Source organism: Paenibacillus nanensis (assembly GCF_003583765.1).
GTDB lineage: Bacteria > Bacillota > Bacilli > Paenibacillales > Paenibacillaceae > Pristimantibacillus > Pristimantibacillus nanensis.
Map to the genome: position 1 here is coordinate 57,672 of NZ_QXQA01000008.1, position 192,102 is coordinate 249,773.

Annotated in this window: 154 protein-coding genes, 1 pseudogene and 2 riboswitches (1 of these 157 cut by a window edge); of the genes and pseudogenes, 92 read left to right on the forward strand and 63 right to left on the reverse strand. The window is 52.5% G+C overall.

The genetic code is table 11. The features are described 5' to 3' along the window. Together D3P08_RS13830 and D3P08_RS13835 are read right to left on the reverse strand one after the other, a co-directional pair. Window positions 1–414, reverse strand: partial view of a MarR family winged helix-turn-helix transcriptional regulator gene (locus D3P08_RS13830; protein WP_119600288.1) — the 5' portion only. The gene continues 42 nt to the left of window position 1, outside the view; only the first 414 of its 456 coding nucleotides appear in the window; its start codon is at window positions 412–414; its stop codon lies beyond the left edge, outside the window. A 13-nt stretch (window positions 415–427) separates the two neighbouring features. Further along, window positions 428–910 (reverse strand): glutathione peroxidase, encoded by a 483-nt coding sequence (locus D3P08_RS13835; RefSeq protein ID WP_119600289.1) that lies wholly within the window; start codon window positions 908–910, stop codon window positions 428–430. Between the two features lie 291 nt (window positions 911–1,201). Between D3P08_RS13835 and D3P08_RS13840 the strand changes: the two genes are divergently transcribed. Then, window positions 1,202–1,975 (forward strand): hypothetical protein, encoded by a 774-nt coding sequence (locus tag D3P08_RS13840; protein WP_119600290.1) that lies wholly within the window; start codon window positions 1,202–1,204, stop codon window positions 1,973–1,975. Between the two features lie 207 nt (window positions 1,976–2,182). Beyond that, a complete protein-coding gene (locus D3P08_RS13845; protein WP_119600291.1) occupies window positions 2,183–7,450 on the forward strand; it encodes an S-layer homology domain-containing protein in 5,268 nt (1,755 codons plus the stop codon). Between the two features lie 139 nt (window positions 7,451–7,589). Here the strand turns inward: D3P08_RS13845 and D3P08_RS13850 are convergent, their stop codons facing one another. After that, window positions 7,590–9,266, reverse strand: coding sequence for a copper amine oxidase N-terminal domain-containing protein (locus D3P08_RS13850; RefSeq protein ID WP_119600292.1), 1,677 nt, complete (start codon window positions 9,264–9,266; stop codon window positions 7,590–7,592). A gap of 213 nt (window positions 9,267–9,479) precedes the next feature. On the opposite strand from D3P08_RS13850, the gene D3P08_RS13855 reads away from it, so the two are divergent. After that, window positions 9,480–10,133, forward strand: a complete 654-nt coding sequence (locus D3P08_RS13855; RefSeq protein WP_119600293.1) for an NADPH-dependent F420 reductase — start codon at window positions 9,480–9,482, stop codon at window positions 10,131–10,133. A 19-nt stretch (window positions 10,134–10,152) separates the two neighbouring features. Here D3P08_RS13855 and D3P08_RS13860 read toward each other — a convergent pair whose 3' ends face one another. Next, a complete protein-coding gene (locus tag D3P08_RS13860) occupies window positions 10,153–11,001 on the reverse strand; it encodes a LysR family transcriptional regulator (protein ID WP_119600294.1) in 849 nt (282 codons plus the stop codon). A gap of 115 nt (window positions 11,002–11,116) precedes the next feature. Here D3P08_RS13860 and D3P08_RS13865 point away from each other — a divergent pair, with 115 nt between their 5' ends. After that, window positions 11,117–11,452: a hypothetical protein gene (locus tag D3P08_RS13865; protein WP_119600295.1), complete on the forward strand. Its 336-nt coding sequence runs from the start codon at window positions 11,117–11,119 to the stop codon at window positions 11,450–11,452. A gap of 25 nt (window positions 11,453–11,477) precedes the next feature. Here D3P08_RS13865 and D3P08_RS13870 read toward each other — a convergent pair whose 3' ends face one another. The 4 genes from D3P08_RS13870 to D3P08_RS13885 all read right to left on the reverse strand — a co-directional run bounded on the left by D3P08_RS13870 (window position 11,478) and on the right by D3P08_RS13885 (window position 15,678). Beyond that, a complete protein-coding gene (locus D3P08_RS13870) occupies window positions 11,478–13,004 on the reverse strand; it encodes a glycine betaine uptake BCCT transporter (protein ID WP_119600296.1) in 1,527 nt (508 codons plus the stop codon). Window positions 13,005–13,041: 37 nt separating this feature from the next. Continuing rightward, complete coding sequence (locus tag D3P08_RS13875; protein WP_162848478.1) at window positions 13,042–13,716, reverse strand: hypothetical protein; 675 nt, start codon at window positions 13,714–13,716, stop codon at window positions 13,042–13,044. Window positions 13,717–13,958: 242 nt separating this feature from the next. After that, window positions 13,959–15,236 carry an MFS transporter gene (locus D3P08_RS13880; RefSeq protein WP_119600298.1) on the reverse strand — a complete coding sequence of 426 codons (1,278 nt, stop codon included), beginning with the start codon at window positions 15,234–15,236 and terminating at the stop codon, window positions 13,959–13,961. Between the two features lie 100 nt (window positions 15,237–15,336). Continuing rightward, window positions 15,337–15,678 carry a DoxX family protein gene (locus D3P08_RS13885; protein WP_119600299.1) on the reverse strand — a complete coding sequence of 114 codons (342 nt, stop codon included), beginning with the start codon at window positions 15,676–15,678 and terminating at the stop codon, window positions 15,337–15,339. A gap of 108 nt (window positions 15,679–15,786) precedes the next feature. Here D3P08_RS13885 and D3P08_RS13890 point away from each other — a divergent pair, with 108 nt between their 5' ends. After that, complete coding sequence (locus D3P08_RS13890; RefSeq protein WP_119600300.1) at window positions 15,787–16,488, forward strand: Crp/Fnr family transcriptional regulator; 702 nt, start codon at window positions 15,787–15,789, stop codon at window positions 16,486–16,488. Between the two features lie 84 nt (window positions 16,489–16,572). Here D3P08_RS13890 and D3P08_RS13895 read toward each other — a convergent pair whose 3' ends face one another. Then, window positions 16,573–17,073, reverse strand: a complete 501-nt coding sequence (locus D3P08_RS13895) for a DinB family protein (RefSeq protein ID WP_119600301.1) — start codon at window positions 17,071–17,073, stop codon at window positions 16,573–16,575. 121 nt (window positions 17,074–17,194) lie between these two features. Between D3P08_RS13895 and D3P08_RS13900 the strand changes: the two genes are divergently transcribed. Beyond that, window positions 17,195–18,157: a helix-turn-helix transcriptional regulator gene (locus tag D3P08_RS13900; protein ID WP_162848479.1), complete on the forward strand. Its 963-nt coding sequence runs from the start codon at window positions 17,195–17,197 to the stop codon at window positions 18,155–18,157. 236 nt (window positions 18,158–18,393) lie between these two features. Here D3P08_RS13900 and D3P08_RS13905 read toward each other — a convergent pair whose 3' ends face one another. After that, complete coding sequence (locus tag D3P08_RS13905) at window positions 18,394–18,975, reverse strand: TetR/AcrR family transcriptional regulator (protein ID WP_119600303.1); 582 nt, start codon at window positions 18,973–18,975, stop codon at window positions 18,394–18,396. Window positions 18,976–19,124: 149 nt separating this feature from the next. Between D3P08_RS13905 and D3P08_RS13910 the strand changes: the two genes are divergently transcribed. From D3P08_RS13910 to D3P08_RS13920, 3 genes are all read left to right on the forward strand, one after another. After that, window positions 19,125–19,859 carry a glucose 1-dehydrogenase gene (locus tag D3P08_RS13910; RefSeq protein WP_119600304.1) on the forward strand — a complete coding sequence of 245 codons (735 nt, stop codon included), beginning with the start codon at window positions 19,125–19,127 and terminating at the stop codon, window positions 19,857–19,859. 161 nt (window positions 19,860–20,020) lie between these two features. After that, a complete protein-coding gene (locus D3P08_RS13915; RefSeq protein ID WP_119600305.1) occupies window positions 20,021–20,479 on the forward strand; it encodes a hypothetical protein in 459 nt (152 codons plus the stop codon). Next, complete coding sequence (locus D3P08_RS13920; protein WP_119600306.1) at window positions 20,476–20,790, forward strand: hypothetical protein; 315 nt, start codon at window positions 20,476–20,478, stop codon at window positions 20,788–20,790. The genes D3P08_RS13915 and D3P08_RS13920 overlap by 4 nt, the downstream gene beginning before the upstream one ends. Window positions 20,791–20,826: 36 nt before the next feature. On the opposite strand, the gene D3P08_RS13925 is transcribed toward D3P08_RS13920, so the two are convergent. Further along, complete coding sequence (locus tag D3P08_RS13925) at window positions 20,827–22,977, reverse strand: YhgE/Pip domain-containing protein (protein WP_119600307.1); 2,151 nt, start codon at window positions 22,975–22,977, stop codon at window positions 20,827–20,829. 307 nt (window positions 22,978–23,284) lie between these two features. On the opposite strand from D3P08_RS13925, the gene D3P08_RS13930 reads away from it, so the two are divergent. Further along, the gene (locus D3P08_RS13930) at window positions 23,285–23,989 is read left to right on the forward strand and encodes an ABC transporter ATP-binding protein (protein WP_119600308.1); all 705 of its coding nucleotides are present in this window, start codon (window positions 23,285–23,287) and stop codon (window positions 23,987–23,989) included. Further along, on the forward strand, window positions 23,990–26,320 hold the full coding sequence (locus D3P08_RS13935) for an ABC transporter permease (RefSeq protein WP_119600309.1): 2,331 nt from the start codon (window positions 23,990–23,992) through the stop codon (window positions 26,318–26,320). Between the two features lie 143 nt (window positions 26,321–26,463). Here the strand turns inward: D3P08_RS13935 and D3P08_RS13940 are convergent, their stop codons facing one another. Both D3P08_RS13940 and D3P08_RS13945 read right to left on the reverse strand, forming a co-directional pair. Next, on the reverse strand, window positions 26,464–27,555 hold the full coding sequence (locus D3P08_RS13940; protein ID WP_119600310.1) for a response regulator: 1,092 nt from the start codon (window positions 27,553–27,555) through the stop codon (window positions 26,464–26,466). Beyond that, window positions 27,552–30,584 carry an ATP-binding protein gene (locus D3P08_RS13945; RefSeq protein ID WP_119600311.1) on the reverse strand — a complete coding sequence of 1,011 codons (3,033 nt, stop codon included), beginning with the start codon at window positions 30,582–30,584 and terminating at the stop codon, window positions 27,552–27,554. The genes D3P08_RS13940 and D3P08_RS13945 overlap by 4 nt, the downstream gene beginning before the upstream one ends. Window positions 30,585–30,787: 203 nt before the next feature. Here D3P08_RS13945 and D3P08_RS13950 point away from each other — a divergent pair, with 203 nt between their 5' ends. The 9 genes from D3P08_RS13950 to D3P08_RS13990 all read left to right on the forward strand — a co-directional run bounded on the left by D3P08_RS13950 (window position 30,788) and on the right by D3P08_RS13990 (window position 45,958). Further along, window positions 30,788–32,167 (forward strand): dockerin type I domain-containing protein, encoded by a 1,380-nt coding sequence (locus D3P08_RS13950; protein ID WP_162848480.1) that lies wholly within the window; start codon window positions 30,788–30,790, stop codon window positions 32,165–32,167. Between the two features lie 23 nt (window positions 32,168–32,190). Beyond that, window positions 32,191–34,557, forward strand: a complete 2,367-nt coding sequence (locus tag D3P08_RS13955; RefSeq protein ID WP_119600313.1) for an S-layer homology domain-containing protein — start codon at window positions 32,191–32,193, stop codon at window positions 34,555–34,557. Between the two features lie 189 nt (window positions 34,558–34,746). Continuing rightward, entirely contained in the window at window positions 34,747–35,226 is a 480-nt protein-coding gene (locus D3P08_RS13960) for a DoxX family protein (protein WP_119600314.1), read from the forward strand. Between the two features lie 149 nt (window positions 35,227–35,375). Continuing rightward, window positions 35,376–37,355: a DUF2207 domain-containing protein gene (locus tag D3P08_RS27890; RefSeq protein WP_206098963.1), complete on the forward strand. Its 1,980-nt coding sequence runs from the start codon at window positions 35,376–35,378 to the stop codon at window positions 37,353–37,355. Between the two features lie 463 nt (window positions 37,356–37,818). Beyond that, window positions 37,819–39,012 carry a ParM/StbA family protein gene (locus D3P08_RS13970; RefSeq protein WP_119600316.1) on the forward strand — a complete coding sequence of 398 codons (1,194 nt, stop codon included), beginning with the start codon at window positions 37,819–37,821 and terminating at the stop codon, window positions 39,010–39,012. Beyond that, complete coding sequence (locus D3P08_RS13975) at window positions 39,009–39,398, forward strand: hypothetical protein (RefSeq protein WP_119600317.1); 390 nt, start codon at window positions 39,009–39,011, stop codon at window positions 39,396–39,398. The genes D3P08_RS13970 and D3P08_RS13975 overlap by 4 nt, the downstream gene beginning before the upstream one ends. 43 nt (window positions 39,399–39,441) lie before the next feature. Then, window positions 39,442–39,894 (forward strand): hypothetical protein, encoded by a 453-nt coding sequence (locus D3P08_RS13980; RefSeq protein ID WP_119600318.1) that lies wholly within the window; start codon window positions 39,442–39,444, stop codon window positions 39,892–39,894. 232 nt (window positions 39,895–40,126) lie between these two features. Then, window positions 40,127–40,221, forward strand: a riboswitch (cyclic di-GMP riboswitch). Window positions 40,222–40,336: 115 nt separating this feature from the next. Further along, window positions 40,337–45,178 carry an OmpL47-type beta-barrel domain-containing protein gene (locus D3P08_RS13985; RefSeq protein WP_240647511.1) on the forward strand — a complete coding sequence of 1,614 codons (4,842 nt, stop codon included), beginning with the start codon at window positions 40,337–40,339 and terminating at the stop codon, window positions 45,176–45,178. Between the two features lie 195 nt (window positions 45,179–45,373). After that, window positions 45,374–45,958: a uracil-DNA glycosylase gene (locus D3P08_RS13990; RefSeq protein ID WP_119600320.1), complete on the forward strand. Its 585-nt coding sequence runs from the start codon at window positions 45,374–45,376 to the stop codon at window positions 45,956–45,958. Here D3P08_RS13990 and D3P08_RS13995 read toward each other — a convergent pair. From D3P08_RS13995 to D3P08_RS14005, 3 genes are all read right to left on the reverse strand, one after another. Continuing rightward, window positions 45,951–46,646, reverse strand: a complete 696-nt coding sequence (locus tag D3P08_RS13995; protein WP_119600321.1) for a hypothetical protein — start codon at window positions 46,644–46,646, stop codon at window positions 45,951–45,953. The genes D3P08_RS13990 and D3P08_RS13995 overlap by 8 nt on opposite strands. A 172-nt stretch (window positions 46,647–46,818) precedes the next feature. Further along, a complete protein-coding gene (locus tag D3P08_RS14000; RefSeq protein WP_119600322.1) occupies window positions 46,819–47,970 on the reverse strand; it encodes an acyltransferase family protein in 1,152 nt (383 codons plus the stop codon). Window positions 47,971–48,029: 59 nt separating this feature from the next. Then, entirely contained in the window at window positions 48,030–48,890 is an 861-nt protein-coding gene (locus D3P08_RS14005; protein WP_119600323.1) for a helix-turn-helix transcriptional regulator, read from the reverse strand. A 137-nt stretch (window positions 48,891–49,027) separates the two neighbouring features. Here D3P08_RS14005 and D3P08_RS14010 point away from each other — a divergent pair, with 137 nt between their 5' ends. The 8 genes from D3P08_RS14010 (at window position 49,028) to D3P08_RS14050 (ending at window position 61,862) form a co-directional block, all read left to right on the forward strand. Beyond that, window positions 49,028–51,010, forward strand: a complete 1,983-nt coding sequence (locus D3P08_RS14010) for a glycoside hydrolase family 127 protein (RefSeq protein ID WP_119600324.1) — start codon at window positions 49,028–49,030, stop codon at window positions 51,008–51,010. 368 nt (window positions 51,011–51,378) lie between these two features. Then, complete coding sequence (locus D3P08_RS14020) at window positions 51,379–53,664, forward strand: helix-turn-helix domain-containing protein (protein ID WP_119600326.1); 2,286 nt, start codon at window positions 51,379–51,381, stop codon at window positions 53,662–53,664. Between the two features lie 274 nt (window positions 53,665–53,938). After that, window positions 53,939–54,904: an ABC transporter permease gene (locus D3P08_RS14025; RefSeq protein WP_206098964.1), complete on the forward strand. Its 966-nt coding sequence runs from the start codon at window positions 53,939–53,941 to the stop codon at window positions 54,902–54,904. 48 nt (window positions 54,905–54,952) lie between these two features. Then, window positions 54,953–55,852, forward strand: a complete 900-nt coding sequence (locus D3P08_RS14030) for a carbohydrate ABC transporter permease (protein ID WP_119600327.1) — start codon at window positions 54,953–54,955, stop codon at window positions 55,850–55,852. 32 nt (window positions 55,853–55,884) lie between these two features. Next, entirely contained in the window at window positions 55,885–57,540 is a 1,656-nt protein-coding gene (locus D3P08_RS14035) for a type 2 periplasmic-binding domain-containing protein (RefSeq protein ID WP_119600328.1), read from the forward strand. 72 nt (window positions 57,541–57,612) lie between these two features. Then, window positions 57,613–58,656 (forward strand): glycoside hydrolase family 88/105 protein, encoded by a 1,044-nt coding sequence (locus D3P08_RS14040; protein ID WP_119600329.1) that lies wholly within the window; start codon window positions 57,613–57,615, stop codon window positions 58,654–58,656. 180 nt (window positions 58,657–58,836) lie between these two features. Further along, window positions 58,837–59,256 (forward strand): helix-turn-helix transcriptional regulator, encoded by a 420-nt coding sequence (locus D3P08_RS14045; protein WP_119600330.1) that lies wholly within the window; start codon window positions 58,837–58,839, stop codon window positions 59,254–59,256. Window positions 59,257–59,378: 122 nt separating this feature from the next. Beyond that, entirely contained in the window at window positions 59,379–61,862 is a 2,484-nt protein-coding gene (locus D3P08_RS14050) for a sensor domain-containing protein (RefSeq protein WP_119600331.1), read from the forward strand. Window positions 61,863–61,904: 42 nt separating this feature from the next. Here D3P08_RS14050 and D3P08_RS14055 read toward each other — a convergent pair whose 3' ends face one another. From D3P08_RS14055 to D3P08_RS14070, 4 genes are all read right to left on the reverse strand, one after another. Then, window positions 61,905–62,378: a CcdC family protein gene (locus tag D3P08_RS14055; protein ID WP_119600332.1), complete on the reverse strand. Its 474-nt coding sequence runs from the start codon at window positions 62,376–62,378 to the stop codon at window positions 61,905–61,907. Between the two features lie 173 nt (window positions 62,379–62,551). Beyond that, complete coding sequence (locus D3P08_RS14060; protein WP_162848481.1) at window positions 62,552–62,980, reverse strand: DUF3021 family protein; 429 nt, start codon at window positions 62,978–62,980, stop codon at window positions 62,552–62,554. A 13-nt stretch (window positions 62,981–62,993) separates the two neighbouring features. After that, complete coding sequence (locus D3P08_RS14065; RefSeq protein WP_119600334.1) at window positions 62,994–63,431, reverse strand: LytTR family DNA-binding domain-containing protein; 438 nt, start codon at window positions 63,429–63,431, stop codon at window positions 62,994–62,996. Between the two features lie 46 nt (window positions 63,432–63,477). Continuing rightward, on the reverse strand, window positions 63,478–65,526 hold the full coding sequence (locus tag D3P08_RS14070) for a LuxR C-terminal-related transcriptional regulator (RefSeq protein ID WP_162848482.1): 2,049 nt from the start codon (window positions 65,524–65,526) through the stop codon (window positions 63,478–63,480). A gap of 143 nt (window positions 65,527–65,669) precedes the next feature. On the opposite strand from D3P08_RS14070, the gene ilvB reads away from it, so the two are divergent. The 6 genes from ilvB to D3P08_RS14105 all read left to right on the forward strand — a co-directional run bounded on the left by ilvB (window position 65,670) and on the right by D3P08_RS14105 (window position 72,792). Continuing rightward, window positions 65,670–67,424, forward strand: coding sequence for a biosynthetic-type acetolactate synthase large subunit (gene ilvB / locus D3P08_RS14075; RefSeq protein WP_240647531.1), 1,755 nt, complete (start codon window positions 65,670–65,672; stop codon window positions 67,422–67,424). Further along, on the forward strand, window positions 67,417–67,926 hold the full coding sequence (gene ilvN / locus D3P08_RS14080; RefSeq protein ID WP_119600337.1) for an acetolactate synthase small subunit: 510 nt from the start codon (window positions 67,417–67,419) through the stop codon (window positions 67,924–67,926). Before ilvB ends, ilvN begins: the two co-directional genes overlap by 8 nt. 603 nt (window positions 67,927–68,529) lie before the next feature. Next, complete coding sequence (locus D3P08_RS14090; protein ID WP_119600338.1) at window positions 68,530–69,342, forward strand: hypothetical protein; 813 nt, start codon at window positions 68,530–68,532, stop codon at window positions 69,340–69,342. Between the two features lie 15 nt (window positions 69,343–69,357). After that, complete coding sequence (locus tag D3P08_RS14095) at window positions 69,358–71,571, forward strand: sensor histidine kinase (RefSeq protein WP_119600339.1); 2,214 nt, start codon at window positions 69,358–69,360, stop codon at window positions 71,569–71,571. Then, on the forward strand, window positions 71,549–72,175 hold the full coding sequence (locus tag D3P08_RS14100; protein ID WP_119600340.1) for a response regulator: 627 nt from the start codon (window positions 71,549–71,551) through the stop codon (window positions 72,173–72,175). Before D3P08_RS14095 ends, D3P08_RS14100 begins: the two co-directional genes overlap by 23 nt. A gap of 89 nt (window positions 72,176–72,264) precedes the next feature. Next, on the forward strand, window positions 72,265–72,792 hold the full coding sequence (locus tag D3P08_RS14105) for a hypothetical protein (RefSeq protein ID WP_119600341.1): 528 nt from the start codon (window positions 72,265–72,267) through the stop codon (window positions 72,790–72,792). Window positions 72,793–72,844: 52 nt separating this feature from the next. Here the strand turns inward: D3P08_RS14105 and D3P08_RS14110 are convergent, their stop codons facing one another. After that, the gene (locus D3P08_RS14110; RefSeq protein WP_119600342.1) at window positions 72,845–73,723 is read right to left on the reverse strand and encodes an alpha/beta fold hydrolase; all 879 of its coding nucleotides are present in this window, start codon (window positions 73,721–73,723) and stop codon (window positions 72,845–72,847) included. Between the two features lie 153 nt (window positions 73,724–73,876). Here D3P08_RS14110 and D3P08_RS14115 point away from each other — a divergent pair, with 153 nt between their 5' ends. Further along, window positions 73,877–74,578, forward strand: coding sequence for a MerR family DNA-binding transcriptional regulator (locus tag D3P08_RS14115; RefSeq protein WP_119600343.1), 702 nt, complete (start codon window positions 73,877–73,879; stop codon window positions 74,576–74,578). 111 nt (window positions 74,579–74,689) lie between these two features. After that, a complete protein-coding gene (locus D3P08_RS14120; protein WP_119600344.1) occupies window positions 74,690–76,645 on the forward strand; it encodes an elongation factor G in 1,956 nt (651 codons plus the stop codon). A gap of 87 nt (window positions 76,646–76,732) precedes the next feature. On the opposite strand, the gene D3P08_RS14125 is transcribed toward D3P08_RS14120, so the two are convergent. Then, on the reverse strand, window positions 76,733–77,179 hold the full coding sequence (locus D3P08_RS14125) for a VOC family protein (protein ID WP_119600345.1): 447 nt from the start codon (window positions 77,177–77,179) through the stop codon (window positions 76,733–76,735). An 82-nt stretch (window positions 77,180–77,261) separates the two neighbouring features. Then, window positions 77,262–78,194 carry a sigma-70 family RNA polymerase sigma factor gene (locus D3P08_RS14130; RefSeq protein ID WP_119600346.1) on the reverse strand — a complete coding sequence of 311 codons (933 nt, stop codon included), beginning with the start codon at window positions 78,192–78,194 and terminating at the stop codon, window positions 77,262–77,264. Window positions 78,195–78,366: 172 nt separating this feature from the next. Here D3P08_RS14130 and D3P08_RS14135 point away from each other — a divergent pair, with 172 nt between their 5' ends. The 3 genes from D3P08_RS14135 to abc-f all read left to right on the forward strand — a co-directional run bounded on the left by D3P08_RS14135 (window position 78,367) and on the right by abc-f (window position 81,348). Further along, a complete protein-coding gene (locus tag D3P08_RS14135) occupies window positions 78,367–79,110 on the forward strand; it encodes a spermidine synthase (RefSeq protein WP_119600347.1) in 744 nt (247 codons plus the stop codon). 125 nt (window positions 79,111–79,235) lie between these two features. After that, on the forward strand, window positions 79,236–79,331 hold the full coding sequence (locus D3P08_RS27970; RefSeq protein ID WP_338068724.1) for an RAxF-45 family protein: 96 nt from the start codon (window positions 79,236–79,238) through the stop codon (window positions 79,329–79,331). A 97-nt stretch (window positions 79,332–79,428) separates the two neighbouring features. Continuing rightward, window positions 79,429–81,348 carry a ribosomal protection-like ABC-F family protein gene (gene abc-f / locus D3P08_RS14140; RefSeq protein WP_119600348.1) on the forward strand — a complete coding sequence of 640 codons (1,920 nt, stop codon included), beginning with the start codon at window positions 79,429–79,431 and terminating at the stop codon, window positions 81,346–81,348. A gap of 53 nt (window positions 81,349–81,401) precedes the next feature. Here the strand turns inward: abc-f and D3P08_RS14145 are convergent, their stop codons facing one another. Both D3P08_RS14145 and D3P08_RS14150 read right to left on the reverse strand, forming a co-directional pair. Next, window positions 81,402–82,454: a hypothetical protein gene (locus tag D3P08_RS14145; protein WP_162848483.1), complete on the reverse strand. Its 1,053-nt coding sequence runs from the start codon at window positions 82,452–82,454 to the stop codon at window positions 81,402–81,404. Further along, on the reverse strand, window positions 82,396–82,950 hold the full coding sequence (locus D3P08_RS14150) for an RNA polymerase sigma factor (RefSeq protein WP_119600350.1): 555 nt from the start codon (window positions 82,948–82,950) through the stop codon (window positions 82,396–82,398). Before D3P08_RS14150 ends, D3P08_RS14145 begins: the two co-directional genes overlap by 59 nt. A gap of 196 nt (window positions 82,951–83,146) precedes the next feature. Here D3P08_RS14150 and D3P08_RS14155 point away from each other — a divergent pair, with 196 nt between their 5' ends. Then, window positions 83,147–83,752: a transglutaminase-like domain-containing protein gene (locus D3P08_RS14155; protein ID WP_420819037.1), complete on the forward strand. Its 606-nt coding sequence runs from the start codon at window positions 83,147–83,149 to the stop codon at window positions 83,750–83,752. Between the two features lie 279 nt (window positions 83,753–84,031). Here D3P08_RS14155 and D3P08_RS14160 read toward each other — a convergent pair whose 3' ends face one another. After that, on the reverse strand, window positions 84,032–85,510 hold the full coding sequence (locus tag D3P08_RS14160) for a copper amine oxidase N-terminal domain-containing protein (RefSeq protein WP_119600351.1): 1,479 nt from the start codon (window positions 85,508–85,510) through the stop codon (window positions 84,032–84,034). 229 nt (window positions 85,511–85,739) lie between these two features. Between D3P08_RS14160 and D3P08_RS14165 the strand changes: the two genes are divergently transcribed. From D3P08_RS14165 to D3P08_RS14185, 5 genes are all read left to right on the forward strand, one after another. Beyond that, window positions 85,740–90,893 (forward strand): 5'-nucleotidase C-terminal domain-containing protein, encoded by a 5,154-nt coding sequence (locus tag D3P08_RS14165; protein ID WP_119600352.1) that lies wholly within the window; start codon window positions 85,740–85,742, stop codon window positions 90,891–90,893. 52 nt (window positions 90,894–90,945) lie between these two features. After that, entirely contained in the window at window positions 90,946–92,475 is a 1,530-nt protein-coding gene (locus D3P08_RS14170) for an S-layer homology domain-containing protein (RefSeq protein WP_119600353.1), read from the forward strand. A gap of 223 nt (window positions 92,476–92,698) precedes the next feature. Continuing rightward, window positions 92,699–93,478, forward strand: a complete 780-nt coding sequence (locus D3P08_RS14175) for a TerC family protein (protein WP_119600354.1) — start codon at window positions 92,699–92,701, stop codon at window positions 93,476–93,478. Between the two features lie 199 nt (window positions 93,479–93,677). After that, window positions 93,678–95,075 carry a helix-turn-helix domain-containing protein gene (locus D3P08_RS14180; RefSeq protein WP_240647513.1) on the forward strand — a complete coding sequence of 466 codons (1,398 nt, stop codon included), beginning with the start codon at window positions 93,678–93,680 and terminating at the stop codon, window positions 95,073–95,075. A gap of 86 nt (window positions 95,076–95,161) precedes the next feature. Next, window positions 95,162–95,572: a VOC family protein gene (locus tag D3P08_RS14185; RefSeq protein ID WP_240647535.1), complete on the forward strand. Its 411-nt coding sequence runs from the start codon at window positions 95,162–95,164 to the stop codon at window positions 95,570–95,572. A gap of 79 nt (window positions 95,573–95,651) precedes the next feature. Here D3P08_RS14185 and D3P08_RS14190 read toward each other — a convergent pair whose 3' ends face one another. After that, window positions 95,652–96,986, reverse strand: a complete 1,335-nt coding sequence (locus D3P08_RS14190; protein ID WP_119600356.1) for a stalk domain-containing protein — start codon at window positions 96,984–96,986, stop codon at window positions 95,652–95,654. Between the two features lie 274 nt (window positions 96,987–97,260). On the opposite strand from D3P08_RS14190, the gene D3P08_RS14195 reads away from it, so the two are divergent. Further along, window positions 97,261–97,827 carry a pyridoxamine 5'-phosphate oxidase family protein gene (locus D3P08_RS14195; protein ID WP_119600357.1) on the forward strand — a complete coding sequence of 189 codons (567 nt, stop codon included), beginning with the start codon at window positions 97,261–97,263 and terminating at the stop codon, window positions 97,825–97,827. 94 nt (window positions 97,828–97,921) lie between these two features. On the opposite strand, the gene D3P08_RS14200 is transcribed toward D3P08_RS14195, so the two are convergent. From D3P08_RS14200 to D3P08_RS14210, 3 genes are all read right to left on the reverse strand, one after another. Further along, complete coding sequence (locus D3P08_RS14200; RefSeq protein WP_119600358.1) at window positions 97,922–98,641, reverse strand: DUF421 domain-containing protein; 720 nt, start codon at window positions 98,639–98,641, stop codon at window positions 97,922–97,924. 92 nt (window positions 98,642–98,733) lie between these two features. Continuing rightward, on the reverse strand, window positions 98,734–99,246 hold the full coding sequence (locus D3P08_RS14205) for a CBO0543 family protein (RefSeq protein ID WP_240647515.1): 513 nt from the start codon (window positions 99,244–99,246) through the stop codon (window positions 98,734–98,736). 327 nt (window positions 99,247–99,573) lie between these two features. Then, complete coding sequence (locus D3P08_RS14210) at window positions 99,574–101,604, reverse strand: methyl-accepting chemotaxis protein (RefSeq protein WP_119600359.1); 2,031 nt, start codon at window positions 101,602–101,604, stop codon at window positions 99,574–99,576. Between the two features lie 88 nt (window positions 101,605–101,692). Next, a riboswitch (cyclic di-GMP riboswitch) is annotated at window positions 101,693–101,786 on the reverse strand. 323 nt (window positions 101,787–102,109) lie between these two features. Here D3P08_RS14210 and helD point away from each other — a divergent pair. Beyond that, entirely contained in the window at window positions 102,110–104,530 is a 2,421-nt protein-coding gene (gene helD, locus D3P08_RS14215; RefSeq protein ID WP_119600443.1) for an RNA polymerase recycling motor HelD, read from the forward strand. Between the two features lie 20 nt (window positions 104,531–104,550). On the opposite strand, the gene D3P08_RS14220 is transcribed toward helD, so the two are convergent. Continuing rightward, window positions 104,551–105,792 carry an MFS transporter gene (locus D3P08_RS14220; RefSeq protein ID WP_119600360.1) on the reverse strand — a complete coding sequence of 414 codons (1,242 nt, stop codon included), beginning with the start codon at window positions 105,790–105,792 and terminating at the stop codon, window positions 104,551–104,553. A gap of 67 nt (window positions 105,793–105,859) precedes the next feature. After that, the gene (locus tag D3P08_RS14225) at window positions 105,860–106,999 is read right to left on the reverse strand and encodes a winged helix-turn-helix domain-containing protein (protein WP_162848484.1); all 1,140 of its coding nucleotides are present in this window, start codon (window positions 106,997–106,999) and stop codon (window positions 105,860–105,862) included. Between the two features lie 202 nt (window positions 107,000–107,201). Between D3P08_RS14225 and D3P08_RS14230 the strand changes: the two genes are divergently transcribed. From D3P08_RS14230 to phnE (D3P08_RS14245), 4 genes are all read left to right on the forward strand, one after another. Then, the gene (locus D3P08_RS14230; protein ID WP_206098965.1) at window positions 107,202–108,302 is read left to right on the forward strand and encodes a phosphate/phosphite/phosphonate ABC transporter substrate-binding protein; all 1,101 of its coding nucleotides are present in this window, start codon (window positions 107,202–107,204) and stop codon (window positions 108,300–108,302) included. A 125-nt stretch (window positions 108,303–108,427) separates the two neighbouring features. After that, window positions 108,428–109,210 carry a phosphonate ABC transporter ATP-binding protein gene (phnC, locus tag D3P08_RS14235; protein WP_119600362.1) on the forward strand — a complete coding sequence of 261 codons (783 nt, stop codon included), beginning with the start codon at window positions 108,428–108,430 and terminating at the stop codon, window positions 109,208–109,210. After that, complete coding sequence (phnE, locus tag D3P08_RS14240; RefSeq protein ID WP_119600363.1) at window positions 109,203–110,018, forward strand: phosphonate ABC transporter, permease protein PhnE; 816 nt, start codon at window positions 109,203–109,205, stop codon at window positions 110,016–110,018. The genes phnC and phnE (D3P08_RS14240) overlap by 8 nt, the downstream gene beginning before the upstream one ends. A gap of 15 nt (window positions 110,019–110,033) precedes the next feature. Beyond that, window positions 110,034–110,840 carry a phosphonate ABC transporter, permease protein PhnE gene (phnE, locus tag D3P08_RS14245; RefSeq protein WP_119600364.1) on the forward strand — a complete coding sequence of 269 codons (807 nt, stop codon included), beginning with the start codon at window positions 110,034–110,036 and terminating at the stop codon, window positions 110,838–110,840. A gap of 360 nt (window positions 110,841–111,200) precedes the next feature. Here phnE (D3P08_RS14245) and D3P08_RS14250 read toward each other — a convergent pair whose 3' ends face one another. Further along, a complete protein-coding gene (locus tag D3P08_RS14250; protein ID WP_240647517.1) occupies window positions 111,201–112,790 on the reverse strand; it encodes a bifunctional metallophosphatase/5'-nucleotidase in 1,590 nt (529 codons plus the stop codon). Between the two features lie 154 nt (window positions 112,791–112,944). On the opposite strand from D3P08_RS14250, the gene D3P08_RS14255 reads away from it, so the two are divergent. The 3 genes from D3P08_RS14255 (at window position 112,945) to D3P08_RS14265 (ending at window position 116,224) form a co-directional block, all read left to right on the forward strand. Next, a complete protein-coding gene (locus D3P08_RS14255; protein WP_240647519.1) occupies window positions 112,945–114,735 on the forward strand; it encodes an RNA polymerase sigma factor in 1,791 nt (596 codons plus the stop codon). A 118-nt stretch (window positions 114,736–114,853) separates the two neighbouring features. Further along, complete coding sequence (locus D3P08_RS14260) at window positions 114,854–115,270, forward strand: Rrf2 family transcriptional regulator (protein WP_119600367.1); 417 nt, start codon at window positions 114,854–114,856, stop codon at window positions 115,268–115,270. Window positions 115,271–115,354: 84 nt separating this feature from the next. Then, complete coding sequence (locus tag D3P08_RS14265) at window positions 115,355–116,224, forward strand: SDR family oxidoreductase (RefSeq protein ID WP_119600368.1); 870 nt, start codon at window positions 115,355–115,357, stop codon at window positions 116,222–116,224. A 245-nt stretch (window positions 116,225–116,469) separates the two neighbouring features. On the opposite strand, the gene D3P08_RS14270 is transcribed toward D3P08_RS14265, so the two are convergent. Further along, window positions 116,470–116,931, reverse strand: a complete 462-nt coding sequence (locus D3P08_RS14270) for a hypothetical protein (protein ID WP_119600369.1) — start codon at window positions 116,929–116,931, stop codon at window positions 116,470–116,472. Window positions 116,932–117,084: 153 nt separating this feature from the next. Between D3P08_RS14270 and D3P08_RS14275 the strand changes: the two genes are divergently transcribed. From D3P08_RS14275 to D3P08_RS14295, 5 genes are all read left to right on the forward strand, one after another. Continuing rightward, entirely contained in the window at window positions 117,085–118,116 is a 1,032-nt protein-coding gene (locus D3P08_RS14275; RefSeq protein WP_119600370.1) for a DUF3231 family protein, read from the forward strand. Between the two features lie 410 nt (window positions 118,117–118,526). Beyond that, on the forward strand, window positions 118,527–120,005 hold the full coding sequence (locus D3P08_RS14280) for a protein adenylyltransferase SelO (protein WP_119600371.1): 1,479 nt from the start codon (window positions 118,527–118,529) through the stop codon (window positions 120,003–120,005). Window positions 120,006–120,227: 222 nt separating this feature from the next. Beyond that, a complete protein-coding gene (locus D3P08_RS14285; protein ID WP_119600372.1) occupies window positions 120,228–121,847 on the forward strand; it encodes a response regulator in 1,620 nt (539 codons plus the stop codon). Then, on the forward strand, window positions 121,844–123,631 hold the full coding sequence (locus D3P08_RS14290) for a cache domain-containing sensor histidine kinase (RefSeq protein WP_240647521.1): 1,788 nt from the start codon (window positions 121,844–121,846) through the stop codon (window positions 123,629–123,631). The genes D3P08_RS14285 and D3P08_RS14290 overlap by 4 nt, the downstream gene beginning before the upstream one ends. Further along, window positions 123,628–124,611: a substrate-binding domain-containing protein gene (locus D3P08_RS14295; protein ID WP_119600373.1), complete on the forward strand. Its 984-nt coding sequence runs from the start codon at window positions 123,628–123,630 to the stop codon at window positions 124,609–124,611. The genes D3P08_RS14290 and D3P08_RS14295 overlap by 4 nt, the downstream gene beginning before the upstream one ends. 42 nt (window positions 124,612–124,653) lie before the next feature. Here D3P08_RS14295 and D3P08_RS14300 read toward each other — a convergent pair whose 3' ends face one another. The 4 genes from D3P08_RS14300 to D3P08_RS14315 form a co-directional block, all read right to left on the reverse strand. Beyond that, window positions 124,654–124,995, reverse strand: a complete 342-nt coding sequence (locus D3P08_RS14300) for a YciI family protein (protein ID WP_119600374.1) — start codon at window positions 124,993–124,995, stop codon at window positions 124,654–124,656. 103 nt (window positions 124,996–125,098) lie between these two features. Further along, window positions 125,099–125,899 (reverse strand): SDR family oxidoreductase, encoded by an 801-nt coding sequence (locus tag D3P08_RS14305; protein WP_119600375.1) that lies wholly within the window; start codon window positions 125,897–125,899, stop codon window positions 125,099–125,101. Window positions 125,900–125,965: 66 nt separating this feature from the next. Beyond that, window positions 125,966–126,547, reverse strand: coding sequence for an LOG family protein (locus D3P08_RS14310; RefSeq protein WP_119600376.1), 582 nt, complete (start codon window positions 126,545–126,547; stop codon window positions 125,966–125,968). Between the two features lie 162 nt (window positions 126,548–126,709). Continuing rightward, window positions 126,710–127,060 (reverse strand): VOC family protein, encoded by a 351-nt coding sequence (locus D3P08_RS14315; RefSeq protein ID WP_119600377.1) that lies wholly within the window; start codon window positions 127,058–127,060, stop codon window positions 126,710–126,712. A gap of 208 nt (window positions 127,061–127,268) precedes the next feature. On the opposite strand from D3P08_RS14315, the gene D3P08_RS14320 reads away from it, so the two are divergent. The 5 genes from D3P08_RS14320 (at window position 127,269) to D3P08_RS14340 (ending at window position 132,522) form a co-directional block, all read left to right on the forward strand. Next, window positions 127,269–128,777: a sugar ABC transporter ATP-binding protein gene (locus tag D3P08_RS14320; RefSeq protein ID WP_119600378.1), complete on the forward strand. Its 1,509-nt coding sequence runs from the start codon at window positions 127,269–127,271 to the stop codon at window positions 128,775–128,777. A gap of 27 nt (window positions 128,778–128,804) precedes the next feature. After that, on the forward strand, window positions 128,805–129,803 hold the full coding sequence (locus D3P08_RS14325; protein WP_119600379.1) for an ABC transporter permease: 999 nt from the start codon (window positions 128,805–128,807) through the stop codon (window positions 129,801–129,803). Window positions 129,804–129,884: 81 nt separating this feature from the next. Next, a complete protein-coding gene (locus tag D3P08_RS14330) occupies window positions 129,885–130,928 on the forward strand; it encodes an ABC transporter substrate-binding protein (RefSeq protein WP_119600380.1) in 1,044 nt (347 codons plus the stop codon). Window positions 130,929–131,043: 115 nt separating this feature from the next. Then, entirely contained in the window at window positions 131,044–131,412 is a 369-nt protein-coding gene (locus D3P08_RS14335; RefSeq protein WP_119600381.1) for an MmcQ/YjbR family DNA-binding protein, read from the forward strand. 93 nt (window positions 131,413–131,505) lie between these two features. Then, window positions 131,506–132,522 carry an SDR family oxidoreductase gene (locus D3P08_RS14340; protein ID WP_119600382.1) on the forward strand — a complete coding sequence of 339 codons (1,017 nt, stop codon included), beginning with the start codon at window positions 131,506–131,508 and terminating at the stop codon, window positions 132,520–132,522. Window positions 132,523–132,602: 80 nt separating this feature from the next. Here the strand turns inward: D3P08_RS14340 and D3P08_RS14345 are convergent, their stop codons facing one another. From D3P08_RS14345 to D3P08_RS14355, 3 genes are all read right to left on the reverse strand, one after another. Then, window positions 132,603–134,009 (reverse strand): ABC transporter substrate-binding protein, encoded by a 1,407-nt coding sequence (locus tag D3P08_RS14345; protein WP_119600383.1) that lies wholly within the window; start codon window positions 134,007–134,009, stop codon window positions 132,603–132,605. 69 nt (window positions 134,010–134,078) lie between these two features. After that, entirely contained in the window at window positions 134,079–134,906 is an 828-nt protein-coding gene (locus D3P08_RS14350) for a carbohydrate ABC transporter permease (RefSeq protein ID WP_119600384.1), read from the reverse strand. Further along, the gene (locus tag D3P08_RS14355; RefSeq protein ID WP_119600385.1) at window positions 134,903–135,853 is read right to left on the reverse strand and encodes a carbohydrate ABC transporter permease; all 951 of its coding nucleotides are present in this window, start codon (window positions 135,851–135,853) and stop codon (window positions 134,903–134,905) included. Before D3P08_RS14355 ends, D3P08_RS14350 begins: the two co-directional genes overlap by 4 nt. 318 nt (window positions 135,854–136,171) lie before the next feature. On the opposite strand from D3P08_RS14355, the gene D3P08_RS14360 reads away from it, so the two are divergent. The 3 genes from D3P08_RS14360 to D3P08_RS14370 all read left to right on the forward strand — a co-directional run bounded on the left by D3P08_RS14360 (window position 136,172) and on the right by D3P08_RS14370 (window position 140,154). Then, entirely contained in the window at window positions 136,172–138,412 is a 2,241-nt protein-coding gene (locus tag D3P08_RS14360) for a cellulase family glycosylhydrolase (protein ID WP_338068723.1), read from the forward strand. Between the two features lie 175 nt (window positions 138,413–138,587). Then, window positions 138,588–139,070 carry a DinB family protein gene (locus D3P08_RS14365; RefSeq protein WP_119600387.1) on the forward strand — a complete coding sequence of 161 codons (483 nt, stop codon included), beginning with the start codon at window positions 138,588–138,590 and terminating at the stop codon, window positions 139,068–139,070. 319 nt (window positions 139,071–139,389) lie between these two features. Next, entirely contained in the window at window positions 139,390–140,154 is a 765-nt protein-coding gene (locus D3P08_RS14370; protein WP_240647523.1) for a phosphotransferase enzyme family protein, read from the forward strand. An 89-nt stretch (window positions 140,155–140,243) separates the two neighbouring features. Here D3P08_RS14370 and spoVB read toward each other — a convergent pair whose 3' ends face one another. Then, on the reverse strand, window positions 140,244–141,794 hold the full coding sequence (gene spoVB / locus D3P08_RS14375; protein ID WP_119600388.1) for a stage V sporulation protein B: 1,551 nt from the start codon (window positions 141,792–141,794) through the stop codon (window positions 140,244–140,246). A 137-nt stretch (window positions 141,795–141,931) separates the two neighbouring features. Between spoVB and D3P08_RS14380 the strand changes: the two genes are divergently transcribed. After that, a complete protein-coding gene (locus D3P08_RS14380) occupies window positions 141,932–142,582 on the forward strand; it encodes a hypothetical protein (RefSeq protein WP_119600389.1) in 651 nt (216 codons plus the stop codon). 78 nt (window positions 142,583–142,660) lie between these two features. On the opposite strand, the gene D3P08_RS14385 is transcribed toward D3P08_RS14380, so the two are convergent. Next, the gene (locus D3P08_RS14385; RefSeq protein WP_119600390.1) at window positions 142,661–143,680 is read right to left on the reverse strand and encodes an alpha/beta fold hydrolase; all 1,020 of its coding nucleotides are present in this window, start codon (window positions 143,678–143,680) and stop codon (window positions 142,661–142,663) included. 134 nt (window positions 143,681–143,814) lie between these two features. Here D3P08_RS14385 and D3P08_RS14390 point away from each other — a divergent pair, with 134 nt between their 5' ends. The 9 genes from D3P08_RS14390 to D3P08_RS14430 all read left to right on the forward strand — a co-directional run bounded on the left by D3P08_RS14390 (window position 143,815) and on the right by D3P08_RS14430 (window position 151,440). Further along, window positions 143,815–144,723 carry a LysR family transcriptional regulator gene (locus D3P08_RS14390; RefSeq protein ID WP_119600391.1) on the forward strand — a complete coding sequence of 303 codons (909 nt, stop codon included), beginning with the start codon at window positions 143,815–143,817 and terminating at the stop codon, window positions 144,721–144,723. Window positions 144,724–144,939: 216 nt separating this feature from the next. Further along, window positions 144,940–147,210: an ATP-binding cassette domain-containing protein gene (locus tag D3P08_RS14395; RefSeq protein ID WP_119600392.1), complete on the forward strand. Its 2,271-nt coding sequence runs from the start codon at window positions 144,940–144,942 to the stop codon at window positions 147,208–147,210. Between the two features lie 86 nt (window positions 147,211–147,296). Then, window positions 147,297–147,716, forward strand: coding sequence for a VOC family protein (locus D3P08_RS14400; RefSeq protein WP_119600393.1), 420 nt, complete (start codon window positions 147,297–147,299; stop codon window positions 147,714–147,716). 193 nt (window positions 147,717–147,909) lie between these two features. Beyond that, window positions 147,910–148,467 carry a dihydrofolate reductase family protein gene (locus tag D3P08_RS14405; RefSeq protein ID WP_119600394.1) on the forward strand — a complete coding sequence of 186 codons (558 nt, stop codon included), beginning with the start codon at window positions 147,910–147,912 and terminating at the stop codon, window positions 148,465–148,467. A gap of 419 nt (window positions 148,468–148,886) precedes the next feature. Continuing rightward, window positions 148,887–149,195 carry a PadR family transcriptional regulator gene (locus D3P08_RS14410; RefSeq protein ID WP_119600446.1) on the forward strand — a complete coding sequence of 103 codons (309 nt, stop codon included), beginning with the start codon at window positions 148,887–148,889 and terminating at the stop codon, window positions 149,193–149,195. Next, window positions 149,192–149,548: a DUF1048 domain-containing protein gene (locus D3P08_RS14415; protein WP_119600395.1), complete on the forward strand. Its 357-nt coding sequence runs from the start codon at window positions 149,192–149,194 to the stop codon at window positions 149,546–149,548. The genes D3P08_RS14410 and D3P08_RS14415 overlap by 4 nt, the downstream gene beginning before the upstream one ends. Before the next feature lie 2 nt (window positions 149,549–149,550). After that, the gene (locus D3P08_RS14420; protein ID WP_119600396.1) at window positions 149,551–149,874 is read left to right on the forward strand and encodes a DUF1048 domain-containing protein; all 324 of its coding nucleotides are present in this window, start codon (window positions 149,551–149,553) and stop codon (window positions 149,872–149,874) included. Between the two features lie 35 nt (window positions 149,875–149,909). Continuing rightward, complete coding sequence (locus tag D3P08_RS14425; RefSeq protein ID WP_119600397.1) at window positions 149,910–150,668, forward strand: ABC transporter ATP-binding protein; 759 nt, start codon at window positions 149,910–149,912, stop codon at window positions 150,666–150,668. Between the two features lies 1 nt (window position 150,669). Further along, window positions 150,670–151,440: an ABC transporter permease gene (locus D3P08_RS14430; protein ID WP_119600398.1), complete on the forward strand. Its 771-nt coding sequence runs from the start codon at window positions 150,670–150,672 to the stop codon at window positions 151,438–151,440. A gap of 182 nt (window positions 151,441–151,622) precedes the next feature. Here the strand turns inward: D3P08_RS14430 and D3P08_RS14435 are convergent, their stop codons facing one another. Both D3P08_RS14435 and D3P08_RS14440 read right to left on the reverse strand, forming a co-directional pair. Continuing rightward, entirely contained in the window at window positions 151,623–152,516 is an 894-nt protein-coding gene (locus D3P08_RS14435; RefSeq protein ID WP_119600399.1) for an RCC1 domain-containing protein, read from the reverse strand. A 195-nt stretch (window positions 152,517–152,711) separates the two neighbouring features. Further along, window positions 152,712–159,860: an OmpL47-type beta-barrel domain-containing protein gene (locus tag D3P08_RS14440; protein ID WP_119600400.1), complete on the reverse strand. Its 7,149-nt coding sequence runs from the start codon at window positions 159,858–159,860 to the stop codon at window positions 152,712–152,714. Between the two features lie 282 nt (window positions 159,861–160,142). Between D3P08_RS14440 and D3P08_RS14445 the strand changes: the two genes are divergently transcribed. After that, window positions 160,143–160,742 (forward strand): TetR/AcrR family transcriptional regulator, encoded by a 600-nt coding sequence (locus tag D3P08_RS14445; protein ID WP_119600401.1) that lies wholly within the window; start codon window positions 160,143–160,145, stop codon window positions 160,740–160,742. A 61-nt stretch (window positions 160,743–160,803) separates the two neighbouring features. Continuing rightward, window positions 160,804–162,006, forward strand: coding sequence for an MFS transporter (locus D3P08_RS14450; protein WP_119600402.1), 1,203 nt, complete (start codon window positions 160,804–160,806; stop codon window positions 162,004–162,006). Window positions 162,007–162,080: 74 nt separating this feature from the next. Here D3P08_RS14450 and D3P08_RS14455 read toward each other — a convergent pair whose 3' ends face one another. Further along, window positions 162,081–163,289, reverse strand: a complete 1,209-nt coding sequence (locus D3P08_RS14455) for a low temperature requirement protein A (protein WP_119600403.1) — start codon at window positions 163,287–163,289, stop codon at window positions 162,081–162,083. Between the two features lie 353 nt (window positions 163,290–163,642). Here D3P08_RS14455 and D3P08_RS14460 point away from each other — a divergent pair, with 353 nt between their 5' ends. Together D3P08_RS14460 and D3P08_RS14465 are read left to right on the forward strand one after the other, a co-directional pair. Beyond that, window positions 163,643–164,041, forward strand: coding sequence for a DUF1801 domain-containing protein (locus tag D3P08_RS14460; protein ID WP_240647525.1), 399 nt, complete (start codon window positions 163,643–163,645; stop codon window positions 164,039–164,041). A 47-nt stretch (window positions 164,042–164,088) separates the two neighbouring features. Beyond that, window positions 164,089–164,772, forward strand: a complete 684-nt coding sequence (locus D3P08_RS14465; RefSeq protein ID WP_119600405.1) for a Type 1 glutamine amidotransferase-like domain-containing protein — start codon at window positions 164,089–164,091, stop codon at window positions 164,770–164,772. A 133-nt stretch (window positions 164,773–164,905) separates the two neighbouring features. On the opposite strand, the gene D3P08_RS14470 is transcribed toward D3P08_RS14465, so the two are convergent. Continuing rightward, entirely contained in the window at window positions 164,906–165,997 is a 1,092-nt protein-coding gene (locus tag D3P08_RS14470; RefSeq protein ID WP_119600406.1) for a PRK06851 family protein, read from the reverse strand. A gap of 326 nt (window positions 165,998–166,323) precedes the next feature. Here D3P08_RS14470 and D3P08_RS14475 point away from each other — a divergent pair, with 326 nt between their 5' ends. Continuing rightward, complete coding sequence (locus D3P08_RS14475) at window positions 166,324–167,142, forward strand: MerR family transcriptional regulator (RefSeq protein WP_119600407.1); 819 nt, start codon at window positions 166,324–166,326, stop codon at window positions 167,140–167,142. Window positions 167,143–167,230: 88 nt separating this feature from the next. After that, complete coding sequence (locus D3P08_RS14480; RefSeq protein WP_119600447.1) at window positions 167,231–167,995, forward strand: SDR family oxidoreductase; 765 nt, start codon at window positions 167,231–167,233, stop codon at window positions 167,993–167,995. A gap of 193 nt (window positions 167,996–168,188) precedes the next feature. On the opposite strand, the gene D3P08_RS14485 is transcribed toward D3P08_RS14480, so the two are convergent. Further along, window positions 168,189–169,064: a helix-turn-helix transcriptional regulator gene (locus D3P08_RS14485; RefSeq protein WP_162848485.1), complete on the reverse strand. Its 876-nt coding sequence runs from the start codon at window positions 169,062–169,064 to the stop codon at window positions 168,189–168,191. Window positions 169,065–169,248: 184 nt separating this feature from the next. Here D3P08_RS14485 and D3P08_RS14490 point away from each other — a divergent pair, with 184 nt between their 5' ends. Next, entirely contained in the window at window positions 169,249–169,434 is a 186-nt protein-coding gene (locus D3P08_RS14490; RefSeq protein ID WP_119600409.1) for a nitroreductase family protein, read from the forward strand. Window positions 169,435–169,496: 62 nt separating this feature from the next. Beyond that, window positions 169,497–170,735 (forward strand): MFS transporter, encoded by a 1,239-nt coding sequence (locus tag D3P08_RS14495; RefSeq protein WP_162848486.1) that lies wholly within the window; start codon window positions 169,497–169,499, stop codon window positions 170,733–170,735. 263 nt (window positions 170,736–170,998) lie between these two features. Here the strand turns inward: D3P08_RS14495 and D3P08_RS14505 are convergent, their stop codons facing one another. After that, window positions 170,999–171,961 (reverse strand): NAD(P)-dependent alcohol dehydrogenase, encoded by a 963-nt coding sequence (locus D3P08_RS14505; RefSeq protein ID WP_119600411.1) that lies wholly within the window; start codon window positions 171,959–171,961, stop codon window positions 170,999–171,001. Between the two features lie 287 nt (window positions 171,962–172,248). On the opposite strand from D3P08_RS14505, the gene D3P08_RS14510 reads away from it, so the two are divergent. Beyond that, the gene (locus tag D3P08_RS14510; RefSeq protein ID WP_240647527.1) at window positions 172,249–172,776 is read left to right on the forward strand and encodes a MepB family protein; all 528 of its coding nucleotides are present in this window, start codon (window positions 172,249–172,251) and stop codon (window positions 172,774–172,776) included. 183 nt (window positions 172,777–172,959) lie between these two features. Here D3P08_RS14510 and D3P08_RS14515 read toward each other — a convergent pair whose 3' ends face one another. The 8 genes from D3P08_RS14515 to D3P08_RS14550 all read right to left on the reverse strand — a co-directional run bounded on the left by D3P08_RS14515 (window position 172,960) and on the right by D3P08_RS14550 (window position 181,834). Continuing rightward, on the reverse strand, window positions 172,960–174,261 hold the full coding sequence (locus D3P08_RS14515; RefSeq protein WP_119600413.1) for a 6-phospho-beta-glucosidase: 1,302 nt from the start codon (window positions 174,259–174,261) through the stop codon (window positions 172,960–172,962). After that, complete coding sequence (locus D3P08_RS14520) at window positions 174,246–175,238, reverse strand: N-acetylglucosamine kinase (RefSeq protein ID WP_119600414.1); 993 nt, start codon at window positions 175,236–175,238, stop codon at window positions 174,246–174,248. The genes D3P08_RS14515 and D3P08_RS14520 overlap by 16 nt, the downstream gene beginning before the upstream one ends. 110 nt (window positions 175,239–175,348) lie before the next feature. Then, window positions 175,349–177,010: an extracellular solute-binding protein gene (locus D3P08_RS14525; protein WP_119600415.1), complete on the reverse strand. Its 1,662-nt coding sequence runs from the start codon at window positions 177,008–177,010 to the stop codon at window positions 175,349–175,351. A 63-nt stretch (window positions 177,011–177,073) separates the two neighbouring features. After that, a complete protein-coding gene (locus tag D3P08_RS14530; RefSeq protein ID WP_119600416.1) occupies window positions 177,074–177,967 on the reverse strand; it encodes a carbohydrate ABC transporter permease in 894 nt (297 codons plus the stop codon). 19 nt (window positions 177,968–177,986) lie between these two features. Further along, window positions 177,987–178,940 (reverse strand): ABC transporter permease, encoded by a 954-nt coding sequence (locus D3P08_RS14535; RefSeq protein ID WP_119600417.1) that lies wholly within the window; start codon window positions 178,938–178,940, stop codon window positions 177,987–177,989. 133 nt (window positions 178,941–179,073) lie between these two features. Further along, complete coding sequence (locus D3P08_RS14540; protein WP_119600418.1) at window positions 179,074–179,961, reverse strand: AraC family transcriptional regulator; 888 nt, start codon at window positions 179,959–179,961, stop codon at window positions 179,074–179,076. 324 nt (window positions 179,962–180,285) lie between these two features. Further along, window positions 180,286–180,834 carry a GrpB family protein gene (locus D3P08_RS14545; protein ID WP_119600419.1) on the reverse strand — a complete coding sequence of 183 codons (549 nt, stop codon included), beginning with the start codon at window positions 180,832–180,834 and terminating at the stop codon, window positions 180,286–180,288. A 124-nt stretch (window positions 180,835–180,958) separates the two neighbouring features. Next, entirely contained in the window at window positions 180,959–181,834 is an 876-nt protein-coding gene (locus D3P08_RS14550; RefSeq protein ID WP_119600420.1) for a LysR family transcriptional regulator, read from the reverse strand. Window positions 181,835–182,007: 173 nt separating this feature from the next. Here D3P08_RS14550 and D3P08_RS14555 point away from each other — a divergent pair, with 173 nt between their 5' ends. The 3 genes from D3P08_RS14555 to D3P08_RS14565 all read left to right on the forward strand — a co-directional run bounded on the left by D3P08_RS14555 (window position 182,008) and on the right by D3P08_RS14565 (window position 184,602). Then, a complete protein-coding gene (locus D3P08_RS14555) occupies window positions 182,008–182,562 on the forward strand; it encodes a LysE family translocator (RefSeq protein ID WP_276311161.1) in 555 nt (184 codons plus the stop codon). 158 nt (window positions 182,563–182,720) lie between these two features. Further along, window positions 182,721–183,467 (forward strand): type I methionyl aminopeptidase, encoded by a 747-nt coding sequence (map, locus tag D3P08_RS14560; protein ID WP_119600422.1) that lies wholly within the window; start codon window positions 182,721–182,723, stop codon window positions 183,465–183,467. 253 nt (window positions 183,468–183,720) lie between these two features. Further along, a complete protein-coding gene (locus D3P08_RS14565; RefSeq protein ID WP_240647529.1) occupies window positions 183,721–184,602 on the forward strand; it encodes a putative RNA methyltransferase in 882 nt (293 codons plus the stop codon). A 280-nt stretch (window positions 184,603–184,882) separates the two neighbouring features. Here the strand turns inward: D3P08_RS14565 and D3P08_RS14570 are convergent, their stop codons facing one another. Then, on the reverse strand, window positions 184,883–185,317 hold the full coding sequence (locus D3P08_RS14570; protein WP_119600424.1) for a DUF5301 domain-containing protein: 435 nt from the start codon (window positions 185,315–185,317) through the stop codon (window positions 184,883–184,885). Window positions 185,318–185,944: 627 nt separating this feature from the next. On the opposite strand from D3P08_RS14570, the gene D3P08_RS14580 reads away from it, so the two are divergent. The 3 genes from D3P08_RS14580 (at window position 185,945) to D3P08_RS14590 (ending at window position 187,877) form a co-directional block, all read left to right on the forward strand. After that, a complete protein-coding gene (locus D3P08_RS14580) occupies window positions 185,945–186,292 on the forward strand; it encodes a winged helix-turn-helix transcriptional regulator (protein WP_119600426.1) in 348 nt (115 codons plus the stop codon). 193 nt (window positions 186,293–186,485) lie between these two features. Further along, a complete protein-coding gene (locus D3P08_RS14585) occupies window positions 186,486–186,809 on the forward strand; it encodes an NADPH-dependent F420 reductase (RefSeq protein ID WP_119600427.1) in 324 nt (107 codons plus the stop codon). Between the two features lie 186 nt (window positions 186,810–186,995). Further along, window positions 186,996–187,877, forward strand: a complete 882-nt coding sequence (locus tag D3P08_RS14590; RefSeq protein WP_119600428.1) for an SDR family oxidoreductase — start codon at window positions 186,996–186,998, stop codon at window positions 187,875–187,877. A 118-nt stretch (window positions 187,878–187,995) separates the two neighbouring features. Here the strand turns inward: D3P08_RS14590 and D3P08_RS14595 are convergent, their stop codons facing one another. From D3P08_RS14595 to D3P08_RS14615, 5 genes and pseudogenes are all read right to left on the reverse strand, one after another. Then, window positions 187,996–188,604, reverse strand: coding sequence for an FMN-binding negative transcriptional regulator (locus D3P08_RS14595; RefSeq protein ID WP_119600429.1), 609 nt, complete (start codon window positions 188,602–188,604; stop codon window positions 187,996–187,998). Between the two features lie 5 nt (window positions 188,605–188,609). Then, window positions 188,610–188,734 (reverse strand): annotated as a pseudogene (locus D3P08_RS27975) (N-acetyltransferase); the annotation flags it as partial. 45 nt (window positions 188,735–188,779) lie between these two features. After that, window positions 188,780–189,211, reverse strand: a complete 432-nt coding sequence (locus D3P08_RS14605; RefSeq protein ID WP_119600430.1) for a GNAT family N-acetyltransferase — start codon at window positions 189,209–189,211, stop codon at window positions 188,780–188,782. Window positions 189,212–189,269: 58 nt separating this feature from the next. Next, a complete protein-coding gene (locus tag D3P08_RS14610) occupies window positions 189,270–190,133 on the reverse strand; it encodes a DMT family transporter (protein WP_119600431.1) in 864 nt (287 codons plus the stop codon). Between the two features lie 83 nt (window positions 190,134–190,216). Beyond that, window positions 190,217–191,671 (reverse strand): aminotransferase-like domain-containing protein, encoded by a 1,455-nt coding sequence (locus D3P08_RS14615; RefSeq protein ID WP_119600432.1) that lies wholly within the window; start codon window positions 191,669–191,671, stop codon window positions 190,217–190,219. Window positions 191,672–192,102: the final 431 nt, after the last annotated feature.

A 192,102-nucleotide genomic window follows, 5' to 3' on the forward strand; every position in this document is an offset into this window, starting at 1 on the left:
TCCTCTTAACAGCTTCAGGTGCGTCATCAGCTGCTCATATTCATCAAGGGATATGCTGCAATTGATGATTTTTTCTTGCACGGCCTTCGTAATGCTTTCTTTCTGGTCGACCGCCTTCTTTTCCAAATGAACAAATACTTTTCGCTCGTCCTCCCGGGACCGCTCTTTGCGGAGCCAGCCGTTCTTTTCCATGCGGGTGAGGATCGGTGTGAGCGTTCCGGTGCCGAGATTGATTTTCTCACCTATTGATGTAACGCCGATGCCATCCTTCTCCCATAACGCTAGTAGGACAAGGTACTGCGGATACGTTAAGTCAAAGTCCTCCAGAACGGTGCTGTATAATTTCGAGAACTGACTTGATGTCTCGTATATGGCGAAGCAAAGCTGCTTGTCTAAAGTAAGAAAATCATCCATAGGTCCTCGTTTGTCACTCCTTGAGCAGTTTTACAATTTTGGCTTCGATTTTTTCCGGCTCTGTCGTTGGGGCGTAGCGCTCCACCACGTTCCCCCGCTTATCCACTAAAAACTTTGTAAAATTCCATTTAATTTGTTTGGAGAGCAGTCCTCTTTGCTCGTTTTTCAAAAAGGTGAACAGCGGGTCTTCTTGATCGCCATTGACTTTAATTTTTGCGAAAATCGGGAAAGACACGCCATAGTTCAACTGGCAAAACTGTGTCGTCTCCTCAATCGAATCGAATTCCTGGTTATTAAATTGATCGCAAGGAAAACCAAGTATTTCCAAGCCCTGATCTTTGTATTGTTCATATAGCTTCTGAAGCCCCGTAAATTGGGGCGTCAAGCCGCATTTGCTCGCGGTGTTTACGATTAGCATAACGTTTCCCGCATAATCCTTCAATGCTTTCCGCTCGCCGTTTGTTTTCGTCACTGTGAAGTCATGTACAGTAGTCATCGAAATCACCCTCCATATATATCGTACACGATTAAATCGTATACGATATATATTAGCGCATTGGGAGAAACATTGCAAAATATTATCGCAAGATAAGATCGGCGGCGCGCTCTGCTCGGGGAAATCGACTAGGACACATCCATCAATATGTGGAAGGGATTGACAGAAGCAACGCAAGCGTGTTAATTTCACAGGAGAATAATAAAGGCAATGTAACCTTAAGGGTTCAACCTCGCTGAGAAGTGCGGGTTGGGCCCTTTTTTACATTCCAAAACCAAGGGAGGATTCGTTATGCTGAAAAAAGAGCTGCTGTTACAGCGGCTGGGAGAGATCGGCAAGTCGCTTGAACGCAAAGGGGGAGCCCTTCTGTTATTAGGCGTCGGTTCTGTTGGGGCCGAGACGGAGCGAATGGATGAATTTTCGGATTTAGACTTCTTTGTCATTGTGAAGCCAGGAGAGAAAAACAGCTATATCGACCGGTTGGACTGGCTCGAGGACGTACACCCTCTTGCTTACTCCTTTAAAAATTCGGATGTGGGGTACAAAGTGCTGTTCGAGGACGGTATTTTTGGAGAATATGCCGTATTCGAGGAATGGGAGCTGGCGAACGCCTCCTATACGGGCGGAAGGGTCATATGGAAGGACCCGGCGTACGGCAATACGGAAATCGCTAATTCTGCCAACCCGATTCCTAGCCCCAAAAGGGATTCCTTGGATTTCCCTTTAAACGAGGCTTTAACCAATCTCTACGTCGGTCTTGGCCGCTATGCCAGGGGCGAACGCTTATCGGCGGCGAGGTTTATTCAAGGTTACGCGGTCGACAGGATACTATCCGTGCTGCACCTGTTGGAACCAGAGGTAGACTACTTTCCCGATCCGTTCGGGAACGAAAGGCGGGTGGAAAAGAGATTCCCCCGTTTTGCAGAGATTGTAGGTGACATGGTTCAGGGATACGGCCGTGTCCCCGAATCGGCGCTTTGTATTTTAAGCTTTATTGAAGAAGTATACCCCGTCAACCGAAGGTTGAGCGAAGAAATACGGCGGCTGGCGAAGTTAACTTGCTGATAGCATGTGAAAAATAGAAGAGGCCCGAATAGCGGTTACCAGCTATTAAGGGCCCTTTTTCCTATGCGTACCAAGCCAAGGCGGGTTTATCGCTCGCGGCCGGTCCATGGATACAACCGAAATAACTCGAATCATGTCGAAATTGTTCAGAATCCGTTCAATAGCGATTGGTATATTTATTTTAATATATGAAAAAGGAAGTGTAGCATGGGCGTAATGGCATCAAGAAACAAGTGGCTGACATTCATTTTAGTACTGGCATTGCTCTTTCAGCCTTTGATCGGCATGGGAGTGGCGTCGGCGGAAGACCCCGAAGCGGGGGCGGATGAGCCTGACTTCGCGAGCGGGTCAGGCACGTTAGAGAGTCCGTTTATTATCGAGACCGAACAGCATTTGAAAAATGTAGGTCTCCCGCAATATTTGGACAAGTATTACTATTTCGCTTTAAAAAATGATATTTCACTAACAGGACCATGGACCCCGATTGGGACAGAGGATCATCCCTTCAACGGAAGCTTCTGGGGAATGGGGCGCAGTATATACGGGCTGCAGATTACGAACAATTCCTCATCAAGGGTAGGCTTGTTCGGCACGCTTAATCGGGCGCGGGTCATGAACCTGAACATTGTACAAGGGGAGATTCACGGCTCCCGCGAGGCGGGTCTTATAGCCGGACACGCGGAGAATGATACGCTTATATCGGACGTACAGGTGACGGGTACGGTCTCTGGGTACGCCAGCATTGGGGGCGTGGCGGGGTACAGTCATAACTCGGCATTTATTCGAGTTACCTCCAAAGCGAATGTAATGGCCGGACAAGACGCCAACCTCGTGGACAAAGGGTTCGGAGGCATGGCAGGAAATAGCGTCGAAAGCTGGTTCAGCCGATCATCCTTCGAAGGAACGGTGAATGTTCCGCAAGGCCAATGGGTAGGCGGTTTGATTGGATACGGTCAGGACCTTGCAGTGGAAGAAGTGTTCACGAATGCGAATGTGACCGGGGGGACTCGTGTCGGGGGGCTAATCGGATACGTGCAAGGCACAGATGACCTTGGCTCCTTTGATCAGGACGGAACCGATGTTTTAAGCTCCTACGCGCTAAAGGATGTCACTGGCAGCACCTATGTCGGGGGCCTCATTGGCTATGTGGATGCTTTTCTTGACGTCACGATTCAAAATAACTTCTCACTCGGGCATCTGTACTCGAATGCGGGGAATGCGGCAGGCTTCGGCGGATTAATTGGCTATGCGGAACAGTGGGAAAACGGCCGGCTAGTCCTCATGTCGAGCTATAACACAGCCAATATTCATATTGACCAAGAAGTAACGACTATAGCGCCCGCAAGCGTAGGACCTGTGTTCGGGCAGCTGATAATGAATGGGAATACAGGTGTAAATGCTAATTTTTATGATAAGGATGTATTCCAATTCGCTGACCAGACAGCGCTTTTTCCTGCACGGTCAGGAATAGTCGGGTTTTCGACAGCTCAGCTGAAAACGCAAGCCTCCTTCTCTTCCAGCTTTAACTTTAATGGCATTTGGGTGATGCAGGACGTACCAACGAACGGCATGCCGTTCTTGAGTTGGGCGAACGAACCTATACCTCTTCCAGCTCCGCAGGCCGATCCGCCTCCCGAGTTTCTGCCGACCTATCCGGCGGTGTTTCAATCAACATTGAACGCCGTAGCGATAGCCGTCAGGATTAATGAAGCGGGTAAAGTGTATTACGTTGCGCTGCCCGAAGGGGCAAGCCAGCCTTCTGCGGCGCAGGTGAAGGCAGGTAAGGACAGCACGGGCGAGCCGGCAGCTTATAAAGGGGTCGTCGATGTAAGACCGAGCACATACGACGGTACCGTAGTGATCGAGAACCTGACGCCGGGGACCCCTTACGATGTGTTCCTCGTTGCAGAGGATAAGGCCATCATTCCGAATCTGCAAACGCAAGCGGTGAAGGTAGATGTGCGTACGACGGATCAAATACCGCCGGTGTTCCTGCCAACCTTCCCAAATGCCCAACTGAACGGGGATGGCACAGCGAAATTGTCGGTTAAGCTGGATGAGGATAGCAAGGTTTACTATGTGGCGCTTCCTCGAGGAGCCAGAAGTCCATTTCCTAATCAAGTGAGAGCAGGCATGAACTATGATAATCAGCTCATGCCGATTCGAGGGTCTAAAGTCGTTGCCGGCTATACGGAAGATGTTATTAACGTGACGGGACTGGCGCCAGATACCTTATACGATCTGTATGTGATTGCCGAAGACACCGATACGATGCCGAATCTGCAGCGTAATGCAGTGAAGCTGCAGCTCAATCCTCCGGACTTAACGCCGCCGGTGTTCGCCGTTACGTTTCCAAAGGTGACGCAGGCGGGACATGGGACAACGGCATTCCAGGCAAATATCGATGAAGCAGGAACGGTCTATTATGTCGTTGTAACGCCAGGAAGTCCAACCCCGACACCGGCGCAGGTGAAGGGAGGGCTGGACGGGCAAGGCCAATCGGCGCTGTTCCACGGCTCCAAGCCATTTCAAGCGAACCAGACCGACCAGTTCGCATTAACAGGGCTTGGTGAAGAATCGATCTACGATCTATATGTGCTTGCTGAGGACGATGAACCGACGCCGAACGTGCAGCTTGCGGCAACGAAGCTTGAAATTAGGCCGGTGGACGATGCTCCGCCCGTATTTGCTCCAACCTATCCGAAGGTGACGCAGGTGACAAAAAATTCGGCGAAGTTCTCTGCACAGATCGATGAAGCGGGCAAGGTGTATTACGTGATAGTCGCGCATGGCGATTACGCGCCATCCCGCACGCAGGTCAAAGGCGGATTGAATGCGTATGGGGAACCGGCTCTCTTCTCCGGCGCCAAAGCTTTTGAGGCGAACACGGCGGATGAGTTCACGATCACAGGGCTGACCCCGGAGAAATATTATGATGTCTATGTCCTTGCAGAGGACGACGAGGTGATTCCGAATGTGCAGCTTACGGCGACGAAGATCGGAATCATTCCGGTGGATGCAACGCCGCCGGTATTTGCTGCTACCTATCCCAAGGTAACGCTCGTCACGGTCAACTCGGCCCAGTTCGCGGCGCAGATTGACGAAGCGGGGACGGTATATTACGTCGTTCTGCCTGAGGGCAGCTCTACTCCGACGCCGGAGCAGGTAAAGGCCGGCTTGGACTCGGATAGCGGGTCGGCGCTGTTCGCCGGCTCCAAAGCGTTCGGGGAAAATACTCCGGACACATTCACCATTACAGGACTGGCAGCCGAGACGCCTTATGACTTGTACGTTCTCGCAGAGGACGACGAACCGACGCCGAATGTGCAGCTGAGTGCAAGGAAGCTTATCATTACGCCGTTAGACGTGACGCCGCCGGTGTTCGATCCGACCTATCCGAAGCTGACGCAAGTTACCGGTGAAGGGTCTCAGCTGGAGGCGGCGTTGGACGAGGCGGGCAAGGTGTATTATGTCGTTATACCGCATGGCGATTCGGCTCCGACGGCAGCTCAGGTGAAGGCGGGGCTAGACAGCAGCGGCGAGCTGGCAAACAATCGAGGTTCCCGGGTTGTGCCGGCAGCAAATCTGGCAGTGACGCTGCAGGTTACAGGGCTGGCGTCAGAAACAAGCTACGATCTGTATGTCATCGCGGAGGATGACGAGCTTGTTCCGAACCTGCAGCTGGTGCCGGTCATGCTGACAATCGAAACGGCAGACGCTACGGCGCCGGTGCATGCGACCGATTATCCGAAGATGGTATCGGTAAGCTACTACACGGCACAGTTCAGTGTTCAGGAGAATGAAGCGGGCACGGTATTCTACATGGTGCTGCCTCGCGGTGCAATCGCACCTACATCGGCGCAGGTGAAGGCGGGAGTGGACAGCCATCATTTGCCGGTTACGCTGCACGGATCGGACACGGTTGCGGCGGATACGGCTAAGACGATTGATTTGCGGAATCTTACGCCCAATACCCGCTATGATCTGTACATTGTGGCGCAGGATGATGCGGCAGTTCCGAATGTACAAGCGCATCCGGCCCAACTACAGTTTGAGACGCCGGCGTTCGTGATCAATGTTCCAGTAACGACTCCATCGCCGGAAACGGTCGAGGAGATTAATGTGGAAGTGCAGACCGGCCTTGTCGGGGAAGGTCCTATCGTGAATAAGACCCCGATCAAGCGGATTACAGAAGCCGCCGGAACAATTCGGGATGATGTGACGTTAACGACCGAGCGGGCGGCGGAAACAGTGAAAATATTGGCGAAGTCCGGCGATCACACGGCTCGTGTCTTGATTCCGGATGAGGCGGATAAGGTGTCGAAGGTAGACTTTACCGTGCCGAAGGAAGCGACGAAGGAGCTCGTCGACGGCGGAATTAATCTTGAGGTGTATACGGAGAATGTAAGAATTATTGTACCTCAAGAATCGCTGGATACATTCCAGCTCGACGATTTGTACTTCAAGCTTGTCCCATTGAAATCTACGGTGGAGCGCGAGGCCGTACAGGAGCGCGCGAGAGTCGAGGAGTCCGTGCAGGCTCTAGCTCAAGGACAGGAAGTGACCGCAGTCGCTCGTCCAATGACGATCGAGACGAACATGCAGAGCCGTCAAGTGACGCTCATTCTGCCGCTGAGGGATGTTCAGCTGCCTGAAGATGCAGCCGAACGCAAAGCTTACCTTGAGCAGCTGGTCATTTATATTGAGCACAGCAACGGCTCGAAGGAAATTGTACAGGCGCCAAGGGTGGTTCAATATGGCGCAAACGCCGAGCTGCTCGGACTTGAATTCGATGTGGATGGGTTCAGTACCTTCACCATTCTTCACGTCGACGACGAATCCGACGGGGCACAACTGGCGCACAATCCTTATATTAAAGGCTTTAACGACCATACCTTCCGTCCGGACGCGTATGTGACGCGCGCCGAGATGGCGGCGATGCTTGCCCGCAACCTGGACGGAGAGTCTGTGCAGAGCGGACAAGCAAGCTTCGCGGATATTGAGGCGCGGCATTGGGCGTCCTCGTATATTGCGTCCGTCCATAAACACGGCATCATGGAAGGCTATGCGAACGGCGCTTTCGGTCCAGAGGACGAGATGACCCGCGCGCAGATGGCGGCTATCGTTTATCGTTGGCTGCTCAAGTCGGGGACAACGTTTGAAGCTGGAACGGTCAACTACCAAGATGTGCAGGTATCGCATTGGGCGAGGCAGGCAATCGCGGCGGTTGAGCAAACGGGGATCATGATCGGTTATGCAGATGGCAGCTTCCGTCCTGAAGAGAAGCTTACAAGAGCTGAAGCCGTCAAGGTGCTGAACCGACTGTTCCGGAGAGGTCCGCTTCATGGCGTAAACCGTGCTTCGTTCCCTGATGTCGAACCATCACACTGGGCATTCAAGGAGATTGAAGAGGCTGCGCAAGCCCATGAGTGGACGCGCGATGAAGCAGGAAACGAAATACTGGTAACGCCATAATTTGGTACCCTAAATACCCCGTAGGGAAGTCTCCCTATGGGGTATTTTTTTTGTTGCCGATCGAAATCTTGGCTTATCAGTCAGGGAGCTGGCAGGACTATTCAGCACTGCCTGAATTATAGTATGCATTCCAAGTCTCTTATTCGTAATCAGCCAACCCCAGGTAGTGAAGGGATATGACATTCTCGTAGCCTATCGCCGCTCGAAGATTTTTTTTGTTGCTTACAGACAGACTTGCGTAAGCAGTCTGCGCCTCGTGGAAGCTTTGCAGACGAGTCTTGCCGCTCTCGACGGCCTCGTAGTACTTATAGACGAAGAAGAACGGGTTATCTCTCTTCAGAAGCTCCTTGTCCACCGCGACGTAGTCATGCCAGTCACCGTCTTCCTCTCCTTCAGGCGTGGGCACCGGAAGCCACAGGTAATTCACGGCGTCTCTGTTGTAGGTCGGAACGGTCAGGGCAACGGGGTTGATCATCTTCCCTTTCGCCATACCGTCGTGGATGATGCTATTAACGTCTAATCCCTTGGCAGCGCTCATGCCCCAGAAGAAGGCCGTGTAGTAATTGGCGTTCAGGCTGGCTGCGCTTTTGCGGTCGAGGAAGTAATCCTTTCCGCTCTTTTTCAGTGCGGCCCCTTCGGTGCCTCCATCGGCGCCCACTACGAGATCCATTACCCCGGATTTATTCTCTTTCTCCAGGTTAACGGCGAGATGGTCATAGTAGATGCGGAGGTCGGTATTGCCGAAGTATCCGAATTCATCTTCCGCTTTCATTCGCTTCATGAGATAAGCGATGTCGTCCTGACCGATATTATCTTGAATTTCGTAAGGCGCCGAGAGCGCGACGGTCGGGACGGCCTTGCCCTGGATCTGCTTGCGGTAGGAGTCATAGTTTTCGATGTACTTGGAGATTTCTCCTTTCGTCAGTGGAAGGCGTGAGACCGGCCATTCCGGAACGATGCTGATCGGAAGGTTCTCTTGTATGATTCCATAGACCGTGACGTCGTTTTTCAGATACTTGCTGTCGTTCTTGAAGGTGGAGTAGAAAAGATCGGTTACGTACTTCTCAACCTTGTTATGCTCGACGCCGTTCCACTCAAAATTACCCTCCGTAGGCTTCATCTTATGGACGTAGGAGAAGGAAGGGACGTCGCTCGCCGGTCCGAAAATCTGAATTCCAGCCACCTTACCCCCAAGCTTTTTTTGCTCGGCATTAAGAGCGTCGTACACTGCGGCCGCAGTCTTAAACTGCGCGGCGTCCAGCAGAACGTTGTGGGTTGACCTGAACTTATTGGTAAACAGCTTAATTGAAGCCAAGTCTTGAGCCGTTACCTTCTGGCTGTTGTATACAAAGTAGTAGCGGCCTTCTGGCGCGGCGGCTCCCGTACTGATGATGACTTGCTGACGGCTATTGTCCCATGTCACGTCGGCTCCAAAGCTCTCCGCAACAAAACGGGCAGGCACGAAGGTTCTGCCTTCCATTTTGGTTGCGGCCACATCTAGAGCGACGGTCTTACCACTGACCACAGCTGTGGTGTCATTTAGACGAAGGGTGACGGCAATGTCTTCTTTCTTCCCTCTGATGGTCTCGGTGGAGCCTTCCCATTCAACCTCTGCGCCCATGCTTTCAAAAATAGCGCGTAGCGGAACCATTACACGGCCATCTATTTTTTGAGGAGCAACATCAAAGTAGATGGGGCGGCCGTCAATGGTTGCCGAAATTTCAATGTTTTTTCCATTGGCAGCCGCGATGCTACCGTATGGAAATAGAATAGCAGCTAGAAAAATTGAAAGTAAGGTACAGAAAAATTTTTTCACGATTGTTTTGGCCTCCTAAGGTGTGGTAACTGTATCCATTTATTCACAATTGTATATATCGGTCAATTGTAGGTTTTCTGTTACAAGCAAGCCCTCTTGCTTCCTATAACCGTACAGCCGAAACCAAAAGTGGGATGGGTGCGATTTTGCGGAACTTCTGGGGACCCTCCTTTGTTGGTATGCTGATATCAAATCTAAGGAGGAGTGGTAAACATGACAATAAGCGTACTGGGAACAGGAAATATGGGGAAGGCATTGGTAAAGCAGTTAACGGCCTATACAGAAGGGCAAGTGCTGTGGGGCTCCCGTAACCCGGAGGAAGCGGCGGAGCTTGCAAAAAGTTTCGGGTTAGACCAGATTACGGTCGTTTCTTATGAGGATGCTTTGCAGGCGGATATGATCATTCCGGCCTTTCCCGCAGCGGCAATTATGGATTGGGCGCTGGTCCATCAAGGGCGGCTCCAGCATAAAATCATCGTGGATATATCGAATCCCTTCAACGATGATTTCAGCGGATTCACGACGGCATGGGGCGAGTCTTCCGCCGAGCGTCTTCAGTCCTTATTGCCGGATTCGAAAGTAATAGGCGCTTTTAAAAATACGTTTTTCAAAGTGTTTGAAAACCCCGTATTCGAGGATAAGAGAAGCGATGTGCTCGTCACCGGAGATGATGAAGAAGCGGTACTCCGGTTTATCGAGCGATTCAGGCCTTTGCCTTTCCGTTTCATTCATGCGGGGAAGCTTGCCAACAACCGAACGATTGAACGATTTACGCTGTTGGAGCTGGAGCTTGCCGTAAGGTACGGCACCTACCCGTATATTTCCCTCCAACTGTTCGGACTCAAGGAAACCGTACCTGCAGGATAAGGGAATATAACAAACAAACTTAACGAAGCATTCGGTGTATCTTCTGACCTTTCGCCCGGTTCATGCTTAGCACGGCGATCGTCCGCTCGGCCTCCGGATGATCTAGGGGAAGGCAGACTAATCGGTCTGATGCAAGTTGGGTTGTGTAAGGTTCAGGCAGCACGGTGAGCCCTGCGCCATTGTCCACGTAACCGAGGATCACTTCTTTGAAGTTAACCTCGGTTTTGATGTGCATGGGGCGGTTCATTGCCGAGAATAATTCCGTTAATTTAGCGCGGATGGTGCAGCCCTCCGCGTAGAGAACGAGAGGCTGGCTGCTTAATTCGGTCAGCGTAACGGCCGTCTTCTTCGCAAATGGATGGTCCTTCGGCATGACCACGAATAGGGGTTCTCGAAGCAGTTCCCCCATCCATATGGAGGGATGCATGGAGATTCGTTCAGCAACCAGGAGGTCGACTTCTCCGTTAAGGAGCATCCTATACAACTCTGCCGTGGACTGCCGATACACCATGTCCACGTCCAGGCCGCGCTCCTCTAACTGATTTAACGACGCCAAGAGGTACTGCGAGGCGATATCCGGAACGGAACCAATTCGAATCCGCTGCCATTCCTTATATGGCTCGAGAGACTTCGCTAATACAGCGATATGGTCAAGCAATACCTTTGAGCCTTCATACAAGACCTTGCCTGCCTCGGTTAACTCAACCCCCTGGGCGGAACGGACGAACAGCTGCACATCGAATTGCTGCTCCAGGCTTCTCAACTGTTTGCTGAGCGCGGTATGCGAGATATGCAAAGCCTCGCTAGCCTTTGCAATGCTTTTCGTCCGGGCTGTCTCCAAGAACCCTCTCAAAAATTCGGTATTCACGATCCATCCCCCTAGTATGGTGTTATAGGAATAATAACCTTATTTTCCCTGAGCTGTCTATTATGATAAGATGGGCTGCCGGACCGTCGGCGTACGTGTTCATACCGCAGGAGCAATGGGCAATGGTGTCAACACGCTGTGGGTCGGGCTGGCGGTTCGTGAGGCTGGGGAAGTGCCGGATGGCATCGAAGCTTTGGGGGTTTGCGGAGGGCTTGGTGCGCGAGCCCGTGTGTATGGGGATGAAGCTCACATGCGGCGGGTATATGACGCGGTATTTGCCTGGCTCGAGCAGTCGCCTGACTACGAAACCGACCGGGGCCAAGGCGTTCTCGGCATGGAGACCGTCCCGCTTGAGCCGGTGAACGCTCTGACAATCCCTTATTCCGAGATCGACACCTTTCATTTCAAACATCTCATCGGAAAGAGGCCATCCCAACGGGGTGGCCTATAAAGCATGTCTCACCTAAAAACTTCTCCTACTTCGGTTGTCCGCTTCTCTTTGCGGGCTTTTGAACCTCAAGCTCGCTTCGCAGACCTTTGAGCAGGGAGAAGGACATGACAATCATGATGACGGCAAAAGGGAGAGCGGCCGCGATCGAGGCTGTTTGCAGCACGTCAAGCCCTCCGGCCAAAAGCAATACCGCAGCAACGGCCGATTGGATAATGCCCCATGTCACCTTTATTTTATTGGATGGATTTAACGTCCCGCCTTCGCTCAGCATCCCCAATACAAAGGTGGCCGTATCGGCAACCGTGACGTAATAAATCGCGACAACGGCGAACCCCAATAGGCTTAATAGAAAGCTTAACGGAAGATGGTCAAAGAACGTAAAGATCGATAGCGATACATTTTCCGTAATGGACTTTGCGAGATCGTGGTTCCCGCTGTCGATGACAAGGGAGAGCGCGGACCCGCCGAACACGGACATCCAGAGGCATGTTCCAATGGTAGGCACAATCAGGACGCCGATAATAAATTCACGGACGGTTCGTCCTTTCGACACGCGGGCAATAAACATGCCGACGAATGGAGCCCAGGCAATCCACCACGCCCAATAAAATAAGGTCCAGGACGCGATCCATTCGCCTTCCCCGAAAGGCCTCAGCCTTAAGCTCATATGCAGGAAGTCGCTCAGGTAGATCCCCGTCGTATTAAAGAAAACTTTAATGACCGTCAACGTCGGACCCAAAAGCAAGACCATCGCCATAATAATGAACGATAAAATCATCGCCGCATTGGACAAATACTGAATTCCTTTTTCCAGCCCCGTATTGATCGAGATGATAAAAAGAACGGTCGCTACCGCAATGACGATGAGCTGGACGAATAAATAGTCGGGAATGCCGAAGATGTCATGCATCCCGGCCGTCACCTGCATGGCGCCAAGGCCTAAAGATGTCGCGATTCCAAATACGGTTGCGAATATCGATAACACATCGATTGTTTTCCCGATCGGTCCGTTAATGCGGTGGCCCAGTATCGGCTGGAACGACGAGCTGACGGCTGCGGGCAGCCTGCGGTTATATTGAAAGAAGGCTAGAGCTAAGCCGATGACCGCATAGATGGCCCATGGATCCAGCCCCCAGTGGAAAAACGTATATTTCATGGCCGTATTGGCCGCCTCAATCGTGTAAGCTTCTCCCACGGGCGGGTTGGTATAATGGGTGACGGGTTCAGCTACACTCCAGTACACAATCCCGATTCCCATTCCGGCGCCGAACAGCATGGCGAGCCAAGACCCGGTTTTGAAATCGGGGGTATCCGTTTTTTTGCCCAGCCGTATATTCCCATACTTGGAGAACAGCAGGTAGATTGAGAAAATGACAAAAAATAAAGTGGCGCCAAGATAAACCCAGCCCAAATAATCAATCGAACCGTTATAGATCGTATTGGTGACTTCCGTAAGGTTTTCCGTAAAGAAGACGCCCCATAAAATGAAAAGGAGGGTGATCGCTAAAGAAATGGTGAAAACAATGTTTTCCTTTAGTTTTTTGATGAGCATAGGGACCCCCAAATAGAGTGGATTCGATTCCAATACATCATTGGTCTAGAAGGTTATAGAGAAACTCCCACTTCTCGCCGTTCAGGAGCTCTTCACGCGGGACAACAAAGCCGCCTCCAAGGAATACGGTTTGATTCTGAATGGCCACGACCATCGATTCTAAGGAAGCATCATGATCCTTCTGTTTGTAGACGTCCCCAAGATTCGGCAATTGATCCTGCTCCGGATTGCCGGCATTTAAATTGGTGGCATTCGCGCCCGCCGCCTCTTCTTCATCAGGCTCAATGTTCTGATAATCAATGACGCGGCTGTCGGGGCTTCGGCCGGGAACCACCAGCATATATTCATGATGCTTGATTCCGTTCGAGTTTGTGGTGATAACGCCTTTGTGGTCGACCGTTTCAACAACTTCAATATCATTTAACGAGTAATGGTCAAGGGAATCGGGTGTCGGATTGGTAATCAGAATCGTATCCCCTGCTTGAGCGGTCCGGTCCTTTCTAAGGGTGTAAGGCTTATGGTTATAAACAAAGCTGTCGAGCTCTGTTGGTTTGTGTTTATCCACTTCCGCCGCAGTCGCCAAATGCTGCGTTAGATCGCTCAGCCGGATAAGATGAACGGATTTTTTGTACATCGGTTTTACGCCGTAAACCCTATGTAATTTGTTTTTGTAGTAAACAAATTGCCCTTTTCGCACTTGGTACAGTTTCACCAACAAACCTCCCTTCCTGTATTGGTTTGTTAGTATGTCCTATTTTTGGATTATTATCGAATGCATGAAGAGATAGCCCTAAATTTCCGGGAATGCGGAGTGAATTTCCTGTAGGAATGCAATGGTGAAGGGGAATTCGGGTCAAATGAAGGCAGCGTCGGCCTGTCAAAAGGCTTTTTGAAGGGTCAGTCTCGGACGGCTTCCCGCTATCCGAGACTGACGTTGAAGGAATTTTTTGTGGATCAATCGCCTGTAGCGCGGGCTGCGGCCTTATTGGTGAAGGCCCGCCGGCCAAGCACGCCCATCAGCAGCGCCAGCAGGGTAAGGCCTGCCGCAAACAAATAAAGGTTAACAATGCCGAGCCACTCGGCGAGCGCGGCCATTCCCAGCAGCGAGATGCAGAACACCAGATGCAGCAGGGAGTTTTGCGCGGAGAGCACTTTCGGCAGCATGTCTTTGCCCGTGCTTTGTTGAATCAGAGTGCGCCGGTTAATAATCGACAGCTCGGCGAACGGACCCATCAGGAGCACGAGAATGAGCGCAACAAATGGCACGGTGTTAAGAGCGTAGAGGGCGGTCAGGACGGCATAGCCCGCCATACCGATCAGCATGGCCGTCAAGTAGCGGTTCCCGATCTTCTTCACCAACGCCAGCACCAGCAATCCGCCGCCAACCGTCCCGGCAAAATAGGCGGCATTAATAAAGCCCCACCATTCTTCGCCTTGTCCAAGCGCGACTTGCACGAAGGCGAGCGTAAAGGCGCCGACCCATACCGATCCGCCCAGCATATCGATCATGTCCATAAAGGTGAGCAGCCGCAGGCGCGGCATCCGCCAGATCGCCTTCCAGCCTTCGGTCAGGACATGCCATTTGGACGATGGAGCGTCTGTGTCTCCCTCCAGTGCAGCCTCTGCCGGCTGCGCAGCAGAACGCGCTTCGGACGGTTCTTTGACGCCAAGCGTAAAGGCCGCCGCCAATCCGTAGAGGACGATCGTCAGCAGCAGCGTCGGAGTGGCGCCCAGCAACGCGACAATAACGCCGCTCAGTCCCCAGCCCGCGAACTGAACCACCTGATCGCTGACGCTGATCAGGCCGTTCGCCTTGAGCAAGCCCTGCTCATGCGTCACTAGCCGGGGAACGAGCGCGTTGCGGGCCGGAACCGTCCAGCCGTCAAGGAAGGACATCAAAAAGACAAGCGCAAATACGAGAACAAGCGATGCGTTGTCCCCGCTTAGCTGCAGATAAGCGGCCAAGCCCACAAACAGCAGGAGCTGGCCGGTCTGCGACAGGAGCAGCAGAGCCGGCAGCTTGAAGCGGTTAAGGAGCAGCGGCGAGATCAGGCCGCTAATCATCTGAGCTCCGCTTCGCATAAGCGGCATAAACGCCGCTGTTATTAAGGATTCGGTCTGATTGAGCACCAGCACCGTAAGCGCCATAATGTACAGCACGTCCGCGGCATTCGCCATCGTTTGGGTCGTCCACAGATAATAGAAAGGCCGGGTTAAAAGCGATGATTTCATAGAAAGTCCTGTTCTCCGTTTCTAGGATGTGACGCAAAATGGTTGCGATAAGAATTAGGATAAGGGACTTTGAAGGATTTTACAATTGGAAATGATGAAGCTAACGAAAGAGAAGCCATGCCGCCAAACCAAGCATCAACCCCGCATTCACGACCATATAGAGCTTATGCTTCGCCCTGACGAGATGCGCATGAATGGCGCCAAGCATAAGTGCGGCAATAAGAGCAGCGGCGTACGTTAATAGCCCAGGGTACCGAAAGGATGCCAAGATGCCAATGACGCCAATCAGCTCTAAAGCAGCTGTAACATCCATAAACCAGAACGGGTAGCGATAGTCGTTCCAGTGCTGAACCATTGTTTTTTGGCGAAAAAACTTCGTCGCGGCAGAAAAAGTAAACATAAGGATCAAGATGAAAGAAACGATGTAGTCGGCCGTATTCATACCAGACACTCCTCTTAAATGACTTCGCGATCACTCTTTAGTAGTATAGAGGAAGCGGCTAATTAAGAATGTAGGATAGACTACAAAGCCGGTGTCGGAGGGCCTTCCTTGGATAAAATCAAGTACTTATCTCGTATCAAATTATTTGACGGACTCGAATTGGAGCAGCTGCAAAAGCTTGAACCTGTTACTCCACTGAACATCATAAGGAAGAACAGGATGATTGCTTTCCCCGGCGAGCTTCAAAAGCGTTTATTTCTCATTAAGTCCGGGGTCGTGCGGTTATACCGGATATCGAGCACAGGCAAAGAACTAACGGTTGATCTATTGGGAAGCGGACATATTTTCGGCGAAGTCGGCTCCTTTACGACGGGTACGGAACATCTATACGCCGAAACCAAAGAAGATTCGGTCATCTGCACGCTGGATAAGGATCAATTCGAAGCAATCGTGATGAGACATCCCGAGCTGGGGCTTAAATTCATCGAGATGGTGTCTTCCCGGCTGAAGGAGATGGAGGAGATGCTCGAAATGCTAGCTTACGGGAGCATACGGCAAAGGCTTCTCTATTTGCTGCACAAGCTGGCCCAAAAGTTTGGCCGAGCCTTGGAGTCAGACGGGGACTGGCTTCAATTGGAGATCAGCATGACGCATCAAGAGCTCGCGAGCATGGCGGGAAGCATCCGCGAGACGGTTACGGAGCAGTTGAATCAATTCGTCTCGGAAGGCTTGGTCCGCAAAGCGGGACCGCGAAGCGCTCTGCTTTTGCAGCCCGAACGGATTCGAAAAGCTATGCATAACAGCGTTTGAAAGCTCTTAAGGTTCGGTCTGAAAGCGCGGCCCTCGGTTCAAGCATCGATCGAAGGCCGCGCTTTAGTAACGTATTATTCTTTCTTACACCACAGGTTCGGCCATGCCGAATGCGGCCCAGTCTTCTTTGGCCGGCCCATAGATGATGGGCGGTTTGATGCCTGCCTGACGCATAAGAACCGTTAGCTGACCGCGATGATGGATCTCATGGTTGACCATCGCCCTCATCCCATAGCCGACCACCCACTCCTGTCCGAAAAAGTTCGCGGTTTCCTGCAGGGCAGAATCGGTCCATTCGGAAACAACCGGCAAAGCGGCATCGCACAGCTCCGCGTATGCTCGAGAAATTTCGGCTGCCGTTGCCGGCACGCGGTCCATGGCAATAGCAACGCCGAGCTTAGCGCCTGCAGGCGCCATAAACTCTTCGATGGAAGTGACCAAGTGCCATGCGACTCGGCCTATCGTGCGTTGGTTCGGCACAGCTTGATAAGACAGCGATACGTCCGTTAAAGAATCTAGAACCGCCTTCGTTTTTTCAGCTTCCTCTTTCCATTCCTCCAGAAATGCTTGAACTGACGGATACATTGGCTTTTCCTCCTCATAGCAAATAGTTTGTGCTGCATGTTCATCTTACCTTCCATTGTGGTCAGAATGTTTCCACTATTGTCCAGATTCCGTTGTATCATGTTTTTAAGGAGGGATGAACGTGAATAAGACGCAGCGCCTCATTCGCTTGATGCTGACGATCAATGACAAAAGGAAATTTACGCTCGGAGAGCTTGCCGCGGAGTTTGGAGTGTCCAAAAAGACGGTATGGCGGGATTTGCAGGATCTCAGCGAATTGGGAGTTCCCGTATACTCGGAGCTAGGGTCGCACGGAGGGTATTCGGTCCTTCATTCCCGGATGCTTCCCCCCATTATTTTTTCGGAGGAAGAAGCGATTTCCGTGTTCTTCGCAAGTCAGTCGCTATTATTTTACCGTTCGCTTCCGTTCTCGCAAGAAATGTCGGACACCCTTAATAAATTGCATACGTATCTTCCGGAAGACGTGAGAGAAAAGATCACTCGTTTGAAGGACAGGCTGTTATTCTGGGTTCCAACCAATGTGGCGGAGTCGCCGTTTTTGCAAGATTTATTGCTTGCCTCCATGGATCAAAGCGTGATCGAAATTACGCATGAGTCCGAATCGGGAGTCAGCGTACGAAATATTTTGCCCATTGGCATCTATACGATAAATGGGCACTGGTATTGTCCGGCCTATTGTTACGAAAGAAATGGCTACCGCACTTTTCGGGCCGACCGTATTCTGGCCGTGCGCCGTCCTTCTCATGAGATTGAACCGGTTACCCATCCTTATGGTTCGGTTCAAGACTGGCTTTTCCATCACTTCAGCGACCAGGAAGGCGTGGAGCTTGTTGTGCGTCTAACCCGAAAAGGCCTATTACGGTGCCGTACGGACTTTTGGTTATCGGAAGGCATTACGGAACACCCTGAGGGCGGGGGGATTCTCCGTAAAAAAATGTCCCACTCTCAATTGTCATGGGCTGCAGAATATTTCTGCGGGATGGGGCAGGAAGCGGTTGTGGAGCAGCCGCAGGAGTTGATCGAGCAAATCAAAGCGCGTGTCAGAGGTCTATCCCGGCAATATGGCATCACGAATGACGGATAACGAGCTCCTGTGCTGGGCATCGTCGTTGAGGCGGAGGAATGCTTTAGTCATTGCCCGCGCGCGTTGAAGCAATCCGGCATATGGGATTCAGCGGGCTGGCCGGCGCGAGACGAGCTCCCGTCAGCAAGCGACATCCTCCACGCCCATCTGAGAATCAACGGGTATGAAGCGGGGTCCAAATATCGGTTTTTATCAGCAAAAACGCAGGCAGGCCCTCATGTCGGGTCTGCCTTTCTTTATGTATCTTTTACGATAATTTCGCCCAACGTTGTGGAGTAGAGGTAGGCCATTCTCCTCGCCATCTCTTCCGGCGGGCTTTTAAAGCCCTCTTTGATCCAATAGATAAACAAACCTAATAAGGCGTAGGTTTCGAAAAAATTGACCGCTTCGATATCGAACCAGATCTCATCCTTCAAGGCCAGATTGGTGCGGCTAATATGGGAGATCGTTTCGCAAAAAATATTTTGCGAGCCTGGAATGACTTCTCCCATGAGCATAAGCGAAAACACAAACTGATTGTTAAACACAAACTCAAAGATCGGAATACTCCGGGAAGAATCGGCTAGGGAGAGCGTCGTTTTCTCTTTAAAGCTTTCTTTGTAGTAGTGCGCGAGCTCTTCCAAATAATCATGAAAAATATCCGCCAGCAATTGCGCGCTGCTCTCGTAATGGGAGTAAAAGGTAACCCGGTTACAGCGGGCAAGGCTCGCAATTTTGGTAATCGAAATGTCCTTAAAATCGGTTTCTTTCAGCAGCTCCAGCATGGCTCTTTTTAAATTATTTCGGGTTCTTAGGATACGGCGGTCTTCATTTGCCACTTGTTTTCATGCCACCTTATGACGTGCATTCTTTTTCTAAAGTATAGCATGAAATAAGGAGTTTGACTTTCGGACTGAATTCTGATAATTTACAACTGTAGTCTAAATGAGAGGCGTTTCTTATTTTTATATAGAGGAGGAGCTCGCTGATGGCTCGATTAGAAGGCAAGGTTGCAATTATTACAGGCGCGGCTCAAGGCATGGGCGCAGCCCACGCAAGACGTTTTGTCGCAGAAGGCGCGAAGGTCGTATTAACCGATGTGAAGGAAGCGGAAGGATCGGCTTTGGCAAGTGAATTAGGGGAAAACGCTCTATTTATTAAACATAACGTTACAAGCGCGGCAGATTGGGCAGCCGTTATCGGGAGGGCTGAAGAAGCATTCGGCCCCGTTCATGTACTGGTGAACAACGCTGGAATTACGACGGCGAAATCCATCCTGGAAACTTCTGAAGAAGAATACCGCCGTATCGTGGATATAAACCAAGTGTCCGTCTTTTTAGGAATGAAAGCCGTTATCCCCTCGATGCAGAAAGCGGGCGGCGGCTCGATTGTCAACATTTCCTCCATTAATGGTATTGTTGGCGGCGCTGTCGGCTACACGGATACGAAATTCGCAGTTCGCGGCATGACAAAAGCTGCGGCGCTGGAGTGCTCGCACTACGGCATACGCGTCAACTCCGTGCACCCGGGCGTTATTGCAACTCCAATGGTCGTGCAAGAGGATACAAAAGCGGCTGTAGAGGAATTTGCGAAACATATTCCTTTAAAACGAGTGGCGCAGCCGGAAGAAGTATCGAATATTGTTCTTTACTTAGCTTCCGATGAATCAAGCTACTCAACGGGCGCTGAATTTATCGTTGATGGCGGAATAACGGCTATGTAATCGGAGAAAGGGACAGTTTTAGCGGGCCTACGCGCATGCGTAGGCCCGCTTTATTTTGGGGAAATTACGGATTTCCTAGCCAGCTGAAGAAACCGTCACGAAACGCTTTTGCTGTTTGATAGTATAGAGAGGAGAAGAAAAAACGTGCTGGGGGAGAAATGATGAATCACGCAAGAAATATCGTAATTTTCTTATGGTTGGCTTTAATCGCGTCATTTGTAAGAAACATCGGATTATCGGACGGATTTTTCGCGATCTTCAATTCGGTGTTTCTCCTTTTTATTGGCTTCGTGCTCCTGGGCGTAACGGTCCTGTATTTCGCGCTTCGCAAATGGCTTAGGGCAAAAACCGCGGCCGAGCCTTCGCGGAATTTCTTGAAGTTTCGAAAGGTGTTGAGATGTATACCCGTCATTCCTGCAATCCTGCTGTTTGTTTTTAACTATTATAAGGAATACGGGGATTACGTGAAGATGTACCGGGACATGAGCCCTACTCGGGCTGAGCATTTTATGGACGCACTGGGGGGCACGTTGGATTTGACGTTTGTTATTTACGCTGCATTCGAGCTGCTCCTGTTCGCATTACTCTGGCAGAAGCGTAAGGGGCAAGCGGCGGCATGACCATATTGGAGGGTATACTTGCGTACGTGTCGCTGCACATTCTTATGGCCGTCATCATGGCGTTTTTTCCGGGAGACGAAGGGATGAGAAGCAAAACGGGCATCTCCTCCTTCACCCCAAGGCCTGCGACCATAGGAGATTATTTTTTTAACGGGTTGGTCCTTCTGCTCTCCGGCGGCGGTCTTGCGATGGAGCGCATCAATAAAAAAATCGAAAAGAAACGCTGGTGGCAGCGGATCGGGATTCGAAGCGCGGTCATCCTCAGCGCCATCTTACTCGCGGCTGTGGCAGGCGCGCTTGGTTCCAGCTGACAACGGCAGACCAATCCGCGATTGGTCTGCTGCCAGCTAGTGAATCAGATTGCTTTCCCGCGCTTTTTGGACGAAACGAGCGGACAGGCGGTTAATCGCGTTTTTTAAAGCCAGTCCGATCACCAGCGCGGCTGCGGCAAAAGCGGCGATTGCCAGCAAATCTCTCCGGACCGTATCCCAGACGATGCCGCCTACCGCTTCCCTCATCATGCTTATGGCATAAGTGAACGGCAGGAAAGGATGAATCGCCTGAAAAAAGGCGGGGGTCACTTCAATGGGGAAGGTGCCGCCGGAGCCGGCCAATTGCAGCACCAACAGGACGATCGCCATCGCCTTGCCGACGTTTCCAAATACAGAAACTAGCGTATAGACGATCAGCATAAACACCGTGCTGAGCAGCAAACCGAACACGATAAACCACGGCTTGTCCACGACATAAGTTTTTAACAGCCAGATGTCCCCTAATGTAACAAAGAGCGACTGCAGAAGAGCGATCGTAAGAAAGCTCAAATACCGGCCGAAATAGATCTGATAGCCGCGAAACTGGTGACCGGGGTCATGGATTTCGACGGATAAAAGAGATACGAGCAGCAGCGCGCCAACCCATAAGGAAAGCGTTGTAAAAAAGGGCGACATGGCTGAACCGTAATTGGGAATGGGAAACAGAACATTCTCTTCTAAAATGACCGGATTTGCAAAAAAATCGCTCAACAAGACGTTGTTGTTTTTCAGCAAATCGATAAGCTCTTCCAAGCTCCCCGCCTTTTCGAGCTCCCGTATGCGGTCCGCCAGCTTTCTTACCTTGTCCTCAGCCTCAGGCAGCGCCTGCTTCAATCCGGCAACCTTCTGTTCCCCGGCCTCCAAGACCTTGCCGGCATGGGCAACGATTCGCTCAACGTCGGGGATGCTTTCGTTCGCATCCGACAATAAGGTTTGGGTCTTCGCGACGGTTTGCTGCACGCGATCGAACGCTTGTCGGATCCGCGGCGCGGTCTCGTCGTCATAGCGGTCAAGCATGCTTCCGACTGCGCTTGAGGACTCGCGCGCCAGCTGGTTTAATCGATTGACGAGCTCGCTGGCAGGCTGCGCACCTTGGTCGATGGCGTCAACGATTTGAGTCACTAAAGCTTGCTGCTGCGCGATGCGGTTATCGATTTGCTGCAATTTTTCCGTTACGGGAAGAAGCAGGCCGCCTCCGGCTAATTGGTTGACCCGTTCGAATAAGGAAAGCAGCATACCGGTTGTATCGGAGGCGGCGGTCAAACGCTGCGAGAGTCGGGCCAGCGTTGCTCTCGTCTGCGCCGGATCCGGGCTTTCGTTCAGCAGAATGTCCGTTAACGACGCAGTGGCGTCCGCCGTCTGCCGCAGCAGGCCGAGATGCAGCTTAATGGCCGGTTCGGCTTCATCCAGCACCGCTGAGCTGCGGTCAAGAAACTGCCCCATACGGCTCGAGAAATCCGCCCCTTCCTGCGCAAGCTCAGCCACGATCGGCAGATCCGTCTGCACCTTGCGTATCAGCTCATTTACGGCGCGCGTATCCCGGTCCATCACGTCTACGGCGTGATTCAGCTCGGGTATGAACGCTTCCAGCTTAAAGACGGCATTGCGGATTTGCAGAATGTCCGGCAGGTTCTCCTCGAGTCCGATTCCGAGCTCGTTAAATATCCGGAAAATGACGTCGGATGCCGTCTTGTTGAACTGTTGATCGACCTCATGGAGAATGCCGCTCGCGCCTTGGGCTGTTATTTTCGGGGCTATCGCGTTAATCTTCTCATTCACAGTGTATACCAGCACGGCCTTCTGGGGATTGTCCGAGAGAACAGTGGCAATACGAGCGGAAAAATCCTCCTGAATCGTAATGCTGGCGTAATATTTCCCCCTCGTTACCCCTCTTAGAGCTTGCTCCTCGTCCGTGAAAACCCAACCGATTGCATGATTTTGTTTCAGCGAAGCGATGATTTCGTTCCCGACGTTAAGCGGGGTTCCGCGCAGCGTCGCGCCTTTATCCTTATTGACGACCGCGACCTTCAGGCCGCCCGTGTGTCCGTACGGATCCCAGGATGCTTCAATGTTAAACCAGGCATACAGGGAGGGCAGCACGGCAAGCCCAAGAATAATGACAAGGGCAGCCCAGTTTCTGATCATACCGCGAATATCCTCAGCATAAATGATTCCGATTTTTTTCATCCCTGATTCTCCCTGGTCTGTCATATTCCACTTAGTTTGTTCAAGCGCGCCGAAGTCATGCGCGCATTGAGGATATCAGGGTTTATGCGTTTATTCACGGCCTCGTGGAATGGAACGCGGCTCAGCATTCCGAGCCCGCCATTTGCATGCGCGGAGGGCTGCCTTTTCTCCTGAAATCAGCCTTCAGACCAATGCCGGATTAGTCTGCAGAAGGTTACTCCCCACTTCAAGGCTTCGTATAATCAAATCAGCCATAACTGTAAAATTAAGAAAATTTTGAAATGGACAGGAAGAGGAGAGGGATGAAGTGAGGACATTAATCGATTTCAAAAAAGTAACGAAACAATACCAAATAGGCGAAGTCCCGATTAAGGCGCTGGATGGCGTGGACTTTTCCATATCGGAGGGGGAATTCGTCGTTATTTTGGGAGCGAGCGGCGCGGGGAAAAGCACGATCTTGAATATACTTGGCGGCATGGATACGGCGACTTCCGGACAAGTCGTTGTCGGGAATCAGGAGCTTACCCGTCTGAACGAGAAGCAATTAACCGAATACCGCGGGGAGAAAGTAGGCTTTGTGTTTCAATTCTATAACTTAATTCCGAACTTAACCGCGCTTGAGAACGTTGAATTCGCCACGGAGGTATGTAAAAACCATCTGGACGCCAAAGACATTTTAAATAAGGTCGGGCTGACGAACCGGGTCAAAAACTTCCCTTCCCAGCTCTCCGGCGGAGAGCAGCAGCGCGTTGCCATCGCTAGAGCGGTCGCCAAAAACCCTTTACTGCTGCTATGCGATGAACCGACCGGAGCTTTGGATTATGTCACAGGCAAAGCCGTCTTAAAGCTTCTTCAAGATTTGAATAGGGATACGAGGAAATGCGTCGTTCTCGTCACGCATAATTCCGCCATTGCTCCGATGGCTGACAAAGTGATTAAGGTGAAAAGCGGCAGAATCGAAAGCGTGACGTTGAATGCGGAGAAACAAAGCGTTGAAGGGATTGAATGGTAGATGACATTATGGCTGAAGCTAGTAAGGGATATGAAGCAGTCGATAGGGCAATTTATAGCCTTTGTGCTCATTATCGCGGTAGGGGCATTTTTTTATGCGGGGTTAGTTACGTACAGCAATACGCTAAGCGGGTACAGCGAGGATTATTTCGAAAAGCATAATTTAAGCGATCTATCGGTTTATTACGAGCGGATTTCTCAGCAGGACGCGGCTCGTCTCAGCGAGATTGAAGGCATTGCAAAAATAGAAGGCCGTTATACCGTCGATGCTGTTCAGACGTTTGAAGACGGCAAAGCCGCTTTGAAGCTGCATTCCATTCCCGCGCAAAATGAAATCAATACGCCGGCTCTGACCGAGGGCAGGCTCCCTTCAGGCAGGGGCGAAATTCTAGTCGACTCCCACTACGCCAAAGAGCATCAGCTCGGCGCCGGCGATCCAATCCGCGTCAGTGCGGGAGATAAAAGCTTGACGTTCACGATTAGCGGGCTGGGCGAAAATGCGGAATATGCCAAAAAGAACGACACACAGGACCATAAAAGCTACGGCGTAGCCTACGTGGCCGAAGCGGCCATACCCGAGATCGCGGGCGGCTTTTTCTATAATGAAGTTCTGGTAGATGCAAAGGATGGCTATGACCCTGACCAAATAGGCGAATCCATCGCCGTAAAGTCTGAGCAGGAGCAGCTCCCCTATGTGGGCCAGCTAAGCAAGGAACGTTCTTTCAGCTACTCCAAAATTAACGAAACGATTTACAATAATGGATTGATGAGCCGTGTCATCCCTTTTGTTCTGTTTGTCATTGAAGCTGTTATTCTATACCTGGCTATGTCCAGAATCTTGGATGCGCAAAGAAAGCAAGTCGGGATCATGAAAGCATTGGGCGTTAAAAACAGCTCCATCATGCTTCACTACATGGGTTATCCTGTGCTGGCAAGCTTAGCCGGCTCCATCTTGGGCTGCGTCATCGCCGATCTTGTCTTTATTCCTTTCGTAACGGAGTCGAGCGCAAGGGCCTATTCGCTGCCTGGCATCACGTTCTCCCTTTCTTACCTCTCGATTATTCCGCCTTTCCTGTTCTCCAGCGTTTTCGGCATGCTATCCTGCTACTTGAGCGGCAGAGCCCTGCTGAAGGAGCGCGCGGCTCAGGCGATGCGCCCCAAACCGCCGAAAAAGATGAAAAAGCTGCTCATCGAAAGAGTCCCGGGCATTTGGAGACCGATCCCTTACCGGTATAAGCTTATTTTGAAAAATATTTTATTAAATAAGAAAAAGGCTTTGGCAAGCTCCATTGGCGTCATTGTAAGTACGGTATTATTGGTGACGGCTCTGGGCACGCAGACGTCCTTGCTTAAGGTTGCGGGTCAAGCGGAAGAGGTTTATCACTACGATCTGAGAGCCGATTATAAGGCGGGAGCATCGGCCGATCTCACCAACCTGCCTTCCGGTATCGCACAGAGCTACCCGTTATCCGCTTATCCTGTCGAATTCGTTAAGGCAGATGAAACGGAGAAGGCAACGCTGATCGTTACGGAAACCGATAACGAACTCATTCATTTTTTTGACGAGCAGGAGAACCGCATATCGTTAGAAGACAGCGGCGTGCTGGTGCCGAAGTCTTACGCGGATAAGTACAACATTGCGGAAGGGGATGTCGTCACCCTCAGATTCACGGACGCCAAGCATGAGCATAAAACGGCCGAGATGAAGGTGCTAGACATCTCCACGCAATATGCGAATCCGTCCTTTTATTGCACGCCGGCTTATTTAAAGAGCTTTGGCATTGAGGTCCAGCCGACCTCGCTATTAGTTGCCGCAGGCCATTCCGCGGCTATTGAGGAGGCACGCGCGTTCTTCGAGCAGGATGAACGGGTCCAAGCCGTAACGGACAAGAGCGATCTTGAAAGGTCGGCGCAATATATCGTGCAGCAGAACAGCTTTGTTTTTATCATGTTTATCGTGTGCGCCGTCATCCTCTCGTTCGGAGCCATCTACACGATCTCATCGATCAACATTTATGAAAGGAGCCGCGAGCTTGCCACGCTTAAGGTGTTAGGCTATCAAAAGCACAAAATAAACAAGCTGATCTTTTTAGAAAACATCATCCTGACCACATTTGCGGTGATCATTGCATTGCCGGTGAGCGGCTATTTCTTCGACATCATTATTGCGGCTTTATCCAGCTCCCACCAGCAAATACCGGATCAAATCCATATCACGACCCTAGCGGCGGCTGTCATCTTTGCGTTTGTCCTTACTCTGGTATCCAACGTGCTTCTGAGGGGTAAAGTAACCCGCATTAATATGATCGAATCGTTAAAAAGCATAGAGTAGCAGGATCTTTAGAATCGTTGAGTTGGCTGATGCAGGCTGGTCCGCCAAGGAGGCTCCGGCGCCTCATGCGGACCATGCCGCCTGCCGGTTCATTGCGCCACGACGCGTGGAGACAACTGTGCCGTACGGTCAAATGCTCGCCGTTACAGCTTGTCCACGCCGAGCTCCTGCATCAGCTGCCGTTTTCTCTTCTCCAGGATGTTCACGCCGGCCGCATCTCCCGTTTCCTGCAAATGTTCAAGCAGCGCCTCCGCCGTCCCGGTCCGGTACGGATCAAGCTCCAGCAGCTTCCACAGCAGCTTTGTCCTGTTGTGTCCCTGGGCGGTGTCCGACATGCGCTTCAGATAAAATAAATAGTCCGAACGGAGCTCGTTGCGATGCCCATCCGCCCATTGGTAATATTCCATCTCCAGCAAATCCCCGCGATAAAGCGCCAGCGCCTCGTCCGCCGCCGACTTGTCCGTATGCCGCATGATCTCCCTCAGCCGTTCGATGTCGCTATCGATTCGTCCGGTCTGCATCCAGTATCGGCCATTTTCGAACATGACCATATCTGGAAAACCCTCCGCCTTCAACATGCTCCTTAAGTTATATAAGGTTGTATGAAATAACGCCTGCGCCCGGTCGAGTTCAATTTCCGGCCATAGCCGGTCAATGATTTGAAACCGGGTGAAGGGTGCGTCATGGAAGCACCATAAGCAAGCAAACAGCTCTTTGGTCTTCTGCGTACGCCAAGTGACAGCTTTCCCTTCACGATCATACAATTCAAGGCTTCCCATGACGTGAAGGCGCAAATTTCTTTTCCTTGCGGCAGTTGGTCTGTACCCATTGTTTTCGAGCGGCGCCGGCTCCTTCAGCCGTATGGCTTCTCTCGCCCGCAGCGTCTTGTAACGGGCAAGCGTGTTGGCGAGCTGTTCTCCCGTCACCGGCTTAAGCAAATAACCGATCGCATTCGATTCGAATGCTTCCACCGCATATTGATGGTAAGCGGTAACGTAGACTAGATCCGCGCTTGGGCATTGCTCGAAGAGCTGTTTTCCGGCATCAAGCCCGTTCATCCCCGGCATCTCGATATCGAGGAAGATAATATCCGGCTTCAGCTCCGCCGCCTGCGCGATCGCCTCCGATACCCTCTGGTACTTGCCGGCAATCGTAACGTCCCCTATTTGCTCCAGCAAAATTTCCATTACGTCAAGCGCGATTTCTTCATCGTCAATCAACAATGCTCGTATCATGGTTCGCTCCCTTCCGGCAACTGGATGATGACGGCCGTTCCTTCTCCTGCCCTGCTGCTGACATGCAGCCTTCGTCCGTAGAGCGCCTGCAGACGCCGATTGACATTATGGAATCCGACTCCCCTGCCTTGCTCGCCGTCCAATGTCTTCAGAGCTGTCTCGCTCATGCCGACACCGTCGTCCTCCACCCGAATAATAACCTCGTTCACGCTGCGGTTAATGCGAATGGTGACGCGCCCGCCGTCCGGCTTAGGACCGATACCGTGGCGCACGGCATTTTCCACAATCGGCTGCAGCGTCAATGGCGGAAGCTTGCAGGAAGCCGCCGCCGCGTCGATATGGTAGACAACCTCAAGCCGGCTTCCGAACCGCAGCTGCTCGATGGCAAGATAAGCTCGCACGAGCTCAAGCTCCTTCTCGAGCTGAACTTGCTCCCCCTCGAACACAAAGGTGAATTTATGGCGCAGATAGGTCGTCAGGTTATGAATGGTCTCCCGTAGCTTGTCGCCGTCCTTATAGCTCAGACCCATCAGGGCGTTCAGGCTGTTGTACAAAAAATGAGGCATAATCTGAGCCTGCAAAAAATCCAGCTCCCTGCGAACCGCATGGTCAGAGGAACTTTTCATGGCTAATAGGGACTGCATGCGAGCGTTCAGCTCGGCAAGCTCGAACGGCTTCTGCACGATGTCGTTGGCTCCCGCCTCGAAGGAGGCGAGCACGTCTTTCGCCTGCCCGGACGCCGTAAGCATAAGCACAGGCAGCTCGGCCAATCCGAGCCGCGAACGGACCTCTCTGCATACTTCCAGCCCCGACACGCCGGGCATCATCAAGTCGAGCATGACCAGATCCGGCTTGCGTTCCGACAGCAGGCTGGACAACGCTTCTTCGCCGCTGCCGACGGCTGTGTAAGAATAGCCTGCGGCGCGCACGGCATCGATGAGCACCTTCAGATTCGCGGGTTCATCGTCCACAATCAGAATGTGCTGGGTTCCCTGCACCCGTTCCTCGCTTCGTTCAAAATAATCGGTACTCTCCGGCGGAGCTTCCGCAGCCGCCGCCGACTCGGCAAAGCCAGGCGCGATAGGCAGCATGAAGGCGAATTGCGACCCTTCGCCGGGCTTCGAGCGCACCTCAAGCTCCGTCCCGTGCAGCTCCGCCAGTTCCTTCGCAATCGTCAGGCCCAATCCCAGGCCGCCTTGTATGCCGCTGCTTGCGTCCAGCTGCTCGAATGGCCGGAGCAGCCGGGGAAGCTGGTCTTCCGGAATGCCGGGCCCGGTATCCGCAATGACTACCCTCAGCCGGTTGTCATGCTGCTCGGCAGAGACGGTTACCATGCCAAGAGGAGTAAATTTTAGGCCGTTTTCTATGAGGTTATGCAAGATTTGACGCAGCCGGTCTTCATCCGCCAGCACAAGCGGCAGTCCGTCAGGCAGCGCATCGGCGAGCCGCACCTCCTTCTTGGCAGCAGACAGAGACAGCGTCTCCATCACGAACCGCACGGTGCTGCGCAAATCCACGGGCTTGCGATGCAGGTTAAGCTGACCGTGCCGAATCCGGTTCATGTCCAAAATATCATGCACGAGGCCGACCAGCCTTCTGCCCATCAAATGGAGCAAATAAATGTTCTCCCGATGCTCGGCGGGAAGCGGCGACAGCTTGTCGTCCAAGAGCGACTGCGATAGATTGACAATGCCGTGCAGCGGAGTTCGGAGCTCATGCGACGTCTTGGCGAGAAACTCGTCCTTCTGCTTGTCGTAAGCGATCAGCTGTCCGGCCAACGCTTCGCTTTTCCGGTGAGCCTCCCTGATGCGGTCCGACATTAGAAACGCCTGGGAGAATACAAGCAGCAGCGGGGTCGCAATCATGTAGTACGGATTGTCGAGCGCAAATTGATACCGAAGATGCGCAAACAGCCAGCTGGTCGTTAGAAAAAATACCCCAATCAGCATATAGTAGGTGGCCATGCGTCCTTTGCTGCGGCTCATAAAAATAGCATGGAGGATGACTGCAAAGGTGACGGCATACAACAGTACCCCTCCGGGATTCAGCAGCCTGACAAACCAATAATTCGGCAATACCCAGATGAGCGCCATAGCTGCATACATAATGCGGCGAAGCCACCGGAAGATCAGATTGTCGCGCATTTCCAGATAGGAGTAGACGTAATGGGTAAAGAACAGAAACGTCGCAATCGGAAGAAAAAACAGCAGTTTTTGCAGGAATGGAAACGTCAAGGAAGGCACGATTCCCGCGGCGATAATCTCGTTGTCGATGCTGTAAAACAATCCTGCGGCAAGACAGAAGAAGCTGAAAAATTTCAAATAGGGCTCCTTGTCCCATTGCCGGAACATGGCGCCGAAATATAAACTGAATGTCAGCAAAATCGTGACGAGTATCGTGTCCGCCAGGCGGTCATGGTCCCGCCGCTTCAGGACATCTCCCATGAAGCCGAACTCCGGCGTCTGTACAAGTCCGCCCTCCAAATAGTTGAAGCTTGCAACCTGAATGATAATCTCGACGGGGCCCCCCTCCGCCCCGGCGGCTCCGAGCACGGGCAGATTGCTGGATATGAATGGCTCCTCCGTCACCGCCGGCCTGCCGCTTCCGCCGACCTCCACTCCGTTCATGAATACGCGATTGGACATCCGGATTTTTTTCGCTCTAATGCCGTATAGGTTATCTTCGGCAACCTCGACAATCAGGCGATAGGTCCCTGCGCCGAAGCCGTTTCCCGCCTCGGTATGTATAACATTTTTCCAGCCTTCGGGAACTTGCAAATACCGAGGCGCTGCCGCAGTATCCTGTTTCCGGAAATCCCGGGGCTCGAGCAGCACCCCCTCGTAGAACTCCCACTCGCCTTGCAGCGGAATAATGCCTTGTGAAGCGAAGTCCCACTCCCTTGCGTCCAGGACGCCGCGAGCCGCAACCGGATATTGGGAAAGCGGCCTCAGCCATTGATATAAATTAATGCAGGTCATTGCAGCATACAAAACAATCATTCCCGCCAAAATCCAACGCTGTCTCTTCATCCCTCACATCCTAGCACGCGTTCAATCGAAACGTTTTCTTTCATTTTAGCGCCATGGACCTGTACCATCAACGACACCATCCCTCTTAAATCCCATTATTTCGACATTTTTTTGGATTGTTCAATATTTGTTGAGAGATAAGGAGCTATACTTTTGAAGGAATTGCCCTTCAATTTTATAAGCAAGGAGAGCTGATGAAGATAATGAACACAAGAAAAAGGTTTATGGCGGCAGTCGCCACCGCCTCCTTATTGGGCGGGTCATGGGTCTCGCTATCCCCCGCATCTGCCGAACCGGGGCCGGGACTGCTGGGCGATGTAAACGGGGATGCCGCCGTAACGCTTGCGGACGCAGTCGTGATTCATAAACACTTGGCGGAATCGGGAGCGCCGCTAAGCAGCTACATGCAGCATTTCGCGGATGTAAACGGGGACGGCGTGATAACAGTGGAAGACGCGCGGCTGATTAAAAGCTATTACTTGGGGAAGACAGAGACGTTTGCGTTTACGCATCGGGGTCTTACACCTTTAAGCAACGCTGTCGACACAGGCAGCACATACACGATCGACTTCCCGGTATTGGTAAACGCACAAGCGGATAAAAAGATCCGGGTGCTGGATGCGGGCGGCGCCGAAGTCGAAAGCTTTCCTGCGACCGATTCGAGGGTGAAGGTGAGCGGCGCACGGGTGACGCTTACGCTGGACGGGCTTGCGGCAGAAACGACGTACCAGGTTGTCATTGACCGAGGGGCCTTTGTTGATGCGCAGGGCAACGCTTACGCCGGCATTCTCGCTGCCAATCCGTGGAGGTTTACAACTGCTCCCGCCGAGGAGCCGGTTCATGATTCGAACATCTACGTTGCGCCGGTCGCCACGAGCGGCGACGGTACGGAAGACAGTCCTTTCGGTACGATGCAAGAGGCGCTGGATGCTGTGGCGGAGAACGGCACCATTCATGTGAAGGCAGGCACATACTTCGTTGCACAAACCCTTGTTATGGATAAGGCGGGAGTAAAGCTGCAGGGGGTACCGAATGCAAATGGCGCGGCGCCATACATCATGTTTAGCGCGAATACTCCGTCAGAGGCTATTAGCCTGGAGGCCGACAATTTGACCCTTGAAAGTATTTACGTAGTGAGCATGCACAAAATGGCGAGTCCCTTGGTTGTGGTGAAAGGGGATAACGCAGTCATTACCGACACGATAATGGGCGGACCTTTGCAGAGCGGACCAAGATCGACTTGGATCAATAACAGCGGCATTATCGTAGCCGATCATGCCAAGAACGTGTGGATAAAAAACAATATCTTTATTTTGCTGCATCGAGGCGTGCAGGCATTGACTGACACGACCGGATTAATGGAAAACAACATCATATCCGATACGGCAGCCGGTGTCTATATTGATGGATCCACCATTACCATTACGAACAACAAATGGGATAGCGTGAACAAAGGAAATGACGTGGACATTATACTCGGGGAGGCGACTACAGTCGGTCCGCCGTATGCCTCCGTCACTGAGCTCAGTCAAGCCAACCATAACGCCAATATCTCAGATCTGCGGTCTCCTATTCCATCATAAAATTTAGAGAGGATGTAGCAGCGTTGCGACAGCATTCATCATTAAAGAGAAGACGGGTAACGCGGACTCAAATTTATATTAAGCGAATCTGCTTGTTTATGGCCATTGTGCTTGGCCTGACAGGCTGGGTGCAGCCGCCGGTCTCGGCCGCCAGCGCGGGCGTTACGGTAACGTTGGGAACAGCCTCCGGAGCGGCCGGAACGACCGTCCAGGTTCCCGTATCCATATCGAATCTCGACGGTTCGATTCATGCCTACGGCGTGCGAATTCAATATCCGCATCCTTCGCTTGAGCTTGTCGATATCGAAGGCGACCTGCGGGCGTTGACGCAGGACGACTGGCATGATGAACAAGCCGCCGGCGAGCTCGCCGTCGCTTGGGTCGATGAGTCGCTCACGGCCCCGATTGCAGAAAACGGCACATTATTCACGGTGACCTTCCGCATTAAAGAAAATACGCCTGCCGGTCCATTGAGCATTCAAGTCGATGACGAGTCCGACAGTCTCGAATTTGTTGATGCGGATATTGGGAATATCTATGCTGAGGCGCCCGGGGGAGGGACTGTTCTGGTCACAGCGGAGCCCGATGTATCCATCCGTCTGGCCGATGTGCAAGGCGGCCCCGGCCAAACAGTGAAGGTGCCGGTTGCATTCGCTGCACCGTTACAGGCGATTTCCGCTTACGGTATAGAGATTGCCTATCCAACCGAGATTGTTGAAGTTGTCGGTGTTGAAAGCGGTGCGACTACCGTCTCGGCGGAGAATTGGCATGTTTCGGCTGAGGACGGAACGCTGCGGGTCGCTTGGGTCGACGAGTCGCTGTCCGCGCCGATCGAACAATCGGGCCATTTGTTTACCATCGTGTTCCGAATGAAGCAGGATGCGGCTTTAGGCTCTAGGCCGCTGACCGTATCGACCGATCATTCTCTGCAATTTGTCAATGCCGCTGCGGAGGAACTGCTTGTCCAAGTGCTGCAACAAGGCACAATTGAAGTGACAGCGCTGCAGCCGCCTGTCGTACCGAGCCCGGGTGGCGGCGGCCAAGATCGGACGGTTGATGTGAAGCTCGGCGCAAGTCAGGGCGAAGCGGTAGCCAGCGTGCCGATCAAACGAAGCGTCTCGGCGAAGGGCGAACAGATCGATTCGGTTCAAGTGGACAGCGGCAAGGCCGAACAATTTGTCAGCCTGGCCCGAGAGAACAACCAGCAAATCGTGCGCATTGTCGTGACCGATCTGCCCGGCAGCCCGGCCGATGAGCAGCGCATTGAGATACCTGGGGCTTCAGTAGATACGCTAGCTGAGGGCGATATTCAACTGACGATTCAGACGCCGGATGTTGAAATCTCGCTTTCGAAGGAGTCTCTCCGCTCGATGACAGCCGAAGGCAAGGATTTATATTTCCGCGTTGTGCCGATTAACGATGAAGAGGCGCGGAACGAAGCGGCTGAGCATGCGCTGCAAGCGGACGTCGTGCTTGCCGCCGCGGACGGCGGACCGGTTGTTCTGCTCGGCAAACCGATGACGATCGAAACGAATTATTCCGGCTTCAAGACGAAGCTGGTCTTCCCGCTTACCGGCCTTGAATTGCCGGATAATCCCGTTGAAATCGAACGGCTGCTGACAGGCCTAGCGGTGTATATTGAGCACAGCGACGGCGAGAAGAAGCTGCAGCGGGGTACGGTTCAGTTCGACGCGGAAGGCCTTCCAGTCGGCATTGAAATCGAGATCGATAAGTTCAGCACGTTCTCGGTTATCCATGCCAAGCAGCTGGAGGCAACCGAATTCCATGCGTACATGAACGGATACCCGGATGAAACCTTCCGTCCGGATAAGGGGCTGACTCGCGCGGAATTGGCCGCTGTTCTAAGCCGGGTCGTAAAGGATAATAATGTGGCTGCGAGCGAAACAGCGTATACCGACGTTCCGGGCAATCATTGGGCATATGACGCAATTGCGGCTGCAGGGACGACGGGGCTCATGCAGGGCGATGAACAAAGCTTCCGCCCGGATGCTTATGTCACCCGCGGGGAGCTTGCGGCCGTCGTGTCCCGAATGCTGTCTCTTTCGCTGGCAGCTGAACCGGACAACAGTCCAGCCTGGGCGGATGTCCGAGGACACTGGGCGGCATCCTACATTGCAGCGGCGGAGCAATCCGGTTTGCTCGAAGGCTACGGCGACGGCACCTTCCGGCCTGAGCATATGGTAACAAGGGCCGAGTTGGCCGCCATGTTTAATCGGGCTTTGGGTCGTCCCGCATTTGCCGCGGAACAGCCGGCTTGGACGGACGTATCCACCAGGCACTGGGCATATACTGCCATAGAGTCCGCGACTCATGCGTTACGTGTTGTGCCGATCGGAAACGGCGGACAGACTATTGAAATTATCGAATAACCGTATTTCATAAGAGCAAGAGCGAAGCGGACTCTCTTCAAGGGAGCCGCTTCGCTCTTTTTGCTTCCAACTGCTCTGCAAATGCCGCCAACTCGTTAAGTCTGTGAATCCAGATGAAATAAATCTATTTACAAACCGATGGTCGGTTTTTTATAATAAATGCATACCACGATTTTGGGGGGTCTTTTGATGGAACCGCTAATTACTCTTATTGTTGTGACGGTTGCTATTCTCCTTGCGGGCGCAGCGGGCGTTAAGCGTCTGCGCGCTTGGCCGGTTGCGCTCCGGGGCGGAGTCGCGGCGATGTTCGTATTGACCGGCACGGTTCACTTCGTCTGGATGAGGGAAAATCTGATCGCGATGGTGCCGCCTTCTCTGCCTTATCCCGGCTTCATTGTGACGCTTACCGGCGTGCTCGAGCTGGCCGGAGCTGTCGGCGTGTTATGGCGGCCGACCGTTACATGGGCTGCCGGAGGGCTCTCGCTTTTGCTCATTTGTATGTTTCCGGCAAACGTCTATTATGCCGTATCCGGCCTTACGACGAGACTGGATGATCAGCTCATCCCGCGCACCCTGATGCAGGTCGTTTTCTTGTCCGCATGCCTTGCCGTCATGATCTACGATCTCCGGGGCCGGACCGCCAGGCGGAACCCTCATCAGCAGAAATAAAACCAGGCACGCAAAAAACCGGCTTTTTTGTCTGCATTCAGCAGCCGTATTCGGTTCATCCCAAGTGTCTTGTGCCCTCCCTGCGAAACAATCCCTTATTCTCCTCGTATAAGGCAATAACGGTTTCGAACACAACGGGAGGTGGCTTGGTGACAAAAAGCATAAAGCCTGTGCTGATTGCAGCAGGGGGACTGCTTCTGTTGTTCCTTTTGGCCGGATGCGGCAATAAAAATGAGCTTACCATTGACAAAGTGGAGATTATGGCCGACCTTCTGCCGGACGGAGACCTCTATGTGGAGGAGCTGTACACCTACACCGTCCGCGGAGAGTGGAACAGCTTTAGACGGTATATGGACAATTACGGGAGCTCGAATATTGAATTTTTCGAAGCCTATGTTCCTCCGAGCGACCGAAAGCTCGGCCAATTCGGGTATGAGCATCTGGACCGGTACCCGGTCGCCTTAAGAGTGAAACAAGGAGCCTATCGCGTCGACGTACCGGCAAAAGACGAGACGGTATCCGTCTATTACCGTTACCGTCTTGATCAACAAGCTGTGAAATATTCCGATGGCGGGGAGCTGGATTGGACCGTATTGGACTATAACGATGAGGATCATCGGAACATAACCGTTACGCTGCGTGTGCGTCAGCCTGATGCGAAGCCTCTAGCCGTCTATGCCTACGATCGGTCTGGAGGTTCCATAGTAGAGGAGAGGAACGGATTCATCCGTTATGAAAACAAACTCCTTCCTGAGCAGGATAGCGTAAAATTGAAAGTCTTCGTGCCCGCTGGGGCGCTTCCGGACATGGAGGCGGCTGCGACGTCCTCCTCGCTATCCGAACGAGTGGCGGATGAAGAGGCGTTTCAGCTAAGATTTGCGAAACGGGAGCAATTGCTGGAAGCTGGCCGTCAGGCGAGCCTCTGGCTCATCTACGCCGTGTCGGCGGGAGTCGTATTCTATGCGTTATCCTTAAGAAGACTCTCCGCTTGGTGGCGAGGCCGGCAAATTCCCGTTGAAGAGCTGGAAGATATGGATCCGGTTCGTCTCATTTACCTGTTCAGGAAGGGGAAGCTGCGGCGTGCGGATGTGCTTTCCGGCGTGTTCGGCATGCGCCGGAAGGGCATGATCGACATTGCCATGACGAACTCTGGAAGCAGGTTCCAAGAGGATCGGACAGCCCCGAAGCAGCTTCCGCAGTTTGCTTTTAGCGGAAAACGTACGAGTCTAAAGCCGGCAGAACGTTACTTGCTGAGCTGGCTGTTTCGCGGGACGTCCATGATGAATCTGGAGAACATTGCGGGGCCAACAAAAACAGAACGCAAGCGGAAAGCTCTAATGGGCCAATATTTAAAAAGATTGAGGGGACTTAATAGAGGATTTAGCCGGTGGCGGGAACTCCTGCATAACGAATATGGAGGAAGTATCAGGTATGCGGAATATACCCCGAAAAAAATCATTATTCCTGCAATTGCCATCATGCATTTCGCTTTGGTAATTTATTTACATATTGCAGACGCCACGAGTTGGGGATGGATCGGTTTGCTGGCCGTTATTTTAGGGGGAGGCGCCGTCTGGGCTGCGATTCGCAGAGATCGCAAGAGATACATCTCGCTTTTCCTGGTTGCTTGTTTCTTTGTTGCCGTTCAAATTGTACACGAGCCGGCCGTCAATGAATATTTTAACCTTGTCTTGCTTTCGCTTATTCTTATTGCGCTGCTGCCCGGCAGGATAACGGACCCGGTGTCGGATGCCTACCGGAGCGCGGCTAAGCGATATCGCCGGATACTGGCTAAGGGCGGCAGGGATGCAGGCAGCGGTCCCGACAGTCTTGAACGATTGATGGAAGCTGCGCTGCTGCTCGGTGTAGGGCGCCAGTTTCTTGCTCGCGTCAACAAGAGACTGCCTGCTTCCGGCTTCTATTCAGCTTCCCCGCTGTTTCATCCGGACGCTCTTATCGCATTAGACTATGCTTTTAACCGCTCATGGAACGGAATCGGCGGCTCGTCCTCCGGCACAAGCGGAGGCGGCGGCGGAGGCGGCGGTGGCGGTGGCGATTCCTATGGAGACAGCGGAGACAGTGGAAGCGATGGCGGCGGAGGCGGAGACGGCGGAGGTGGCGGTGATTGACCGTAAGCCGACCGGGCAGTTGCAAGGGCATTAGTCAGAGCCACTGTAAAAGGCAGCCCTGATCTCCAGTTCAGGCGCCGCCCAGACATGAGTCCATTTCCGCGGCACTCCTCCTTCCCTATAATGCAAGCCCCTACACCGTAGGAACGACGACCATCTATCTGACGGATCAGAGCGGGCTGGAGACGCGGACCGTCCGTTTTTATAGATAAGCGGCCAACTCCGTTATAAGCGGGTTGGCCTTATTGAAGTTTAATGGTAAAGTTTAAAGCTTGAATTTTAAGGTTTAAACTTTAAACTTTAGATTTTAGATTTTAAACCTCAACGGTTAAACTCTCACCTTTACCCTTTACTCCCCAATTCTGAAGGAACTCTAATTTAAAGAAATTCTCATATTCCCCTAAAATCTCCCTAAATCTACGAAACTAATAGATATATTCCATAGGTTGGGGGAGAGTCTGGCATGGCCAAAGTTGATAGTCTTACGACCACCATCACGTTAGCGATAGATAATGGGAGCAGTCATATTAAAGGGATTTACGATGAGCTGGACAAGTCGTTCATCTTTCCGAATGTCGTAGCGCAGCCTTTCGGCGAACGTTATTTTTTAATGGATTCAGGCGATCCTCTAGATTTTCTGGATGTGCAGATTACTTCGCCCGCGGTTCAGGCCGAGCAGTACCGCCATGTCTACGTGGGCAACTTAGCCATCGGCGACGGCGGCATTGTGCATGAGATCATCGGGGATAAAGCGGTGCAGAAGAAGGCGCAGAGGCAGGAGACGATGGTCACGCTGCTCACGGCTGCGGCTTATGCGGTCGCGTCCAAGCATGAGGATGACATTAAGCGGGGCAAAAACCGCATCAAAGCCAAGGTTAATCTAGGTACGGGGCTTCCGATTCAAGAGATTGCGAAGTTCCGCGAGGAGTACGCGGAGAAAATTATGTCGGGCGTGCATACCGTCACCTTCGTTACGACACCGGTGTTCAAGGGCGTAACGGTAGAGATGGAGATGCTGCTGCCAAGCGATATCAGCATTGATGATGTATCCGGCGTCTATGACATGGAGGCCTCCTCCAAGGCGCATCTTGCTTTGAAAGGATTCGGAATCGCCGACGTCGGCGGCGTGGATATGGATATCGCGTTTTTCCGGCCGGGGCTCGATCTGGACCAACGCCTTTCGACGGGAGCCAAAATTTATTTGAATAACGCGCTGGAAAATATCCGCAACGAAGTCAACGCGCAAGGGGAAGAGCTGATTTCCAGCACGGCGGAGCTCACGCTAATGCTGGTCAACAAAGAATATATGATCTTTGCCGAAGGCAAGGTCGTCTTCGATATGACCGAGCTTGTGAACCGCCATATGCGGATTCTTGCAGAGAAGGTACTAAAGTATGCCCGGAACGCTTGGAAGCACGCCCGGTATGCGGGTGAGTTCTGGTTTATCGGCGGGGGCGCTGTTGTCTTGCAGCCGTGGATCGAGAAGCTGAACGCGCAGCTGGGGCTGCCGCTCCGGTTCGATGTTTCGGATGTCAGCCAGTTCCGTAACGTCCGAGGCACCTTCTTCCTGTTGTCCCATGCTCTTGGAGAGGGGAAGGACGTAGCCGCTGAGCAGGAAAAACCGGCGGCGGGCCGCGACGGGAGCGGAACGAATTGAAGAAACGCCGCCAGATGGTTATGGTAACGCCCGGAAAGGACGTGACCTTATACATACCGACGGACACGCCCCCCGAGGTTATCGCTTATTTGAACCGGCTTAAGGCGGAAGGCTTCTTCAGCCAGGGCATTATGGAGATTTTAACTTTGCATATCCTTCGAAAAGGCGCGTCCGAGGCGTCTCCTTACCCCGATCTCGATGAAGCGAGCGCATCCTGGGATGACGCTCTCATCGAATCCATAACGGAATCGGTCGAGGCTCCGGAGCCAGTGGCGGTCGCCATTACAGAGCAGGAGATAAACAAGCCGTTCAGCTTGGAGGACATTATTAAGCAAGCAACAAGAAATGCCGGGAAGCTGCTGCAGGAGCGGCAGCCAAACGAATGAATAGGTGGCGTGTATCGAACGTCAGGAAAGGGGAATCGACAGCATGGCAATGAACGATACATCACGAATGATTACGATTTCGGAGGATATTTTCCATCATCCGGGGCTCGATATCTATTCCCAAATGGTTTACATCGTATTGAGGGGATATTTGACCTCCGAATCCGATGCCTTGGAGGTATCGGAGGTGTCCAAGCTGGGCCGGATGAGCGAGAAGCAGGCGATCAAAGCGCTGCAGAAGCTGGTCGAGGCCAAAATTTTGCCGAACAAGCTGTACCGGCGGCTGGTCGGGGACTTCCGGGATGACCGGCTGACATGGGCGGCCAAGGGACTTTTGCAATTCTGCAAGGAGAACCCGGCCATCGATATGCAGACGCTGCTCGAGCTCGTGGATGAATCGGGCGAAGAGGAACAGGATGTACGCAAGGCGTTAAGGGAGCTGAACCAGTACGGCTACCTGGAGGAGTACCCGGCTTGGAGACGTCTTGTTAATTAATTGATTCTAAAGAAATGACTCCCATCAGTGATATTTATACTGGTGGGGGTCGTTTTTTTTCTACCAGATAACCCAGCATATGAAAGTAGTTAATAAGAACCTGGTCAAACGGAGCACTTATTTGAAATGGCGCGTTAAAAAATAATTATAAAAAACAACCTTTGATTCAATCATAGGTCTTTATGCCTATTCAAACATAGGTACATCCGCAGTATGATACAAGCATCAACTCAACTGAAAAAGGCAAATCACGGGGAACTGTGAGACGCAAAGCCAAGGGCCTGAACCATAGCGGGTAGATGCTATGGGTGGCAGCCGGTTGCCAAAGGGGGCGCATAGGATTAACGACTATGAACCTATTTAAGGTTTATTTTTTTTTGTCAAACGATTGAAAAGTTTAAGAAAGGTAGGAAAGAAAATGAGGAGAAACAGAAGGTTATCGGTGTTTCTAGCGCTGTTAGTGCTTCTTCAAGCCGTCTTGCCGCTATCGCGGGTCTCGGCGGATACGAATGGGTCGATACTGCCTCCGAGCAATCTCGCCGTGCAAATGATTACGGCCGATGATGTTAAGCTAACCTGGAGCGCAGTATTTGGGGCCACTGGCTATAATGTTTATGAGATCGCGGACGGGTCGTTAAATCTCGTAGGAACCGCAACGACAACGTCCTACACATTTTCCAATATGATAGAAGGAAGTTACCGGTATGTGGTTTCGACCTTAAGTCCAGATGGCGAGTCGGGACCTGGGGCGCCGGTTTCCTTTACCGTAACTTATCCGGAGATGGAGGCCCCGGCAACCCTAACACACACCATCGCTAACGGGAACGATGTCGTACTGAGCTGGGCTGCTTCGGCTAACGCCGAGATCTACAATGTGTATCAGATCGGGGAAGACGGTCAAGGTACGCTAGTGAAGTCCACGTCCTCACGCACGTACACGATTACGAATGCGCCAGAAGGTGTTTATACCTATGCGGTTACAGCATCCCATTCTCTATATGGCGTATCGCCGCTATCGGCAACCCTCCAAGTGACGGTTACTAAACCGACAATGACGGCGCCGGCCAACTTGGCATTTACGATTACCAATCTGACGGATGTGACGCTCAGCTGGACATCCGTTCCTTATTCGACGAACTACCGGGTGTATCAAATTGTCGACGGGCAAAAAGTGCTCAAGAGTACAGTTGCCGCTACATCTGTGAAGTACGTTAACCTGCCTGCAGGAGACTACACCTATCAGGTATTCAGCTACAGCGACCGGTTTGGCGAATCGGCCGAAGGCAGTGAAGTGAGTTTAACCGTAGGCAGCGTGACGATGGCTCCGCCGGCCGAGCTAACCTATAAGATCCAGAACGGCAACGACATCGTTCTGACTTGGACAGCTTCTTCAAATGCGGACAGCTACAAGATTTACCAAATTATCGACGGGGTTCCCGTATTGAAAAGCACGGTCAAAACGACGACGGTCACCTATTCCAATATGCCGTCGGGGGATTACCAGTACGAGGTACATAGTAACTCCAGCCGGTACGGGGAATCGGAGACAGGCACACCAATTCGCTTTAATCTTACAGTGCCGACTATGCAGCCTCCGGCCAATATCATTCAAAAGCTGACGTCTCCTACAAGCTTCTCTTTATCCTGGGATTCGGCTGATTATGCAACCAGTTACAAAGTCTACCAAGTTGTAGACGGGAAGAAGGTGCTTAAGAGTACGGTTACGGGTCTGACCGTTGCTTACTCGAATATGGCTCCAGGCGAGTACAGTTATATCGTACATGCATACTCCAGCCGTTTCGGCGAATCTGCAGAGGGCGCCGAAATTACGTTTACAGTCGAAGGCGTTGTACTGGATGCACCGACGAACCTAACGTATACGCTGACTAATTTCAACGATATTACGTTGAAATGGACGGGTGCCGCGAATGCAACCGGTTATAAAGTGTATCAGATTGTCGATGGACAAAAAGTGCTGAAGGGCACCGTATCCGGCTTGACGGTGACCTATACGAATGTGCCCGAAGGAAGCTATGAGTATGAAGTGCATTCCACATCCGCACTGCTTGGGGAGTCTCCTGAAGGAGCGGCAATCTCGCTGACTGTCGTCTACCCGACGATCCTGCCTCCGGCCAATCTGACTTACAAGGTGCAAAACGGCAATGATGTCGTGTTGTCTTGGCAGCAGGCCGCAAATGCCAATAGCTATAAGGTGTACGAGCTAGTAGATGGACAAGAAGTATTGAAGTCCACTGTCACCGCGCTCGCGGCGACACTTTCCAATGTCTCGGAGGGCGAGCATACCTATGTTGTTCGTACCGTAAGTAGTCGTTTTGGCCAGTCCATAGACGGCACGCAAGTCGAGCTTACGATGGTATTCCCTGTCATGGCCGCGCCGGGCAATATTACACAGAGCATAGCGAACGGGAATGACCTTACCTTAAGATGGGGAAGCGCGCCTTATGCGAACTCCTATAAGGTTTATCAAATCGTGGATGGACAAAAGGAGCTTAAAACGACGGTAACGGGTACAAACGCGACGTTTGCAAAGCTTCCTGCGGGAGACTATACGTTTGTCATTCATTCCTATAGCAACCGATACGGGGAGTCACGTGAAGGCGGCCAGATTGACGTTACGATTGAACATCAGGAAATGGCTCCGCCGGCTAATCTGAAGCAGACGGTGCTGAACGGCAACGACATCAAGCTTCAGTGGGATGCCGCGACCTATGCGACCTCTTATAATGTTTACCAAATCGTAAATGATCAGAAAATACTGAAGATGAGCCTGTCGAAAACAACGTATACGTTTGCCAACATGCCGGAAGGAGATTACACCTTTGTTGTTCATTCGGTGAGCACGCGTTTCGGCGAGTCCGAACAGGGAAGCGAGGTAAGCTTCACGCTATCCTTCCCGATTATGGAGGCGCCTGGCGATATCTCCAAAAGTATTGTTAACGGTAATGATATTAAGCTTCAGTGGGTTGCTTCGACCTATGCGACCTCCTACAACATCTATCAAATCGTAGATGGTCAAAAGGTATTAAAGAGGAGTCAAACAGGAACAACCTTTACGTTTGCCAACATGCCGGAAGGGGAATATACATTTGTCGTTCATTCGGTGAGCTCGCGTTTTGGCGAATCCGAGCAGGGAAGCAAGCTAAGCTTCGCTTTAATTTTCCCGATCATGCAAGCGCCAAGTAATCTTACGAGCAGTATTGCGAACGGGAATGATATTGTGTTGAAATGGAATGCCGCGGCCTATTCGACGGCCTATACGGTGTACCAAATCGTGGATGGAGAGAAAGTGCTGAAGGCAACGGTGAAATCCAACTCGGCGACGCTCACCAATATGCCGGAGGGACCATACCTTTTCGAAGTTCACTCGTACAGCGACCGTTTTGGCGAATCGCCGGAAGGGACGCAAAAGTCTCTTACACTGACTTGGCCGATTCTTCAAGCGCCTAAGCTTACGGCGACAGTTGTTAATGCGAATGACATTACGTTTACTTGGCCTTCGGCCGCATGGGTAAGCGAGTACCGGCTGTACGAGGTTAACGGCGAAACGCGCACCTTAGTCTACAAAGGTACCGCGCTTAAAGCACAAGTGTATAACTTAACGGAGGATACCCACCGTTATGTCTTAACCGTATATAACACCCGATTCGGAGAGTCAGCCCCTTCCGAAGCGGTAGAAAAGACCATCGTTTACCCGGTTATGCAGGCGCCGGAAGCGAGCCTTGTGCTCCTGGACAAAACAACCGCACGAATTAGCTGGGACTTTGTTATCTATGCGAATGGGTATAATGTGTACGAGCTGGTGGATGGAGAGCCGGTTCTGCTTATCAAGAACTTGAATAACTTATCCTACAAGATTTCGGATCTGTCTTATAAGAATCATTACTACTATGTAACATCTTACAGCAATTCCTTTGGGGAGTCGGAACCTTCGGCTATTGTCGAGGCGAAGCTGATCGTTGACACGGAAGCGCCTAAGACTGTGGCTACAGCGCCGGAGGGCTGGACGAACCAAAACGCCGAAATCACATTGAAAGCGACCGATAATGAAACAGGTGTTGCGAATACATTCTACTCCTTGGATGGCGGCAGCTTTGTTGCCGGCACGGCATTGACTGTAAGTGAAGCCGGGGTGCACACGCTCACGTTCTATTCAGTTGACAATGTAGGCAACAAGGAGCAGGAGCAGACGATCGAGATTAAAATTGATAAAACGTCTCCTGTAACAAGCGCATCAGCGCCTGTCGATTGGAGCAAGGATGATGTAGTCGTCACTTTTGCGGGTGCAGATGAACGAAGTGGAGTGGCGAAGACGTATTACGCTGTGAACGGCGGAGCTTATACGGAGGGCACGGCTGCTGCCGTAACGTCGGAAGGGGTGAACCAGGTGCGGTTCTACTCCGTAGACCAAGCGGGCAACAAGGAGCAGGAGCAGACGATCGAGGTTAAGATCGATAAGACGGCCCCGGTAACAAGCGCAGCGGCACCTGCCGGCTGGAGTAAGGATAATATTTCGGTCACATTCGAAGCGACGGACGCACAAAGCGGAGTAGCGAAAACGTATTACGCCGTAAACGACGAAGCCTTTAAGGAAGGCGGGACTGTTTCCGTAACGTCGGAAGGGGTGAACCAAGTGCGGTTCTACTCTGTCGACCTGGCGGGCAACAAGGAGCAGGAGCAGACGATCAAGGTGAAGATCGATAAGACGGCGCCAACGATCAGCTTCAATCCAGAACACGAATACGCGATGGGCTCGTCCCTTATACTCAACTATAATGCGGTGGATGAGCTCTCCGGCATTACGGAACAATCAGCAACTATAGCGGGACCAAACGATGCAGCTGCGGTACCTGCTGCGAAAGGCTCGACGTTCACCTTCAAAAATCCAGGCGTCTATACGATAACGATCCGCGCAACCAACGGAGCAGGTTTGACTACAGTACTGGAAAAGCAAGTGACGGTATATTTGGCAGCAAATATTGAAGTAACACCTGCTATTATTAAGGGCAACAAGGGTGAGTTCACGGTCCGAGTAACGTTGCCGGCAGGATTTAACACACAGGGGTTCGATTTGCTTTCGGTGACACTCAATGGGGTGAAGGCCCTAAGCAGCAATAACGGGTACTTCAATCAGGCGAAGAACGGGCAGTTTAAATTCGAGCGTTCCGACTTTGCATGGTCCGGTTCGGAAGCGGTTCTCCAATTCCGCGGGTATGTGAATGGTATCCTTGTTGTTGGGCAGACCAAGGTGAAGGTACAGAAGTGAGATAACGGCAACTTGTCATAAAAAGCAGCAAAGCGGCGGCCTCGGTCATGTTGGACCAAGGCCGCTTGTTTTATTTTATAGCCGGTATCCGGAAGGGCGAATGCGCAGACATGACGCTACCGTCGTCGTTGTATCGGTTGGGATGTTCCTGGGCGGGCATAATGGATAAATGACGCGCCATAGGAAGGAGCCGAAATGTTGAGAGACGCTAATCCATTTGTAATACTCCCCGAAGAGGCCGCGCCTGAGGACATTCAGCAATGTGAGCGCTGCGAGCTGTCGAAGCAGCGGACTCGCGTCATCTGGGGCGAAGGAAATCCGGATGCGCCGATTGTTTTCATATTGGATAATCCCGGAGCAAGGGAAGACCGGGAAGGGAATGCGTTTTTGTGCGGCACTCGGGAGACGCTCCAGTACGGGATGAGGGAAGCGGGAATAAGCGTAGATGAGGTTTACGTCACCTACCTGCTTAAATGCAGGCCGATCCGCGCTTATAACAAGCCGGAGGCAAGAGAAGCCTGCGCTCCGCATTTGCAGATGCAGCTTTTGGCGAAGCGGCCGCTTGTTCTTTTTGGGTTCGGTAATATTGTGGCCGAAACGTTGCTGCCCCTGAATGAAAACCCGACGGTTAAGGAATTGAGAGGGAGCTGGCACTCGCTCCGGGGGACGCCTATCGGCTTCACTTATCACCCGCTTGCTGTAAGAAGGCGTCCCAATTTAATGAAAATATTCGTCGATGATCTCACGGCTCTTAAGGATAAGCTGAAGGAGCTTACCTAGAAGTTGCTGCTTTAGGCTTGGAGCGTTGCCACATGCTCGCTGCGAGCCATAGGCACCCGACCGTAATCAGTAATCCATGCGCGACGCGCACGGGCTGGGTTGCCAAATACTGCGGAAGATAGAGCAGAAATCCTACAGCAATCGGAATAGCGCTCCATTTGGATAAAAGGCGAGATCTCCACACAGCGGCTGCGGCAACCATTGCGCCAATCGCAAGCAATACGAGGCCGACCAGAATCATGCTGAAGCCGGGACCGAACCGGATATCATCCGCTAGGCCCATCAAGTCCGTATTTTGCTGACTGACAGCTTCCTGGCCGATTGCGGACAGGCCGTAAACTTCAGCGCCATAGTACGGCAATGTCAGCCCGATTCCCAGCCAAGCCAACAATAGACCGTAGAAGGCAAGCCTTCTTGCGGCAGTCCCCTGCAAAGACAGGTTTAAACTCATGAAGCCGAAAGTCAATAAAACGAAGGCAAGGATGGCCATCACATGAGATGTCATCCAGTCCGCGGAACCGAACGCCTCGGCGCCCAGCAAGGATGTTTCATCTGAGAAAGGACGAAGCGCAGGATACAGCACGAACAGAACGCCGGCGACGGCTAAAGCAATAGCGCCGAGCCGGATACGGAATGACGCGATGCGTTCCTCTGCTGAAGCAAGGCCATAACTGTTTTTCATAATCATCGTGAATCCCCCCATGAAAACTAATATCATTAGTTTTAACTTCGTTTTCCATCTTAACTAATACCATTAGTTTTTGCAAGTAAAAATTTTATGAAGGTTAGGTCAATCCTTTTTTTATCCCAATACAAAAAGAGCGTTCATTGGCAATGAGCGCTCTTTCTGCACGTATAGACTATAAAATTCGCTTAACTCCAGGGATGCTGCGCAAAACTGCGGATACCAGGAAGCAGAGCGTCACGCTGAGCGCAGACACGATCACCCACTTGATGGCCGGCGGCCAGCCGGCATGGCGGAAAGCGAGAGTCCAGCCTACGATAACAGGCGGATGGATCAAATAAACGGCATAAGCATGGGCCGACAACCATTTACGCAGAGCCCCGGATTGGTAGAAACGGGCTTGAAACAGCTGCAGCAGCTTCAGGATGATGCCGAAGCATACGAAAGGCTCCCAAAACGCATAGAGCAGGGCCTGAATGTTCAGGCCTCCTTCGAACGTAAAGCTGCCTTCCAGCGCGCCGGTGAGGATAAAGCCGATCGGCAGGACGGGAACGGCACAGACGGCAATCCATCCCCACAGCCTAACGGTTCGGGCGGGGAGGCTTTGCAGCCAATTGTTCCGGTAAGCGAGCACGCCGGCGATGAACAATAAGATGTAGGACGGGAAATATCCGAATTGGAGTCCAAGAGGTCCTTGGCCGGCCGGATAAACAAAGCGGACTGCGAAGGAAGCAAGGCCGATGCCAATGGCGGTCACAAGCAGAGCTTTATTCGAAGGGAAAGGACGCTCGCCTTGACTCCGTGTTACGCCTGCCTTACGGAAAATCACGTACAACACGGCAAAATAAATCGAAGCTTCCAGAAACCAAGCCGGTCCAACGAATACCTGGTTAAAGCTCCACACCTCGGCGCGGTAAAACCCTCCAAGCGATATTTGCCCGCGCAATTGCGCAAACCAATACGTGATTGGTCCGATAACGAAGCAGTAGAGAAGGAGGGGGAGCCCTAGCCGGATGAGCCGGTCCTTGATGAATCGGCCTGCCCCTTTTCGGTCATAGGATGACGGAATAAAATAGGACGACAGAAAGAAAAACAACCCCATAAAAAAGGCTTGGCAAACCGCTGTAAAAATGGTCAGCAGAATCGAAGTGACCGTCAAGCCGCCGCTCGCAACCACATCGACCAAAATCCATGAGCCGGCAGCACCATACGCGATCGAGGTATGAAACACGACGACGAGAATCGTCAGCGCCGTCCGCAGGTTGTCCAAATAATCAAGCCGTTGATTCAGAATAATTCCTCCTGTTATTGAAATCGACGACTTCATTATAGGGGGAAACGCAAAATTGAACAGTTGGAAAATGACATTTTACACATATTCATCCTTTAAACCGTAAATCCCTTCCGAAAGCGAAGCGGCGAGATCCCGGTATATTTTTTGAAGCAGCTGGAGAAGTACGGCGTATATTGGAACCCGACATACTCGGAAATTTGGGCAATAGACCATTCCGTCTTGACCAGCAGCAGTTTGGCTTGCTCCAGGCGGTACTCCTGCAGATATTCCATGGGTGTACAGTTGTAAATTTCCTTCATGCAGCGGACGATGTAATTCGAGTGAAAATGAAGGGCCTCCGCGAGCACCTCATTCGTCACTTCCTCCTGATAATGCTGCCGAAGATAGGCTTCTGTCTTTTCTGCAAGATTTAATGCGGGGGAGTCGGCGTTACCTTTATATCCTTCCTCCAGCAAGCGCAGCAGCTCCATGAACAGCTGCTGCTCGTTCCAGTACGCAGCGGACCGGAATTGGTTGGAATAGGCGAGCATTTGGCGCAGATGGCGCTCGGCCATGGCGAACTCCGGCGGAGACGCATATTGGCGAATCCGGATGGAGTAAGGATTGTCCCAGGCATTCCGGATCGGGTAGACGGGGCTTGCATCAAGGTCAGCCTGCTGCCACTTGCCCCTAAAATCGAAGTGCGTCCAGTAGAAGACGGTTTCCTCCTCGCAGGGCTTTACCGCGTAATGGTGCCGGTCGGGCAGGAGCAGAAGCGTCTGGCCGCTTGCGACCTCCCACTGCTGATCCTCCTCCCCCATATAAAGCGTCCCTTTCACCACCCATAGCAGGTCAAATAGGCCGAAATTCCGCCGATTCGGGTGCTGTTCGCCCGGCGCGAGGGTCGTCAGTCCCGTCGTGATGTAATAAGGAATCGGCGGATTCTCCATCACAATCAGTTTTTGGTCGCTCATTCGTCATTAGCCCCCTTGCTGCAGTGTTGGATTTTATAAAAAAGAAGTTCGTTTCATTCGTAGCTGGTCTTTTCTTTCAAGGATAAACTGGATGACAGGAATAATCAAAAGTTATATTTCATAAGGAGGGACTGTCCTTGGAGCTTTCAACAAACGGACTGGAAAAAAATAATCGCGTGCGAATAGAAGACGGATTTTGGGGCCGGTTTACGGAGCTGGTGCGGGAGACGGTTATTCCCTATCAGTGGGAGGCCCTGAACGATCGCATACCGGACGCGGAACCGAGCTATGCGATACGGAACTTCCGGATTGCGGCCGGCTGGGAGCAAGGGGAGTTCGGCGGCATGGTGTTCCAGGACAGCGATGTGGCCAAATGGCTTGAGGCGGTTGGTTATTCGCTTGCGGCGCATCCCGATCCGGAGCTGGAGCGGACCGCGGACGAAGTGATTGAGCTTGTCGCCGCGGCGCAGCATCCGAACGGCTATTTAAATACGTATTTTACGGTCAAAGAACCGGGCAATGAATGGACGAATCTCCATGAAGCCCATGAGTTATATTGCGCGGGTCATATGATCGAGGCTGCTGTCGCCTATTATGAAGCGACCGGCAAGCGGAGACTGCTTGACGTCGTTTGCAAATTTGCCGACCATATCGACACCGTATTTGGGCGCGAGCCGGGCAAGCTTCGGGGCTATGACGGGCATCAGGAGATCGAGCTCGCCCTCGTGAAGCTGTATAAGGCAACCGGCGAGCAGCGTTATTTGCAGCTGGCGCAGTTTTTCATCGACGAGCGCGGCGCAGAGCCGAACTTCCTCGTGGAGGAGTGCAAGCAAAGAGACGGCTACAGCCATTGGGCGAAGAAGAAGCTGCCGATTCCGAAGGTAGAGCACATGGCCTACAATCAAGCGCATAAGCCGGTCCGCGAGCAGGATGTCGCGGTGGGACATTCCGTCCGCGCGATGTACATGTATACGGCAATGGCCGACCTTGCGCGCTTGACGAAGGATGACGGGCTGCTTGAGGCATGCCGCCGCCTGTGGGATAACACAACGAAGAGGCAGATGTACATAACGGGGGGAATTGGCTCGACCCATCACGGCGAGGCGTTCTCCTTCGATTATGACCTGCCAAACGATACGGTCTATGCGGAGACATGCGCCTCGATTGGGCTTATCTTTTTCGCGAACCGCATGCTCCAGCTGGAGGCGAAAAGCGAATACGCCGACGTGCTCGAGCGCGCGCTGTACAACAACGTCATTGGCAGCATGTCGCAGGACGGCAAGCATTATTTCTATGTCAATCCGCTGGAGGTATGGCCGAAGGCGTCCGAGAAAAACCCGGGCCGCCATCACGTGAAGGCCGTGCGGCAGAAGTGGTTCGGCTGCTCCTGCTGCCCGCCGAATGTGGCGCGGCTGCTCAGCTCTCTGAACGACTATATTTATACGGCCTCCGCCGAGCAGAATAAAATTTATACCCATCTGTTCATCGGCAGCGAAGCGTCCTTTGAACTGGCAGCGGGCCAGGTTGCGCTCAAGCAGCAGTCCCGGCTGCCATGGGAAGGCTATGTGCGGCTGGAGCTGTCGGCCGTGCCGGGCGCGCCGTTCTCGCTCGCATTGCGTCTGCCGTCATGGAGCTGCGGAAATGCCATCATGAAGATTAACGGCGCTGCCACGGCATATGAAATCATCGACGGCTATGCAACGGTGAACAGACAATGGAAGCAAGGCGACGTCGTGGAATGGGAGCCGCAGCTTGAGGCGCAATTAATCGCGGCGAATCCGGAAATCCGGGCGAATGCCGGCAAGGCCGCGATTGAGCGCGGTCCGATCGTGTATTGCTTGGAGGAGACCGATAACTTCAGTCCGCTTGCATCGCTGTCCATCCGAGGCGGTTCGAAGCTGACGTCCAGCTTCGACCCCGACTTGCCGGGCGGCGCGGTCGTCATCGAGGCGGAAGGCCGCGCCGATGAACGCGGATCCTGGCAGGCTGACATCCCTTACCGTCCGCTATCCCAGTTACAGAAGGCGGAACCCGTCAAGCTGAAAGCCGTGCCTTATTTCCTATGGGGCAACCGTCAGCCAGGCGAAATGGCCGTTTGGATCCGTACTTGCAGCGAATAGATGCACGAATAGAAGCAGCACCTGAAGGACACCTCTATTGCGGGTGTCCTTTATTGTTAATTTTTTTATGAAGGATCGGATGAAAATGTAAATGAAAAAAAGGAATTATTAGCTTGCTTGCAGAATATAACCTTTTTAGTGCCGATGGAATCTTGGAAAAGCGTAAGAAAGGGGAATCTAACCGGGGTCTGCAAGCGATAGAAGCAGGAGACAGAGAGAATAACCGGAAGGTGTTACAGAGAGGGATAAATTGGATGCAGTGCGGCAGAATGAAATCCGAAGCCGGCGACGAATCTATAAAACAACAATTGTAAGCGTTATCAATCAGTCCTCAATCGATCATTCCACAATGAGAGGAGAAGCCCCTAGTGAAACGAATTCCTATGATGCTGCAACTGACGCTGATTCTGTTCTGCGTCATGGCAATTCCGATGGCGATCCTGACATGGTATAGCGATACGAAAATTTTGAAAAATTCGGAGAGCGCCATTGCGGAATCCTCGCTCGCGGGCCTGAATGCGAACCGCAGGCTCAACGAGAATGCGTTAAACAACCTGGCGCAGGATGTGGTCCGTCTAGCGGCCACCAAGGTTTTCGACCGTGTTCGAAGCTACGAGACCTTCGAAGAAGTGAGGAAGAGCTACTCCAATGTCAGCAAGGCGATGTCTGTGCTTGATGAATTGCATAACCTGAACCATAGGGTGGATGGCGTCTATTCTTCCTATTTCTATTTGAGCGATTCCGATTATGTCATTTCAACGGATAAGGGTATTACGAGGCTGGACAGATACGATTCACTCGAATGGATGGAGGAGGCTTTAGAAGGGAGAAGGGGAATCGGAGGCGTATGGGTTCCGCGCAAGCTCTCTTCAGGGGATTATGTCATCTCGTATGTTCTGCCGCTGAACCGGCTTTCGACGACAACCCGCGGCACCATCGTAGTCAACCTAGAGGAGGAACAAGTCAGCGACTACCTTCGAGCATCGGAGCCGGGCAAGCATGGCTATTTCCTTCTGGATAAGGAAGGCACGATCATTTCCCATAACGATAAAAGTCTGCTGCTTTCAGACGGCAAAGAGCAGCCGTTCCTTCAAGAGATTCTGCAGCGAGGCGAAAAGGAAGGTTATGCGTTCCATGAAGCGGGGGGCGAGCGCCTCATCTATACGTGGTCAAAGTCGCAGGCGCAGTTCGGGTGGTGGAACGTTAACATTTATTCGATGGACGAATTGTTGACGAAGGCCCACACCCTGCAGCGCAGCATTATTTTGCTGACGGTGATCATTATTTTCGTAGGGGCCGTGCTGACGGTATTCCTTGCGACTTGGCTGTCGAAGCCGGTGCGGCAGCTCGTTCGGGCCGTTCGCGCCCGCAGCAATCTCGGCGTCTCGAACAAAAATGAGCTTGTATTCCTTGACGCCGCGTTCAAACGAATGCAGGAGGAAGAGGAAGAGCTCTACAGGCTGCTGAAGGAGCGGGAACAGGATACCCGCAATCTGGCGGTTCAAAAATTGCTGAAAGGCGAAGTGACGGATCAAATTGCCGATTTGTTTCCGAAGCCCGATTACCATGTTGCCGTTGTCTCCATCGATCGTTATAGGCGTTATGTGAGCCATACAAACCGGGAAACGCGCAATTATCACCGCTATGTTCTCATATCGAGGTGCGAGAGCATGTTTCCGGACGGGGTTCATGTGCAAACCGTCTATCAAGGCGAAGGCTACTTCGTTATCGTGATCAATTATGATCAAAACGAGCTGGAGGGCGGTTTTGATGGCGTCTACCGCACGCTCATTGCGGTTAGAGACATGTCGGCGGAAATATTGGGACATTCCGTCACGATTGGAGTCGGCAGCCAGGCGGAGACGAGCGACATCATTCCCGATCGGGTAGCGGAAGCGATGGAAGCCATTAAGCATCGCATGATAGAAGGAAGCGGCGGCATTATTCTTTGGAAGCAGGAAGCCGACCGGAACAAAAAATATATTTACCCGACAAATAGCGAAACGCGCATCCTGAATTTCCTAAGCAAGGGCGATCTCGACAGTATCATTAAAGAATTAGGGCTTGTTCGAAACGAGATCCAGTCTGCCGACTATATTTCTTACGACAACATCTTATTTATCTATAATCAGCTGGTAGGCGTCACGATCAAGCATCTCAGAGAGAACAATATAAGCACGGCGCGTATTTTTGCCGGGCGTAGGAATATCTACACGACAATTGCATCAATTGATACGCTGGATGAGCTAGAGGAGCATCTGCACGAGTTTTTCGTCGAGATTATCCAGTACCTGTCGCGCAACGTCGGCGAAGTCAATTATGGAGAGCGGATTATCCGCTATCTCGAAGAGCATTTCCGTGAAGAAATCGTATTCGAAGACATGGCGAAGGAAATCGGGATTAGTTACTCCTATATGCGTAAGATTGTGTACGAGTTGACAGGCAAGAGCTTGATCGACTATACGAATATGCTGCGCATTCAGAAGGCGAAGGAAATTTTGCTCGAATCCAATTTAAGCATTTCACAGATTGCCTCTGAGGTCGGTTACTACAATGTGCAGAGCTTCAATCGGTTCTTCCGCAAATACGAAGGCATGTCTCCAAGCAGCTACAAAGCACTGAAATTCGGAGCGACAAGGCTGGAGTCTTCGTAGACTCGCGGGAAGAGCCAGCAAGGAAACAATCGGGAGCTGTTCTGTCGGTCTTTTGAACCGGCAGTCGGCTCCATTTTTGCTTCTACTATTCAAAATTGATCATGTGACACCGAGAAATCCGCTTAAATACGGGGGAAAAATCAAAAATGAAGAGGTGTATCAATACTCAGGATTTACGGATGGGAGGACGGCAAGGTACGATGCAGACATAGCCGGGTGCCATGATTTGAACCCGAAACGGCTAAGTAAGCTCCAGTACGGAGGAGGTGAAACTATGAAAGTTGAAAGCGCTTTAGGCAAGAATGAAACCGCTTTAAAACATCCCGGGCTAAATAAGAAGCGCTTGACTTATTTTCTTCGGCGGGACTGGCAGCTTTACGTGCTTCTCTTAATTCCGTTAGCTTTTGTTCTTGTTTTCAAATACGCGCCGATGTCCGGGCTCGTGCTTGCCTTTAAAGAATACAAGCTCGCCAAAGGGGTCTGGGGCAGCGAGTGGGTCGGCTTCCAAGTATTCATGGACATCTTCGACAGACCCGATTTCATCCGCGCAGTCCGCAATACGCTGCTGCTGAATTTGCTTGATTTGTTATTTAGTTTCACGATGCCGATTATCCTTGCGCTGCTTCTAAATGAGATCAAGAGCGTGAAATTCAAACGCGTGAACCAATCGCTGCTGTATCTGCCGCACTTTCTGTCCTGGATCATTATCGGCGCGATCGCTTACCAGCTGCTTGGCGAGGGTAACGGCGCCATTAATAATGTAATCGAGGGATTGGGAGGGAACAGGGTTCCGTTCCTGCAAGAAGATACCCATTGGCTTATCAGCTATTTAGCGATCGGCGTATGGCAGAGTATGGGCTGGGGAACGATCCTTTATTTGGCTTCGATCAGCAGCATCAACCCTGAGATGTACGAAGCCGCTACCGTAGATGGAGCGGGGCGCCTGCGGAAAATGTGGAATGTTACCTTGCCGTCGATCCGTGTCACGATCGTAACCTTGCTTATTATGAACCTGGGCAGGATCATGGATGGCTCGTTCGAGCGAATTTATTCGCTGCAGAATAAAGCAACCACGGAGTTTACGACGACCATACCGGTTCTTGTGTACCGATGGGGGATTGAAAGCGGCAACTTCAGCCGCGCGACGGCGGTTGGATTGTTCCAGGCGGCCATCGGTCTTGTGCTGGTGCTGCTTGCGGACCGGATCGCCAAGAAGCTCGGTCAGGATGGATTGCTTTAATGCTTACGAAGTAAGTTGTTCTACGAAAATCTTTGGAGGAGGTGAACTATGAAAACCGTAAGCGGTGCTCTTGTCGTGCGGAGGAGAAGACGCTTCGACTTCTGGGACGTGTTGATTCACGGCATTATACTCCTCGCCTCGCTGGCGTGCCTGCTGCCGTTCGTGCATGTCGTCGCGAAATCGCTCAGCGCGGATGCGTACGTTATCGCGAATAAGGTGTTTCTGTGGCCGATGGGTGTGAACTTTGAAGCTTACGGGAAAATTTTTGCGGACAAAAGCATCCTGCAGTCCTTCTACATCAGCGTGATCGTAACGACATTGTTCACTATTCTGGGCATGATTATCACGATCTGCGCGGCGTACCCGTTGTCCCGCTACACGCTGAAAGGCCGCACGTTCTTTACGTTTATCTTTATGTTTACCTTGTTTTTCAGCGGCGGGATTATCCCTGAATATATGCTGATCAATGATCTTGGCCTGCTGGAGACGATATGGTCCATGATTTTGCCGCCGGCCTTCAGCGCATTCAACTTGCTGATCATGAAAACCTCTCTGCAGAGCAGCATACCGGAAAGCCTGGAAGAATCGGCGAGAATCGATGGGGCCGGACATTTCCGGATTCTATGGAGCATCGTTCTTCCGCTCTCGAGGCCGGTCATTGCAACCTTGTCGCTGTTCTATGCGGTAGGCCGCTGGAACGCCTATCAGGACGCCTTGTTCTACATCAAGCAAAATACAGATTTAAGGCCGCTGCAGCTGAAATTGTATTACCTGGTCATTCAGGCAAGCGAAAGCTTCCAGCTGGAAGCTACGCAAGTGTCGCTAAGTAATCCAGAGGTGCTGAAAGCATCATGTGTCGTATTCGCTACTTTGCCGATCCTCTTGATCTACCCGTTTATCCAGAAGTATTTTGTCCAAGGTGCGTTGCTTGGAGCAGTGAAAGGGTAACATCAAAAAAAATTGATGGGGGAAAAAACGCGATGAAGAGAAAGACATTTGTACCGTTGTTGATGGCTATCATTATGGTGGCAAGTATTCTGGCAGGCTGTTCGAAAAACAATAATGCCAACTCCGAATCAAGTCCGTCTCCATCTGCGAGCAATACGGCGAGCAATACGCCATCCGATGCTCCAGAAGGCGCTTATCCCGATTATTCGAAGGGCTTCCCTGAAAAAGTAACGCTTGAAATTCCGGTTTATGAACGCGCTTTCGAGGGCTGGAATGTGTCCGATAACTATTACACGCGCTGGGTTCAGAAGGAATTCGGCGATAAGTACAACATCGAAGTGAAATACGTGCCGATTACCCGTTCCAGCGAGGTGCAAGATTATGAACAGCTCCTTGCTTCCCACAAAGCGCCGGACATCATTTTCCACTATGATATGCCGCAAGCGCTTGCATACTACAGCGAGGACGTTATGCAAGAGCTGGATCACGAGGAAATCGCCTACTACGCTCCTACCTACTGGGGAAATATGAGCGAGACGATCAAACAATATGGTCAAGTAGACGGCAAAAATACGTTCTTCTTCGCGAAGCGTCCGTCTGTCGATAACTTTGTCACCATTATCCGCAAGGACTGGGTTGAAAAAGTCGGGATGAAGGTAGAGGATCTGACATCCCTGGAGAAATATAACGAGCTGCTTCAAAAATGGAAGGAAGCCGGACTCGGCGTCGGCGGGGCAAGCTTGCTTCAAAACAACTATATTTTCAGCTATTCCTTCCGCGACTGGCCGGTCGATCCAAAGGAACGCGCGCTGTACTCCGACCTTGGCGTAGCGGATCTGACGACGCCAGCAGCCGAGCGTTTCCTGCGCAACCTGAACTATCAATACAACAACGGACTGATCGATAAAGAATTCTATCTGCGGAATGATGATAACAAGACAAAAGCAGAGTTTGTCGCAGGCAGAACGGGCACATACGGCTTCTACCTCGCGAGCAATACGGACGTGCTGGAAGCAACGAAGAAAAACAACCCGGATGCGGAATTCGCCGTGCAGAACTTGCTGGCGGGAACACCTGAAGGCTACAAACCGCAACAACGCGCTTATTGGCCATTCGGCTTCATCATGGGTATTAACTACGAAACAACGGAACAAGAACGCGCCGCGGTATGGATGTACCTCGAATGGCTGAGCCAGCCGGAGAACCTGTTCTTCTTCCAGAACGGTGTGGAAGGCGAAAACTATACGCTTGACGCTGACGGTATCGCGGTTAAAAATGCGGATTTCAAAGGCGAATCCGTTCTGTCCCAAAACAACAACAAAGACTACTGGGCTCTTGTAACGGAAAGCGCGGAATATGCGGATCCTGAAACAACTCGTAAAGCCTATATCCGCAACTGGGCGCCTCCGGGCTATGAATATTTGGCTGAGGATCTTCTGAAGACCTACGAAGCGGGCGCCGAATATCGTACGCCAGACGCGATGTTCACCGTCGTGCTGGAGAAGGTCAACGAGTATAAAGCCGATCTGAACTCGCTCTTCCAGGAGCTGTACGTGAAGATTGCGCTTGCGCCGGAAGCTGAATTCGACGCAGTGTACGAGGAAGCGAAGAAAACCTACCTCGAAGCGGGCTATCAAGAAATTCTGGACGAGAAGCAAAAAGCAATCGATGCAGGCCAATTCAACTAAAGCATTCGTATTATAATCACCGCCAAAGCCCCTGCTTCCAGCTGGGGTTTTGGCGATAAGGGGCTGAACAGGTTGAAGATTAACATCGACCCGTCCGAACTGAAGCAGACCATCGGACGCGTAGTGGATTATACCTTCGGTATGGATTTGACTTGGGATTGGCCGTGCGGCGTCGCTTACTACGGCATCAGCCGCGCGTTTGAGGTGACGGGAGAGCAGGCTTATCTGGAGAGAATGGCGGCGTTTTGCGATGAATACATCGAGGCGGGACTACCGAGCTGGACCGTCAATACGTGCGCGATGGGGCATATGCTGGTCACCTTGTACGAGCAAACCAAGGATCAGAAGTATCTCGATCTTATCATGAGCAAGGTCGATTATTTGGAAAACCACGCTTTGCGTTTCGGGGATCGGGTGCTGCAGCACACGGTATCCTCCAAAAACGATTTCCCTGAGCAATGCTGGGCGGATACGCTGTTTATGGCGGCCTACTTCCTGCTGCGCGTAGGCGTTGTGCTGGACAAGAAGCCGCTTATTGAAGATGCGCTGCATCAATTCTTCTGGCATATCAATTACTTGCAGGACGAGAATACCGGCTTGTGGTACCATGGCTACACGCATATCGGCAAGAACCATATGTCCGGCATGTATTGGGCGCGCGCCAACGCTTGGGCCGCCTATACGATGGCGCGCGCGGCCAAGGGAGTGCCGGAAGGATACCTGTATCCTCCGATGATGCATATTTGGAGCTCCTTGCGCGACCAGCTTGCCGCGCTGAAGAAGCTGCAGAAGGAGGACGGTCTCTGGGGGACAGTCCTCGACTATCCGGAGGCTTACGGCGAAGTGTCGGCTACGGCGGGTATCGCCGCGGCCATGGTGACGCAAGGCAATCCGCTGCACGCCAAATATGTGCAGAAGGCACTGGATGGCGTACTGGCTAACATTGCCGATAACGGCCGGGTGATGAACGTGTCCGGCGGAACCGCCGTCATGAAGGATATCCAGGGCTATTTGAACATCGACAAAAAATGGGCGCAAGGCTGGGGACAAGGGCTGGCGCTGGCTTTCTTGACGGCTGTTATGGAGAATAACGCGAGCGCGCAAAGCGGCGAGTAGTCCGATCGAAAGGGACGCTTACTTCCGAAAGGGAGTAAGCGTTTTTTCTTTACAACTGAAGGATTCCCAATCAATTTCCCGAAAATCCGGGAATCCGTTCTCTATCCGGCGGGAAAGGGGGTGGATTATTCTGTAAATAGAGAAGATATTTCGGCGGCCTGTTAGGGAAGGGAGCAATACATGATGTTGGAACAGATCGAAATAAAGGAACAATTTCTATACGCGTTAGCAAGACTGGAGCTGCAGGAGCTGCTTGCGCTGAGAATGCAAGCCGTCATTATGCTGATGAACGCGCAAGCAAGCAATCGTTACGGTCAGCCTGCGGATCGCAAGTTTGATATTCGGAGGCTTGTGCTGCCCGGGTTCGAGGCCGTTCGGAAGGAGCGGGAAGATTCGGGTAAGCATATGGCGAACGAATCTCACGGATTGACGGAGCGGGAGCGCGAGGTAGCGTCGCTGGTTGTCGAAGGCCTTTCGAATGCCGATATCGCCGCGCGTTTGTTCGTAACCGAAGCAACGGTTAAGAAGCATCTCAGATCGGTTTACAGTAAATTGCGGATCAAAAACCGGGTTCAACTGATGAAGGCCTATTTGCATTAAAGTAAATTCCATATTTTTCTTAATGAAAGGCGATTTTATTCTTTGTATGATAGGAGGAAAGCGTGTGAAGAATAGGAGATATTCTGCGAAGACTTAACATAAGGTTTGACGGGGGATAGAAGATGCCGCAGCCAGACGAGGCTCGAAACCGCAAAAACGACAATCTTATTTCCGCCAAGACGCATTGGAAGCTGTACACGTCCTTCTGCGAGCTTTATCCGGAAGGCGCTTTTACGCTCGATAGGAATGGCGTATTTAAAAGCGTCAATTCGAAAGCGTTGGACATGCTAGGATACAGCCGCGAACAATTGAACAAGGATTTTAATCAACTTATAACAGAAGATGACCGGAGCGAAGTGCTCCGAAGATTTGAAGACGCCCTCATGGGAAATCCCCAAAATTATCATTGCGAAATCATCCATCAGAACGGACGCCCCGTCCAATTCAACCTCACGCATATCCCGATATGGCATAACGGAGAAATTATCGGGGTTTTTGGTATTGCCAGAAACCTAACCATGATGAACCAGAAGGAATCGGAATTACTTAAAATAGCAAAAAGCTTGAATTTAGCCCAGGAGATCGCGAAAATCGGAAGCTGGGATTACGATGTGAAGAGCAGCTATGTATACTGCTCGGACCCGCTGTACCGCATTTTGGGTATAAAAAAAGAGGAAGGCTTCAAGACGACATACGAGAATCTCCTCGGCATGGTATGCCAAGAGGACCGCGAAAGATTCCATGCCCAGTTCGAGCGCCTCTTACAGACCGGCGAGGAAATGGATTTGACCTACAGCATCGAGAAGCCGGATCATACGATAATGACCGCTCACGTTAGAGCGATTGCGCGAACGGACAAGGACGGAGAGATTGTTCGTGTAATCGGCATTCTGCACGATATTTCAGAGATGGTTTTCACCGAGAACAGGCTGAAGGAGAGCGAAGAAAAGTTTGAAACCGTTGCAAAAAATTTAGACGTCGGCATCTTTTCGGTTGACATTCTTACGGGCCAGGTGGTCTATGGTTCGCCTGCTGTGGAGAAGCTGTCAGGATATCCCCTCCAGGCATTCTATTCGGGACAAGTGAAATGGGAGGATCTCATTCATGAAGAGGACGTGAAAGACTACCGGAACCAGCAAGGCAAGCTATTTCAAGGAGAGATGCTCCATCACCAGTATCGAATCGTGGATGCGGCTTCCGAAATAAAGTGGATGGAGGACAAGACGTTCCCGATCTTAAATGGGAAGGGCCGACTGGTCAGACTGGACGGTATTGTTCAAGATATTAGCGAGCGAAAACGGAATGAGGAGAAAATCCATTTTTTCGCCTATCACGATTATTTGACGGAGCTGCCTAACCGCAGAATGTTCGATCAGAAGCTGGAGCAATTCATTGCGGAGGGCCAAGGCGAGCATCGCCGGTTTGCCTTGTTTTATTTGGACTTGGACCGCTTTAAATACGTGAACGATACGCTGGGGCATGAAGTTGGCGACCGGCTTCTGTGCGAAATGTCGAAGCGGCTTACTTCGAAGCTCGGGGAGAGCATCCTGTTCCGAATAGGCGGGGACGAATTTACGATTATTCAGCAGCTTATTACCGCAGAAGACCCTGGCCGATTGGCTCAGCAGGTTATACAGGAAGTAGAAAAGCCGTTCCAAATCGAAGGCTATGAAATTCATATTACAACAAGTATAGGCGTTAGCATTTATCCGGATGACGGGACGACGTTGTCCAAGCTCAAAATGAATGCGGATGCGGCCCTTTACCGGGCCAAGGAACTCGGCAAAAACGGCGTGCAATTTTTTAATAAATGGTTATACATTCAGTCCTACAAGCTGTTTTCGATGGAGAATGACTTAAGAAAAGCTTTGCAGAATGACGAGTTTTGTCTTTATTACCAGTCAAGAGTGGATACGTTAACGGGAACCATTGTCGGGGCCGAGGCGCTCATCCGCTGGCGGCATCCCCAGAAGGGATTGGTGCCGCCGTCGGAATTTATTCCTCTAGCCGAAGAGATCGGCATTATTAACGACATCAGCTATTGGGTTATTCATCAGGTATGCCAACAACTGAAGGCATGGAAGGAAGCAGGCTACTCTGTCGTTCCCGTATCCATTAACCTCCCTGCCAAAACCTTAATGAAGGCCGACTTGATTGTAAATATCAAAGAGAAGTTAGCCGGGCACTCGGTTTCGCCAAGTCTTCTGGAAATCGAGATTACGGAAAATTCTTTAATGAGCAATGATGGGGCGGGCTTGTCCGCGATTCAACAGCTAAGAGAACTAGGGATCGCCATTTCGATCGACGATTTTGGGACGGGCTATTCCTCCATCGGCTATTTGAAGCAGTTTAAGGTAGACTATCTGAAAATCGACCGCTCCTTCATTCGGGAGATCCAGAACAATGCTGAGGATCTGACAATCACGCAGTCCATTATATTATTAGCGAAGGGCTTCGGTTTGAAGGTTGTGGCGGAGGGCGTGGAATCGGACGAGCAGCGGGAGCTGCTGCAGTCCTTGAATTGTCATTACATGCAGGGCTACTTGTTCAGCAAGCCGCTTCCGGTGGATTCGTTTACAAGCTTGTTAAGCGGAGCAAGGCCCTAACTCCTTACGGTGCGGTGTTAGGGTCTTGCGTTCTTGTATCCATTAACGGGATGCGAATTGGCTCGCCAGCCGGCGGAACTTGATAAACGAGACGACTCGCCATGGGATGATGTAGCCGAAAGCGACCATCATGAACACGGCTAATTTGGCCTGCTGATCCATCGTGGACAGCTCCTGCCGGAGAAGAAACCGGATGAGCAGAATACTGATGAAGGCGGCGACAAATCCCCAATTCTTTTTGCTGTAAATTTGGTTATCTTCCCGCACCTCATAGTTCGTGGTCCAAATGAGCGGAAGGGAAAACACCATCCCGAGACCTAACGCGGCCGCATACACCCATACAGGCTCATTGGCATGCAAGCTTGCAATCATACTTACGCCGGGAAACAGAAACAGAATGGGAATGAGCAGCCGGATCCCGTTGCCTCGTATCGGACGATACATGCTCCTTGTTCTTCTCCATAACACCAATAACGCGATTAAAGCAATCATTACATAGATACCGTTTCCGTTCATCCTATCGTCACCTCATATAGTCCGTTGTTATGAGTACAGTATAGAAGCCTGCAGATCGGATGTATATCGAATTTGAATAAGCTGTAGGAATAGGGCGGTAAGTTGCAAAAAAAGGGCGATAAGCTTCATCGCTTACCGCCTGAATATCGGTTGTTCCCTGCTGGCTTATTTCTTCAGCTTTCCTTTTTCAGCTGTTTTAACCGCTCGTTGATCTGGTCGGCCGATTTTTTATCGCTTCTCCACGAGACGAGAAGAACGAGAAGATAGATGACGGCGATCTCTAACGCGAGAGTAATGACGCCCGATACGTTGTCGACGATTCCCAATACGGCGGCAACGGAGATCAAGACCGTTTCAATAGCAAGGAAATGCAGGACTCTTCGAATCTGCATAGTTCTTTCGCTTGCATGATGAGGAGCGTATAGAATCAATCCCGCCACAGCGCTGATGAGCGAGAAGGCCATCATGACATAGATGGACTGCGGGTCGAAGGGCAGCTCCGGTTCGTATACTTGCCGCAGGAAAGTGATGACCAGCACGATTGAAGCAAAGATGATAAAAAATTGCTGTATCATTTTTTGCAAATATTCGGTAAGCCTCATGTTGACGCTCCTCTTACAATCCGAGTTTATTTCGAAGCGTGGGCACGTACTGCCTGGAAATGACGACACGTTCCCCGTTATCCAGCACCGCTTCAAATCGGCCGCTAATTTTCGGGTATACATGGGAGATTTTGGCGATGTTCAAAACCGTTGATTTCGAAGCGCGAAAGCATCTTCTGGCGCCGAACTGTTCTTCCAGCTCGTAGAGCTTGTGTTTGATTTCGAAGACATTCTCCTTGCCGTACATATAAACCTTCCCGTCCACGGCCTCGAAATAATAAATATCGCTAAGCTTAATCCGGTGAATTCTGTCATTCCAATGACCAAGGAGAATGGGATCATCGGATTGGATTCGGTCTATGATTTCATAGATTTTATCGTTCGCCTCATGACACCGGATGAGGATTTCTTCTTCCCGGTCCTTGCTTATTTCTTCAATGGAAACCTTCATTCGTTCACTCTCTTTTTGGCAGGGTGGCAGCCTTAAATATAAAGGCCTATTCTCCAGCATCCATGACGACTCGAGCAAGCTGGGTCCGGTTTTTGAGCCCGAACTTGGACAGCATGGTGTTGACGTGTTTTTTTACGGCGGCCTCGCTGATATACAGCGCAGAGGCAATTTCGGCATTCGTATGGCCTGACGCGATCAGCAGGATAACGTCCTTCTCCCGCTTGGTCAGCTCGCGGAGCTGATGCACCTTGTCGGCCAAGGGCCGCTGCGCTTCCTCATGCGGTTTTTCCATTCCGGTTATCCGTCTTATATAAGCCATCAGCTTGCCATGCCTCGTATCCAGCCAATAGGTTTGGGCAGGCTGCGGCATGCCGTAATCATGGTGTTCCGCCTCCGGCACCCGCTCGAATCCTAAGCCCTCGAACGCATGATCATAGTAAGCAAGCGGCGGTGCGGATGAGGCAATCAGATTGCCGGCCAAGACATACTCGAACAGATGGCTGACGAAGTCCGAGCGAAGCTGTTCGTTCTCCAGACTTTCTGCGTCGGCGCATACTAAGTACCATGCCTTCCCTTCCTCTGCGGCAAGCGACAGCTCCTTCTGTCGGGTGGGCGTCAGAGAATGGAACAAGGCCCTCGTCACAGGCGTGGCCTCCAGGTAACTCCAGGTTCTTGCGGAGATCGCGACCATAGCGACTACGCCGGATACCTCTCCCGCGTCGTTCCGGAGCAGCTCAATTCTTCGGTCGCCTTCCGGAAGCGAGCTGAGACCAGCCCAATCCGCTGCTTTAAGCCGAAGAAGGCTCTCCTCCGGAGTGAAGGTGAAACGGTACATCGCCTGCGCTTCCGGGCTGGAGCAGATAACATTCCAGCTGCGTGGATTGTTCTGTCTCTTTGCTATATAGCCTTTGAGCTCCGCCTGGTTCGAGGAATCGAGAGGCTCGCGGTAGCTTGGGGAGGAGGAAGCATGCCGATAATGAGCCCGAATGACCGGAGTTCCGGCGATATAAAGCAGCTCGGTCAGTTCCTTCGATATGTCCAACCCTTTGGCGAGGCCATCCTCGATTTTACGTTCGGCAAGCGCCGCTGCATGCTTGAAGTAACGCTCATACATTTCCGGCATCCGTTCCCGGAACATCCGGCGCAGATTCTCCCACACAAGCTCGTGCAGCTGCCAGCCGTTCGCCGTACGGCTCACGAAGGAAAGCCGGATCAGCCGTTCGAATAGGGCGGAAGAGACCGGCGAGCCAAGCAGCTCCTCCAGCAGCTCATGCTGGAACGTCCGGACGGCGGAGGCCGCGAACAGGAGACGGCGCAGCTCTTCGTCCGGCACCTCCAGCAGCCAGCGCTCAAGCAGCGCCTCGACGGCTTCCCCCTCGCCGAGATGGGCTAGATCCGCCGTATCCGACATTTCGCCTGCAGCCAAAGTAAGCAGAGATACGGCAAGCGGATGCCCCAGCGTCCGCAGCCAGACAGCGTCAACCGCCTGCCCGCTGCTTACTCCCCATTGCTGCAGGTACGCTCTAATTTCCTCATACGATAGGCCGCCAAGCGGCATGCGGACGATCATTTTGTTCCAGGCGGGCGTAAATCTCCAGGGACCTTCCAGCGGATAACGGCCCGCGATCACAATCAGCATGTTTGAAGGAAGGCGGGGGAGGTAGTGGGTGCGGAGCCAGTAGTCCAAAGCGCCGGCCTCCTCGTATTCGTCAATGAGCAGTACGATCCGATTATGCTCGGCCCGTTCATGGAGGAGGGAGAGGCTCCGGCAGTCTTCGAAAGCGTGGTGCCGGTTCGACGTGTCCGATTCTCCCCCAAGTCCTATCCGAACAGCGCGGTCAAATGCCTGGGAGTCGCTTGTCAGCTCCTTCATCCGGACCCAAATCGGACAGGCATTCCGTTCGGCGGCGATCTCCGCGAAGCGGTGAAGAAGATACGTCTTGCCCATGCCGGCAGTGCCGGATAAATGAAGAATGCGCTCGGACTGCTGGGGCAGATTCTCCAGGTACTGCCGGAATACGGCAATCTCGAAGTCGCGGCCGACAAAGTGGTCCGCCATAAGCTGATTCCAGTGCTGGCCGATCGTCTGCGGCATGAACATTCCTCCGTTCCTGCAATTTTTATCTATAAGTATACTGTGAGGGTAATCGAAATGGTAGCCTCATTCCGCCTGCGCTGATGTAAGGTCGAAGGGAGGAAAATAAAAGGAGGCCGACCATCATGAGTTCCATTAATCCGATGATGGATTCAACGTATTCCAAGCCAAAGGATAGCCGCGAATGGCTGTCAGGCTCTGACATTTTGCTGCGCGCTTTGCTCGAAGAGGGAGTGGAGTGCGTCTTCGGTTACCCGGGCGGTGCGGTGCTTTATATTTATGACGCGATGCACGGCAACCCCGACTTCCGCCATATGCTGGCGCGCCATGAGCAGGGGGCGATTCACGCCGCGGACGGCTATGCCCGGTCGACCGGAAGAACAGGGGTCGTTATGGCGACTTCCGGCCCAGGCGCCGCTAACCTGGTGACGGGCATTGCGACAGCCTATATGGATTCGGTGCCGCTTGTCGTCATCACCGGCAATGTGGCGTCCGATCTTATCGGCACCGATTCGTTCCAGGAGGTGGACATTGTCGGCATCTCTCAGCCGATTACGAAGCACAGCTTTTTTGTCCGGAAAGCGTCCGATTTGGCGCGTATTGTCCGGGAGGCGTTCTATATCGCCGGAACGGGGCGGAAAGGGCCCGTGCTCATCGACATCCCGAAGGATGTCAGCGCCGAAAAGGCCGTCTACGAACGGCCCGATAAGGTCTATGTTCCGGGCTATTCGGACGCGCTTGAGGCTTCGGGGCAGCCGGACGAAGAGAGGCTGGACGAGCTGATCTCGGCTATTCAACAAAGCGAGCGGCCGTTACTGCTTGCGGGCGCAGGCGTTATTCATGCTGAGGCAAGCGAAGAGCTGCGCGCTTTCGTGGACGGTACCGGAATTCCGGTGACCACCACCTTGCTCGGGTTAGGCGCCATTCCGGCAGAGCATGATTTGTGGCTTGGAATGCCCGGCATGCATGGCACCTACGCGGCGAATCAGGCGCTGATTCACTGCGATCTGCTTATTTCCGTCGGAGCGCGCTTTGACGACCGGGTTACGATGCGGCTGGACGGCTTCGCTCCAAAAGCGAAGATCGCCCATATCGATATCGACAGCGCGGAAATCGGCAAGCTTGTTTCCGTCGCCATTCCCATCAAGGGCGATGCCCGCCAGACGCTAGAGCGGCTGAATCAGAAGCTTCCGCGGGCTGTTCAGCGGAAGCTGCCATGGATCGAACAGCTGCAGAAGCTGAAATCGGACTATCGTCTCCGGTACAAACCGTCCGAGTCGGAGCTGAAGCCGCAATACGTCATTGAGATGATTTCCCGGACGACTGCCGGGGAAGCGATCGTGACGACGGATGTCGGACAGCATCAGATGTGGACGGCCCAGTATTACCGGTTCCGCCGGCCTCGCTCGCTTATCACCTCCGGGGGCCTCGGCACGATGGGGTTCGGATTCCCGTCGGCGATCGGGGCTCAGATCGGCAACCCGGACCGAATCGTCGTATCCGTGAACGGAGACGGCGGAATGCAGATGTGCGCGCAGGAGCTGGCGATTTGCGCGATTCATAACATCCCCGTAAAAATCGCGGTTATCAACAACGGTACCTTGGGAATGATCCGGCAATGGCAGGAGCTTATCTACGAGGGGCGGTACAGCCATATCGACTTGTCCGGGAGTCCGGATTTCGTCAAGCTGGCCGAAGCTTATGGCGTGAAGGGGCTGAGGGCGTCTTCTCCGGCAGAAGCGGAGCAGGTGTGGCAGGAGGCGCTCGCGACCCCCGGCCCTGTTCTAATCGACTTTATCGTATCTCCCGAGGAGCTGGTATACCCGATGGTGCCGCAAGGACAGGGGCTGCAGGATATCAAGCTGGGCCCGGATATAGGAGGCGAGGCACATGAGTAATCGATTTCTGCTGTCGGCCACGGTGAACGATACGCCAGGCGTATTGCAAAGGGTGGCGGGTTTATTCTCGAGACGAAGCTACAACATCGAGAGCATTACAGTCGGGCCTTGCGAGCAGGAAGGGCGCTCCCGAATGATCGTGGCTGCCCGGGGAGATGATGCGCTGGTCCGGCAAATGTGCAGCCAGCTCAGCAAGCTCATTGATGTGCTGGACGTCGTACAGCTGCAGGAGCGGCCATTCGTCAGCCGGGATCTGATGCTGGTGAAGCTTCGTATGGAGCCGTCCAAGCGGTCGGAGCTGCAGAGCCTGATCGACACGTTCCGCTGCTCCGTAATCGATGTGAGTCCGGATACGGTCATTCTGCAGGTCGTCGGCGATACGGAGAAGAATGACGCCTTCCTGCAGCTGCTGCGGCCGTACGGCATTCTGGAGATGACGCGAACGGGAGAAACGGCGATGAGCAGAGGGCTGGGGGAGCGGGAGCCTACGTCTATCGGCTGATTATAAAATCCATCGCAGGCTGGTTAGAGAACCAATGCCATTCAAGTATGATGAGAATCTCGTAACAGGAAGGGATTGGTTCTTATGGAAAAGCCGAAGAAGGCTCCGCGAGAGGTGAAAAGCTCATTTCAATTGTGGCTCGTTGCCATTGCAGCCGGTATATTCGAAATGGCGGTTGTTGTCATCGAGACCTTATCTGCTGATTTGGATTCAGGCAATGGAATATTCATCCCGGCGGTAATCCGAACCTTGATCTTTGCCGCGCTTGTCTATGTGATAACCAGGATGTATAGATTGATCCTATCCAATGGATTATGGAGGGCCATCCGGTCAGCGAAGCTTTTGCGGATATGGATGTATACGCCACACTGTTCGGAATAAGCCGGGTCGTTCATCTGGCTGCGGTCATTACGGCATGCATTCTTATGTTTCGGCCGGCTGCCAATCTTTATTTTCGGAAAATGAGGAGCGCGTAACGTTTCCCAATTTCACTTCCCGAAAAACCGGGAAGCGGTCTCTACCGTCCGGGAAACCTCTTGCCTTACGCTGTAAAAGGAATCATTGATGATTTTGCAGTATGTAAAAATAAGGAGGAGCGTTATAATGGAACGGGAAGAGGCCCGGGGTAAAGGGCTGTGGTTAAGTATTGTTTTTCGAGTGTTTGCGGTAATTTTTACATTGAGCGGCTTGTTCATGCTGCAGGGCTTGTCGGAGGGGCTGGAGCCGTGGGTGCAAGGCTTTATGGCATCCAGTCCGCTGCCTGACGAGCTGCGGTTCCATGCGGCGGCGCATGGCGCGCTGATCGGCATTCTCTTCAGCGGCAGTCTCATCGTCATGCTGCGGAATCCGCTTGAAAAGCCGATTTTGCTGCAATTTTATTTCGTCGGTCATCTTGTGTTTTTGGCGACTCTGCTGCTGACGGATGTGAAGCTGGCGCTGCAAAGCTTCTTCGTCTTCATCATGTTCGCCGTGGTGCTGCTCCTATTGTTCGTCACATACGGGAAGCGGAGAGAGCTATTCCGGCCGGCCGAGACGCCCGTCAGAAACCGGACCATGCTGATCATGACCGGTATCGCTCTGCTTGGACTGCTTCCGGTGCTGCTGAACGGTATTATCGGGCAGGTCCAGGATCCTGTGCAGCAGTTCCGGTCGGGCGAGAGCGCGGCGCTCAGTATCGTTATGCTGTACGGCGGCTATCTGGCTGCGTCAAGCCGCAGGGGCTCTCGGGCTTTAGCGGTGCTGCTGTCCCTGGCGTATCTATTTATGGGGGCAGCGTCCATTACGTTACCCGATCACCCGGGGAGCTGGGGAATTTGGGGAGGAGCGGCTTCCATTCTATACGGGCTAGTTTATACATGGCTCGCGTTTCGGTCAAAGGTGTCGCATGCCAATACAGCCGCGCAAGCTTCATCGTAGAAGGGAAAGGTCTGCATGGGATTAGAGGCAAGAACGAACGCAGCACAGACCCGTCAAGGGGAGCAAAGCCATCCGAACGGATGGCTCTTTGTGTTCCGCTGGGCCGGAATGGCGGTCTTCGGACTGATTGCTATTTTATATATAAGCAAGCTGCCATCCTACTACATGTACCTCCAAGAGTCCTGCCTCACCGGCGCATGCGAATATGCGGCCATTACGCCTCTCCCTCGTCAAGCCGTCGAACAGGCGGGCTTAAGCGGGACAGGCTTCGCCTTGTTATATACAGGAATCGCGCTAGGCTTCTTTCTCATCTATTTTGTCGTGGCGTCGCTGATTCTTGTCAAACGGCCGAAGGAGCCGATCTCGGTCATCGCCTCCCTTGCGCTCATGTCGATCATCGCCCCTACCTTTATTCGTATGCAGTGGCGGGAATACGCGGGCCTCGTCGGCGCAATCGAAGGCGTGACGATGGTCACCCTCATTTTGTTTCTGCTGTGGTTCCCGGGCGGAAGAAACGTTAAGCCTTGGGTGGCCTGGACGTCGATGGGGCTTCTCGCGGTTCGGCTGACGGCCGGCTATTTCCCCGATCAGCCATGGGGAGTTGATCGCTGGCCGCTCTGGTGCACGCTCCTTTGGTTCGTCCTGCAGTACGGGATATTGTTTTACAGCCAATTCATTAGGTTCCGGTATGCCCAGGCAGTCGAGAAGCAGCAGACCAAATGGGTTGTGTACGGGATGGCGCTGGCGGTCACGGGCGTATTTCTGTTTTCCGTTGTTCCGCTTGTCTTCCAATCGGATTTCTATGAAAGAAGCGACCCGTTATGGATGTTCTTTATCGACCTGGGGGTGCAGCTGTCCATTCTGGCGATCCCCATAACGCTCGGGCTATCCGTGATGAGAAAGCGGTTATGGGACATCGATCCGATCGTGAACCGGACCTTGGTCTACTTTCTGCTCAGCGCTCTGATTATTGCGTTATACACGTTAACCGTATGGTACTTAACTCTATTGTTTCGGACTGAGCACGACCAGATCTATTCCTTCATAGCCGCAGGGGTTGTAGCGGTTGTCTTCGCTCCGCTGAAGGAGAAGCTGCAGCGGCTCGTGAATCAGCTGCTGTACGGCAAGAAGGATGACCCCTTCTCCGTCCTGCTCCAGCTCGGCAACCGGCTGAAGGAAACGCTCAGCCCGGCGGAATCGCTCGACATCGTCGTCCAGACGGTCAAAGACTCTTTGCGTATTCCTTATGCCGGCATCGGCGTAATTCAGAACGAAGCGACGGTGCTGGCCGCCGGCGGCAGGAAGGAGAATGATCCGGACGAGGTGACGATCGAGCTGTCTTCGGGGGGATTGACGCTGGGATGGCTCTATATCGGAGCGCGGTCGCCGGGCGAGTCGTTTTCGGAGACGGACCGCAAGCTGATCGGGGCGATCGCAAGGCAGGCGGGGATCGTCGTGCAAAGCGTCAAGCAAGCGATGGATATTCAGCTGCTGCTGGAAACCTTGCGGGAATCCAGAGAGGCGCTCATATTTGCCAGAGAGGAGGAGCGGAGGGCCATGCGGCGGAACCTGCATGACGATATCGCGCCGCGGCTGGCCGCGATGCGCCTCACGGCTTCCGTCGCGGCGGACTGGATCCGCAAAGATCCGGCAAAAGCGATCGAGATCGTGACCAAATTCAAAGCGGATATTAGCGAGACGGTCGATGAAATACGGGGAATCGTACACGACTTGCGCCCGCATGCGCTGGATGAGCTGGGCCTTGTCGGGGCGGTTCGGCAGCGGGTAGATCAACTCAGGGATATGCAAGCCGTGAAAGGCATAACGAAGGAACCCCTGCTCGAAATCCGCTTGGAAGCGCCCGAGCAGCTGCCGATTCTGCCCGCCGCCGTTGAGGTGGGGGCATACCGGATCGCGACGGAATCGCTGGTTAACGTGGTAAAGCATGCCGCCGCGAGCGTATGCGATATTCGAATCGCGCTGGAAGGACGCGACCTGGTAATCGAAACGAAGGATAACGGAATCGGCTTGTCCGCATCGCAAGCGAATCGTCCGGGTAAGCCCGGCATCGGGCTGACGTCCATACGCGAAAGAGCGGTTGAGCTGGGGGGCTCCTGCGTGATGGAAAGCCTGGCAGACGGCCGGGGGACGCGCATTGAAGCCAGACTGCCGATTAAACCATTCGAGCAAGGGGAGGGCCATAACCATGTTAAAAGTAGTAGTCGTTGACGACCATCCGATGTTTCGGCAGGGCGTTGTCAGCGTCCTGGAGGCGGCTGAAGGCATTGAGGTTGTCGGCGAGGCCGTAACAGGCGAGGAAGCGGTGCGGCTGACGCTGGAGCTGCGGCCGAATGTCGTCCTGATGGACATTAACATGCCCGGACTGAACGGCATCGAAGCGACGGCCCGGATCAAAGCGGAGCAGAGCGACATTCATATCCTGGTGCTCACGATGTTTAAGGACGATGCCTCCGTCATTACAGCGATGAAGGCGGGAGCTCGCGGCTATCTGCTGAAGGACGCGGACAGCGAAGACATTGTGGATGCGGTACGGTCGGTCGCCTCCGGGAAAGCGATCTTCAGCGGCGATGTCGCCAGCCGAATGATTGAATTCGCCACGAGACCGGCAAGCCGGCTGGGCGACTTTCCGGATTTAACCTACCGGGAGAAGGAAGTGCTCAGCTTAATGGCGGAGGGGCTGACCAATGCCGAAATCGCCCGCGCGCTGGAGGTCAGCGCGAAGACGGTATCCAACTACGTCAGCTATATTTTGAATAAGCTGCAAGTGACCACGAGGGAACAGGCGATCAGCAAGGCGAAGGGCCAATCCTGATTGGGAATGCTTTTCGGAGGAAAGGTATGTAAAGGTCCTCGGGTGCGCAGAATAATTTGGAAGCCGTTCAAGACTGGGAGGTGCTGGCCGTGATCAAAACGTTTCAGTGGCTGATGCTGTTTCTGCCGTGGCTTACCTTATTCGCTGCCCGTAGGGGATCGGTTAAACGATTGATGCCATCCGTTGTGCTCACTAGCTTGCTGGTGACGATTTTATCGATAATAGGCTACGAATATAAGTGGTGGACCATCCATAAATATATCGTTCCTTGGGGAGAGATTGTCGACGTTAGCTTTGTATACGGGGTCTTTGCTGTCGGCACGTTTTGGATCTTTTATTTTACAGGACGGAGCTTTTGGCTCTTTATCCTGGTGAATGTTGTGGTAGATGCCGTGTTTTCGTTCGGTATTCTGCCGATTATGGAGCGAATCGGGATCGTTACGGTGCGGATACCGTTTTGGCAAACTTTTTTGCTGGATATGGCGATGATGCTTATCATTTATGTCTACCACCGGTGGCAGACAGCCGCCGCGAATACGCCGGAGTATATCGACAGGCCGTCGTTCCGGAGTGCGACGCACGATTGGGGACCGCTGTCCCGCCGGAAAGCCCGCTAGTCTTCAACGATAAGGAGCTAAGCTGCCAACGAAGCGGCTTAGCTCCTTCTTTTTACGTGTTCAACAGTTTGCGGAACAGCCATGGCTTAATGATCGGCAGGACCGCTGCCGGCTGCATCGCTTTCGTGTGGTCCATACGTTCTCCCGCTATCACTTTTACGTCCCAGCCCAGCCGGTGAAGCTCCTTTTCATGCTTTCGCAATATACCGGCGATATCTACCGTTACACCGCCGAAATTTTCTCCATAGACAATCGTGTCCCTCTCCCCCGCAAAGGCTAGTTTAGGCAGGTTCAGCTTGCTTTGGATTTGTTTGTCATCGAAAGCGGCCAAGCTTTGATACAGCGTGCAGAACTGTTTGGTTTGGTTCGGATCCATTGTTACCTGGACGGCATCCCAATCGATTTCCTCGGGGCTAGCGGGCGCATGAGGCGGATTGTCAACGCTGCCGGATTGACTGCTCAGGGCTTGCTCATACGTCTTAGCGGTAACGGTCAGCATCTCCTTGTACGGTCCTTCGTACGGCGGGAATCCGCCCATAATCAAGCTCTCCAGACGGTTTGTCCGGATGGCGAGCTGCAGCCCAATGAGAGCGAGCCAAGAGTAGCCGTAGTAGCTGAAGCTTCCAACGTTCATCTCATCGGCGATACGAAGCAAATCCTTCGCGATGTAATCCGGCGTGAGCCGGTCGGGCTGCGGATGCTCGAACAGATGGCCTTCGTAATCGAAGGAGAGAACCTGGAACGAGTCGGACAGCCCTTCTACAAACCGTTTTCCCAGCTCAGGGTCTACTCCCCATATTTTTATAACTTCAGCGTCTTGTCCAACGACCGTTTTTTTGGCGCCAGGGAGCATTATCGTCTTTCCGCCGGACTTTCCTGTTAAATGAACCTCTAGCTTCGAACCGTCATGTAAAGCTACATCCTTTTTCATACCTATCACTCCTAACCGGGGTTACATCTCTACGATACAACATTGACGCAATATTCCGGTTTGCGAGCGTAGTGCGTCGATTTTACGCCGAACTTCAAATTTTATGTTATTGTAGCACTTGAAGGTTTTACTTGAAGATAGGGGGCGGCCGCGATGAACCGGACCTATACGCCTGCGCAGATCGCGGAGGAGCACAACGTTAGCACCACCACATTAAGAAGGTATGAGGAGCAGGGCTTAATTCCGGATGTGCCGAGAACGGCGGGCGGACATCGGATTTACATGGCAATACACGTTCAAGCGTTTAAGACGATTCGAACGTTATTGCTGGGATTCGATATTCCCGTGGTCTATGACGCGATGAGGAGAGTAAAGGCCGGAGACTCCACGAAGGCCCTATGGCTGTTGAACAACCAGCTTTACCGGATGGAGCTCGAGAAACAGAGAGTCGAACATATACTGGCAATGATCGAAGCGGCCAATGTATCGCGGTATCAGGAGGCGAAAGTAACGGGGGCGGTAACCATCGGGAGAGCGGCGGAGATGGCGGGAGTGAATACGTCCGCTATCCGGCATTGGGAAAAGGAGGGGCTGATTGCCTCAGAGAGAGACCCAGCCAACGGTTATCGGATGTTCCCCCTGTCAGAGGTAAGGAAAATACTCGTCATCAGCAGCTTAAGAAAAACCATCTATTATATCGAGAACTTGAAGGAGCTTCTGAAAGACTTGGAGACGCAGGACATTTCAAACGTAGACCGGTCCTTTCGGCTTGCGCTCGAGCGGCTGGACCAAAGGCTGACGGTGCAGTTCCAAGGAATAGCGGAGCTGATGGCCTACATCGGTCTTCTGCGATGAACGAACAACACGATTGCGAACAAAGATGACACAGCTCTATTCTTGTTTCCGCCACTTATGCTTTAATGAGAGGAGAGGAGTTTAGACCAGATACGACGGAAGTGAGATGCGATGAAGCGTTTAACGATAGGCTTGTTTGCCCATGTGGATGCGGGCAAGACGACTTTTGCGGAGCAGCTGCTTTACCATACGAACAGCATCCGGTCCCGGGGGCGGGTGGATCATAAGGACGCCTTCCTGGACAGCCACGACATCGAACGGGCAAGGGGCATTACGGTATTCGCCGATCAGGCGGTAATGGACTATAAAGACGACAGGTATTATTTGATCGACACGCCGGGGCACGTCGACTTCTCTCCCGAGATGGAGCGGGCGATTCAAGTTATCGATTACGCCGTCGTGATTGTCAGCGCCGTGGAAGGCGTTCAAGGGCATACCGAGACGGTTTGGCAGCTGCTGCGCAAGCATCGGGTCCCGACATTCTTTTTCATAAACAAGACGGACCGGACCGGCGCGGACGTGAATCGAACCGAAGAGGAAATACGCCAGCAATTGACCGGGGACATCTGTTCGATCACGGATAGCTTTGCGGACGGTAGGGTCGGCGAGGCGCTGCGGGAGGTTATGGCCGAGCGGGACGAGGCTTTGCTGGACGCGTTCTTGGAGGGGAGAGACGACCCGGGCTTTTGGCTTCGATCCTTAAAAGAGATGGTTCAGGAGAGCCGGCTCTTCCCTTGCGCCCACGGCTCCGCCTTGCAGGATACCGGTGTTATCGAATTTCTGAAACAATTGCATCTGCTCACAACGGCTTCTTACGATGAGTCCGCACCGTTCGGCGGGCGTATCTATAAAATCCGCCATGACGCAAACGGCGCTAGGCTGACGTTCATAAAAGCGCTTAGCGGCAGGCTGAAGGTTCGGGAGCAGCTTGTCTATGAGGGCGGCGGGGCGCCATACGACGAGAAGATTACGCGGATCTATTTGTTCAACGGTGTCAAAGCGCAGCCGGCGGATCAGGTGGCCGCAGGCGATTTATTCGCGGTGACCGGCTTGTCTGCGGCTGAAGCCGGACAAGGCTTGGGGCTGTATGCCGATAAGCTCGCTTACGAAGCGGAGCCGACTCTGCAATCGAAGGTGGAATTCGACGGCTCGCTTCACGTACAGCAAGTGCTTGGCGCGTTCCGCATTCTGAACGCGGAGGATCCGTCGCTTAATGTCGTCTGGAACGAGAGTCTGCAGGAGATTCACATTCGCGTCATGGGGCTGATTCAGCTGGAAGTGCTGGAGGAATTAGTGAAGGAGCGTTTCGGTTTCGCAGTCTCGTTCGGCCAGCCGGAAATTTTATATAAAGAAACGATCCAGTCTGCTGTGACGGGGTACGGACACTTCGAGCCGCTTCGGCATTATGCGGAGGTCCATCTGCTGCTGGAGCCCGGGGAGCGGGGAAGCGGCATTCAATTTTTTAGCGCTTGTCATCCGGATGACTTAGGCTACAGCTATCAAAATCTGGTTCGGACGCATCTATTCGAACGCGAGCATCACGGGCTGCTTACGGGCATGCCGGTCACGGACATGAAGATTACGCTGATTAGAGGGGCCGCGCATAACGAGCATACGCATGGCGGCGATTTTCGCGAGGCAACGTTTCGCGCGCTGAGGCAAGGGCTGGAGAAGGCGGACAACGTGCTGCTCGAGCCTTACTATGACTTCAAAATTAAGGCGGGCATCGACGAGATGGGCAGAGTGCTGTCCGATATACAGCGGGCATCCGGCACCTTCGAGCCCCCGCAGACAATAGGCGCCCACGCGCTCATTACGGGAAGAGTTCCTGTGTCGACGTTCATGAATTACAGCACGGAGTTTGCGTCCTTCACGCATGGACGAGGCAGCATCCGCTGCACGTTCGGCGGCTACGACAGGTGCCATAACGCGCAGGAGGTCATCGAACGAAAGGGCTACAACAAGGACGCCGACCCTCTCTACACATCCTCCTCGATTTTTTGCGCCAAAGGAGCGGGCTACTCGGTGCCATGGGACGAAGCGGAGGCCAAGATGCATCTGCTCTAGGGCAGGGTCAGACCCCGATAGAGGAAGAGGCTGTCGCCATAAGCGGAAACGCTCTGCTTTGGAGACAGCCTCGTTTTTGTTGCATGCCTATACAGCGTCCTGCCAGACGTTGAACTTGTTTCCGTCCGGATCTTTAAATGTAAACTGCAGCCCGCAGCTGCCCTGGTCAACGAGCGGCGCGACTTCGGCGCCTTGTTCGCGAAGCCGTTTGTGAAGCTCGACAATGTTCTCGGTCTCAAAGGTGAGGGAGAACATTTCATAATTATCCCCGTCCCACTGGCTGGTTCTGAAGTTCGCGGTTTTCCTCTCGGCCGTTTCGAGCAAGAACAGCCACTGTCCGTCCCCGAGAATAAGAATGGCGCCGTCGGGCTCCCGCTTTCTTACGGTTAATCCGAACATCTCCTCATACCAGTTTACAGCGGCTTGCAGATTCGAGACGGGCAAGTAGTTGCAATGGACCTTCTTCAGTAAGGGCTTTTGCGATACCTGCTTCTGATGATCATGTAATGCTGCTTGTTGTTCGTGTTCCGACATGGCGTATTCCACCTTTCGATTGTTGGTATTCCGGTATATAGACGATTCCTATTCATCAAATCCGTCGCGAGCGTAAAAAATTTTATTGAGGCTCTACGGCGTAATATTTGTTAAAGTCTGGGTCGTAAAAAGCAAACAGCCTGCCGAACAAATCGTCCTTCTCAATGGGCTCGGTTCTTACGCCGCCGCTTTTCAAGCGATGCCATAAAGCATCGAGACCCGATACGGAGAACGTTAAGAGGGGAATGGGTTTGGGCGAATGCGCGCTGCATTCCAGCAAGTATAACTCATGACCGGACTCCAGCAGCAAATGGCCATGCGGGCTCCTTCTCAACTGGAAATGCGTGGTGAACCAATCGGTTGTCTGCCGTTTGTCCGTGACGGGGAGGTAGAAATGTCCCATCCGCTTCAATACTTGCTCGGAGACCTTCCGCTCAAACGCTTGGCCCAACCGGTAAGGGCGGAAGTAAGCCTCGAAATCCCCGGCGAGATGGAGCCTAAGCATGTCTCTTGCGCGCCGGATGCGGCTTTCCACGGCCGATACAGACAAATTCAGAAATCGGCTGATCTCCTTCATCGGCCAGTCGCTTAAATAATAAAGGACAACAGCCGTTTTGCTGGTTTCCTCCAAGGACTGCAAAGCCCGCCGCAGCGAATCTTGAACGACATGCTGGTCCAGCCAGAATTGAACGTTGTCCGTCTCTTGATGGAGCGTTTCGTTAAACGGGAGAGCGGGCTTCTTCCTTTTGGCCATATCAAGGCTGGTCCGATAGGCAATGGCATAAAGCCAGCTGCCGAGGCGAGCCGGGTCTTTCAGGGTATGCAGGCTCGTGTAGCCCTTCACAAAGGCTTCCTGCGCAGCATCCTGCGCTTCGTGAAAATCCCCTAACACGCTATAGGCAACCGATAGCAGGGCGTTCGAGTAACGCAGAACGATCATTCGGAACGCCTCGAAGTCGCCGTTCTGCGCATCCAGTACCAGCCGGTCATCGGGCTGGTGTCGATCATCCGTCATTGTGCAGCACCGTCCATTATCAAGCTTCAAGTCCGATTCTTTTTTGCCCTAACTATTCGACCATTTGCGAGGAAATCCTTTCATGCGGCAATTTAACGGGATGGGAGGCTTGCCAATAATCGATTATAATAGTGCTCAAAGCGCAAGCTTCCAAAGGAAAAGGAGTAAACCGATGCAGGTGCTGTATGAGGATAAGAACGAAGATTTGGGCCCGGTCGTCGTCTATGAAACGTCTCGAATCGACGGGGAAGCCGGCGCATTCCGCGTTCTCGCTTTTTCGGACGGAGCCGCGCAAGGCGTACTCGATCTCGACAATCCGGACCGCATTGTATTTGAATACCCCCGAGCCATTCTCCATCTCATGGAGATAAATATTCCGGACTATCACGACGTTTATATCATCGGTCTAGGCATCGGCATCCTCCCCGCAAAGCTTCATGATCGGCGGGTGAAGGTGGCGGAGATCGATCCAAGGGTAAGGGAGCTGAGCAGCCGTTACTTTGGATATTCGAGGGCGAATGTGGATGTCGGCGATGGGCGGCAATTGCTGGAGATGGAGCCAAGCGGCGTTTATGATTTTGTGGTAGTCGACGCGTTTACGGAGAAGGATGCGCCTCCGGCTCACTTGCTTGCCGAGAGCTTCTTCCAACAATGCGGCGACAAGCTGAACGAGCGGGGCGGGCTCATTATGAATGTGTTCGGCCGCGGGTCGTCCGATCCATTAATCGGAGCCGTTCACACCACGCTGCAGGCCGTGTTTCCTTATACCTCATGCTTTCAGCTGCCCCAGACGGGCGCGGCGGATAAAAGAAATATTCTGCTCATGGGAGCGCGGCAGCCGATTGGTTTTCGGGAGAAGGACATGGCCGGTTTCGTTAGGTTTCAGCCGGAACCGGGCTTTATAATCCGAGATTGAGGCGGTAAAGTATTGCTTAAGCGGTAATCGTTGTAGTATAATTTTGGTTAATGTATGCATAGGGAGGTGAAGGTAGGATGAATCGAGAGTCTGTGAATCAACAAGTGAGCCGGCTGCCCATCGCGATGGCTGGCATCGTTCATGGTTTTGCGAAAGACGGGAGAAGTCTGTCCATTTTTAACCATACGATTTCACAACTCGCGAAAAGGCTCCTACCTTAACCTGAACGGATCGAATCGGATAAGGCGTAGGGAATTTTCCCTGCGCCTTTTTTTGTTGACCTAAGAAGGGTGGAGCCTCGAATTAGGAGGAACCTTCATGTTAACGATAAATTGTCAAAACGTAAAAAAATATAATGCCGCCCAGCTTGTCCTGGAAAACGTAACCTTTGAGCTGCATCATGGAGAGAAGGCGGGGCTTGTCGGCCGCAACGGCTGCGGCAAGACAACGCTGCTGCGGATGATCGCCAAGCTGGATCATCCCGACGAGGGTATGCTGGCTATCCGCAGAAATGCGCAAATCGGCTATCTCCGGCAAATACCGAGGCCGGAAGAAGGAATCACGGTCCGGGAGATGCTGCTCCTAGGCTTCCGTGAATTGCTCGACTGCCAGGAACGGATGGCGGCGCTCGAAACCGCGATGTCAGCTCAAGATTTGGAGCCGGATAGGCTGGAGGCCCTGCTTGCGGAGTATGCCAAGCTGCAAGAACGCTTCGAGCGGGACGGGGGCTATGAGCTGGACGCCCGAGTCGACCAGGTGGCCGAAGGCTTGCGTATCCCCCGCGAATGGTATAACCGGGCGTACGACTCGTTGTCCGGAGGGGAGAAGACGAAGGTCGGCCTCGCTTCGGAGCTTCTGCGGGAGCCCGAGCTGCTGCTGCTTGACGAGCCGACGAATCATCTCGATATGGCGGCAGTAGAGTGGCTGGAGGAGTTTTTAAGGAAATACGCGGGGGCCTGTCTAATCGTCTCCCATGACCGTTATTTTCTGGATCAGGTCGTCACGAAGATTATTGAGCTGGAGGACGGAGAATCAACCGTGTTCCACGCGAATTATACCCGCTATGCGAAAGAGAAGGAGGAGCTGATCCTTCGACAGTTTGCGGAATACCAAGAGCAGCAGAAGCAGATCAAAAAAATGCGGGAGACGATCAAGCAGCTGATGGAATGGGGGAGAATCGGCGATAACGGCAAGTTCTTCCGCAGGGCGGCGAGCATGCAGAAAGCGCTCGACCGGATGGAGAAGGTGAAGCGTCCCGCGGTAAACCGCAAGGAGTCCGATTTCGATCTGCTTCCTTCCGAGCGGTCAGGGAAGCAGGTTGTCGTCTTCGAGGGTGTGAAGAAGCGGTACGGGTCGAGAACGATTTTGGACGGTGTGACGGGAGAGCTGCTCTATGGCGAGAAAGTGATGCTCGTCGGGCATAACGGCTCCGGCAAGTCGACTCTTCTGAAGCTCATTTTAGGCGAGGCGCCCGCGGATGGAGGAGAGGTGAAGCTCGGCTCCAGAGTCGATGTCGGTTATCTCGCCCAGCAGCAGCTCCCGGACGACCCGGAACAGTCCGTATTGGACTACTACCGGGGAGAAGCGGGCATGGAGGAGGGCGAAGCCCGGAATCGGCTGGCGGCGTACCTCTTCTATGGCGCGGACGTGTTCAAGCCCGTTCGGATGCTCTCCGGGGGGGAATGGACGCGCTTAAGACTGGCGCTGCTCGTGCATAAGAAGCCGAATTTGCTCATCCTGGACGAACCGACGAATCATATGGACATCGCGTCGAGGGAGGCGCTCGAGGAGGCGCTGGAGGATTATCCGGGCACCATTCTTATCGTGACGCACGACAGGTATCTCATTAACCGGCTCGCGCAAAAAATATGGGAGCTCGACCGGGGGCGTCTATCGGTCTATCTGGGCAACTTTGACGCCTATAAAGCGGAAAGCGGACGGAGAAGGGCGCAGGATGCGGCGGGCGATTCGGAGCGGAGCCCCAAATTGCGGCCTGCGCCGAATCGTGAGCCTTCGGTTCCCGCACAATCCGGGAAGGCATTGCGGAGCAGCGAGAAGCTTGAAGCGGAAATCGGAGCGACGGAGCAGCGGCTGGCAGAGCTTGACGCCGCGCTTGCCGAGCTGGAGCATGGTGCGGAAACCGCGCTTCAAATCGAGAGCAAGTGGGCGGAGAGGGAGGCTCTCCGAGAGCATCTGGACCGGCTGATCGAACGCTGGATGGAGGAGCAGGGCGAATAGATAGAGGGAGCGAATGCTCCCTCTTTTTTTACCCTTGTCATCGACCTAAAAGCTTATTGAAGGTGTTCCTCTACTGGAATAACGGCGTCAAAAAACTCGACCGATGCAATTTCTTTATCTTTTATAATAGGGGTAAAGGTTTTGATAATCGTTATGCTGTTGCTTAAAAAGTCCGCTCGGTTCATCCCCGTGAAAATCGTTGTCGTTTCCGATGTTCCATCCTGGTAGTGGATCGTAATCGGATACCCGTCCGAAGTCTCATTCGGTCCAATTTCTTTCGAGGAATTTCTTGCAGCTTCAGAAATCGCTTTGGTATTCTCGCTGTTGACTTTTAAGGTGACGGAAATCGGCGAGATGGAAATCGAGGACAGTGTCGCCTCATAGCCGTACAAGGATAGCTTTTGCTGCACGAGACGGGTGGCCGAGAGATCTTTATACTTCATGTCGAACTTGGTCTCCCATGAACCTGGAATGACCGTTTCGAATTTACCGGGATAGGCGTCGGCCGCTTCCAAATCGCTTACGCGCATCGTAACAGGACGGCCTGCGATAATGTTGTCCGACAAATAAGTTAAGACGAGGCTGATCTTATTGTCGTTTGCATTCTCATCATCCAATAAGGTGTAGTCGTATCCGGCGCTATTTGAACCTGGGTTACCGTGAAGCAAGGATAGCTGAAACCGGTAACGATCGGCGTTTAATACCGTTCCTTCCGGTGCGGTGAAGTCCATTAAAATATAAATCAAGTTGCTGTCGCCGAGTATTTGCTTCACTTCAAGCGTTCCGTTCTCGTTGGCCGCCGTCTCGTCAACCACGTATGCGCCGTTTTCCAAATAAACCTCCTGCTCGCTATCCGCCGGGTTTAGAAAGCGCAAGAGCTTCCAGTCCAGTCCCATATAGGCTGCCGCATAGGCGGTTGTCGCCGCCATACAAACTATAATCAAAGCCGCGGTCATCACGGATCTTGCCTGTCTCCACGGCATCGGCCTTCTTTGCCTAGAAGCAAGGGAATCGATCTTCGCGGCTAAGTCCCGAAATAATTTGTCCTTATGTGCTTTTTGGGGCTCCAGTGCTTTGAATAGCTCCTGGAGATGATTTTCCGTCACCATACATCCCTCCTATGTCCATCCTCAGGCGCTCCCGGCCTTTCGCTAATTGCGTTTGTAACGTACTCTCTTTTCGGTCAAGTATTTGACTCATCTCTCTTATGGAGTAGCCCTCCATATAATAGAGATACAGAACCGTCTTATACTTCTCGGGGAGGCGGAGCAGCTTCTCCAGCACATCCCCCTGGTTCTCATCGTTATGCCAGTACGTTTTCTCCGGCAGAACGTCCATATCGACACGGCGCGATCTCCACCAGCTCTTTAATACATCTTTGCAGGTATTTCTGGCCGTCACAATGAGCCATGCTTTCTCATGCTCGCGGTCATGAAAGGCGCCGCCGTAATGGTATAGCTTCAAAAAAACGGATTGCACAGCATCGTCAGCATCAACCGTATTTTTTAAAAGGACGTAACATAACCGGTAAACCGTATCGATGTTCCTTTCATACATTTCCGTAAATTCGTGGTCGGTGCGTCTTAGAGATCGCTTGTCCATTTTCCACCTCCTCCTACCTATAACACGATCCATATTAAAAAAATATCTCATAATAAACCGGTTTTAAAAATAGGGAGCAGGTGTGACGCATACCGGGAGAGCGATTCATAGAAAATTGGGATTGAATAACAAATCATTATACTGCATAATTATACAAAATTCAGTATCCTACTACACTATGAAGGGAAATAACGTCATGCTGATTTGCGAGTCGAACGTCATAGAGGATTATTTGGCGGAGTCGGATGAGGTTGACCTCAGTCATCTCTCCATTAGAGAAAAAGCTTCGGAAATTTTAGCGAAGTCGGCCAATGAGGAAGAGTTCGTGAGGCAATCATATGAATTTGTTCGGGATGAAATATCGCATTCATGGGATATTCAAAGCCCAAGAATAACGCGTAAAGCCTCGGAGGTGCTTTATTTCAAGGAAGGAATCTGTTACGCCAAGTCAAATTTATTGTGCGCCCTATTACGGAGCGGAGGGATTCCGGCCGGATTCTGTTACCAACGGCTTACGCTAGGCGACACGCCGGATACGGGCTACTGCATTCATGCGTTAAATGCTGTTTTTCTGAGGCCGCATCAAAAATGGATTCGTTTGGACTCGCGTGGCAATAAAGCGGGGGTCAATGCGGCATTTTCGGTCCATGAAGAAAAGCTGGCCTTTCCAGTACGGGAATCCTATCATGAAACGGATTACCCCCAAATTTACAGTCAACCTCATCCTAAAACGATCAAAGCGCTGATCCAACATACCGATTGTATGACGATGTGTCTACATGGCTTGCCGGCAGAATTGTAAACCGAGGAGAGGAATGCGCTGTGCAGATGGGGGATGCGCATATTGACCGGGTATATGGGACCGGGCCAAAATCCTTGTCGGGCCGCCGCAAACAAATGAATACGGCGAGACCAGGTTCGTAACGGTCCTTGCCATCATCAACGTGCTCCTTTGCGCTCAGGATATGACATCGTATGTCCTTTCGCCCCGCTGTGCGATCTAGTCATTAACAATGCTTTCCGCAGGAAGACAAAAAAGAACAACCCGCCATAATGGGGCGGGCTGTTCCTTGCTTCAAAACTATCCGCGAATCACGATCTGATTGGAGTCGATGCTTACTTCTTTTGCGCGCGCCACTTCTTTGAAGAAGGAGACCGGCACATAAGTAAGACCGTCGACTAATGCGGGAGCCGCATCCAGTTGGATCGGAGCCATCTTGGCATAGATATAGTCATCATTTCCGATCTGCAGAGAAATGACTTGGCCTACTCTTACAGTCTTTGTATCGGCTTCCCAAGTCAGTTCGTATCCGAGAGCCTCCGCTACTGCGCGAAGCGGAATCATCACTGTTCCGTGCTCGTTCATATAAGCGCTTGAGGCTTCGAGCAATTGATCATTGACAGAGATTGTGAGCGGTTCTTCAGGATTTACTGCCGGCTGCTCATCCAATACGACGATCCGTGTCGGCGTCGTTTGTCCAGGGAGGCTTAAAGCAACGGCTTGATACTCGACGAACAGCTTTCGGTTCGTCAAATCCCCTTCGAACGCTTCTCCATCCTGTGCAGTCACGATTGTTTCCTCTGAAATATTCAATTTTAACGTCTGCCCCGCGTTCAGCAGCGTCTCATCAAAGCGGTCCACCATTACCGAACGGTCGTCTTTAACAAGAGCAATCGCCTCCACGTCGTAACGAGGCGGGTAAATCATCGTCATCGGCGCGTTCGCATTGTAAAATGCAACGATTTCCGCGCCTGCAGCGAGTTCTTCATCGATATAAGTGTTGTTGGACACGATCAAGTGAACAAGCTCGCCATCCTTGATCTCGACAGCAAGGAGCTGCTTGCTCGCAGCATTGTCTGAAGTAAGCTCCGTTATGTCTTTAACCGTGCCTGTCAAACTGGCGAAGGACTCCTCTTGATCTTGAACGGCTTCTTCTTCGTCCGAAAGCACCACAACGAGCTCAGGCGTCGTTTGAGCCGGAATGCTTCGGGTTGAAGGGCCGTAGCTGACGAAGAGATCACGGCCTGTAATATCGCCGGTGAAGGCCGTTCCGTCTTCCAGGATAATCTTAGTTCCGTCGGATGGGTTCAGCTTAAGCGTTCCGTCAGCGCTCGTAAGGCTCTCATCGAAATAATCAACCTTCACATTCCGGCTATTGCCGGCAAGCGCTACTGCAACAGCTTTATATTGAGGCGGGTAGATCATAATGACGGGAAGATTCGCGTCATAGAAGGCGACGATCTCCGAGCCGACAGCCAGCTCATCCAATAAATAAGTGTCGTCGGAGACGATAAAGTTCGTGATGTCCCCGGCTGCATTTGTAACGGTCACAAGCTGCATCTCTTCGTTCTGCCCGTGCTTGCTAATCTCCTTGATCGTTCCCGTCACGGACAGGTAATGCGAGGAAGGCTTAACTTGCTCTTGATCCACGCCTGCCTTGATCGGCACGACATTTTGAGGCGTCCCTTCATTGCTCGCAAATATCACGGTAGCGGATGATACGGATAATGCAGTTACGGTCAAGGTGCTAAGCAGGGTTTTTCCAATCTTGTTGCGCATTTTATTCGCTCCTTCGTCAAATTCTGGTTGATAACGTTCAAGCTTACTGACGGGACGAGGATGGAATAGGTTGCAAATATCATTGAAATCGTGAAAATCGTGAAGCGAACATAATCATCATAATTTACAAAAATTTCAATCCAATTTTACATTCAGGAAAAACTGCCTTGTTCCTTGTCCGCTATACTTTGGGAGGTGTTAATAGAATCGTATAGGAGGGATAGGTTTAATGATGCGGATCAGTAAGAAGTGGCTGGCGCTCTTCTTAAGCGGGCTGATGGTATTATCCACTCTCATGACAGTCACACCGAGTCGGACATCGGCGGCTGATGGAGCGATGACGGTTGCGGAGGCAATCGCCGCCAACAGCGGCAGCGGCACAGTAGAAGGGTATATTGTAGGGCATGCGACCGGCTCCAAAACGGCAAGCTTCGCAGCGCCGTTCAGCAATGATTTCAATTTCCTGCTTGCCGATTCCGCGAATGAGCGGGATCTGAACAAGTTGCTGGATGTTCAGATTACATCCGGTTACCGCGCGGAATTCGGACTGCAGACGAACGAAGACCTGATCGGGAGGAAGGTTCAAGTAACGGGGAGCCTTGCCGCCTACAATAACTTTCCAGGCTTGAAAAGCCCGACGGCCATGTCGTTTGTCGAAGAAGAAACGGATCCTCATGTGATCGCGATTGCGGCCGCGCGGGCAGTTGCGGACGGCGAAACGGTCGTGATCAAAGGGATCGTTACCACACCATCCGGGGCCTATGGGCAAAAAAGCGTCTATGTGCAGGACGATACGGCCGGCATTCTCATCTACCAGAATAGCGTAGATTTGGAGCCGGGCCATGTGGTCAAGGTTACCGGGACAAAAACGACCTATGCGAATGAAACCGAAATCATTAATCCTACTATCGAAGTTACAGGCACGGACAGCGTCCCGGCACCTGCTGAATTGACGCCGGCAACCGTTACGGAAAATCATTTCGGACAGCGGGTAAAGCTTTCCAAGGTTACGGTCAGCGGCTTAACGGATGTAGGTACATACGGCTCCTACTCCTTCTATGCCAATGACGGCGATAATCAAGCATTCGTCTATGTCGACAATCGGACAGGACTGACCAAGGATGCCGTTCGGGACGGACTCGTCGTGAACGTGACCGGTGTGGTCGTCCCTTATGGCGACAGCTGGGAGATTAAGCCTGCAGGTGTGAATGACATCACGCCGGCCTTGGCGGGCGGAACAGGCAAAAAAGTATTGTTCGCGAATACGCACGGCCAAACGGCAGGCGCGGCGGACTGGGTGATCGAAGGCGGATTTTCCGACTTTGCGGGTGGGCTCAGAGCCGACGGCTTCACCGTCGACCAGCTGGAGCGGACGTTCCCGTACGATTTCAGCGAACAAGCGATTACGCTCGAGAAACTGCAGGAATACGATGTGTTCATTATCGGCGAAGCGAACATTCCGTTTAAAACATCGGAACAGGATGCGATGCTGGCGTACGTGCGGGGCGGCGGCAGCATCTTCTTCATCGGCGATCATTATAACGCGGACCGCAATTACAACCGCTGGGACTCTACCGAAGTATTCAACGGCTATCGCCGAGGCGCATTCGGCAATCCGACGAAGGGCATGTCCGCGGCGGAGGCGAGCTCCGGCGCAATGGAGAATGTGACGAGCACGGATTGGCTGGGCGAGAATTTCGGCATCCGGTTCCGCTTCAATGCGCTTGGCGATATTGAAAGCGGGCAAACGGTCGTGGCTCCGAGCGACTCCTTCGGCATTACGGAAGGCGTCCGCACGGTAGAAATGCATGCCGGCGGAACGCTGGCCATTCTGGACCCGACGATTGCCAAAGGGCTGGTGTATGTGCCGGAGAACCCGCCGGCCTGGGGACCTGCGGTTGACCAAGGCGTCTATAACGGCGGGGGCATAGACGAAGGCCCGTTCGCAGCCATCGCGAAAGTAGGCGCGGGCAAAGCCGCTTTTATCGGCGACTCTTCACCGGTTGAGGATTCCTCGCCGAAGTACAAGCGCGAAGACAACGGATCGACCAAAACGACGTATGACGGATTTACGGAAGAGGGCGACAACAGCGAGTTTCTGGTTCAGACGGTGGAATGGCTGGCTATTCAAGAGGACTACACCAGCTTTGAAGGGCTCGTCGAATTAAGTCCGGTAACGCCATTGCTGGCATTTGAGAATCCGGCGGACTCCACTGAGCCGCAGCCGGAGCCATGGTCTACGCCGACAGGCGGTTATAAGTGGTATGACCCGACGACCTTTGCGCCGGGCTCATACGGCTCAGGCAAGGAAGCACCGGGAGATGTCGTCATTCCGGGCGTGATCTCCATTGCGGAAGCGAGGTCGCACTCAGCCAATACAACGGTGACTGTGGAAGGGATCATAACGACCACTCCCGGCTCCTGGGGCGGGAAAGGCTTCTATCTGCAGGATGCGACAGGCGGCATTTATATCTACCAAACGTCGAACGGCTACCAGCAGGGCCAGCGTGTCAAGGTGACCGGCAAAGTAACCGTCTATAATACCGAGCTAGAATTAACGGATGTGCAGATTACGGCGGCAGGTACGGGCACGCTGCCGCAGCCCAAGGTCGTTACGACGGTAGACGACAGCAACCAAGGGCAAATTGTGAAGCTGGAAGAGGTTACGATTTCCAATATTCGAAAAGCGGACAGCTACGGTACAGTCGAGCTCAATGCGGCAAAAGGAACTGTCAGTACATTAGTCCGCATCGATAATCGCACAGGCGTAACGTATGATACGTTTACGGCTCAATACAGCGAAGGCGATGTGCTCGACTTGATTGGCGCAGCCAGCATCTTTAATGGGACGTACCAGTTAAAGCCCCGCTCGGCGGCGGATATTGCGCTAGCCGATTCGGACCCAGAGGAAGAGCTAGTGGAAGTGAACCTGATTGGCCTGAACGATCTGCACGGCAAAATCGATCAGCATTATGAGCTGGATATTACGGGCGACGGCCAAATCGACGGGACGTATGGCGGGGCCGAATATATGGCCGCCTATATTCGGGAGAAACAATCGGCCAATCCGGACAATACCCTATTCGTAGGCGTAGGAGACCTGATTGGCGGAAGCTCCCCGGTGTCTGCGCTGTTCCAGGATGAGCCGACAGTTGAAATCTTGGACGCGCTAGGCTTGGCCGTAAATACGGTGGGCAACCATGAGTTTGACGAAGGCACCGCGGAGCTGCTTCGGATGGTGAACGGCGGCGATTATCCCGGCGACGATGTGACGCGCGAATATGCGGGCATGAGTCATGCGGAGCTGGCGGCGAACGTGGTTTGGAAATCCGGCGAGCATGCGGGCGAATCCATCCTTCCGGCTTACGAGATTGAGGTGGTCGAGGGGCAAAAAATCGGCTTCATCGGCGTCGTCACCGAGGGCGCTGCGGACATGGTCATGCCGACCGGTATCCAAGATATCGTCTTTACGGATCCGGTGGCAGCGATTAACGATGCGGTGGAGGAACTGCAGGCGCAAGGCGTGCATGCGATCGTCGTATTGGCCCACAGTCCGGCTTCGCAGGACGAGAATGGGACTATTACCGGCGAATCGGCTGATTACGCCGGTCGAATCCATGAGGATGTCGACGTCATTTTTGCCGCGCACAACCATGCCGTTGTGAACGGATCGGTCGGCGGTACGCTGATCGTGCAGGCCTCGGAATATGGCAAGGCGCTCAGCGACGTGCGTCTGGCGATCGACCCGCGCACGGGCGATATTGTCGAGAAAAGCGCCGGTATCTTATGGGTGGATAACGCGCTGATCGAGCCGGATCCGGAAGTCAGCGCGATTCTAGCTGAATATGAAGAGCAAGTGGCCCCGCTGCTGAATGAAGTCGTAGGGGTAGCGGCTCATACGATGGAAGGCGGGTACGGCGTCAAAGGCGAAATCGGCGACAATGCGCTCGGCAATCTGATCGCGGACAGCATGGCCTGGGCGATGGATAGCGACTTTGCCATGATGAATGGCGGCGGCATTCGCGAAGACTTGAATGCCGGCGATATTACGTACGGCGAGCTGTTCAATATTTTGCCGTTTAACAATGTGCTGGTGAAGCTGGAGATTACAGGCGCCGAGCTCACAGAGATCGTGAATGGTCAATTGACCAGCTTTTATGGACCGGATTTCAGCATCAGCGGATTCCGCTATACGTGGGATGGCGCTACAGCGAAAGTGGCGGACATCACGTTCCCCGACGGCAGCGCGATTGATCCGAATGCCACCTACACGCTGACGGTCAATAACTTTATGTCATCGTCTACCGGAGATAAATACAAAGCCATCGGCGAGCTGGGCGAGAATCCGGTCATGGGCCCGGAGGATCTGGAAGGGCTTGCCGCCTTCGTGAAGAGCTTCGACGCTCCGATTGCCTATGAAGCGGAAGGCCGGATCTCCGAAGTGGAGGGCAGCGGTCCCGAGCTGGGAGAAGCAACGGATATTGCGGCAGCGAAGCTGCTTGCCGATGGGACGGAAGTTACGGTGCAAGGCGTAGTGACGAGTCTGCCTGGCTCCTTCGGCTCCGGCAAAAGCTTTTATTTGGAGGATGCGACCGGCGCCATACAAGTGTATACGTACAATGATCCCGGCGTCCGCATCGGCGATATCGTCAAGCTGAAATCGGTGAAGGACACCTACAACGGAGTGCTGGAGCTGAACGGGATCGCCGCCTATGAAGTACAAGGGCAGGACGAGCCTGTGCCGCAAATCGTAGACGAGCTGGATGGCACATTGGCTTATGAATTGGTGACGCTGCAGCATGTAGCGGTAGCGAATATTTCGAATAAGGACAACTATGGCAACTTTAGCTTCGATGCGGTAAGCGGCGAGCGTTCGACGAACATCTATATCGACAGCCGTACCGGCATTTCCTACGAAGCTTTTACCGCGGACTATGAGGCGGGCGATACGCTTCACATCACAGGCATTGCAGCGCCCCGCGGCGACTCCTTTGAGCTGAAGCCTAGAATGATGGAAGATTTCATGCCTGCAGGAGAGGAACCGGCTGCCGATTTCACGATTGGCACGCCGACTTTCACGAGCTTTGCCGGAGAAGCGGTGACGGCGTTAACGCCGAACGGCTTCATCAAGGCTGGCGTCTCGATTGCCAACGAGACCGGCGAAGAGAGACAAGCCTCCTTGATCGTTGCGCTCTATGACGAGAAGGGCGGCATGGTGAACCTATCCTATGTAGACAAGCTTATCGGAGCAGGCGAGACGGTGACGCTGAATGCCGGGTTCCTTCTGCCGAAGCATGTCAAGGACTATACGCTAAAATTGTTTGTCTGGGACAGCCTTGGGGGCATGCAGCCGCTGTCGGAAGCGGTTGTCTTCCCGGAATAACCCGTTTCATCAGGCTCAGAGACGATGCAGGATCGAGCCGAGAGGAGATGCTATGAAAAATTTAATACAAATAACCTGTTTCCTGCTTCTCGTGTCCGTCTTGCTCGCGCCCGCCGCGCATGCGGCTGAAGGGACGAGCTTGACGGTCGCTGCTCAGGTCAATCATGCCGCGAAGGAAGTGACGATCACCGGCGCAATTTCCAGCGGAGCGGGCAAGCAGGTGTCGGTCGTGGTGACGAACCCTTCCGGCAGTGTGGATTATATCGATCAGACAACCAGCGGCAGCAATGGAGCCTATACGTTCCAATATAAGCTGGATGCGCAGGAGCGCGGCACGTATACGGTAACGGTGGGCGGCAGCGGGGTAAGCGAACCGGCAAAAATCACGTTTAACTATACCGGTGGCGGCGACATAAGCGAGCACCCGCCGGCAAGCGGCTGGACGAATAACAGGACCCATACGCATGTGGTGGATGCGGGCAGCTTGAAGCCGGCAACGACTAACGGCAATCCTGTCAGCGTAATTGTGCCGAGCGGCAAAACTGAGGTGCTGCTGCCGGTTAACGCCGCCGAGCTGCTGGGAAGCAGCAGCTTAAGGATCCAGAGCGGGCTAATGACGGCGACCATACAGCCGTCTGTATTGGCGGAGCTCTTGCAGCTTGCGGACGATGAGGCGCTTGATGGCGCGTCGATATCCTTTGCGTTCGTATTTGGAACACAGGCGGAAGCGGAGGGCGCGCTGCCAAGCCGCCGGAACGGCACGGCCATGAGCGTTGCCGGCCAAGTGGTGCATTATGACCTCGCGCTGACAACGAGGGGCGGCATCAGCCATCGTTTGAAGGCTTTCTCCGAGCCGATAGAGGTTGTCATGGGCTATGGCGAGAATGCGGACGAAATGCTGCTCGGGATCTACTACCATAATGAAGAAGCCGGCAAATGGGAGTATATCGGCGGCAAAATCGATGAGGAGCATAACCTGATTGCGGCGGATCTGTCGCACTTCAGCACCTATGCCGTCCTCGCGTATGAGAAGACTTTTGCCGATGTGCCTGCCGGCTATTGGGCGAATCCAACCATTCGGGCACTTGCGGCAAGGCATATCATTACAGGGGTAACCGAAACGGCATTCGAACCTCGAAAGGCCGTGAGCCGCGCCGAGTTCACGGCGCTGCTGACCCGTGCGCTTGGTCTGAAGGAGTCTTCGCGGGTCCAGCCGTTCACGGATATTCCGGAAGGCGAATGGTATGCCGGCCATGTTGCCGCAGCTTTTGAAGCGGGAATGGTGAGCGGCAAATCGGCGGACACGTTCGATCCGAATGCCGATATCAAGCGCGAGGAAGTGGCTGCCATGCTCGTAAAAGCTTACGAGTACGCCGAAGGCGGGAAAACAACCACCGCCCCTGCGCCTGATTATGCGGATCAGGATGAAATCGCGGCTTGGGCGGAGCCGTATGTGAAGCGGGCGGCGGAAGCCGGGCTGATGGTCGGAGCCGGCAACAATAGGTTTGCTCCAAGAGCAATAGCTAACCGGGCGGAAGCCGCGCAGGCAATCTACAACCTGCTGACGCAAGTGGAAGCTTGATACCGCGACCGAAGGTCTGCCGGTTCAAAAGGGACGCTGATTTTACGGCACCGCTAATTGGACGGACACACCACATTCAGAAATATTACAGAAATCGTTGTAATAAATTTGGACAGTGAGGCAGAAAATAAGGTAAACTATGAAGAGCACCTATCAATTAGGTGCTCTTCACTATGCTAGTAGAATACATGATTCATTCTTACATTAGAGAGGAGCAATACTGTTGGATTCAATCTGGTTGGAGTATGCCTGGGCCTTACTGATTCTTATTGGCCTGGAAGGGTTGTTATCGGCGGACAATGCCCTTGTGCTGGCGGTAATCGCGAAGCATTTGCCGGATGACCAAAAGAAGAAGGCCATTAACTATGGAATCATGATGGCTTTCGTTTTCCGTTTCGGCGCGCTCTTTGCGATTTCGTTCATTGCCAACGTCTGGCAAATTCAGGCCATCGGCGCCGCTTATCTGCTGTACCTCGGATTAAAGCACATTATCGGGGCGCGCTTCGGCAAGAAAAACGAAGCCAACCAAGAGGAGGTAAAGGAAGAAGCCAAAGGAAAAGGCTTCTGGCCAACCGTCGGGAAAATTGGGGTTGCGGACCTTGCCTTCGCGATTGACTCCATACTTGCTGCTGTTGCTCTCGCGCTTGGTCTGCCGGATTCGCCGCTTGGCAATTTCGGCGGGATGGACGGAGGAAAGTTTTTAGTCGTTCTGCTCGGGGGAATCGCTGGACTTGTCTTGATCAAATTTGCGGCAACCTGGTTTGTGAAGCTGCTTGCTGAGCGTCCCGCTTTGGAAACGACGGCTTACGCGATCGTGGCATGGGTCGGCGTGAAGCTTGCCGTGATTACCTTGGCTCATGAAGACATCGGCGTGCTGGATCATCATTTCCCGCACAGCACCGGATGGACCCTTACGTTCTATGGCGTCTTGGTAGCGATAGCCCTTATCGGCTGGTTCATGCCTGCGAATAAAAACCAAACACAGACAGGCCATGGCGAGTAATAATGAGAATTGAACATTCAATGGGATACATAGATTCCATGTAACCTGTTTTCGAATGAAACGCACTCTATCGTTGTATAGGGTGCGTTTTTTGCGGCTTAAGCCGTTTTTGATAAAAAAAGACGCTCTTCCGGATGGGCAATTTGTTATTATGAATTCAACGGAGGTTGCAACCTTACGACAACGGTTTTGGAAAGGGGTGTCAAAGCTTACGGTCGAATCTGTTCAACGCGCGATTGATTATATCGAGGAACATCTCGCCGAGACGCTTTCGCTCGAAGAAATTAGCAGGGCGTCCGCAATGTCAGTGCCGAACTTGTACCGCTTATTCAATGCCGTAGCCGGTCACCCCATTAAAGAATATATTCGCAAACGCAGGGCGAGCGAGGCTGCTTGCCTTCTGCGGCAGACAAAGCTGCCGAGTGTCGAGGTCGGATTCCGCTGCGGATTCGATTCGTACCAGACGTTTGTGAAGACGTTTAAGCGGCTGACAGGCCTAACTCCCGGGTTATACCGGAAAGCTGAGGTCATTTACAGCTTTGAACGGATACGTCTGAATGAACGAATGTCCTATTTGGAGGAGCGGGAGGTTTCCGAACGCTACCCGGATGTGAAGGTTATTCGGTTATCTTCCATAGAGGGGATCGGATATCTTCATGTTGCCGACCGGGAGGAGGGGCTTGAGGAAGAGGCTCTCCTTCGGTTTCAATCGATCCTAGCCGAGAGCAGAATCGACTCCAGCCAGATGAGGCTGTTCGGGTGGAATGTTGACCTTGAGGAAGGAGCAGTCTCGCCCGAATTCGGTTATCAGCTGATGGCGTCTTATCCTGATGACAAGGCTGTGCCGATTCCGCATAGCGAGCTGCGTCCTGTGGCAATCCCGGGCGGCACTTATGCAATCACTTGGACCCCGATGAACCATGGTCCGCAAATTGTAGCGGCATGGAACCGGCTGCTGTCCGAGTGGCTGCCTTTGAGTGCGTTCGAGCTTGGGGAGCATGGCTTTCTCGAGGAGTACCAGCAGTTCAACGGCCGGATATCACGAATGAAGCTGCATCTCCCCGTCAAGCGCTCGCAAGGGCTGGAAACGATCGAAGTGGTGGAACGAGAGGCGCTGCAGGTCATAAAATTTCAGGCGGAGGGCAGGGATAGCCTGTCGCGGGCGGATGAGGCCGCCTCTGAATGGATAAAGCGGCGGGATCTGATAGGGGACAGACGCTTCCAAGTATTGATGAGCGGCAGTTATGGGGGCTCGCCGAACGAAGGCAGTCGGCATAAGATTTGGATTTCGCTGCCGGATGGTTATGTTCCGGCTCAGGAAGACGCGCATTTGACGGAACGTCTGGAAGGCGGGTTGTACGCCTGCTTAAACATAAGGGCTCTTGGCTCAATGGAAGGCGTTCTGGAACGGATATATCGCTGGCTAAGTGCGTCGCCTGATTATATGCCCGATGAGGAACGGCCTTGGTTTGCCAGCTATATGCTGGATGAGAGCGGGATGGAGCGGGGGACCGGCACGTTCGAAGCGATGGTGAGCGCAGCTTGTTATGTGCCCGTTATGTTACGAAATCAATCGAAGCAGGAGGAAGGACCATGAGCGAATTGCCTGTACGTCCTTTACCGGAAGGCTACAGACCGGCAATGATTCCGAAGACGTTCAAAATGATTTATGGAGGGAAAACGATGAGCGAGCATCAGCAAGCAAGCGGAGCGGGGCTCCAGACGAGTCCGATCAAAAACAAAGTGGGAAGCATCTTCGTCCCTGTAAGGGATATCGAGAAGTCGCGCAGCTGGTATTGCCAGGTACTTGGACTGAATATGGAGGATTGTCAAATCATGAATGGCCACTTATGTCCTCTGCCAATGGAGGGGACGGGGCTTATTCTTGATACGATGCCAATGTGGGGCGGCAATCAGCCGGAAGGGGCGCCGTCGATCGAGACACCGGCCTTTATGCTTCTGACTGCGGATCTGGAAGGTTCGTTCGAATATGTAAAAAATATCGGCGTGGAGCTTGTCACCGAAATCGAACATAATCATTGGTTTGTCGTGAAGGATCCGGACGGCAATAAGCTGATGATCTGCCGCGAATAGTATTCATCCTGACAATAAAAGGCTTCACCCCGCGAACGGTGTGAAGCCCTGCTGGGAAGAGATTAATCCGCTTTGTCCGCTAAGGGTTGTTTTTTATCTCTTCCATTGCTTCTCTTAGCTCATCCATTTCTTCAAATCCCAACTTTTCCGCATTTTTCGCATGCTCTTCCGCTTTCGCGTCATCGCCTTTCCGACTGTAGGCCAAGGCGATTAAAGCATGAAGCTCCGCATCGTCAGGAGCTAACGCTATTCCTTTGTTTAAATAGGCGATGGACTGTTCCGTTTGATCCAATTCGAGGAATGCGCTCCCGGCAATCTTATAAGCTAGAGATTCGTCTCCGGCCGCTTCTTTAAAGGCTTCAAAGGCTTCCTCCGCCTTTTGCGTTTTGTTGTGTTCCGTATAGAGATAATAAGCAATCCACTTCTGCTCTAGTGGGCTAACGGCTGGATGATTGCCTGCATACATTCCTTCATAAAACAAATCGCCATCTTGATCATAGACACGTGCATAGCCTTCACGTGCGCCCATAATCACGTCGCCAACGTATTTCGTGCCGTCCGATTGATAAATCGTGCCTTCGCCGGTTAGCGTATTTTCCCACATATCGCCCTCGTACTCCAGCTTATCTTTATAGTAGACCTTGCCGGTCCCGTGACGCAGACCATTTCTTATGTCGCCTTCATACCTGTAATTGCCTTGCGTAATGATTCCTGTTCCGTTCGGCAAATTATTCTCGAACTCGCCTTCATACACCTGCTCGCCAAGAGCGGTTGTGAGATAGAGCTTTCCTTTCCCCTCCATGTCCCCTTTGTAGAACTCGCCCTCATACCAAAGCTCGCCTTTGAGGGTATAGGTTCCTTTTCCGTGCGGTTTGCCGTCCTTCGATTCGCCCGTGTACTGAAGCCCCTCGGCTACATACAAGGCTTCATAGATATCCGTGCCCATTTCACGATTGATTTGAATTTCAGCGGCGCCATAACCCGGCTTATAATATACGGACCGTCCAAATGATTCCGCGACGAACCGAATGGGAACCATTGTGCTTCCCTTGATGATTTTGGGGGAGACCAGCAGCTTGTAGTCTTTTCCGTTCACTGACGCGATTTGATTATCGATTTGCAGCTTCAACGTATAACGTTCTTTGGTTCCTGTTACTGTCCTCGTATCGGGGTCCCACTCAATGTCCATGCCCATTGCTTCGAAAAGCGGACGGAATTGCACGAAAGTCGTCCCGTTTACAATAACGGGCTCTACTTCGAATTCCACCTCTTTGTGATCCATGTAAATATGAATTTCTTTCTCTTCCGATAATGCCATTGCTTGAAGCGGGGAAGCCCACAACATGACTGCTAGGGTTAATAGCAGAAAAAGTGCTGCTTTCATTTTGTTTTGTGAAAGGATGTTTTGCTTCATGGATGTCACCAGCTCCTAGTCATGTTATTTCCACAATCATTCTTTTATCGGAAAATAACGCCAAAATTCTTATAGTTTGTGCCGCTAATCCATGGTGATTGGAAGTGAATCGCGCACCTCAATGTATAGCTGCTTGGCGTATCCAGTCTCTTATAGGAATTAATAATAAAGTTAATACATTTTATATATTTCACATAACTAGTCAGGCGGTTGTAAAATATATACAAAATATGGCATTTCAATCTTACGCAAATAGAGGCAGGAGGAGTCCGGGATGGGAAAACAGTTTCCAGCCATGCTTCCGGAGCACGAAGCGTTCATTCGCAGGCAGCATGTGTTTTTCGTAGGATCGGCGCCGCTTTCGGAGGACGGGCATGTCAATCTATCGCCCAAAGGCCATGATGCCTTGCGGCTATTATCATCGAATCGCGCGGCGTACTTGGATATGACCGGCAGCGGCAACGAGACTAGCGCACATATCCTTGAAAACGGGAGAGTGACGCTCATGTTCTGCGCCTTTGAAGGACCGCCTCAGATCCTGAGGCTATATGGGAAGGGGTCGGTCGTCCTGCCTCATTCGGCTGAATGGGAGGAGCTGTACCCTCTCTTTCCTTCTCTTCCTGGAGCCAGACAAATCATTGTGCTCGACATCCATAAAGTACAGACCTCCTGCGGATATGCTGTCCCCTTCATGACCTATGAAAGAGAGCGGGACACGCTGCAGCGATGGGCCGTTCAAAAGGGCGAGGAAGGCCTGCAGCAATACCGGCAGGAGAAAAACTCGGCCAGCATCGACGGCTTGCCGACTCCGATCGGCAACACATTCCGGAACTCGATTTAATACATTTGGGCAGTGCAGGCAGCGGAGATTAAAAAAACGGCAGCGTCATTCGGCTGCCGTTTTCCGCGTAATTTTCAATTATTTTAAGGGCGGGCTATAGCTCCAGCGGGTTGTTCAGACGGTCATTATAGAAATCAAAATAAAGCTGCCCGTCTGTGCCGCGCACCGCATAAAAAACATCGGTCAGCTCATACCCCTTTTTGCGAACGGCCTTCTCTAATGCTTGCCGGTCCATATTGGCCTCGCTTAGATGCTCCGGAATCAGCTTCCCTTCCATGATCAGTTCGATCGGATATTTCGACACCGATGGGGAACCATTACCCGTTTGTTTTTGAAAATCTTGAAAAGTGAGCGTCCGATACTCCTTCTTTTTAAGCACCGAGAGCTTCCCGTTGTTTTCAAGAAGAGCATATTGGACTTCGGTAATATCGAAAATATCCTTCTCGCGAAGCATCTCGTTTAAAGAGTCCAGCGTGTACTTGCTTTTTTTCATATTTTCCTCGAGCAGCTTCCCGTCCTCTATAAGCACGGACGGTTTGCCGAAGAATAGTTTTTCGGCGTTCCGGCTTTTCAAGGTTGTAAGCGATATAAGCCAGGAAGTCACAGTAAACACTGACAAGGAGATCAGCAGATGCAGGGTATTGATTTTTTCATTAAAAGCGAGATTCGCGGATATTGCGCCTAAAATGATAGCGGTAACGAATTCGTGAATATTCATATTGGACAAAGTCTTTTTGCCGATTATCCTTGTAATGACTAATAGAAGAGCAAATGCGGAGATGCTCCGGATTAAGATGGAGAGTTGCTCAGGCATTATTGTACCTCCGTACAATATCAGTTTGGAAATATTTTAATCCAGAACAACTTTTTCCATACTCCCGCCGCATAATTAGCGCCAGAATTAAACTAAAGCTCCCCGTCGTTGCCCCGTTTAAATGATCTTTGTCCTCCCGTTTGTTTTGAAATAAACCAAACATAAAATAAACGAGACACAAAAAAGGTCATGAGAAGCGTTACCCAAGTCCAGTACCAATGCCAAGTGATGTAGTGAATGAGATTCGTGTATTTTTCCAGCAGCACTTCCAATATCGTCATCCAGGTTGGGAAAAACAAATACCAGAGCGTTTTTTGGAGAATGCCTTTGTTTTCTGGAAATTTCAAATTAAATACGACGCAAATTGCAGGATAAATAAAATACTCAAACGAAAAACTGCTTCTCGATGCATAGGGGAACTCGCGAACAGGGTACTCAATTAATTTATGCTGCGCGACAAGAAGCCCAAACAACCAGGTAAGCATTTGCTTAAATGAAAAGATGACAAACGCTTCCCTAATTTGATTTCGCTGTGTCGTAAGTATTAATAACAAGAGTGCTAATAACCAGACTCCGATTAAAATGGTTCTCTCGATCGTATGCAAGTGTACGAACCCCGATTGTGTAGAATACGGTTAGTCTTGCCAATTGCACAATATTTATGATGAGAACAGAGTGTTCATATAGAAGGAGAGCGGCAAGCTGACAGCTTCGATGACCAGGAGCACGAAGTAGGAATCATTGATTCCTTGAGTCGAAGCTTTCATTGCTGGATGCTCGTCGGCCGCGCCTCCTATTTAGCATGATTCACACGAGAGCCTGGAGCGCGTCCACATAAGCAGCAGGTTGTACCCCTTCATTGTCCCAAAAAAAAGAAACCGGCAAAAATGCCGGTTTCCAGCTGGTCTTCCTTTCATGATGCGGCCTGGCGATTATAGCTTGAATTTTTCGATGGCGCTTTGCAGCTCCTCTGCCATACTGGTGACCATCGTTGCCGCCGCGGAGATCTCTTGCATGGAGGCAAGCTGCTCTTCGGTATTGGCAACGACCAGCTGCATGCTGCCCGCATTTTTTTCTGAAATGCTCGTCACATCGTCCATCGATACTTTGATGTTTTGCGCGTTTTGGGTCAGCTCCAGCGTTGCTTCCGCGACCTGCTTAATCTGCCTCGTAACGCCTTCCACCGCATGATGAATTTGCTCGAACGCTCCTCCGGCCGTTCCCACGTAATCGAGGCCGTTCTTCACTTCAGCGATCATATCGCCCATATTGACGACTACGGTATGCGTATCCCTTTGAATCTCCTCAATGATGGCCGAAATTTGATGAGCGGACGTATTGGATTGTTCGGCCAGCTTGCGAATTTCAGACGCGACGACGGCAAATCCTCTGCCATGCTCGCCGGCTCTAGCCGCTTCAATGGAAGCGTTGAGCGCAAGCAAATTCGTCTGCGACGCAATACCGGTCATGACGTCCACGATTTTTACGATATGCGAGGATCTCTCGCCAAGCGCCTCGATATCTTGAGACAGTAGTGCCGCTTTATCGTCGATAGAGTGCATTTGGTGAATTGCGGTCTGAATCGCGGCGGAGCCCTCCTGCGCTTGGATCATGGACCCGCTGGCCGCATCGGATAGCGTTCCGGCATGGTTGGAAATTTGGTCGATTTGAGCCGCCATTTCATTTATTTCCTGATGGGAGCTTTGGACGCTTTGCACTTGCAGGTCCGAACCGCCGGCGACCTCTTGGATCGCCATCGTAACCTGTTCGCTCGCATGCGTGCTTTGCTCAGAGCTTGCCTTCATTTGTTCTGCGGAGGCCGCAAGCTGCATGGCGTTTTCGTTGACTTGGCCGATCAGGCTCTGCAGGGATGCCGCCATGTTATTAAAGCTTTGCCCTAACCGGCCCAGCTCGTCTTGATGACGGATTTGAATCTGCTCGGTCAAATCCCCTTCACTGATCTTTATCGCCGCTTGATTCAACCGTCCAAGCGGGCGCATGATTGAAACGATGATGAGCGTTACGATAACAGCTCCAAGGATTGCAGAGATTACGAGAACGATGACGGAGCTATGTACGATAGGGGAAGCTTCGGAGCTGACCTCGTTCTGATACATGGTGCCCGCTAACTTCCAGCCGGTTTCCTTGTTCGTCAAAAACACCATTTTCTTCAAGTCCCGACCATTATGCAGATAGGTGAAATAGCCGCCGTCGCTTTTGTACAAATTGTCGTTTTGGACGTTCTGAGGCGCAGCTGATCCGATTTCGTTCGTCGGATGATACACAAACTTGCGTTCTTTATCCAATATGTAAATGTAGCCTTCCTTACCGATTGCGATGCTTTCGGTTAGCGCGAATATTCGATCGATCGAGATATTAACGGCAATCACGCCATTCCCGTCGGGTGTCGCTTTTGCTACGGTTACAACAAGATTATTGGTGGTATGAGACGTGTAAGGGGAAGTGATGATAACCTCTTGGCGGTTCTTCATCGCATCTTGATACCAGGGACGTTCTCTCGGGTCGTAGTCGGCCAGATTCTTGTCGGTGCCCATAGAATTGATGTAAAAGCCCGATTCGGTGCCTAATAAAGCGAGCTCGACTTCGTCATGGACATTTGTATAGGAGGCGAGTAACTGTCGAATCTGCTGGACCTCCGTTTCCAAGGGAGACGCCCCTGACAGGGAAATGGATTGCGACAAAAACGCCGTATCCTTTTTCTTCGCGCTAAAAAACTCATCGATGTTGGCATCCAACAGCTTCACATTTTCGGTAGCGGCGTTAATCATTTGCGAATCGATTTTGTCTCTAGCCGTTTGGTAGGATCCCCAAGCGACTACGGTCATTGGAATAAGGAGAATGATGGCGAAGGTTGCGATGAGCCGGTTTTTGATCGTAAAAAACGTGGCGGCGGATTTCTCCGGCTTAGACTTGCGTAAAAAACGTTGCAGCGGGGCTTTCATTCATGATGTCTCCTCTCAGATGTCTATCCATATGAAGATGGAGCACCAGGGAAGACGGTGGCAGCGGTCAAAGCATGTAATAGAAATCCCCGGCGGCCCGGCTGCCATCGTTTTATATGGAATAAAACATTAGGCCCGTGGCTTTGTGCCCCCGACTTTCGTAGGGTTTACCTTTTTCATATGGATACGATGTACTGTGATTATAGGACAAATTACCCGTCTGCGGTTGTGTCAAATATGTGAAGGAATAATATGACTTGGTTAATACAACCAGCCCCATGCAAAAAAAGAAACCGGCACAAAATGCCGGTTTCGTTCATTCTATAAGATTGCATAGCAAGCAACGTTGTGTTATGATGGGAAAGCTATTGTCAACTAATTGTTTACACAAGTAATGCATTATACTTTTTATCTACACTTCTATCTTAGCATGATGGTCTGCAGTCTGTCAAGTATTCTTTTTTAAGATGAATGATGATCGGTAAGGGAGCGTGTTCGTGGAATGATGAACCCAAAGGATTGGCGGCAGGAACAGGAGCGGCTGGATCAGGTAACGGCAAAGCTGAAGGCGAGAATGGAAGAGCTGGAGCCGGAGGTGTCGGGGCTTTATGGCCAAGTGACGGATATTCGCAAACGGTTCTGGGAAGAGGTCACGGTCAATACGGCAACGGACGAGGATTTCGAGGAGACCTTCTTCACCATTCAACAGCAAGCGGCGGTGCTGTCCGAGAGGGAGCGCAGTCACAAGCAGCTGGAGCTGCGGTGGAGGAGTCTAAACCGGCTGCTCCCTTCCCCTTACTTCGGGCGCATTGACTTCAAGGAGGATGAGCTCGGCCGAACCGAGCAAATCTACATCGGCGTATCCTCTTTCGTCGATGATGACGATATTACGTTCCTTGTCTACGATTGGCGGACTCCAATCGCGAGTATGTATTATGATTACTCGCCGGGGCCGGCTTCTTATGAAACGCCCGGCGGACGGATCGCCGGCGCGATGGAGCTGAAGCGCCAGTATCAGATTCGCGACGGCGCGCTCCGGAACGTGTTCGACACGAGCGTCACGATCGGCGATGAGCTGCTGCAGCAGGTGCTCGGGAAAGGCGCCGACAATCAGATGCGGAGCATCGTGGCTACCATTCAGAGAGAGCAGAATGCCATTATCCGGAATGACGCCAGCCGGATGCTCATCGTGCAAGGGGCTGCGGGCAGCGGGAAGACGTCCGCGGCGCTGCAGCGCGTCGCGTATTTGCTGTATAAGCACCGGGAGAGACTGAAGGCCGATCAGATCGTCCTCTTTTCGCCGAATCCGATGTTCAACAGCTATGTATCCACCGTTCTTCCCGAGCTCGGCGAAGAGAATATGCAGCAGACGACGTTCCAGGAATATCTCGATTATTGGCTCGGAACGACCTTCCGCATCGAGGACCTGTTCGACCAGATGGAATATGTGCTGACGGCTGAGTCGGAGGAAGGGTACGCCGCGAGATTGAGCGGAATTCAATATAAAGCGTCGGAGGCGTTTCTACAGGCGATACAAAACTATGCCGAGCGGCTGAAGAGGGAAGGCATGTTGTTTAAGCCTGTTCTGTTCGAGGATAAAGTGCTGATCACGGCGGAGCGGATCAAGTCCAAGTTTTACAGCTACGACGCAGCCGTAAGCCTGGCTAATCGCGTGATGCTCGTGCAGGAGTGGCTGCTGAAGGAGCTGACCTTGCTGGAGCGCAAGGAGAGGGAAGAGACTTGGGTGCAGGAGGAGCTTAATTTTCTCGACAAGGACCAGTACGTCGAAGCGTATCGGGAGCTGAACAAAGAGGAGGTTTTCTTTGCGTTCGGCGAGCAATATGCTGAGGTTCTAGAGAAAATGAACGACCCGGAGAAATTTGACGAAAGCGACTTCGATTATGCCGACCGGGAGGAGGAGGTGCTCCGCCGGATGGTGGTGAAGGAACGCTTTAAGCCGGTCCGGAGAAGCGTGAAGAAGCTGATGTTTTTAGACGTGCATGGCGTCTATATGCAGCTGTTCGGCGATGAAGCAGCCTATCGGGCGATGACGAATGAGGCGGAGCTGCCCGAGAGGTGGGCGGAGATGTGCGAGCAGACGAAGGAGAAGCTTGGCCGGTTCGAGATTTTTTATGAAGACGCCACGCCGTATTTATATTTGAAAGAGCTGATCGAGGGCGTCCGGGTCAATACGGAGGTGCGGCATGTATTCGTCGACGAGGGTCAAGATTATTCGATGTTCCAGTATAAGTTCCTCAAAAAGCTGTTCCCTCGCGCACGCATGACGGTGCTGGGCGATTTCGGGCAGGCGATCTTCACGCAGGCGACGAATCTGCAGGAATCGGACTCGCCGCTGCTTCAGCTGTATGGCGTGGAAGAGACGCATCTGATCCGGCTTGTCCGCAGCTACCGGTCGACCCGCGAAATCGTCGAGTTCACGAAGCCGATGCTGCCGGGAGGCGAAGAAATTGTTCCCTTCGACCGAAGCGGTGGGAAGCCGGTTCTCATTCAGACGGCGAGCGCGGAGAAACGGGCGGAGCGGATCGCGGCTGATCTTGCGGCGCTTCAAGCCGAAGGCTTCGGCTCCATCGCTGTTATCACAAAAACCGCGGCGGAAAGCCGCGATGCATATGAGGCCCTTACCGCCCAGGGGTGCCAGGCGCTGCGGCTTGTGACGAAGAAGACGCCTGTTTTCGAGAAAGGAGCGATGGTCATTCCCGCATACTTGGCCAAAGGCGTGGAATTCGACGCTGTACTTATCTATGAAGCTTCTTCTCAGGCCTATGGCCGGGAGAGCGAGCGGAAGCTCTTCTATACGGCATGTACGCGGGCGATGCACCGGCTCCTGGTTTACTCGACGGGGGAGTGGACGCCTTACATCCGGGATGTAAATCCGTCGTTATTTGAGATGGAGAGTCAGCCGTAATCGAATAGGAGAAGGCTCATTTAAGCCCCGGGAGAAGCGGTATGCTCTCGGGGCTTTTTCGTTCCCCATAACAACCGCTGCAGCAGGATGCCGGCAAGGCCGATTCCTAGGGTTGCAAGTCCAACAAGCAAGAAGGTCGCAGAAGCGCCCCGCCATCCGATCAACAGCCCGCCGCATAGCGGAGCGGCAATAAAAATGACGCTGGTAAGCGAATCGAAAATGCCGCTTATCCGGCCGATAGCGTCAGGAGGCGTCTCTTTCTGCAAAATATAGTTCATGCCGGTTGAAGTAAAGCCGGTGCCGATTCCGCCGAGGAAGAAGACCAGCAGCATGAGCCCAATCGGCGTCTCCGGCTGGAATAGACCTGCCGCGGCGAACATCAGTCCGATGAGTCCTACTCCTCCTCCCAGCAGCCAGCCGTATGCCGACAGCTGCCGAAATCGGCGCAGCCAAGCGACGCTTAGAAGCCCGCCGACCCCGATCGCGGATACGACCCAGCCCATCAGGTCGGGACGGGTCGGGGCGATCTCGCGGAAGAGGACGGCGAATTGGGCGTCGATCATTTGGATGCCCGCCATCCCGGTCAAGCTGAACGCGAGGCTTACCTGCAGAGCGCGGCTGCGGGTCAGGATGTGCCAGCCGTCCCGCCATGCGGCGCGCATGCCGGGCCTGTCCGCGGACATCGCCTCCCCTGCGGCCACGCGGCCTTGGCTGGCGGGCACCCGAAGCAGCAATAAGGCGGACAGGGTATAGGTCATGACGTTGACCGCCATGCAGACAGCGGGGGAAACAGCCGCGGCGACAGAGGCGCCGAGCAGCGGCCCCAGCACCTTGGACAGCTGGAAGACGGCTCCGTTAAGCGAGGTTGCTTGCAGGAGCTGATCCGCTTGGACGACGGATCGCGTCATAGCCTGCTGCGCCGGGTAGTGGAAGACGCGCGCGGTGGAACGCAAAGCGATGATCGCCAGCAGCGCGGCGGCATTCGGCGCAAAGATAAGCAGAACCGTAAGAGCGGCGCGGACCAGATCGGTGATGACCATCACATTCCGCTTGTTCCATCTGTCGGCTGCGACTCCCGCCAATTGGCCGAAGAGGATGCCCGGGAGGGCGAAGCAAAGCGGGTAAAGGGCGATCGTCATCGCGTCTGCTTTCCATACAAAGCCCAGCAGAATCGAGACAGCCATAAAGTCGAAATAATCGCCGAACGCGGAGAGGCCGTAAGCGGCGAATATTTTGGCGAAAGACCGGTTTTTCCTAAGCATAAATAATAAACCCCCTGCTGTGAAGTGAACGTTGTGTTCACTATAGCAGGGGATTGTCAGAGAAAGATCAGAGATGGCGTTCGAGCAGACGCCCCGCCTTAACCTGAAGCTCGTCGAGGCGGAATTGCAGGGCGAGCTGCTCCCATTGGCGCTGCAATCTTTGAGCATAAGCTTCATCGCAGGAGTGCGAATGCAGAAACAGAAGCGCCCTTCGCAGGTTGACGAGCAGGTGGGGGATGAAATGGGTCTCGCGCGTCGTTTCAACGCCCTCTTCCACCGTATGTCTTGCAGCGGTATGCGCGCCTTGCCGGTAGAGGAGCATTCCCTTCGCGACAAGAAAGGCGCCTCGTTCCCGCTGGATCGGGTGCTGAGCGAGCAGCGCTTCGCACTCCCTCAGCTTTGCTTCCGCCTCCCCGAGCCGGTTTTGCTCCATCCGCAGCATCATCTCCGCGATCAGGAAGACGGACGTAAAGCTTGGCGACTGAAGCTCCGCGATCTCTTCCCGGATCGCCTCCAATCCCCGCTGCGCCTCTTCCAGCCTGCCGGCTCCGATATCATGATGAATCGCGCCGAGCCGCAGATCGCACAGCCAGCTCCACTCCAGCAAGTGTCCTCTCGCAATCAACCCTTCATAATAGCGCCGAACGGTTTGATCCCCCGGCTGAGCCGCCTCGTAAACAAAGACGGCGTACGTAAGCTTCTTCCATAGATCCAGGCTGTCCGTTGTAAGCAGCCAATCCAAGTCGCCCCGGACAAAATGCAGGTAGGCATCGTAATAGGGATCCACCGGCAGGCTCAGAATGTCCCGATGCTCCGCCAGCAGCTGCATCGCCGCGCCCATGCCGAGCCCATGGTATTTGTTCATCATCCGATTGACGTCGGCGGCAAATTGTTCGTCATGCAGTAAGGGGCGAGCCTGGAGCTTCGGAGTAAGGCGAATCAGCTTATATCCTTGCCCGCGAACGGTCTCGATACGGAGGAGATGAGACCAGCGGGCTACTTTTTTGCGAATCCGGTAAATATGGTCGTCTACGGTCCGGTCGGTCGGCTCCTCGAGCGGCCATACCGCGTCGAGCAGTCTCTCCCTTGTGAAAGAGCGGCCCGCATGTTCATAGAGGAACTGGAACAGCGCGAATTCCTTGGGCAGCAGCTGAACGCTTTCTCCCGCGTACGCGACCTTGCCGGTATCCGAATCGAACTGGATCATAGCAGCACTCCTCTTTCTCTCGCATGCTTTATCTTTATTGATGATGGCACGGACGAAGGGGGAAAGCAACATAAAACCTTAATATCCCCATGACGTTGCGTTAATACAAGGCTCGTATCATGAGTAGCGTGCGACGAGATCGAAAGCGCTCGTATCTTGTAGACGAACTAACATCATTTTACTTATTTGGGGGTTATCGAAAGTGAAGAAGAGACTTTTTGTCATTGCTGTATTTGCGTTGGTCGTCGGCTTGCTCTCCGCTTGCGGCTCCAACAACAACAATGCGTCGAACAGCGGCGCATCGAACAACCCAGCGTCGACGAACAGCACATCGGGAGGCGGGGAGTCCACTCCTGCTCCGAAGGAGATCAAAGAACTGAAGGTAAGCTTCGTGCCATCGAAGGATCCGGAGCAGATCATTACGGCTACAGACCCGCTTAAGGAGCTGCTGAAAAACCAGCTGGCAACGCAAGGCTATAACGTTGGGAACGTAACGATCGATGTTGGCACAACTTATGAAGCGGTAGGCGAGGCGCTGACGGCAGGCACGACGGATATCGGCTTTATTCCCGGCGGCACATACGCGCTGTACGATGACGGCGCCGACGTTATTCTGACGGCTACTCGCGCCGGTCTGTCCAACGATTCGGATAATCCGAAAGATTGGAACGACAACAAACCGACGGAACCGACTTCGGAGCAAGCGACGTATTATCGTTCCCTGCTAATAGCTGGTCCTTCCGCAAAAGGCCAAGAGCTGGCTGCGAAAGTGAACAACGGCGAGCAATTGACATGGGATGATCTGAACAGCGCGAACTGGGCGATTATGTCGACAACTTCGTCCGCTGGCTACATCTATCCGACGCTGTGGCTGCAGAAGAACTATGAGAAGAGCCTGACGGACCTTGCGCATGTGGTGACTTCCGATTCCTACGGCAGCTCCATTGGAAGACTGGCGGCTGAACAAGTGGATATTATCGTCGCTTTCGCGGACGTTCGCAGAGATTATGTCGAACAATGGACAAAGGAATTCAACCGCACAAGCAGCATTTGGGACGAAACGAATGTGATCGGCGTAACGGACGGTATTTACAACGATACGATCAGCGTCAGCAAAGAAAGCCCGGTCATCGACGACGAATTGAAAGCGGCGCTTCAAGAAGCGTTCATCGCGATCGCAGGCACGCCGGAAGGCAAAGAAGTCATCAAGGTTTACAGCCATGAGGGCTACCAGGTCGCGCAAGCTTCCGACTACGATAACGAAAGAAAAGCGCAAGAAGTCATTAGAAGCATGAAGGAATAGCAGCGATTTTTAAGACCTGTGAAAACCGTAATGTAGATTTGTGAAAATGAGAGCATCCATCCCATGCGATGTTCTCATTTTTTCTGCTTTTTCTTTTATCATGACTAAAGGATTGGGGAACTTTCATGATCGAGTTTGTAAATGTGAATAAAACCTATGCGAACGGCACGATTGCGCTGAAGGATATCAATTTGAAAATCGATCAAGGCGAATTCGTCGCGGTGATCGGCCTCTCCGGCGCGGGGAAATCAACGCTGATTCGCTGCATTAACCGAATGCACGACATTAGCAGCGGGCGATTGCTTGTTCATAACGTCGACGTGGCGAAGCTGACCGGGAAGCAAATTCGCAGGTTCCGCAGAGGCATTGGGATGATCTTTCAATCGTTTAACCTCGTGACGAGAATATCCGTCATCCAAAATGTGCTCGTTTCCTTCGTGCCCGACCTCCCGATGTGGAGGAAGCTGACCGGCGTCTTCACCAGAGAGCAGAAGATGAAGGCGCTTGAGGCGCTGGATAAGGTGGGAATTTTGGATAAGGCGTATATCCGCGTCGATCAGCTGTCGGGCGGCCAGCAGCAGCGGGTCGCATTGGCCCGTACGCTCGCTCAAAATCCGGATATTCTGCTGGCGGACGAGCCGATCGCTTCGCTCGACCCGGTCACGTCCCGGATGGTGATGGACGATTTCAAAAAAATCAATCAAGAAATGAATATTTCCGTCATTATGAACATCCACCACGTCGAAGTGGCTTTAGAATATGCGGATCGGATTATTGGCATAAGGAAGGGCGAAGTGGTGTTCGACGGCGCGGCGAGCCAGGTGACGAAGGAAGTGTTGAGCGAGATTTACGGAGGCGGCTTCGGAGAAGGGCAATCCGCTTCAGAGGAGAGACTTGTCCATGTATGATAAGCTGTTTCCGCCCAAAAAAGTGCTGCTGCCAAACGGTAAAATCGTTCAGGAGAAAAGATCCCGCGTTCCGCTTATCGTGCTGATCTTAGCGGCGGCAACGGTTGTATCCGTCGAGTTTACAAATTTCAGCCTCAAGGTGCTGGCGCAGCGGATTCATGAGTTTTTCGGCATGGTCGGCGATATGATTCCGCCGAAGTGGAGCTACTTCCCGGCGATGTGGGACGCTTTGGCGGCGACCATCCAAATGTCGCTGCTCGGCTCCATGATCGGGGCTTTGCTGGCTGTACCGTTTGCGGTCCTCGCGTCGTCTAATGTCATTCGGAACAAATTCGTCGTGGCTGTATTCAAAATCATCCTCAGCCTGCTGCGGACGCTGCCCTCGCTTGTTACGGCGCTCATTGCCACTTTTGTTTTCGGACTGGGACCGACGGCGGGCGTCATTGCGATTTTGCTATTTACGCTTTCTTATGTCGGGAAACTGCTCTATGAACAAATCGAAAATGTCGATATGGGCGCATTTGAGGCGATGGAGTCGGCCGGCATGACGAGAATTCAGGCGTTTCGTTACGCGATTCTGCCGCAGGTGCTTCCGAGCTATCTGTCGTCCTCGCTGTTTTGCTTTGAGGGGAATGTGCGTTATGCGGCGATACTCGGTTATGTGGGAGCGGGGGGCATCGGGCTTCTCATTTCTGAAAATCTTGGCTGGCGCGACTATCCGCGCATCGGCATGATCATTCTCTCGTTGGTCGTGACCGTTTATGTCATTGAGACGGTTAGCGAGCATTTTAGAAAAAAGTTGATTTAAGGAGAATTCGGAGCTATGACGACAGTAGAGAAGCAGCTTCTCGCTTCCCCTCGCAATTATCGATATATTTTCATCCTGACGATTGTTATTCTTCTCTTGTTCGGCTGGTCGCTGACCGCCGCTAGCTTCAAGGATGTGAACCAAAGCGGGCTCGATATTGCGGGTAATATAGTGAAAGGGCTTGTTAACCCGGATCTTGAGCTTCTATTCAACGTATCCAAGCAGAGCGTCCTGTATTTGCTGGTGCAGACAGCTGCTATCGCCTTCTTGGGAACGATCGTCGGGGCTATTTTATCCGTGCCGCTAGCTTTTCTGGCCGCATCTAACATTGTGCCGAAGCCGATCGCCTGGCTGACTCGCTTGCTGCTCATCTTCATCCGCACGATTCCGGCACTCGTATACGGCCTTATGTTCATCCGCGTGGCGGGACCGGGGCCGTTCGCGGGCGTGCTGACGATTGGCATTACCTCGATCGGCATGCTCTCGAAGCTGTATGTGGACGCGATCGAGGAGCTCGACAAAGGAGTGCTGGAGTCAATGACTTCGATCGGCTGCACGACGTTCGAGAAAATCCGTTACGGGATTTTCCCGCAACTGCTGTCCATCTTCCTGTCGGTGACGATTTATCGGTTCGACATGAACATGCGCGAAGCGTCCATTCTAGGATTGGTTGGCGCCGGCGGGATCGGGGCGCCGCTCATCTTCGCGATGAATGCGTACAAGTGGGATCAGGTCGGGTCGATTCTGATCGGACTGGTAGTTCTCATTTTGCTGATCGAGTGGCTGTCCAACAAGCTCCGCGCGAAGCTGGTGAAGGGGTAGCAGGAACGGGGAGTGGGGCGCGGCGTTTCTGGTTCCGGTAAGCAGGTTTTTGCGTGCTACAGAACCAGATGCGGCGTTTTGAGCGCGAGTAAGCAGGTTTTTTCGTGTTAGAGAGCCGGGCGCGGGCGTTTGGAGCTCCAGTAAGCAGATTTTTGCGTCTTACAGAGCCAGGTGCGGCGTTGGGAGCTCCAGTAAGCAGGTTTTTTCGTCTTACAGAGCCGGGTGCGGGCGTTTGGAGCTCCAGTAAGCAGGTTTTTGCGTCTTACAGAGCCCGGCGCGGCGACTTCCGGTTAAAAGCAGGGCTGACGGAAGCAGCGGAAGAGGTCCACTCGGGGTGGGCCTCTTTTGTTTGGATGCCCGCTAGTAGACGACCCTCCAGTTGTGATCGCAGGCTGCGCGAATGACTCGGCGCTGAAGGATATAATCGGCGAGGATTTCCGTCATGTCCGTCGGGATTTCGCGTACAACAGGCTTATCCTTGATCATATCGAAGTTGCCTCCCCCTCCGGCGCGGTAGCTGTTCATCACAACCTCGTACGTCGCCTCCGGATCGAGAGGCTCTCCGTTCCGCTCGAGCCTGGTGACACGCCGGCCTTCCGGCTTCGAAATATCAAGCTCGTATTCGATGCCTTCCCACATGTCGTAGTTGTAATGCTGCGGCTTCGGCTCCATATAAGACGCGGATACCCGCAGGCCGCCCGTCTGCTCATCCCGCGTGAAGTAGCGGGCGCACTGCTCCAGCGCTTCCCGAATATCGCGTCCGCTTAAGCGGACGACCTTCAGCGTATTCGGGTAAATATAATTAGAGACGACGTCGCGCATTGTGATGTCCTCCGAGAAGCCTCGCGCTTCATTGGTGAAAATAGCGGCGCAGGAAATGGATGCGCCGGTCGCCTCCATCTGTACGCGGTTCACAAACTCAGTGAACGCGTGGTCGGCTTGCCGGGCGGCGAACGGTTCGCTTATCGTCATATCTCCCTCCGCCATGCCGATCGGCTGATCCAGCCATGCTTGGGTGCAACGCTCTTGATCCGCGAACATGGCTAGCAACGCCCCATCCGCATGCGGAGCCTCCTCCGCAAGCAGCAGCCCCGCCGTCTTGCGGGAAATTGACCAGCCTCCTGCACTCGTCCGCTCGAATTCCAGCTGAATTTTGGCGATTGCCGCTCCGGCGCTGCCCGGCTGCGCGAATGCGACGCCGTTGAGCTCCCCGGCAAGGAGGCGATGCTGATGACCTGTGAGCAAAACGTCGATCCCTTCCACGCTCATACACATCTCGTATCCTTGATTTTCCCCGGTGAGCGGTTCGGTCGCCTCGCCAGTGGCCGGGTCGCGTTCGAAGCCGCCGTGATAGCAGACGACAACGGCGTCCGGCTGTTCCATCTCGCGAATAGAGGCCACCCACCTTCGAGCCGCTCCCAAGGCGTCTTCAAAAGCCAACCCTTGAATGTTCGCGGGATCCTCCCAATTGGGGATGTAGTGCGTGGTGACGCCGAGAACGGCGATTCGAATCCCTTCCGGCATCTCGAAGACCCGGTAAGGCAATCCGAAAGCCGGCTGCCTGCTATCCGCATGCAGGATGTTGGCGGATAGCCACGGACAAACGGAATTTTCAACCGCGTTTGTCAATAACTCCAGCCCGTAGTTGAATTCATGATTGCCGAATACGGCCGCGTCATACCGCAGCGCATTAAGCGCGCGGGCAGCAGGATGCACGCCGCTTCTGTCGTATTTGGCATAGTGATACATAAACGGCGTGCCCTGCAGAAGGTCGCCGTTATCCAGCAAGAGAAGCGCCGGATTCCTGCTTCTTTCTTTCTGAATGATCGTGGCCAGCTTGGCTAAACCGAGCGGCTTGTCCCCAGGGCCCCGATAATCCGTTGGGTAAAAGTGGCCATGCAGATCGCTTGTTTCTAGTATGGTAACGATGGCTTTCTCCGAATGGCTCAAGCTCATTTTGCCCCCTGTCTGGATGATATAATTAGGCTGTCTATTCATCATAGTTGAAGCGGTCTTTCATTTGGGTAAAGTTTTTTTAAAGGTTTTGTCAGAAATCGCCCCTCTTGCGCGTCAATCTAATAGGCCGATGATTTGCGAGGTGTTTATGATCAGGATCGATAGTAAGGGAACAAATGATGCAGAAGAGATAATTGAAGAGATGGAGCGGGATCTTGAACTGCAGGAAGACGGCGAGCTCGTGCAGCGGGCGCAGGCAGGCGACCGGGAGGCGTTCGGGGAACTGATCCGGCGTCATCGGAGGCAGATATACGGTTATGCGCGGAGGCTTACGCAAGAGCCGTTCCTGGCGGAAGATATTGTGCAGGACGCTTTGGTGCGCGCCTTTCTGCATTTGGGTACGCTTGTCGATGTGGCGCGGTTTCTGCCATGGCTTCACCGGATTGTGCGCAATCAGGCATATACCCGGCTCAGAAGCAACCCGCTTATGAAGGAGAAGCCGCTTTCTTCGCTGCAGCGTTCGGAGGAAGAAGGGGGCAGCGATGGCGCCGATTGGTCCAATTTGGATCACATTCTGCAGCGGCTTTCCGCGTCGTATACCAAGCAAGCGAGCGATGCGGCGAATCCGGAGGAGCATGTCATGCGCCGGCAGCTGCTGGACATGATCTCGAGCATGCTCAGCTGCTTGAACCGGCGCGAGAGACAAATTTTTGAATCGCATTTCTTCGATCATTTGTCGCCGCAGGAGATCGCGAAGCTGTTCAGCTTATCTTCTTCGAATGTCTACCAAATCATTTCACGTTCCCGGAAAAAAGTAGCGAATCAGCGCGTCCGAGTGATCATCGACCACTATATTGCGGATCGAAAGGATTGGGGAGTTATGATGACAAAACAGTTACCGAAATCAACGGACAATCACGACAATGCTTGCGGCACATGGACGTCGGCGGCGTGGGCCCTCTACCGCATGCTGGGCTACACGGAGCAGAAGCTTTCACTGGCACAGGTGATGGGGTATACCGGTCACGCTTTCCGCATTACGATATGCCAGGAGGATGTTCACATTGCGGGGCCGACCATGTTCCCGTTCCGCGAGCTATTAACGCGCGGTTTGAATAACTTGGGCTGGTCCGCCCGGATTGTGGAGACGCAAGACAAGCGGGAAGTTATCGGGGAGAACACGAACTTGCTCGATCCCTCCGTGCTGACTTCCGCCGCTAAGGAGAAGCGGCCGATGCAGGAGGATCTTCCGGCGGCGCTTGATTTGATCCATTATGCGGTCGACAAAGGCACCCCGGTTCTGACATGGGATCTGTCCATTCCGGAATTCGGCATCATCTATGGCTATGATGACGAGCGCAGAACGCTCTATACGATGGAAGTGATGAAGGATGGCGAGCTTCCTTACGATCATCTCGGTCGCGGAACGCTGGAGGAACTGTTTGTACTCGCGCTCGATGAACGGAAGGAGCTGGACCCGCGCGCGATGCTTCGAGGCGCGCTGGAGATGGCTCTCCAGCATTATCGCGGGGAAGAAGCGCCTTTGGACCGCGCCGAACGGGGGCTGCGCGCTTATGACGCATGGATTGGCGCCTTCCGGGGCGGGAAGATCGAGCCGAACGGAAATGCGTATAACGCAGCCGTTGTGCACGATGCCCGCTATTATGCCGCAGAATTTTTGAGCGGCATTAGCGCAGAATGGCAGGGCAGCGGCGAAGAGGATACCCAGTTGCGCAAGCTTAGCGCGGAAGCGGCGAAGGCGTACCGTCAAATCGCGGAGCAGCTGCACGAGCTGGCGAAGCTGTTCCCATTTCCAGCCGGCGACGATCCGAATCTGCGGGAGAATGGAGAACGCGCTGTCCAAGTGCTTCGTACCGTGAAGACGCTCGAGGAACGGGCTGTTTCATTGCTGGAGCAGATGTATGCGGCGTTAGCCTAACGTTTATAAAAGGCGGGTCATCCTAAGAGGGGATGGCCCGCCTTGATTATATGATTGATTGCGATCGCTTGACGTAATCATTTGTTGTAACTATAATGATTACAACGGTGGTGATCATATGAAGCAAATTAGTACGCGGTTTTCCATCGCTGTTCATATTCTTTCTCTGATAGCGGTCAGTCCGAACGAGTGTACGGGGGACTATATCGCCGGCAGCGTCAATACGAACCCTGTTATTGTTCGCAGAATTATGGGGATGCTGAAGAAGGCGGGCTTAATCGAAGTGCGCCCCGGAGTAGGCGGCGCTTTTCTAAGGAAGGAACCCGAGCAGATTACGCTCCTCGACATTTATCATGCCGTGAATGTTATTGAACAGAATCAGTTGTTCCGGCTCCATGAAGACCCCAACATCGCGTGTCCGGTGGGGCGGAACATCGAGAATGTGCTGCAGGCCGAGTTGAGGGAAGCGCAGACGGCTATGGAGCAGAGGCTTGGGCAAACCACGCTGCGCCAGTTGACCGCAAAATTTGTTTAAAATGAGGGCTCTTCTTTTAGGAGCTTTTATTTTTAGTCATGATGTAACCACTTCAGTTACAACAAAAAATAGGAGGCATACACAATGAAAATGCTAGTTACAGGGGCAACAGGAAAATTGGGTACGAAAGTGGTCGAGGCGCTCTTGAAAACCGTGCCGGCGGATCAAATCGCCGTAAGCGTCCGGAATCCGGAGAAAGCGGGAGCTTGGAAGGAACGCGGCATTGAGGTTCGGCAGGGCGACTTTGACCGTCCGGAAACATTGGACTCGGCATTTGCGGGAATTGACCGGCTATTAATCATTTCCGCTGACGGAGACAATGAAACCAGAATTCGCCAGCATACGGATGCGGTAGCTGCGGCTAAGCGCGCCAACGTTGGATTTATTGCGTATACCAGCTTAGCGAATGCAAGTGAAAGCCGGATGTTTCTCGCGCCGCCGCATCGCGCAACGGAAGAGGCGATCGTGAAATCCGGCATCCCGTATTCGTTCCTCCGCAACAACTGGTATTTGGAGAACGAAGCTTCGAGCATCCAGGGCGTACTGGCTGGAGCGCCGTGGGTAACGTCTGCGGGTTCGGGCAAAGTCGGCTGGGCGCTGCGGCAGGATTATGCGGAGGCGGCGGCAGCCGTGCTTGCCGGCACAGGCCACGAGAATACCGTATATGAGCTCTCCGGCAAGCTGTTGACGCAAGAAGAGATTGCTGCCGCCGTGGGCGCTGCGCTTGGCAAAGAGGTAGCGGTTCAGCATGTCGACGACGACGCTTATGCCGGCATCATGAAAGGAGCAGGCGTACCGGACTTCCTGATCCCGTTTCTCGTCGGCATTCAGTCCGGCATCAGGAAAGGCGGACTGGAAGTCGAAAGCGGGGACTTCGAGAAGCTGTTGGGTCGTCCGGCTGCACCGGTTAACGAAGCATTGAAGGCAATGGTAGAGGAGCTTAAAAACCAATAATCTAAAGAGAGTGAAACAAAGCAAAAGGCCATTCCGACTAGGAATGGCCTTTTGCTTGCTTCGTCCCGGCTGCAGCTTTGCTATGTAAGGTCCGCGTCCTATCCGGAGAGAATTCGGGCAAGACAGGAAGCGGGAGCTGAAGAAAAACTCTCGATTATGCGGGCGTCAGAAATTCCGGAAATGGGATGCCGTCAAAATCGTTTTTCTAATAAAAGGGGTTAGTCCGGTTAGTGCCCTTCCGTAACTCACAAAGGACTCGCCCCATCTCGGTCAAGAGCCCGCAGCACTCTTTTTAAAATCAAGCCGACAATGACTCCGACTAATAAGCCGACAAGGCCGAGCCACATGGCGCCGAGCAGATTGCGCGAGAAGATGACGCCGACGGTTCCGAAAAAAGCGCCGAATGCATATGGGGCCGCAGCGTAAGGCGTTTGTCCGCCTCCCGCATCCTTATACGCGTCCCAAATGCCAAACATATAGACGCACGGATAGAACATCAGCCATTGATAATTCGTAGCCTGGATCGCGGTGTCGATGTCGCCGTGAAAGCTTGAGATAATGAGTTCATTTAAACCGGACATTGCATTGATCAGCAGCTCCAATATAATCAGTACAATACCTTTAGCAAGCTTGCCGTTGAGCAGCTGGCCGAAGCCGGGAAAGGCGATGCACCATATAAAAGCTTCAAAGCGAGCATTCTTATTCATTTGCTTTCACGACTTCCTTTTTTTCTTTTATTTTGCGCTAATTTTTTAACTCTAGACCGTTATCTAAAAAATTTTTAACGAAGGTGCAGGAATGAATTGCTCTCCTAATGCAAAAAGTAAGGCAATAAAACAACATGACGGGAGACGTTTGCTATGGGAAGCATACATCCTATGAAGCTTCAATCCAACGATACCGGCGAAAAATTAAACGCGGCGGAGCAGGGCAAGCTTTGGGCGACATATATGGGAAACACGATGTCCATTCAGGTGTTGAGTTATGTTCTAAACCATGTAGAGGACAAAGAAGTGAAAGAAGTGATGCAGTCCGCCTTTAACTTGTCCAAACAAATCGTAATGACCATCAAGGATTTGTTACAGCAAGAGCAGTATCCCCTTCCGATCGGCTTTACAGAGGAGGACGTTAACGTATCGGCTCCTCGGTTGTTCGCGGACGAGTTTTATTTGCACTATCTCAAATATTTGGGAAAGGCCGGCAGCAGCTTATACAGCATTGCGGTCCCGCTGGTCACAAGACGGGATGTGCGATCGTTATTCACGCAGCTTGTGGATAACTCGGTGCAGCTGCTGAACAAGACCAATGAAGTTCTGATCAGCAAAGGAATGCTGTCGAAGCCGCCTTATATCCCTTATCCAACAAAAGCCGGGTTTATCGACAATAAGAACTATATGCGCGGCTTCTTCGGCGAGGTTAGGCCGCTGCAAGCGATGGAAATTACCCATCTGTACGACATTATCGAGAACAATTCCATCAGTAAAGCCGTTTTGATCGGCTTTAGCCAAGTGGCTCAGTCGGATAAGGTGAAGCAATATTTCCTAAGAGGTAAGGATATTGCCTACAAGCATTACAATATGTGCAGCAAGCTGCTGGAGCAGGAAGACCTGTCAGCGCCTATGACTTTAGATCCTTTAGTGACAACCTCGACGACGCCGCCGTTTTCGGACAAGCTCATGATGTTCCACAAAGTCGATATGTTCACAATGCGGGTGAGGTCTTACGCGAATGCCGCCTCCTTAAGCGCGAGACATGATTTGCTTGAAAAGTATACCCGCATGATTGTGGACGTCGGCAAATATTCGGAGGACGGCGCTAACCTTATGATCCAGAATCGATGGCTGGAGGAGCCGCCGCATTGCGTAGACCGCGAAGCGCTTGTAACCAAATAAGAAACCGGCAGGCAAATGCCGGGCAGAAGGTCAACGTATCGTTGGCCTTTTTGCGTAGGTAAGAATGTGATTAAACACATCGCCGCAACAGGCAACAGCAGGTAGCCGTATTGCAGCAAGAAGGAGGTTGCATAGGGGGCGGCAATCCTCGGTTTAGCGATCCGATCCGGGTTCGTATGACGGCGACGGCATAAAAAACAAGTCCGTAAATTTATCATTTCCAGTATTGGAAGAAATTATAAAATGAATTTTCTTTCTTATGATTTAGCGCAGATTCAGGATGACTCGTCTGTAGGATTATCCGCGCTGGTGTAGAAAAGGTATAATAAGCCTGCAACGGCAAAATAATAATGGCGTTTTACTCGTAAGATTGCATGTTCACATCTTTTAACCGAACCGAAGGAGAACCAATGACCGATAATCGATTAGGGATAGAAACAGGCTGGAAATTCGACAATAGCTACGCGCGTCTGCCGGAGAAGCTTTATTCGAAGCAATCGCCAGTTCCCGTAAGCTCGCCGGAGCTTGCAGTGCTGAACGAGAAGCTCGCAGCCTTGCTTGGGCTGAATGCCGATGCTCTCCGCAGCGAGGAGGGCGTGGCGGCGCTGGGCGGTAATCGCGTTCCGGAAGGCGCGGAGCCTCTGGCGCAAGCATATGCGGGCCATCAATTCGGGCACTTCACGATGCTCGGCGACGGCCGCGCCATCTTATTAGGCGAGCAGATCACGTCGTCAGGCGAGCGGCTTGACGTGCAGCTCAAAGGAGCGGGTCGGACGGCGTTCTCCCGCGGCGGCGACGGCCGGGCGGCGCTAGGCCCGATGCTGCGCGAATACATCATCAGCGAAGGCATGCACGGACTTGGCATTCCGACGACCCGAAGCTTGGCGGTTGTCACAACCGGCGAGCCCGTCTACCGCGAAACCGAGCTGCCGGGGGCGATTCTGACTCGAATCGCAGCCAGCCATATTCGGGTCGGCACCTTCCAATATACGTCCGCTTGGGGGACCTCCGACGAGCTTCGAACGCTTGTGGATTATGCGCTGCAGCGGCATTACCCGGATGCGGTCCATACGGGAGACAACGCGAGTCTGACCCTGCTCCGGGAAGTGATGAAGCGCCAAGCCGCGCTGATCGCGAAATGGCAGCTCGTTGGTTTTATCCATGGGGTCATGAACACCGACAATATGGCCATTAGCGGCGAGACGATCGATTACGGACCTTGCGCTTTTATGGATACGTACGATCTGGAGACGGTGTTCAGCTCCATCGACCGGCAGGGCCGTTACGCATATGGCAATCAGCCGTACATCGCCGCTTGGAATCTGGCGCGATTGGCGGAAGCGCTGGTGCCGGTGCTGCACGACGATGAAGAGCAAGCGGTGAAGATGGCCGAGGATGAGATCCGGCAGTTCACCGGAATGTTTTATTCGCACTGGCTGGCCGGTATGAGGGCGAAGCTGGGGCTGTTCGGCGAGGAGCCGGAGGATGAGTCGCTGGCGAAGGATTTGCTGGAGCTCATGCAGAAGAATAAAGCGGATTTCACCAATACCTTCCGGGCTTTAACGCTCGGGAGGCCGGAAGACACCGGGTTAACATGCGACGCGGAATTTGCGCAGTGGCAGGAGCGGTGGCAAGCAAGACGAAGCAGACAGCAGGAGAGCGGGGAAGCGTCGCTTCGTCTAATGAAGGCCAGCAATCCGGCGGTTATTCCGCGCAATAACCGGGTCGAGGAAGCGCTTGAAGCGGCGGTGGAGCGGGAAGATTACAGCGTGATGGAGAAGCTGCTGTCGGCGCTTGCGAATCCTTACGCGTATTCGCCCGAGCAGGAGGAGTACGCCAAGCTGCCGGAGGGCTCGGCGCAGCCGTACCGTACCTTCTGCGGCACCTGACAATAGAGTCTGACATCATGACGAGGGGCACCCGAGAGAGGATGCCCTTTTGTTGACTTCAGAGGATGACCGAATGATATTCAACTATTATCGTCTAAAATTCCATCTTATTGTTCGAAGTCTTTCTGTATACTAATAGCACTCCGCGATTGGAGAAGTTACGCAGCCAGATCCGGCATACGAAGCATTCCGACTACCGCAGGAACAGGGAGTGACCGCTCTATGTACAAACTGCTGATTGTTGATGATGAAGCTTTAGTTCGTGAAGCCATTCAGGACGGGATGGACTGGGCGTCCATGGGTTTTGTGTGCGCGGGCGCCTGCGAGGATGGGATCGAAGCATTGGAGTTCATGGAACGGGACCGTCCGGATATCGTCTTGACCGATATCGGCATGCCGTTTATGAACGGAATCGAGCTGACGCGCGAGCTTTCCGTCCGGTATCCGGATGTAAAGGTTATTATTTTAACCGGTTACGATGAATTCGAGTACGCGCAGCAGGCGCTGAAGATGAAGGTTGCGGACTATGTGATGAAGCCGGTGACGGCAAACGAGATGGAGCAGATCTTCGTTCGCGTCGCCCGCCAGATGGATGCGGAGAACAGGCAGAAGCGGGATTACGAGAAGCTGAAGCATCAGCTGGAGGACAGCATGCCGCTGCTGAAGGAACGATTTCTGGAGCGGCTTGTCACGTCTTCGATGACGGAGAAGCAGAAGCGGGAAAGCTGCGGGTATTTCCAAATCGCCTGGGACCGCCCTTATTGGATCGAGCTGGCGGTCGATATCGACGAGCTGCAGCTGAAAGCGCCGGCTACGCCGTCGGATGACGAGCTGATTCGTTTCGCTGTCTATAATATTACGAAGGAAGTTATGAGTACATACGAAGGGGCGGAAGTATTCCGCGACAGGGAAAACCGCGTGCTGGTTTTAATGTCCGGGAAGGATCCCGATGCGCTGTACGATGGAGCGGGAGCGGCGGCGGAGGAGATTCATGCGGCGGTCACCGATTATTTGCCGGTTGCGGCATCCATCGGCATCGGGCATGTATGCGGACGGGAGGACAATATGAAGCTGCTGCACCGTTCCGCGCTATCCGCGCTGGAGTATCGGTTCGTCATTGGAGAAAGCGCTGTCATCCGCATTTCCGATATGGAGCGGCGGAAGCAGGTTGAGCTTTCGTCGGCCGTCGCCTGGGAGTGCGAGCTGATGACCAAGCTGAAGACAGGTACGCCGCAAGAGACGGACGAGTGGATCGGAAGCCTGTTCGCCGATTTCCGCCGGAAGCTGGTCCCAATCGACGTCTGCTACATTTATATCCAGCGGTTCGCGCTCACCCTGATGCATACGCTCTACGAGATGGAAGCGGACGCGAGGCGCGTGTTCGGGGATTCGCCCAACCCGCTGGCCGACATCCGCGAGCTGGCGGCGCTGAGCGAGATTGAGCTGTGGATGAAGGAAATATGCGGGAAAGCGGCTTCCGCCATACGCAGCATGAGGGAGGACCACAGCAAGCTTCAAATCGAGAAGGCGATCGCGTACGTCAAGCAGCATTATGCGGATCCGGATTTGTCGCTGCAGACCGTATGCAAGCATGTGTCCATGAGCGCCAGTTATTTCAGCACCCTGTTCCGGACATGCACGGGCCGGACGTTCATGGACCATGTCATCCATGAGCGGATGGAGAAGGCGAAGGAGCTGCTCAAGCTGACTTCGATGCGAAGCTATGAAATCGCTTACGCGGTCGGCTACCGCGATCCGCAATATTTCAGCAGCGCGTTCAAGAAGCATGCGGGGGACACGCCGACGGAATTCCGCTTTAGAATGGCGGAGAGCCGCGGATGATGCTGCAGATATTCCGCTTCCGCAGCATGCAGACCAATATGGCGCTAGCGTTTGTGCTGCTCATTCTTCTGACGATTGTCATCATGAGCGTGTTTTCTTATTTCTTGTCCCAAGATGCGGTGCAGTCGAACGCCAAATCGTATACGGCGGAGCTTGTGAAGCAGGTGAACAACAATATTAAGTCCTACGTGAACGGGATGCAGTACATCACCGATCTGGTGGACAGCAATCCGGATGTGCAGCGGTTTTTGGCGGGAGAGCGCTACGCCAGCCTGGCGGAAGAGCTGAACGGCAAGCAAGCCGTTGCGAATTTCCTGGAATCGATGGCGGTGTCGCGCGCGGATATTTCATCGGTGAGCGTATTCGGCTATGACGGGCAGTTCGTGACGGGGAGGCAAGGGCTCGAGCTGAATCCGTATATCGATATTACAAATCTGAGCTGGTACCGCGAAGCGAAGGAGGCAGCCGGCGCCTACGTGATCTCGCCATCGCATGTGCAGCCGGCGTTCAAGGACCGCTATCCGTGGGTCGTCTCGCTAAGCACGGAGCTGTCAAGCAAGAAGGACGGCGCGAAGCTCGGCATCTTCCTGATCGATCTCAATTTCAGCGTGATGAACGATATGCTGCAAGATATCCGTCTTGGTCAGCGGGGTTATCTGTTCATCGTCGACTCCGAGGGGAAAATCGTCTACCATCCGCAGCAGCAGCTCATCTACAGCAACTTGAAGACGGAGCAGATTGATAAGGTGCTGCAAATCGACAGCGGCACCTTCATCAGCGGCGAAGGCGGCAACAAACGGATGTACACGGTGCAGGAGTCCGACTTCGGGTGGAAAATCGTCGGCGTTTCCTATGTCGACGAGCTGGTCGCGAACCAGAATGAGGTCGGGCTGTCGATTATCGCCCTTGGTCTCGTCTGCATCGTAATCGCGATCGGTACGTCGCTGTTTCTGTCGCAGCGGGTCAGCCAGCCGATCAAGCAGCTGCAGGTGTATATGAAAGAGGTGGAGAAGGGCAACTTCGACATCCATGTTCCCGTTCCGTCGACGATGGAGATTGGCAGGCTTGCCCGCGCGTTCAACATGATGGTCGGCCGAATCAAGGAGCTGATGGCCCAGGTGGTTCGGGATCAGGAGCAGAAGCGGCGTAGCGAGATAAGCGCGCTGCAGGCGCAGATTAATCCTCATTTTCTTTATAACACCTTGGATTCGATCATTTGGATGGCGGAGAGCAAGAAGTCGCAGGAGGTCGTGCTGATGACGTCGGCGCTGGCGAAGCTGTTCCGTTCCTCGATCAGCAAGGGAGAAGAGCTGGTATCCATCGAGACGGAGCTGGAGCATATCGAGAACTATTTGAAAATCCAGAAGATGCGTTACAAAAATAAGCTGGACTACGCCATCGAGGTTAGCGATACGGTTCGGCAATATAAGACGATTAAGCTGATTCTGCAGCCGATTGTGGAGAACGCGATCTATCACGGGATCAAAATGAAGCGCGGACCCGGCTTAATCACGGTCACCTCCGAGGAGACGGACGGCGAGATTACGCTCATTGTCCATGATAACGGGAACGGCATGGACGAGGAGACGCTCGCGCGGGTGCTGACGCACTCGTATAAGAGCGAGGAGGGCCGCGGGGTCGGAGTCGGCAATGTGGATGAGCGGCTGAAGCTGTATTTCGGCATGCCGTACGGCCTCAGCTTCAAAAGCAAGCTGGGCGAAGGGACGACGGTGTCGATCCGCTTCCCGAAGAAGACTCCGGCACAGGAGGCGGGCAAAAAATGATCGGGAAACCTAAACGGACGATGGCCGCCATTTTGCTGCTTCTGCTGGCTGCGGGGGGCTTCATGTACGGGAGCCGTTGGTTTCCGGAGCGGGGGCCGGTCGACATTACCGTCATCGTCAAATCCACGGATGCATCGATCGAATTCTGGGAGGTGCTGATCGACGGTGTAGAGGAAGCCTCTCAGGAATTCGATGCCGATGTTCGCGTAACCGGCTCCAGGACCGAGGCCGATGTCGACGAGCAAATTGCGGCCGTTGAGCAGGCGATCGTGGAGAAGCCCGATGCCATTGTGCTGGCGGCGACCGATTACGACCGATTGGTTCCCGTTGCCGAGAAGGTCCGGAAGAGCGGCATTAAGCTCATTATCGTCGACTCGGGCATCAATTCGGATGCGCCGCACAGCAATGTCGCGACGGATAATGTGCAGGCCGGAAGGAAGGCGGGCGAGGCGATGCGGAAGCAGCTGCAGGGTCCGGCGAAGGTCGCTATTATCAGCTATATGAAAAACGCCGCCTCCCACATTGACCGCGAGAAAGGGGTCCGTTCCGTTCTGGAGGGCCAGCCGGGTATCGAGCTGCTCGATACGTTCTACGTGGAAAGCTCGGAGGAGAACGCTTATCGGATCGCCAAGGAAATTTTGCAGACGCAGCCGGATGTCGTCGGGATCGTCGGATTAAACGAGCCGACAACGGTAGGCGCGGGCAGGGCGATTAAAGAGCTGGCGGTGCAGGAGCGCGTCAGTCTGATCGGCTTCGACAGCTCGGTGAACGAAATTAAGCTGCTGGACGAAGGCGTCATGAAGGCTACGGTCATTCAGAGGCCGTTCCAGATGGGCTATTTGAGTATGAAGACGGCTGTCGAGGCGGTGAGGGGCGATAAGGTGCCGAAGGTTATCGATACGGGATCGCTGCTCATTACGAAGGACAATATGTACGAGGAGGAAAATCAGAAGCTGCTGTTTCCTTTCGTCAATAATTAGCGGCGGAGCCAGGATGGCTCCGCTGTTTCGGTTCGAAGAACATCAACTTCGAGGGTATGACTTTGGCAGCGTCGCCAGCATCGGATAAAATTCCGTCGTCATGACCCCGCCTATAACAGCAGGATCTTCCGCGATCCATTTGGAGACCTGGGCTTCATTCTCAGCTTCCACGATTCCGAGTCCATTGGGAGCTGCCGGGTTTTTCAGAACAGGTCCGAACACCAGAGCAATCCCTTGCGTCTGCTTGTCCGTCCAATAGGCGACGTGCTGCGTCATGATGTTCCGTTCCTCTTCGGTCATGTCTTGGCGAAAAGTGGCCCTCGCCGGAGTGGACCATAGCATGAAGTGCATTTTACCCGAAGGGGTGGAGTTGTTTTCTGACATAGGGCTCCTTCAACTAGCTTGAATTTGGATGTTTTATCCTTTACAGGACGTTTTATTTTGTCATAAAGACAGGACTGCCATTCGAGAGGCATCCGCGCATTCGTTAAATAAAGCCGCCCCTGGAATGAATAATCTCACCGGTAATCCACTCCGAGTCGTCGCTGGCGAGGAACGTGATCAGACGGGCCGCATCCTCGGGGAGGCCGACCCGTCCCATAGGGAAGTGCGGCAGCAGCGCTTCTTTTATCCCTTCGGACATCCAGCCCGAGTCGGTAGGACCGGGATCGACAGCGTTCACCGTGATGCGAAGCGGCGCAAGCTCCGCGGCCAGCGACTCGGTAAAGACGGAAATGGCGCCTTTTGTCGCGGCATAGGCAAGATTCCCGGGCATGGGTCCTTTACCTTGGCCGGAGGTGAGATTGATGATCCGTCCTCCCTTATTGAAAGTGGAGGCATTCCCGGTTTGCTCCGCTTCAATCATGCGGGCGAATTCGGCTGCTAACATGAAGGTTCCTCTCATATTGACGGCGCAATGCGCGTCGATGAGCGCCTCGGTTAATTGCCTGAAATCCGCATCGACGCTATATGTCGCGTTATTGACGAGGATCGTAGGGAAACCAACCGTCTTTCGCGCCTCATCCAGCAGGATGGCCCCCGAACCCGGCAAGGCAAGGTCGAGCTTCATATGTTCAACCTTTCCCCCCCATTTACGAAGTTCCTCAGCGAATAAATCAGGCCAGCTTGCGTCTGCATCGTTGGGATAATTGTTTTTATCATACTCGTACAAATGCGTAAAAAAGAGACTGGCGCCTTCGGCGGCAAACGCCCGGCAAATGGCGGCTCCGATTCCGCCCGGGCGGCTCGCCCCGGTGACGATGGCGACTTTTCCTTGTAATCGGGTCATTCAAGATTACCTCCTTATAAGAGACGATAACGTAAGCACCGTTCATCGCAACAAAAAGGTGCTGACTCAAGTACGCTGGCCGGTAAGATAGGTTTTGACCGAAGGGGTGGTATAGCTCGAGAACTGCTCCAACATGCCTTCAGGTGTATGATCTGTCATAATCATAGAGCGATACTTGGGCTGCATGAATCCTTCGCGCTCCATCGTTTCAAACATGGACAATAGAGGGTCGAAATAATGGTTAATATTGAGCAAACCGCAAGGCTTCTTATGCAAGCCTAACTGACCCCAAGTAAAAATCTCGAAATATTCCTCCATCGTTCCGGGCCCTCCGGGAAGCGCGATGAATCCGTCCGCCATTTCCGCCATCTTGGCTTTGCGCTCGTGCATGGAATCGACCATAACGAGCTCTGTCAGACCGGTGTGCGCAATCTCTCGATTTTGGAGAAAAAAGGGAAGCACCCCGATGACCCGGCCGCCATGCTCCATCGCGGCGTCAGCAACTGCTCCCATCAGACCGACATTCGCCCCGCCATAAATAAGGGCGATTTGGCGTCTGGCCAGCTCCTGCCCCAGTTTGGCCGCGTTTTCTTTATAGATGGGGGAGACACCCTCACTGGACCCGCAAAATACCGCTAATGCTTTCATTACCGAACTCTCCTATATGTTTAATGTGACGAGTAGCGCGCCGCAAGCCTTCCGTTTATGTGCCGCTAAAATTTCTTCCAAGGCTACCCATTTTCGAACGTCCGTTCCTATAAACAATACCATAATTGTACATTTCCAATCTACGGTAAGCCCGCAGCAGCTTTATTGATGAGCGAGGATATTAACCAGCTTGCCAAACGGATCGCGAACATAGAACCGCCGGACGCCCCAAGGCTCATCCGCCGGTCCGTATTCGATCGGAAAGCCGGCGTTCCTCATGCCGCTAAGCGCCGCCTCGATATCATCCACTTCAATCGACAGGTCGGGTGTAGGCGTACCCGAGCCGCCTTGCGCGGCGAAGCTAATTTGAACGCTCATCTCCTCGTTCGAGCCGTATGTCCGAATCCATTCATGATCCATTAAAACCTCAAGACCGAGCACGTCATGGTAAAAGCGATGGGCCGCTTGGATATCGTTCGTACGGATATTGGCAACGATGCGTTTGACTTTCATGGTGGTCATTCCTCCTTTGAAATCAGTGCGTTCGTACTTATAGAAGAATTCGACGCATAACAGGTATTCCTTCATAGGTGCTATAAATTGGTGCGGAATCCCCAAAAATATTCGACTGTTACAGTAAAAAATCACATGTTAGCTTGGGGCGGGTGGTTGTAAAGTTAAAGACACATCAGAAACAAAATAGGCGAGGGAGGTGGGATGGATGGATCAGCCGGTCGTGCGCATGGAAGGAATTGAGAAGCATTTTGCGGGAGTCCATGCTTTAAAGGACTGCCGGTTCGAGCTTCGGGCAGGAGAAGTTCACGCGCTTGTCGGCGAGAACGGAGCGGGCAAGTCGACGATGATGAAGGTGCTGACCGGGGTTTATCGCAAGGATGGGGGCCGCATTTGGTACAGAGGCATGGAGGTAGACATTGAGGATACGAGAGCCGCGCAGAGGCTGGGTATTGGCATGATTCATCAGGAGCTGAATTTGGCTCAGGATTTGACCGTGGCCCAGAACATTTTTATAGGCAAAGAGCCTCGAAAATTTCTGCGGTTCCTGCTGGATGACAAGGAGATGAACCGGCAGGCCGCCCTGCTTCTCGGCCAAATGAAGCTGGACATCGATCCGACGACGCCCGTGGCGAGGTTGACGGTTGCGAAGCAGCAGATGGTGGAGATTGTGAAGGCGATATCGTACGACTCTCAGGTGCTGATTATGGATGAGCCGACGGCAGCGCTGAGCGATTCCGAAATCGAGGAGCTGTTCCGCATGATCGGACGGCTGAAGGAGAAGGGGGTCGGTATCGTCTATATCTCTCATCGGATGGCGGAGCTGAAGCGGATCACCGACCGGATTACGGTTATGCGGGACGGGGCGTACATTGACACGGTCCAGACGGCTGAGACGAGCATCGACCGGATCATCGCGATGATGGTGGGCCGGGACATTTATCAGCCGGCGAAGCCCGACCGCAAGGATGCGGAGCGGCGAGAGACAGTGCTGGAGGTTCGCGGCCTGACCCGGCATTCCGTCCTGCGCGACATCAGCTTCACGCTGCGCAAAGGCGAGATTCTCGGCGTCGCGGGACTGGTCGGAGCGGGAAGGACGGAGATGGCGCGGGCGATTTTTGGCGCTGATCCGATCGACGCCGGCGAGATTTGGATCCACGGACGCAAAGCGCGCATAACGGGGCCGCATCAGGCGGTGAGGCATGGCATCGGCTATTTGTCCGAGGACCGGAAGCATTTTGGCTGCTTGCTTGAGATGGATGTAAAAACGAATGTGGCGCTTGCTTCGCTGAACCGATTTGTAAGCGGTTTCGGGTTTATGAACGACAGGCGGATAGCCGAGGTGTCGGATCAGGTCATCGAGGAGCTGCGCGTCAAGACGCCGGGTAACGGCCAGCGGCTGAAGTTTCTGTCCGGCGGCAATCAGCAGAAGGTGATTATCGGCAAATGGCTGACGAGGGACTGTGACATTCTCATATTCGACGAGCCGACGCGGGGTATCGACATCGGCGCGAAAAGCGAGATTTACAAGCTGCTCGAAAGCTTGGCGGCAGAGGGCAAGTCTATTATTATGATCAGCTCGGAGCTGCCGGAGGTGCTTCGGCTCAGCCATCGTATTATCGTCATGTGCGAAGGGCGGATAACAGGGGAGCTGATCAACGATCAGCATGCGACCCAGGAAAAAATTATGACGTACGCGACAGACCGGGTCGGCTAGACGCGGGCGGGAGGAGGTTCATTCATAATGAGAAATACGGTATTAGCCGAAGCAACATCCAAATTCGCGGTCAAATCGGGGCTGCAGCAGCTGCTCGCATTCGGCAGCTTGATTCTGCTCGTCCTTTTCTTTTCGATCGCGTCCAGCAACTTCTTTCATTTCTCCAACTTAGTCGGCATTCTGCTATCGACCGCGGTTATCGGCGTTCTTGCCTTAGGCTCGACATTCGTTATCGTCACCGGCGGCATCGATCTGTCCGTCGGCACGGTGATGACGCTTTGCTCCGTTATGACGGGGGTGTTCATCACGATGTGGGGGCTGCCGGTGCCGGTCGGCATTATCGGCGGGCTGCTCACCGGCGCGCTGTGCGGCATGCTGTCAGGGCTTGCAATCGCGAGGCTTGGCATTCCTCCGTTCATCGCCACGCTGGCCATGATGATGATCGCCAAAGGGCTCGCGCTTGTTATCTCCGGCACGAAACCGGTCTACTTCACAGACACTCCGGTGTTCATGAAAATATCGCAAGGCTCGATCCTCGGCGCGATGATTCCCGGATTCGACATCCCGAATGCGGTGCTGATCTTCTTCCTTGCGGCGATCGTCGGCAGCATTCTGCTGTCGCGCACGATCGTCGGCCGTTACAACTTCGCGATCGGCAGCAACGAGGAAGCGACCCGGCTATCCGGCGTTAACGTCCGGGCTTGGAAGATCGTGATCTATACCATTACCGGCCTGTTCACGGGTATCGCCGGCATTTTGATGGCATCGCGCCTGAACTCGGCACAGCCTTCGCTCGGGATGGGCTATGAGCTCGAGGCGATCGCGGCGGTTGTAATCGGCGGCACTTCGCTAAGCGGCGGTAAAGGCACGATTATCGGCACTGTCATCGGCGCGCTCATTATGAGCGTGCTGACCAACGGGCTGCGTATTTTGTCCGTTCCGCAGGAATGGCAGACGGTCGTTGTCGGCTTCGTCATTCTGCTCGCCGTCTACGCGGATATATTGCGCCGGCGCAAAGCGGCTTAAGCAACAGATTGGGCATCCCGGCTGGCACGGCATATCCCGTATCGGCCGTTACCATTATCCAATGAAAAGGGGTTTGGTCTTATGAGAAAAAGTTTGCTTCTCTTGCTGTTTGTAGTGGTCATGGTTATTAGCGCATGCGGAGGCGGCAATGGAAACGGCAGTGCCAATGGCGGGAATGACCCGTCGCCGTCCGTGTCTCCTTCCGATTCAGCCTCCTCCGAGCCTGCGCCTTCCTCCTCCGATACACCGGCGGAGAAGATGTATATCCCGCTCGTGTCCAAAGGGTTCCAGCATCAGTTCTGGCAAGCGGTGAAGTCGGGCGCGGAGAAAGCGGCTTCCGAGCTGGGCGTGGAAATTACGTTCGAAGGTCCGGAGACGGAATCCCAGGTCGACAAGCAGCTTGAAATGCTGCAGGTTGCGCTCGATAAGAAACCGACCGCTATCGGATTTGCCGCGCTCGACAGCCAGGCCTCGATACCGCTGCTGCAGCGGGCGAAGGATGCAGGCATTCCGGTTATCGCATTCGACTCCGGCGTGGACAGCGACATTCCGGTCAGCCTTGTGACGACGGACAACATCTCGGCGGCTGGCATGGCTGCGGATAAGATGGCCGAATTGATCGGCGGCGAAGGGGAAGTCGCGGTTATCGCGCATGATCAGACGAGCCGCACGGGCATCGACCGCCGCGACGGCTTCGTGAACCGGATCAAGGAGCAATATCCGAATATTACAATCGTCGACATTCAATACGGCGGCGGCGACCATCTGAAATCGACCGACCTTGCCAAAGCGATCATGCAGGCTCATCCGAATCTGAAGGGCTTTTTCGGCACGAACGAGGGATCGGCGATCGGCGTCATCAACGCAGTGACGGAGATGAAAATGGAAGGCAAGCTGACGGTCATCGGCTACGACTCCGGCAAAGCGCAAATCGATGCGATCAAAAATGGGCTAATGGCAGGAGCGATTTCCCAAAATCCAGTCGGCATCGGTTACGAAACGGTGAAGGCGGCCGTAGCGGCGGCCAAAGGAGAAACGGTACAGCCGGTTATCGACAGCGGCTTCGTCTGGTATGACGCGTCGAACATTGACAGCGAGGAAGTGAAGGCTGTTATTTACGAATAAACGTTATAGGTATTACAAGGCCATCTCGGAGGGGATGGCCTTTGTGCTACAATCAGAAAAAGTATGGATCTCTACCGAAGACGATAACGAGCGACGAGGAAAAGGAGGATCAGAAATGAAAACGAAAGCAGGGCTCGAAATAGTGGAACGAGTACGCTCGATCTGTGCCGGGCTGCCGGAGGCAGAGGAGCTGATCGACGGCTTCGGCCATACCGTGATGAAGGTGCGGGGGAAAACGTTTGTGATGATGGGAGAAAGCGACGGTCCCGCCGGTCTGTCGATAAAATCCGATAAGGAGAAGCAATTTCTGCTGCTTCAGCAGGGCGGCTATATTAAAACGCCGTATATCGGCCAGCACGGCTGGATCTCGATTGATAAAGACGTTGAACCCGACTGGGACGAAATAGCCGTACTGATTAAGGAGGCCTATTTGCTGGCCGCGCCGAAGCGCCTCGCCAAGCAGGTGCTGGAGTCAAACCGTTAGACTTGAAAACGTCAGCCGGCATTGTTCTTCGCCCAAACCCGTGCTATCGTAAAATAGAGTTCCATTCTATCATACCCGGAGGTGCGAACGAGGATGAAAGCGTTATTTATTGGAGGAACAGGCACGATCAGCTCGGCGATTACGAGGCAGCTGGTGGAACAGGGCTGCGAGCTTTATTTGCTGAACAGGGGCACGCGAAGCGGGAACCTGCCTGCCGGCGTCAACCTTATTCAAGCGGACATCAATGACGAAGCGCAGGTCGCGAAGCTGATCGAGGACCATACGTTTGATGTAGTCGCCGACTTTATCGCGTTTGTGCCGGCGCAGCTGGAGAGAGACTACCGGCTGTTCAAGGATAAGACGAAGCAGTTTATATTCATCAGCTCCGCTTCCGCCTACCAGAAGCCGCTGTCGGATTACCGGATTAATGAAGGCACGCCATTATCGAATCCTTATTGGGAATACTCCCGCAATAAAATCGCCTGCGAAGACTATCTCATGAAGCTGTACCGGGAAGAGGGCTTCCCTGTCACGATTGTCAGGCCGAGCCATACATACGACGAACGCTCCATTCCGCTGGGCGTGCACGGACGCAAAGGAACATGGCAGGTCGCAAAGCGCATGCTGGAAGGCAAGCCTGTCATTATTCACGGGGACGGCACTTCGCTTTGGACGATGACGCATAACAGCGATTTCGCCAAAGGCTTCATCGGGCTGATGGGCAATCTCCATGCGATCGGGGAATCGGTCCAGATCACATCGGATGAATCGTTAACCTGGAACCAAATCTATGAAGCGATTGCTAGAGCTTTGGGCGTGAAGCTGCATGCGGTTCATGCGGCCTCCTCGTTCTTGGATGCCTGCAGCACGGAGGATTATCGGGGCGGCTTGATCGGCGACAAGGCCAACACCGTTGTGTTCGATAACAGCAAGCTGAAGCGGCTTGTTCCGGGCTTTACGGCGACAACCCGGTTCGATCAGGGCATTAAGCAGACGATCGATTATGTATTAGCCCATCCGGAGCTGCAAACCGAAGACCCAGAATTTGACGCCTGGTGCGATAAAGTGATCGGAGCGCTTGAAGCCGCGGTCGCGGCGGTTAAGCAATAGCGGCGGGTTTGGTAAGAGTCCAGCAGCATCATCAAAATAAAGAAAGCAGCCGGTCTTGTAGGACCGGCTGCTTTCCATTTTTATTGAACGGTTTTATTGTACGTCGCGATCTTTTCACTGATCGCTTTGGCGGCGTCGTCAAATGCCGTCTTCGAATCTTTGGCGCCTGTAAATACCTCTTCCATCGCGCCTTCGACGATTTGACGGGCTTCAGGGAAGACGCCCATAACCGCGCCTTGCGTTGCAGGGGACAGCTTCGTGGCGTGAAGCTGGTCGATAGCCGTTTGGAATTGCGGATATTGAACCAGGTTGTCCTTTACGATCTGCTCTTCATACGCCAATTTGTTGATTGGGAAGTAGCCGGAGGCGATATGCCATTTCGCCTGAGTGGCAGGCTCGGCCAAATACTTGATGAATTCCCAAGCCGCTTGCTGCTCGGCCTCGGACTTATTGTTCATAATCCAGAGGCTTGCGCCGCCGACAATAACACCGCCGTCCGTTGCGCCGGCAGGGCGGGGCAGGAAGGCCGTTCCAACCTCGAATTTGCCCTTCGCGTTGTCTACGATGCCGCGCAGGCTTCCTGTCGAATCAAGCGTCATGCCGACTTGGCCGGCCAAAAACGCTTTTTTCGTATCGTCTGTTTTACGTCCCAGGTTAAGCGCGATTTTTTCGTCCAGCAGGCTCTTCAGCCAGTTGATCGTGCCGAGGCCGGCTTCGCTGTTCAGCTGCGACTCCGTTGCGGAAGAAGCGCGTCCATTGCCGTTGTTGACGTATTCGGCGCCTTGATTCGCAAAAAACTGCTCCATGAACCAGCCGTAAATCGCGAAGGCCGCTCCGGTCTTGCCGTCTTTCGTCAAAGCTTTGGCAGCTGCCGTTACATCCTCATAGGTTTTCGGAGGGTTTTCAGGATCGAGCCCTGCCGCCTTGAACATGTCCTTGTTGTAGTAAAGAACCGGATTCGACGTGTTGAACGGCATCGAGTACAGCTTGCCGTCGAATTGATAGTAGCCGAGGATGTTCTCCTCCAGATTCGAGATATCATAGTTATCCGAATCGATAAAGGTTTGAACAGGCGTTACAGCCTTGGAATCAATCATGAATTTGGAGCCGATTTCGTAAACCTGAATCAAAGAAGGGCCCGATTTGGAATCCATGGACGCCTTCATTTTGTTCAAGCTCTCATCGTATGTGCCCTGGTACACTTCTTCGACTTGAATATCGGAATGTGTGGCGTTAAAGTCATTCGCAAGCTCCGTTACCGCTTTGCCAAGCTCCCCGCCCATAGAGTGCCACCATACCACTTTAATCGGTTCCTTCGGGCTTTCGGTCGACGATTCCGTCGAACCGCTTCCTTCCGTTGCTGCCGATTGCTGCGGCTGTTCATTCCCCGCGTTGTTGTTTGAAGCCGAGTTGCCGCAGGCCGCTAGAAACACCGTCAGTATTGCCGTCATCACCAGCATAACCGTCTTAAACTTGCTTGCTTTCATTGGTTTCTCTCCCTTAGTTTCGTTTATTTTGGAATGTCACAAGGACAAGCTCCATGAGGATAGGGGCGGTTACCCTTTAATCGCGCCTGCCGTCAAACCGCCGACCAGCTGCTTCAAGCCAAGCATAAGCAGGAGGAGGGAGGGCAGCAGGACCAGCGTTACACCCGCCAATACGAGGTTCCAGGACGTCATCTCTTCAAATTGAAGCATGCTGATGCCGATCTGTACGGTGCGCATCGTATCGCTGCTCGTAACCAGAAGCGGCCAAAGGTACATATTCCAGGCGTTTAGAAACGTATACACCGCCAGCGAAGCGAGAGCGGGACGGGACAGAGGAAGCACAATTCGGACAAAATGCCGAACATGGCCGCAGCCGTCCATCTTTGCCGCTTCGAACAGTTCCCTCGGCAGCTGCAGGAAAAATTGGCGGAGCAGGAAGATCCCAAAAGCCGACGCGAGGAAAGGAACGATCAGTCCCGGGTAGCGGTCGAGCCACTCCCACGATTTGATCGTCAAGTAATTCGGGATCATCGTAATCTCCCAAGGAATCATCATCGTTGACAGGACAACCGCGAACAAAAGCGCCCTGCCCCGAAACGTTACGTATACGAACGCGTAAGCGGCCATACTCGCCGTCAGGACTTGTCCGCCCATGATAGCCAAGGAGATGACAAAGCTGTTACCGATAAAGGCCCCAAGCGGCACGAGCTCGAGCACCTCTTGAAAGGTGCCCAAGTAAAGGCCGGACGGCAGCATCTTCGGCGGATAGGCCGACGATTCTTCCGGCGTCATGAACGAGGACAGGAAGGTATAGGCAAGCGGGTACAGCACCATAACTGCCGCAACGATCAGAATGATATAGACGATCGACGAACGAATGAAGCGGGCCGCTGTCATTGATAATGCACCTTCTTTTCGACGAACCGGAATTGAATCCAGGTAAGCAGCAGAATGATAAGGAACAGAACAAGCGCCAGCGCGCTCCCTGTGCCGAATTGATAATTGACGAACGCTTCCTTGTAAATGGAATAAACGAAAACCTCGGTCGAGCCGGCAGGTCCGCCTTTCGTCAAAATATGAATTTGCCCGAACGACTGAAAGGCGTTCAACACGGATACGACGGTCAGGAAAAACACGGTCGGCGACAGCAGCGGAAGCAAAATTTGAAAGAAGGTTCGGACAGGTCCTGAACCGTCAATGCGCGCGCTATCCCGAATATCATCTCCAATGCCCTGCAAACCGCTGAGCAGCAAGATGTAATTAAAACCGGAATTCATCCAGACCGTCATGATCGAGATGGAGATAAGCGACCAGGCCGGATCGATCAGCCACTGTACCGGATCCGCTCCCAGCTTCGATAGAAAGTAGTTAAGCGTTCCTGTGGTCGGATGGTACAGCATCATCCAGATGATCGCCGAGGTGCTTACGGATAACGCGACAGGCAGGGAAAAGATAAACCGGAAGAAGCTCATCCCTTTTAGCTTCGTATGCGTGAAAGCCGCGAGCAGCAGTCCGGCGATAATGCCTGCGGGAACGGTAAGCAGCGTAAATTTCACCGTAACGCCGAGACTATTCCAGAAGGCTGATGAAGCGAATAACTGTGTGAAATTATCGAAACCGACGTAAGCGGCGACATGGCCGCGCGGGTCCGTTAAGTGAAAGCTCAAGTAAATGGACTGAATAAGCGGATAGAACAGAAATACGGCAAACAACACTAATGAAGGCGCAAGGAACAGATAGCCGGCCGCATGCTCCCTCCAGACGGATAGGCGTTTCGCCTGTTTATGGACGACGCTTTCTGTTGCGCGGATACCGCTGTAGACCTCGCGATGTGTCGTACTCATTCCACTCCCCCTCGGCATGAACTACATAGAACTATACCGATGCTTTGTTAGACGAATGTAATGGGAAAAATAAGAAATTGTAAGGACGAGCCGGTTGGGCGGACGCTTCCGCCTGGCAGACAAGTGGATATTTTTACATGATTTTTACACTAATAATGCAGGTATTTTATGGCAGACGCAGTATGCTAGAGTATTTTTGAAAGCGCTTTTTTGGAAGCGTTGTCAGGTTGATATGCTGGATGAGGAGAGGTGATAACGAGCATGCAGCAAGGGGCGAGCGTAAGGGAGATGAAGAACCGTAAAGGAGGAGGATTTGTTTTGAAGCGTAAGGGTACATGGTTACTAGCCGTTATGATGATCGTGGCTTTATGCGTGCCAAGCGTCGGTTTCGCAGCCGAAGGGACGAAGCAGAAGAGCGCGATGCAAACCTATGTGGACGCGATGCAGCCGGGTTGGAACTTGGGGAATACATATGATGCGGTTGGCGAGGATGAGACGGCTTGGGGCAACCCTCGCGTAACGAAGGAGCTGATCGCGCAGATCGCGGATCAAGGCTTCAAGAGCATCCGCATTCCCGTCACCTTCGACCAGAGAATGGGGGAAGGACCTGCATACACGATCGAAGACGGGTTCTTGGACAGGGTAGAGCAGACGGTTCAGTGGGCGCTTGACGAAGGCCTGTATGTCATGATCAATATCCATCACGACTCGTGGATCTGGCTGGAAGCGGGCATGCATAACGATCACGACGAGTCGCTGGCCCGTTTCAGCGCGATCTGGACGCAAGTAGCGGACCGGTTCAAGGATTATTCCGACAAGCTGATGTTCGAGAGCATTAACGAACCTAGATTCCAGGGAACGGACGAAGAAAAGCAAACGTACTTGGATGAGCTGAATACGGCTTTCTACGAAATCGTGAGGGAGTCGGGCGGCAAAAACAACGTGCGTCCGCTCGTGCTGCCGACGCTCGATACCGGCTCGGACCAGCATAAGGTCGACGCGCTTTACGAGTACATTACGGAGCTGGATGATCCAAACATCATCTCGACGGTTCACTATTACGGCTTCTGGCCGTTCAGCGTGAACATCGCAGGCTTCACCACTTTTAACGAAGAAACGAAAAACGATATCGTCACGATCTTCGACCGTGTGCATGACAAATTTACGGCGAACGGCATTCCGGTTATCATCGGCGAATTCGGACTGCTTGGCTTCGACACGGACCTCAACGCGATTGAGCAAGGAGAGAAGCTGAAGTTTTTCGAGTTTATGCTGCACTATGCGAAGGAAAAGCAGCTTGCGACAATGCTGTGGGATAACGGCCAGCATTTCGGACGGGAATCCTTCAAATGGTCGGACCAGGATCTGTACGACATGATGAAGGCAAGCTGGGCAAACCGTTCATCGACGGCTGATTCCGATTTTATTTACTTGAAGCAGGGCGAGGAATTGGCGGATGTAGAGAAGCAGCTTCAGCTGAACGGCAACAAATTTGTCGCGCTTAAGCTGGACGGCACGGCTCTGGTTGCCGGTGAAGATTACGAGATTGACGGCGAAGTATTGACAATTAAGGCAAGCCTGCTGGAGGAATTGACCTCCTCCGGGAAGCTGGGCGTCAACGCGACGTTGTCGGCCCAGTTCGATAAAGGCGTAGAGTGGAAAATCAACGTTATCGTCTATGAGACGGCTGAGCTTGCGGGCACGGTCGGCACAACGACCGACTTTGCGATCCCTGTTGCCTTTAACGGCGACAAGATTGCGACGATGGAAGCGGTATACGAGGACGGCAGCTTTGCGGGTCCGCAAAACTGGACATCGTTCAAGGAGTTCGCGTATACATTCTCGCCGAATTACGAGGATAACGAGCTGATCCTGAAGGAGAACTTCTTCAAAGAGGTGAAGGACGGCGTCGTTCAGCTGACGCTGCACTTCTGGAGCGGCGAGAAGCTAAGCTATACGCTTGTGAAAGCAGGCAACAGCGTTGCGGGAACCGAGCAGCTCGCATCGTTCGCCGATGTGGACGGACATTGGGCAAGAGCCAGCATTGCTTTCCTAGCGGCTCTCGACGTGGTGCAAGGTCAAGGTGAAGGCGGCTTTGGTCCTGAAGGCGACGTAACGCGCGCGGCGTTCGTGCAAATGCTCGTGAACGCGCTTGGTCTTCAGGATGAGACGGCTGTAAGCTCCTTCTCCGATGTAGAGGAAGGCGCTTGGTACGCGAGGGCCGTCGCGAGCGCAGAGAAGCTTGAGCTGATCAACGGCAAAGGCAACGGCGAATTCGGCATCCATGATCAAATCACTCGTCAGGATGCGGCGGTCATTCTGCACCGCGCAATGGCTGCGGCAGGCGTAGAAGCCGGAGCGGGCGATGCGAGCGCGGAAGCGTTCACCGACCAAGATTCGATAAGCGGTTACGCGAAAGAGGCGGTCGCTGAGGTGCAGCAGGCCGGCATTCTTCGCGGCAAGTCGAACGGCAGCTTCGACCCGAGCGGCCTTGTTACCCGTGCGGAGGCGGCTGCGGTCGTTCAAAGACTGTTCGATCTGGCGGCGAATCAGGAATAATGCAAGAGCGGATAGCGGTTCAGGCAAGCTGAACGCTATCCGCTTTTTTATGGTTTGCCATGCTCGGCATAAAGGAGGTCCCTATTTCGGCTTTTTAATGTTAAAATATGGATACGCCTAGCGAAAGTAAAAGCGAATTTGATTCTAACCGTTTTTCTAAAGGAGAGAAGAGGTTATGGGGAACTATCTATTTAAACAGCTCCGGTTTGTTCGAACCAATACTGTGCAGCGGGTTAAAGACATGAGCATGGAGAAGGCGTGCATTGTGCCTCGGGGATTCAACAATAACGTGCTTTGGAACCTTGGGCACATTCTTTTCGTCCATGAGAGGTTCTCCTTTGCGTTAATCAATGAAAAGATGGAGCTGCCGAACCATTTTGCCGAGTTATTTGCTCCCGGGACCAAACCGGAAAATGGGGGAACGCCATTGCCTGAGTTGGATGAAATCATTTTTTTACTGTCCAATCAAATGGATCGTATCGAGCAAAGCTTGGAAAACCGGCTTGAGGAGCAGCTCGAGAAACCATATGTCACTTCTACGGGTTTAGAAATATCGACCATTAAAGAATGCCTCAGTTTTTGTTTGTATCACGAAGGCATGCATTTTGCAGCCATTAAAAGCATTAAACAACAATTAGGCAAGGAGGAGATTGTATAACGTATAATGAGACCGTTAAAGCCGCTGAAGCGCATTTCCTTCCAATTGCAGTCGAGCGTTACGGGCTGGAAGGGTATGATATCACCCTGGTACAGGCGCATCCCGGAGGGCGGAATGTCGTGTTCACTTGCGAGAAAGAGGGCGCTGATGCCAAAATACTTAGGATCGCTTTCCTACAGGACAGGACCCGGGAAGAGCTGCTGGGAGAAGTTGAATTTATCCGGTATTTATTCGAGCATGGCGGCAGTGTTTCGGATGTCGTGAGCTCCAAGAGGGGAACTTGCTGGAGGAGGTCACATATCATCAGCAGACCTTTTTTATGACCTTGTTTGTAAAGGCCAGAGGACAGAGGCTTGCGGACAATAACTACCGGTATCGCGATGGAGCTCCGATTACCGAATATTATTATAATTGCGGCAAAGCGCTAGGGAACATTCACGAGTTGTCGAAAGGCTACACGCCTGTCCATCGCCGGAATCATTTTTTTGATAAATACAATGCGGGTACTATCCACCAATTGATCCCCGACTCCTTATCGCTGCTTAAAGAAAGGCTGGCAGCGCTCCTTAAAGCCTTAGAAGGATTGGACAGAAGCCAGGAGTCCTACGGCATGATCCATTTCGATTACAATGACGGGAATTATATGATCGATTACGATACCGGACAAATTACGGTATACGACTTCGATAATTCCTGCTTCGGCTGGTACATGTACGACTTGGCTGATCTCTGGAGGAGCGGAGTGGGCTGGATAGCGGCTGAACCGGACGCTGAGAAACGCAAAGCATTCATGGACGCTTATTTTCAAACAGTCCTTGAGGGATACAGATCCGAGACCAGGATCGAAGATGACATGCTGCAGAAGCTGCCTTTATTCATTCAAGCCGTCCTCATGGAGCAGGTTGTGGATGCATTGGAGCGGATGCGGAACAATGGAGAAGATCCGGTATGCGATGAGGAGCTGTCCTATTGCATCAAATGCCTGGAGGACGATATTCCCTATTTGGGTTTCTTTCATGAAATTTATTCGTGTGAAGAACCGTTTGAGTATGAGGAGCGCCATATCGGATGGGATATGGGATAATCGTAGAGTCTTCGACATGTGAGTCAGGATTTTATGAACAAGCAGCGAAAAAGCAGCCGGTCAGAGCTGCTTTTTCTTTGTGCTTACGCTTACCAAGGGATTGAAAATTTGTGGCGCGCGCTTTTCCAGGTTAACGTACCCGTTAAGACAAGCGTGATGAGATAGAGACATAAGGAGCAGACGATGGAAGCGATAACGCACCATAAATCCGGCATGCCATGGCTGACGGTATAGTTATAAGTCCAGTGGCCGCATATCGCCATCAGCATCGAGCAGATGCCGACCTTGATATAAGGGCGAATATTCCAATAAAATCCGATCGAGCCGGAGATGGAGAAGAAATTCAGCAGAGCTTGCATCACGATGCCGATCCCGATGCCGTACGCAACGCCGATAATGCCAAACTGGCTTCCTAACACGAAGATCGCGATCCCCTTCATCACGGTGGCTATTATGTAGTTCCACAGCATCGCTTTCGCGCGGCCGAGACCGAGCAGAATGGCATGCAGCGGAGCGTCGAAATAATGCAGAAAAAACATCGGCGCCAATATTTTCAGCAGCAGGCCTGCTTCCGGAGCATTATAGATAAGCGTCGTCAGCGGAGTGGCCCACTCGTACAGAATGACCGTCGCCGGCGCGCCGATCAGGAGTCCCATGCTTGTCGCCTGATTCATCCGTTCATGGATAAGCAGGCTGTTCTTGTTCGCCGCCGCCTCACCGATTGCGGGGATAAGGGCGGTGGACAAGGACTGCGTAATAAAGCTGGGCATGAACAGCAGCGGGAAGGCAAAGCCGGCCAGCAAGCCGAACTGCTGTGTGGCTGCAGCCGTGCCGATGCCGGCCAGCGCGAGGCTGGTTGTAATGAGAAGCGGCTGAAAGGTGCCGTATAACGAATGAATGATGCCGTGCCCGGTCGTCGGAAGACCGATCTGCAGCAGCTCGCCGAGGGTGCCCCTTCCTTGCTTCAGGTGGCTTGCCCAAGTCTCGCCCGGCAGCTTCTGTTCGCCGTACACCTTGTAGCTGATGACCAGGAATAGGAGGCTGATCGCTTCGCTGACGACAGAGGCGGCCATGGCCCCGGCAGCCGCATAGGCGACGCCGTATGGCAGCAGGAGGTGAACCAGCGCCAGCACGCAGGCGATTTGCACCGTATGCTCCAGTACATCGGAAGCTGCAATGGTCTTCATTTGCTGCATGCCGCGGAAGTACCCTTTTAATACGGCGGATACGGCGACGATCGGCGCAATCGGCGTAATGGCCAGCATGGCGTAATAAGCGCGCTGGTCGCTTAACAGAATGGATGCGATCCACTCCGATCCAAGCAATGATAAGGTTGTGAGCGTTACGCTCAAGACGCTCGTGACAGCGAGCGAGACATGCAGAATGCGCCGCACCTTTTCCCGTTCGCCGCGCGCGTGGGCTTCTGCGACCAGCTTCGAAATCGCTACCGGCAATCCCAGCTCCGTAATCGTAATGACGAGCGGGACGAGCGGATGCGCCATCATCAAGAGGCCGATCCCTTCCGCGCCCAGCAAGCGTGCGATATACATACCGCTTATAAATCCAAGAATACGGTTAATGAATGCAGCGACAGACAAGACCAGCGTACCTTTCATGAACGATTGCCCTTGTTGAGACATGACATTTTGTCCTCCTGTTTCCGAATACTTAAATGTATTCAGAAATTGGAAAAGCATGCGAGTGGTGCGATAATGTCATAAAGTGCAACCAACGATATCCATTGAGCGTTGAAGTATAGAGACAAGGGAGGGATTACGTGCTTAGAAAAGAAGTATTGTTTTTTGTTCTCATTGTAATCGGCCTGCTCTTCATATCCAACACCCACCTCGGCTATTCTTTCGGAGACGATATTTTTAGAGCGGTTGGCATACCGCCATGGACAGGCGATTATGATTCGGGGCTGCACCTTTCGGTAATTGCCGGGCTGCTTGCCATCGCTGCCGGTTATATTGGCGCCGTGAGGTTCTACCAAGTGCGGTTTCCTAAAATACGGAGCCGGATCGTGCTGGGCGGTATCGCATTTGTGGTTTTGTTTCCGGTCGTGACGGAGAAGGCCATGATTCTTCTAAACTATAATTCCATCTCCATTAACTCCGTCGCTTTCTCGCAAAAAAACAGCCAGTGCAGCTACCGGTCGGAAGAGACGAATGTAGAAGCGGATTGTACCTTTACGTTAATCAATTATGGGAAGGAAAAGGATATCACGGTTCGGCCATATTTGATACGAAGCCCCTTCAAGGCCGAGTTCGAGCCGGTGGTGCTCACGCTTCCAGCTCGTCAGAAGGTCAATATGAGCTCAGTGGTTGACGGCAAGCTGCTGGATGGAACAGGCTTCTCCGGCTGGTCGAGCGATATCGGCATAGAAATCGAAGTCGGCGGCTTGAAGAAAAGGTACGGCAAAGCGTGATAGAGAATCGGCCATTAGGGCCGCATAAAAAGGAGGCCGCCAAGTAAAGTCTGGCGGCCTTCCTTTACCTTAAAGAACTTAATGATCAGTACGGAGCGTCAGCAGGCGCTTCAGGTTGTCATCAATAAATGTATTATCGGGACTGTGGATTCCGCGGCCGGCAAAATGACCCCAGATCGACTTAATCGGGCTAAAGGTTGCATTAGGAATAAGGCTGGCTTCGTATTCGTTATCGTCCGCCGTACAGAAGAGGTCCGTGCTCCCGGGCATGATGCAGGCAAGCGCTTTAATGCTGCTGAGCGCCATACCGATATTTCCGTTATAAGCGGGATTATCGCTAATGTCCGCATGCTGGCCTGTCCATAACATGGCGAGAACATTGTGAGGATCCATCTTCATAAAGCTGTCCTCCCAGACGCCGGTTAAAAAAGCCTCCAACGACTCGAATCCCAGCGTCCGATACAGCTCCTCTTTGTAAAACGCATGAGATACGCCCCATCCCGCATAGACACGGCCAACGGCGCGCATATCCGCAGAAGTCAACTGGTTTAGTTTACTGGAATCGTAGCCGACTGCAGCCATGAGTGGAGCTTTCACTCCGTCCAGGACGACATACGTCTGAGGCCAAGTCTTTGCAAGTCCATTGAAGGGCGCAATTCGTTCCACCATGTCCGGATAGCTTGCCCCCCATTGGAAGGCTTGAATGCCTCCCATGGACCATCCGACAACGAGGGCGATTTTTTTAATGCCGAATTTTTCGGTCACCAGCCGATGCTGAAATCGAACATTGTCATAGATGGTGACATGCGGGAAGTTAGCCCGGTCAAATGGGGGAGGCGTGTTGCTGGGAGACGAAGAGAGTCCGTTGCCCAGCAGATTCGGCACGATAATAAAATAGTTCTGCGGGTCTAGCGCCATGCCGCTCCCAATCAGCCACTCATTCTGAACATGCTGGTCGCCGAAGGCAGTAGGATAGACGATCACATTATCTTTTTCCTCATTCAATCGTCCATACGTCTTATAAGCAAGAAAAGCGTTCGGTAACGTCACTCCTGACTGAAGTGTAACGTCGCCTAAATCAAAAATTTCATAATCCATCGCATTGTCGCTCCCTTCAAAATGAAAACAGGTATCTTTCTTGTTGTTAGTATAAATTCATGTTACTCTCAACAAAAGTGAATAGAATTCAATATAGTATTCAATAAAATTGAAAGTAAAAGGGGGCGTGTGCGATGGAGCTGCGTCAATTGAATACGTTCTGCACCGTTGCATCCACTTTAAATTTCAGCCGGGCCGCGGAGGCATTGAACTATGTTCCCTCCAACGTCACCATGCAAATTAAAGCATTGGAGGATGAGCTTGGCGTTCGGCTCTTTGACCGATTGGGCAAGCAGCTTGTTCTCACAGCGGCAGGTAAAAGCTTTCTCTTTCACGTGCAAAGCGTGCTTAACAAATTAGACGAGGCTCGCGGGGCCGTTCATGACAGCGAGCATTTAAGCGGCACTCTAACGATAAGCGCTAATGAGGTTCTCTGCGCCTATCGGCTTCCCGCCGTTTTCCGCTTATTTCGGTCCCGTCATCCGGGCGTGCGTCTCATCTTCCACTCCGTGGCCAATCAGCACCTCAAGCAAGCGCTGTTTGAGGGAACGGCAGACGTCGTCTTTATGTTAGACGAGCGCATCCGCTCGTCGGGACTGGCCGTTGAACCGTTGGTGGAAGAAACCTTCCGCTTATTCGCCGCTCCAGACCATCCGCTCGCGGCACGAACCGCCCTGCAGCTGGAGGATTTTCACGGAGAAGTGTTCCTGACGAATGCAAAAGGCTGCACCTATCGAACCATGTTCGACCGGGGATTTGAGAAGGAGGGGATCGATAGCATTACGTATTTGGAGTTTCAGAATGCCGAAGCCATCAAACAATGTGCAATGGCGGGAATCGGCATTGCCTTCCTCCCTGAAATAACCGTGAAAGCGGAAGTTGAACGGGGCGAGCTTGTTGCTCTTCCTTGGCACATCCCGGACTTGCGCGTGTATACCCAGATGTTATGGCATAAAGACAAGTGGCTTTCACCGATTATGCTATCTTTCATAGAGGCGGCAAGGGAGGTCACGGTTCATGCAGCTGCCATGTCACATCGATAGCGATAGGTGTACGAAACGAAAACGATGAGTCGCGGTCAGCGGCAGTCCAAGACGTTATGAATACGTCCTGGACTGTCGCTTTTTACATTTCTTGGTTATGAAAATAGGACAGCTGCTAAAAAGGATATTCTTACCATTACTAATATGACATAGGATGACGTATTTGAGGTCTAAAATGGGGGGAGATAATGAAATAGAATATCCGAGGTGATGTCTATGAACGTCAATGATATCGTCATTGAAGGAGCGCGCGAGAATAACCTGAAAAACGTAAATGTCCGCATCCCGAAGCGAAAGATCACGATCTTTACCGGCGTCTCGGGCTCGGGCAAATCTTCCCTGGTTTTTGACACCATCAGCGCCGAGGCCCAGCGGCAGCTAAACGATACGTTTTCCGCTTTCATCCGCAATCGGCTGCCCCGGTTCAGTCAGCCGGACACCGATCGCATCGAGAACTTGTCTACGGCGGTTGTGATCGATCAGAAAAGGCTTGGCGGCAACTCCCGTTCGACGGTCGGCACGATAACGGATATTTATGCGATGCTCCGGCTGCTGTTCTCCAGAATCGGCAAACCTTATGCCGGCAATTCGCATGCTTTCTCGTTTAACGACCCGGCCGGTATGTGCCCGGAATGCTCCGGAGTCGGACAGATGGTGCGGTTCGACGTGGATAAGCTGCTTGACAGGTCCAAGTCGCTGAATGAAGGCGCGATCCTGTTCCCCGTATTTAAAACGGGGAGCTGGTACTTGAATACGTATACCTATTCCGGCTTGTTCGACAATGACAAGCGCCTTGCCGACTATACGCAGGAAGAATGGGATACCCTCCTCCACGGCAAAGCAAGCAAAATCGTATACCATACGAAAGGCGGCGATATCGAATCGGATTATGAAGGTCTGCTGCCCAAGCTCACCCGTCTCTATTTAAAACGAGACAGCAGCGAGATGTCAGACGCGAAACGCGAAACCCTTGACCGCTTTCTTTCCTGCAGCGAGTGCAGCCTTTGCGGCGGGAGCCGGCTTAACCAAGCGGCGTTGGCATGCCGAATTAACGGCTTCAACATAGCAGAGTGCGCGGCCCTGGAGATTGGAGAGCTTATTCGCATGATCGAGGCCATTCGGGATCCCGTTGCCGGCCCGATTATAGACGGAATTCTGACTCGGCTGAACCATCTGGTCGACATCGGGCTGGAGTATCTCAGTCTGGATCGACAGACCGCAACTTTGTCGGGCGGAGAGTCGCAGCGAATCAAGATGGTCCGTCATTTGAGCAGCAGTCTGACCGACATGATCTACATTTTCGACGAACCGAGCGTCGGGCTTCATCCGCGGGATGTTCATCGGCTGAACGGCATGCTGCGCCAGCTCCGGGACAAAGGGAATACGGTGCTAGTCGTCGAACACGACCGCGAAGTTATGGAGATCGCCGATTATATCGTCGATGTCGGGCCTTATGCGGGGACTCGCGGCGGGGAAATCGTCTACGAAGGCGACTTTGCGGGCTTGCTCCGCGCGGATACGTTGACAGGGCGGTGTTTGAAGCAAAGTCTGCCCTTGAAGGCTTCAACCAGGGAGCCTAAGGGCTGGATGACAGTAGCCGGCGCTAACCTGCATAATCTCAAGGATGTGACAGTCGATATACCGGTCGGTGTGCTGACGGTGGTAACGGGAGTGGCCGGCTCAGGTAAAAGCACGTTGATTAACCGAGCGTTCCTGCCGTCGCATCCGGAAGCGATTGTCATCGACCAGTCGGCCGTGGGCACGTCCATCCGCTCCAATCCGGCTACTTACACGGGGATAATGGACGAAATCCGCCGGCTGTTCGCGGCAGCCAACAAGGTGAGCGCTTCCCTGTTCAGCTTCAACTCCAAGGGGGCCTGTTCCAACTGTCAGGGCCTTGGGATGATCTACACGGATTTGGCCTTTCTCGAGCCGGTAAGGACGACATGCGAACGATGCGAGGGCAAGCGGTTCAGCGACGAAGTGCTGCAGTATAAACTGAACGGAAAATCGATCAGCGACGTCCTCGCCATGACGGTACGGGAAGCATTAACGTTTTTCAGCAGGAAGGAACTGCTCCATCAATTACGGACGCTAGAGGATGTGGGACTCGGATACGTGACGCTTGGCCAGCCTTTAAGCACCTTGTCTGGCGGAGAATGCCAACGCATCAAACTGGCCGGAGAGCTTCACAAGGAAGGCAGTCTCTATGTCATGGACGAGCCGACAACCGGGCTGCATATGTCCGATATCTCCCGTCTGATGGATATAATGAATCGTCTGGTCGACGGGGGCAACACGGTGGTCGTCATCGAGCATAATCTGGATGTCATCAAAAGCGCGGACTGGATTATTGACATGGGTCCCGAAGGCGGTCACCGGGGCGGCCGCGTTGTATTCGAAGGCACGCCTGCCCAGCTTGCTGCCGCCGAGCATTCGATCACGGGTGCTTATTTGCGCAAGGCGGAAGGCGGCCAGGGCGTATAATGTCCGATTTGTACAAGAAATAGGCGCAACAAAATGATTAAATGAAAAATGCAGAGAGACATACATTCTTTTTCAAGGAGGACCACATGAAACCGCGAATTACGGTTATTACGATTGGGGTAGATGACCTGGAGCGATCCTTAGCATTCTACCGGGATGGACTTGGGTTTGAGACTGATGGGATTGTAGGGAAAGAGTTTGAGCATGGGGCCGCCGCCTTTTTTGATTTGGAGGGCGGTTTAAGGCTCGCCATTTTTGAGCGCGATAATCTGGCTCTTGACGCAAAGATTAATCCAGCGCAGCCTAATCCAGCTGAATTTACTCTCGGCCATAACGTCGGCAGCAAGGAAGAGGTGGATCAGGTCATGGAAGAAGTGCGGAAGGCAGGCGCAACCGTTACGGTTCCGGCACACGAAACCTTCTGGGGCGGGTATTCCGGCTATTTCCAAGATCCTGATGGCCATTTGTGGGAAGTCGTCTGGAACCCGCAATGGGAAGTGAAATGAAACGCCGCTGGCTATGGTGAATGTACGCTTTATTTCAATACCCAAGGGCAGCTGATCTCGCGATCGGCCGCCTTTTTTCGTGTGTGCGGCACAGGGTGGTTTCGCAATAAAAGTCAGTCCTTATTAATATGACATGAGGTGACATATATAAGGTCTATAATAGGTTGTAGATCAACGAAGGAGGTATGAAAGCATGAAACGAAATATCATTTTAGACTTAGCCGTTACGTTGGATGGGTTTATTGAAGGGAAAAATGGGGAAGTTGACTGGTGCGTGATGGATCCTGAAATGGAGTTTGATCAATTTTTAAATCAAATTGATACGATTTTATATGGGAGGAAAAGCTATGACCTGTGGGGAGAATTTACCCCGGATGTTGAAGCTCATGATACAGATAAAGCATTTTGGGAAATCGTTCACAGCAAAAAAAAGATTGTGTTTTCCAGGAGCCTGAAAAGGACTGACAGCAACGCGATCTTTATAAACGATAACATTGTTGAAGAAGTAACTAAATTAAAGAATGAGCCCGGCAAAGACATTTGGTTATATGGCGGGGCAAGTCTTATTACAACCTTCGTTAATTTGGAGCTTGTTGATGAATTTCGATTATCCGTTCATCCTGTCGTTTTGGGAGAAGGAAAACCGCTGTTTACGAATATCAATCAGAGGTTGAATCTAAAGCTGGTTCATACAAAAACGTACTCTTCGGGTGTTGTACAATTAACCTATCATTCGAATGGGAAGCCGTAATCGGGCTGCACGCGCGTGTATCGGCACTTGCCGTTTGGGCGAGCGGGGGAGGTCAACGATCTCCTCTTCCGTTTGCCTAATGGCACTATCCTCTCAAGACCGTGTTAACGCCCTGCTCTCGGCCTTGCGTTCGCGGTATCTCTCCCGCTTTGATTTTTCGCCTTATACCGCTCCATCCCCGCTTGCCTTAACCCAACAAACGCCAAAGTAAATCATGTTTTATGTTCATGCACTAGGCAACATCTCCCTCTGCTTAAGGATCTGCCAGTCGTTGAATAAATATAAATTCCGCTCCTTATAGAGAACAAACGCTATTGACAACGCCACTACTGCGTGTTACTTTATAGCTGTACTAAGTAATACTTCATACCAGTCATACAGAATAGCGAAGGGTGATTGCTTTGGAAAATATAACGGAAATGCTCAAAGGGGTGCTTGAGGGCTGCGTCCTTGAAATTATTAGCCGCAACGAGACTTACGGCTACGAAATTACGCGGCAGCTGAACGCCCTCGGCTTCTCGGACGTTGTGGAGGGGACGGTGTACACGATCTTAATCCGGCTTGAAAAAAACAAGCTGGTGGAGGTCACCAAAAAGCCCTCCGACATGGGGCCGCCGAGAAAGTTTTTTGCACTCAATGACGCGGGACGCGAGGAGCTCCGGAGGTTCTGGGAAAAATGGGAGTTCGTATCATCGAAAATGAACGAGTTAAAGGAGAGAAGACCATGAATTTTTGGGAAAAAATTACCGGCAGCGACATGAAAAAAGAATTTAAAACGTTTGAACTGCGCGCCAAAAAGCTGCCCGCTGATTATCAGGCGGCTTGGGAAAAAATTAATGTCTATCTTTGGCCGCACTCCGATTTCACCGGCCGTAACCTCATGCTCATTCTTGACGGCGTGCTTGGCCTGTTCGAAGAAACGGCGGCGGATGGCCAGCGTGTAGAGGAGGTTCTGGGTGACGATATCAAAGGCTTCTGTTCGGCGCTGGCAGGCGAAGAAGGGGCAAAGTCTTATCGCGACAAGTGGCGACAGCAGCTTAACCATAATATCGCTAAAAAATTAGGGAAGCAGGAGGGATAACAATGAGAATACGAGATATCATCGAAGGCAAAAGAGAGTGGCGAGCGCATGTCGCGCGTGTCAAGGCGCTTCCGCAGGATTATCAGGTTGTTTATAAAGAGATTCAAAAATATCTCTTCAAGGTCGGTCCTGTGGAGTTAACCGAAGGGACGGGGCTGCTCTCAGGGATTGTCGATCTCTTTGAAGAAGGCGCAGCCTCAGGGAAAGGCGTGCTCGAAGTGACCGGCAGAGATGTAGCGGCTTTCTGCGACGATTTAATCAAAGATTCGAAAACGTACGCTGACCTCTATCAAGAATCCGCTCTTCAAAACAAGAACAAGAAATAGGCTTCGGATCAACCAAAATAAAGGAGGTATAAGGGATGGGGAAAGCAATTGAAGTGAAAGGTCTGCGTAAGTCCTATAAGGGAACGGAAGTTTTGAAGGGCGTCGATTTTGAAGTGAAGCGGGGAGAAATATTCGCCCTGCTTGGATCCAACGGCGCGGGCAAGACGACGACCGTTAGAATCCTGACCACGCTGCTTAGACAGGACGGAGGCACCGCTATCGTAAACGGATTTGACGTCGCCTCGAAACCCGAAAACGTGCGGCAAGCGATCAGTCTGACCGGGCAATTTGCCGCCGTGGATGAAATGTTGACCGGACGGGAAAATTTGATCATGCTTGCAAAGCTGCGTCACCTCGAAAATCCTCATCAGGCCGCAGACGAAATGCTGAAACGCTTCGGTCTGACAGACGCCGCCGACCGCAGAGCGTCCACTTATTCGGGCGGTATGCGCCGCAGGCTCGACATCGCTTTGAGCCTTGTGGGAAATCCGAAAATCATTTTCCTCGACGAGCCGACTACCGGACTTGACCCCGAGGCCCGCATCGAGGTGTGGAAGATCGTCAAGGAGCTGGCCGATGGGGGTACGACGATTCTCCTGACGACGCAGTATTTAGAGGAAGCGGAGCAGCTGGCCGACCGAATCGCTATTTTGCACGAGGGCAGAATTATCGCGAACGGCACGCTTTCGGAGCTGAAAAAGCTGTTCCCATCCGCAAAGGTGGAGTATGTTGAAAAACAGCCGTCATTAGAGGAGATCTTCCTCACCATCGTCGGCAAAAAGGAGGCCATGTAATATGGAAACGACAAAGAACCACTTTTTCAGCGATATGAGTGTTATGCTTGGACGCTCCATGCGCCATATTTTCCGCAGCATGGACACCATCATCACGGTCTGCATCACTCCGATTGCGATGATGCTGCTGTTCGTCTACGTGTTCGGCGGCGCAATCCAAGCCGGTACGGATAACTACGTGAATTACCTGCTGCCCGGTATCCTGCTGATGGCAATCGCAAGCGGCATATCCTATACGGCTTATCGCTTGTTTCTAGATAAGCAACGGGGCATTATCGAGCGGTTCCACTCCATGCCGATTTCGCGTTCGGCCGTGCTGTGGGGGCATGTGCTGACCTCTGTAGTATCCAACGTCATTTCTCTTGCCGTCATTATTGTTGTCGCTTTGATAATGGGTTTCCGGTCATCGGCGGGGGTACTGCCATGGCTTGCCGTAGCCGGTATACTCGTGCTGTTTACGCTGGCCTTGACGTGGGTCGCGGCGATTGCCGGACTGTCCGCGAAGTCGGTGGAAGGGGCAAGCGCGTTTTCCTATCCGCTTATTTTCCTGCCGTTTATCAGTTCGGCGTTTGTGCCGACCGAATCGATGCCTCGAGCCGTGCGCGTCTTTGCCGAAAACCAGCCGGTTACTTCGATCGTTGAATCGATCCGCGCGCTTCTGTCCGGCCAGCCGGTGGGCCACGATCTTTGGATCGCTCTTGCGTGGTGCTTAGGCATACTGATCGTCGCCTATCTATTTGCGGTGCGCGCTTACAAACGGAAAGCCGTTTAATCATCCGCAAGACGTGGAGAATGTCCGTTGTGCAACAAGAAGATGGGGAATTTGAGCAGGTTCGCTAGCCGGTGTTTGACAAAATAGGATAGTCATCGGCCGTGATACAGCAATGCACGAGTCCGGTATTAGGGGGAGCAGACCGCCGAGGCACTGCTCCATATGGTTTTGAGTGTATACGATTATCTGGGCAGTTGAATGCCCTGCCAGCTGCTTACATCGCATTGGCCATGTTCATTATGGCCTGCAGCAACAACAGTGCCGTCCGATTTTAGGCCAAGGGTATGGGCGCAGCCTGCCGCCACCGCAACAATATTGCGCCAGCCGCTTACATTACATTGGCCATGTTCATTATGGCCTGCAGCAACAACAGTGCCGTCCGATTTAAGGCCTATGGTATGATAGCTGCCTGCCGCAATCGCCACAATATCGCGCCAGCCGTTTACTTCGCACTGGCCGTGCTTGTTCAACCCCGCGGCCGCGACCGCGCCATCCGATTTCAGCCCGACGGTATGCAAGTAACCCGCAGACACCGCCACCATGTTACGCCAGCCGCTTACATTGCATTGTCCGTACCGATTATTCCCCGTAATCGTCACCGTGCCGTCTAATTGAAGCCCGACCGTATGCCAGTCGCCCGCTGCTATCGCCGCGATATCATGCCAGCCGTTTACATCGCATTGCCCCTCATGATTTCGTCCCGCAGCAACGACCGTGCCGTCCGATTTCAGCCCGACGGTACGGCGCCAGCCCGCGGCGACCGATGCAATACCGCGCCATTCGCTGACATCGCATTGGCCATCCTTATTCCACCCTGCAGCAACGACCGTGCCGTCGGCTGTAAGCCCGATTGTATGCGCGCTGCCCGTGTTCGTCGCCATATGAACATTGCCGGCCGCCACCGCCACAATGCCACGCCAGCCGCTTACTTCGCATTGCCCCTGTTTATTATCGCCAACTGCCGTTACCGTACCGTCCGATTGAAGACCAACCGTATGTCGACGGCCTGCCGCAATAGTCCTTTTAGGCCATCGTTCAATCTGTAACGAGGCGTCTTTTGGGGAAGAATAATCCATGTTTTACCCCCTTAAAATGAACCATCTTATAAAAAATGCTCTCTCGCCAGAATCCATTTCATTTACCAATAGGCTACCATATTGCCCCAATATAGAAAATAACAGCAGGATTCCTTTTCATTCGATTGGAATGGATGCGGGCGGCCGGATCAACAAAAAAAGGACCGGCCAATGTAGGCCGGTCCTTCATAACGATTACGCAATCGGTTCGCTCATCCGCAGCAGAAGGGCGACCGCCTCCGCTCTTGTAGAGCCCGCAAGCGGCGCAAAGCTGTTGTCCGACTTGCCCTGGACGTAGCCGAGTTCTTTCGCCGCTGCGATAAAGCCCTGCGCCCATTCCGGAATCGCGTCATGGTCGGCGAACGGGCGGCTACCGGAGGAAGGAAGCGGTGCTAGTCCAGCCGCCCTCGCAGCCATCGTCACCATTTCGGCGCGCGTCACCGGAGCGTCCGGACGAAACGTGCCGTCGTCATAGCCGCTGATGATGCCAAGCTCTACGGCTTTAGCGATTGCGTCTGCTGCCCATGCTGGTATGTGGCCGGCATCCGCGAACGAATGAGCTTCTGTTCGGGCGCCTCCTGGTTCCATGTTATCTGCCGCCAGCGCATTGATCAGCATTACGATGAACTGTGCGCGTGTCAGCTTTGCATCGGGCCGGAAATTGCCGTCTTCATAGCCGCTGACGATGCCGCAGCCGGAGGCCTTCGTCACGATGCCCTCCGCCCAGTGGCCGGCCAGATCGCCAAACGTCCGCGGAGCGGCTCCAGTAGGCTCACATACGAGAGGAGCTGACGGCTTCTCCGTCTCCTCTTCCGGATCTTCCGTCTCCTCCGGCTCGGCTGGCGGCACGTACGGAAACGGCATCCGTGTCACCTTCAGGGTATAGACCAGCACGGTCGTGCCGTCTTGCGCTGTTACCTCAATCGCGAAGGTCTGCGTCCCCACCGATAATGTGACGGGATTATCAATGACGGTCCCTTCCTGCAAAATACGAATCGTCGCCTTTGCGTCCTCCGGCTCCGCCGCGATCGATATGCTGGACTGGAAATAAGGGGCAGTTGCCGTATAGTCCATCGTCGCTCCGTCGAACTCTTCGCCCAGAGGAACATCCTTCAGCTCCAGCAGTCCTAACCTTGCGTTGTCCGAAACGACTTGGAAAGTCTGCTCCGCGGAACGGTTGCTTGCGTTGCCGGCCAGGTCTGTCGCGAGAGCCCGTACAGCATGCTCGCCAATAGCAAGCTCTGCAGCAGGCGTAAAGCTCCACTGGCCATTCATATCCGCTTCAACGTCTCCCGCATGCTCTCCGTCCAAGTAGATGGAGATGCTTGCGCCAGGCTCGGAGATGCCCGAGATGACCGGTTTGCGCTGATTCGTCACAGAGCCCTCCGTCGGCTGCGAGACGGTTGGAATGGCTGGTTTGGCTGTATCAATCGTGAACGAAACCATCTCCGATTGCTCGCTTTCGTTGCCTGCGGCGTCTTTGGACAATACGGCTAGTGTATGGGTGCCGTCAGCAATAGGCTCGGCGGGTACGTAAGTCCACTCGCCGTTATCTCCAGCCGCAGCTTCCGCAAGCTTAGAGCCGTCCAGGATGAAGCTGATGATCGATCCTGCCTCTGCTCGTCCCGACCATGCCGGCTTAGCCGTCGGAACATGTGCTCCTTCGATCGGAGCTTCAATTATCGGCGTCTCTGGGGCGAGTGTGTCGATCGTCCAGGCGACCGTATCCGATGACGCTCCGGCATTGCCTGCCGTATCGGTTGCAAACGCCTGAAGCGTATGCGGGCCGTCATGCAGAGCAGACGTCGGAGAATAGCTCCATAAGCCGTCCTCATCGACGTTCACTTCGATATCGTCGTCGCGGCCATCAAGCAGCAGCGTGACGACCGACCCTTTCTCCGCCGTCCCAGTGAAAATGGCGCGGTTATCATTCGTCACGGTATCGCCAACCGGCGACGTGATTGCCGGCTCCTCCGGCGCTTCCGTATCGAGCGTCCAGCTAACCGTACCGGAGGCCGGGCTGGCATTACCCGCAGCGTCCGTTGCGATGGCTTTCCAGACATAAACGCCGTCGTCAAGCGGCTTGTCGTACGTGATCGCCCAGGTTCCATCCTCTTTTGCTGTTGTTGTTTCAACCGCAGTCCGTTCTTCATCCAGATATAGGTCGACTTTCGCATGCGGCTCCGCTTCACCCTTCACGACCAGCACCGGATTATTAATTGCAGCCCCTGGTGCCGGCTCGAGGATGACCGGCTTGCCCGGCGGAGTCGTATCAACCGTCAGCGTTATGCTGGCGGCTTCCTCGCTTTCATTACCCGCCGAATCGACTGCAATGGCAGTGATTTCATAAACGCCATCCGCGAGCGCGCTGGCGGGTGTATATGACCATTCGCCGCGGTCATCATCCGCTTTGACCAGAGGCAGAAGCTGTCCGTTCCATTCCAGCTGTATGGTAGAGCCCTTTTCCGCCGTGCCCCTCAGCTGCGGCAACGCGTCATTCGTTACAACGCCGTCCTCCGGCGACAGAATAAGCGGCGCCTCAGGGGCCGTCCGGTCGATGCGGGCCGTCCATTCGGCTGTTTCACTCAGGTTGCCCGCAAGATCAATAGATCGAACCGTTACCGTCGTTTCGCCTTCCGCCTTGATGGTGAATGGTTCGGAATACGTCGTCCAGTCCATCTCGGCCGCGCCGCTTAAGCGGTACTCGGTCTTATCGGTGCCCGACAGCGCATCAACACCGGCTGTGACGTCGACTTCAATATCATCCGGCGTCCAATCGGTCGCGGAGCCGTTGATGCTTGGCGCTGCCGGCTTCGTCCGGTCCAGCTTCACGACAGTCGTCGCAAGGCTGCTTCTATTTCCCGCGGAGTCAACGGTTCTCGCCGATACGGTTGTTTCGCCTTCTGCTGTTACAAGAATTGGGCTTTCGTAAGTTTTCCAGTCTACCGACGTCGCTCCAGACAAGCTGTATTCTACCTTCGCGACGCCTGAGCCCCCGCTGTCCGCGCCTTCGGAGACCGCGACCGATACGCTTGCGGCGGATACCCACTCATCGGAATGATCATACGAGATGGCAGGTGCCGCCGGCTTGCTGCGGTCAATACGGGCTGAAGCCGACACTGCCGGACTGGCGTTTCCGGCGTTGTCCACGACCCGGGCCTCGAGCGTGGTGCTTCCTTCGGCCGATATCGTCACAGTTCCCGTATACGTGGTCCAGTCCAGCGCCGTCGCGCCGGTAAGCCGGTATTCCGTCCGCTTGACGCCAGACAACGCGTCACTTCCGCCCGTCACCGTCATTGTAACATCGGAGGACGTCCAGTCCGCCGAAGAGGACGCGATTGCCGGGGCCTCCGGCGCCTCCGTATCGAGCGTCCAGCTAACCGTATCGGAAGCCGGGCTGGCATTGCCCGCAGCGTCCGTTGCGATGGCTTTCCAGACATAAACGCCGTCGTCAAGCGGCTTGTCGTACGTGATCGTCCAGGTTCCATCCTCTTTCACTGTTGTTGTTGCAACCGCTGTTCGTTCTTCATTCAGGTACAAGTCAACTTTCGCATGCGGCTCCGCTTCGCCCTTCACAATCAGATCCGGGTTGTTAATTGCAGCCCCCGGTGCCGGCTCGAGGATGACCGGCTTGCCCGGCGGAGTCGTATCAACCGTCAGCGTTATGCTGGCGGCTTCCTCGCTTTCATTACCCGCCGAATCGACTGCAATGGCAGTAATTTCATAATCGCCATCCGCAAGCGCGCTGGCGGGTGTATATGACCATTCGCCGCGGTCATTATCCGCTTTAACCAGAGGCAGAGGCTGCCCGTTCCATTCCAGCTGTATGCTAGAGCCCTTTTCCGCCGTGCCCCTCAGCTGCGGCAACGCGTCATTCGTTACAACGCCGTCCTCCGGCGACAGAATAAGCGGCGCCTCAGGGGCCGTCCGGTCGATGCGGGCCGTCCATTCGGCTGTTTCACTCAGGTTGCCCGCAAGATCAATAGATCGAACCGTTACCGTCGTTTCGCCTTCCGCCTTGATGGTGAATGGTTCGGAATACGTCGTCCAGTCCATCTCGGCCGCCCCGCTTAAGCGGTACTCGGTCTTATCGGTGCCCGACAGCGCATCAACACCGGCTGTGACGTCGACTTCAATATCATCCGGCGTCCAATCGGTCGCGGAGCCGCTGATGCTTGGCGCTGCCGGCTTCGTCCGGTCCAGCTTCACGACAGTCGTCGCAAGGCTGCTTCTATTTCCCGCGGAGTCAACGGTTCTCGCCGATACGGTTGTTTCGCCTTCTGCTGTTACAAGAATTGGGCTTTCGTAGGTTTTCCAGTCTACCGACGTCGCTCCAGACAAGCTGTATTCTACCTTCGCGACGCCTGAGCCCCCGCTGTCCGCGCCTTCGGAGACCGCGACCGATACGCTTGCGGCGGATACCCACTCATCGGAATGATCATACGAGATGGCAGGTGCCGCCGGCTTGCTGCGGTCAACACGGGCTGAAGCCGACACTGCCGGACTGGCGTTTCCTGCGTTGTCCACAACCCGGGCCTCGAGTACGGTGCTTCCTTCGGCCGATATCGTCACAGTTCCCGTATACGTGGTCCAGTCCAGCGTCGTCGCGCCGGTAAGCCGGTACTCCGTCCGCTTGACGCCTGACAGCGCGTCGCTTCCGCCCGTCACCGTCATTGTAACATCGGAGGACGTCCAGTCCGCCGAAGAGGACGCGACTGCGGGCGCAGCGGGTTTTGTCCGATCAAGACGGACGGATGTTGACGCCGTATTGCCGACGTTGCCTGCAAGGTCTACCGTTCTGGCAATGACCGTCGTTGTTCCTTCCGAAGTTATAGTGATCGGCACGCTATAATCGGTCCATCCCAGCGTTGTCGCGCCCGACAAGCTGTATTCGACCCGGTCTGCGCCGGAGCCGCCCGTATCCGCGCCTGCAGCGGCCGTTACTTTGACGCTTGCTGCCGGACTCCACTCCGTCGTCTCCGGAGTAAGGGTCGGAGCATCCGGCGCTTTCTTATCGATAGACTGTGTCGCCAAAGCTTCAGAACTCACGTTGCCAGCCCGGTCCACAACCCTCGCGGCAACCACGGTCTGGCCGTCGTTCGTAATGTTGATGGGAACCGTATAGGTTCTCCAGTTTTGGGTTGTCGCGCCCGACAATTTATATTCGATAAGCATAACGCCGGAGCCCGTGTCTGCCCCTGTAATGGAGACGTTAAGGTTCGTTGCGGACCATCCGGAATCGTTAGGCGTAATCACCGGCAGGGATGGGGCTGTTCGGTCGATGCTCACCGTGCTTGTGCCCGTGCTGCTTACATTGCCCGCATTATCGATTGTTCTTGCGTGAACGGTCGTTTGACCTTCGGCGGATATGGCGACTGGAGCGGCATAAGCTGTCCAGGCGCGCGTTGTAGCGCCGCTCAGACTGTATTCGGTTCGCGCTGCTCCCGAGGTTGCGTCGCTCCCCGCCGCGACTGTTACGCTGACGCTTGCGGCATTCGTCCATACTCCCGCATTATGCGTCACCGTCGGGGCTGTCGGCTGTGTTTTGTCCACCTTTGCTGTGGCTGTTCTGCTTGTGCTTATATTCCCTGCCCGGTCGACCGTTCTTGCTTCGATGACCGTCTGCCCGTCAGCGCTTATCTTTATCGGTCCGTTGTACGTCGCCCAGCTTGAGTTGGTTGCTCCGGAAAGTCTATACTCCGTCCTGCTGACACCGGCTCCGCCCATGTCTATACCCGGAGCAATCGTCACGGTAACATCCGCGTTGCTCCAGTTTGTCTCAGAGAGCGTGACAGCAGGAACGGTAGGACTCGTCCTATCGATAAAGACGACGGTCGATTGAATGTTGCTCACGTGGCCTACGTTGTCCACGCTTCTCGCTTGTATTGTCGTCTCTCCCTGTGCAGTAATTGTCACGGTACCGGTATAGGTCGTCCACCCAAGCGACGTCGCCCCCAACAGACTGAACTCTTGTCTTTGGATCCCTGAGCCCGATCCGTCACTCGCGCCCGTGAGCGTAAAAGTGACATCAGTTGATGACCACGAAGTTGTAGAACGGTTAATCGACGGTGAAGTAGGGACTGTTTTGTCGACCTTCGCCACAGCAGTCGAGACTTCGCTTATATTACCGGCGTTATCGACGGTTCTCGCGCTGATTGTCGTCTGCCCTGTAGCCGTAACGGCAATTGGCGAGCCGTCGTACGTTGTCCAACCCTGCGTCATCGCGCCGGATAGGCTGAACTCCGTACGGTTCACGCCAGTTCCGGCATCCGTCCCTGCAACGATGGCGACCTCGATATCGGACGTGCTCCAGCCGGAAGGTACGCCCGAAATGACGGGCGCGGTCGGCGGATCAAAGTCGAAGGTAAGCTTATATACAGTCTGGTTTGCAACAGCGCTTGTTTCATCGTAGCCCCCAATCACGTATACATCGCCGCCAAGGGCTACCAGGCTTGCATTCACCAATCGGGTCGGATTGGGGCTGTCCATCTTCCACGTATTGGAGGCTGGATCATACAAATAAAAATAGTTTTTGCCCATAACCAATACTTTTCCGTTAGGCAGCGTGATCTGAGCGTGTCCGGAAAATACATCCCCCCCGTCAAATGGCATGTGTGCAGCTTCCGTCCACGTGTTGGACGACGGGTCGTAAAGAAAAGACCGAAGAGTCAGAACAATACTGTTCTGTCCTCCCGTCACCAGCACCCGTCCGTCGTTGAGTGTGCTTTGGACGGCTCCGTAAAGGCCGATGGGCAAAGGAGCGACTTCGTTCCATTCGTTGGCGCCAGGGTCATAAATATAAGCGTTGCTGTACAATGTGCTGCTATATACGGAGTACACGCTGTCAGCGCCGCCCGCGATCAATACCCTTCCGTCTGTTAGCGTGCTCTGTGAATTCCCGACGATATTTTTGGGCAATGCCGCCGCGTTCGTCCATGAATTCGTGAACGGACTATAGATACGTGGCTGATTATTGTACACGTACCCGATACCGTTCACGAACTGATGGCCCCCGGTAACGAGCACGCGACTGTCGCTTAGCATGGATTGGCGGTGGTAGGCCAGCTGCAGAGCGGGCACGTGAGAGGACCAGGTTTGATTAGCGGGGTTAAACATATAGCTCTGCGAAGGGTAACCGGTACTTCCCGTCTGTCCTCCGGTGAATAAAATCTGGGAGCCCAGCATCACGGGGCTCGCTGCCCCTAATACTGCATTCGCAGGCAGGTTGGCCGAAGCCGGCAGCGCCGTCATCGTAACGGCGGCATAGGCGCGCCGGTCCTCTCCAAATGGGATGAATATAGATAAGATCACGATTAGCAGAAGCCCTGGAATGATTTTGCGCATTCGATGTTTCCCTCCTTCACCAAAATTGGCGCTCTCATCATAGCAAATCGGAGATTTGATTCCTATTAACTTTCGTTAATAGATTGCCTATTTCGCAGGGAAGGAGATGAATATACCTATCTATAATGAATAGTTTTCCTCCCAATTACCAAGTTTATTGAGGTGATTCCCTTCATGGCTCGGTCGTTCATTCTATTAAGCGTGGTTGCTTTATTATTGCCTACCGCATATAATACTGAATAAATGTTCAGTATTTGGCCGACGAACGGTGGGTGAGACCAGTTGAATAAAAAAAAGCAGCAAACCGAGCAGACAAAAAAGAAGATCGCCGATGCCGCCAAGGTATTATTTATGCAAAAGGGCTATAAAGCCTCATCGATCGAAGAAATCGTGAAAGCAACCGGGTGCAGCGCGGGCAACATCTATTATCATTTTAAAAGTAAGGAAGGGCTTTTCTTGCATCTCATGGAAGAATGGGACAAGGAATGGGAAGAAAGATGGCTGACAAAGGAACAGCAGTATCCGACCATTATCGAAAAATTGCACGGGATGGCCGAGCATTTGGCGCTCGATCAATTCAATCATCCGCTGACGAAGGCCATGGATGAGTTTTTCAACAACTCGGAGAAGGCCTCCGATGTGGAGGAACGGATTAATGAAATGGTCAAAGGCTACCTCGATTTTAATCGGCAGCTGCTGCAGAAAGGGATCGATAACGGGGAATTGCATGTTACGAACGCTGCAGGGCTCGCCGTCATTCTGGACAGTTTATTGTATGGTTTAAGTCAGCACACGCGGAGAATGGAGCGAGATGAGACGTTAGCGGCTTATCGGTTGGCGATGGACGTGTTTTTGCACGGTATTGCGAATCCGCCCCGCTAGCGGTTTTTTTTTGAGATAATCTAGAATGAATATTCAGTATTAATATTTGGAGGCATGAAGCATGGCGTTGTTATTAAGAAACCGGGGATCTGTAATCATCCTCATGTTAAATCTATTTTTAGTTTTCACGGGTATTGGCTTAGTCATCCCCATTATGCCTCAGTACATGGAGGAGCTGGGGATTAGCGGAGGGACTGTCGGCCTACTGGTTGCGGCCTTTTCCTTGACGCAGTTTCTCTTCTCCCCATTGGCCGGCCGTATGGCGGATTCTTTCGGAAGGAAAAGAATGATCGTCATCGGCATGGTCATTTTTTCCCTGTCTGAGGGGCTGTTCGGGATCGCGAATTCTTCCCTTCTGTTATTCGTTTCAAGAATGCTCGGCGGCATTAGCGCCGCATTGATTATGCCGGCCGTAATGGCTTACGCGGCGGATGTTACAACGACAGAGGAACGAGCGGCGGGGATGGGGTATATTAACGCGTCGATTACGACGGGTTTTATTATTGGCCCAGGCATTGGCGGTTATCTTGCCGAATTCGGCATTCGCGTGCCCTTTTACACAGCAGCCGCGGCGGGTCTGGTCGCCGCTTGTATGACTTTGTTTCTCCTTAAAGAGTCTCGCGCTTCGAGAAAGGAAGAGTCCGACGCGCCAGCCTTACAAGGGAGCAGCCTTGCAACTCAACTGATGAACGCTTACCGAGAGCCGTATTTTTTGAGTTTAATTCTCGTATTCGTTGCATCCTTTGGACTGGCGAACTTTGAAACGGTCTTCGGACTGTTTGTCGATCACAAATTCGGCTTCGATCCCAAGGATATCGCCTTTATCATTACGTTCGGATCGATCGCCGGCGCGGTTGTGCAGCTTACGGTTTTCAGCTGGATTCTGAACCGTTTCGGCGAGAAGCGCGTCATTACAATCTGCCTTTTCTTCGCCGGCGCGTTTATTCTGGCCACACTTTTTGTTCATACGTTTTGGCTCATTTTTGCGGTTACATTTATTATCTTTTTGGCCATTGATATTTTGCGCCCGGCCATTAGCACGCAAATGTCAATGCTCGCCAAAGACCAACAAGGCTACGTCGCGGGCCTAAACTCGGCGTTCACCAGTCTCGGTAACATTGCGGGACCTATTGCGGCCGGTTTTCTGTTCGATCTCGATATCAATTATCCGTATATGCTCGCATGCGCGGTGCTTCTCTTCTGCTTCTACCTATCGCTTAGAAATAATAAGCGCGGCAGGCAGAGGGAGAATGCGGTCTCCTGATGAAGCCGCATATGCATGAAAAGAGGCTGCCGTCGTTCGTTGTGGCAGCCTCGAATCTTTGGGGGGCGCTAGACTTACACCGATGCTGTTCGCTGGCGCTCCAATGGTGGCTTTGTTTGACAAAGCCGGTCGGTGAAGCGGGAGCCCCACAGTGAAACAACGATAAGCGTAACCGTTGCGACGCCGGATAAGAGCAAAGCGGAAAGACTCGCCGAAAAAGGGAATAAAACCGCGAGTATGACGATTCCCGTAACATAAGGCGCGGAGACGACCCCTGCGACGATCCGCAAAAAGAACATGTTTCCGAGCAAGTAGAGCATCGGACCCGCAAGAATGACGGCGGCCGTTTGCCAATCTATATGGCCGGAAGGACGAGCGAGCACCAGTTCATCTGCCACGGCGGACAAAATAATGCCCGCTACCAAGAGCAGATGAGTATACGTGTAAGCCGAACGCGCGATTCTGCCCGGGTCGGCGGAATGGGCGATGAAATGATGCCCGACTTTGGCGGTTATATGAAAATAAATCCACCACATCGCCACCGAGCCAAGGAAAGCGGCAATGAACGAAACGAGGGTAAGCGGGTTCCATTCCAGTCCGGCGAAGGTGGCCCCTGTCACCAGAATCGATTCGCCAAGCGCGATAATGATGAACAAACCGCATCTCTCCGCCATATGGTTGCCTTCCACATTCCACACGGTAGTCGGCGTCCTGCCCGCCTTCGGCAGCCAGAATCCTAAGGACGGGGCGACGTATTCGATAAGCAGCGCAATGCACCAGAACGCCAGGCGCATCTCCTCATGCGCGAACCCTCCGCCGATCCAGAACACCCCCGATAGGGTCAGCCAGCTAAGAATCCGAATAAAGTTAATGCGCAGCTCCTTCGAGCCTTTTCGAAGCACCCATACCGTGTAGGCGGTTCTTCCAACTTGGAAAATGACGTAAGCGAACGCAAAATACAATCCCGATTCCTCGAATGCTTTCGGAATCGAGGAGGACATGATCAGTCCGACCAGCATGAGTCCGATGAGCATAAAACGAACGCGGTTCGTCTCCGGATTCAGCCAGTTCATCACCCATGCGGTAAAGATCCAGACCCACCAAACGGCCATCGTCAGCAGCCCGAGCCGGATCGCGCCTTCCCAAGTGAAATGCTCTAGGAAGGAGTGGGATAACTGCGTAACGGCAAAGACAAAAATCAAGTCGAAAAACAATTCAATAAAGGATACCTTCCCCGAGTCAATGCTGCCTCTGCTCCGGAATAACGCGTTCTCTGAAGTCATTGTCTTCACCTTTTCTCCTCACCCTCTTCGTGTGGGAAACATTCCCTCCCCAGGTTCGTCCTGATTGTATCACGCGCCCCATTCGATTGGAAGAAATAAGCGGCCTATGAACGGCAGCCCGACACTGGCCCGGCAACAGCCGGCCGAATGGCCGGTTACCGTTTCTCTACATAAACGGAGGGATCGAAGCAACGTTACGAGTAGAGGAAGTGTGAAGGTCTCGGCATTTGTGCACAATTATAATGGCAATATCGAGACGTTATTGTAAAGTTAGCAATTGAAAAGAAACCCGCGTTATTAATTGTTGTAATATTGAAGGTACTACGCAATGAATAGGGATAGGAGCGATGATCATGGAAATCGTTTCAGGGAACCAACAAGTCGAGGAATTTCTGCAGAAGCTTGACCATCCATTTAAAACGGAGATTGAGGAAGTAAGAAAAATTATCCTAAGTATGGAGAAGGGGCTTTCTGAACACGTGAAATGGAACGCGCCAAGCTTCTATTTACATAATGACGATAGAGTAACGTTTAACCTTCATGGCAACGGTTTTTTTAGACTTGTGCTTCACCGCGGAGCTAAAGCGAAAGAAACCGTAAACCTGAAGCCTCATTTCGAAGATGTGCCCAAAGGGTTTATGGTATGGGCTGCAAATGATAGAGCTACGATCAAACTTACCGATTTAAAGGATGTCGAGGCAAAAAGAGAGCTTTTAAAAGAGGTTGTCGGCAGATGGGTAGATGTAACGTGATCTCGGTGATCTAAAAAGGCAATCACACAACGACAAGGGGTGAAGTGATGAAGCTTCTGCTCACATCTGCAGGCATCAAAAATAAAAGCATACACGACGCGCTGGTTGACCTGCTGGGCAAGCCTATCGCCGACTGCAACGCCCTATGCATCCCCACTGCGATGTACGGACACCCCTGGGTCGGCCCCGGCGTCAAAGCCTGGCAGTTCATCAGCGGCAAAGAAGAGAGCCCCATGGTCGACCTGGGCTGGAAGTCTGTCGGCGTGCTGGAGCTTACAGCGCTGCCAAGCATCGGCGAAGAACGGTGGGTGCCGCTGGTCCGGGAGACGGACGTCCTGCTAGTGTCGGGCGGCGACGCCCTCTACCTGTGCCACTGGATGCGGCAATCCGGGCTGGCGGACCTATTGCCGTCGCTGCAGGCTGTTTACGTGGGAATGAGCGCAGGGAGTATGGTGATGGCCCCAAGGATCGGAGAATTTTTCGTTGGCTGGACTCCGCCCGCCGGTGGCGAAGAAACGCTGGGGCTGGTTGATTTTGCAATGTTTCCGCATCTGGATCACGAGATGCTGCCGCATAACACAAGGGCTGCAGCAGAGAAATGGGCTGCCGGGATGCGGGGGCCGGCGTATGCGATTGACGACCAGACCGCCATTAAAGTGATCGATGGTGCGGCCGAAGTTGTTTCCGAAGGGCAGTGGACGTTTTTTCGCCCTGATGGTACTCCGGAGTAAGCATAGAAGATAACTTGCTTGAGTTAGACGATCAAGGGAGCAGTTTGCCGCTGATATGCTCCCTTTGCCATTAAAGAAACGGACGCCCAAAGGCCATCCCCAAAAGGATGGCCTCAACACGATTTTCCAGCTGCTAGAGGCTATGACTCATTAATTCCGACTGCAGCTGAATTCGCAGCTGCTCAACGATTGAAAAATCTGTCGCAGCTGTATAGAAGGATTTGATCTGTGAATCGATAGCTTCCGCTGCCGCTAGGTGTGAAGTGGCTTCTTTCATTTTTGCTGAATATCGTTCTCTAATCCCGGCTATTTCAGCCGCATAGGCTTCATCCGTCCCTGGGGTCATGGTGCGTTCATACATATCCAAGACCTCATCTCCGTCACGATCCGGAAAGTATTCATGCGGGGCGGTGCTGTCGAAAATAGCCGTGCTGAGCCCAGGGAAGATCAGCATATCCAGGCTGTTTGGATCAAAACCGCAATGAAACACCTGAACCTCGATGCCCTTCTCCTCGGCCGAAGCGGCAAGCTTTTTCAAAAGCGTGGACTTACCGGATCCCGGTCTTCCTTTGATGAAAATCCGCCTGCTCAACTGAGCTGTCAAGCTTTGAATGAAATCAAACGCGCCCTTAGGCGTCGCAGCCCCGAAAAACAAATGACGGACAGAGGCGGGGGTTCCGTTTTCGTGTCCGGCATACAATTCCTGAATCAATTCCTGCGTGATTTGATCGGCCTTATCGAAGTCCATACTTTCGATATAAAATTTTTCCCATTCATCATGAATCCGTAAAGCGGTTGCAAAGGATTCATAAGCTTTGGAATAAGCTTCAGTAAGCTTTCCTTTGAGTTCTTCGATCCTTCCAAGAGTCTCCGCTGAAATCTCCCTGTTATTAAGCGCCGCTCCAAAATCGAATTCGATAGTTGCACCTGCGCCGCTCTCTGTGAACCACTCGCAAGCTTGCTGGTCGACAATGCCGACCTTTAACTCGGTTGCAATCATGCCGTCGAGCTCATCCGGCCGAAGCGGGGAATGGAAGCATTGCACGTGCTGCCCTCTGTCAGCCAGACTTTCCGCCAATTTACGAATGATTGTGGATTTGCCTGTACCTGGGGGACCCGTCAGGACGAGAATCTTATCCAGCCCTTGGAAAGCCGACTTATACAAAAAATGAGCCCCGTGTGCGGTGTTGCCGCGGGCAAAGTAGTGGGATGCGTTTTCGGTCAATTTGAACACTCCTTTGCGCGCCTATCCTGCGGCCTGCAACCTTCACATATATCGTGAATTGGCAGGGGCATAAGCGCATATGGGATAAATGCCTATTGTTCAACTTATTCCGGTTGGCGCGCAGAGGTGTTTATCAAGTTGGCCGATATTTCAAAGCCGGCTGTCACCGTTAAGCGATCAGCAGGATCGTTTAACCGTTTTGTCGAACAGCTAATAGCATTTCTTTCGTTACAGTGTCCGATTTGTGCACCAGGTTGTTTTGGTATTCTTTTATTAGCATGGGGCTGCATGACAGGGACTCAACTTTCCAATAAAGGGGAATCCGAATGTTTAGAATTGGGACCTTTGCCCAAATATGCGGTGTGACGGTGAAGACACTTCGTCATTATGATAAGCTCGGCCTGTTAAAGCCAGCGCGTGTGGACGAAGAATCGGGGTATCGTTATTATTCGGCCGAGCAGCTCCTAACCATCCGTCGTATAGAAGGATTCAAAGAACAGGGATTAACACTCGAAATGATGCGGCCGTTGCTCACCGGACCGGTCACTCTAACGCTAGCGGAGCGTACGCTGCTTAGGAAGCGGAAAGAGCTGGAGCGGCAGATACACGAGGCTCAAAAACTGCTTGCGGAGATCGATGAACGTCTACTGCAGATCGACCGGCACGCGGCGGCAGCGGAGGACACGGAGATCACGATTCGTAGCGTAGAACCGCTTCTCGTTGCTTCCATCCGCAAGATATTGCCCAAAGACCAACTGTGTCTGCTGATCGACGAACTGAAGCAGTATGTCAGCTCGCAGGGCGAAGTGCCGGACCACGATTTAACCATCATATGGCACAGCAGTCACGATGAAGAATCTGCCGATATCGAGGTTGCGATTCCGTTATCGCGGGAGATCCCGGAAAGCTGCAGGGTGAAGGTTCATCAGATGCCGGCCATAAAGCAAGCCGTTTCGTATACCCACTGGTGCAACCCCTATAAAGACAATTGTAAGGCAATCGAGACGTTACAGTCATGGATCGCTAATAAGGGGTACAGTCCCCTTGCGGCGATTCCAACTCGTGAGGTCTATTTGATGTCGGACAAAGATATTTATGGCCAACTGCGGATGGCGGAAACGATCATACCGATCGAAAGGGCTTAAAAAAGAGATGCAACGCTTGACTCTCCCCTAATGGGGAGGGTTTATCATGTGATCAACCAACGAATAGGGAGTGGATGATGACATGAATATGAAACGCCTTGAAGGAAAAACGGCACTCGTTACGGGGGCCAGCCGGGGGATTGGCAGAGGGATCGCGCTGCGGCTTGCAGCTGAAGGCGCAAATGTCGTTGTACATTACGGCACACGGATAGACGACGCAAATGAGACTGTAGCTGCAATCGAGGCCATTGGAGGCACTGCTTTTCCGGTCGGGGCCGAGCTTAATTCCCTGGAGGGTGTGGACCGGCTGCTGAAGATTCTGGATGAGGAGCTCATTCGCAGAACAGGCAATAACACATTTGATATCTTGGTCAATAATGCCGGCATCGGAACTTCCTCCTCGTTTGAAGAGACGAGCGAGGAGGAGTTAGATCGGCTGTTCGCAGTCAATGTCAAAGCGCCGTTCTTTCTCGTACAGAAATCGCTGGAACGCCTGCGAGACGGCGGCCGTATCATCAATATCTCATCCGGCGTGACACGCATTGCCTTTCCTCATATTATGGCGTACAACTTAACCAAAGGCGCCCTCAATACTTTCACCTTGCATCTCGCTAAGCTTCTTGGTCCGCGCGGTATCACCGTGAATTCCGTCATGCCGGGCATTGTCGATACGGACGTCAACAAGCCGTGGCTGCATGCCCCCGAAGGCCGTAAGTTTGCTGAAGAGATGTCCGCGCTTGGGCGTGTTGGGGAACCGTCGGATATCGCGGACATCGTTGCTTTCGCGGCGTCGCCGGACGGCAGATGGGTAACAGGACAGATGCTTGACGCGACCGGCGGGTCGCATTTGTAAGGGGCGTGCCTTGCAAAAGCCCTTGGAATAAAGACGTGTAAGGAATTGGAAGACACGGCCTGTTGGACAATAGCATAATCCGGTTAGAACCCGCCTAAACGCGGGTTTTTGTTATGAATGGAACAGCTTCGTGTCGCGGGCCGGCGACAAAAACGCCAATATGTGAAAACGGCAACGTGCCCTTGCAAGTATTTTATGATTGGAAGGAATTCGTCTCTTCCGCAAGCTTGGCCAGCCGATGCATCGAGCCGTCTTTTGGATCGGGGATGAATACGTTCAAAAACTGGTCTTGGCAGTCCTCGAAGCGCAGCAGCTGTGTTTCGAGATTGAGCAGCCCTACCCGAGGATGCGAGATGGCGCGCGGATGCTGGCTCGTGCACTGCACCTCGTAGCTATCCCACCATGCCTTGAACTCGGGGCTGCCTTCCATGAGTTCAGCGATAAAACCAGCGTACCAGGCGTCTTCGATATGCCGCGTATAGAGCGAGCGGAAATGGCCTAGCAGCGATCCGGCCAGGCTTTCCCAATCGATGAACAGCGTTCGGTATGAAGGCAGCATGAACATGCGCCAGATCATATTGCGCTCGCGCTGTTCGGCGGTATCGAATGAGCCGAACACTGCGGAGGCCAGCCGATTCCAAGCGAGTACATGCATCTTCTCATCCGAAATATAGGCGGGAACCTGCGGCATCTGATCCAGCAAAAACTGAAGCGAAGGTAATAGAACGGGACAGTTGATACTAGGCTTTATCATCGGCCGTGGAGGGGCTGCGAGGAAGAATAGATGATCCCGTTCATCGCTGCTCAAGTTCAGCGCGCGCGCCAAGCTGTCGAGCACCTGATCGGAGACGTTGATGTCCTTGCCTTGTTCGAGCGATGTATACCAAGGCAGCGAGATGCCGGCTAGCGCCGCTACTTCCTCCCGCCGCAGTCCTTTCGTTCTTCGCCGGATATGATCGGCGTTCTGCAGCCCTGCGCTCTGCGGCGATAGCTTCTGCCGGCGCGTACGCAGGAAACGGCTGAGTTCTATACGTCTTTGGTCGTTGTTTATGATGATCCACTCCCCCAAGCTGATACTCTTACTTATAGGATCAGTAGTACTTGTATGATGAATAATAATAGTAACAGAGTTCTTCCCTGCCGCTGCCGACAGAAGGTAAGATGATGCCGTAGCCAAATCCCGCATTGGCAGCTTGCGTGCTGCTAATATTTTAACGGATACAGGCAGATGAAGGGAATGGAGGAAATTAAAAATGAGCACGGCATTTTTGGAGGCAGTCAAAGAAAAACGTGCCAATTATGGTTTAAGCAAAGAGCGATTCGAATCATCTGAGTGCATTGAGCATATCGTCCGTTATGCGGTTAAACATACGCCGTCTGCTTTCAACTCTCAAAGGGCGCGCATCGTCGTATTGTTCGGGAGACAATCCGAAAAATGATGGGCGAATACGAAAGAGACGCTGCGGCTTTTTCATTAGAAACGAGAGGGTGGTGCCGCCATATGCGGAAATATCCGAAACAAAGCTACTGGTCAGGAACCTATCTACGTATCTGTGTATGCAATTTATTTCTTTTTTGCTCCTTTCAAATGCTGCTGCCGATATTGCCTGTCTATATGATAGACAACGGTGGCAGCGAATCCGCGGTTGGATGGATCACCGGATTAATTACAATTGCAGCTGTGCTCATCCGGCCTTTCAGCGGATATGCGCTCGATCGCTTCCGCCGCCGACCGGTTGTGGTTCTCGGTTCGATCGTTCTAGCGTTAGCGGCAGGCGCATACGCGATATCGGCCCAGGTGGGTTGGATGTTGAGCGTCAGCCTGTTGCTGGGCATCGGCTGGGGGATTATGACAGCCGCATATTCGACGATCGTGTCCGATCTGGTCCCTTCCGACCGTCAGGGAGCCGGTATCGGCACGTTCATGCTATTCGGTATGGCGGGCATGGCTGTTGCCCCATTCATTGGCGGGTGGTTGATCGACAAGTACGGGCCGTCGGCGTTTTTCGGAACGGCGTGCTTCCTTGCGCTTTTGTCTTTGCTGCTGTTCCTGCCGGGCGCCGGAAGCCATTCGGCGTTAAGAGCATCCCTTCCAGAAGGCGGGCAGAGTCGCTCTCGGAACAAGCTCTTCGAGCGGACATCGCTTTTCCCGGCCCTGCTCATTCTGCTCTTTACGATTGGTTACGGCGGGATTATATCTTTCGCCAGTCTGTTGGGTATGAAGCTGGGAATCGAGAACGGCGGCATCTTTTTCCTAGTGTCGAACGCGGCGGCGATGCTGGTTCGCCCCCCGGCCGGCAAATTGTTTGATGCAAGAGGCCACGCCACGGTGCTTCTCCCCGGCTTGACGATCGGCGTCATTGCGTTCATCGTCTTATCGCTGGCTTCCGGCCAAATGATGTTCATCATCGCGGCTTGCTTGTATGGTTTGTCCTTTGGAGCGGTGCAGCCGTCCATTCTAGCTTGGACGATCCAACGCGCAGCGAAGGACCGCCGGGGAGCGGCGAACAGCACGTTTCTGGTTGGCATGGACAGCGGAATCGCGCTCGGTTCGATCTCATTTGGGGTTATTGCGCAAGCATCAGGGTATGAAGCAGTGTTTCTGTACTCGGCCGTGCTGCTTGTTGCGCTTTTGGCGGTTTACGGCATCAGCCTGGCCAGATCGAGAAGCAGCCGGATGCCGGGAGTGGCGGAAAACAGGGAGGGAGAGCACAAGGGCACATCCATCAAGGGGGACTAGCGCTTCGATAATGAAAATGTCCCTAGGGAAGCATTACTGACTGGCCCAGAAATGCTTACGGTGTACGATAAGGTCCGGCTTATCGGTGAAACGATCGGCAGGGATAGCCGGTTTATCGAGCTTAGCGAAAATCAGGGCTGCCGCTATGGGCGGCAGCTTCGCTGCGCTAAGGGATGCAGTATTTCCAGTAGCCGAATAATGAATAAGCGAAATCATTTAGCAGATAGAAGGACCCGGTTTGCGGCAGCACGGTCAAGCCGATTTCAGATTGTAATAATGACGTTGCCTCTTTTACGTTCAGTCTCTACATACCTCTGTGCGTCCGGCAGAAGTTCCAGAGGATAGCGGCGATCGATCACGGCGTAAATCGCTCCGCTTTTTGCGAGATCTAAGAGAAACGCCAAATTCGCTTTGTTTTGCAGTAGGCCGGCTGTAGCGAAAATAACCCGTTTGCTATTAAACAAGGAAGTCCACAGCATTTGGATCACTATAGACAACTTCGGCGAGGTAGTCAGATAAATCCCTTTGTCTGAAAGTATACGCTGGCATGCGGCAAAGGAGCTTTTGCCCACCGCGTCAAAAATGACATCGTACGCTTTGTCCGCCTTCGTAAAATCCTCCTGGTTATAATCCACCACATAATCGGCGCCCGCTTTTCTTACCAGAGCTTCGTTGGCAGCGGAGCAAACGCCGGTTACTTCTGCGCCGTAGTATTTGGCTAATTGCACGGCGTAGATGCCTACTGCCCCCGAGGCGCCGTGAATCAGTATTTTCTGTCCCTCGCGCAGCTTTGCCTTATCTCTTAAAAACGTCAATGCTGTGGCGCCCCCGTCGCAGACTCCGACGGCTTCTTCAAAGGTGATGCTGTCCGGTATAACCGCAAGGGGGCTCTCTTCGGGAAGACATTTATATTCAGCATACGCTCCGAAGTTTTTGACGCTCATTCCCAGGACGCGATCTCCTGCTTTAAAATGCTTAACTTCTTTGCCTACTGCTTCGACCTCTCCGGCAAATTCGGTCCCCCCGATTGCATATTTCGGTCTGGACAGTCCGTATACCAATCGAATCATTTGCGGGTCGCCCTTGCGAAAAGCACAATCCGACGGCCCCGCTTTGGCGGCGTGGACACGTACGAGAATTTCAGTGTCTCCAGGCGACGGTTTCGCTATTTCTTGAGGGACAAGCACTTCAGGTGAACCATACGAGGTTTGGACCATGGCTTTCATGGGTATCTCCTTTTGCTTAAGTTATGCTTACATTGTAAATAAAGTAATGAGTATGCACATTGACTTAAGTCAAGAGTTGGTCATTAGGCTGCCCAGGAGCCACTTTGACGAAGTCGACCGCAGGGGCAAGCCTTGGTGGCTCCGGGGTCAATCAAGCTTCAGAGAAAAATTTGTTTATAGCGGGTTTTCACCTGATAAATGTAAGGCGATTTAAGGTATGCTTGGAAGACAGACCCTGTCATCATGGCTGAACGGAATGGAGACTAGTGGAGGTCTTAGGAAGAAAGGTGATTCAAATCGATAAGAACCGAGGCAGCGTTCATCGTGACCTGCTTGCCGCCATTGAATTGGTCTATAACGTATGCGAGCTTGATTGTTCCGAACCATGCTTGGAGGTTCAAAATGCCGAATACGGCGCCTATTTGTTTCATGCGAATAAACGCTTGATTCGCTTTCGCGCAGCTAAGGTTACCCCCTCAAAAATAGGGCAGTTTGTTACTTTATGGCGGAGAATGGGGGATGGAACAACCCAACCGTTCGACGGATCAGAAGAGGTGGATTACTATGTCATTAGTACACGGGATGGTAATAAGCTTGGACAATTCGTATTTCCGAAAAGTGCGCTATTACAATACAATATTGTTTCGAATAATGGAAGCGGCGGGAAACGCGGGATACGAGTTTATCCACCATGGGACATGCCGACAAGCCGTCAGGCTCGAAAAACTCAGGAATGGCAGCTAGCATACTTTTTTGAAATCCCAATCGGCGAAAAAATAAACGTTGATCGTGCACTTATGCTATATCGTCAATGATCGATAAAGTATAAATGAACCGTTACCGGGGCATCGCCGCGGCTTGGAAGTGTTCCATAATAGCCAAGGTCTGGCCGGCGAACAGATAGGAGAAATGAAGGGGGGGCTCGCCGCTTGGCGACGAACGCGGCATGCCGGCACAGGGGTTCCCGGCCGGCCTCTTTTACGCTTGGAATGATGCAATTATGAGAAAAAACGCGGCAAATACGTTTTGTTCCGCTCCAGCATTTCGTCCAGCATCCTCTCCGCCACATTCGCGGAATCGATTAAGGGATGGCTGGCCAGTGCGAGGAGCGCCTTGTCGCGGCTGCCCGTCACGGCCGCCTCGATCGCGAGGCTCTCGTACGTTTTGACGGCGCGGATCAGCCCTACCGCCGCCTCCGGCACTCGCTCCACCGGTACGGGTACCGCGCCATGCTTCGTGACCGTGCAATTGACCTCGATCGAAGCCTCGGGCGGGAGAAAGTCCAGCGTGCCGCTGTTGCGTACGTTGAGCGCCTGCACGTCGCCCGTATCGTTGTAGATGGAATGCATCAGCTTGACGGCCGCTTCGGAATAATAAGCGCCGCCGCGCTGCTCCAGCTGCTTCGGCTTCTCCGCCAGCTCCGGCTGCTTGTAGATCTCGAACAGCTCTTCTTCCAGCCGTTTGACCGTCTCCGCGCGGTTCTCTCCCCTTGCGGCAGCTGCTTGGCCTTCTTCGACCATCTCTCTATGCAGATAGAAATATTTCAAATAATAAGAAGGTATCGCGCCAAGCGAACGGATCAGCGAGTCGTTCCATGCCAGCTGCGGCACGTTCGACGCGCTATAGGAGCCTTGCCTGTCCAGCAGCTCCTCCAGCTTCGACTCGCCGTCAATCTCAATGCGGCTGATCCAATGAAGATGGTTCAAGCCGGCGAACTCGCAGTAGATGCGGTTCTCCGGAACGCCGTACAGCCGGGACAGCCACTTATATGCGGCAATCGGCGAATTGCAGAGACCAATGGATCGGATGCGGGAGTGGTTCAGGATCGCTTCCGTCACCATGCCCGCCGGATTCGTGAAGTTGAGAAGCCACGCATCCGGACACAGCTCCTCCATATCCGCGCAGATGTCCAGCAGCACCGGAATTGTGCGAAGCGCCTTCATCATGCCCCCGGCGCCGGTCGTCTCCTGGCCGAGCATCCCGTATTTAACCGGGATGGATTCGTCCCAGCCCCTCGCCTCCAGCAGGCCGACGCGCATCTGCGTCGATACGAAATCCGCTCCGTCCAGCGCTTGGCGGCGATCCAAAGTCAACTCAATCTCGATCGGTAAGCCGCTCTTCTGGACCATGCGCTGCGCAAGTCCGCCTACGATGGCGAGCTTATGCCTGCCCGCCTCGATGTCGGCGAGCACGATTTTCGTCACCGGGAACGATTCATAACGCTGTATAAAGCCTTCGATCAGCTCCGGTGTATAGGAGGAGCCTCCTCCGATGACCGCTACTTTCAATCCATTGCCCATTCCATATCCCTCGCCTTCACGGACAATTCTTGTCCGAGTCGTTCGTACACTTCCGGTCCAATCGTCCTCCCGTCGCGTTCCATGGCAAGCAGAAGCGCGCCTGCGGCAGGTTCGAGCTCCAGCACCTGCAGTCTGCTGTTAGGAGCGGCCGCTTTCACTTCCCGTTCCACGAACGGAAGGACGAATTCGCGTTTCCCTCTGGTCAGCACGCTGCCGGCAAGCACGACGTCGAAGATGTCCGCTTCCATGCCAAGCTTGCGGATAACGGCACTCGCCGCTTTGCCGAGCTCCGTCCCTTGCCTCTCCAATATCGCCCGGGCAACCGGATCCGTCGGCGAAGCCTCGAAGAGAAGCTTCGCGAGGGTATGAGGCGGCCGCGTGCCGTTGTCCAGCGTACCGTGGAACATCCGCTCCACGTCGGGATAACCAAGCGCGTCGAGCGTCAGCCGGGTCAGCTCCGTCTCAGCCTCTCGGCCTTCCCAGGAGCGAATGACCGAACGGAATACCTCAACCGCAAGGTCGCTTCCGCCGCCGAAATCGCCGTAGGCGTAACCGAAGCCTCCGACCTGCAGCTCCTCGCCCCGCGCGTTGATGCCGTAACAATTGGTGCCGCTGCCGCAGATCAGCACGACGCCGTCGCTTTGCCTTGTGCCCGCTCGCATTCCAATGACCGTGTCACAGACGATATCGGTCCTTGCGAACCCCATCGCCGCGATCATCGGCCTTAAAATGACGAAGTCCGCTTCCCGGTCCGCGCCTGCCAAGCCGAACAACGCAAATTCGATATCCGCATTACCGATTCCCGCCTCGGCCAGCGCATCTTCCGCCGCCTTGCGTATGTTCCGGTCGGCCAAGTCGGCTCCGACCTGATGATTGCCGCAGCCGCTCATGCCCCGGCCCAGGATGCGGCCTGACTCGTCGGACACGATGGCAAGCGTCTTGCTGCCGCCTCCGTCGATTCCCAAGTAGTAACCCAAGATTGATCTCTCCTTTGTCTTATGATGGGTAAAGCCGGCCCCCGTCCAGCCCCATGCGCGAACGAGTCCGGGCATGGCGCTTGTCGTGGTCCGGCTTAGTCTCAGGCGATTTATTTCGCAGCATTTAGCTTGCTTACGTTTTCTTGCCATTTTTCCGTTTTGAATTGAAGAAGCCTGTCATAACCGACCTTCATCGCGTCCTCTTCCGCTTTGTCCAGAATCGCGTTCACTTCCTCGTCCGACTTAGCCGTCGTGATGGCACGCGCTCTGGCTTGCTCGTAAATTTCGAACACGCTTTGGGCGATGATGCCTTCATCCGTATCGCCGGCCGGGTCGAGATTGACGAATTCCGTCGTGTTGTACTGGGTCTTCCATGTAATTTCCGACTGCCAGCGCGTCTCCCAGTTCCGCTGCTCCTCGGGAAGCGTGGACTCGAATTTCATTTTGGAATTGTCGACGTATACGGTGTTGCCGTTCCATTGGAAGTTGACGGTCGAATTCATGAGCTCGTCGCGTCCCTTGATATCGGACGTGAACGCCTCCGTGAAGAGCGGCGCGCCCTCCGCGTCCGTGCCTTCCCAATAGATGCCCTCCGGTCCCCACATGATCGTGCGCTGGCCCTCGGGACCCGTGAACCAATCCAGGAACGCGAAGATCGCTTCCGGGTTATCCGCCGATTTCGTAATAACGCTCACATTCCAGCCCAATTGCTTGTAATCGCCTGGGAAAATTTTGTTGCGGTCAAGTCCTTCCTTATGCACCGGCCATATCATGATGTAGCCCGCATCCGGGTCCTTCTCGCTAAGCTTCGAGTTGCCGATCGCGCCGAACTCCGTCGGGCTGGAAGCGACATATACGGCGATCTGTCCCGTAACGACCTTCTGCTCCACCTGCTCACGCTTCTGCGTGAAGGCGTCCTGCGACATCAGCTTCTCGCGGTACAGCTTGCTCGAATATTGGAGCAGTTCTCGGTAGACGGGATCCGTGAAGAGCGACACCAGCTCGTTCCCCTTCGGCACGGCCATCATCTGGTTAAACAGGTAAGGCCTGTTCTCCGCGAATGCCGATACCATAATATCCACGCCGGAGGCGGATTGCCCGACTTCCAGCGGCACGACGTCCGGATATTTCTCTTTTACCTGCTTCAGATAAGCGTACAGATCGTCGGTCGTCTCCAGGCTTGGGGAGCCTAGCTCCTGGTAAATTTTTTTGTTGACCAAATATCCCGCATTGCCGTTCGGCTGCGTCGTATACCAGTTCGGGAATTGATACAGCTTGCCATCGGGCGAGCGAAGCATGTCCAGCGTCGACTCGCCGGCCCACTCCTTCAAATTCGGGTATTTATCGAGGTAATCGTCGAACGGGACAAGCATCCCTTCCGCACGCAGCTTCTCCACCTCCGCGCCGCGTTCCATCCAGATCACGTCCGGGAGCTCGCCGGAGACGATCATCGTGCTCATTTTGTTTTTGGCGTTGCCGCCCGAGCTGACAGGCACGACATTAACCAGTTTGTTCTCCTTGATCCATTTCGTCGCGAGATCCCCGCCCCATTCCGGCATCGTGTACCAGTCGTAATGACCGTAGAACGAAAACTCGAGCGGCTCCTTGCCAAGCTCGAATACGGCGGACGAATCGCCAGCGGCTCCAGTCGCTTTGGGTTCGTTCCCCCCGTTATTGCCGTTGCCGTTCGAATCCGAGCACCCCGCCATTACCGTGACGATCGCAAGCGTGACTGACATGGAAGCCCATAGCCGTTTGTTCCACCTTTTCATTGTTCTCTCTCCCTTCGATCTCTTGCATCTATGGTCGAAGCCGCCCTCGGCTTGATCCCCGGCCTACTCCTTCAACGAACCAATCATGACGCCTTTGACAAAATATTTCTGCACGAACGGATACACGCAAAGAATCGGCACCGTCGCCACCATCATCGTCGCCATCGACAGCGATTTTGTCGTGACGGCGTTCATCTTGTTCAGCCTTCCTTGCGCGGCCGAATCCATATTTTGCATCTGCTCCAGCATAATATTGGAGTTCAGGATTTGCTGCAGCTTCGTCTGGATCGGCAGCAGATCGACGTTCGAAATATAGATGCTCGGCGCGAACCAGTCGTTCCAATGGTACACCGCCGTGAACAGCGACAGGGTCGCGATAACGGGTCCGGACAGCGGAAGGACGATCCGGAACAGCACGCCCCAGTTCGAGGCCCCGTCAATATGGGCGGACTCCTCCAGCCCTTGCGGAATGCTCTTGAAGAACGTCCGGAAGATGATCATGTTCCACACGCTGATCAAGCCGGGAATGACCATGACCCAGAATGAGTTCATGAGGCCGAGCTCGCGGATGAGCAAGTAGCTGGGAATGAGCCCGCCGCTGAAGTACATCGTGATGATGCACATCACCATGTACAGCTTGCGGCCCATCAGCTCGCGCTTCGTCATGCTGTAGGCGAAAATCGCCGTGGCCGCGATGGAAAGCGCTGTGCCCGCGACCGTTCGCAGAACGGAGATGACGAAGCCGTCGATCAGCCGCTTATCCTTGAATACGACCTCGTAGTTCGACAGCGTGAACTCCCGGGGCCAGAACGTGATGCCGCCAAGCATCGTGTCGCTCCCGGAGTTGAAAGAGATGACCGCCGCATTCCAGAACGGATAGAAGGCGACGAAAGCGAGCAGAGACAGGACAACGTAATTGATACCCAGAAACAGGCGATCACCGTGCGACAACTTCATGGCTTGCCCTCCCTTTCCCTTACCATAGGCTGTTCCCCGATCTGCGGGCCAGGTAGTTCGCTCCGGCCAGCATCAGCACGCTAATGACGGCTTTGAAGAGCCCGGCCGCCGTCGCGTAGGAATAGCGGTTATTCTGAATGCCGATCCGGTACACGTACGTGTCGATGACGTCGCTCACCTCGCGCAGCACCGGGTTGCCGGCGAGCAGAATAATATCCTCGAAGCCCGCGTTCAGGAAGTTTCCGATCGCCAGGATCGAAAATACGATGATGACGGGCATGATCGACGGAATCGTAATGGAGACGATTTGCCGGATCCGGCTGGCACCGTCCATCGATGCCGCTTCATACAAATGCGGGTTTACGCCGGCGATGGCGGCGAGATAGACGATGGAGGAGAAGCCGATCTCCTTCCATACATTCGTGGCGACCAAGATGCTCCAGAAATATTTTGGTTCGGACATGAAGTTGACCGGCTCCTCGATCAGGTTCAGCTTCTGGAGCAGGATGTTCAGGCTGCCGTTGTCCGTCGACAGGATCGAGAGCACGAACCCCGACACGATGACCCATGACAGGAAATGCGGCAAATAGCTGATTGTCTGCACCAGCCGCTTGAACACCTTCCTTCCCACTTCGTTCAGCATAAGCGCGAGCAGGATGGGGGCAGGGAAACCGATGCATAGCTTGAGCAGGCTGATGACGAGCGTATTACGCATGACGTTCCAGAACTCCGGGGCCGCAAAAAACATCTCGAAATGCTTGAGGCCGACCCATGGACTGTCGAGAAATCCTCGGAACAGGCTGTAATCCTGGAATGCCATCAGCAATCCGTACATGGGGATGTAGCTGAAGACCATAATGAACAACAACGCCGGTATGGCCATCAGCTGGATATCCCACTGCTTGAAGAAACGAACGACAGGTCCCTTCCTGCGATAAGGATGATTGTCGCTCTGCATTTCTGGCTGCGGCATGACTTTCCCCCTCTCTTTTGATCCAGTCAACTACATGTTAGGTTATATAACACATTCGGTAACTTCCATAAATTTATTGTAAAGCTACCGTCCTGCATTTTCTCGGCTAAAACAATTAAAAACCAGCACAATTTCACTGGTTTTTCGAACGGATCTTTCTTGATTCTCCCGGCGTGATTCCGATATGTTTTTTGAAGAGCCTGTTAAAATTGGTTAAGGATTGAAAGCCGCATTCCATGGCGATATCCGTAATTTTCATCCCGCCTGTCTCGAGCAGGGCCAAGGCGCGTTCCAGCCGAATCTGGATGAGATAGAGCATGGGCGGCATGCCGACGGCCCGTTTGAAAATGTCGCTGAACCTTGACGGACTAAGGAATACAAGCGCAGCCAGCTCCTCTTGGGTCCACGCTTTGGCGTAGTTTTCCTCCATGACCATAATGACCTGCTTCATGCGTTCAAGCTGCCGTTCGCTGATGTTCCCGGCGTTTTTGCGCGGATTGGAGCTGCGGAACTCCCGGTTAACCGTCGCCAGGAACCGCAGCACGATCGAATGCACCATCGTGCTGTAGGAGCGGCGCTGTCCCTCATGCTCCTCGTGGAGCTCCTCCAGCAGGGCCCGGAGACGGACGATGGCAGGATTATGCCGCTGCAGCTTGTTCGTATAATGCCGGCCCATCTCGCGGAACGGGCTCAGCAGCTCGGGGTCCATGCGGAGCCCGTGAATAAGCCAGCTCGGGTCGAAAGTGACGACGAGCATGACCAGGTTATCCGTCTCGTAAGCGCAGTGCAAATCGTTGGAATTGATGAGGAAGATGTCGCCGGCTTCGAACTCGTACGTCTGGCCGTTAATAATGTAATAGCCCGTGCCGGACTTGATCAGGTTGATTTCGAGCACGTCATGCCAATGCATTCGCTGATAGAGGCTGGTCACCCCGATCGTCTCCGCCACGATAAGAGGATAATGCTGAGCTAATTTCACTTTTTCTTTCGGAATCAAGCATGATTGTTCGTTTGTTCGCATCTTATCAGCCTCCGAACGGGTCGCGATTTTGTAAACGCTATCAGTTCCATGACTATGTCATGAATCCTATCATCCTATTTAATCCGAATCCTATAGGGTTGGCAAGAGCATTTTGGACGAAAAAAAACGAACGGCAAAGGCATAAGTTAGCCTTCATCCGTTCGGCGGGCATGGACACTTTGATTTCGGCGGGGTATACGACGTAGCGAAGTCGAGTGAGGGGCAAGAGTAAGCGTACATGCGTAACGTTGAAACACGAAATCCGGAAGCCGTTTGCCGGCAGTATGGGCGAGTTAGATAGAGGATAAGTCTATCAACCATAACCTAGTCCCACACATTTCGAAGGGGGAGTCCAAGCTCTGTTCGGGCCAGGTCGTCAACTTGTTGAATAAAGGCAGTTTTTGCCCGTGTGTAGCCCTCAGGGTCGGAATGATATTGCTCAGCCAGCACATATTTAAGTTCGCCGTATTCCTTTACTAATTCAGGATGCTTACGAAGGTAATCGCGAAATAGCAGTTCTTTCCTACCGTTAAAGCCCTCGATCGGCAGGATATGCAAATGATGCGTTCTCTCGCCTTTGAGTTCTTTTGCCAATAAATGTCGGCCGGTCATGCCGGTTTCAACATAGCGGTAACCAGAACTTCTAAGCAAGTTCGCGTAAACCGCTTCATTAAGCAAGGGATGAACGCCAGCGAACATATCAATAATTGGTTTTGCGTCTAGATTAGGGATAGAGGTGCTCCCCGTATGCTCGATTGTAACGATATTTGCGTCAAGAATGTGAAGTAACCGTTGTTTCTCTTTTTCAAATTCCAATGGCCACTTGGGGTTATAGGGAACGATTTTGACAGCATAACGATTAGACTTAGACATTTATTTCCCTTCCTTTTCAGTTATAATGACGAAGCTCTTCGCCAAGACGAAACGCTTGTTTCTTTTTTTGGCGGGATGCTGGTGTTGACGAGAAGCGATGGGAAGGTGTGAGCAGTGAGCGGACCTATCTCCACATACCTTCGATAATATTTCCGATTTGCTGTCGGATTGGGTCCGCCATTTTGTCCTTCGGGAAACCGAAATAAAGGTCAATCGCGAGGTCTAGACCGCTCCACATGCTCACCTTATTCTCCTTGGCCAATCGAAGAGCGATCGGCTCGGCCAACAAGGAACAGCCGATTTCCTTCTGAACCAGGTCCCCGATAAGGAACTCGTCATCCACGTATAAGATTTTGCGAGGATTGACCTTCCTGTTCGCGAAATAATCAATCGACTGTTTGTAGAAGGGGCAGCCTTGCGTGGTCCAAACCCATGGCTTACCGGCGAAGTAATCCAGAGCCGCTTCTTCATCCGGGGGATTCCAAGTGTTCGGATAAACGACGGCCATTCGAAAGGTTCTTAATTTGATCGCATGGATGGATGTGCTCCCCTGATTCCCGTAGTAAAAGCCAGCGCTTATCGTGTTATTCTGGATATCCGCGACGAAGTGCTCGCTCTTGGTTTCAAGAAAGTGTAATTCAACGCGCGGCAGCCGCTCAGCCATCAATTCGACCAATTCACTGACACGAAGGAGCTCCCCGTCCGTGTTCAGCCCGATACGAAAGCTCTGGACAGGATCCTGGCGCAGGTCGCTTGCGATTTGGCGAAAGCCTTCGATCGATGCGATAATCTTTTGAGACTCTTCAAGCAGCTTCGCCCCTTTCTCCGTGAGAGACATGCCTTTCGGGGTCCGATAGAAGAGCGGAAATCCCACTTCGCTCTCTAGGGCCTTCAGGTGCGCGCTTGCAGCAGGCTGGCTCGTATGCAGCTTAACCGCCGCTTCGGTTAAATTCCCCGTTTGGGCAACCTCGATAAAGGTTTTTAACTGATACAGTTCCACATAACCACTCTCTTTCCGGCTTAGGTTGCGATCATCCGTTTTACTGATTGACTTCATCGGGTAATGCGATTGGACGGCTGCGCCGCTGCGGGGCTATATTAACCCCATAACGATGATTCAAGGAGCGTAACGCGATGTCTCTGTTTCTTGCTATGTGCTTATTTTCTTTATCCATGTCCATCTCGCCGGGTCCTGTGAACATGACCATTCTAACTTCAGGCGTTAATTTCGGCTTCAAACGCACGTTTTCCTTCGTTTCCGGCGCAACGCTCGGATTCGTGCTGCTGCTGACCGCAGTAGGACTCGGCGTTTCCAATCTCGCGGCACAAGTTCCGTCGTTTTATGGGCTGTTAAAGTATGCCGGCTCCGGCTATATGATCTATGTCGGCTGCAAAATCATGACGGCGCGACCGGACCTAAAGCAGAGTGAACGTCAAACCCTGCGTTACCGTCATGGGTTTCTGATGCAGTGGCTGAATCCTAAAGCCTGGATCGCCTGTTTAACGGGGGTTTCGGCTTTCGGCCTTAAAGACTCGTATTCGATGCTGTTTGTCTTTGTCTGCATTTATTTTCTAATCTGTTACCTTTCGCTTGCAGCCTGGGCGTTATTAGGGGCCAAGCTGCAGCTTCTGACTCGGGTAAGAAACGGAATCCGCGCCTTTAATGCCGCAATGGGAGCTATACTGATTCTCGTCGCTGTTTATCTATTATTTTCAACCACACTTTAGTAAGCGGAGCGAGGCCCAGCCAACCGTAAGAAGATTATATAGGAATATTTTGAGTTTGGAACTATTTAAAGAAAATGACATATAACGATTCGCGCTGAACGGATAGAGTAATGGAAAAATGTGTTATAATAAGTCATCTTGAATACGGGGGAGCCTTAATGACAGTAGGATCGCAAAACGATATTGACGGGCTGAAGAAAATCGGCAAAATCGTTGCAATGACGATTGATGAAATGAAACGTCAAACACGTGTCGGAATGACGACAAAGGAATTGGATGAGATCGGGGGCGAGTTTTTGCGAAGGCATGGGGCCGTGTCCGCGCCTAAGAAAACGTACAATTTCCCCGGCGACACTTGTATTAGCATTAACCGTGAAGTTGCCCACGGCATACCGGGTAATCGAATCATTCAGCCGGGCGATTTAATAAACATCGACGTTTCGGCGGAACTGGGGGGCTATTATGCCGATGCGGGGCATTCTTTTCCGATTGCGCCCTACAAGCCGTCATTAATGCGTCTGTGCCAATACACCCACAATACGATGATGAAAGTCATCTCTTCGCTTAAGCATGGCGTGAGATTGAACGAAGTCGGAAGGATGATTGAAAGCGAGGCCAAAAAAGGCGGCTATCATGTCATTCAGAATCTATGCAGCCACGGCATCGGGAAATCTCTGCATGAGGCCCCGACAGAGATACTGCCGGTTTATAACAAGCACGACAAACGGGTATTGAAAGAGGGGATGGTCATTACCATCGAGCCCTTTTTATCTACCGGCGCAGAGTATGTCGTTGAGCAATCGGACGGATGGACGATGCGTGTGCCCGACAATAGCTTTGCGGCGCAGCATGAGCACACGATTATTATAACAAAGAATCAACCGATTATTGTAACTGCGGTATAGAGCATGACAAGAGAAGCGACCAGGATTGACGATCGGGTCGCTTTTTTTTTCAACGGTCTGGATCTATGTTAATATAAACAGGTGTTTCGTCGCATTTCCATAAGGGAGAGTTTCATGATGATCATCCAATTCATTCGTTTTAGGTAATGGAAGGTACAGCTCATATGGCCCGGCATTTTTGAACGAAATGGCTTGGGTTTATTTGACTGTGCCTTTTTTCATTCACCGAATACGAATGAAAGGGTGCTTTTTTGTGTTTCCAAAAATTAAAAAGTTGATGAGCGCTGAAAAAATAGAGAGCGTTCAGGGGATATTTAGATGTCCATTGTGTAAACAACAGATGAACATGATTCATGCGCAAAGTTTAGTGTGCGGCAAACAGCACTGCTTTGATCTGGCGAAGCAGGGATATGTAAACCTTTTGACCCGATCCGGCAGAACGAAGTATGACAAAAAAATCTTCGAATATAGAAGGGTCATCAGCAAAGGCGGTTTATTTAACCCCTTGCATGCCGCGCTAAGTGAAATCATTAAGAGTCAGCTCCCGAATGACGGGCCGGCAAGTTTACTGGATGCAGGGTGTGGGGAAGGCTCCCATTTAAATCGCATTCAAATGGAAATCAATCGGAAAAACACCAACCCTCTATTAGCTGTAGGGATCGATATCTCAAAGGAGGGAATTGGTTATGCCGCAGCCGAATATACAAATGCGATTTGGTGCGTCGCGGATATTGCAAACTGTCCATTTGCGAATGAGCAATTCCATTTTATTCTCAACATTCTTTCGCCGGCGAATTATTCGGAATTTAAAAGGCTGGTTACGCATAATGGCTTGGTGATCAAAGCAGTTCCGGAACAGGACTATCTGAAGGAACTGAGAGAAGTGTTTTACGAAGGGTCGGATAAACAGATCTATTCGAATTCGCTTACCATAGACCACTTCAACGAACAGTTTGAGGTATTGGATGTGGAACGCATTCGATATCAAGCAGATCTGCATGAAGCTTTAATCGAGCCATTGCTCGGTATGACGCCATTAGCGTGGGGGACATCCAAGGAGCGCATAGAAAAGGTTCAACGGATGAATTTGAAACAAGTCACGATGGACTTTAAAATTTTGGTTGGCAAAAAATAAACCAAGCAACCGCCATACCATTCGTCAGAGGCTGCCGCGACGGCGGCCTCTTACAATTATTACTTCGCATTCTATGGTTTTTAAATTGAAGACTCGTCAGCTTTTGAAAAAAAGTTTTAGACTGAACCATTTATATAAGGACAGCGGCTTCCAAAACCTGATAAATAAGTTCTTGGACAGCAGCTGTTGTCATTCAATTAACGTTCTACCGTTAGCATAATCAATTAAGCGTGAGTATTAAGTCCAACAATTCGATAATCGCTTTCAACCTCTTCTCTTGCTACTTGAATAGATCTTGAATGACTGACAGGTCAAAATCACTTCTAACTTTATAACCCCTTAGTTTATTACCTTGTAATTCTGGATCAAAAATCTCTATATAAGAATTATCATATAAATGCACACCGTATCTTGCTTCTGTTTCTGTATAGAGCGTGAGCATAAATCTATCCTTTACCTCGCTCACATCCTCATTATTATCACGTTTTAGCTCCAGTTGATTTAGCGTCTTTTTAATTTCCTCTACTTTTCTTGCATCAGTAACATTTACTTTTTCGTTCTTATCAGCTTTTGTCACTTCAATTTTGTTTATATCCTTGAGTTCTAATAACTCTCCGCCAATGAATACTTTATTGAAATGCAAATATAGAAAAACCGATACCCCAAGTAAAACAATGATGCTTATTACAATTGTTTTTTTATTTCGTGTTTTCATAAAAGCCTCCTCAATCCCATTTTTTTGAATAGAGAACTCTCAGTCCAAGCCTCAAATCTCCAATAAGACTCACAACGACTAACACGAAATTTTTGGAGTATCTTCATGTTACAATGCCCCTTGTCGTGGGAATTGGTTTCGAATTGAATTCCCACAACAATACCACATATTAGAACAATCATGCCCTTCAGTTTAATCTCTGATTATTAGTCAATATTGCTTCATTTTTTCTTGCTGTTATTATTTTTATTTAAGGTATAGATAAGATTTGTAACGCCAAACGTAAACGCCCCAAGCAACACTACAATATGACCTACATTAAGCTTTAATTTCGGTTGATCAACACTAATTGCAGGTTTATTCGATTCAATTAATACATACAAAAAGGCAATAATAGGTAGAACAATGGAAATAATTATGATCATTATATTCATTTTATTTTTCGACCCATAAATCCACCTCGATACTGGCTTCAACCAGCATATTCTCTAAGTCCTTCACCGGCGGGTAGAATGACTTTATTTCCGTTGATTCAAAATCAACCTAACGTTCCCTGTTAGATCAACAAGTAATAGGGTTACCATGTATTATAATAATGGAAATTCAATGAAGGGTAGTGTTTTTTAATTGAAAACTTTTTATTGTGATCTGGAAATCACTTTAGATGTCATTGGCGGGAAGTGGAGGCCTCTTATTCTGTATTATTTAATAAAAGGTCCTAAACGGACCGGTGAATTGAAAAGGCTCATACCCACAATATCTCAGAAAATGTTAGTCCAGTCGTTGCGGGAGTTGGAGAGTGCTAATTTGATTATAAGAAAAATGTACAATCAGGTACCACCAAAAGTGGAATATTCAATATCAGAAATGGGTATGTCACTTGAACCCACTTTGCGAGCTCTTTGTGATTGGGGCCAAAATTATGCAGAGAAGAACTTGAGTAAGGATGAATATCGGAAATTAAATGTAGAATAGAGTAATTTCATGACCCATTTATTCTGCACTTCATCGCAATTATCACTTTTTAGTTACTATATAACCTAAAAGTACGTACTATTTTAAAAATTATAGATGGAACATAATAAGACTTGTGGCCATGAAGAAAATCAAAGAATTAATAAAAGGAGTCGTATGTAGGTCGATAAGTTTTTGGAGGTCGTTATGAAATTTGGCTTTATTGGTGCTGGAGCAGGACTTTGTAATATTATGCGTGACGTGGGCGCAAATACCTGCTGCTTTGTCAATGGTTCCTGACTGGACAGGCCGCGTTCTTATTGATACTAACAACCGTTTTGAAAATACGGAACCTCTACTTGTTGAATGGTCAGGAAAGAATTCAAGTGAAATCGTAGCTCAATATGCTCCGGGGGCTCATGTAATTAAAGCTTTTAACAGTGTTCCGATGGAACGGATTAAGGATTACACGGAAGAGAAGCCGAAGACTGTCCTATTCATGTCCGGTGACGACATCGAGGTAAAACAAGTCTTGTAAGAAATTTGGGAGAAGATTGGCTTTGCCTGTATTGATCTTGGATCCTTGAGCCAGGGCGTTCTACTGCAGCAAACAGGAGGACCTCTCGCCGGATTGAATTTAAATCTGCTGGATCAATGCACTGTACGATAACGTTATTCTTTACTGCAACTGGTTTATCAATAAAAGTTCAAAGGGGTTACTAATATGGGTAAAATACTTATTACTGGAGCAACGGGTAATCTTGGCAGCAGGACGCTAAACCTTCTTCTTAAAAAGGTTCCGGCAAATCAGGTCGCTGTATTGGTACGTGATCCGCAATCCGAAAAAATCGAAAGGTTTGTTAAAGAAGGTGTGGAGGCTCATCAGGGCGACTATTTTGATTATAACTCCCTTCTGCGAGCTTTTAACGGTGTTGACAAAGTCATGCTTATCTCCGCGCAAGCATTTACCGACCGTAATACGCAACATTTCAATGTCATCGCAGCTGCAAAGCAGGCTGGTGTTAAACAAGTGATCTTCACGTCGATCATACGAAGAGAAAATTCAAATCTTATTGTGCCCGAAGTGTCGATGTCAGACTTATTTGCTGAACAAACGCTTAAAGCATCCGGATTAGCTTATACCATTCTGCGGAATCCACCGTATCTTGAAGTCATGCATATGTATTTCGGAGATCCGCTTAAAACCGGCGTGCGAGTACCAGAGGGTTCCGGCAAAGTTGCCGCTGCATCTCTGGATGATTTGGCGGCAGCTAACGTAGCCGTTCTCACCCAACACGGGCACGAAAATAAGTCATACACTCTAAGTGGCAGCGAGGGAAGCTCTTTTGCAGACATCGCTGAAGCCCTCTCGGAGATTAGTGAGATGAATATCCCTTATGAGGCAGTTAGCGAAAAAGAATATATAGACTCTATGGTAGCGAATGGCTTGCCTGTTTTCATGACTGATTTTTTATTAGGCTGGGTGCGAGGAATCAACACTGGAGAATTTTCGGAGACATCCGGGGATCTTGAACGTCTGATTGGCCGAAAACCAATGACATATAAGGAATTCTTTAAATATCAGTTTTCTAAAGTTGAAGATTGAAAGCTGGGTATGTTTTTAGACTAAATTTGAAAAAGAAACAGCGACAGCCAAGCACGAGAAAAATTGACTGTCGCTATTGTATTGAGCTAACGTCTCCCGATAGTTCAATAACAAAACGTTATTTTAGGTTTTCTTTCATTAGAGTGGCTATCTTTTGTTCAGCCTCACTTGATATCCGTTCCAGTTGATTGATGAAACGTTCTTGTCGGTCTACTGATTGGTTCTGGCTTAACTTTGCTTTGCCCTCTATCTTGCTTATTTTAATTCTAAATCCTTGAACACCTTTGTTCAATCCAGCAATAAAGTCAGGGTCTACATCTTGCAATCTATATGGGCTATCCGTTGCTTCATACTTAAATACCATCTCATGTAAGGAATCCATTAACTCTTCCTCATCATTAATAAGTTCAGTTTCTCCATATACATGAACAGTCACATAATTCCATGTTGGCACTGCTCTATCCGTCTCGTACCACGAAGGAGAGATATAGCAATGAGGACCATGAAAAACCACTAAGACCACTTGATTACTAATATCTTTCCATTGAGGATTCGGACGAGCAAAATGACCATATAAGTATTGGTTCTCCTTGTCCAAAATTAAAGGTAAATGAGTAGCAAAGGGCATTCCATTGTGTTGCGAAAAAAGGGTCGCAAAACTATGTTCTTTTATAATTTCGTAAGCGATTTTTTCATCTTCGATTTGAAAATGCTTAGGAATATACATAGGTATCACCTCTTGGATATGGAATAGGTCATGATAAAATCCATTTGCTCTTCATCACCCATATAAAAGAGTGCGCTCCAGTTTGGACAAACCCCATTTTCTTATAAAAAGGTATAGCATCTTCATTCTCGTTCTCCGTTAGTTGAATGTTTCGAATTGATCTTTAAAAGAGTATTTAAACTGTTTCATTTAACATCTTTGCAAAATATTTAGGAACCTCCGTGTAACCTTGTCTAGTATAGAACCTATGAGCGTCAGTCCTCCTTGAATGACAATGAACTTGGATCCTATCAACTCCTCTTTTTTTAGCTGATGCAGTTACATACTCCTCAATTTTCCGTCCAATTCCCTTACTTCTAGCCGTTGTGTCGACGACTAGGTAACTTATAGACGCGATGTCGCCTTTAAGTGCTAGTTGCGGAATGTAATGTATCGATATGCAAGCAGCAATACGTCCTTCATCCTCATAAATCAATAATTCTTCATCAGGATGTTCAAGAAGTCTTTTTATGTTTTCCTTTATGAAGGACTCTGTATCAGGATAACCTAACTGAACCAACAATTCAGAAATCTCTTTCCAATCTTCAAGTTTTGCTTGTCTCATCATTTAATTCACTCCCAATTAATCGGTTAGGGTTTCACTTCGAAATCGAATTTGCAAACTTTTATGATGCAAACTTCCGTGCGAATGCCACGCACAGTACGACGGCGATATTCACTACTATGATAGTCCAACCGACAGGCTCCTGCAGGACGATAGATGCAAGCAGCAGTCCGAAGAAAGGCTGAAGGAGTTGTAACTGTCCGACCGCCACTATGCCGCCCTGGGCAAGACCACGATACCAGAATACAAAGCCAATAAGCATGCTGAAAAGGGAGACATAAGCAAGGCTGAAGTGAGCGGAAAGACCGATACCATCCCACGAGTCCGGCGTGTAATAAATCGTGAGCAGTAACGTAACTGGAAGAGACAAAACGAGCGCCCAGGAGATCACCTGCCAGCCCCCTAACTTCCGTGTGAGCCGCGCTCCTTCCGCATAACCGAGACCACACACAATGATAGCAGCCAGCATGAACGCGTCGCCTACCGACGAAGATGTAACCCCCTGGGCTAGTGCGAAACCTGTCACAAGGGCACTGCCGAAAGCTGAGAAGATCCAAAAGGTTGGTCGAGGTCGTTCACCGCCGCGCAGTACACCAAAGATCGCCGTTGCAAGCGGCAGAAGTCCAATGAAAATAATCGCATGCGCGGACGTGACATGATGAAGCGCCAAGGCTGTCAGCAGTGGAAACCCCACTACCACGCCGAGTGCTACTACCAAAAGGGGAACGATGTCGCTTCGGTCAGGCCGTTGTTGCCGGAAGACAAGGAGAAGCACTCCTGCAAACACACCAGCGATTGTGGCGCGGCATACAGTAAGGAACAACGGATCAAAATCCGCTACAGCAACGCGTGTTGCGGGTAACGAGCCGCTGAAGATGAGTACCCCCAGGAAACCGTTAATCCATCCGCTTGTCTTTTTATTAATTTCAATCCCCCCCCTTAGAAAGACGTTTCGAGTTCAAAAAATATTCCTTATTAAATAGCGCAAACTGTCATGTCCGCACCTCGTTATCCCATAAGTTTTTTAGCCGTCTGGCCGATAATTTCAAGACCTTTGCTGATATTCTCATCCGGTACTCTCGAGAATCCAAGACGCAACGAATGCCTTCCTCCGCCGTCTGTGTAAAACATATCTCCAGGTGTAAAAATTACCCCTTTACTGGAACACTCTATAAGCAGCTTTGTTGTATCAAAACTCTCATCAAATTCGACAAATAGATGTAGGCCTCCATCTCCCGACAATCTTTTAAAAGGGAGATACGTTTCGCAACAATGCTTGGTCCACTCGTATTTTCGTTTATATTCTTTACGGGCTTTTTTTAAAAATTTCTCCAGATTGCCGTTATAGAGGTATTGAAAGAGAACTGCTTGATCAAGCGTCGAGGTGTGAATGCTACGGGCTCGTTTAATGCTCTCAAGGTAATCGATCAGCTGGTGATCCGCCAGCACCCAACCAACTCGAAGGCCAGGAAAGAGCACTTTGGAGAAGCTTCCCATATAAATAACTGCATTGCCCTGTCCGGCCGATGCGATTAAAGGGGACACATGCGAACCCGAATAGCGCAGTTCCTCGTTGAAGCCGTCTTCGATGACCGGGATACGGTGACGTGCCATGAGCTGCATGATCGCCTGTCTTTTTCCAGGAGACGTTACAATGCCAGTAGGATTGTGGTAGGACGGGATAAAATAAGCGAAATTATAAGATCGTTCAGTCAAAACTCGTTCTAGTTCAGCCAGAATAATGCCATCACGCTCCATCGGAACGCCTGTAATATCGAAGCCGTTCAGTCTCAAGTTTTTGATGGCGGCGTAATGCGTCGGGTTCTCGCAAATGACCGAGTTACCGTCTTTCTTACGAAGGGCGGACATTACGATATCGAACGCTTCCGTGAATCCGCTCGTTATCAGCATATCTTTTCCTCTCAGATCGACGCCCTTTTGCTTCATATATTTCATCAAATAATCGATAAGTGGCTTATATCCTTTCGCGTAGCCGTAATTCAGCAGTACGCCACCCTCCATCGCTATTCGGTCTAAAAATGCTCGCTTTACATTGTCTAGATCGAACAGCTTTTCGTCAGGCGCAATGCTAGTAAAGGAAATTACGCTTTTATCTGCGCGTATGCCATGTTTCATCCGGTCTAATTCTACTGCTTGTCGGGCATATCCGTTAATTCGCGATTGCCAATCGATGTCGTAAGATGGGGCAACTCCGCCTAGTGGAGCGGAAGCTGCAACATAGCTGCCTTTCCCCTGAACTGTGTAGACGAAACCATCTTCCTTCAACTCCGCATATGCGGTAATAACGGTGTTGCGGCTGACGGCGAGCTGCAAGCCGAGCTCGCGGGTAGAGGGAAGCTTCTGATCGGCTTGAAGGGATCCCCTAATCATCAAACGTTTTAAGTAATCTTTCACCTGAATATAGGCAGGTAGGTCATCCTTAAACTTGAATTCATAAAACATTTTCATCGCCCCCATCTTCATGATGACACAGAATGGGAAGGGAAAGAAAGAACCACACCCCGGTTTTTTTGCCGGGGTGTGGTTTCGGAAGTAATCGACGCGATCAAGGTGTATCATGCGGAGCAATGGCGGCAATCAGCCCGGCATTCCCGACAGCCGCTACACCTCCTTACTCGATTAGGTCAGCCTTCCCGCCCAAAACGATCAAAAGCCGCGAGGGTTCACCGGGGCTATCTTTGCGCAGATATACTGAGCTAAACTGCCCTTTCGTATTATGAGATCAACCATTTCTTTCTGGTTGATCCTTTTTGCATTAGCTTCGAGGATTAAAGTAGCCGGGTCGAACGTACCTGCCCGTGGGACTTGATCCCGAGCGCTATAATGTTCACCCCTACTTGTCATGACCATGATTGAGGCTGGTTGGGACATAG

What these genes read in the sequence shown, in the direction of transcription:
- D3P08_RS14495 (WP_162848486.1), top strand. Translation starts at nt 169,497, where the DNA reads ATGCGGAAATATCCGAAACAAAGCTACTGGTCAGGAACCTATCTACGT.
- D3P08_RS14045 (WP_119600330.1), top strand. Translation starts at nt 58,837, where the DNA reads ATGATGTTGGAACAGATCGAAATAAAGGAACAATTTCTATACGCGTTA.
- D3P08_RS14210 (WP_119600359.1), bottom strand. Translation starts at nt 101,604, where the DNA reads ATGAAAGCCCCGCTGCAACGTTTTTTACGCAAGTCTAAGCCGGAGAAA.
- D3P08_RS14395 (WP_119600392.1), top strand. Translation starts at nt 144,940, where the DNA reads ATGAACGTCAATGATATCGTCATTGAAGGAGCGCGCGAGAATAACCTG.
- D3P08_RS14170 (WP_119600353.1), top strand. Translation starts at nt 90,946, where the DNA reads ATGAAAAATTTAATACAAATAACCTGTTTCCTGCTTCTCGTGTCCGTC.
- D3P08_RS13835 (WP_119600289.1), bottom strand. Translation starts at nt 910, where the DNA reads ATGACTACTGTACATGACTTCACAGTGACGAAAACAAACGGCGAGCGG.
- ilvB (WP_240647531.1), top strand. Translation starts at nt 65,670, where the DNA reads ATGATGGATTCAACGTATTCCAAGCCAAAGGATAGCCGCGAATGGCTG.
- D3P08_RS14390 (WP_119600391.1), top strand. Translation starts at nt 143,815, where the DNA reads ATGGAGCTGCGTCAATTGAATACGTTCTGCACCGTTGCATCCACTTTA.
- D3P08_RS13940 (WP_119600310.1), bottom strand. Translation starts at nt 27,555, where the DNA reads ATGATACGAGCATTGTTGATTGACGATGAAGAAATCGCGCTTGACGTA.
- D3P08_RS13840 (WP_119600290.1), top strand. Translation starts at nt 1,202, where the DNA reads ATGCTGAAAAAAGAGCTGCTGTTACAGCGGCTGGGAGAGATCGGCAAG.
- D3P08_RS14255 (WP_240647519.1), top strand. Translation starts at nt 112,945, where the DNA reads ATGATCAGGATCGATAGTAAGGGAACAAATGATGCAGAAGAGATAATT.
- D3P08_RS14590 (WP_119600428.1), top strand. Translation starts at nt 186,996, where the DNA reads ATGGGTAAAATACTTATTACTGGAGCAACGGGTAATCTTGGCAGCAGG.
- D3P08_RS14465 (WP_119600405.1), top strand. Translation starts at nt 164,089, where the DNA reads ATGAAGCTTCTGCTCACATCTGCAGGCATCAAAAATAAAAGCATACAC.
- helD (WP_119600443.1), top strand. Translation starts at nt 102,110, where the DNA reads ATGAACCCAAAGGATTGGCGGCAGGAACAGGAGCGGCTGGATCAGGTA.
- map (WP_119600422.1), top strand. Translation starts at nt 182,721, where the DNA reads ATGACAGTAGGATCGCAAAACGATATTGACGGGCTGAAGAAAATCGGC.
- D3P08_RS14265 (WP_119600368.1), top strand. Translation starts at nt 115,355, where the DNA reads ATGAAAATGCTAGTTACAGGGGCAACAGGAAAATTGGGTACGAAAGTG.
- D3P08_RS14570 (WP_119600424.1), bottom strand. Translation starts at nt 185,317, where the DNA reads ATGAAAACACGAAATAAAAAAACAATTGTAATAAGCATCATTGTTTTA.
- D3P08_RS13970 (WP_119600316.1), top strand. Translation starts at nt 37,819, where the DNA reads ATGGCCAAAGTTGATAGTCTTACGACCACCATCACGTTAGCGATAGAT.
- D3P08_RS14320 (WP_119600378.1), top strand. Translation starts at nt 127,269, where the DNA reads ATGGATCAGCCGGTCGTGCGCATGGAAGGAATTGAGAAGCATTTTGCG.
- D3P08_RS14315 (WP_119600377.1), bottom strand. Translation starts at nt 127,060, where the DNA reads ATGAAAGTCAAACGCATCGTTGCCAATATCCGTACGAACGATATCCAA.
- D3P08_RS13990 (WP_119600320.1), top strand. Translation starts at nt 45,374, where the DNA reads ATGTTGAGAGACGCTAATCCATTTGTAATACTCCCCGAAGAGGCCGCG.
- D3P08_RS14160 (WP_119600351.1), bottom strand. Translation starts at nt 85,510, where the DNA reads ATGCGCAACAAGATTGGAAAAACCCTGCTTAGCACCTTGACCGTAACT.
- D3P08_RS14310 (WP_119600376.1), bottom strand. Translation starts at nt 126,547, where the DNA reads ATGAAAGCATTAGCGGTATTTTGCGGGTCCAGTGAGGGTGTCTCCCCC.
- D3P08_RS14365 (WP_119600387.1), top strand. Translation starts at nt 138,588, where the DNA reads ATGGGGAACTATCTATTTAAACAGCTCCGGTTTGTTCGAACCAATACT.
- D3P08_RS13855 (WP_119600293.1), top strand. Translation starts at nt 9,480, where the DNA reads ATGACAATAAGCGTACTGGGAACAGGAAATATGGGGAAGGCATTGGTA.
- D3P08_RS14165 (WP_119600352.1), top strand. Translation starts at nt 85,740, where the DNA reads ATGATGCGGATCAGTAAGAAGTGGCTGGCGCTCTTCTTAAGCGGGCTG.
- D3P08_RS14155 (WP_420819037.1), top strand. Translation starts at nt 83,147, where the DNA reads ATGCTGATTTGCGAGTCGAACGTCATAGAGGATTATTTGGCGGAGTCG.
- D3P08_RS14005 (WP_119600323.1), bottom strand. Translation starts at nt 48,890, where the DNA reads ATGAGCGACCAAAAACTGATTGTGATGGAGAATCCGCCGATTCCTTAT.
- D3P08_RS14065 (WP_119600334.1), bottom strand. Translation starts at nt 63,431, where the DNA reads ATGAAGGTTTCCATTGAAGAAATAAGCAAGGACCGGGAAGAAGAAATC.
- D3P08_RS14270 (WP_119600369.1), bottom strand. Translation starts at nt 116,931, where the DNA reads ATGAATAAGAATGCTCGCTTTGAAGCTTTTATATGGTGCATCGCCTTT.
- D3P08_RS14335 (WP_119600381.1), top strand. Translation starts at nt 131,044, where the DNA reads ATGAAAACGAAAGCAGGGCTCGAAATAGTGGAACGAGTACGCTCGATC.
- D3P08_RS13885 (WP_119600299.1), bottom strand. Translation starts at nt 15,678, where the DNA reads ATGAATACGGCCGACTACATCGTTTCTTTCATCTTGATCCTTATGTTT.
- D3P08_RS14260 (WP_119600367.1), top strand. Translation starts at nt 114,854, where the DNA reads ATGAAGCAAATTAGTACGCGGTTTTCCATCGCTGTTCATATTCTTTCT.
- D3P08_RS14490 (WP_119600409.1), top strand. Translation starts at nt 169,249, where the DNA reads ATGAGCACGGCATTTTTGGAGGCAGTCAAAGAAAAACGTGCCAATTAT.
- D3P08_RS14300 (WP_119600374.1), bottom strand. Translation starts at nt 124,995, where the DNA reads ATGTCAGAAAACAACTCCACCCCTTCGGGTAAAATGCACTTCATGCTA.
- D3P08_RS14595 (WP_119600429.1), bottom strand. Translation starts at nt 188,604, where the DNA reads ATGTATATTCCTAAGCATTTTCAAATCGAAGATGAAAAAATCGCTTAC.
- D3P08_RS14415 (WP_119600395.1), top strand. Translation starts at nt 149,192, where the DNA reads ATGAATTTTTGGGAAAAAATTACCGGCAGCGACATGAAAAAAGAATTT.
- D3P08_RS14290 (WP_240647521.1), top strand. Translation starts at nt 121,844, where the DNA reads ATGATGCTGCAGATATTCCGCTTCCGCAGCATGCAGACCAATATGGCG.
- D3P08_RS13995 (WP_119600321.1), bottom strand. Translation starts at nt 46,646, where the DNA reads ATGATTATGAAAAACAGTTATGGCCTTGCTTCAGCAGAGGAACGCATC.
- D3P08_RS14030 (WP_119600327.1), top strand. Translation starts at nt 54,953, where the DNA reads ATGAAAACCGTAAGCGGTGCTCTTGTCGTGCGGAGGAGAAGACGCTTC.
- D3P08_RS14350 (WP_119600384.1), bottom strand. Translation starts at nt 134,906, where the DNA reads ATGACAGCGGCCCGCTTCATTCGTTCGTCGATCGTCTATATCATTCTG.
- D3P08_RS14305 (WP_119600375.1), bottom strand. Translation starts at nt 125,899, where the DNA reads ATGACCCGATTACAAGGAAAAGTCGCCATCGTCACCGGGGCGAGCCGC.
- D3P08_RS14505 (WP_119600411.1), bottom strand. Translation starts at nt 171,961, where the DNA reads ATGAAAGCCATGGTCCAAACCTCGTATGGTTCACCTGAAGTGCTTGTC.
- D3P08_RS14050 (WP_119600331.1), top strand. Translation starts at nt 59,379, where the DNA reads ATGCCGCAGCCAGACGAGGCTCGAAACCGCAAAAACGACAATCTTATT.
- D3P08_RS14555 (WP_276311161.1), top strand. Translation starts at nt 182,008, where the DNA reads ATGTCCATCTCGCCGGGTCCTGTGAACATGACCATTCTAACTTCAGGC.
- D3P08_RS13880 (WP_119600298.1), bottom strand. Translation starts at nt 15,236, where the DNA reads ATGAAATCATCGCTTTTAACCCGGCCTTTCTATTATCTGTGGACGACC.
- D3P08_RS14070 (WP_162848482.1), bottom strand. Translation starts at nt 65,526, where the DNA reads ATGCCGCAGACGATCGGCCAGCACTGGAATCAGCTTATGGCGGACCAC.
- D3P08_RS14605 (WP_119600430.1), bottom strand. Translation starts at nt 189,211, where the DNA reads ATGATGAGACAAGCAAAACTTGAAGATTGGAAAGAGATTTCTGAATTG.
- D3P08_RS14035 (WP_119600328.1), top strand. Translation starts at nt 55,885, where the DNA reads ATGAAGAGAAAGACATTTGTACCGTTGTTGATGGCTATCATTATGGTG.
- phnC (WP_119600362.1), top strand. Translation starts at nt 108,428, where the DNA reads ATGATCGAGTTTGTAAATGTGAATAAAACCTATGCGAACGGCACGATT.
- D3P08_RS14410 (WP_119600446.1), top strand. Translation starts at nt 148,887, where the DNA reads ATGCTCAAAGGGGTGCTTGAGGGCTGCGTCCTTGAAATTATTAGCCGC.
- D3P08_RS14455 (WP_119600403.1), bottom strand. Translation starts at nt 163,289, where the DNA reads ATGACTTCAGAGAACGCGTTATTCCGGAGCAGAGGCAGCATTGACTCG.
- D3P08_RS14100 (WP_119600340.1), top strand. Translation starts at nt 71,549, where the DNA reads ATGTTAAAAGTAGTAGTCGTTGACGACCATCCGATGTTTCGGCAGGGC.
- D3P08_RS14420 (WP_119600396.1), top strand. Translation starts at nt 149,551, where the DNA reads ATGAGAATACGAGATATCATCGAAGGCAAAAGAGAGTGGCGAGCGCAT.
- D3P08_RS13950 (WP_162848480.1), top strand. Translation starts at nt 30,788, where the DNA reads ATGAACACAAGAAAAAGGTTTATGGCGGCAGTCGCCACCGCCTCCTTA.
- D3P08_RS14115 (WP_119600343.1), top strand. Translation starts at nt 73,877, where the DNA reads ATGAACCGGACCTATACGCCTGCGCAGATCGCGGAGGAGCACAACGTT.
- D3P08_RS14090 (WP_119600338.1), top strand. Translation starts at nt 68,530, where the DNA reads ATGGAACGGGAAGAGGCCCGGGGTAAAGGGCTGTGGTTAAGTATTGTT.
- D3P08_RS14025 (WP_206098964.1), top strand. Translation starts at nt 53,939, where the DNA reads ATGAAAGTTGAAAGCGCTTTAGGCAAGAATGAAACCGCTTTAAAACAT.
- D3P08_RS27970 (WP_338068724.1), top strand. Translation starts at nt 79,236, where the DNA reads ATGGCTGGCATCGTTCATGGTTTTGCGAAAGACGGGAGAAGTCTGTCC.
- D3P08_RS14190 (WP_119600356.1), bottom strand. Translation starts at nt 96,986, where the DNA reads ATGAAGCAAAACATCCTTTCACAAAACAAAATGAAAGCAGCACTTTTT.
- D3P08_RS14060 (WP_162848481.1), bottom strand. Translation starts at nt 62,980, where the DNA reads ATGAGGCTTACCGAATATTTGCAAAAAATGATACAGCAATTTTTTATC.
- D3P08_RS14480 (WP_119600447.1), top strand. Translation starts at nt 167,231, where the DNA reads ATGAAACGCCTTGAAGGAAAAACGGCACTCGTTACGGGGGCCAGCCGG.
- D3P08_RS14150 (WP_119600350.1), bottom strand. Translation starts at nt 82,950, where the DNA reads ATGGACAAGCGATCTCTAAGACGCACCGACCACGAATTTACGGAAATG.
- spoVB (WP_119600388.1), bottom strand. Translation starts at nt 141,794, where the DNA reads ATGTCTCAACAAGGGCAATCGTTCATGAAAGGTACGCTGGTCTTGTCT.
- D3P08_RS14540 (WP_119600418.1), bottom strand. Translation starts at nt 179,961, where the DNA reads ATGCGAACAAACGAACAATCATGCTTGATTCCGAAAGAAAAAGTGAAA.
- D3P08_RS14530 (WP_119600416.1), bottom strand. Translation starts at nt 177,967, where the DNA reads ATGAAGTTGTCGCACGGTGATCGCCTGTTTCTGGGTATCAATTACGTT.
- D3P08_RS14615 (WP_119600432.1), bottom strand. Translation starts at nt 191,671, where the DNA reads ATGTTTTATGAATTCAAGTTTAAGGATGACCTACCTGCCTATATTCAG.
- D3P08_RS14325 (WP_119600379.1), top strand. Translation starts at nt 128,805, where the DNA reads ATGAGAAATACGGTATTAGCCGAAGCAACATCCAAATTCGCGGTCAAA.
- D3P08_RS13865 (WP_119600295.1), top strand. Translation starts at nt 11,117, where the DNA reads ATGGGCAATGGTGTCAACACGCTGTGGGTCGGGCTGGCGGTTCGTGAG.
- D3P08_RS14130 (WP_119600346.1), bottom strand. Translation starts at nt 78,194, where the DNA reads ATGACGGATGATCGACACCAGCCCGATGACCGGCTGGTACTGGATGCG.
- D3P08_RS14345 (WP_119600383.1), bottom strand. Translation starts at nt 134,009, where the DNA reads ATGAAAGCAAGCAAGTTTAAGACGGTTATGCTGGTGATGACGGCAATA.
- D3P08_RS14545 (WP_119600419.1), bottom strand. Translation starts at nt 180,834, where the DNA reads ATGTCTAAGTCTAATCGTTATGCTGTCAAAATCGTTCCCTATAACCCC.
- D3P08_RS13960 (WP_119600314.1), top strand. Translation starts at nt 34,747, where the DNA reads ATGGAACCGCTAATTACTCTTATTGTTGTGACGGTTGCTATTCTCCTT.
- phnE (WP_119600363.1), top strand. Translation starts at nt 109,203, where the DNA reads ATGTATGATAAGCTGTTTCCGCCCAAAAAAGTGCTGCTGCCAAACGGT.
- D3P08_RS14515 (WP_119600413.1), bottom strand. Translation starts at nt 174,261, where the DNA reads ATGGGCAATGGATTGAAAGTAGCGGTCATCGGAGGAGGCTCCTCCTAT.
- D3P08_RS14460 (WP_240647525.1), top strand. Translation starts at nt 163,643, where the DNA reads ATGGAAATCGTTTCAGGGAACCAACAAGTCGAGGAATTTCTGCAGAAG.
- D3P08_RS14220 (WP_119600360.1), bottom strand. Translation starts at nt 105,792, where the DNA reads ATGCTTAGGAAAAACCGGTCTTTCGCCAAAATATTCGCCGCTTACGGC.
- D3P08_RS13895 (WP_119600301.1), bottom strand. Translation starts at nt 17,073, where the DNA reads ATGTATCCGTCAGTTCAAGCATTTCTGGAGGAATGGAAAGAGGAAGCT.
- D3P08_RS14425 (WP_119600397.1), top strand. Translation starts at nt 149,910, where the DNA reads ATGGGGAAAGCAATTGAAGTGAAAGGTCTGCGTAAGTCCTATAAGGGA.
- D3P08_RS14195 (WP_119600357.1), top strand. Translation starts at nt 97,261, where the DNA reads ATGGGAAAACAGTTTCCAGCCATGCTTCCGGAGCACGAAGCGTTCATT.
- D3P08_RS14385 (WP_119600390.1), bottom strand. Translation starts at nt 143,680, where the DNA reads ATGGATTATGAAATTTTTGATTTAGGCGACGTTACACTTCAGTCAGGA.
- D3P08_RS14280 (WP_119600371.1), top strand. Translation starts at nt 118,527, where the DNA reads ATGACCGATAATCGATTAGGGATAGAAACAGGCTGGAAATTCGACAAT.
- D3P08_RS13945 (WP_119600311.1), bottom strand. Translation starts at nt 30,584, where the DNA reads ATGAAGAGACAGCGTTGGATTTTGGCGGGAATGATTGTTTTGTATGCT.
- D3P08_RS13845 (WP_119600291.1), top strand. Translation starts at nt 2,183, where the DNA reads ATGGGCGTAATGGCATCAAGAAACAAGTGGCTGACATTCATTTTAGTA.
- D3P08_RS14000 (WP_119600322.1), bottom strand. Translation starts at nt 47,970, where the DNA reads ATGAAGTCGTCGATTTCAATAACAGGAGGAATTATTCTGAATCAACGG.
- D3P08_RS14355 (WP_119600385.1), bottom strand. Translation starts at nt 135,853, where the DNA reads ATGAGTACGACACATCGCGAGGTCTACAGCGGTATCCGCGCAACAGAA.
- D3P08_RS14125 (WP_119600345.1), bottom strand. Translation starts at nt 77,179, where the DNA reads ATGTCGGAACACGAACAACAAGCAGCATTACATGATCATCAGAAGCAG.
- D3P08_RS14285 (WP_119600372.1), top strand. Translation starts at nt 120,228, where the DNA reads ATGTACAAACTGCTGATTGTTGATGATGAAGCTTTAGTTCGTGAAGCC.
- D3P08_RS14475 (WP_119600407.1), top strand. Translation starts at nt 166,324, where the DNA reads ATGTTTAGAATTGGGACCTTTGCCCAAATATGCGGTGTGACGGTGAAG.
- D3P08_RS13910 (WP_119600304.1), top strand. Translation starts at nt 19,125, where the DNA reads ATGGCTCGATTAGAAGGCAAGGTTGCAATTATTACAGGCGCGGCTCAA.
- D3P08_RS14340 (WP_119600382.1), top strand. Translation starts at nt 131,506, where the DNA reads ATGAAAGCGTTATTTATTGGAGGAACAGGCACGATCAGCTCGGCGATT.
- D3P08_RS14185 (WP_240647535.1), top strand. Translation starts at nt 95,162, where the DNA reads ATGAGCGAGCATCAGCAAGCAAGCGGAGCGGGGCTCCAGACGAGTCCG.
- D3P08_RS13870 (WP_119600296.1), bottom strand. Translation starts at nt 13,004, where the DNA reads ATGCTCATCAAAAAACTAAAGGAAAACATTGTTTTCACCATTTCTTTA.
- D3P08_RS14055 (WP_119600332.1), bottom strand. Translation starts at nt 62,378, where the DNA reads ATGAACGGAAACGGTATCTATGTAATGATTGCTTTAATCGCGTTATTG.
- D3P08_RS13980 (WP_119600318.1), top strand. Translation starts at nt 39,442, where the DNA reads ATGGCAATGAACGATACATCACGAATGATTACGATTTCGGAGGATATT.
- D3P08_RS13935 (WP_119600309.1), top strand. Translation starts at nt 23,990, where the DNA reads ATGACATTATGGCTGAAGCTAGTAAGGGATATGAAGCAGTCGATAGGG.
- D3P08_RS14440 (WP_119600400.1), bottom strand. Translation starts at nt 159,860, where the DNA reads ATGCGCAAAATCATTCCAGGGCTTCTGCTAATCGTGATCTTATCTATA.
- D3P08_RS14135 (WP_119600347.1), top strand. Translation starts at nt 78,367, where the DNA reads ATGCAGGTGCTGTATGAGGATAAGAACGAAGATTTGGGCCCGGTCGTC.
- D3P08_RS13925 (WP_119600307.1), bottom strand. Translation starts at nt 22,977, where the DNA reads ATGAAAAAAATCGGAATCATTTATGCTGAGGATATTCGCGGTATGATC.
- abc-f (WP_119600348.1), top strand. Translation starts at nt 79,429, where the DNA reads ATGTTAACGATAAATTGTCAAAACGTAAAAAAATATAATGCCGCCCAG.
- phnE (WP_119600364.1), top strand. Translation starts at nt 110,034, where the DNA reads ATGACGACAGTAGAGAAGCAGCTTCTCGCTTCCCCTCGCAATTATCGA.
- D3P08_RS14370 (WP_240647523.1), top strand. Translation starts at nt 139,390, where the DNA reads ATGACCTTGTTTGTAAAGGCCAGAGGACAGAGGCTTGCGGACAATAAC.
- ilvN (WP_119600337.1), top strand. Translation starts at nt 67,417, where the DNA reads ATGAGTAATCGATTTCTGCTGTCGGCCACGGTGAACGATACGCCAGGC.
- D3P08_RS14120 (WP_119600344.1), top strand. Translation starts at nt 74,690, where the DNA reads ATGAAGCGTTTAACGATAGGCTTGTTTGCCCATGTGGATGCGGGCAAG.
- D3P08_RS14535 (WP_119600417.1), bottom strand. Translation starts at nt 178,940, where the DNA reads ATGCCGCAGCCAGAAATGCAGAGCGACAATCATCCTTATCGCAGGAAG.
- D3P08_RS14200 (WP_119600358.1), bottom strand. Translation starts at nt 98,641, where the DNA reads ATGCCTGAGCAACTCTCCATCTTAATCCGGAGCATCTCCGCATTTGCT.
- D3P08_RS14400 (WP_119600393.1), top strand. Translation starts at nt 147,297, where the DNA reads ATGAAACCGCGAATTACGGTTATTACGATTGGGGTAGATGACCTGGAG.
- D3P08_RS14275 (WP_119600370.1), top strand. Translation starts at nt 117,085, where the DNA reads ATGGGAAGCATACATCCTATGAAGCTTCAATCCAACGATACCGGCGAA.
- D3P08_RS14430 (WP_119600398.1), top strand. Translation starts at nt 150,670, where the DNA reads ATGGAAACGACAAAGAACCACTTTTTCAGCGATATGAGTGTTATGCTT.
- D3P08_RS14405 (WP_119600394.1), top strand. Translation starts at nt 147,910, where the DNA reads ATGAAACGAAATATCATTTTAGACTTAGCCGTTACGTTGGATGGGTTT.
- D3P08_RS14450 (WP_119600402.1), top strand. Translation starts at nt 160,804, where the DNA reads ATGGCGTTGTTATTAAGAAACCGGGGATCTGTAATCATCCTCATGTTA.
- D3P08_RS14525 (WP_119600415.1), bottom strand. Translation starts at nt 177,010, where the DNA reads ATGAAAAGGTGGAACAAACGGCTATGGGCTTCCATGTCAGTCACGCTT.
- D3P08_RS13915 (WP_119600305.1), top strand. Translation starts at nt 20,021, where the DNA reads ATGAATCACGCAAGAAATATCGTAATTTTCTTATGGTTGGCTTTAATC.
- D3P08_RS14110 (WP_119600342.1), bottom strand. Translation starts at nt 73,723, where the DNA reads ATGAAAAAGGATGTAGCTTTACATGACGGTTCGAAGCTAGAGGTTCAT.
- D3P08_RS14095 (WP_119600339.1), top strand. Translation starts at nt 69,358, where the DNA reads ATGGGATTAGAGGCAAGAACGAACGCAGCACAGACCCGTCAAGGGGAG.
- D3P08_RS14225 (WP_162848484.1), bottom strand. Translation starts at nt 106,999, where the DNA reads ATGATCCAGTTCGATTCGGATACCGGCAAGGTCGCGTACGCGGGAGAA.
- D3P08_RS14295 (WP_119600373.1), top strand. Translation starts at nt 123,628, where the DNA reads ATGATCGGGAAACCTAAACGGACGATGGCCGCCATTTTGCTGCTTCTG.
- D3P08_RS14435 (WP_119600399.1), bottom strand. Translation starts at nt 152,516, where the DNA reads ATGGATTATTCTTCCCCAAAAGACGCCTCGTTACAGATTGAACGATGG.
- D3P08_RS13920 (WP_119600306.1), top strand. Translation starts at nt 20,476, where the DNA reads ATGACCATATTGGAGGGTATACTTGCGTACGTGTCGCTGCACATTCTT.
- D3P08_RS14330 (WP_119600380.1), top strand. Translation starts at nt 129,885, where the DNA reads ATGAGAAAAAGTTTGCTTCTCTTGCTGTTTGTAGTGGTCATGGTTATT.